The sequence below is a fragment of the Vibrio antiquarius genome, assembly GCF_000024825.1.
Classification (GTDB): Bacteria; Pseudomonadota; Gammaproteobacteria; order Enterobacterales; family Vibrionaceae; genus Vibrio; species Vibrio diabolicus.
This window is the reverse complement of sequence record NC_013456.1, coordinates 2,535,882-2,766,567: the sequence shown is the minus strand read 5'-3', so window position 1 is coordinate 2,766,567 and position 230,686 is coordinate 2,535,882. Positions and strand designations below refer to the sequence as shown.

Sequence of the window (230,686 nt, the reverse complement as noted above, 5' to 3'; positions counted from 1 at the left end):
TCAAAGTGATTCGACGTGCTCCAATGGGTGATCCTTTACAAGTCGAAGTCCGTGGTGTGTCTGTCGCATTGCGAGAAACCATTGCTCAGAAAATTGAAGTGGAGCGAGTGTAATGCAATATCAAGTGCTTACCGTAGGTAATCCTAATAGTGGTAAAACGACGCTATTTAATGGTTTGACTGGCGCAAAACAGCAAGTTGGTAACTGGGCAGGCGTCACCGTTGAAAAGAAAACGGGACAATTCAAACATGCGGGTGACGAGTTTTTGCTCACTGACCTTCCTGGTATTTACTCGTTAGACAGTGGTAATGATAGCAATAGTATTGACGAATCCATTGCATCGCGTGCGGTTCTAACTCATCCTGCCGATCTCATTATCAACGTGGTTGATGCCACGAGTTTAGAGCGCAGCTTATATATGACGTTACAACTTCGCGAACTTGGCCGTCCTATGATTGTTGTTCTCAACAAAATGGATGCGCTAAAACGTGAACGTCAAATGATTAACGTTTCAGAGCTTGAGAAAACGTTAGGTTGTCCTGTAGTAAGTTTATCTGCAACCAATAAAACTCAAGTTGCAGAGTTTAAAGAAAAACTTCATAAGTCCATCGTTCAAGGGGTCGCGCTTAAAGAGCTATCTTTGCATTACGGTGAAAAGATGGAGTCGGCGATTCAAACTGTTTCCGCACTTTTTAACGATCAAACCGTCGCCCATCGTGCATTAGCGATTCGTGCGCTTGAAAAAGACACGATGGTTCTCAATAGCCTTTCCGATATTGATAGAAGCAAAGTATTGGAAGTCATTGCGACTTTAGACTTGGATATCGATTTGCATGTCGCGGATACCAAGTACACATACCTGCATGAACAGTGTAAAAAAGTTCGCCGAAGCGAAGGCAAATTAAGCCGTAGCGTGACTGAAAAACTCGACCAGTTTATTTTGAACAAGTGGATTGGGATCCCATTCTTCTTTGTGGTTATGTACTTGATGTTTATGTTCTCGATTAACATCGGTAGTGCATTTATCGACTTTTTTGACATTGGTGTAGGCGCATTGCTGGTTGATGGTGGACATCACTTATTAGATGGTCACCTCCCCGTATGGCTAGTTACGGTGATTGCTGATGGTTTAGGCGGCGGTATTCAAACAGTTGCGACCTTTATCCCGGTCATAGCGTGTTTGTACTTATTCCTTGCTGTGCTTGAGAGCTCGGGTTACATGGCACGCGCTGCGTTTGTGCTTGATAAAGTGATGCAGAAAATCGGCTTGCCGGGTAAAGCGTTTGTCCCTTTGGTTCTTGGTTTTGGCTGTAACGTTCCGTCGATCATGGCAACGCGCACGCTAGACCAAGAGCGTGAGCGCAAGTTGGCTGCGTCGATGGCACCGTTTATGTCATGTGGTGCTCGCTTACCTGTGTACGCTTTATTTGCTGCCGCTTTCTTCCCAGGCTCTGGTCAAAACATTGTGTTTGCACTTTACCTACTTGGTATTGTCGCCGCGGTGTTTACCGGTCTGTTCCTCAAGCACACGCTGTATCCTGGCAGCAGTGATAGCTTGGTGATGGAAATGCCTGACTATGAGCTTCCGACATTGCAGAACGTGGTGATCAAAACTTGGCAAAAACTTAAGCGGTTTGTATTGGGTGCAGGTAAAACCATCGTTGTGGTTGTTGCTATCTTGAGCTTCCTCAACTCGCTAGGAACTGACGGTACATTCGGTAATGAAGACAGTGATAAATCGGTTCTATCAAAAGCCGCTCAGGTTGTGACGCCAGTGTTTGCACCAATTGGTATTCAAGAGGATAACTGGCCAGCAACGGTTGGTATTATTACTGGTATCTTCGCGAAAGAGGCAGTCGTGGGCACATTGAACAGCTTATATACTACGCCAACCGATGGAGAGGATGCAGAATTTGATCTTATGGGTAGCCTAGAAGAAGCGGTGATGAGCATTCCTGAAAACCTAGCAGGGCTGAGCTATTCTGATCCTCTGGGGATTGACGTCGGTGATTTAGCAGATTCTCATGCAGTCGCAGAGGAGCAAGAAATTGATGAATCGATCTTTGGTAACATAAAAGAGAAATTTGTTTCTGGTCATGCTGCTTTTGCGTACCTAGTTTTTATCTTACTTTACACTCCTTGTGTGGCTGCGATGGGTGCCTATGTTCGAGAATTCGGCAATAACTTTGCGCGCTTTATAGCGGTATGGACAATGGGGCTCGCGTACTTGAGTGCGACTTTCTATCATCAGCTTATGCATTTCGCTGATAGCCCTATCACCAGCGGCGTTTGGATTGCCATAATTATTGCGATTTTCTTTGGCACGTACCGCGTTTTCAAGCGCGTAGGCAAGAAACATCAAGGCGAGTTTGAGGCGCAAGTCGTATGATTTTAAAAGAGCTTTATCAATATATTGCTGAAAAAGGAACGGTTTCCCAATCTGAGCTAGCAAAACAGTTCGGAATGAGTGAAGACGGTGCAGACGCCATGTTAAGTGTATGGATTAACAAAGGTCGCATTTCTCGCTTGGTAGATACAAATAAAGCTCATCATATAACGCGAATACGCTATGCAGTCACAAAGCACGATGGTTTGTCACTTACCGTGACCATGTAGTAGGAGCAATGAACCATCGCGCACAAACAACAAAGCCGCATCAGCAATGATGCGGCTTTTTACTTTCTACCTGAATTAAAAGTTATATAACGGTTACGCTTTACGGAAGATAGAGCTTAACGACAACACATTACGAATTCGGTTAAGAATCTCTTCTTGTTCTTCGTCAGTACGAAACTCTCCTTTTGTATTCCCCCAAACTGGTCCTGGCCATGCCATATCGTCTTTAAAGCGCGCAATATGGTGAATGTGCAGCTGTGGCACCATGTTACCTAGGGCGCCAAGGTTTAACTTGTCTGGGCGGAATGTCGCTTCGAGTGCTTGGCTTACCGCTTGAGATTCGAGCAAAAACTGTTGTTGCTCTTGCATTGGCAAGTGGTGTAGCTCTTTCAAATTTTCGCGTTTAGGCACCAAGATAACCCATGGCACAGCATTATCTTTATGAAGAAGCGCGACGCAAAGTGGGAAGTGACCAATCACCGAAGTGTCTTTTGCCAATTGAGGATGAAGTTCAAAACTCATTATTGCTGTCCGATTAATTTTTAGTTTGAATTAGTATACGACAGATAAAACAAAAGGTTGGCGCTTTCACGTCAACCTTTGTCATCATTTAGCTTGTGCTACTTAAGCTAACTACGTAAAAGCGGATTACATACGCTCTAGAGTATCGATACCCAGTAGAGACAGACCTTGCTTGATGGTCTTCGCTGTTAGCGCAGCTAGTTTCAGACGGCTTTGTTTCACTGCTTCGTCTTCAGCAACTAGGATAGGGCACGCTTCGTAGAAGCTAGAGAACTGACCTGCTAGTTCGAATAGGTAGCTACACATGATGTGTGGTTGGCCTTCGCGAGCAACAGATTGCACCGCTTCTTCGAACTGCATAAGTTTAGCAATAAGTGCTTTCTCTTTCTCATCAGTGATTTTGATGTCACCTTGGAGAGCATCCATAGCAACACCAGCTTTAGCGAAAATTGAAGCTACGCGAGTGTATGCATATTGCATGTATGGTGCTGTGTTACCTTCAAACGCTAACATGTTGTCCCAATCGAACACGTAGTCAGTCGTACGGTGTTTAGATAAGTCAGAGTATTTAACCGCTGCCATTGCAACTGTTTTAGAGATCTTCTCTTTTTCTTCTGCATCTAGTTCAGGGTTTTTAGATTCGATCAGCTGTGCTGCGCGAACTTCTGCTTCATCCAGAAGATCTGCCAAACGAACGGTACCACCCGCACGAGTCTTGAATGGCTTTCCGTCTTTACCCAGCATCATGCCGAACGCGTGGTGCTCAAGAGATACAGACTCAGGCACGTAGCCCGCTTTACGAACAATCGTCCAAGCTTGCATTAGGTGCTGGTGTTGACGTGAGTCGATGAAGTAAAGCACACGGTCTGCGCTTAGCTCTTCATAACGATATTTTGCACATGCGATATCTGTTGTTGTGTATAGGAAACCACCATCGCGTTTTTGAACGATAACGCCCATTGGTTCGCCATCTTTGTTCTTGTATTCATCTAGGAATACAACTTGCGCGCCATCATCTTCAACGGCAAGACCTTGTTCTTTTAGGTCTGCAACGATCTTAGGAAGCATGTCGTTGTACATGCTTTCGCCCATGACGTCGTCACGAGTCAGTGACACGTTTAGACGGTCGTAGTTGCGCTGGTTTTGGATCATGGTTACATCAACGAGTTTTTTCCACATTTCTGCACAGTACTCGTCACCGCTTTGCAGTTTTACCACGTAGTTTCGCGCCTTTACTGCGAACTCTTCATCTTCATCGTACAGCTTTTTCGACTCACGGTAGAAGCCTTCGAGGTCCGCAAGTTCCATAGAAACTTCGCCAGACTCTTGTTGTACACGCTCAAGGTTTGCGATAAGCATGCCAAACTGAGTACCCCAGTCGCCGATGTGGTTCGCGCGGATCACTTTGTGACCTAGGAACTCAAGCGTACGTACTACCGCATCACCGATGATGGTTGAACGTAGGTGACCAACGTGCATTTCTTTTGCTACGTTTGGTGCAGAGTAATCAGCGACGATGGTTTGTGCTTCTTCTTTAGCTACGCCAAGACGTTCGTCTGCTAGCGCCGCGTCGGCTTGTTTCGCAAGGAACTCTTCGCTTAGGAAAATGTTGATGAAACCAGGGCCAGCGATTTCTGTTTTGCTCGCAATACCATCTAGGTCTAGAACATCCAGTACTTTCTGTGCAAATTCTCGAGGGTTAGTACCCAGTTTTTTAGCAACGCCCATTACGCCGTTTGCTTGGTAATCACCAAATTGTGGCTTTGCTGATTGGCGAACGGCTGCAGGACTGCCTGCAGGTGCGCCAGCGGCTTCTAGAGCCTGAGATACTTTGTCATTAATAAGTGCTTGGATATTCACACGCGTTTCCTTCAATTCAAGGACAAAGAACTCGGCAAAATGTACGCCGAGCTCTGTTAGAGTTCACAAAAATGGGGCTAATCATAACAACTTTATTGCTTTTCATACAGAGATGAATAGGCGAAATTTTTACTTTTTCGATTGAATGGAAATGTGGCTTAGTTTGCGTTTACTATTGCGCTCAAAGTAATGAGATAAATCGCCCCATAAGAGAGCCATAATGACGACTCAACTAGTTGAAAAGCGCCTAACGCCTGAATTGATGATCCAAGATCTGGACGCATTTATGGCGAAGATTGAAGAGCTTGCAACCCTGTTAAAACTGGATCTGAGCTTTGCTCAAGCTGACCATATTGCGCTGCGTATTAATGATACTGAAACAGCGAAAGCCGCGCATGAAGCATGGAATCAATACGGTAAGGTGATTTCACAAGCGAAAATAAACGGTCGCCCAATCATCGTTATCGAATTCGACAAAGCGTTGGAAAGCCGTGGCTGGAAGATTGAGTGTCTGGAGCTGCCATACCCTGCGGAAGGCAAAATCTACCCAAATGAAAGCTGGGAACATGTGGAGTTTGTGATTCCGTCTCATGCCGAAACCGCAGATGAGTTTCTTGCTGATTTGAAACACACTTACCCAGCGTTTGGCGCGCGTTTTGATGAGTTAAAAGAGCTGGGTGTAAAGAGCAAATTGTCGAGCCCGAAAGGGGAAGGCGAACGCTTGAACAACCCAACCGTGGCGTTTAAGTACCAAGGCATTTGTATCAAGCTGCACCCGCATTCACTTAAGCGTATTGTGGAGTCTGAGCAGGCGTAAAACGCTAGAGTGAAAATTGCTGAGTTGCGAGAGGCAAAAAGGGAGCTGAGGCTCCCTTTCGTAAGCGAATCACTATTTAGCTGGTGACTTGCTTTTTGGGTTGGTAATGGAAAGCTTTTTGCCTTTCAACTCTTCGTCTAGAGTTAGTGTGAAAGTCTTTGGAAACGGCATTCGTTTACAATGATCCACTTTGTTCCTGACGATTGTGAGCAGGGCTTCCGTTGAAGAGTTTTGCTCTATTTTTAAGCTAAAGTCATCGTTCTTACTGCAGCCATTAGACTCGGCGATAAATGAAATTTGACTATCGCTAGTTCGGTACGCTTCAACCATGACGACTTGGTGTTCAGACTCTTGACCTTGCTGCATTTCTGTATTTGCCGAGCAAGCGACTAAGCTGATTGAGCTCAAACCAAGCAGCATTGTTTTGAGTATATATTGCATCTTGTTATCCTTTTTTGCGACGCAGGAAAGGACCTGCAGCTAGCAACATCAATAGGCTAATCGAGAAGCTGCCGCCTGAACTCGATGTTTTTGTTACGCTGCTCTCGCTAGTGTTATCTGAACTAACTGACATCTTGATATTGCGAATATACGCTTGCGCGTTGTAACCACCGCTAAACTCGTAGTTTTTCAGATAAGCAAAAGTAACCGTGTTTGACTTCCGGTAAAGATCGATAGAAAGTTCATTGTACTCAAGAAGCTGGCGAGTGTAGTCATACTCTTGGCCATTGACGTAAACGACAAAAACATCGAAACCATCTGACAAGACTTTAAAGTCCATTGATAGTTTGCCTTTTGGAAGATCGGTTAAATGCAAGATGGATGCACCAGTAGACATTCCCATTTCTGCTGACTGAAGTTCACCATTTTCAGCGGTCCAAGCGTGTTCATTGGTGTACACGTTTGCGCCAGCTAGCGTAACGGCACTGCTCAATGAGCTGCTTGCTTTATCAATACCACTATATATTAAGGTAGTCGAAAGTTTAGATAGTTTCGGATGATCAGTAGAGACTTCAATCGTTTCAACTGAGTGCGAGTAGCTTGGGTAGTAGCCTACCGTAATTTGACAGCTCTGAGATGGTGCCAGTGTCGCAGTACAGGTATTTTTGGCGAGGCTGATTCCGCTTGTTAGGGTAACGCCCGTGATGTTGATTGGCGTATTCACCTCGTCATTACGAATAGTAAAGGTCTCTTGCTGCGCTTTTCGCTCAACGAAATGAAGATCTCGATACTGAGTGTAGCTGATAGTATTACGATGACTATCTATCCAGCCGTTATGCTGAAAATGAGCGACGTTTGCATAAACACCATAAGCATTTGGTTGAGCACATCCATCCCCCCAACTGACTACGCCTAGTAATTTGTTGATGCCGTTATCATCAACGATGAGCGGACCGCCGCTATCTCCTTGGCAGCTATCTTTACCTCCCCAATAGTATCCGGCGCAAATGCCGTCATCTGATACATTAGAGTAATTTCCCGATAGGTTTTGGCAGGTAGCTCGATCTACGTATTCCAAATCTACTTGTTGTAAAACGGTTGGGTATATTCTGTCTGTCGTGGACGTATTTCCCCATCCAGCCACATGCAACTTGTCTCCCACACGCACGCTATCTAAAAGTTCTGGCGTTGCCAGATCAATAGTTGCGCTATCGACATTGCGTTCTAATTCGATAAGAGCGATGTCATTGTTCGTTGTATTACTGTTATATGCAGTATGCGAGTAGATATTGTTAACCGCGATGCGCTGCGCGTGAGACTCGTTGTTTTGATCATAAAGACCAAGAGCGATATCAATATCGTCCGCATTAAGACCTTCCACACAGTGCGCAGCAGTTAATACGTATTTTCCACCAAGGAAACTACCGCCACAGAAGTGACCAATAGATGTTGGCTGTCCTTTACGGACCAGTGAAGCAATAAACTTCCAGTCGGAAGTATTAGCTGGCTCGCCGCCAATAATGCGAGTGGATACATCATTCTGAACAGGCTTAAGAGTATCTGCGATTGTGGTTGCTGGCAAAGTCAGCCCAATCAGAAAAGCCACTAACGTTTTTTTCATTTTAATTCCGTAATATTAACGTGGTTTATTATAAGGGGTCCAAATGATAAACGGAATCATTCTCTCAGTAAATAGTTGTAGTGAAATGAAAAATTATAATATATCGGTTTAATTTTGATGGTTAGAGTCGGGGGATATCCCTGAAAAGATGAAACCCGCCAAGTTGGACGGGTTTCATTCTCTTTGTAACTAGTGCGGAAGGATTACAGGATCACTGTTTTATTTCCATAAACAAAAACGTGGTCGTTAATGACTTTATTCAACGCTTTGCTCAACACATTCTTTTCTACATCGCGTCCCGCTTGTGCCATATCTTGGGCATTGAATGTATGGTCGACAGGAATGACGTCTTGCTTGATGATCGGCCCTTCATCTAAATCATTAGTCACGAAGTGTGCTGTTGCACCGATGATTTTCACACCGCGATCGTAAGCTTGCTGATATGGCTTCGCGCCAATAAAAGCAGGTAAGAAGCTGTGATGAATATTAATGATTTTGTGGTGGTATTTCTCAACAAACGTCGGCGTTAATACGCGCATGTATTTAGCTAGCACCAAAAAGTCAGCATCGTATTGATCGATCACTTCTAGCATCTTCTGCTCGTGTTCTTCACGGCTAAGGTTTTCATGGGTCACGTGGTGGTAAGGAATGTCGAAGCGCTCGGTGAGAGTTTGAAGTTTGTCGTAATTCCCCACCACAGCGGCGATCTCAACATCTAGGCTTCCATCGTAGGTTTTCATCAGAATATCGCCTAAACAATGCGCTTCTTTTGTGACGAGAATGACGATGCGCTTACGGCGAGAGCCAACCAATTTACGCTTAGCACCTTGCGGGAGGGCTTGGTCCAAGTCGGCAAGAAACGTTTGATCGTTGAAGTATCCCTCCAACTCCGTTCTCATGAAAAAGTGGCCACTGGTATTATCAACAAATTCGTTATTGTGAACGATGTTGAGTTGGTGCTTGTAACAGATATTAGTGATTTTCGAGATGAGACCCGGGGCGTCAGAACAGTGGGTCAACAGTGTTTTCTTTTCCATAAATCAGGTACTTCCATGCATTAATATTTTAGCGTACGAATTTGTTATTATTCCCAGGCGGGTGTAACTGTACTGCCATGTTTCACCATAAATAATCTATTCTTACGTTGGTTTCAACAAAATATCCGTGCGTCGCCGCAAGCTGGCCAGATTGTGGGCTGATGTCACTCCTATTCCTCTGATATACTCTCGATAATTTTTCAAACTCAATACCAAGCATGATCGCAAAAACTTTTTCCTCTGATGGCGCGTTAGGTAAGGCCATTCCGGGCTTTCAAGCTCGTCAGCCACAAATCGATATGGCGGAAGCCGTCAGCAGTGCGATCAAAGATCAAACCCAGTTGGTGGTAGAGGCTGGAACCGGAACCGGTAAGACCTTCGCCTACCTAGTCCCAGCGCTGTTGAGCGGTAAAAAAGTGATCATCAGTACAGGCTCGAAAAACTTGCAAGAGCAGTTGTACCATCGTGACTTACCGCTCATGGTCAATGCGCTTGGTTTTTATGGTCAAGTGGCGTTATTAAAAGGGCGTTCTAACTATCTGTGTTTGGATCGTTTGAGCCGCCAAATGGTCGAAAGCCACACTAATGAATCTGACCCGACGTTATTAACTCAACTGGTTAAAGTGCGTGCTTGGTCATCAGAAACCAAAACAGGTGACCTTGGTGATTGTGATGATCTGCCAGAAGACAGCATGATCATTCCGACCATCACTTCAACCAATGATAACTGTTTAGGTAAAGAGTGTCCGAGCTACACCGATTGCTTTGTATTGAAAGCGCGTAAGCGAGCCATGGATTCCGACATTGTTGTGGTGAACCATCACTTATTTCTTGCTGACTTAGCGATCAAAGAAACAGGATTTGGTGAACTGATCCCAGAAGCCGATGTGTTTATTTTTGATGAAGCTCATCAGTTGCCAGATATTGCGAGCGAATATTTCGGCCAGTCAGTTTCAAGCCGTCAAATTCATGATCTTGCCAAAGACATTGAAATAGCCTACCGCACCGAAGCCAAAGATATGCGTCAATTGCAAAAAGTGGGCGACAAACTCATGCAAAGCGCAATGGACATGCGGATTGTACTGGGTGAGCCAGGCTTTCGTGGCAACTGGCGTGAGGCGTTGCAATCAGGGTCTATTAAGCGAGAATTATTGCGCTTAACTGATAGCCTCGAATTGGCGATTGATGTACTCAAAATAGCCTTAGGGCGCAGTCAATTACTGGATACCGCCTTTGAACGTGCCAATTTGATCAAAGGCCGCATCGACCGGGTATGCGATGTCGATATTACCGGTTACTCATACTGGTACGATACCTCGCCTCGTCATTTCGCTCTGCACATTACGCCTCTTTCTGTCGCGGACAAGTTCCATGAGCAAATAGAGATTAAACAAGGCGCGTGGATTTTCACGTCAGCAACTCTAGCCGTATCGGGCGACTTCAAGCACTTTACTGAGCGCCTTGGCCTCAAGCCTACAAAGCAATTTTCTCTGCCGTCCCCCTTTGATTATCAAAAACAAGCGCGCCTTTGTGTGCCAAGGTATCTGCCAGAGCCAAACAGTAACGGCTTAGCGGATAAGTTAGTCCGAATGCTTGCTCCGGTGATTGAAGAAAATGATGGTCGCTGCTTCTTTTTATGTACCTCGCACAGCATGATGCGTGAACTAGGTGAGAAGTTCCGAGAAGTACTTGATCTGCCTGTGTTAATGCAAGGGGAGATGAGTAAGCAGAAAACCTTGGCGGAGTTTATGGAACTGGGTAACGCTTTACTCGTGGCGACAGGCGCTTTCTGGGAAGGGATTGATGTTAGAGGTGATGCGCTGAGCTGTGTTATTATCGACAAATTACCGTTTACCGCCCCTGACGATCCGTTACTCAAAGCCCGTATCGAGGATTGTCGATTACGTGGTGGTGAACCATTTGCTGAAGTACAAATCCCGGATGCAGTGATTACGTTAAAGCAGGGTGTAGGGCGATTAATTCGAGATCAGAAGGATCACGGTGCGTTGATCATTTGTGATAATCGCCTTGTCACGCGAGACTACGGTGGTATTTTCCTCGGAAGCCTACCACCTATCCCAAGAACGCGAGACTTAGATGGAATCAAAGCATTCCTGAAAGCAGAACAATCTGTCACAGACGCAAGTGCTGAGGCATAACCCAATAAATGAGAGTTGTAGAGAGTTAAATGAGCGCAAAAATTCTTGCTATCGATACAGCGACTGAAAACTGTTCAGTTGCGTTGTTGGCTAATGATCAAGTGATTTCACGTAGCGCGGTTGCACCACGCGATCACACCAAAAAAGTACTGCCAATGGTTGATGAAGTACTCAAAGAAGCTGGCCTGACTCTACAAGAGCTGGATGCGTTAGCGTTTGGACGTGGTCCAGGTAGCTTTACTGGCGTTCGTATCGGTATTGGTATCGCACAAGGTTTGGCGTTCGGTGCTGACTTACCTATGATCGGCGTTTCAACGCTGGCTGCAATGGCTCAAGGTAGCTATCGCTTACATGGTGTGACCGATGTCGCTGTGGCTATTGACGCACGTATGGGTGAAGTCTACTGGGCACGTTACACTCGCCAAGCAAACGGTGAGTGGGCAGGGAGGGATGCAGAGTGCGTAATTCCACCAGCACGTCTAATTGAAGAAGCACAAGCAGACGACAAAACGTGGACGACAGCAGGTACGGGTTGGGATGCCTACCAAGAAGTATTAGCAGACCTACCGTTTAATTTGACGCATGGCGAGGTTCTGTACCCTGATTCACAAGACATCGTGATTCTTGCTGAACAAGAATTTAAAAAGGGTAATACTGTGCCGGTAGAAGATTCTAGCCCAGTTTATCTACGCGATAATGTGACATGGAAAAAACTTCCTGGTCGCGAATAGTCCGTTTTTCATTAACCTGACAAAAAGCAGGGCGTTTGCCCTGTATTTTTATGGAGTGCTATGGCGTCGATTAATGGCTTGCCTCCTTCTTTGATTCCCGGTGCAAATCGCACTAATAAAGTCAGCAAAAAGAAGCAGGTAGATAAATCACAAACAAAGCAGCCTGTAGGTCAGCCTTCAAAGGTTGCTAACGCTGTGGCGCACTCCATAAAACACGTGGATGAGTCCCAAATTCACCGAGCTCAAGTGCAATATGACCTTCCTGAAGGGAGCGCACGTAAAGCAATGGAGCAGTACATGGATGTCATGAATCGAGCTAAAAAAGAGGAACTGGCTCAATTACTTGGTGTCGATATTTACGTGTGAGATCTCCCCTGCTTGGGGTTACTAATATTGAAAGGTGGTTTATGAAGGTTTTTGGACGGTTTTTTCTCGCATTATTTGCTACGGTTGGTTTGTCTGCGTGTAGCTCGTTGCCAGAGGAGCTAAATGCAAGCACAGAATTGGTCGTTACAGACTATAAAGCTTTTGCTGAGTCTCAGGGGCAAGTGAGTGAAGATGTTCGCCTTGGTGGAATCATCGCTAAAGTGGATAACTTCAAAGATAAAACCCGTCTAGAAATCGTAAACCTACCAATCAGTAAATCTGGTAAACCGGATATTGATGAAGAGCCAACGGGACGTTTTGTCGCCTATTTTGATGGCTATTTAGAGCCCGTCGCCTTTAGTGAAGGCCGCTTGTTGACGGTTGTAGGTAAAGGCGCCGGAGAAGAAGAAGGAAAGATTGGTGAGCACGAATACGTATTCCCGATCATTAAGGGGCAAGGCTACCGTTTGTGGAAAATTGAAGAACGTGTACGCATGTATGACTCGCCAACCTACTTTTACCCATGTTACTCGATTAACTGCCGCATGTGGCGTAATGATTTCCCACAAGACGGTAAAGTGATAAAACAGGTCAAATAATCTGCGATGCATGAGCGTCAATTCGAGCTTCCTGCCGGCAAAATGGCAGCCCTTGAGATAGGGAACGAGAAAACGGCTGACTTGTCAGTCGTTTTTCTTCATGGGTGGTTAGATAATGCGGGCAGCTTTAAAGCGCTCATGGAGCAGTTGAACCAACTTAATCCTCACTTACACCTCCTCGCCATCGATCATTTTGGTCACGGTTTATCGAGTCATAAATCTCACGATAACTATTACCCCTTTCACGACTATATTGCCGATTTATATCAGTTGTTGGACGAATTATCGCCAAACAGACTGATATTAGTAGGGCATTCACTTGGTGCTTTAATCGCAAGTTGCTATAGTGCTGCGTTTCCAGAGCAGGTCGAAGCTCTTGTGCAAATTGAGGGAGCAGGACCTCTTACTGAAGATCCTACTAACAGTTTGCCTCGTCTTCGCGATGGCGTTTTAAGTCGAATAAGACAGCAAAACAAGCCAGAGCGAGCCATTGCCTCCTTCGATCTGGCGTTAAAATTACGCGTGCAAGCCAACCAATTAACCGCTGAGCAGCTTCTGCCGATAGTCGAGCGAGGAACGGAGCAGCGAGGAGATAAATGGTATTGGCGGCATGACGCCAAGTTAAAATGTGCGTCGCTTTACCGAATGGCGCAAGCGCATGCTAACTCGATTACCAGCCAAATACGTTGTCCTCATTTGATCGTATTAGGCGATCAAGGATTTCAGAATTTACCATCTAACCAAGCTGATTGGGGAGAGAACCCGCCGCAAGTGGTTTCTGTCAAGGGTGGTCATCACTGTCATTTAGAGCAAATACTCGAGGTCGCAACGCGAATTCTTGGTGTAGTTAACAAAATTTAAACAAGTGTTTGAGAGTTGCGTGCTCAAGCACGTTCGCTGTGCTGTAATAGCTTTCAAAATAAAAAGGACGCTATTTTTTAGCCAGTTATAAACGAGGAGTAACATCGTGGATAAACCATGGCTTTCACGTTATCCAAGTGACGTACCTGAAACCATTAATCCAGAGCAATATGAGTCTTTGGTAGAAATGTTTGAGCAGTCTGTACAAAAATATGCAGACCAACCGGCATTCATGAACATGGGCTCGGTTATGACCTTCCGTAAATTGGAAGAGCGTAGTCGCGCATTCGCAGCGTATCTGCAAAACGAGTTAAAACTGCAAAAGGGTGACCGTGTTGCTCTGATGATGCCAAACCTACTGCAATACCCAGTGGCGTTGTTTGGTATTTTGCGTGCAGGTTGTATCGCCGTAAACGTTAACCCACTTTACACTCCTCGTGAACTTGAACACCAATTGAATGACTCAGGTGCGACGACGATTGTGATTGTATCTAACTTTGCGAACACGCTAGAACAAATCGTCGATAAAACACCAGTTAAACACGTGGTGTTAACCAGCCTTGGTCAAATGCTGCCACGAGCGAAAGGTACGATTGTCGATTTTGTCGTGAAGTACGTTAAGGGCATGGTGCCTAAGTACGATTTACCTGGTGCAATCTCAATGCGTCAGGCTCTACGTAAAGGTCGTCGTCTACAATACGTTAAACCGTTTATGTCCGGGGATGACATCGCATTCCTGCAATACACGGGCGGTACGACAGGCGTCGCGAAAGGCGCGATTCTTACACACCGTAATATGATTGCGAACGTTTTACAGGCGAAAGGCGCGTACGGGCCGGTTTTATCTCCAGGCCGTGAATTGGTCGTGACAGCGCTACCGCTGTATCACGTATTTGCTCTTACCGTAAACTGTTTACTGTTTGTCGAAATGGGTGGCCGTAACCTACTTATTACGAACCCTAGAGATATTCCAGGGTTCGTGAAAGAGCTACAAAAGCATCCGTTTACTGCGATTACGGGCGTGAACACCTTATTTAATGCTTTGATCAACAACGAAGACTTCCACGAGTTGGATTTCAGTAACCTACGTTTAGCCGTTGGCGGCGGCATGGCAGTGCAGCGCTCAGTGGCAGAAAGATGGCAGAAGACCACGGGTTGTTACCTACTAGAAGGCTACGGCCTAACCGAGTGTTCTCCATTGGTTGCGGCATACCCGCATGACCTTGTTGAATACAATGGATCGATTGGTCTGCCTGTGCCATCAACAGAAGTTCGTATTGTGGACGAAGAAGGCAATGCGCTTCCGAATACTGAAACTGGTGAACTTCAAGTTCGTGGTCCTCAGGTTATGCAAGGCTACTGGCAACGACCTGAAGCAACGAAAGATACGATCAACGAAGACGGTTGGTTATCAACGGGCGACATTGTTAAGTTCGATGACGAAGGCTTCCTGCACATCGTTGACCGTAAGAAAGACATGATCTTGGTATCAGGCTTTAATGTTTACCCGAACGAAATCGAAGACGTTGTAGCACTGCACGGCAAAGTCCTTGAAGTGGCTGCTATTGGTCAACCGCACGAAGTCTCTGGTGAATTAGTGAAGATCTACGTCGTGAAGCGCGACCCGAGCTTGACCAAAGATGAAGTTATTACGCATTGTCGTCAGCACTTAACTGGCTACAAAGTACCTAAGTTGGTTGAGTTCCGTGAAGACCTCCCTAAAACCAATGTCGGTAAGATCTTGCGTCGTGTTCTGCGTGAAGAGAACGACGCTGAACTCGCGAAGAAAAGCGCATAAGCCGATTTCGTCGAGTCGAGAGATTTAAAAAATGATAGAATGCCAGCGTTTTGCTGGCATTTTTTATAGCGAGAAGTATGTGAATTATCAAATTATTACCAAAAACAAAGATCTAGAAGAAGTTTGCATTCACGCCCGAGAGGCAGATGTAGTGATGCTGGATACCGAATTCGTCCGTATTCGCACTTTCTACCCGCAGTTAGGTCTGATTCAGCTTTTCGATGGTAATCGCCTCTCGCTGATTGATCCGACCGAATTAACGGATATGACGCCGTTCGTAGCGCTATTAAAAGATACTTCTGTGCTAAAAGTGCTGCACGCCTGCGGTGAAGATTTAGAAGTTTTCCAAAACGCATTTGGTTGTACGCCGTTCCCTATGGTAGATACACAGTTGATGGCGGCCTTTCTTGGCCACGGTCTATCAACAGGCTTCGCATCGCTGGTGGAAGAATATTTAGGCGTAGAGCTCGACAAAAGTGAATCACGTACTGACTGGATGGCTCGACCGTTGACGCAAAAGCAATTAGATTATGCTGCTGCAGACGTGCATTACTTGTTACCGTTATACGAAAAGCTGCTCGATAAGGTGACGCAAGCAGGTTGGTGGGAAGCCGTACAACAAGAAAGTGATTTGTTGGTTTCAAAACGAATTCGCGTCACTAATGAGGAGAATGCCTACCTTGATATTAAAGGTGCTTGGCAGTTAAAACCTTCTGAACTGGCGATTTTAAAGCCATTGGCGATGTGGCGTTATCGTGAAGCAATCAAACGAGATTTAGCGCTGAACTTTATCTTCAAAGAAGGTGACCTATTAACAGTCGCTCGTCTTGGCTTAACTAACTTTAAGAAGATGGAAGCGGAAGATATTGATATCCGAGCGATTAACCGCCATGGCGCGAAGATTGCCGCTATTGTTAAACAAGCGAAGCAAACACCTTCTGAAGAGTATCCAGCAAAAATTGAACGCTTAATGGATTATCCAGGTTACAAACAAGTCTTCAAAAATATGAAAGACATAGTGAAATCGGCGTCGCAGAAGTCTGGCTTAGCGACGGAGTTCCTTGCTTCTAAAAAGCAGATTAATCAGCTGATCAGTTGGGTGTGGAAAAAAGATTGCGATCCAGAAGTGTTGCCTGACTTGATGCAGGGCTGGCGCTTGGACCTGCTCGGCGACAAGATGAACAAAGCATTAAAGTAATAAAAGATTAGATTAAAAGGTTGGCCTCGGTGCCAACCTTTTTCATTCTAATCTGAGCATTCAATCTCGTGAGGAAAAGTGGTTTACTTCTCGTCGTCTGGTAGCTTCACATTGAGCTCAAGAACTGAGATATCGTCGTCTTTGTGCTCAAATGTTAAGTCAACCATATTTGGATCAATTGCCACGTACTTACTGATCACCTTCAAGATGTCCTCTTTCAATTGAGGCAAGTAAGAAGGCGCAGGATCATTTTGGCTGCGGCGCTCAGCAACAATGATTTGCAAACGCTCTTTAGCTAGATTCGCAGAAGTTTTCTTCTGTGGGCGGAAAAATTCTAATAATGACATGTCTAGCCTCCAAAGAGTCGTTTAAAGAGTCCTTTCTTCTCCTCAGTAAGGAAACGAAATTCAACCTGATTGCCTAATAAGCGATCAACGGTGTCAGAATAAGCCATGCCCGCATCGGTGTTATCGTCAAAAGTAACCGGTACACCTTTGTTTGACGCGTTAAGCACGGCTTGGCTTTCTGGAATCACGCCCAGTAGTGGAATATGTAAGATCTCCTCTACGTCCTCAACGCTTAGCATTTCGCCTTGAGTGACGCGAGATGGGTTGTAGCGAGTCAGTAGCAGGTGCTGTTTTACTGGCTCTAGCCCTTGTTCTGCGCGCAGGGACTTAGAATCTAAAATACCGAGAATGCGGTCAGAGTCACGCACAGAAGAGACTTCTGGATTCGTTGTGACAATGGCTTCATCGGCGTAGTACAAGGCCATCAATGCGCCTTGTTCGATACCTGCTGGTGAATCACAAATAATGAAATCAAAGCCCATTTCATCAAGTTCGCCGAATACGCGCTGAACACCATCTTTTGTCAGTGCGTCTTTATCACGAGTTTGAGAAGCAGGAAGAATGAATAGGTTGTCCGTGCGCTTATCTTTGATCAGCGCTTGGTTTAATGTCGCTTCGCCGTTAATGACGTTTACAAAGTCATACACGACACGGCGCTCACAGCCCATGATTAGGTCGAGGTTACGCAAACCGATATCAAAATCGATCACCGCGGTCTTTTTTCCCTTCAGAGCTAGACCAGAGGCGATGGCTGCGCTTGAAGTGGTTTTACCAACGCCACCTTTACCAGACGTTACTACAATAATGCGTGCCATTTTTTTTCCTTTTTAGATTAAATCGCGAGAACTTCTAAATGTAATGACTCATCGGCTTTACTGATCATTACTTTCTTTTGCCAGTACTCGCTTTCAATTTGATCGCTTAACCAGTAGTCACCCGCAATGGATACCAGTTCTGCTTGTAAATCGTGGCAAATAATACGCGCTTCCTGCTGACCACTTGCGCCTGCAATCGCACGGCCTCGAAGTGTGCCATGGATATGAATAGAGCCGTCAGCGATGACTTCAGCACCAGCACTTACGTGCGCTAACACTACCAAATCACCATCTTTCGCGTAGATCTGTTGTCCTGATCGAACAGGCGTGCGAACTACTTTCGTTGGTGCCATTTTGGCTGGCGCCTGGCTTGGTGATTTGCTTGCCGACATAATGGCGAAGCCAGCTTCGGAAGCAAGATTTTGTACACGCTTGTCTTTACAGCCCGTTACACCGACCGGAATAAAACCAGCATCTGAGATGCCTTGTTTAAGCTTAGGGAAATCAATGTCGCCTTGTACTTTTGCTATATTGATTACCAAAGGCGCGGATGCAAAAAAAGAAGGTGCTTGAGAAACTTTTTCTTGCAAAAATTCGACAGTCTTTGCGATCTCATTGTCAGAAAGGTGTAAAACTGACAATGTAAAACTGCTACCTTTAAGGTCTGGTGAATGGGTCATCGTGGACTTCTTGCCTTTATTGAAAGAGCGTTGCCTTAAACTAGGTCTGTCATGTTATATTTCATCCTTTGACGCAGCAAGTTCTCTCGTGGGCAAATAGGTGAATTAATCTCAAATTTGCTATTAAGTTTGCGAGAATTTGACGTTTTCAACCTAATCCGCACTCAACGCGGCTAAATCAGCATAAAAGGCGTGTCATGCTTTGTTCTATTTATAAAAGCTCGAAAAAAGAAGGTACTTATCTCTATATTCCGAAAAAGGATGATTTTTCACAGGTTCCTGACACCTTAATGCAGATGTTCGGTAAGCCTATCGCTGTTATGACGATTAAACTTGATGGCCGTAAATTGGCACAAGTTGATATCGAAAAAGTGAAGGCTTCATTGCAAAATGATGGCTTCTTTTTGCAGGTTCCGCCTCCGCCGGAGAACCTACTAGAAAAGTACAAAGAACAAAAAGCCCAGCAGAAAGGCGAATAACGTCATCGTTTTTCATCTGGGATTTCTGCCTTGCTCAAGGAGGGCAATATGAAAAAAATACTGGCTACCATGCTTAGCGTTGGTGTGTGTACCTCGGCTTTTGCAAGTAGCGAGGGTTTCGATGAATACTTGAATAAGCTGCGTGCTGAAGCGCGTGATAAAGGTATCTCAGAGCAGGTCATTAGTGCTGCTTTTGCGAATGTTGAGTACAAGCCTCGAGCAGTAAAAGCGGACCGAAACCAACCAGAGAAGAAACTGACGTTGGATGAATACATTCCTCGCGCGGTGCCCGAATGGAAGGTGAAGCAAGCAAGACAACTCTATAAGGAGCATTACACCGAGCTAAAGCGTATAGGCGATGAGTACGGTGTGCAGCCTCGTTTTATCGTGGCGCTGTGGGGTGTAGAAAGTAACTTTGGTAAATTTACGGGTAACTTCAAAGTGATTGACGCGTTGTCTACAATGGCATTTGAAGGTCGTCGTGAAGAGTTTTTCCGTAAAGAGACCATGTCGGCATTGCAGATCCTCGATCAAGGCCATATTGAACTGGAAAACTTTAAGGGTTCATGGGCTGGTGCGATGGGGCAATGTCAGTTTATGCCAAGCTCTTTTCTTCGTTTTGCCGCTGACGGCAACGGGGATGGTAAAAAAGACATTTGGCAATCTGAAGCCGACGTGTTTGCATCAACCGCTAACTATTTGAGCAAGTCCGGCTGGGATGACAAATACATTTGGGGTCGCCAAGTGAAAGTCCCTAAAGGCATTGATCGCAGCTTAGAAGGGCGCACGGCTGAAAAAGGTAAATATCTTCAGGAGTGGAGCAAACTTGGTATCACAAAATACGATGGTAGCCCGTTGCCAAAACTGGATGAAGACATCAAAGCATGGTTGATCATGCCGGACGACGAGAATGGTCGTACGTATCTGGTTTACAATAACTACAACGTACTGATGAAGTGGAACCGCTCTTACTACTTCGCACTCGCCGTGAGTCACTTGGCTGACCGAATTAAATACTGAGCTGTTATAAAATAATCACTTGGCATCCAGTATTCAATATGAGGGCTCTTCGGAGTCCTTTGTTTTTCCTATAATCAAATCGAGGTAAAGCGTGTTATCTGAACGTGCCGCACAAATGGTGATTTTCTCCGCTCTTCTTAAACATAAAAGCTTCACAGCGGCTGCAAAGAGCTTAGGCGTGTCGGTGTCTCATGTGAGTAAGCAGTTGAGCCAGCTGGAAGCATCTCTTGGTATCAAGCTTGTTCAACGCACTACGCGAAGCTTTACGCCGACTGAGGCAGGAAAAACCTTTTTTCATCACTGTGAGCAAGTAGTACAAGCGGTGAGCAGTGCCACATTAGAGATGGAAACCCAGCGGGATGAAGTGGCAGGCTTAGTGCGTCTTGGTTTGTCGCAATCATTCGGTACCTTGCACATAATCCCCGCAATTCAAGAGTTGCGCGAACTGTATCCTCAACTTCAAGTGGAGGTGCATTTGTTTGACTATAAAGTCGATATGTTAGCCGAAGGGCTCGATTTATGGGTGACTAACAACGAGCATTTGCCTGAAGGCTACATTGCGCAGCGTTTGACGGATTGCCAGTTTGTTGTAGCGGCGTCACCAGATTACTTATTGAAGCATGATACGCCAACAGAGCCGGATGACTTGTCTTCTCACAACTGTCTTATATACAGAAGCTGGGAGCGTGACTATACGGGGTGGGCGTTTACTAAAGATCAGCAGGAGTTGAACGTAAAAGTTTCGGGCAACTATTCAGTGGATCTGGCAGAAGCCGTTCGGGATGCCGCTATTGCAGGTTGGGGCATTGCCTACCTTGCCACTTACTTACTGGGTGATGAGTTTAGAACGGGTAAGTTAATACAGTTGTTACCGGACTGGAAAGCCAGCCAGTCGATGCCGTTTTATGCGGTGTATCCAAGCCGCCAACATATGCCCAAAAAAATATCCGCAGTGATTAACTTCATCAAACAGAAGATCGGTAACCCGTGTCATTGGGATCAACGTCTAGCGCCTTACATATCTATTCCTAAGTAACAGGATCAATGACGTTATTGAACGACACATAAGGTGATTCACTTCACAAAAATTTTTCCAGAACTAGAAACATCTTTTCTATATAGAAACAATAAAAATAAGCAAACGTTTATATTCTTATAATTCAATGACTTATAATTAAGGTTAATTATTGGGCGCTTAAACTTTTCACACTGTTAACATCCTCAACTTGCAGCATTTTGAGTCCGCTATACAATCCGGTGCCTTCCATATCCCCCTTCTGTCGGATTCATTTTATGAACTCAATTATTGGTATCGTAGCCATACTATTCGTAGCATGGCTACTTTCTACAAATAGAAAAAATATAAAGCTGAGAACAGTGTCGTTTGCGTTTGCTTTGCAGGTACTGTTTGCGTTGTTGGTTTTATATGTACCAGCAGGACGAGATGCGCTGAATTCAGTGAGCAGCGTAGTGTCGAATTTGATCAACTATGGTCAAGAGGGCATTGCGTTTTTATTCGGTAATTTGGCGACAGGGGGCTTCACCTTTGCGATCAATGTTCTGGGTATCATCGTTTTCTTCTCCTCTCTTATCTCAGGTCTTTATCACATTGGTGTGATGCCAAAAATCATTAACTTTATCGGCGGTGGTATTCAAAAGCTGCTGGGTATCGGTCGTGCAGAGTCTTTGTCTGCTACGGCGAATATCTTTGTTGGCACCATTGAAGCGCCATTGATGGTAAAGCCATACCTAAAGCACATGACCGACTCGCAGTTCTTTGCGGTGATGACAGGTGGTTTGGCTTCTGTTGCTGGTGGAACGTTGGTCGGTTACGCGTCACTGGGCGTTGACCTTAACTACCTGATCGCTGCCGCATTTATGTCGGCACCTGCGGGCTTGTTAATGGCAAAAATCTTAATGCCAGAAGATACGGATAAAGCAGCAGATATCGACATTAGCCAAGTTGAAATTCCACGTGCAACCAACGTAGTAGAAGCATTAGCCGATGGTGCAATGGCGGGTGTACGCATTGCTGTATCGGTAGGTGGTACGCTATTGGCGTTCATCAGTGTCATTGCAATGTTAAACGGCATGCTAGGTTGGATTGGTGACCTTGTTGGGACGCCACTAAGCTTCGAGCTGATCCTAGGTTATGTATTCGCACCTGTCGCTTGGTTATTAGGTGTACCATGGCAAGAAGCAACCACAGCAGGCTCGCTGATTGGTAATAAGATTGTGGTGAATGAGTTCGTTGCTTTCATCCAGCTTGCTGAAGTGAAGTCTCAACTCAGTGAACACTCACAAGCAATCGTGACGTTTGCTTTGTGTGGTTTTGCAAACATTTCAAGTATGGCGATGTTGATTGGCGGACTGGGCTCATTGGTACCTGAAAAGCGTGCATTTGTTTCTAAGCATGGTTTCCGTGCGATTATCGCTGGTGTGATGGCGAACTTAATGAGCGCTTCAATTGCGGGCGTGATTTTAAGTCTGTAACTGAAAGAGATACCTAAAATTAGCAAAAAGGCTCCTTGCGGAGCCTTTTTCGTATCTGAAGTTTACGTTATTTGTCTGTGTGGAACTGCTCGCAAGCGAGCATCGTGTTCTCAATTAAGCTTGCGACGGTCATTGGGCCAACACCACCAGGGACAGGAGTAATAAAGCTCGCACTTTCACGTGCTTTATCGTATTCCACGTCGCCAACTAGCTTGCCTGAATCAAGACGGTTAATGCCGACATCGATAACCACTGCACCTTTCTTAATCCACTCTCCAGGGATGAAGTTTGGCTTACCAACCGCAACCACGACAACGTCAGCTTGACGCACATGACTCTCTAGGTCTTTGGTAAAACGGTGACATGTTGTTGTCGTGCAGCCCGCAAGCAGCAGCTCAAGTGTCATAGGACGACCAACAATGTTTGATGCACCGACCACAACAGCATGTTTGCCACGAAGCTCTATGTTGTAACGGTCTAGTAGGGTAATGATGCCCTTTGGCGTGCAAGAGCGAAGCTTTGGAATACGTTGCGCAAGACGACCAACGTTATAAGGGTGGAAGCCATCCACGTCTTTCTCTGGGTGAATGCGCTCTAAAACATGTGTTGTGTCGATGCCCGCAGGAAGGGGTAATTGCACTAGAATGCCGTCAATTTCATCATCGTTGTTTAATTCATCAATCAGCGCTAGTAACTCTTCTTCTGAGCTAGACGCAGGAAGGTCAAAAGACTTAGAAACAAACCCAACTTCTTCACATGCGCGGCGTTTGCTACCGACATAAACCTGAGAAGCAGGATCTTCACCAACTAGAACCACTGCTAAACCAGGGGCACGTAGCCCAGCTTCAACACGAGCTTTAACACGTGCTGCCACTTCGGATCGAACAGTTTGGGAAATGAGAGTTCCGTCTATATTTTGAGCAGTCATGACTTTCCTTATAAATTAAGAAGGCAAATTATCTGCGGCGCATTGTCGCAGAATTTCTTATTAACATCCATACGCAAACGTTTGCTTTGTGGTGTTTTTGAACATTAAGCGTTTTGATGGACTTTTTTTAGGCATTCAGATCAGAATGTTATGAAAACCCGTTGATTTACCCGTTTGAACTCGTATAATCCTGTCCCTGTAGCGCGCCCTTAGCTCAGCTGGATAGAGCACGTCCCTTCTAAGGATGTGGTCATTGGTTCGAATCCAATAGGGCGTGCCATTTATTCAAAAGCCCCGATAACTCTTTGAGTTGTCGGGGCTTTGTCGTTTTTAGGTTTTTGGCTGTAATTACCACTCTATCTACAACTTTTGAATGGCATTCTAGCCATTGCAATTTCTAGCAATTAATATGGACGCATATTAATTATCTTTCGTTAGTCTTTATGCCTGCCACTTCTAATTTTTATGACCAACACGCCGACTCTTTCGCGAAGCAATACACATCGCTCCAGTTTGAGGATGTCCACGCGAGTTGGAGAGTTTTCTGGCCCCAGGCTGGAGATCGCGTGTTAGATGTTGGCGCGGGCTCTGGTCGAGACGCGAAATGGATGGCTGAACATGGGGGTGAAGTTGTTGCGATTGAGCCTGCTCAAGCACTTCTAAGACTTGGTAAGTCTTACTGTGGCGATTCCGTTACTTGGCTTGAAGATGCATTACCTAAGCTTGAGAAAACCATTAATCTTGGCTTTCGCTTCGATTTAATTCTTGTCAGTGCGGTATGGATGCATCTTGCGCCTACGCACCGTGAACGTGCATTTCGCAAACTTGCAAATTTGTTAGCGCCTAATGGTCGATTGGTGATTAGCCTTCGTCACGGTGACTTTTCTGACGGTCGTAAAGCTTATCCGGTATCGGTTGAAGAGCTCGAAAAGTTTGCAAAGAATAGCGCTTTAATGGTGAGGAACGTATCTCTCGATGATGATCAGTTAAAGCGAACGGGTGTATCTTGGCAAACGGTAGTGATGTCTTTGCCTGATGATGGTTCTGGTGATTTGAATAAGGTTCGTCACATTATCGTCAATGATTCCAAATCGGCTACCTATAAACTCGCACTACTGCGTACTTTACTACGAATTGCAGATGCTCATTCTGGTGCAGTGGTTGATCGCAGCGAAGGTAAAGTTGCCATCCCATTAGGATTAGTTGGCTTATATTGGATTCGTCAATTTAAGCGTTTAATCGATAAAGAGAACATCCAGCAAAGCTCGAACTCGTCTAAAGGGCTAGGTTTTATAAAGCCCGATGGTTGGGGCAGACTTTCCCATTTAAGTCCTGATGATCTTGCTATAGGCGCGACATTTTTTGGCGAAGACGCAGTGGCGCTGGATAAAGCAATAAAAGATAGCTTAAAAACCATAAAAGATGGCCCCGTCGCCTTTACCTATCAGGGCGATAAATCAAACTCTTACTTTGAAATGATTCGTTCAGCTAAGAAGCCAAAAAGTTCAATTGTTGTGGATAGCGAGTTCCTCAAAAGTTATGGGCTGTTTGTGTTGGATGAAAGCCTTTGGGATTGTTTTCGATTGTATAACTCTTGGATTGAGCCGCTGGTGGTCAACCAGTGGATTATGGAAATGCAACGATTTCGGTCTAATCAAGAGCGGAGTATTCCACTGCAAACGTATCACGATTGTTTGGTCTGGATTGATAAAGACCATGATACGCGAGTCGTGCGAAAGAGAATTGAACAGTTGAAGCTCAGCCATTACGACATTGTCAGTGTATGGAGTGGAAGCAAATTACGAAATGAGTATCACGTTGATCACTGTTTGCCTTTTGCTTATTGGCCCAACAATGATAAGTGGAACTTACTACCAACATCTAAGGTTGAAAACCTAAAGAAGCGTGATCGTATTCCTGCTAGCTATCGATTAAACGCATCCAAGTCGCGAATTTTGGATTGGTGGCAGTTAGCGTGGGGAGAGACGGATACTTTGAGTCGGACATTTTTCACTGAGGCTTCATTGTCGTTGCCTAATGTACCTGTATCTTGCCAAGATTTTGAGCATGTCTTTGAAGCGATGGGTTTACAAATTCGTGGTGTTAAAAGTCGCCTTTGTATCGCGGAATGGTAATGTCTTGTTTGCCGTTACAGCGTGATATATGAACCTGATAGGCAACCAACAAAAAAGCGCTGGTTAACCAGCGCTTTTGCATCTACCAAGGGCATTACATCTTTTTAAAGATGATGGAGGTGTTGATGCCGCCAAAGGCGAAGTTGTTACTCATCAAATATTTCACGTCCAGTTCTCGGCCTTGTCCGGCGATGTAGTCTAAATTGCCACATTGCTCGTCGAGGTTTTCTAGGTTGAGTGTTGGGTTGAACCAACCTGTGTGCATCATTTCTAAACCTAGCCACGCTTCAATTGCGCCACACGCGCCTAGTGTGTGGCCAAAGTAGCTCTTGAGTGAACTGATTGGCACTTTGCCCAGAGCATTCGCTGTTGCGTTGCTTTCTGCAATATCACCGCGGTCGGTGGCAGTGCCGTGAGCAGATACATAGTCGATCTTCTCCGCAGGAATGCCCGCGTTTTGCAAAGCCATTTCCATACAGATTTGCATGGTTTCCATCTGTGGTTGAGTGACGTGTGCGGCATCACAGTTGCTGGCAAAACCGATGATTTCTGCATAGATTTTCGCGCCACGAGCGACGGCGTGTTCGTACTCTTCCAGAACCAGTGTTCCCGCACCTTCACCAATCACCAAACCATCGCGATCGGAGTCATAAGGTCTTGGTGTGCTTTTCGGGTCTTCATTCTTCAGACTGGTGGCAAAAAGGGTATCGAAGACAGCGGATTCCGTTGGGCACAATTCTTCAGCGCCACCAGCAACCATTACTGTTTGGTAGCCGTGTTTGATCGCTTCGTAGGCGTAGCCGATTGCTTGGCTGCCAGAGGTACATGCACTGCTGGTTGGGATCACTCGGCCTTTCAAACCGAAAAATAGACCAACGTTCACTGCCGTGGTATGCGGCATCATTTGCACGTAAGTCGTTGCGGTGATCGCTTTCGTGGTTTTCTCATTCAGCATGACACCAAATGCGCCGATTGCGTCGGTACTGCCTGTTGATGAGCCGTATGCGATACCCGTTTGACCGTTGGTTAGCACGTCGTTACCAATCAAACCTGCTTGGCTTAGTGCGTTTTCTGTTGCGACGGTCGCTAATTTGGAAACACGCCCCATGCCACGTACTTGTTTGCGCTTGTAGTGCTTTGGCAGATCAAAATCTAAAATGGGTGCCGCGAGCTTGGTGTTCAAGCCATCATACTGTTCGTAAGAAGGCATGTATTGCGTCGCGTTCTGGCAGTCACGCAGTTTTGGTTCGACAGACTGCCAATCGTTACCAAACGCAGTCACACCCGACATTCCGGTTACAACAACTCGACGGCTCATACTAGGCCTCCGTTTACCGAAATGACTTGGCGAGTTACATAGCCTGCGATGTCAGACATAAGGTAACTGACTAAACCAGCAACTTCTTGTGGCTCTCCCATGCGGCGCAAAGGAATTTGCGGCATCGCGTGTTCTTTTACGTGTTCATCTACCATGCCTGTGTCGATAAGCCCTGGAGCAACGCAGTTGACGGTGATTTTGCGTTTTGCCAGTTCAAGTGCGAGTGATTTTGTTGCACCAATTACGCCCGCTTTCGCTGCGCTGTAGTTAGTTTGACCACGATTCCCCATTAGGCCAGAGACTGATGCAAGCGTAACAATTCGGCCGCCTTTGCGCTTTTGCACCATTGGCATAACACAAGGGTGAAGAACGTTGTAGAAGCTATCTAGGTTGGTATGAATCACACCATCCCATTCTTCTTCGGTCATCGCAGGGAAAGCGGTATCTTTTGTGATGCCAGCATTGTTCACGACGCCATAGTAAGCGCCGTGTTCGGCGATATCGGCTTCTAGCTTCTCTCGACAATCTGCACGGTCACTAATGTCGAATTGGATAAGACGACCGCTACCACCATGCTGTTCGATGGTGTCTAGGGCGTCTTTCGCGCCTTGTTGATCGCCCATGTAATGGACAATGACTTGGAAACCATCTTTGGCCAATTGAACGGCAATGGCTTTACCGATGCCTTTGCTGGCACCTGTAACGAGGACTTGTCGGGTCATTGTTGACTCCTGATTTTCATTTCTTGTAATTTTTCTTCTGATGGAACGTAAACGTTCAATTGGCAAGTCGCTACAACAGTTCCTTGTAGCTCAATATGGGCTGAAAAAACCGCCATACCGTTATCTTCCATAACTTTTTCAGCATACACATCGAGCACCTGTCCGCGAGAAAACGCATCGCATTCAGACGTGTATCGACGGCTACCAAGTAAAAAGCCAATCGGTGGCGCTTGTTCTTTCATTAATGCGTGGTAACCAGACCACGCCGCGACAGATTGCGCCATAAACTCAATGCCAACGTAAGCTGGCACGGTTTGAGAGGCCAAGTCGAAGAACGGGTTGTGTTCTGCGATATCAACCTGGCAGTGAATCGTATCTTGTTGAACATCCAAGGCACGATCGACCAAGATCATTGGTTTGTCGTGTGGCAAAAGTTGTTCGATGGGAGGAAGTTTAGTCATGAGCGTAACCAAAAATAAGACTAATATTATTGCCACCAAAAGCAAAAGAGTTGCTGAGAATCGCTTTGTTACCCAGTTTGGTTGGCGTCTCAACTAACGATATATGGATATCGTCTGCTTTGGTTTCGCAGTGTTGTATTGGCAAATCAAGGTTGTACTTGAGAATATGCCAAGCGATCGCGGCTTCCGTTGCACTTGCTGCGCCTAATGTGTGTCCGGTGAGTGGCTTTGTCGAGCTTACGGGAACGGAGTCTCCAAAGCAGCGATGAATGGCTTTGCTTTCCATCGCATCGTTTAACGGCGTTGCTGTGCCATGCGCGTTGATGTAACCAATGTCTTGCGCTGCAAGTCCTGCATTGGCCAACGCTTTTTTCATCGCTTCTTCTGCGCCTAACCCTTCTGGGTGTGGTGCGGAAATGTGGTGCGCGTCTGAGCTATCGCCAGCTCCGAGAAGAGCAACGGGCGCAGGTGTTTTGCTTAGCAACATTAATGCTGCGGCTTCGCCGATATTGATGCCGTTGCGATGCTGGTCAAACGGCTTACAAAGGGTATCGGATAGAGCTTCTAAACCGTTAAAGCCGTTTAGCGTTAGGCGACAAATGGTATCCACACCACCTACAATGACCGCATCAACAATGCCAGAGCGAATCAGGCGTTGCGCGGTTAAAAAGACGCGACCACTAGAAGAGCAAGCGGTGGAAACTGAGTAATGTGGGCCGCTCAAATCAAAGTAGGCGGCAATAAAATCGCTGCAGTTGCCAAGTTCTTGTTTGGTGTAATGGTAGTCGGCGGGAAACTCACCATTTGCCAGCTTTTCGCCAAATGCGATTTCGCCATCTGAAATGCCAGACGTGCTGGTGCCGATCACGACTGCGATACGGTCACGACCATATTTAGCCATGGCGTCACGCACGTCGCTTTCGATTTGCTGCAAAGCCGAAAGTGCGAGGCGGTTGTTTCTCGTATCAAACTGGCTGAGTGCGGTCGGTAATTGCGGTAACGTCTGTGCAATTCGACCGATTACTGTTTGGCGGCCTGAATTTAAAATATCTTGGTCAACCACCATGTTGGATGGTTTCGCTCCTGATAAACACTGGTGGATGATGGCGTCATCTTGTCCCATGGCAGAGTGAAAGCCACAGGCCTGAATATACAAAGGTTGAGAAGAGCGAATAGGCATATTGTTATTCTAAATTGTTCTTAATTAATCTGATGTTGCAGTGTTTGAATAGAAATTGAAAACTGATGTTTGAGGTGATGAAAATCAATCTTACCCTCTAACTTGTTAGAAGAGCCGTATTGAATCTCAATGATCTTTTCACCGTCGCTATCAAAGATGACGCGAGAATTATTTTTATCAATAATTCGCCACCTTACCTCATTTAACGATCCTTCCCAAGCGGAACTCGGCCAGAGCGTGATCATCAGGTTAAATAATACCTGTTCTGGCTGCGGTAGCGAACCTTGTAAACCGTTGAGCACTTCGGTTTGAATTTGTTTTCCATCGTAAGACAGTGAGAGTACTCTTGTCCCCCAGGATGAGAAGCCTGCCAGCACCACTTCGTTGTTGGTTACTTGCAGTTGTACCGGAAGTTGCTCAGATGTGGTTTTACCATCTATTGCCCAAGAAGCCGTAATTAACTGACTGGCAGACAACTGATAGCCCAAGCTTGCGGGAGTGGGTAAGCTAACTTGGGTGTGCTCGTCAATGTCGACCTGAGGCGTCGATTGGTGAGGGACCAAGCTGCATGCACTTAAAAACAGGCTCAGTGTGATGAACGTCGCGTAGCGAAAGGCGTGATTGAAAATCATGACGTCGTTTCCTCTGTTTTAATTGCAATCGGAGAGAGCAGCCAAGCGACAAAAATACCACTTAACACCGTAATGCCGAAACTGTGAATTGCGTGAGTTTGGCTGAGTGACAGCAACCCAAATGACAACACTGTGGTGATTGCCGAAAGGGTGATCGCCAATAGTGTGCTCACACTGCGGGCTTTCTCGGCAAAGAACAGAGTGTAATCGATCCCTATACCAAGAATGAGCACCAAGCCAAGCAAGTTGAACAGGTTTAATGTTGTTCCCATCGCGACAGCCGTTGCCAGACCGCAGGCGCAAGCAATCAATGATGGCAGTAAAACTCGCCAACTGTGTTGCAGACCGTACCGCTTGATTAACACCAGAAAGATCACAGTACTGGCGGCTGCCAACAGCTCCATGATTTTGATTCGGTATTCACCAAATAGGGCGGAAATTTCTTCTGCTTTGTTTAGGTAAACAACATCAGACTGCGATTTGGCAAATGCCTTAACAACGGCGGAGTCTTGCAATTGGTTTAACACCACTACCGTTGCAGATTTTCCTTTGATCTTACCCAAATGGAGAAAACGCACAGGCGCTGATACTGGGTTTTGCAAGTACTGATCAACCGTGACAGGGATAAAGTCGGCGTCCATTTTAGGCTTTTTACTTAAGCTCAGTCCGGAAGCTAGTGGGCTGGATTGTGTCGCGTAAAGATCGCGAATCAATTGATAGTCTTGTTGCTGACGCTCCACCGAGCTCAAGTAGCGACTCAGACTCTGGTAGCTTTCGATGGTGCTGTCCGCTTTCCACGCTTCTAATGTTGGCGTCAAAGACTCCAGCTTTTTCATTAGGTTTTCGTCATCGTCGGCGGTAACGACCAACATTTGCTGCGAAGATTGCATGCCACTGAGCGTCGTAATCAAGGTTTCTTGCTGCTTGAGATCGTTCGGCATCGTTTGCAGCAGACGAATGTCGTCATCGTAGTTCAATTGCAGCAAGAAAAAGCCACTCACAACCACACATAACATCGGCAATCCGACTTTAATTCGAGGTTGATTCCAAAGCGTTAGCCATTTCACCAACAATGATTGTCCTGGTAAGTTCGAAATGGATCGCGATGGGTTACGAGCCAGTATCGGATACCAAGCCACCACGGTGATGTAAGCGGCAATCAGACCAATGGATGAAAACAGCGCAAGCTGCTGCAAACCAGGAAACGGTGCTACTAACATGCCCAAATAGCCGATCAAACTGGTGATTAAGCCAAGTGTGATAGCTATGAAAATATGCTTTAACCCTTGCTCGCTATCCCATTCATTTCCCGCCGCAAGGCGTTCGGTTAGGTAGTGGAATGCGTAGTCGATAGACACGCCGATTAAACTTGCGCCAAACACTAAGCTGAACAGATGGACTTTTCCAAAAATCCACGTCGTAACGGACAACGCAACGAGCAAACCAATGGTGATGGAAAGCAGCGCCAGAGACAGTGGCATCACACTACGAAAGACCAACACGAACAATGCAATGATACCGAGCAGAGAGAACACACCGATGGTACTGATCTCCGATTTGGCACTTTGCGTACCAAAGTCGGCGTAAAATAGAACGCCAGTATGTGCGACTTCAGCACCATATTTCTGCGCGACGCTTTGTTCTAGCGCTTTAATATCAGGGACTGCAAGCTGCCCCGTTAGGCTATAAGGCGAGTCTTTTAGTTCGGCAGTAATAAGCAAGTATTGAGCACTGTCTTTTTCGACGGATAGATAGCCGTTATCCAACCGGAAAGAGGACGATTGCTGGGTAACTTGACTTAAATAATCACGAAATAGCAAGAAAGGGTCATTTTGTAACTCTTGCCCGGTCACTCCAGAAAACGGGTTGTACAGCGACTGAATCACATGCTGCACTTGCTGTTCTGGATTTTGGCTTAAACGCTCTCGTTGTTCAGGCGTCAGCAATTGGAAGCGGTGCTTAAAGTAGTAACTCGCCCAAGCTTGCTGTTCTTGAGGTGAGATTTTCCCCACCACATCGCGAAAATGATTACTTTGGCGTAACCCCTTATCAAATTCAGCGGCCGCTGCAAAAAGGGCATTTTTGTCCGGCGCTGTGATCACGAAAATGACTTTGTCGCTCATACTTGCCGAGACCGACTCAAAGGCTTGCTCAGCCACCGGGTTTTGTTGGTTCTTCGGCAGCAGTTTTAAAATGTTGGTCTCAATCGGAGATTCTGCACTCCAAACCCATTGTTTGAGTAGCAACGCGCCCGCTAAAACAACGAGATTGAGCCAAACCAGAGCAAAGGTGTGAGTGCTGAGACTGAGTTTAGAAACGGAATTGAGCGTCTTCGGCATCCGTGAGTTCCTGAGGTAGAGAGGTCTGGTTCGTAAACGTGATTTCGGTCTTATCGCCACGCAGCTCTTGTAGGGTTAGGCGATCAATGTGCGTTTTACCGGAAAGAGTGATGGATTGAAACACCGCATTTAATGGCGACTGTTTTGGCACTAAAACGAGCTGCCATTGATTGTTCTCAACTGAAAAATCGAGTGTGAATTGTTCTTGCAGTGCAGAAGTATCCCCGTGGAACACGGATAAAAACACATGGCTAAAGTAGAACGCCATTGGGTTTTCTTCTGCAGAAATCGTTTTCGGAGCTTGGTCGGCAAAAGTCTGACGAAGTTTGTTTTCCGTCAATACCAAATTGACTGCGAAAGGTTCTGTTTGTTGCCACAACAAGCCATGTGTTTTGCTCAGTGTGAACTGACCTTTAGAGGTTAGAGGTTGAGTGAACATTTCCAGATGACGCTGCTGCGTAAAATCTCCGCGTACGATTTCATGCTGAGACAACTGCTGTTGAAGCGATGCCAAATCCGTTACATTTACTGTCGGTGTTGCCAGTGCTGAAACAGAAAATATTAGCAAAAAAGAGAGTAACCACTTTTGCATTAGTTCAGGCTCCCATGGTTGTGCCATCGCTCTACTTTATCTAAAAAGACTGCTGGAGAAACAAAGCACATCTCTTGCTTTTCAATGGATACGGCGACTTGCGTTGTATGCGCTTTGCACATACGTTGATTCGTTTCGGCGTCGTAAATCACGTAATCCACACGTAAGCGGTTTTCCCACTCCGTGAGTTGCGCGGTAATACGAATGGTGTGATTAAACGGAATCGCCTTCACGTATTTAACGCGCGTGTCGATGATCGGCCACATGTACCCAGAGTCTTGCATATCGCGATAGCTGTATTGGATCTTCTCCATCAGCACACGACGCGCTTCTTCAAAATACCGAAAGAAGTTGCCGTGATATATCACGCCCATCGGGTCAGCATCTTGGAATGAGGTGACCATTGTCACCTCCGCTTCTAATGGGTAGAGAACCTGCTCTTGCATTATACCTCCGCGTAGAGTGGCCAATGACGTTGCTGAATGCGTTCAATGAAATGACGCAAATCTTGTTCCAATGGGCGATCTTCAATCACAAATTCAAACTCGCTCAGCACGGCGTCACGAATTACTCGCAAACTCTGACTCATGTGGTGTTCGTCCAATTCGTTATGACGGCGACGAATCTCAACCGCTTGAACGCTTGCCAGCAGTGAAGCCGCAGCAACTTGCTCTGTTAACTCAAGTACGCGTAAGCAATCGCGAGCCGCAATGGTGCCCATACTCACTTTGTCTTGGTTGTGACATTCGGTTGAGCGAGAAAAAACGCTCGCTGGCATGGTGTTTTTCAACGCTTCTGCCGTCCAAGCTGAGATACCAATCTGAACCGCTTTAAAGCCGTGGTTGATCGGTTTACGCTCGCCTTCTGCACCGGTTAAGTTAAACGGCAGGCCGTTATTGAACTTGTAATCCATCAGTTGCGCCATCTGACGGTCCAGCAAATCAGCCAAGTTGGCAATGTTCACTTTCAACGTATCCATCGCCATTGCGATATGACCACCGTAGAAGTGACCGCCGTGGAGAACGCGCTCGTTGTCGCCATCGATAATTGGATTGTCGTTGGCACTATTTAGTTCATTCTCGATCAATTGACGTAGCCAAGGCAGTGAGTCTTGCACCATGCCAATTACGTGTGGCGCGCAACGCAGCGAGTAGCGATCTTGCAGTCGGTCGCTATTGCGTGGCGGACGTTCAGCATTGAGATCATCACGCAGCCAAGCCGCAACTTGCTGTTGACCAGGGTGAGGTTTTACCGCAAACAACGCTTCATCAAAGTGGAAGTCATTACCTTGCATACCCACAGAAACCATCGCGGTAATCTTGGTGCAAAGCTGCGCTAGGTATTCTGCGCGTTTGTAGGCAATACAGGCGAGGGCAGTCATCACGGATGTACCGTTCATTAACGCCAAACCTTCTTTTGGTTTTAGGCGAATTGGCTCAATGCCCAGCTCTGCAAACACTTCTTGTGTTGGTCGCACATCGCCTTTGTAAAGCACTTCACGCTCGCCAATTAAGGTCGCCGCTAGGTAAGACAGAGGCGTTAAATCGCCGCTTGCGCCCACCGAGCCCTCTTGTGGAATACGCGGCGCAATGTCGTGATTGATAAGCGTAACGATTTGGTTCAACAGATCGTGAGACACGCCAGATACGCCTTGCGACAATGAACATAAACGTGTCGCCAACACCGCGCGAGCTTGCTCATGAGAAAGGATTTGACCTAAGCCACAGCCATGGAAGCGCGTAAGGTGCAACGGAAGTTCATCCACAAGAGCGGGTGGAATCGCCACAGTGCATGAATCGCCGTAACCCGTGGTCACGCCGTAAATAACGCCTTCTTCTTTCAGTAATCGTTCCAGAAACGCCACGCCACGATCGATCTTCGCGGTAAATTTTGGCGAGGTGTTCATGCTTGCCTTTGCACCTTGAGCAATGGCAACGACATCTTCGATGGTTAAAGATTGGGCACCAAAAGTGATGTTGTGATTATTGTTGTTTGTCATGTGGCTGATTACTTAAAGTCCAGAAGTTAAAAAAGTTGTACCACTGTAACGGCGCTTGCAGTGTGTGGTGTTCTAATCTGTGTGCGTACTGTTGAACAACGTGTTCTAGTGCCTGCTGACGCTCTTTGCGCGGTAGCGTGATTTGGTCACTAAAGTGTTCAAAGTACACATTAAAATGCGGAGTGTTTGCTTCGTCGTCGCGTAGGCCGAAGAGTAGGTAAACCGGCGCTTTTAATACCGAGGCCAGCATGAATGGGCCTTGCGGGAATGGTGCAGGTTTACCAAGAAAATCGGCCCAAACGACACGATTTTCTTTGCTGGTGGAAGTGCGATCGCCAACGATCACTACCCATTCGCCTTGCTCGATTTTTTGTTGAAGCAGAATCGCGGTGTCTGGTCCCATTGAGCTGACTTGAATCAGATTCAGTTCCGAGTTTGGGTTTACCGCCTTCATTACCGCATTAAATTGTTCAGCGTGTTGGGTAAATACCAAGGCATTGATTTTGACATGAGAGTGTCGACGACCAAGCGCGCGGCAGAGTTCGATATTGCCAAGGTGCGAGCCTAAAATGAGCACGCCTTGTTTTTTCTGCGCCATCTCTTCGAAATGATGCTGGCCGTGAATGGTTAGGTTATCGACGTTAAAGTCACCTTGCCATGCTGCCAGTTTGTCGAGCATGGTACGCCCAAAAGAAAGCAGATGATGATAGCTGTCCAACTGTTTTGGTAGTGCGATGTTCTGCTGCGCTGCGTAGTACTGCAAGTTTTGCAGGTAAATCTCAGACGCTTCGCGGGCAGATTTACCCGTGAAGTGGTAGTAGCGCATGACTAACTTCAAAATCAGGTCGAACGCTTTTCTGCCGAACAAGCGGTAAACCGCGAGTAAGGTTTTGATGCCTAAAATCGTGCCTTGTTCTTTTCGTTTCGACCAGTGGGCATTGCTGTCGTCTGTATGACGGCGCTTTCTGGCGAGTAGCGAAGGAATGCGCGGCAACATGCCAAAAAATAGGCGAGTGTGCATCCAGCTTATCTTGACGTTGTCCCACAATGCGTCGAAGTGGGAAATGCCACCTTCAGGGTAGATCACGCGCGTTGGAACAAAATCAATGTCGACGCCTTCCCAATACATTCGCACTAGAATTTCGATATCAAAATCCATGCGTTTGCCGATGCTGTACTTGTTCAACACGGCGACCGTTTTCGCCACTGGGTAGGCGCGAAAACCGCACATGCTGTCTTTGATAGACAGTGACAAGGTTTCTATCCACACCCAAACGTGTGTAGCGTAGCGACCATACAAACGGGATTTGGGTACGCTCTCGTCGTATATCGGTTGGCCCGAAATCAGGTTATCTGGTTTTGTTTCGCTGGCGCTGAGCAATTTCGGCAATGCTTCTAGGTCGTGTTGACCGTCTGCGTCGATTTGAATGGCGTGCGTAAAACCAAGCTGGTGAGCTTGATGTAGGCCTGCCATCACCGCGCCACCTTTGCCTTGGTTTTCACTCAAACTAATCAGTTTTATCAGCCCTTGTTCACTCAAAGCAGAAAGCGCTTGTTTGGTGTCTTCATTACTGCCGTCGTCCACGACCAGCACTGGCAAAGCGAAAGAGGATAACGACGCAACCACGTCTGCAATTGTGCTGCCGTGGTTGTAGCAAGGAATCAAAAAGCAGGGGCGATAATCACTCACGTGACTCACCCAGTTTCATTTTTCCTGACGAGTGAGTCACCAAGGTTTCACCGTTTGTCGATGTGTACTTAAAGGTCAATTTCTCGCGCTCATTGTCCCAAGAGAGTGAGAGGCAAACGTCGGCGTTTGGCAGAATCGGCTCTTGAAATTTGATGACTTCCATTCCTTTAAATACCTTGGGAGTATTCAAATGTTGAACGGCGTAGAACAGCGCCCAATCAATTTGAGTGACGCCGGGTAAAAGAGGGAAGTGATTGAAATGACCTTGGAAATCTAAGATGTCAGCATGCACTCGCAGCGACAGCTCCGCGGTATGGTCACTCACTTCAATATTCTGAATAGTTGGTTTTCTTTTATCCATGTTACTAGCTTTATTGGAATAGTTTTTCAATTTCAGCAACTTGGCGTTTGCCTTGGCTGTTCAATGGAATTTCGTCGACCACTCGGAATTTTCTCGGGATAGCGATCGGTTCTAGCCAATTGCGCAGTGCCTTGCGAAGCTCAAGCCAAAATTTGCCTTTACCAAGTTCATTAAGCACATCGCTGCCTTGATCGTTAAGTACGATGATTGAGACTAACGTGAGGCGACCAGATTCTTCCATTGGGATCACCACGCTTTCTTGAATCCACGGCAATTGCTCTAAACGTTTTTCCACTTCGACAAGGGAAATACGCTTTTCTTCGACTTTGACGATTCGGTCAGTGCGTCCACGCAATTCAAAAGAAATACTATCATGGAAATAGCATTCATCCGCAGTTTGGTACCAAGTGTTTTCATCAATGTGTGGCGAGCGGAGCTTTAAACAATTTTCATGGTTAAGCTTTGCTTCAATGCCAGGGAATAACGTCCAGGGAGTGCTAGCTACGTGCTGCTGACGGTGAGCGATGCCGCCGGTTTCTGTGCTGCCAAAAACTTCAATAGGAAGTGACCCAAACAACTGCTGGCTGTGCTGCGCCGCTTGGTTTGGCAAGGGGCCACCAGAAGAAAATACGCACCGAATCGCAACCGGATTGTGCTCTTCACTGAGTCGTTTTAGTAACGCAGGGCTGCTTACTAGCGTGGTGTCAGCATCGGCGTGATGGACAATTTGCTCAGGGAACTCGAGGTTGTGTGCTGAAAATGGACGTGCAGAGCACAAAGGCCACAATACGCGAAACAGCAAGCCGTAAATGTGTTGATGAGAGACGGTGCTTTCAACGCGTGTGTTGGCAACCGTGTCGCCCCATAGGTTGTCTAGAATAGACACTTCGATATCGAGCTGTTTCAGCGTTTTTGCAATGGCTTTTGGTTTGCCGCTTGAACCAGAAGTGAATAGCGTCACTGGTATTTGTGCCAGATTCAATTCACGCCAAACATAAGGTTGTTTGGCTTTTGGCTCGTTAATCACAGTGATTTCTAGCAATGATTGAGCTTCGATCAAAAGCGAGCTCAACAGTTCTGGAACCGAGACATCGGCATCATGCAGCAACAAATCGTAGTGATCACTGAGCTCTTTGAGTGCTTCTGGTTGGTAATTACCAGGTAATACAATGGATTTTCCTGCATAACAACAAGCGAAAAAGCCAACGGCAAACAGGTAGCTGTTGCCAAAACACAACGCAATGTTTTGCGTTGGTTGGGTTTCTAACTGCTGAGCAAGCGTTGCGACGTGCTGCTGGAAATCACCCCAAGTGATAACTGTGTCGCGATCGTAAGAGACAGGGGATTGCTCAGGCCTCTCTGCGACGAACAAGGTCGCTAGGGAGGTAAAGCTCGAATACGTTGTATTCATACGATTAGTGTTCCTTTCGAACAAATTGACGCACGATCCATTCTCCAGCGAACAAGCCACCAGCAAGTAAGTAGCTGATGAGGCCGTTATAAAGCGTCCATATTTTTACTGGTAGGAAACAGGTATAGAGCGCAACGGCAGCATTGAGCGTAAAAAAAACGCACCAAACCATCGTCACTTTGCGTGTGTAAGCCACGCCACTAGCCGGAAGGTCAGGCTCTTGCAAGCGAGCAAGCCTTTCAATGATTGATTGCGGCTGTTTTAAGCTCAGTCCAAAGACACACAGCATACATACATTGACAACCACAGGGTAAAAGTGAAGCCACCCGTGTTGTTTAAACACCATGCCAAGTGTAATTAGAACAATGCCAACAGCGCCCGTAGCGAGCGCCAAGAATTTAAACTCTTTTAGTGGGGTCTTATTTGCGACGAAAACACGCAAAAGTAACGCAGCAATTAACAAGCCCCCGACTAAGTTCAAGCCAAATTTATCTATACCGAAATAGACAGCGAAGGGGTAGGCAAACAGTACAATTGCAGACAGACCAGTCAGCAATTGGCGCATTAACTTTCCTTCAATAACTCGGTGACGGCGTTAACCACATCGTCAACGGTTCTTACAGCACTAAACTCTGCTGGCTTGATTTTTTTGCCAGTGACATTCTGTAGGTGTACGACCAAATCAACGGCGTCAATGCTATCAAGGTCGAGATCTTGGTATAAGTGCGCATCTGACTGAATGTCGGCTGCGTCAATTTCGAACAGCTCAACAAGCGCATCTTTAACTTGTTCAAATACTTGATCTTTATTTACATCAGTCATGAATATACCTACAACTTATTCATTAGTTTGAGAAGAAACGTATTTCGCTAGGTTTGCTACAGAAGCAAAGTGTTCGCGCGTGTTTGAGTCGTCGGCATCAATAACGATGTTGTATTGTTTTTTAATTGCGAGTCCAAGCTCAAGTGCATCGATAGAATCTAAGCCAAGTCCATCACCAAAAAGTGGTGCATCCGTTTCAATATCATCTACGGTTAAATCTTCAAGGTTTAAAGCATCAATAATAAGTTGCTTAATGTCGTTGTGTAACTGTTCCACTGGGACCTGCTTATTAATAAAAGTTTTCTGGAAAAATGTTTTCAGCTAGGTGCTGTTGTAAGCGTCGCGCCGCTATTGTCGGCGACGTAGTTTGCTTTATAAAAGGGTCAATCTCAACTTTATCCTTAACTTCAACCCTGAAAAAAGGCTTTGTTGCCGGTACTTGATACCATTTTTTCTCTTTTGTGAGGAAACTTGGCGTTACTGTAATATGGACAACCCTTAAATCTCGCTCTGTTCTTACCGCAATTTGTGCTGCGCCGCGTTGTAATTTTGGTTCTACACCAGGTGTTGTTCTTGTCCCTTCAGGAAATATAAGCAACACGTTGCCTTTGTTAAATCGTTCATCACAAAGTGCTAATAAATCATCCGGCGCTTCATTGGGAATATATCCGGCTGCTTTTACGATGTGCTTCATAAAAGGATTCGACCATATTGCCGATTTTACTAAACAGTCGCAGCGATTTAATTGTGAAGCAATGAGAACGTAATCGATTAAACTAGGATGGTTGGCAACAATTAAACAATTACGATCTTGTTGAAGAATATCGGCACCAATAATTTCGTAATCGATTGCTCCACTTAACTTCATCAATTTACAAAAGGTGTTGAATGAATATCGAATGGCACCTTGAACTTTATATTCACGTTCGGTTTGATCCGAAACGAAAATACGAATGGTCGGAATAACAATGAAGCTTAGTGCTAAACCACCTAACCCAAATACTGAAAAACAAAAGCCGGTTGCTAGCACACGCCAATACTGATTTAAGCGACTCATTGCTTTTGCCATTCCCAAATTTGTTGCGGAGCGTGAATAGTCCACTGATTTTCATCTGACAAGTAGTGTTGCAAAAACGCTAAGCCTTGTGGCAACGGATGGTTTGAGCATTTTGCACTGATGCCGCTTTGCACCGTGAAGCTATCTCCATGAGAAAGTATCAAGCCGAGTCCAAACCCTTGGTATTGTTGGTTTTCATATTCTAAATAAGAGTCAGGCATAGGCTCATCAAAGTCAACAAGCAGCACTTTTTTATCAGGATTGTCGGACAAAAACAGCCATGCTTCTAATATTGCACTTTGGAATGTGTTTTCTGCCGCAGCGATCGAAGTTAGGGGGATGGGCTGTTTGGTTGCAATAGTGGCAAGCCCTGCGGCGGTATTATGCACTGACTGAGAAAAAGCCATCGGAGACGCTTCTTCACCGTTAATAATATCTTTAACTAACGCAACACTGCGATGCAATTCGCCATGACGACTCGAAAATACGAGGTAATCAACCTGATGTTGATTAAGCAATTCGATTGCCGTTTGCACTGCCAGTTTGCTAAGTGGACTCATTCTTCTGCGCATCATCGCAGGAATATCTGCAACATTGATTTTGCCATTTTCTGGCCATTTTATCTCTGTTGCCCATTGTTTCCATTCATTGGATTCGGATAAACCGAATGAATTCGCTGTCCACGCATCAATATTGAACGAAATGTTGATCTTCGAGTTTGGCATATTGGGTTAAATTGTTTATTTTACAGCTCGATACAAATTGGGTTTTGCCCAAAGTCATAATAAAAAAGGAAATTATCATGTCGCGTTTTAAGCTGTATGTCTCGTTATTATTAACTTTGCTTCTTGTCGGTTGTGGACGAGTACAACCTGTAATGAATGTGGAGGATACTCCAGTTGCTTATGATCTTCAAAATAAACAAGTAAAAATGGCCATTGTGCAATCGGCAACCAACCGAGGCTGGACGATTGAAGAAGTAAGCCCAGGCGTTCTTATTGCAAAAATTCACGTTCGTAAACACTTTGCAGAAGTAAAAATTCCATATAACAACAAATATTACTCAATTATTTATCTCAACTCAGTAAATCTAAAAGCCAGTAATGGCAAAATCCATCGCAATTACAATCGTTGGATAAACAACTTGAATGTTGATATTCAACGAGCTATTGCATTGTTAGGCTCTCAGTCTAAACAATAAAAATATTAATTGCAGTTAGGTTTTTCCGTGTTAAATCAAAATAATGACCCTTTTAATGCTTTTGAAGCAAAAACAGAAGCTCAGAAGTTATCTTTTGCACCAATCGTGTTCCAGACCGCCAGAACGCTCCGAGATTTAGGTATTTTAGCCGCGCTAGACAGCGTCGGTTCACAAGGCATGAGTGCCACGGACATTGCCGAGAAAACGGGCGTGTCAGAATATGGTGTCAAAGTATTGTTGGATATGGCGATTAGCGCACATATTGTTTTATGGGAAAGACCTAACTATTCGCTTGCGAACCTTGGTTTTTACCTTCTTCACGATGGTATGACGAACGCAAACATGGACTTTACGGCTGATGTCTGTTACGCCGCGATGATGCATCTGACGGAAGCGATTCAAGAAGGTAAGCCTTCTGGTTTGAAAGAGTTGGGCAATTGGGAGACGATTTATCAAGGTCTGTCGACGCTGCCAGACCAAGCCAAACAGAGTTGGTTTAAGTTCGATCACTTCTATTCGGATCGCTCGTTTCCATTACTGCTGAAAGAAGTGTTTGCAAGCAAGCCAAAGCACCTCGTGGATATTGGCGGAAATACCGGGAAATGGGCTATTCAGTGTTGTAAGCATGATCCTGATGTTGAAGTTACCATTGTCGATTTGCCGCAGCAATTAGAAGTGGCGATGTCAAATGTCTCAGAAAACCAGTTCGCCGAGCGTGTACGTCCATACCCTGCCAACATGCTTGATAAAGCACAAACATTGCCTGAGCATGCTGACGTATGGTGGATGAGCCAGTTCTTGGATTGCTTTTCCCCAATTGAGATCCTAAATATCCTTAAAAAAGTCAAAGCCCAGTTAATGAAGGGAGATACTATTTACGTATTGGAGCTATTTTGGGATGCCCAAAAATACGCGGGTGCTTCTTATAGCCTTAATGCAACCTCTCTCTACTTTACCTGTTTAGCCAACGGCAATAGTCGTTTTTATCGCAGTGATGATTTCTTAGAAATTGTTGAAGCGGCAGGTTTATCTGTCGTCGAAAGAACCGACAACATTGGCCTTGGTCACACCTTATTAAAACTACAAGCAAACTAAATTCAGAATGAAAACAGAGCTCAAGCAAGTTGTCGTCGTAGGAGCGGGCCCATCTGGCTCCACCGTTTCTGCATTATTAAAATCGCGTGGCATAGATGTCGTTGTCATAGAAAAAGCCACCTTTCCACGTTTCTCTATCGGAGAAAGCCTGCTTCCTGCATGTATGGAAGTTGTCGAGCAAGCAGGAATGACCAATGCGGTAAAGCAGTTTGGCTTCCAATATAAAGATGGCGCTGCATTTCGTCGCAATGGTGTTTACACCCAGTTCGATTTTACGGACAAATATACCCCAGGGCCGGGTACGACGTTTCAGGTGCAACGTGCCAGTTTTGATAAAGTGCTCGCCGACAGTGCCGCAGAGCAGGGCGTCGATATTCGTTATCAACATGAGCTAGTTAGCTTGGCGTTTGAAGGCAAAAAATCGCGCTTAGAAGTTGTTGGGCCGGATAAACAGACCTATCAAATCGAAGCTGATTTTGTTTTGGATGCGAGTGGTTTTGGCCGTGTTTTGCCACGCTTGTTGGATCTTGAAGAGCCTTCTTGTCTTCCTCCAAGAAAAGCGATATTTACTCACATTGAAGATCGTATCTCTCCACAAGAGCCAGAGTACGATCGTAATAAAATTCTGATTTCCGTGCATCCTGAAAATCACGATGTGTGGTACTGGCTAATTCCATTCTCGAATGGTACGTGTTCGTTTGGTGTGGTGGGTGAGCCTGAGTTTTTCGAGCAATATCCAGAAGATAAGCTTGCAGCTTTGCAGCAGTTGGCGAATGAAGAGCCGGGGTTGGCTTCTTTGTTGCGAAATGCGAATTACCCAAATCCAACAGGAGAGTTGGGTGGCTATTCAGCGAACGTCAAACGCTTAGCGACAGAAAACTACGCACTGCTTGGTAATGCCGGCGAGTTTCTTGATCCTGTGTTTTCATCTGGCGTTACTATTGCCATGAAGTCAGCGGAATTTGCGGCCGATTGTGTAGCTCGTCAATTAAATGGTGAAGTGGTTGACTGGCAAGAAGAGTATTCGGAACGCTTGATGGTGGGGGTGAACACATTCCGTACTTATGTGGAGGGGTGGTACAACGGAACATTGCAAGATGTGATTTTCTACCAAACCCCGAATCCACGTATTAAGCAGATGATTAGCGCGATTTTGGCTGGGTACGCTTGGGATACAAACAACCCTTACGTAAAACAAAGCGAACAACGTTTGTCGACGCTCGCTGAGCTGGTTCGAGAAGCGGAACTGTAAGAGTATAAATTCTCTTAGCTGAGGATGCGTAAACCTAGGTCTTACCGAGAAATTGGTAAGACCTTTTTTATTCTCGACAATACCTTTTTATTTGTACTTCGAGCTTACTGGAGACATCTTGACCACTTGTTTCGAGGTGTATCGAATTTGAGAAAATTTATAGTGATTATGATCACATACATACTCATTGTTGCTGATATTTATATTAAACGTGTAGGAAATGGATTACATTTTGGGAGTGTTCCCTAAATCCGGCTTCGTTGTGAAAACGGTTTATAAGCAACTGTATAAATTAGTAAAGTTCCAAAAACTGCACCAAAAAAAAGATAAGTTTCTTGCCAAATCAATTCGCTTGGTGAGTTCGAACCATCGACTGCGCCAAACACTTCCTTTACTTTCTCGAATTGTCAAAGAACACGACGCGCCAACTGTCTCTTCGGTTGTTGATCCCGAGAACGCGGTGGCGTGGGGAGGCAAAGTTTCTCCAGAGTTCAAATGCAAAGTCATTCGTATTAGTGAAGAGCTGGAGATCAACCCTAATCATCTGATGGCCTGCATGGCATTTGAAACCGCTGAAACCTTCAGTCCAAGCATCAAAAATGGTTCAGGAAGTGGGGCGACAGGGTTAATTCAATTTATGCCCTCTACAGCTGAGTCATTAGGAGTGAGTACGAAAACTCTTGCGAGGATGAGCGCGGTCGAGCAACTTGACTATGTAAAAGCCTATTACTGGCCATATCGCCATAAAATCAATAGTCTGGAAGATGCGTATATGGCAATTCTCTATCCTGCTGCGATTGGCAAACCGTCTTCTTTCGTTTTGTTCAAGCAAGGCTCGATTGCATACCGACAAAATGCGGGTATCGATCGTCACAATACAGGAAAAATCACGCTTAATGATGTTTCCTATAAAGTACGGAAAAAACTAGAGAAAGGTTTACAGCCCAATTTGATGGGATAGGGCTGTGCTTTATTCCACTTCGCTATTGTTGGTTGGTGTATCGGTGTCTTTGGTGACTCTGACTTGCATAATGCGATGTTTTTTAACGAGGAGTATGTCAAATCGCCAACCTTGGTAGTGAATGTGCTCCCCAACATTTGGGACTCGACCATAAAGCCATGTCAAAAGCCCATTTAATGTTTGAAAGCCTTCTCGCTCTTCGCCTTCTATGCTGCTCAGTTCGAGTTTATTCTTGAGCTCATTGAGCGGGATCAACGCGTCCATCAACCAACTGCCATCTTTTTGTTGCTTGGCCCACACTTGCTGTGGAGCCATGCCCAGTTCTCCAGCAATTGACTTTAACAAGTCGTAAAGGGTTACTAGGCCTTGTACATCACCATACTCATCGACAATAAAGACCATTTCCGCACTGGTTTGTTGCATGTAGTTAAGGAGAGGTAACCCTTTCATGGACTCGGGTACAAAACGCGGACGCTTGAGCTGTTTAGCCAGTTTACTTATAGATAATTCGTCATATTCATCGAGCAGGACTTTGGATGAAATGGTGCCAATAATATTGTCCAAGCTACCTTTACAGACTGGCCATACGGAGTGTTGGGTTTGGCGAAGGTCAGTAAGGATGACATCAATAGGTTGGTTGGCATCCAGGTAATGGATATCGCACCGTGGTGTCATTAACGATAATGCTAAACGATCGTTAAGGTGGAGTAAGTTGCGAATCATCAATTGCTCTTGTGGCTCAATCGCACCGGACTCAGAGCCTTCGCTAACAATAGCAAAAATATCCTCCTCGGTAACAATCTCACCGTTGCTGTCGTTTTGGCGCAATAATCGGAGAAAAGTATCGGTTGAAAACGTCAATAAGAAGACAAAAGGAGTGGTGAGCTTGGCGAGCCAGTGGATCGGATAAGCTACGATAATAGCGATGGTTTCTGCGTTGTTTTGTGCAAAGCGCTTGGGAACGAGTTCTCCCACCACAATCGCGAAGTAGGTGATCATGAGCACGACGCTCATCGTTGAAAGTACCGTGGCTATCTCTCTTTCTAGCCCTTGGGTTACTAACCAATTTTCGAATGGTACTGAAAGCGTTGCTTCACCAAAAATACCACTTAATAGCCCGATGACGGTAATGCCTATTTGGATCGTGGAAAGAAACTGAGTCGGATTGTTTTTAAGTTCGAGCGCTAAAGCGGCAGAGGCGTTGTGTTCTGCAATTAATTTTAGCCTTCCGCTTTTGGCTGCGACTAGAGCGATCTCTGACATTGCAAACGCGCCATTGAGTGCGATTAATCCAACCAGCAGTAATACGTCCATAACGTTTCCCAGTAATGTACACGTTAGCAGCATAACTAGATTCACGCGCAAGAAATGTGATGTTGCGAGTAAATCATGCAGTGCTCTATTATCGGGCTCTACGTGCATGAATCCTTCTGTTACTTCACTGGGATTCTGATACACTACGCGCCCATTTCCTCTGTTGAGACGTTTCTATGCCAATTTCTAAGCTTGGTTTAAGCGCATCGATTACTGATGCAGTAAAAGCGCTAGGTTATGAAAAACCGACCTCTATCCAACAAAAAGCCATTCCAATCGTACTGCGTGGTAGCAACTTAATTGCTGCAGCACAAACGGGGACAGGTAAAACGGCCAGTTTTGTTCTACCAATCTTAGAAAAGCTTAGTCAAGGCGAAACTCAACGTAAAAAACGTGCTCGCGCTATTATTCTTACGCCCACACGCGAACTTGCGCTTCAGGTTCATCAAAGCATTGAAGCTTATGGTAAAAACTTACCGCTGCGCTCAATGGCGATGTTTGGTGGTGTGGATTATGCGCCACAAAAACAAGCCTTGATCGAGGGTGTCGATATTGTGGTAAGTACGCCGGGACGTTTGATTGACCTGTACGGTCAACGCGCTATTCACTTTGATGAAGTGGAAATGCTAGTGCTTGATGAAGCGGACAAGATGTTGGACATGGGATTCATCGATGCGATCGATAAGATCGTTGATTGCATGCCAGAACATGTTCAAAGTCTGCTGTTCTCGGCAACGCTATCTAACCCTGTTCGTGATTTGGCGAAAAACGCGATTATTGATCCTGAAGAGATCACGATTGCAAAACACAGTGCATCTAAGTCGAACATCAAGCAGTGGATCACCACCGTCGATAAGGACATGAAGTCGTCGCTGTTAAGTCACATGCTCAAAGAAAACGACTGGTCGCAAGTACTGGTATTTATTGAAACCAAACACGGTGCTGCCAAGCTTGTTAGCCAACTTGAAAAGCGTGGCATTGTGGCTGAAGCGTTTCACAGTGGCCGTAATCAGCGTGTTCGCCAGGAATTAATAGAAAAGTTCAAAGCCGGTGAAATCCAGTACCTAGTTGCAACTGGTGTTGCAGCGCGCGGTATTGATATCGATAACTTGCCCGTTGTTATTAACTATGACTTGCCGTATCCAGCAGATGAATATGTACACCGTATTGGTCGTACCGGTCGTGCTGGCGCACAAGGTGAAGCGATCTCATTAGTCTCAAAAGATGACTTTAAAAACCTTTGTATGATCGAGAGCCGTTTAGGGCACTTGCTAGAGCGAGTGGAAGTTGACGGCTTTGCACCAAGAAAGCCAGTGCCGATTTCTATTTTAAATTACGTACCTAAGAACAAGCGTAAACCGCACGATAAGCGCGAATCAAAATAGCCTGTTTTATCTCTACGATCCAAAAGCCGCATTGTTGCGGCTTTTTGCGTTTTAGGGAGACTCACTCATGGGTTGACAGTGTTGGCTTTTATGCCGTAATGAGGAAAAAAATTAATTTATGTCATACGCTTAACACTCAAAGTGAGTCAGCTTTCGTAAAGCTTTTGTCAATTCTCTGTCCTCAGGTTTGCACAAGGTTAGGAATGGGCGCAGACTTTTTCGCTTGCTAGTGAATGCATAAGATGAGGCATAAATGAAAACAGGTGATAAGCAATTCGCCGTTATTGGTCTTGGCCGATTTGGTTTGGCAGTGTGTAAAGAGCTACAAGATTCAGGAGCTCAAGTTTTAGCGGTTGATATCAACGAAGACAGAGTTAAAGAAGCTGCCAGTTTTGTTAGTCAGGCAATTGTGGCTAATTGCACTCACGAAGAGACGGTTGCTGAGCTTAAGCTTGATGATTACGACATGGTGATGATTGCTATTGGAGCGGACGTTAACGCCAGTATTCTCGCCACACTGATCGCCAAAGAAGCGGGAGTGAAGTCAGTATGGGTTAAAGCCAACGATCGATTTCAAGCGCGTGTCCTGCAAAAGATTGGTGCGGACCACATTATCATGCCTGAACGTGACATGGGGATACGTGTCGCGCGTAAAATGCTCGATAAACGGGTTCTTGAGTTCCACCCTTTAGGTAGTGGCTTAGCCATGACGGAGTTTGTGATTGGATCTCGTTGGATGGGTAAGACATTAAGTGACCTCGCACTGTGCAAAGTCGACGGTGTGCAAGTACTCGGGTTTAAACGGGGCCCAGAAATAACCAAGGCGCCAGACCTTAATACCAAGCTGGAAATTGGCGATCTCATTATTGTGGTTGGCCCGCAAGATGCGCTGGCAAATAAATTAAAATCACTATGACGCAGTTTCATCAAAAAGGCGTTTTTTACGCGCCAGATGGTAAACGAGAAAAAGGTAAGGGTAACGAGCCGCGGATTATATTGCTGAGTTTTCTCGGTTTGTTGCTGCCTTCTGCCGTGCTGTTAACCTTGCCAGTTTTTTCTGTTACAGGCCTTTCGATAACGGACGCTTTGTTTACCGCAACATCCGCCATCAGTGTGACAGGGCTTGGTGTTGTCGATACCGGGCAGCACTTTACGTTAGCCGGAAAAATCTTGCTGATGTTTTTAATGCAAATCGGTGGGTTGGGACAGATGACGTTGTCGGCGGTTTTACTCTATATGTTTGGTGTGCGTTTAAGCTTACGCCAGCAGGCGTTAGCGAAAGAAGCGCTAGGGCAAGACCGACAGGTCAATTTAAACCGACTGGTGAAGCGGATTGTGATTTTTGCGCTTGTCGCGGAATCTATTGGGTTTATTTTCCTTTCCTTTCGTTGGGTTCCTGAAATGGGCTGGCAAACTGGCATGTTTTACGCGTTATTTCATGCGATTTCTGCGTTTAACAACGCAGGGTTTGCTCTGTTTTCAGACAGTATGATGAGCTTTGTGAATGACCCGCTGGTCATCTTTACCCTGGCCGGGTTATTCATTTTTGGTGGGCTTGGTTTTACTGTTGTCGGAGACATCTGGCTGAACTGGCGTAAAGGTTTCCACTTTTTGCATCTTCATACCAAAATCATGCTTATCGCGACACCGATATTGCTCCTCGTTGGGACGGTGATGTTTTGGTTACTCGAGCGGAGTAATCCAAATACAATTGAATCGTTACCTTTGGCGGGTCAATGGTTGGCGGCATTCTTCCAATCCGCCAGTGCTCGAACGGCCGGATTCAACAGTGTCGACTTGGCGCAGTTTACCCAGCCAGCTTTATTGATCATGATTGTTTTGATGTTGATTGGTGCTGGGTCCACCTCAACGGGGGGCGGTATTAAGGTTTCCACATTTGCCGTTGCGTTCATGGCTACGTGGACCTTTTTGCGCCAAAAGAAACACGTGGTTATGTTTAAACGAACCGTAAACTGGCAAACCGTGACTAAGTCACTCGCCATTATCGTTGTGAGCGGCGCCATTCTGACAAGCGCGATGTTTTTATTGATGCTCACAGAGAAGGCAAGCTTTGATAAGGTCATGTTTGAAACCATTTCCGCATTTGCGACGGTAGGACTTACCGCTGGTTTGACGGCAGAGCTTTCTGAACCTGGCAAGTACATTATGATCGTGGTAATGATCATTGGTCGTATCGGGCCACTCACGCTTGCCTACATGTTGGCCCGCCCTGAACCTACCTTAATCAAATACCCAGAAGACGCCGTTCTTACAGGGTAAAGTAGTGTTTATCTGCACCCCACCGACCATAACGAGCACTGATTAATAGCAGTGCTCGTACATTTATAAAATATGTGGGACGTTGCCCAATTTTATCTACAAAGTCGCAGAAGTTTATTTCTTCTTCCTTTTGTTTCGATACTATTCATTCACTCAATTTATACCCTCGGAAGCCACACTTACAAAAGTATTTGGGCATCCGACGCTTTTGTAACGTGATGCTAAATAATATTGTGTTATCTGAGCGAATTGATACCAGCCTTAGTCGTTAGCCACTTAACCTCATTCTATGTTTATGGGTTACTGTGTACTGGCTGTGCTTGGAATTAAACGAATCGAAAAGATGGAGCCGTACTTTGAAGTTCAACACACTCGCCTTGACTATGCTAACTGCGCTTCTTGCAGGTAAGAGCATGGCAACTACTCCGCCATCACCAGTTTGGCATACTATTGCGTTGAGCGATGGTACCTCTAGTGAGGCAATTTTACGCGGCACTGCCGATTTCCACTGGTTTGAAGATAAACAAGGTAATGCCTTGGTTCATGAAGATGGCATTTGGTTTTTTGCACAGATTCAGCGCGAGTCAGACATCCCAACGTTACGCTCGACGGGTGTTGCTAAAACTCAATCGAGTGATGCGCCTGAATTGGCGAAGTTTCGCCCGGATCTACAAGTTAAGCCGCAGTTATCTTCTCTAAAAACCATTGAACCGATGGCGCGCCAAAATCTATTGCGTTCGGCGCAAGGTTATCAGGCGATGAGTAGCTCATCGATGAAGCAACAACCACTGTTGGTTGTGCAAGTCTCCTTTGATGACCAAGCAATGGTGCATGACTTCGAACAACGTGTGTTTAATACCGATGGCCAAAGCGTTGTCGATTATTTTGATAAAAACTCTCAAGGGAAATTCAAAGTTGTCCCTGCGATTGAGAGTTATGGTACCGCGAATGATGGTGTGATCAATGTGACCGTGGCGCAAAGCCACCCAAATTGCCACTCTAGCTCAACTGACAAGACTTGCACTGCCAAGTTGAATGCGGTCTTCACCGAAGCATATCAAAAACTGGATCCGTACTTTAATCTTTCGGCTTACGACAGCAATCAAAATGGTACCGTAGAACCGTCAGAACTCTCAGTTATGTTTATTTTTGCGGGTGGCGACCGTTCAACCGGATTCCTTGATCGTCCTTCTATTTGGCCTCATAAATTCTCTCACGACGATGTGACACTAGATGGCAAAAAAATTGCTGATTACTGTGTGTTTGCTGACTACCAAGTTGATCATCAAGCGACGTTAGGCGTGATCGTACATGAGCTTGGCCACTTAATGCTTGGCTTGCCGGATTTGTACGCAAGGAACAGTGATGCTTCGATCGGTTCTTGGGGCGTGATGGGCGGTGGTTCATGGGCACAGAAACCGGGAGACTCATACGCAGGAGACACGCCAGTGAACATGAGTGCGTGGAGCAAACACGCCGCTGGTTTCGTAGTACCAACGATCACTCATGAAAGCCCGATGCCTATTTCCGTGAACAACGACGATGTCAAACTGGTGTATCTCGACCCGTACTTGAAAGAGTTTGGCCCACGCGTTTATTTGGAAAACCGTACCTTTAGCGGTTACGACCGAGCATTGGCGGCAGAAGGCATACTAGCGACGTCGGTTAATGTCCAGAATCGCTTTAACGATGTTGGCGCGATGCAGGTTCAAATCATGCAGTCCGATGGTCTGAATGAGTTAGAACATGATGGAAGCAGTGATGCCGGCGATTTGTATCCTAATGGTGGCAATGTCATTTCAGATACATCGACCCCAAGTCTGAGAGCGATCGCCGGGTTTGATACTGGGGTTCGTATTTCCAACATTGCCAGCAATACCAACGGCGGCAGTTTTTCTCTTGAGCATATAAACGAGCCAAATAAATCGGCATGGTTGAACTCTCTTCACCAAGGTTATGTGTACGCAAGTGGCAGTAACACTCTGGCGGTATCATTGGATTTGAATGCTGAGACAAAGCTTGATGGTCTTCAACTTTACGCGCAAAGCAATAGCGCTCAAAGTGACATGACTTATCGAGTATGGCGATTCCCATTCTCAGGTAACGTGGGCTACCGATTAATATTGGATCAGAACAATGCTGAACTTTTACAGCAAGGTAGCTTCCAAAAGCCATCCCGAATTTTATTCCCTCAACCAAGCCAATTAAGTGCGGGTCAGCACCTGTTAGTAGTGGAATTAGAAGGCGGTGAATTTGAATCGAACTTTGACTTTGGCCGCTTACTAAAAACTGAAAAATCATCTCTGCCTGTAATGTGGACTGGTAATTACAACGAGATAGGTACGTTTGGTTTAGAGCAAGCCGGATTCTCTTATGTTCCGTTCGCAGCACTCTTGAATGTGGAGGCGAACAACATTGTTGAAGCGAAAGCTGATTCACTGCAAACCGATAAGAATACGCCAATCGATCTGAACCTGATGGACAATGATTTCATGGCCATAGGATATCAGTTCAATGTGGACATTGTGCAGAAGCCTGAGCACGGCACCATTTCTGGCAACCAATACCAACCTGAAGCTAACTTCGTTGGTTTGGACAGCTTCCAATATCGTTTGCTGTCTACGGACGGCGTGTATTCGTCTTCGGTTGTGAGCGTGCAGGTCGAAGTACTTGGTAGTAATGAAGCACCAAAAGCGCTCATCGATGTGGATAGCCAAAAGATTACTGCTGGACAGAAAGTAACATTGTCGGCGGCAAACAGCACAGATGCGGATGGCGATGTGTTGAACTACCGATGGGAGCAATTGGCTGGTACTTCAGTTTCTATCGGAAATTCGACCAGTGCTACGGCAAGCTTTACAGTGCCTCAAGGTATAAAAGCGGGTGAGGTTCTGACATTCCGTCTAACTGTTACTGATCCAAGTAATGAAACCTCCAGTGCTACCGTCAATTTAACCATGCAAAACGCAGCGCCAGTCACGTTAGCAGATACGGCGACCGTTGCCGTTGGTGAAAGCATTGTGATTGATGCTGCTGGCAATGATTCGGATGTGAATGGCGATAAACTGGTTGTAGAAAGCGTACAGAACCTAACGGGCGTGGGAAGTGCGAGTGTAGAGAATGGTAAAATTCGTTTTCAAGCTCCGGATAGTGCGGTTGATAACATCAAGCTGCAATACACGGTTTCAGATGGCAACGGTGCTACCGCAATAGGTGAAGTGACCGTTACGGTTGTCGCTTCCTTGAAAACAACGACATTCAAGAACTCTGAAGGTAGCGGCAGTGTTTCTTATTGGGCTCTGATGTTACTCGTTGCATTGGGCTGGCGACGCCGCGTCTAAAACGGTATCGAATTACGGTATAAGCCACTCACATTGAGTGGCTTATTTTTTGTGCCTGTTTTACTTCCTAGTATCTCTCATTATCTTATGAGATGTGTTTCTCATTATTTTTAAAGCGATTTTTCTATTCAGCGGTTACCCTATGGGCAGATTTTTATAAATTAAGGATGTTGTATGTCAACCGAGGACTTTTCTGTTTCGGCAATATGCCGAGAAGCAGCAGTGATGGTCAGAAGGAACCTACTCGCAATTGTCATTGCTTGTATTCCATTGATCATCGTGCACTCAATTTTTGTGTTTATGTATCCTGAAATGACGGGGCAAGATCAAGCGAACGCTCAAGAAGGAAACATCGCGGGATTTTATTTCGTCACAATCATTTTATACCCACTTGTTGCCGCGATGGCGGCTGTGCGTGTACACCGAATTTATTTGGTTGGCGATTACATGCACTCAGCGTTGGATGTATTTCGCTTGTCAGCCAGAGAATTCCGTTTCATTGGCTGGTGGATATTATTTGGGTTGATGATGATGCTCGTCATTGGTATCCCAATCTTTGTGTTGTCGTTTCTCTATATTGCAGAAAGTGGTGAACCTGATTTTGTCGCCATGGCGTTTATCACAACGGTTGCAAGCATTCCGGGCTATTGGGTGATGGCGCGCTGGTCGTTCGTGTTGCCAGCGACCGCAATGGATCATCAGCCGCGCAGCTTGCGTCGTTCGTGGAACCAAAGCAGACCATACAACAAACAAGTATTCATTTTGATGGGCTTAATTCCATTGGGCGCGGGATTGCTCAGTCAGCTTATCTTTAGTCACTTTACTAACCTCTTCATGCTGAGTCTTGTGGGGGTTGCCTATGGTATTTTCGGTGCGTACCAGTTGGCTTTGTTATCGTTGAGCTATAAAACGGTCGTGGATATTGAACGCGCTCGTTTTGATACACCATCAGAGCCACCAAAAACGGGTGAAGAGTTTTCCGCTTAATCATTTGATCGCTTTTACATACCACTTCCGTTTGTGAGGTGGTATGCAGCGGGTTAATACCTTCCTACCGCCTTCGCGTTATTCACGCAAAATACCCATGCCCATTTCATGGCTGAATGACAGTGACGTTCACACGTATACTGACAGCAGTACTTCTTTTTATTAAGGAACCCCACATGTCCATTTGGCAACGGGTCAGTTTCACCCATCGCTTTAGTCAATTACCGTCAGCTTTCTATACTTTGGTCGAGCCGCAACCCTTGGATAACACTCGTTGGGTCGCTTGGAATGGTGAGTTTGCGCAGCAGTTTGGTTTACCAGCAGAGCAAAGCGATGAGCTATTGGCGGTTTTTTCTGGGCAAAGCGAATTCGAACCGTTTCGCCCTCTGGCGATGAAATACGCAGGACATCAGTTTGGCGTTTACAACCCAGACTTGGGCGATGGACGTGGATTGCTGTTGGCGGAAATTGAGCATCAAGATGGCACTTGGTTTGATATTCACCTTAAAGGCGCGGGGCTAACCCCCTACTCGCGAATGGGGGACGGCAGGGCGGTGTTGCGCTCAACCATTCGTGAGTATTTATGTAGTGAAGCCATGGTGGGGCTTGGGATTCCGACGACTCGTGCTCTTGGCATGATGGTCAGTGACACGCCGGTTTATCGCGAGAAAACAGAATTCGGCGCAATGTTGATTCGTATGGCGGAGACCCACGTGCGTTTTGGCCATTTCGAGCATTTTTTCTATACCAATCAATTGGCAGAGCAAAAGTTGCTGGCGGACAAAGTGATCGAGTGGCACTTTGCTGATTGTGCATCGGCAGAGAAGCCATACGCTGCAATGTTTGGTGAAATTGTTCAGAAAACAGCGGACATGATTGCTTATTGGCAAGCGTATGGGTTTGCTCATGGTGTGATGAACACCGACAATATGTCGATCCTTGGTCAAACGTTTGATTACGGCCCGTTTGGTTTTCTTGATGATTATGAGCCGGGATATATTTGTAATCATTCCGACTACCAAGGCCGTTATGCATTTGACCAACAGCCAAGAATTGCGCTTTGGAACCTCTCAGCACTCGCGCATGCGCTATCGCCACTCGTTGAGCGAGAAGATTTAGAAGCGTCGTTGAGCCAATTTGAAGTCCGGTTGAGTCAGCAGTTCAGCCGCCTAATGCGTGAGAAGTTGGGTTTAAAAACCAAGATCGCGGAAGATGGACGTTTATTTGAAGCAATGTTTGAGCTCCTTCACCAAAATAACACGGATTACACTCGCTTCTTTAGAACGCTTTCAAATCTTGATACTGATTCTTCTCAAGCCGTAATCGACTTGTTTCTCGACCGAGAAGCTGCGCGAGCTTGGCTTGATCTGTACTTAGCTCGATGTGAGCTAGAGGTTGATGAACTAGGGGAGCTGATTTCAGCCGAACAGCGTTGCGAACAGATGCGTCAAGCCAATCCCAAATACATCTTGCGTAACTACTTGGCTCAGTTGGCCATTGATAAAGCGGAAGAAGGGGACTTTAGTGAATTACACCGATTGGCCGAACTGTTAAAGCGCCCATTTGATGAGCAACCCGAGTTTGATGATTACGCGAAATTGCCACCGGAATGGGGGAAGAAAATGGAGATAAGCTGTTCTTCATAAATGGGTCATTTCCCACCCATTTGAATCTTTTTCTTGGGTGGAATTCACTCGTTATACTCTGTGTTCATGTTAATGGGCTTTGTTAATTTATTGAAATGCATATGAATTTTAACATGGTCCATTAATTGCTCTTTGTTGAACATCCGTACCCATCGCCTAATACCTAGTTATTCATGGACGGGATGGGATGTGATTCAACAAGGAGAATAATAATGTTTAAGCCTCTAACTCTACTATCTGTCTCTGCGCTTGCTGTAACGAGCTTTAACGCTGCCGCGAATTGTGACCCAGGTGAAACGGTCATCAAGTTCAGCCATGTAACGAACGCGGACAAACACCCAAAAGGTATTGCGGCTTCGTTACTTGAAAAACGCGTTAACGAAGAGATGAACGGTAAAGTCTGTATGCAGGTGTTTCCGAACTCAACGCTTTACGATGATGATAAGGTGTTGGAAGCACTACTAAATGGTGATGTTCAACTTGCTGCACCTTCTCTTTCTAAGTTTGAGAAATTCACCAAAAAGTACCGCCTTTTCGATCTGCCTTTCTTATTCGACGATGTCGACGCTGTTGACCGCTTCCAAAACTCTGAAGCCGGTGAAAAGCTGAAAAACTCAATGAAACGACGTGGCCTACAAGGTATTGCGTTTTGGCATAATGGCATGAAGCAAATGTCAGCCAACAAGCCGCTCATTTCTCCAGCCGATGCTGAAGGGCTTAAGTTCCGTGTTCAAGCTTCTGACGTTCTCGTTGCTCAGTTTGAACAGCTAGGCGCAAACCCGCAAAAAATGTCATTCAAAGAAGTGTACGGTGGCCTGCAAACTAAGGTTATTGATGGTCAAGAAAATACTTGGTCAAACATCTACGGCAAAAAGTTCTTCGAAGTTCAAGATGGCATTACGGAAACGAACCACGGGATTCTGGATTACCTAGTAGTGACGTCAAACGACTTCTGGAAAAACTTACCAGACGAGCAGCGCGAGCAGCTAAACACAATCATCCAAGAGGTGACAGCGCAGCGTAATGCTGAGTCGACCAAAGTGAACCTTGCGAACAAAAACAACATCATCGAAGCTGGTGGTGTGGTTCGCACGTTAACGCCAGAACAGCGCCAAGAATGGGTCACTGCACTTCAGCCAGTATGGAAGAAGTTTGAAAAAGACATTGGTTCTGACCTAATCGAAGCCGCTTTGGCTTCTAACCAAAAATAATAACGCCTAGCACGCTTAGCCCTCTCGATTAGAGGGGGCTCTTTTCCCCTACAGACGACGTGATGTAATTATGGAACAGACTTTTTTTGCCAAGGCTGGACGAATCACCGATGCCATTGAAGAGACTTTGATTGCTTTCTTCCTAGGTGCCATGACCTTGTTAACCTTTGCCAATGTCATCTTTCGTTATGTCTTTAACGACAATATTCTTTGGGCGCTTGAGCTCACCGTCTTTATGTTCGCATGGATGGTGTTGGTCGGCGCTTCTTACGGTGTGAAAAAACACTTTCATATTGGTGTTGATGTGATCATCAACATAGTGCCAGAGGGCAAACGAAAAGCCTTGGCGTTATTTGCTGCAATATGCTGTTTAGCCTTCTCTATTTTGCTTTTAATTGGCTCTTGGAACTACTGGTATCCGTTCGCCACAGACCGAGCGTGGTATGAAACGGATGATATTCCAATGCCGGAAATGCTTCAGTTTATGGCGGATTGGTTAAACGAGGGAGAGCGTTACGAAAAGCTGCCACGTTTTATTCCTTATTTCGCTTTGCCGCTTGGTATGGCGTTGCTAACGCTGAGATTTGCTCAGGCAACATGGCAAATTGCTACCGGAAAGCTCGACCGACTGATTGCAGGACATGAAGCGGAAGAAGAGCTAGAGGCGCTTCAAGAAGAGATGAGTGATGCCGGTGATCTTATGGCTCCAAAGGCCTCAGACAATTCTAAGAGCAAGGAGCAATAAGCCATGGATATCTTATTTCTATTTTTGATGGTGATTGGTTTCATGCTCGTCGGCGTGCCAATCGCAGTTTCTCTTGGTCTTTCCAGTATTCTTTTCCTTTTGATTCATTCGGATGCGTCTTTGGCGTCTGTTGCTCAAACGTTGTTTAATGCATTTGCTGGACACTACACTCTATTAGCAATTCCATTCTTCATTTTAGCTTCAAGCTTTATGTCGACAGGTGGTGTAGCGAAACGGATCATTCGTTTCGCGATTGCGATTGTAGGCTGGTTCCGTGGTGGTTTAGCGATGGCTTCGGTTGTCGCGTGTATGATGTTTGCCGCGCTGTCAGGTTCATCTCCAGCAACGGTTGTTGCCATAGGTAGCATCGTTATCGCAGGTATGATCAAAAACGGTTACTCAAAAGAGTTTGCGGCCGGCGTAATTTGTAACGCAGGTACGCTAGGGATTTTGATTCCGCCGTCTATCGTTATGGTAGTTTACGCTGCTGCGACTGATGTATCAGTTGGACGTATGTTCCTCGGTGGTGTGATACCGGGTTTGTTGGCTGGCGTCATGCTGATGATAGCGATCTATATTGCTGCCCGTATTAAGAACCTGCCAAAACAACCATTTGTCGGTTGGAAAGAGACGTTTGATGCAGCTAAGGATGCAAGCTGGGGCTTGTTGCTGGTGGTGATCATTCTCGGTGGTATTTATGGCGGTATTTTCACCCCAACAGAAGCCGCTGCAGTTGCTGCTGTGTACTCGTTCTTTATTGCCAACTTTGTATACAAAGACATGGGGCCATTTGCAGACAAGAAAAACACTAAACCTGCGTTAGTCAAAATTTTTCATACCTTCGTTCATAAAGACACCAAACACACGCTGTATGAAGCGGGTAAACTCACCATCATGCTGCTTTTCATTATTGCCAATGCGTTAATTTTGAAGCACGTTCTCACGGAAGAGCGTATCCCGCAAATGATCACAGAGTCAATGATGTCAGCTGGTTTAGGACCAATCACCTTCTTGATTGTAGTGAACGTATTGCTGTTGATTGGTGGTCAGTTTATGGAGCCATCAGGCTTATTGATCATTGTTGCACCACTGGTGTTCCCAATTGCGATAGCACTGGGGATCGACCCAATTCACTTAGGTATTATGATGGTGGTGAATATGGAGATAGGTATGATAACACCACCTGTTGGGCTTAACTTGTTTGTTACTGCAGGTGTCGCCAAAATGTCGATGATGAATGTAGTAAAAGCCGCACTGCCATGGGTGGCGGTGATGTTCCTATTCCTTATTATTGTAACGTACGTGCCATGGGTATCGACTTGGTTACCAACCACCTTGATGGGGCCAGAAATCATTACTAAGTAATGGCACCAGATATTTGAAGAAAAACAAAAGAGGTGTGATGATTCACACCTCTTCGTCTATGGGTTTGTAGCTAGGCCTACGAGGGTCTGGGTGGACTCGCCGCTCGTAGCTTCGCCACTTCTTTTTATTCTTGCGCCGCTCCTCGCCTGAACGTCTCTCTTCTTGATATTGCCCGTCTACCATCACGGTATCTGTAATGATCGGTATTCTCACTTTCTCGTTCATATCCGTAACAACCATGATGAATCAGTTATTAAAAATTATGATTTAAGTTGGATATAATACCAATCCTTGGGAATCGTTTTATTTATAGAGCTCTTTATCTATTTGATAGCGTTGCATTTTGTCATACAGAGTTTTTCGAGGCACATTCAATTGCGCCATTGTCTGTTTAATGCTGCCGTTATTTTCTAGTAATGCACCTTCAATGGCAGCTCTCTCGAACTCTGCTACTTGTTCTGCAAGACTTGAAGAAGGCTTGGCAACCGGAGTCGATTCTCCTAACTGAATTAATTTACCCAATAGCACGAAACGCTCTGCTGCATTTCTTAGCTCGCGAACATTGCCTGGCCAGTCATGGTTCATCAGTTGGGCGAGGTCGTGGGATGACAAGCTAGGAGAGCTTTTACCATAACGTGAAGCCGCTACCAATAGGAAGTGATGGAAGAGGGCAGGGATGTCTTCTTTCCGTTCACGCAGTGGCGGGAGATCTAAGGTAACCACATTCAGTCGATAGTAAAGATCTTGGCGAAAGGTTCCCTCTTCAGCAGCGCGTTTCAAATCGACTTTGGTGGCGGCAATCACTCGAATATCTAAGGGCAAGAGTTCATTCGAGCCGACACGCTCAATCACACGCTCTTGCAGTACTCTCAGTAAACGGATTTGGGCTTGGATTGGCATTGACTCGATTTCATCCAAGAAAAGTGTACCGCCTTGAGCAAATTCAAACTTACCGATACGGCGGCTTTCTGCGCCAGTAAATGCGCCTTTTTCATGCCCGTAGAGTTCGCTCTCAATCAAATTCTCTGGTACTGCACCACAATTTACTGCGACAAAGTTTTGGTTCCGTCGAGAGCTTTGCTCATGCAAAGAACGGGCGATTAACTCTTTACCTGTACCAGTTTCGCCAAACAATAAGATATCTGCATCAGTATCGGCGATGTGAGCAATGGTTTCGCGTAACATTTGAATGCTAGACGTTTCTCCGATAACACGAGGTCCGAGCGTTTTACTTGCCTTGAGAGACAGGCGTAACTTCTCGTTTTCAACCGTTAATTGGCGCTTCTCAATGGCGCGCTTGACGGTTTCAACTAGGTGCTCAGGTGGGAATGGCTTTTCGATAAAATCATACGCTCCTTGGTGTAACGCATTAACCGCCATTGAGATATCGCCATGACCAGTAATCATAATCACGGGAAGATGGGTGTCTTTGCGCACAAGGGTATTCAGTAAATCCATCCCTGAAATACCGGGTAAGCAAATATCGGTAATCACCACACCTGGCTCGGCTCCCTGCTTAATGGCGAGTAAGGCAGATTCAGCGTCTGGAAAGAATGTGGCATCGATATCTGCCAATTCAAACGTTTGTTCTATTGCCAGTCTAAGATCGGCTTCATCATCAATAAAAAACACCTGACACATGATCTCATCCTTTTGATTTTTCTGTGTTGTTAGGAGCGATAGGTAAACACAATGAAAACCGAGCTCCGCCTTGTTCTCGGTTTTGGGCACATAATCTTCCGTTCATACTGGCTAAGATTTGTTGCGAGATAGAGAGTCCTAAACCTAACCCATTTTGTTTGGTAGTTAGGAAAGGCTCACATAAGTCCGAAAGTGAGAAATCTCCAAGCCCTGGACCATTGTCATCTACATGAATCCAAACCAAACCGGCATGCTCGTCTTGCTCTATGGATAACTGTACTTGTTTGTCTTGTTGCTCTTTGAGAGCCTCTATCGCATTGGTCAGTAAATTAACCAACACTTGTTCAAGTTGAATGATATTGATCTGAACTTCAACATCGTGCTCTGGTACCTGAGTTTCTAGCGTGACACGTGCAGATTTAAGTGCGGGTTTCATCAGCTCTTTGACTGAGGCAATTACTGGAAACAAACGAGATTGAGCCAGCTCGTTTCCACTGGTTTTTTTAGCGAAAGAACGAAGCTGCTGACTGATGTTTGCCATACGATCAGTGAGGGCTGAGATACGAGTTAGATTATCTTCCACTCGCTCATATTTTTCTTTTTGGAGGAACAGCTTGCCGTTTTCAGCAAAGCTGCGAATGGCCGCAAGTGGATTATTCAGTTCATGACTGATACTGGCTGACATTTGCCCTAATACTGCTAGTTTCGCAGCTTGAACGAGTTCGTCTTGCGTTAGGCGAAGTGTTTGTTCGGTTTCTATTCTCTGGGCGATTTCTGCTTGCAATTCTGCGGTGCGAGCCATGACTTGATATTCAAGTTTTTGATTGGCCTCTTGTTGAATTCTCTCAAGTTGTAAGTGGCGTTGTTGACGGTGATAGATGAGCTGGCCAATTAAAAACAATACGGTGAATGCAAGAGTAAGTACAAAAATGTAACCCATAGTGAGCCAGACGATAGACTGCTTGGGAGATAGTACACGGATGGTCAGCTTGAGCTCTGGTAGGGGCAACGAAGAGACCACCAAGGTCCCTTTGTTATATGGGTAACCTTGTTTAAGCTCAGAATGCGTTTCCTCCACATTGCCCACCAATCCTAGAGTTTCAATTGGCTCATCAAGGTATTGTCGGCTTGCCCAAACTTGTTTTCTTTCATTCTCAGTCAGTGGTTGTAAGCTTTTGAGTAGCCAATCACTTCGGCTGCTCATGAAAACAATCCCGTGCGGATCGCTCGCGACGAACACACTATTTGGCTGCTGCCAGTTGTCTTCTATCTTACTCAAGTCCATCTTAACCACGACCACACCAAGGACGCCGCCCGCGTATATGATCGGATAAGAATAGTAGTAGCCACGCTTACCCGAAGTCGAACCCAGCGCGTAGTATTGGCTTCGTTCCCCAACGATTGCTTGTTTGAAATAAGGGCGGAACGCAAAATTTCGTCCAAGAAAAGATCGCTCTTTACGCCAGTTGCTGGCCGCGACCGTCGTACCCCATTGATCGATTAAATAGGTATCTGCCGCTTCAATCACGTCATTAACGGATTCTAAATACCGATTGGTGAGTTCCAGTTGGGCACTGTTATTTGGATGCAGTAACGCTTGATGGAGAGGGTCATCTTTGGCCAGAAGGTTAGGGATATGGGCGTATTTATCGAGTTTGTTTTTAATATGACTAGAAAATTGCTCAAGTTGGGACTGGTGTTTATCAAGCAATGATTGATAACTAGTCTGCCAAACCCAATGACCACCTATGATTGCGCAAAGGAAATAGAAGGCAAAAAAAGTCAGCAGAATCCGGTTTTTTTGCGACATCCTTACACTCCTTAAACCTTTCCTTTGGTCACGTAAGAAAATGTTAATAGTTTGTAGGGAGGATTAGGGATTTAGTTTTCAACTCTGTGGAGTAAAACAAGAGCAAGATCTCTTTTTAGGCTTTTCGATAAAAAAACCGGTCGATTCTCTTGAAAAAGTCGCTATTGTCCCCATTCTAGATATGCTGACGATACTTAGACGCTGTTTGAATCGCATTTTTGAAGAAAAAATGGGTCAGCATTCGAGAATTTAGCGCAGACAATGTCCACATAGTGGCTATTGGCTCGACAGGGTTGCGACAGATCGCTAGAATGTCGCGTCTAAAAATTCTGTCCTGAGGCTAATAGGAGATACCTTTGGTAATTTTATCGAAGATATCACTGATTAGTCCGGTACTGACAAACAGTATCGATACTCGATTTAAATTAGGTGTTCGGACAGAACACTACACAAGGATGAAGCGTAAGCTCCGCTGAGTTTCGCTCATACGCTCGGAAAACCGAGCCACTTTAGAGGTTTATATATAATGCAAGTTACTGTTGAAACGCTAGAGGGCCTAGAGCGCCGTCTAAACATTACTGTTCCAGCTGCAAACATCGAAGACGCTGTAACAGCTGAACTACGCAACATCGCTAAAAACCGTCGTTTCGATGGTTTCCGTAAGGGTAAAGTGCCTCTAAAAATGGTTGCTAAGATGTACGGCAAAGCAGTACGTCAAGACGTTCTTGGTGAAGTTATGCAACGCCACTTCATCGAAGCTATCGTTAAAGAGAAAATTAACCCAGCTGGCGCTCCAACTTTCGCTCCTGTAGAAAACAAAGAAGGTTCAGACCTAGTTTTCACTGCAACTTTTGAAGTTTACCCAGAAGTTGAGCTTAAAGGCCTAGAAAACATCACTGTTGAAAAACCGCTAACTGAAGTTAAAGACGCAGACGTAGAAGAGATGATCGATACTCTACGTAAGCAACAAGCTACTTGGGTAGAAGTTGAAGAAGCAGCAGAAGATGGCAAACGCGTAAGCATTGACTTCGTTGGTTCTATCGACGGTGAAGAATTCGAAGGCGGTAAAGCTGAGAACTTCCCACTAGAAATGGGCGCTGGTCGCATGATTCCTGGTTTCGAAGACGGTATCGCAGGTAAAACTGCTGGTATGGAATTCGACATCGACGTGACTTTCCCAGAAGATTACCACGCTGAAAACCTAAAAGGTAAAGCAGCTAAGTTCGCAATCAAAGTGAACAAAGTTGAAGCTCGTGAACTACCAGAACTAAACGACGAGTTCGTTGCTAAGTTCGGTGTTGTTGAAGGCGGTGTTGAAGCACTTAAAGCTGAAGTTCGTAAAAACATGGAACGCGAGCTTAAGCAAGCTGTTAAGAACCGCATCAAAGAGCAAGCGATTGACGGTCTAGTTGAGCAAAACGACATCAACGTACCATCAGCGCTTATCGAGCAAGAAATCCAAGTTCTACGTCAACAAGCTGCACAACGCTTCGGTGGTAACCCAGAAGCTGCTGCTCAGCTTCCACGTGAGCTGTTCGAAGAGCAAGCTAAACGTCGCGTAGTAGTTGGTCTTCTACTAGGTGAAGTAATCAAGTCAGAAGAGCTAAAAGCGGACGACGAGAAAGTTAAAGCTCTAATTGAAGAAATGGCTACTGCATACGAAGATCCATCAGAAGTTATTGCTTACTACGAGCAAAACGAAGAAATGATGAACAACATGCGCAATGTAGCTCTAGAAGAGCAAGCAATCGACGCGATCATCGCTAAAGCACAGGTTTCTGAGAAAGAAGTAGGCTTCAACGAGCTACTTAACCAACAACAACCTGCTGCTTAATAAGCAATATCTTGCGTAGAAGGTTGACTTAACGTTAACTATTCTGCTAACAATGGTCCGTATGATAGTCATCATCCGGGCCATTTATTTTAGGGACATAAGAATATGAGCTACCAAGAAAAAAATGCAATGTCGCCAATTATGGACGCGCTAGTACCAATGGTGGTTGAACAAACTTCCCGCGGCGAACGCTCTTACGACATCTACTCACGTCTGCTGAAAGAGCGCGTGATTTTTTTAACGGGTCAAGTGGAAGACCACATGGCAAACCTTGTCGTGGCTCAGCTACTTTTCCTAGAATCTGAAAATCCAGATAAAGATATTTTCCTATACATCAACTCGCCAGGCGGCAGCGTAACAGCTGGTATGTCTATCTACGATACCATGCAGTTTATTAAGCCAAATGTGAGCACTGTATGTATGGGTCAAGCATGTTCAATGGGTGCCTTCCTGTTAGCGGGTGGTGCGCCAGGTAAGCGTTACGTACTGCCTAACTCTCGTGTAATGATCCACCAACCATTGGGTGGTTTCCAGGGTCAAGCTTCTGATATCCAAATCCATGCTCAGGAAATTCTGACCATTAAGCAGAAGCTAAACAAGTTGTTAGCAGAACATACTGGCCAACCTCTTGAAGTCATTGAGCGCGATACTGATCGTGATAACTTCATGTCATCAGAGCAGGCTGTGGAATACGGTATCGTGGATGCAGTGTTAAGCCACCGCGGCGAGTAATTAGCCAGCGCATTTTGGCAAAAATTGATATACACTCATTCATGAAGAGTAAAGGCTAAGAGGTTAGCGAATGACAGATAAAAGCAAAGAAAGTGGCAGCGGTAAATTGCTGTACTGTTCTTTCTGCGGCAAAAGTCAGCACGAAGTTCGCAAGCTAATCGCAGGTCCGTCAGTGTACATTTGCGACGAGTGTGTCGACTTATGTAACGATATTATTCGCGAAGAAATCAAGGATGTTCTCCCTAAGAAAGAATCTGAAGCGTTACCAACGCCAAAACAGATCCGTGAACACCTTGATGACTATGTGATCGGGCAAGATTACGCGAAAAAAGTGCTCGCAGTTGCGGTATATAACCACTACAAGCGTTTACGCAATGGTGATACAACGAGTGAAGGTGTGGAGCTTGGTAAAAGTAACATCCTTCTAATTGGCCCAACAGGTAGCGGTAAAACACTACTTGCTGAGACATTAGCTCGATTCTTGGATGTGCCATTTACAATGGCAGACGCAACCACACTAACCGAGGCTGGTTATGTGGGTGAAGACGTTGAAAACATCATCCAAAAGCTTCTGCAAAAATGTGATTACGATGTAGCTAAAGCTGAACGCGGCATCGTTTACATTGATGAAATTGATAAAATTTCACGCAAAGCTGAAAACCCATCTATTACGCGTGACGTATCTGGTGAAGGTGTTCAGCAGGCGCTACTAAAACTTATCGAAGGTACGGTTGCATCGGTTCCACCTCAAGGTGGTCGTAAGCACCCTCAGCAAGAATTCCTGCAAGTGGACACGTCGAAGATCCTGTTCATCTGTGGTGGTGCATTTGCTGGCCTAGATAAGGTGATTGAGCAGCGTGTTGCAACAGGTACAGGTATTGGCTTCGGTGCGGAAGTTCGTTCTAAAAACGAATCGAAGACCGTGGGTGAGCTATTTACTCAGGTTGAGCCTGAGGATCTAGTGAAGTACGGACTCATTCCAGAATTCATTGGTCGTCTTCCTGTGACAACAACACTGACTGAGCTTGATGAAGAAGCGTTGATTCAGATCCTATGTGAACCGAAGAACGCATTAACCAAGCAATATGCAGCATTGTTTGAGCTTGAAAACGCTGAACTTGAGTTCCGAGAAGATGCGCTGCGCGCTATCGCTAAGAAAGCAATGGAGCGTAAAACAGGTGCTCGTGGTTTACGCTCGATCCTTGAAGGCGTATTACTGGAAACCATGTACGAACTGCCATCTGCGACAGACGTAAGTAAGGTCGTGATTGATGAGTCCGTCATCAATGGTGAGTCAGAGCCATTGCTTATTTATAGCAACTCAGACAATCAGGCCGCTGGAGCAGAATAAATTCAGCCGTAATGAAAAAGGAGGTAAGTAATTACCTCCTTTTTTTATTTCTCTTATTGAATCCAAACAATTAGCCCCCATATAAATCGATAAGTAATACGTAAACGTGAAAGCGGAAGAGAGAATTATATGAACTTGGAACGTTCCGAGCGTATCGAGATCCCGGTACTACCTCTACGTGACGTAGTGGTCTACCCGCACATGGTTATTCCATTGTTTGTTGGTCGTGAGAAATCGATTAGCTGTTTAGAAACGGCGATGGAAACCAACAAACAAGTTCTTCTTGTGGCACAAAAGCAAGCTGATACTGATGAGCCTACGGTTGACGACCTATTTGAAGTAGGTACGGTAGCCACCATTCTCCAGCTACTGAAGCTTCCGGATGGCACAGTAAAAGTACTGGTTGAAGGCCAGCAACGTGCGAAAATCAATCACTTTAAAGAGAGTGACTTCTTCCTAGCGGAAGCGGAATTTGTTGTTACGCCAGAATTGGATGAGCGTGAGCAAGAAGTGATTGTTCGCAGTGCGATTAATCAGTTTGAAGGCTTCATTAAGCTAAACAAGAAGATTCCGCCAGAAGTGCTAACCTCACTCAACGGTATCGACGAAGCAGCACGCTTAGCGGATACCATTGCAGCTCATATGCCGTTGAAGCTGGTGGATAAGCAGCAAGTACTTGAAATTGTTGATGTCACTGAGCGTCTGGAATTCCTAATGGGCCAGATGGAATCAGAGATCGATTTGCTGCAAGTTGAAAAACGCATTCGTGGTCGCGTTAAAAAGCAAATGGAAAAATCTCAGCGTGAGTACTATCTGAATGAGCAAATGAAAGCGATTCAGAAAGAACTTGGTGAGATGGAAGACGCACCAGACGAGTTCGAAACGCTGCAGAAGAAGATTGACGAATCAAAAATGCCTCAAGAGGCACGTGAAAAGACTGAGCAAGAGCTGCAAAAGCTTAAGATGATGTCTCCAATGTCTGCCGAAGCAACAGTGGTTCGTAGCTACATCGATTGGATGGTCAGCGTGCCTTGGGCTAAACGCTCAAAAGTTAAGAAAAATTTAGCGAAAGCAGAAGAGATTCTTAATGAAGACCACTACGGTCTAGAGCGCGTAAAAGAGCGTATTCTTGAATACTTGGCGGTTCAAAACCGAATCAATAAGTTAAAAGGTCCAATCCTTTGTCTTGTTGGTCCTCCAGGTGTGGGTAAAACGTCTCTTGGTCGTTCAATTGCTTCTGCTACAGGTCGTAAGTACGTTCGTATGGCGCTGGGTGGTGTACGTGATGAAGCAGAAATCCGCGGTCACCGTCGTACTTACATTGGCTCATTGCCAGGTAAATTAATCCAGAAGATGTCGAAAGTTGGCGTGAAGAACCCATTGTTCTTACTGGACGAAATCGACAAAATGTCTTCAGATATGCGCGGCGATCCGGCATCAGCGCTACTAGAAGTACTTGATCCTGAACAGAATAACTCGTTCAACGATCACTACTTAGAAGTGGATTACGACCTTTCTGACGTTATGTTCGTTGCAACCTCGAACTCAATGAACATTCCAGGTCCATTGTTAGACCGTATGGAAGTTATTCGTTTATCTGGTTACACCGAAGACGAGAAGCTGAACATTGCAAAACGTCACCTTGTTGATAAGCAAGTTAAGCGCAATGGTCTAAAACCGGATGAGATCATCATTGAAGACTCTGCAATTATTGGCATCATCCGTTATTACACTCGTGAAGCGGGTGTCCGTAACTTAGAACGTGAGATCTCTAAGATCTGCCGTAAAGCCGTGAAGAACATCTTGCTGGATAAAGACATCAAGTCAGTAACGGTAACGATGGACAACCTAAAAGAGTACTTGGGTGTTCAACGTTTCGATTACGGCAAAGCGGATGAAAGTAACCGAATTGGTCAAGTGACAGGTCTAGCTTGGACAGAAGTGGGTGGTGATCTGCTAACGATTGAAACTCAATCTATGCCAGGTAAAGGTAAGCTGACTCAGACAGGTTCACTTGGTGACGTGATGCAAGAGTCTATCCAAGCTGCAATGACAGTAGTTCGCTCTCGTGCAGAAAAACTGGGTATCAATACTGACTTCTACGAGAAGAAAGATATTCACGTGCACGTACCGGAAGGCGCGACGCCAAAAGATGGCCCAAGTGCGGGTACTGCAATGTGTACTGCTTTGGTTTCAGCTCTGACAGGTAACCCTGTGAAAGCAGAGGTAGCGATGACGGGGGAAATCACACTGCGTGGTGAAGTCCTACCTATCGGTGGCCTAAAAGAGAAGTTACTTGCGGCACACCGTGGCGGCATTAAGACTGTGCTAATTCCAAAAGACAACGAGCGTGATTTGGAAGAGATTCCTGATAATGTTATCGCTGATCTGGAAGTCATTCCTGTGCAGTGGATTGATGAAGTACTGAAAGTCGCACTAGAGCGAGACCCGACGGGCGTTGAGTTTGAGTCTCAAAAATAGTGATGTGCAGCAAAAATAAGTAAAAGTTTACGCTGATAAGTCTAAAAAGGCTTGTCAGCGTTTTTTTTGGGCGCTAAGTTAGTTTCGATAGCTGCCAGCCCTTGACGAATAAGGGATGGAGCATATTTTCTTAACAATGGAACGAAAGTCATCACAAAAATAATCACAGATGACACAAAGGGGAAATTACAGTGAATAAAACTCAGTTAGTAGAACAAATCGCAGAAAATGCAGACATTTCTAAAGCGTCAGCGGGTCGTGCTCTAGATGCATTCATCGAAGCAGTAAGCGGCACTCTTCAGTCTGGTGATCAAGTTGCTCTAGTTGGCTTTGGTACATTCAGCGTTCGTACTCGTGCTGCACGTACTGGTCGTAACCCAAAAACTGGTGAAGAAATCCAAATCGCAGAAGCAAAAGTACCAGCTTTTAAAGCTGGTAAAGCACTGAAAGACGCTTGTAACTAATCACAGCGTTAATTCTGTAACCGGCCATTTGCTTAACTTTTGCTCAAACAATAAGTTTCGAACAAAAATTTACAAACTTCGAGCCGAACTTTCTTAAATTATGCGCATCATACTGATGCGCATTTCTTTTTCTGATATTATTGCGCCATTATTTCTATTAGATAGAAGCAGTAGGCTTCAATTGTGGAGAGCAGTTAAATTATGATGGATCGACTACGCGAAGGCGTGAATAGCATCGCGGTCAAAATTATCCTTGGGCTTATCATCCTGTCTTTCGTATTTGCAGGTGTAGGTAGCTACATCGTTAGTGGTAACAACAACTCTGCAGCGAAAGTCGGTAACACTGAGATTCCTCGTGGTGAGTTCGAGATGGCATACCAAAATGAGCGTAACCGTATGCAAGCTCAGTTGGGTGACTACTTCTCTCAAATGCTGGCTGACCCTGCATATGTTGAATCTTTCCGCAAATCCGTTTTAGATCGAATGATCAATGACGTGTTGCTTGACCAACAAGCAGAAGCTTTAGGTCTGCGAATCAGCGACACCCAAGTTCGTAGCATGATTCTAGACATGCCTCAATTCCAATCTAATGGTCAGTTCGATCAAGAGATCTATCAAGCTTCTCTGCGTCGTGCAGGCTTTTCGCCAGACTCTTTTGCTGAGTACATGCGTCGTGAATTGGTTCGTGAACAACTGCTGAATGCACTACAAAACAGTGAATTTATTCTGCCAGGTGAAGTACAGGCAGAAGGTAAGCTGTTCACTCAAACTCGTGATATTCGCACGATTAAAATCGACTTAGCAGAGTTTGCGAAAAACATTGAATTGACTGACGAAGAAATTCAACAGTACTACAAAGCAAACCCTGACAACTTTACTCGCCCAGAGCAGGTTAAAGTCGCTTATATCGAACTGTCTGCTGAAGCGCTAAAGGAACAAGTTAATGTTTCTGACGCTGAGGTGAAAAAGTACTACGATGAGCACTTAAACAAATATTCTTCAGAAGAGCAGCGCCGTGTCGCTCATATTCTTGTAGAAGGGGACGATGAAGCAAAAGCGCAGGCTATCTTAGATGAGCTAAATGCGGGAGCAGATTTTGCGACGCTTGCTCAAGAGAAATCTGACGATTTTGGCAGTGCTGAAAACGGCGGTGACTTAGGTTGGATTGAGCGTGATGTGATGGACCCTGCTTTTGAAGAAGCGGCATTTGCGTTGAAGAATCCAGGCGATACGTCAGGTCTAGTAAAGTCGGACTTTGGTTACCATATTATCAAGCTTGAAGAGCTAAAAGACTCTGTGGCGAAGCCATTTGAAGAAGTAGCCGCTGAAATAAAACAAGAAATGGTTGACCAACAAGCAGTTGATCAATTCTACGAGCTACAAAGCGAGCTTGAGCGCGTAGCGTTTGAATACCCAGACTCATTGTATGACGCTTCTCAAGCGGTTAACCAAGAAGTGAAGACAACGGACTTTATTTCTCAAGTTGACGCACCTGAAGTGCTTCGTAACCCTGCGGTAATGCAAGCTATCCTTAGCCCAGAAGTAAAAGAAGATGGCTTAAACTCTGAAGCTATCGAAGTTGCACCTGAACATATTATTGTTGTTCGTGTTGAAGACGCACGTGATGAGACGGTTCTTCCACTAGAAGAAGTGAAAGATCAGGTTATTGCAGAGCTATCTCGCGTTAAGGGTGAGCAAGATGCGATGGAACTTGGTACACAGGTTGTTGCTGCATTGAAAGAAGGTAAGACAGATGTGCTTACTGAAAACAACCTTGCATTTGGTGAACAAGAGACAGTAGATCGCCGTTCTCCGTTGGCAACAACGGTATTCGCGATGGCAAAACCAGTCGATGGTAAGCCAGTATATGGTCAGTCTAAAGATCTTGAAGGTAACATTGTTATCATCGAGCTTGATGCTGTAAATGCTGAGCTAGATAGTGATTTAGAAGAGCAAGTTGCGATGCAAATGCAGCGAGCATCTTCTCAGCAAGACCTATCATCTGTGCTAGCTGTACTGCGCGCAAACACTGACATTGAGTACTTTATTGTGAGCAACTAAGCACAATTAGTGTAATTTGCATGTTAACTAAAACGGACCGCATAAGCGGTCCGTTTTATTTTTGTCTTTATTAACTTCAATCATCAATAAGCATTACTTAAATTAGTGCGCGTTTAAGTGATACCAGTCATTGCGAATATCGGGTCATCTAGGTTTGTTAACTGGATAGTGACTTGCTACTGGTGACTGGTTTTAGCCTACTATTTTGGAGATTGTATGTTCAATATGAAATGGATTTTGACATTGTGCTTATTTGTTTTTGCGCCTTTTAGCATGGCTGCGGATTCAGCCACTGACAAATATGAAGGAATTGAAATTACCGTAAATATCAACACGGCCTCTGCTGAAGAAATAGCGACCATGTTGAAAGGTATTGGTGAGAAGAAAGCGCAGAGTATCGTGGACTACCGCGAGGAGCATGGCCCTTTTAAAACAGCAGCAGATTTGAAGAGCGTAAAAGGCATTGGTGAAGCGACAGTTAAGAAAAACGAAGACCGCATTTTACTGTAGCTTGATGTATTTCAGATATTGAGTCTGAATTCAGAACAATATCTGTTTCCCTATTACTGCTTTCCCGAACCAACCCCTCTTTCGTGGTTCGGGATTTTTTAACCGAATAAACGACGGCGAAAGCCTTTTTCCATTAGAGCCATTGTTAACCCACCGAGTGCGCCAAATAAATGAGCATCAATAGCAACGTTTGCGCCGATAAGCGCAGCAGTGCTGCTTGAGGGACCATAGATCTGCTCCCATGCTACTTTGGCAATAAGCCCGCCGACCAACAACAAGCTGCTTCTTCTGCTTTCAAAGACTTCTCTGAGTGCCCAGAATCCAAACAGTCCGTGTAGTACGCCAGATAATCCCACGTACACTGACATGTTGGTAAACAAATTCATTGCGCCAACAAATGCACACAAGAGTGAGAAAACGATAAGGAAGTTGCGAGTGCTTGGACGAAAAATAAAAGTAATGATCCACAATCCTGCCAGGTTCATCCCTAAGTGCGCAAAGTTGGTATGTGTGAGATTTCCTGTTACGATTCGCCACCATTCGCCATGGCGTATATTGTAGCTGTGCCACTCGGTTAGGCTTGCCATTGGTTCGAATTGAAGTATCAAACAGATCACGCTGATAATACTCAGCAAGGTATAAAGGTTCACTCTATGTCTCGTTATTGTTCTCGTTGTGGAAAATCGCAAAAAGCGTGTATTTGCCAATGGATTGTACCGTTGGCAAGCGAGGTAGAACTTATCATTCTTCAGCACACGAGTGAAGAACATCGTCCGCTTGGTACGGCACGGATTCTCAATTTGAGTTTAGATAACTGTATTTGTCTGATAGGAGAGGACTTTTCTGGTGATAATGTCTTAAATCACTTGTTGGCGGATGAATCATATCAACATTTTGTTCTTTACCCATCAGAAGAGTCACGATGCATCTCTGAAATTAATCAAGCGAGCCGTAGTGTATCTAAGAAAATACGTTTGATTTTGCTCGATGGGACGTGGAAAAAAGCGTACAAAATGTGGCAGCTTTCTAGCAATTTACATCCACTCCCAACCGTGCAATTACCGAAGCAATTACAAGGGCATTACACCATTCGTAAAGCGCCCTCTGAGAATAGCTTATCGACAGTCGAGGCAGGTTATCATTCGCTTCGCCTGCTTGAACCCGAGAGAGACTTTACACCGCTTATGCATGCCTTTGAAAAGATGATCGAATTCCAAATCGCCCAGATGCCGCCGGGCGTATTTGAAAAGAATTACCTGAAAGGTTGAGTGTTACTAAAGAACGATGGAAGAGAAAAGTTGGCGGTGTAGCTTTTGTGCGTGACCATCGGTCATTGCAGAAATGTAATCGGCGATGACTCTCATCTTATTGCTCTCGCTCTTCGCATGACACCACAGATCTTTTGTATGAACGGGTAGTAAGCGCTCTGGGTCTGCTGTTAACGCTTCAAAAATATCCATAATAATTTGCTGACCTTTATATTCAACGATCTGGACCTGCGGGACTTGGATAACGAAGGTGCTGACAAAGTGCTTGAGTACGTCAAGTGCTCGTGCCATTTGTGGCTCTAAACACGCATTCCAAGACAGTAATGGATTATTGAAAGGCTCATCCATCGCCTTGATTGAAATGCTGGTCAGGAGGGCGTTAACCATACCACCGATGGCATCTTTCCGTTCATGATGCTTACCACTAAATAGCATCTGTCCGATGGAATCGATATGTGCTTCAAACCACGGGTCGCCACAGTCCGCTAATTGACTTGCTGCGCCTTCTTGCCATTGCTGACGTGTCACCATACCAAGTACGATTGCATCTTCTAAATCATGAACGCCGTAGGCGATATCGTCCGCTAGCTCCATGATTGAGCAATCGAGTGATTTAAAGCGCGTTTTACTGTGCTCAAACTCCGATTCTGGCTTTGAGCGCATTAGGCTAAGCAATGCCTTGTCGTTGTCAGAAAGCGGCGCAATTACCCAATCAAATAAGTCTTTGTCACAATCATAAATGCCCTTCGCTGGGCTCCAATCTTTGGCTTTTAGTTTGCGTTGATGCTCGGCTGGTTGAGGCAACTTGACGGAGCGTGTTTGACTAATAAGGGCAGGGTACTTGATCAAACCAAGCAGTGTGCGGCGTGATAAATTCATTCCGAAATGCTCAGTATAAGGCTCTAACTTAGTGACGATACGAAAGGTTTGGGCGTTCCCCTCGAAACCGCTATGTTCGCGCATTACGTAGTTTAGAGCGACTTCTCCCCCATGACCGTATGGAGGATGCCCGATGTCGTGCGCCAAACATAATGAATCAATTAAGCTGTCTGATGGCAATAGATCACGGAACTCTGGTTGTTTTTTCTTTAACTGGGCGACGATACCGGTCCCGAGTTGCGACGCTTCTAAGGAGTGTGTTAACCGGCTGCGGTGAAAGTCTTCCAAGCTATTGCCGTGTACTTGGGTTTTTGCTTGTAAGCGTCGAAATGCAGCCGAGTGAAGAATGCGCGCTCGGTCTCGTTGGTACGGGCTCCGATGGTCGTCACGACGGATTTTATGCTCATCATCATGGCGCTCTTGCCATTGCGGGTGTAATTCAAACGACACGATTATCTCCGTAAGCTAACTGATTTCATCTAACGATAATTCGAAACTTGGGGCAAAGGTATTGAGGAAGTAATCCATTTCAGGCGTTCTACGTTCTTGCAAAGTGATGTCTAAGCGTTTTTTTGCCAGAGCGAACTCATGATTGCCTGCGCTTAGTTCTTCGAGACATTTTAAATAGGCACAGATGGAGTCGGCTTGCTTGACGATTTTTGCGTCCTCTTCGTGTGCAGAGTGAGAAAGAAGGTAGGGGGCAAATTCATCTTGGAACTCTTCCGGTAACATTGAGAGTAATTTTTGTTCCGCTGCCGATTCTATCTTCTTATATTCTTTGGCAATTTCAGGATTGTAATACTTCACTGGGGTTGGAAGGTCCCCCGTTAATACTTCGCTGGAGTCATGGTACATGGCAAGAATCGCGATGCGTTCTGGGTTAAGGTTGCCGCCGAACTTTTTGTTTTTAATTAGGGCAAGGGCATGAGCGACAAAAGCAACTTGTAAGCTGTGCTCTGAAACGTTTTCTGGTGAGACGGACCGCATTAAAGGCCAGCGTTGGATCAGCTTCATTCGAGCCAGGTGGGCGAAAAAATGGCTTTCTTTCATGGCTTTCTCCGTTTCTGGTGTAAAAAAGGAACTCACTAGGAGTTCCTCTAAGCATATGAGAGATCAGCACTAATTACTACCAGTGATTCATTACTGGCTGTAGGTTGATAGGAATCGCTCAAAACGTCCAATGGCGATTTCTAGATCTTCAACGTGTGGCAGTGTAACTATGCGGAAATGGTCTGGTTTTGGCCAGTTGAAACCGGAACCTTGCACCAGTAAGACCTTCTCTTGTTTTAAGAAATCTAAAACCATCTGCTGATCGTTCTTGATGTTGTACATTTTTGTGTCGATTTTCGGGAAGAGGTACATCGCACCCTTAGGTTTGACACAAGAAACACCAGGAATCTGATTGATCAGTTCATACGCTCTATTGCGCTGCTCTAATAAGCGTCCGCCAGGTAAAATCAGTTCATTGATACTCTGGTATCCACCTAACGCGGTTTGAATCGCATGTTGCATTGGTACATTTGCACATAAACGCATCGATGAAAGCAGCTCCAAGCCATTCACGTACCCTTGAGCTAGGTGTTTAGGTCCCGTTAGGAACATCCAGCCACCACGGAAACCGCAAACACGGTAGGCTTTTGAAAGGCCATTGAATGTCATGACGAGCACGTCTTCAGTGAGTGTTGCGACTGAGGTATGTGTTGCACCGTCGTACAACACTTTGTCGTAGATCTCATCTGCGAAAATGATCAGTTTGTGCTGGCGCGCGATTTCAATCACTTCAAGTAGGAAGTCACGGCTGTATACCGCACCTGTCGGGTTGTTCGGGTTGATCAGAACAATGCCACGTGTCTTCGGTGTGATTTTCTTTTTGATGTCTTCAAGGTCAGGGTACCAGTCTGCACCTTCATCACATAGGTAATGAACCGGCTTACCGCCTGATAGTGCAACTGAAGCTGTCCACAACGGGTAATCAGGTGCTGGGATCAGCATTTCGTCGCCATTGTTTAATAGCGCTTGCATGGCCATCACGATCAGCTCAGACACGCCGTTACCCACATACACATCTTCGACATCTAGAGAGCGGATACCTTTACGTTGATAGTGTTGGACCACGGCTTTACGAGCAGAGTAAATGCCTTTGGAATCACAATAGCCTTGAGAAGTCGGCAGATTACGAATCACGTCGACTAAAATCTCATCAGGGGCGTCAAAACCAAATGGGGCAGGGTTACCAATGTTTAGCTTTAGGATTTTATGCCCTTCTTCCTCCATGCGCTTAGCATGTTTGAGTACAGGACCCCTAATGTCGTAGCAGACATTATCGAGTTTTGACGACATCCCGATATTTTGCATTGTATAATTCCTAAAAATTCGTTAATTTCTTTATTAAAATACAATAATTTGTTTTTTATTAGAATATATATCTGTAAATTATCTGTTTGCTGGTTAAGTTTTGCTCGTTTGCTATCACAGGATTTTGCAAAAGATCGCATACGACCTTGATTTGCTTTGGGTCTAAACTTAGAGTAGCCGTCAGTTACCATTTATCCTCACATACTACGAGGTTGATTTGTCACAGTTCCATCAAGCCGTAAAGAGAATTATCGAGCGAGTTCAGCAAGCGGAAGGCAATCAAACACGTCTGGTCGAGCCCCTGAGCGAGAAACCTAATTTCTCATTTATTGATTGGCTTGATGCACAACCACTTTTCCCTAAATTCTACTGGCAGTCCCGCGATACTCGTGAAGAGGTCGTTGCACTAGGGCAATTACACGCTTTTGTTGAGCCAGGCCCTGCTTATACCATTCTAGGTGAAGGGCAACGAGTCTGGGGCGGACGCTCTTTTGACGGCCAGCATGAGAAGAATCGTCGCTGTATGCCTTCTTTCTTCTTTTTGCCTCAAATTGAGTTAATTCGTTTTGACCAACAATGGTCTCTCGCAGTTAATATTTCAGAAGACAAAGCGCGAACCCTAGCAGGACTGCATAAACTGGTTTGTGAGGTCGCGACCTTAGCTCCGATTTCTTCTCACATCCGCTCTATTGTTCATACGCCAAGTCAGCCTCAATGGAATGAGTTAGTTCATAAAGTTCTGACTGGTATAAAGAATGATGATTTTAAGAAAGTGGTATTGGCGCGTCGCTCTACCGTGCAGCTTGATAACACATTAAGTGCTGCACAATTGCTGAAAGCGAGTTACTTAAATAACCATCATAGTTTCCATTTCATGCTGAGCTTAGACAGCAAACACAGCTTTATGGGTTCTACGCCAGAACGTTTGTATTCTCGCGTAGGGCACGAACTTCATACCGAAGCGTTAGCAGGCACGATTGGTCGAGGGGACAACGCCACTCACGATATGGAGTTGGCGAATTGGTTATCCCAAGATGAAAAGAACCTCAATGAAAACCAATATGTAGTTGATGACATTATTGATCGCCTATCACCGCATTCCGAAGCGGTTGAAGTGGAGGCCGAGGCAAGTTTGGTTAGGCTACGAAAAGTGCAACACCTCAAGCGAAATATTCACGCGAGCCTAAAGACGGGAATAAACGGTGTTCAGTTGTTATCGGCGCTTCAGCCGACGGCGGCGGTTGCTGGCTTACCTCGACAAGAATCCATGCAGTTTATTCTTGATAATGAGCCCTTTGCACGCGGCTGGTACGCGGGGTCAATGGGGTACATAAGCCATGAACGAGCAGAGTTTTGTGTCGCGATCAGAAGCGCGCTTGTGCTCGGTGACCAAGTACAACTGTTTGCGGGCGCAGGTATTGTGCCAGGCTCTGTGGCAGAGCATGAGTGGGCGGAACTTGATAAGAAAATGTCGACGTTACTTACGCTGATTTCTGATCACCCCCCGTTGGGAGTCGCATCATGAATCATGACCAAGCGGTGCTCAATCGAATTTGGTCAGAAACCATATTGATTGAGCTTCAGCGATTTGGCGTTAAGCATGTTTGTATCGCTCCTGGCTCTCGTTCTACTCCTTTAACTTTAGAGGTGGCAGAACGGTCCAATGTTTCTATTCATACTCACTTTGATGAGCGTGGTCTCGGCTTTATGGCTCTTGGTTTAGCGAAAGCTACTCAAGAGCCAGTGGCAATCATCGTTACCTCTGGTACGGCAGTGGCGAACTTATTACCAGCCGTTGCGGAGGCTAGGCTTACTGGTGAAAAGCTGGTGCTGCTCACTGCGGATCGTCCGATGGAGCTCGTTGGCTGTGGCGCAAACCAAGCGATTAACCAGTTGGGTATTTTTTCACATCATGTCTCGGCCAGCTTGAATTTACCAAGCCCAACTTTAACAACATCGCTTAATTGGTTGCTGACCTCTGTTGACGAAGTGATGTTTACTCAGCAGCTGCAAGGCAGTGCTGTTCATATTAACTGTGCATTTCCAGAACCTTTGTATTCCAATGGTGCAAAAGCGGATTATCAAACCTACTTAGACTCGGTAGCCGGATGGCGAAAAGGAAGTGGTAGTTATACCCAGCGTTTTAGCCACTTGTCACAGGCGAAAATCCCGTCTTGTGCGGATAAAAAAGGCTTGGTTGTGATTGGCAGCTTACCGCTTGAACAAGCGAAGTCGGCGCAGGCATTTGCACAAAAGATGGGATGGCCAGTACTTGCAGACCCGCAAAGTGGTCTCAGTTCGGATTGGGCGCATTACGATGTCTGGCTTCAACTTCCCGAGTTCGCAAACGAGCTTGAATCTTGTGAACTTATTATCCAATTTGGTAGCCGAATCATCTCCAAACGTTTGAACCAGTGGATTGATAAACAAGTTTCGCAGAGTCAACAAGACAAAGACGTTCAATACTGGTATATCTCGCCGCGTATGGACCGTAATAACCAAAATCATCTGGCGCAAATGCACTGGGTTGAGCTTCCTCAAACTTGGATTTCTCGCATTAGCTTTGAGAAGCCAATATTTGCTGGGTGGGCTGATAGGTTAGCGAATGGAGTTAAGCGAGTTCATCAACGTATCGAAGAAGCTTTCCTATCTGATTCAGCGTCTGCCATTGACGAAATTGCGTTGGCAGCAGACATCAACGAGCGCACTAAAAACGCTGATGTCTTTTTGGGTAACAGTTTGTTTGTTCGACTTGTCGATATGTACGGCAAACTTGATGATGTAGAAGTGTTCACTAACCGAGGCGCGTCAGGAATTGACGGTTTGTTTGCTACCGCATCTGGTGTGCAGCGAGCAAGAGGTAATCCGTTACTGATGTATATTGGTGACACATCAGCACTGTATGATCTCAATTCACTAGCGCTGTTTTCTCACAATAAACTGCCGACGGTACTTGTGGTCACAAACAATGATGGTGGCGCAATTTTCGATATGTTACCGGTGCCTCAGGAGCATCGCACTGCGTACTACCAAATGCCCCACGGTTATCAGTTTGAACATGCAGCCAAACAGTTTGGTTTAAAGTATGAGAAGCCAACTACGTTAGAAATGTATCAAGCAATGGTTGCCGAGCACCTGTCGAGCGGCCAAGGCACACTGCTGGTGGAAGTTCAAACCCCACCAAGCCAAGCCGCAGAGTTGATAAAGGCATTTAATAAGAGCCTGCATGCTTCACTCTGAGCGTCTCTCTTCAACTGAAAAACACCAAAGTGGCGACCTTCCCACTCTGGTGTTTTTGCATGGCTTTTTAGGAAGTGGTGCTGATTGGCAAGCTTGTTTGGATGAGCTGACTCAGTTTGAACGAATTGTTATAGACCTTCCTGGTCATGGTCGTAGCCAGTTTACAAAGTGCAACGATCTCGATGATTGCTGCAAACTGCTTAATTCCACACTATCTTTATTATTTCGTCCGCAACAACCACTTATTTTGATTGGTTACTCGATGGGCGGCCGTATTGCGATGCATGGTATTGCCAATCAATGCTTCTCAGATCTCAATATTGTGGGCGCAATTGTTGAAGGGGGAAACTTCGGGCTTCAAACTGAGTCAGAGAAACAGGTGAGATTGGAGAATGATGCTCGCTGGGCAAAGCGTTTCAAAACTGAACCACTTGAACGTGTTTTGAACGATTGGTATCAGCAAGCGGTGTTTTCTTCACTAAACCATGAGCAAAGACAAACATTAATTGCGAAGCGAAGTGATAATCTTGGCTCGGCGGTCGCGAGCATGCTGATGGCAACATCGTTAGCCAAGCAGGCGTATTTGTTGCCCACACTGAAAAAGCAGAATATACCGATGTATTACTTGTGTGGCGCGAAAGACCAAAAATTTAGCCAACTGGCACAACGTAGCGGGTTGGCGTATCGACAAGTTGAAGGCGCAGGACATAACGTTCATCAAGAGCAGCCCCAACAATTTGCGATGCATATTAAGCACATAATTCAATCTCACTTTGGTGAGAGTAACGAGAACAATGGGAATCACCATGGCTAAAACAGTAGGCATTTCTGAAGAAGAACTTTACGCTCCGGTTCAATGGAAAGATTGCAGCGAGAAATACGAGGATATTCACTACCATAAATCTGAAGATGGTATCGCGAAAATTACCATTGCACGCCCACAAGTGCGTAATGCATTCCGCCCTCAAACAGTAAAAGAGATGATTGATGCGTTGGCAGATGCGCGTTACGACTCTGGTGTTGGCGTGATCATTCTGACAGGTCTAGGTGAAGACGCATTCTGTTCTGGCGGTGACCAGAAGATCCGTGGCGACTACGGCGGCTATAAAGACGACCAAGGTACACACCACCTAAACGTATTGGACTTCCAACGTGATATTCGCACTTGTCCAAAACCAGTGATCGCATCGGTAGCAGGTTGGGCTGTGGGCGGTGGTCACGTACTGCACATGATGTGTGACCTAACGATTGCGGCTGACAACGCTCAATTTGGTCAAACAGGCCCTAAAGTGGGTTCATTTGACGGCGGTTGGGGCGCATCTTACATGGCTCGTATCGTAGGCCAGAAGAAAGCACGCGAAATCTGGTTCCTATGTCGTTTCTATAACGCGCAAGAAGCGTTAGACATGGGCTTGGTCAACACGGTTGTGCCGCTAGAAGAGCTAGAGAAAGAAACCGTTCGTTGGTGTCGTGAAGTTCTTCAGCATAGTCCAATGGCGCTACGCTGCCTGAAAGCTGCATTGAATGCGGACTGTGATGGTCAAGCAGGCCTTCAAGAGCTTGCGGGGAACGCAACGATGATGTTCTACATGACCGATGAAGGACAAGAAGGTCGTAACGCATTCAACGAGAAACGTCGCCCAGACTTCGACAAATTCCCTCGTAACCCATAATTCGTATAAAAAGAGGAGTGTTTTAGCTCCTCTGTTCCATTTTTCCTGAGCGCCTCGCCCTCTGGGAGGCTGGTGGGATTGCTCGCCAGAACGCTCAAATATACGGCATTACATAGGACTCGAATTATGCGTGAAGCGAAAATTTATCGTTATAGCTTGCCCATGGATAGTGGTGTCATCCTGCGAGACAATAAGCTAACAGAACGTGCTGGTTATGTTGTCGCGCTTTCTGAACGTGACCAAATAGGGCTTGGAGAAGTCGCTCCTCTTCCTGGTTTTAGTTTAGAGAACACCGAAGATGCTGGTATTCAGCTACAAGAACAAGCGGAGCGTTGGGTAGCAGGATTGGATGTGGATTACGCCAACATGTATCCATCGGTCGCGTTTGGTTTATCGATGGCACAGTTAGAGTTAGCTGGTGGCTTACCCCAACAAGGTAAGTATCAAACAGCGCCGCTGTGTACTGGTGACCCAGACGAGCTTATTCCAAAGCTGAACGAAATGGAAGGAGAGAAAGTCGCGAAAGTAAAAGTCGGGCTTTATGAGCCAATTCGCGATGGCATGCTTGTGAACCTTTTCCTTGAATCTATCCCTCAATTAACGCTTCGACTTGATGCAAACCGCGCTTGGACACCAGAAAAAGCGCAGCAGTTTGCTAAATACATTACTCCGTCTCTGCGTCAGCGCATTACCTTTTTGGAAGAGCCGTGCCGCTCTCCTGGCGATAGTCTCTCTTTTGCTATCAATACTGGTATTGCGATTGCTTGGGATGAAACGTTGCAAGATGCGGTTCGTCGAGAGGATTTCCGTCTTGAAGATCTAACTGGTGTGAAAACTATCATCATCAAACCCACACTCATTGGTTCGGTGGATTTTTGTATTACACTGATAGAGAAGGCGAAGTCACTGGGGATGAAAGCGGTAATTAGCTCGAGCATTGAATCCAGTCTCGGTTTAACGCAATTAGCGCGCTTTGCCCAATGGCAGCTGCCTGATGAAGTTCCAGGTTTGGATACGATTGGCCTATTCAAAGCTCAGTTAGAGCAAGGCTGGCCTAAGTGTGAACTTCCCGTTCTTCCTCTGAAAGATCAGGAGATTGTGTGGCATTCTGCATAGACAATGTTGCGAAGGCACCGTGGAAATATTGGGCTCAAACGAGCCCTTTTTCTATTGCACTCAAGACACCAACAGAAACATTAAACTGGCAACAACTCTCAGTACGTATTGACCAATACGCTCACTATTTGAATGACTTGGGCGTAACGCGGGGAGATGTGCTGACTTTGGTAGGTAAAAACCAAGTTGAAACTCTGCTGTTTTATCTTGCTTCCAAGCAGTTAGGCGCACTTGCCGCGCTGACCATGGTACAACCACTCGATACGTTACAGAGTAAACTTGCGACCCTTTATAAACCTGAACAAACTCGGTTTATCTGGTTTGCTCAGGAGTGCGCTTCGACCTTTTCTGAACATGATATACAAAAACTCAAGGCAACATTGCTTTCACCGCCCTTAGTTTCACAACAAGAGCGTGATGCGGTGATTGAAGATGCCTATCACCATGACAGGCTCGCTTCAGTGGTATTTACCTCTGGCTCGACAGGGGAGCCTAAAGCTGTGGTTCATACACATCGACAACACCTTGCTTCAGCAGAAGGCTTGTTGCAAGAGTTCATTTTCACTCAGCAAGATTCTTGGCTATTGTCGCTTCCGCTTTATCACGTCTCTGGATTGGCGATTGTATATCGTTGGCTATATGTCGGAGCGACATTGAAAATCGGTACAGGAAAACTTGTCGAAGATATTCAGGGTGTGTCACACGCCTCTTTGGTTGCAACGCAGCTCAAACGGCTATTGGATGATGATGCTCACTTGTCATTGACGCATGTGCTATTGGGCGGCAGCCACGTTGCTCACGAGTTGGCGTTGCGAGCAACAGGACGAGGGATTGAGGCGTGGTTAGGTTATGGGATGACGGAAGCAGCCTCTACCGTTACCGCAAAGAGAATTGACAGTACCAGTAATGCTGGACACGTATTGAATCATCGTAAGATAAAGTTGGTTGACCAACGCATTTTTGTCGGTGGTAAAACATTGGCGGCAGGGTATTTTCATCAAGGTCATGTTACTCCGTTTCTGGATGAGAAAGGCTGGTTCGATAGCAAGGATCTCGGTGAGTGGCAAGGTGACGAGTTAAAGATCATCGGCCGTGCCGACAATCAATTTATCTCTGGTGGTGAGAACATTCATTGTGAAGAGATTGAGGCAGCATTGAACCAAATTGATGGCGTGGTGCAGAGCATAGTGGTTCCAGTCGAAGATGCGGAATTTGGTCATCGCCCTGTTGCTGTGATTCAGACCAATGATTTGCGCAGCAAAGCGGAATATGACCTGCATTTGCAACCCAAATTAGAGAAGTTTAAATGGCCAGTGGAATACCATTTAATGCCACAAGTGCTACTAGAAAGTGGGATCAAGGTTTCTCGGAAGGCAGTGAAGGAGTGGCTATTGCCATCAATTCAGCATTAGTCAATTTTGCTATGTATTAGTCAGAAAGGGAATTTCGTATCCTTATAACTCTGAATCATAATTATGCTTCTTCGAAGAGAGAAAAGGCATAAAGTTCAGGATGGTAAAGCTAGTATTAATTACGGCGGTAGCACTACAAATTGGTATTGCAATAAGCAGTGAAGGGCTCGCCCGCTCTCTTGCAGAGCTGACGGCCTTTTTGATCGCTATCGCATTGGTTGTTACATACAAAAACAGCAAACTTGAGCCGTCGTCATCTCAACACGATGAGAAGACCACTAATATCTAAACAATAACCAACTTAGAGAAGTGGTTGAAATTAACACCCACAGAGTTACACCAAACAATAGTGGCTTAGCTCCAGCAGACCTCAGCTTCGAAATTGAAATGCTGCAACCAATCAGGAATAGACACACCACCAAAGCTTGTTTCGCTCCAACGAAAATACCGTGATAGACCATTTCAAATTGAGGGAAGAAGTCGCTAAACGCGATGGCTGCGCAGTACCAAAAAATGAAATAAGGAATAACTAACTTTTTCGTTCCATTCTCTTTCTGGTCTCTCGAAAAGATCACGGCACTGATCAGTGCGACAGGGATGATCCACAAAGCTCGTGCGAGTTTTAACGTTGTTGCTGTAGTTAGCGCTTCTTCACCGTAGGCTGAGGCAGCCCCAACAACAGAAGAAGTGTCATGAATAGCAATCGCGGCCCATGTACCAAATGTGTGTTGATCTAGCCCTAAAGCATGACCAACCACAGGAAACACGAATAGTGCGATGGAGTTTAGGACGAATACCGTTGCCAGTGCTAATCCAATCTGTTCGTCTTTTGCTTTAATCGCTGGTGCCACCGCGGCAATTGCACTACCACCACAAATTGCTGTACCTGACGAGATTAAGTATGCGGTTACTCGCTCCAACTTAATTATTCTGGCAATGATAGTGCCTATGATCAGTGTGCCCGTAATCGTGGCGATAATCAGACCGATACCATCCGATGTAACAGAGAGTGCTTGCTCAAAGTTGATGCCAAAGCCTAAACCAATAATCGAGTAGGACAACAGCTTTTTAGTAAAAGAAGCAATGGGCAGTTCTGAAGGCACAAAACCAAAACTTGCGAGTAGAAAACCAATAACTAGGGCAATAGGAGAGGAGACAAAAGGGGTTAAGCAAAAGAGTAACGCCAATCCAAACAAGAGGTAGTTTCTATTCAAGGTTTTTATTCGCTGTTGTGAATGAAAGCGCGAGTATATCGCACTGAGTGTGGTCAGTTTGTCTTAATGATTTGAACACATGTTCAGTTATTCTAAACATGTGTTCAAATGTATTTTTATCGCCAGTCGCCTCTAAGTTGATGCACTCTATCGAACATCGTTTTTGCCGTTGCTTCATTTGGTGGAACCGGCTGTCCGGCCTCAATTTCTAGCTTTGACCAAAATCGAGTCGGTAAGCCACAACATGCGCGGCCTTTCGCGCGGCTGAAATAGCTTCCCCATAAGCCTTTGAGTGCCACGGGTATGACAGGTACTGGGCTGCGACGCAGAATAATATCAATGCCACGCATGAATTCATTCATTTCACCGTCTGAGGTTAATTTCCCCTCTGGGAAAATACAGACGATATGTCCTTCGCTTAATGCGGTTTCTACATCATTAAATGCACGCCTGATGGAGTTTCTGTTACTCGCTGAAATCGGAATTACCCCAGTTCTGCGTAAAAAGCGTCTTAGTGGAGGTAGGTTGGCGTAATCTTCCTCCATCACAAAACGAATCAACCTTGGGCATACTGCGCTAAGTAGCAAGGCGTCCATATAGCTCACGTGATTACATACGATCAACGCACCGCCTTGTTCTGGCAAGTTATGTAGGTTTTTATGTTTCACTCGATAAATAGTGTGAGTTAGCATCCAAACCACAAAACGGACAACGAATATCGGTATTTGCAAAAAAATGTAAGCGGCGACCAAGAAATTCAAAATGGCTAACAATGCAAACAGCTGAGGAATTGTCATCTTGATGATACTCAGGCACACAATACCTAAGACAGCACTGCCGACCATAAACAGAGAGTTAAAGATGTTGAGCCCTGCGATGACTTGTGCGCGCTCGGTTTCCTTTGCTCTATGTTGCATTAATGCGTAAAGCGGTACGATAAACAGCCCGCCAGAGGCGCCAATCATCAATAGATAGAAAAATAATGGCCAAAAAGGCTCATATCTAAAGAAGTCTACAAAGTTATGGAAGATAGGTAGGTCACTTGGAATGGAGGTTGCCATCAAGTACCCAAATACCGTAATGCCAAGTGCGCCAATAGGCACAATACCGACTTCGATACGATGATTCGAGATCCAATTGCAAAGAAGCGACCCTAGCGCGATACCAATAGAAAACAGAGCAAGTAAGAAAGACACCGCACTCTCGGTGCCATTTAAGTAAATCTTGGTGAAATTTGGGAACTGGGTTAGATAGGCGGCGCCTAAAAACCAGAACCAGCTTATCGCCATAATGCATTGAAAAACAACACGATCTGATTTTGCGATGGATAGCGTGTGTTTAGTTTGTTTATACGGTTGCCAACGAAAAGAAAGGTTAGGTGCGCTGGCGGCTGCAAAGGGTATTGAGCGGCTCGACAAATATCCCAACAATGCAAAGAGTACGACACAAAATGCGGCAAGGTATTTTGCGTTGTCTGCTGAGGCGATAATTCCAGCACCTAGGGTACCAATAAGGATGGCGATAAAGGTACCAGCTTCAACAAGGGCGTTGCCTGGCACTAACTCTTTCGCGTTTAATTTTTGGGGCAAAAGGGCATATTTAACCGGTCCAAAGAACGCTGACTGTGTGCCCATTAAGAACAGTAGCAGCAAAAGCACACCATAACTTTCGGTTATAAAACCAATGGCGCCCAAAAGCATGATGGCGATTTCAAACAGCTTTACCTTGCGAATAAACCATGATTTTTCATATTTATCGGCTAATACGCCAGCTGAAGCGGAGAATAGAAAGAACGGTAGAATGAACAAGCCAGCCGCTAAATTGATGAACAAGTTGCTCGAAATAGGTAGTGCGCTGGATCCCGCGAAGGCGACAAACAGCAGCAAAACGTTTTTAAAAATATTGTCGTTGAAAGCGCCAAAAAACTGAGTAATGAAATAGGGTAGGAACTTTCTTTGCGTAAGTAAGGACGGCTGTCTGTCGGACGACATGGATAATCCTTTGTTACCAGTTTGTGAGGTAGTTAGAAAGCAGGTTACTGATTAATTCTTTACCATCAATGGGTTCACTAGAGAAAAATTTATCATCAACACTGAGTAAAGTAATACCGTGTACGCCAGACCAAAGCACTCGACTCGCTTGAATCACTTCGGACTCGGTACGATGTGGTGCGATTTGAGCCAATAGTGACTCCAACATTCCTGTCATCCCGTCGATACGTTTGGCATGCCATTCTGGAAGCTCTGCACCATTCATGTTGTGCTCGAACACTAACTGCCAACGGTAAGGGTGCTTTTGAGCGAAATCGTGGTAGCAATAAGCCAGTTCAAATAGAGCTTGATGAGCGTCTTTACTGCTATTGGTCGCCTTCAGTGCTTCTTGGGAGAGTTCGTCTAAAGTTTGCGCGACTACGTGTAAAAGTAACAGGTTATAGTTGCCAAAAATGTTGACTAATGTGCTTGGCACGTAACCAATCATGTTAGCGATTTTACGAAGACTGAGTTCGTGGTAAGAATTCTCATCTAAAAAGTTTTTGACTGTTGTTAAAGTCAAATTCACTAGCTCTTCTCTGGTGTGATCGTTTCTGCGCGCCATACTCTCAAACTGCTTTATTGAACATCGTTCAATATGATAGTCAGCTACCTATTAACCGTCAACAAGGCAATATACTCAAGTGACGTCAAGGTGCAGGATTCTGAGCTGTGTCACTGATTCTAATTCAAGTAAAACATCCCCAAGTAGCAGCGAGTTCATTCCAAGCATTTCTAAACGAACCAAGTATCTCGAAGTTAACCGAGAGCAGTCTGTATCTTTGGCAATATTCTGATACATGTCAGCTTCTGTAAGCTGTTTTCATCAACAGGCATACAGAGTATGATGACGTAACAATCATCTTTGGCGTGCTACTGTTTGAAACAATCGTTGTTTCGTTTGATAGAGCACAATCTTAGATAGCTAACTTTAAGGATAACGATGAAACGTTTATTTTCTATTGTTGCTCTGTTGATGTTTACCGTTGCTGTAACGCCTATCGCGGAAGCGAAGAAGTTTGGTGGCAGTAAGTCTTTCGGTAAGAGCTACAAAACAGCGCCAGCACCAAAACAACAGCAACAAAACACCAATACGGTCGGCAAAGATCAGACGGCGAAGTCTTCAAGTAAAAAAGGCTTAATGGGTGGTCTGCTAGGCGGACTTCTTGCTGGTGGTCTACTTGCTGCATTCTTTGGCGGTGCTTTTGAAGGTATCCAATTTATGGATATCCTAATTATTGGTTTGATTGCCTTTGTCATCTTTAAATTAATGCGCGGTATGCTAGGTGCGAAGCAGGGCAGTATGAACCAGCATCGTCAGCAACCTGCATTTGGTGGTAACGCATCTAAGTTTGAGCAACCAAACATGCAAAACTTTGAGCAACAGCCAAACACAAATAATGGTGGCTTTGGTGGTTTCGGCGCTCAAACGGACGTACCACATAACTACCCACCGGGCTTTGACCAAGCAGCGTTTATTAACGGCTCTCGTGAACACTACCGAATCCTGCAAGGTGCGTGGAATCATAATCAACTGGAAACCATTGAAGAATATGTTTCTCCAAGCTTGTTTGAAGATCTGAAAGCAGAGCGCGCGAAGCTCGACGGTGAGCAGCATACTGATGTAATGTACGTTGATGCAGAGATCGTCCGTGCCGATTACAATGCAAATAAAGCACAGCTTAGCCTGCAGTTTAGCGGTCGTTACCGTGACACAGTAGAAGGTGTTGAAGAAGAAATCGAAGACATCTGGCACCTAGAGCGTGACTTGACTGTGCCTAATGCACCATGGTTAATTGTTGGTATTCAAGGCTAGTCACCTTTAAACCAATTTAGTCACTAATAAAAATCCCGCCCCCCTGCGGGATTTTTTGTATCTGCGAAAGGTGTTTTTACAAAACCTGCCAGATGGAGCTTCATCATAGCTCGCGCTTAACTCTGCCGAATATCTTTTTTGCTAGTCAGTCCTCAAGTGCTTTATTGAATGTTTTTAGCATTCACATTATGGTCATTGCGATAAAACAAGGACAAAGTGCTAGTACATTGTTTGTATTACAACGACCAGATCCGAACTTTGGGCATAGGAGATTCGCTTTGGCCCAGTTGTTAAAGTAGGATCTAACAGAGGGAGAACCGCGAAGAAGTTGGGTTAAATAAGGAAGGGCTTGTTACTTTATCAAGAATCCGAAACGAAAAAAGCCAGCTCAATGAGCTGGCTTTTTCAATATGGTGGAGGGGGACGGATTCGAACCATCGAAGGCAGTGCCGGCAGATTTACAGTCTGCTCCCTTTGGCCACTCGGGAACCCCTCCAGGGCGTTTTATACTTAAAAGATAGTTTCCCAACCTAACTTCCAAGTTGCTCTTATGTTTAAAGGAAAAACACAAGAAAGAATATGGTGGAGGGGGACGGATTCGAACCATCGAAGGCAGTGCCGGCAGATTTACAGTCTGCTCCCTTTGGCCACTCGGGAACCCCTCCAGGGTGTTTTATACTTAAAAGATAGTTTCCCAACCTAGCTTCCAAGTTGTTCTTATGTTTAAAGGAAAAACACAAGAAAGAATATGGTGGAGGGGGACGGATTCGAACCATCGAAGGCAGTGCCGGCAGATTTACAGTCTGCTCCCTTTGGCCACTCGGGAACCCCTCCAGAGGATTTTTATACTTAGCAAGATGTTTTCCCAACTCATCTCCCAAGTGCGGAGCGAATCATAGCAAACTCGCTCAGGCTGTAAAGCGTTTTTCTTGCGTTTTTACGTTGAATGCTGTCTTTTTGGGCAAAGATGGTAGAAAGTCAGCGTTTTGTGTGTCCTTTGAACAGAAGAGAAACGCTCTTTTTACTTGAATTTACACTACTTGACGTTAAACCACGTATCTACTGATAAAATGTAAGCAGTTTAATGACATAAGTTTATTCGTTTAGAAGTCAATATCATGAGCATGAAAGCCACGTTATCGTTATCTGTTTTAACGCTTTCTATATTAATGAGTTCTCCATCAGCTTTCGCAGCTATGCGAGGCTCAGCAGTTACCGTCGTAACTGAGCAAGTAGAAACGCACGAGATCAATCAATCCTTATCGCTTATCGGTAAATTAGAAGCGGCGGAGTCTGTGGTTGTTGCATCGGAAGTCGCCGGCAAAGTGAATCAAATCGCTGTTAAAGCGAATCAAAATGTCCAACAAGGTCAGCTGTTAATCAAGTTGGATGATGATAAGGCTCAAGCCGCTTTGATTGAGGCAAAGGCGTACCTTAAAGATGAACAACGTAAGCTAAAAGAGTTTCAACGTTTGGTTAAGCGAAATGCTATCACCCAAACTGAGATCGACGCACAAAAAGCAAGCGTTGAAATTGCACAAGCAAGGCTGGACGCTGCTCAAGCAAATTTGGCCGATCTTCATATTACGGCTCCATTCTCTGGCACTGTTGGTTTCATCGATTTTAGTCGCGGTAAAATGGTTAGCGCGGGTACAGAGCTGTTGACCTTGGATGACCTTTCCGTCATGGAGCTGGACTTACAAGTACCGGAGCGCTATTTATCGATGCTTTCTATTGGTATGGAAGTCATTGCCAAAACCAGTGCATGGGGTGAACAGACGTTTACTGGTCAGGTTACAGGCATTGATACGCGGATCAGCTCAGAAACTCTGAACCTGCGTGTGCGTATTGAGTTTGAGAACCCTGAAAACCGCTTAAAGCCGGGCATGTTAATGAATGCATCATTGGCCTTCCCTGCGATTGAAGCGCCAATTATCCCGGTTCAAGCACTAGAATACTCTGGCACCAAGCGTTACGTATACGTCATCGATGACAACAATAAAGCGACTCGACAAGAAGTCATTCTCGGTGCTCGTGTCGATAACGAAGTCGTTATTGAATCAGGCGTTGAAGTTGGCGACAAAATTGTTGTACAGGGCATAGTTAATATGCGAGATGGTGTTGAAGTTAAGGAAATTGTCGCACCAGGAAAGTCAGAAACAGCTAACGCAACTGGTAATCAAGGTGTTCAAAGCACGCAAGACGAAGCGGCTAAGGAAGCAAACTAATGTTACTTTCTGACGTTTCTGTAAAACGCCCAGTCGCAGCGCTGGTATTGAGTATGCTGCTGTGTGTATTTGGTTTTGTATCCTTTACGAAACTAGCGGTGCGAGAAATGCCGGACATTGAAAGTCCGGTCGTTTCCATTAGTACGCGTTACGAGGGCGCTTCCGCGACGATCATCGAGAGTCAAATTACTTCTGTATTAGAAGATCAGCTTTCAGGCATCAGCGGAATAGATGAGATCAGTTCGACGACGCGAAACAGCAGTTCGCGTATCACGATCACTTTTGAGCTAGGTTACGATCTCAATACGGGTGTTAGTGATGTTCGCGACGCGGTGGCTCGCGCTCAACGTTCGCTACCTGATGAGGCGGACGATCCAATTGTCTACAAGAATAACGGTTCAGGTCAGGCCTCCCTCTATATAAATCTCAGTTCTGCAGAGATGGACCGCACTCAATTGACGGATTATGCAGAACGTGTATTGATGGATCGCTTTAGCTTGATCTCTGGGGTGAGCTCCATTGATCTCTCTGGTGGTTTGTACAAGGTGATGTACGTGAAGCTTAAGCCAGAGCTGATGGCGGGGCGCTCAGTCACGGCTTCGGACATTACATCGGCACTGCGAAGTGAAAACTTAGAAAGTCCGGGTGGTGAAGTTCGCAATGACTCGACAGTCATGTCGGTACGGACAGCGCGTAGCTATAACACGCCGGAAGATTTTCAGTACCTCGTGATTAAAAGGGCGAGCGACAACACGCCTATCTATTTGAAAGATGTCGCTGATGTTTTTATCGGTGCAGAAAACGAAAACTCGACCTTTAAAAGCGATGGCGTCGTCAATGTTAGTTTGGGGGTTGTTCCTCAGTCTGATGCGAACCCGTTAGAAGTAGCAAAATTAGTTCGAGCTGAAGTTGATAACATCCAGAAGTTCTTGCCGGAAGGGACGCGGCTTGCTATCGACTACGATGCGACGGTGTTTATCGAGCGCTCGATAGAAGAGGTATATAGCACGCTATTTATTACGGGTGGTTTGGTTATTTTGGTGTTGTACATCTTCATTGGTCAAGCTCGTGCAACCTTGATCCCAGCTGTTACGGTTCCGGTATCGCTGATTTCTTCGTTCATTGCCGCTTATTACTTTGGCTTTTCTATCAACTTAATCACCTTGATGGCGCTGATCCTGTCTATCGGCTTGGTAGTGGATGACGCGATTGTGGTTGTTGAAAACATCTTCCACCATATCGAACGTGGTGAATCGCCTTTGCTTGCGGCCTATAAAGGTACGCGGGAAGTAGGCTTTGCCGTTATCGCGACAACGCTAGTGCTGGTGATGGTATTCCTGCCGATTTCTTTTATGGATGGCATGGTAGGTCTGCTATTTACTGAGTTTTCTGTCTTGTTGGCGATGTCTGTGATTTTCTCGTCTTTGATCGCCCTAACATTAACTCCTGTATTGGGTAGTCAGATTTTGAAGGCGAATGTAAAACCAAATCGATTTAATCAAGTGGTCGATCGCCTATTTAGTAAACTGGAGAGTGGTTACCGCTCATTATTGAAAGGCGCATTGAAAATACGTTGGGCTGCACCGCTGGTGATTCTGGCGTGTTTGGGCGGCAGTTACTTCTTGATGAACCAAGTGCCAGCCCAGTTGACCCCTCAAGAAGATCGCGGCGTGATGTTTGCGTTTGTTCGCGGGGCTGATGCCACGTCATACAATCGTATGTCAGCCAATATGGACATTGTTGAAGACCGATTGATGCCATTACTCGGGCAAGGGTATCTGAAGTCGTTTAGTATCCAAACGCCTGCATTTGGTGGACAGGCAGGCGACCAAACCGGCTTTGTTATCATGATTCTAGAAGACTGGAACGAGCGAGATGTAACAGCTCAGGAAGCGCTTAACAAAGTGCGTGGTGCACTGGCTGGCATACCTGATGTTCGAGTGTTCCCATTCATGCCTGGTTTCCAAGGTGGTTCGAGTGAGCCTGTTCAGTTTGTATTAGGTGGCTCTGATTACGATGAACTTCTCGTCTGGGCTGAAATGTTGAAAAACAAAGCAGAAGAATCGCCAATGATGGAAGGTGCTGAGATCGATTACTCAGAGAAAACGCCAGAGCTATTGGTTACGGTCGACAGACAGCGTGCCGCAGAACTAGGGGTCAGTGTCAAAGACATTTCTGATACGCTAGAAATCATGCTTGGTGGTAAAAGTGAAACGACTTATGTTGAGCGTGGCGAAGAGTATGATGTGTATCTTCGTGGTGATGAAAACAGCTTTAATAATGCTGCGGATTTAAGCCAGATTTATCTGCGAACCAATAGTGGGCAGTTAGTGACGTTAGACGCGGTCACTAAAATTGAAGAAGTGGCAGCTTCTATTCGTCTATCTCACTACAACAAACAGAAATCCATCACTATTACAGCCAACTTGTCAGAAGGCTACACATTAGGAGACGCGCTGAATTACCTTGATCAACAAGCGATAGACAACTTACCAGGTGACATCTCGGTGAGTTATTCTGGCGAGTCAAAAGACTTTAAAGAGAACCAAGCGAGTGTTGCTGTCGTGTTTGCGTTGGCATTGCTTGTGGCGTATCTCGTGTTGGCGGCTCAGTTTGAAAGCTTCGTGAACCCGTTAGTGGTGATGTTTACGGTACCGATGGGCGTATTTGGTGGCTTCCTTGGCTTGGTTGTGATGGGGCAAGGCATGAACATTTACAGCCAGATCGGCATGATCATGTTGATCGGCATGGTGACGAAAAACGGCATTTTGATTGTCGAATTTGCCAACCAGTTACGTGACCGTGGTGTTGAATTCGAAAAAGCGGTTATTGATGCAGCTGCGCGACGTCTACGCCCGATCTTGATGACAGCATTTACCACGCTTGCTGGTGCCATCCCGTTGATTGTATCGACAGGGGCTGGTTATGAGAGCCGTATTGCCGTGGGTACCGTGATCTTTTTCGGGATGGGATTTGCGACATTGGTGACCTTATTTGTCATCCCGGCTATGTACCGATTGATTTCGGCGAAAACACAGGCGCCAGGTCATGTAGAAGCAGAATTGAACAAAGCACTCAGCCACGATACAAAAGGCCGTATTGCTCATCCTTAGCCGCTGTACGTAAAGCTTTGATTGAAAACACCGAACAACTTTTGTTCGGTGTTTTTTTATATTGAGCGTGATTACTTATAGATCTAATGATTATTTTTGTTTATTATTTCGCCACTTCTTCGAGGGGCACAGGACTCGCTCATCGTATTGACTGAATGTCGGGTCCTGTTAGGTGTCATGCCGGGAAAGCAGCATATACCTATTATTATTTGAGGTGTTCTCTTGAAAAAAGTACGTGGTAGTTACATGGTAGAAATGGTTTTAGTTGCGGGTGTTATGGCGTTGTTAGCGACCACTGCACTTCCGACGTTAACGAATGCACTAAAAGATCGTCAAGATGGCATTTTACACTCTCTCGATGCCGGGCAACCAAGTAGCCATGTGAATCAAGAGACAACAGAAAAGTTCTCCGCTCAGTAACTGATGACACTCCGTAGATTGTAAAACAAGCCGAGGTAAAAACCTCGGCTTGTTTGTATTTCAATTCTGGTAACTTGGTGCTATCTAATGTTAGAAGCGTTTCCCTAAGCTAACTTGCACACCTTCGTAGCTGTCGTAAAAATCTTCAAAGCCCATATCTGCGACATTATAGATGTACTCTGCGCGCAACCAGATGTCTTTGCTCATATCCCAATGGACACCAGCACCGATATTGAATAGTGCTCCTGAATCATCTGTGACTTTTTGTTGGTTTGGAACGTACATTTCTGCCTGAGTCCCTAACGCGGTCACGCGGCCGAACAAAGAAAGTGGCGTATCGCCAAGGTTATCACTGGTCAATACAGCTGACATACCCGCTTGGTAATAGTGCAAATCCAAATCTGTTTTCAGTTTGTCGTTCTTCAGTTCGTTTTGGGAATAGCGAAGCACACCTTCAAACGCAAGGTATTGATTGACATGATAGCCCCAACCAACAGTGATATGTGGTGTGGACCACTCATTGTCTCTGTCTGAGCCAAAATAGGGTGTATCAAAACCGACGTTACCAGTACCCAGATAAAAATAAGATTGATGAGTTTGTTCTTGAGCAGCAAAAGTCGGCACACTGATGGTCAAGGCAGACAATAATAGAATGGCGTTTTTCATAACTTGACGATAACCTTTGTAAAAGACCGTTGTAATGAGTTGTGTTAATATTAATTTAATCAATAAGATAGGTAGCATTTATCATATCAGTTTTTACGCAAAGGTAGTCATTTAGACTGAGAATTGTTGCGCTAAAGCAGACTTTCTTGGCTGGAGAACTTACTATTCGGTATGGTGACTAACGTCAATCAAATAAGAGAGAAGGAAAGGAAAGTGGCTGAATTCAAATATAAAAATCTGACTCAAGAAGAACAAGATAAGTTAGACGCGGCGACATTTCGTCGTTTATTGGCGCATTTAGACGCGAATAAAGACGTGCAGAACATCGACCTCATGATCCTTGCGGGCTTTTGTCGCAACTGCTTTAGCAAATGGTACAAAGCCGAAGCGGAAAATCTTGGTGTGGATTTAGATATTGATGACGCTCGCGAACGTGTATATGGCATGACTTACGATGAATGGAAGCAAAATCATCAACCTGCGGCAACGCCAGAACAATTGGCGGCGTTTGAAGCGCGTCAGAAAAAGTAATACTCATTTCCAAAAAAACAGCCCGCACATCAGCGGGCTGTTTTTTTACATTCGAATTTACATATTAAGCGGTAATTGGACCGCAACATGCAGGTTCGACACAGCCTTTCGCTTGAATGACTTCAAGTTGCGCGAGGTAAGGTTGAATATCACCGATGTTCTCTTTTACCCATGTTAAGTCGTAATACGTATCTAAGTAACGCTCACCAGAGTCACATAAAAGTGTCACGATAGAGCCTGTTTCACCGCGTTGTTTCATTTCGCAGGCCAGTTGAAGCACACCGTAGAGGTTCGTCCCCGTTGATGCGCCTACTTTACGCCCAATCAGCTGAGAAACCCAATGTGCAGTTGCCACACTGGCAGCGTCTGGAATTTTGCGCATCTCGTCAATAACACCTGCAATAAAGCTTGGCTCGACACGTGGTCGACCGATGCCTTCAATTTTACTGCCGGTCTCACCTTTTAATGAGTGATTACCTGACTGGAAAGCGTCGTAAAACACCGAGTTTTCAGGGTCTACGACACAAAGTTTGGTGTCGTATTTTTGGTAACGAATAAAACGGCCAATGGTTGCGGATGTACCACCAGTTCCTGGGCTCATTACTACCCAATTAGGAATTGGGTGATCTTCTAGTTCCATTTGGCTAAAGATAGAGTTCGCAATGTTGTTGTTGCCGCGCCAGTCAGTCGCACGTTCAGCATAAGTAAACTGATCCATGTAGTGGCCATTTAACTCTTGAGCCAAACGTCGAGACTCGTCATAAATCTGATCTGAGCGCTCTACAAGATGCGCTTTACCACCGTAAAACTCAATTTGTTCAATCTTTTTACGTGCGGTGGTTTTCGGCATAACAGCAATGAACGGTAAGCCAAGCAAGCGAGCAAAATACGCTTCTGAAACGGCAGTGCTGCCTGAGGACGCTTCAATCACTGTGGTTTCAGGACCAATCCATCCGTTACAAATCGCATAAAGAAACAACGAGCGTGCCAATCGGTGTTTCAGAGAGCCTGTTGGGTGCGTGCTCTCATCTTTTAGGTAGATATCGATACCATCAAGAGAAGGCAGTTCGAGTTTAAATAAATGAGTATCAGCAGAACGTTGAAAGTCTGCTTCAATTTTACGCACTGCATTGTTGATCCAGTTGTGGTCAGTACACATGGCGTCTCTCCTTGGAAATCGATAGATAAGCATTAGATGGGAATAATTTACCTATAATATGAGAGAAAAACTTTGCTATAGTTGCCGGTAATGACTATTTTGATAGAAAAGTTTTCTACACTTCGTGGGTTTTATAGGATGAGTTTGGATCGGGTCGATAAACAGCTGCTTGCGTTGTTACAAACCGACAGCACCTTGTCATTAAATGAGTTAGCAGAGCAGGTAAATCTGACAACGACGCCATGTTGGAAGCGTTTGAAAAGGTTGGAAGAAGAAGGCTACATCGAAAAGCGCGTGGCGTTACTGAGTGCAGAAAAACTCGACCTGTCTTTTATCGCTTTTGTTCAGCTAAAAACCATCGATCACTCCGAAGATTGGTATCACCATTTTGTCACAACAGTGAGTGATTTCCCCGAGGTAATGGAGTTTTATCGTATGGCCGGCGAGTATGACTACATGATGAAAGTGCTGGTGAAAGATATGAAGTGTTTTGACGAGTTTTATAAGCGCTTAGTTAATAGTGTAAAGGGATTGTCTAATGTGACTTCAACATTTGCTATGGAATCCATTAAATATACGACTGAGTTACCACTTCTCAACTAAATAGTTTTATACGAATTTTATTTAATGGTTACTCTACCTGTTAGCATTTTAAGTGTTAACAGGTAGCAGGGTTATTCTAACTAGGTTACTTTTTACTGGATTGGAATAAATATAAACGATATTTATTCTCTCTTCTATTCCCGCATTAACTGTTTGTTTTTTATCCTTTATTAAGTGCTCATACAGCAAAACGCATGAAAAAATAACGCAATTTTTTCTCTTTATTTTTCGTGTTTTATTTTTATTGAATATTCATTTTTACTAAATTAATTAATTGGTTTAATTTAAACGTTTGCTTAGTGTTGTTTTGTGTATTTTAGTCACCACTTCTGAACATTTATTTTTATGCGTAATACAGTAGCAAATACTTAAGTAATAAAGTACTCAAAAATGGATATAGTGATTAATAAAACATCGTATTATTATCGCTAGCACTTATTTGTGACAAAGTGTTTCTAAAAATGAACAGAAAATATTATTTGCTTTTTCTCGCGGCGTTACTCGCTGGTTGTGGTGGTGGAGGTGACTCTAAAACAAACAATACAAACACACCAACTACGATAACAAAGCAGAGCCGTCCACAGTTAAAAGCTGAAGACACGGTATTGAAGTTTGAGGGCGTGGGAACCGTTACAGAGGCAAAATTGAGCAATGTACATGGCTCGGTGTCTTATCAAGTCATTGACTCTAATCCGCTAAATGTTGTGAAAATTAATGACTCTGGAATGCTACAAATTTTGCGTCCAGGAACGGCAACAATTCTGGCTACGGATAGCAGTTCTGCTTATGAATCCTCTGAAGCACGATTTTCTATCACTGTGGAACGAGGTATTAACACAGACCTTTCGGTTAGTGATCTAAACTTTAATGCAATCGAATCTGAAGGGAAAGCGCTGACCGTTCGTGGCCAAAAAGGTGAACTGAGTTATGAAGTAGAAAGTGGTCATAACTTGATTCGGGTTGATCAGAACGGTTCGGTATATTCATTAGGCTCAGTTGGTCAGGCGTCGGTACTGATTACTGACTCAGGTAACGAGCTTTATCTGCCGAAGCAAGTTCGCGCAACGGTGAAGCTTCATGGAGTAGCATCCGGGCAACTTCAATTCGCCTTGCTGGAAGACGAATATAGAGAAGGGCTGACGTTAGAACCTGCACGTTTAGATAAAGCTCAAACGCAAAGCATCACATACAAAATCATTCGCAGCGAACCAGACAACAAAGTTGCCGAGTTACTCAACCCGGAGTCAGGTGTGCTCCTTGTTCATAATGTCGGGCAGCTAACCGTTGAAGCGACAGCAACTTACAGCGATGCTTTTTTAGATAAGCAGCAAACGGCGCAATTTGTTGTGGATGTAAAACAAGGTCAACGCGAAGCAATCAGCGTAGCGGACGTTGTGAAAACTTATGAGGAAGGTGGCCGAATTTTCCCTAAGGTGACGAATGCTCGCGGCGACTATTCACTGCGAATTATTAGCGGCACAGATGTTATCGCTAAATCTATGAGCAGTGAAGCACTGCTGATCAAAGGTGTAGGTACGGCTGAAGTTGAAATCTACGAGCATGAAATGCGTAATTATCCTGCAAGTAAAGCTCGCTTCAATGTTGAAGTCAATCGCGCGCCTCATCCGGTGATGAACGACATTGAAATGTCGCTTATTTATCAGCCTAGCCTCTCAATTCCTTTGGCATTTTCAGGACAAAAAGGCAACGTAAGCCTAGTCGGTAGTTTACCGGACGGTTTAAGAATGACCGATGGCAAGTTAGAAGTAGAGACGGCTGGTGAATATCGTCTTAAGTTTGAAGATGATGGTGGGGATTTATATCAACCAATTCAGTTTAATGTAGTCATCAAAGTAGCGAAAGCTGCGGGACAAGCCATGGTGACACAAGATTATGAAATGGTGTATAGCAAAGACTATAGCTTTGATCTTCGTCGTGACTTTGGTTTAAGTACAAGTAACGATCATGTAGAACTCGTTGATAACACTGCTACAGATGTTATAGAGGTGACTGCGGATGGACGTGCCTATGTTTACAAAGCGGGTAAAGCGACGTTAACAGTTCGCAGACAGGAGAGCGCGAATTACACTGCGGGTCCAGATCAGAAAGTGTACGTTAATATTCTGAGTGCGCCGAGTCGGATTGATGTGCAATCCGAAGTGGAAGAGACTTGGAAAACCAGCCAGCCTTATGTTCAAAAACCGACCATCTCTGGTACGGTTGGCGAAGTTTCGTATCGATTTGCAGAAAATGCAGCAACGGATGTGGTTTCCCTAGACAGCAAAACGGGCGAGATGCGTATCCTCAATGCTGGCAGCACAAGAGTTGTTGTATCGGATGCAGGGGACGATAAATTTACTCCGGGTGAAAGCAGTTTCTCTGTAACGATCAAACAGGGCACAAACCCTGTATCGATTGCTTATCCAACGGTAGACTTTTCAGCGGGTACTATTATCTCACCAGTGATGAGTGGAGGAGAGGCGAAAGCCAGCTATCGTCTTATTAACCAAAAAGATCCTGTGGTTGAGTTAGTATCTTCTGAAACGGGGCGTTTGAAGATTTTGCACGCAGGCGAGTACCAATTAGAAGTGACACTAACTGCACGTAACTATACAACTAAAACCGTATTGGTTAACGGCACCATTAATAAAGCGGATCATCCCGGTCTTACCACGAAACTTCAAACCGTTGAGTTTACGCCTTTCAAGGCAATTGACTTAGATTTCGGTAGAACGGTCGGTACTCGAACTTACTCATTTGGCGATACTGTGAGCAAAGATCTTGCCACGTTAGACAATGCGAATGCAGAGTTGACGCTAACCAATTACTCTCAATACCATTCTATTGCTCTAGATATCTCTGAGAGTGAATCGCGAGATTACAAAGCGTTACCAAGAACAAAAGTCACGGTTAGTGTCGATTTGGCAGAGTCGGGTGTTGCAGATAAATACACACAACTTAATAGCGAACAAACCGTTATTGTGAGCACGCTTAGTGCCCCACAGTTTGCCAATTTAGAAGAGAGTGAATTTGGTATCTTGGGTTCGCGTTCGGTACGTGAACCGACGGATGACGAGTTGCAAAAACACGGTAAAGGTAAGGTTGTGCTATTTATGTTTAAGCCAGTTGGTAGCGATGACCGAAGACAAGAAAAGGCAGCGTGGGTGCATGTTGCTCGATTCGATGGATGTACATCAGAGCTATTTGCTGATGACCTTAAGCCTTTTAATGCAATTGGTTATGATGATCCAGGGTATTGCACCAGCGGTAGCACTATCCGTATGACTCGGTTCTTAGTGATTGATGATTCTAATTTGGAAGACATAGAGTATGAGTCGGCAGCACCAATCATTACTTACCGTCGTGGGGTGCGTGAATTTTTAGCAACGGATAAAGGTGGATTCTATGCTGACCCAAATGTCGTTTACGGGAAAAGCGAATACGGTTACCCGAAATCACTTTACGAATGGTCGGTCATTACTATGAAGTATCAACCAAATTAATTATCGTTTGATACCCACAAAAAAGGAGTGCTGAGCACTCCTTTTGTCGTTTAGGGTTTAGCGGTTACTTGGTATAGCGCATTACACCTTCTTGCACTGCGGTTGCCACTAAATGACCTTGCTGGTTATAGATTTCGCCACGCACTAACCCACGAGTATTACTCGCTGTTGGGCTTTCTATCGCGTACAACAACCATTCATCCATTTTGAACGGACGGTGGAACCAGATTGAATGGTCAATGGTGGCAACTTGGAAGTTTGGCGTCATTAATGACACTTCATGTGGGTGCATTGCTGTCACGAGGAATCCCCAATCTGATGCGTAGGCCAACAGGTACTGATGTATAAGCAGGTTCTCTGGCATTTCACCATTGGCACGAATCCAAAGATACTGTTTAGGCTCTGCTTTTTTGGGCTTTAGGGGGTTGATGACCGTAACAGGACGGGTTTCAATTGGCTTTTCACCACAAAATGTTTTGCGTAGTCGCTCTGGCAGGAATTCGGCTATATGGCTAGCAAGCTCACTCTCAGAGGCGAAGTTTTCTGGGCCAGGAATGTCTGGCATCTCCTTTTGATGATCAAACCCAGGTTGATCGCCATGGTAAGACGCCGTTAGGTAGAAAATAGGGCGTCCATTTTGAATCGCCTTAACGCGCCTGGTGCTGAAGCTACGGCCATCCCTTAGGTTTTCTACATCATAAATGATGGGCTTTTCTGGATCGCCAGGGTACAAAAAATAGCTATGGAAGGAGTGCACCGCGCGTGTTTCTTCAACGGTGTAGCGCGCAGCAGAAAGCGCTTGCCCAATCACTTGGCCACCATACACTTGAGGCAAACCTAGGTTTTCACTTTGGCCACGAAACAAGCCTTCTTCTAATTTTTCGAGTTGTAGTAGGCTGAGCAATTCTCGTAATGGTTTACTCATTGTGTCTCCTCACCGTTGTCTTTCACTCCAACTTACCTCAACAGTCTCACTCTTGTGAAGTGCCATAGTTAAGAACTATTGAGTAACTTAGAAATAGTATTGTTCCGATTATGAAACAAAATCAATTGTTTGATAAATTCTAACTCAGTCAAACTATTGTCAAATAAACTGACAGGATGCAGACAGTTTTATATTCCACACCTATAATTGCTCCGGTTTAATACTCTTTTCGAGGAAGATATGAAAAAAACACTACTGCTTGTTACTTCTTTACTCTTTGGGGCTGCGTTAGTGGGTTGCCAAACTTCTCAAAATACAGAAATGGAATCTGCAGAGGCGTCAATGAAGACGATTACAGGTACAGTGGCTTACCGTGAGCGTATTGCTCTGCCGCCAAACGCAGTGGTTACCGTCGCGTTAGAAGATGTGTCTTTGGCTGACGCGCCAGCAAAAGTACTAGCAAAGCAGACATTCGAAACGGAAGGTAAACAAGTTCCTCTTTCTTTTGAACTGAACTACGATAACAATGAAATCAAACCAAACCATCGTTACAGCGTCCGTGCGCGTATTGAAGTGGATGGTAAATTGCGTTTTATCAGCGATACGCATAACGGTGTAATCACAGATGAAGCACAAACTCACCAGTTGGATATTCGTCTAGTTGGTACGCGTTAATATCAAACTCAGCGAACAAAAAATGGCAGCCTAAGGCTGCCATTTGTATTTTCTTAGCGAAATTTTTCCAATCTCAGATACTTCAATTCCTTCGGCTTCTAATTTCTTTGTTTGTCGTTCTAAGTTACTGCCTTTTAAGGATATTTTTCCTTGACTATTTATCACTCTAAACCACGGGAGTTTGCTGTCCTCTGGCAAATTACCAAGCGCCTTACCAACATGTCTTGCGTAGCCCGGGTAACCTGCCATTTTTGCGATTTCCCCGTAGGTGGAGACTTTTCCTTTTGGAATTTGGTGAATTACAGCAAAGATTTGCGCTAAAAATTGGTCCATACTCAAAAGTGTCTATTGTGGATTACTAAGGAATGGTAAACCATCGGACTTGTATATTGCTAACGGTTCTTAACGTTTATATTGCCCGCGATTGACTTTTGTTGATCACATTTTCTCTTCAGTCGTGCCGTATGTTAATGAGCGTTAAAAAGCATAAAACAAACACAAGCTAAGCTTGAATCTAGACCCTCTCAACGACTTTTAATCCCAGTTTTTGCCGTTGAGTTACCAAGTAGGTGGGGAAGCCAGGAGGCGCTATGATTTTATCGACACTTCAATTTTTCATTACGACTTTACTCGCAGTGGTGTGCGTTCGAGCGATGAGTTTGAGCGAGGGAGATATTCCCGTTCTTGCACTCATGATCCCGGCGTTGTGGATCTTGCCACAAGGCGGGTTTGCAGGCTTGGTGTTGCTGGGCGCAATGATGGCTTTTGGCGCTACGCTCTCAATGCAACCAATCGCGCTATCGATTGGTATTTTGATCCTTTTCCCACTTTTAATGGTAGTGTTCTCTCGTAGAAGTTCGTTGGGCGTCCTGCTCACCGCAGGTCTAATCGTACTTACTCTACAAGTCGGTATTATGGTCACGCAACAAGGTGGGAAGCTGGATGGATCCGCTTGGGTTACAGTGGTTCAAACTGTCTCGGTCATGGCGATGTGGTGGTCTGCTGTACATTGGACCCCATCCAATAAGCACAGCTGGTGGCCGATGCTGTTGTTGTTCCCATTATGGATTGCTGGCTTGCCATATGCCGTGCTTGTGGCATTGAGCGTGACAGGAATGCTGGCTTCAATGGAAACCCTCGCGAAGCTTAAACACTCCATTCGTTGGAGTAAACTATTGTGCTGGACATTACCGACTGTTGGCTTTGCTGCCTTAGTGGTGAGTCCGACTACAGATGTACCAAACCCTGTTTTTGTTGTTTGGATCTGTTTGTTAGGAACGGCTTGGATGACGGACTATATCTTACGTAGCAGCGATGAACAGGCAGAATTATGAGTATTTCGTCAGGTAAAAAGTGACACGTGCGGCAGACTATCGAATTGGTTGTGGAACAAAATGAAGATTAGTATATGTTCTTCATTTCATATTTACTAAACTTCCAATAATAATAACCACAATATAAGTGGTTGATTTAAGATAAGTTTGTCATGACTACCTTTGCTCGAACACTGTTGCTTTTTACTTGTTGCCTACTGAGTTTGAATGTAAAAGCTGAATCACCTTTAATTGCTCATTATAAAGTTGCGACAGAAGCGGATGATGTCGTCACCCGTGTTCTTTTTAATGCTGCATCGAAAGAGTTCGGCTTTACCGTTCAATATGTGAACTATTCCAGCTTTGATGCCATTCTAAATTCCGTCGCGAATGGGGAAGCGGATTTTGCTGCGAATATCACTTACACAGAAGAGCGTGCTCAACGCTTTAGTTACTCCCGCCCAACTAATATCGAATATACCTACCTTTTTGGTTTAAAAGACTCGACGTTGAGTGACATTTCACGAGTTGGCGTCCCTAAAGATACGGTTTATGCCGAATTACTTAAACAATACTACCCGGAGCTAAAACAGGTCTCTTATCAAGGTCATGACCAAGCGGTAACGTTACTGAGATCAGGCGTTGTTGAAGGCGTAGTCGATGCCATCAATCAGCTTAAGCCGATGCTGCTGGAGGGCTTTGACGCTAAGATGTTGAATGATCAGATTTCGATAAAGCCAGTATCGATCATCAGTAAAAAAGATCATCATCTCGAAGAGTTGGATACGTTCGCTACGTTTATTCATGGGGAAGGAGTGCAAAAGCAACTTCGTGAAGAAATCTCCCAGTATCAATTTGAATTAAGGCGAGCGGCATTGCGAGAATCTATTCGCTTATTACCTCTTGATTTCAGTGAGCCAATACGGATCAAGCTCGAATCTATCTTTCCATATGTTGTTTACAACGAAGACGGCAGTATCGAAGGGATGACGGCAGATGTCGTCCTGAGAAGCTGTGAGATCTTGGCATTAAACTGCGTGATCATTAGTGAGCCAAATGAAAGTTGGGGTTCCATGTATCATGAGTTTATGCAGGGGAATTTTGAAATTTTAGCGCCGTTAACGGTCAGTCGCGAGCGACATGAATTTAGTTACTTTCCCAAACCCCATTACTCACCAGCATCCGTTATGGTCAAGCGTTTAGGTTACAAGCCGAACACTTACTCTCATGTGTCACAGTTGATCTCTGAGCGGATTGGCGTGGTTGCGGACGACTTTTTCGACCAAATGATGACGCAACTTTTACCGCTAAAAGAGCTGAAACGTTATCGTACCCAACAAGAACTCATTCAGGGTTTATTGAATGAAGAGGTCGATTACATTCCGATGGATACAGCGATGCTCAACCACTTTTTACGTCTGAGCGAGTTGGTTCCGATAGAGCAGGACACGGCGATTGGCGAGTTTTACCAGTCACAACTTTCTGTTGGATTGGTGGCGAACGAGAAAGGTGCCATGCTTGCTCCTTTTTTCAGTCGAGCGATAGCGATGTTGGAAGTTGATAAGATCATTGCCCAGTACGACCTGCGCCCAGATTGGCGTACCGCGCTTGAATATGAGGTTCGGCTGGCAACGCAAACGCAGGCTGTGTTTGTCTTTGTATTGTTGTTTGCGATTTGCGTTTCGCTTTATCTTTATCGTCAATCGAATACTGACAATTTAACGGGGTTAAGAAATCGCCGCGCGTTGCAAGTAAAACATCGAAAAGGCGTAAACAAAGATCTATCCATACTTTACTTGGATATTAACCACTTCAAACGAATCAATGATACGTACGGTCACCGTGCTGGTGATGAGGTGTTGCAATTATTGGCGCTAAAAATTCATTATGTATGGTCAGGAAAAAGTTACCGGATAGGGGGAGATGAGTTCATACTGTTGGGCTATCCGACTCAAGCAGAATTAAATAGGGCAATGAAAGAGCTCAGCAGAATTGATGTAAAAGGCAAACTGTGTAGTGAGTTAGAGTCTGTGGGTATCTCTATCGGTGTCTCTGCAAAAAGAGAACAGCACATGAGCTTAGAGCAAGCCATGCATTTAGCTGATGAAGATATGTATTCAAGTAAGCAGTCAACACGCCGTTATCCTTCTTCGCATCGTTACGTGGCTCAATCATAGAGGAATGAATTGATCGAGTTTTGTCCAAACGGTAATGAAATGACGAAATTCAAGGCTTTTGCTCTTGCATTATGAGGGCTGATACTGAATAATCGCCCCATCGATTGAGGCAAGTCCTCTCGAAAAGAATTATGGGGCTCTGGTCCTCTCGCAACAATAGCTCGTGAACTCGGTCAGGTCCGGAAGGAAGCAGCCGCAGCGGGTGACTTGTGTGCCGGGATGTGGCTGGGGTCCCACCCTTTAAAAGCCCTGCGTATATCGCAGGGCTTTTTTCGTTTTTGAACCCTCTTTTACTGCGTTTGCTCTTCAAAGTCTTCTGATGAATCAAGTTTCTTGAGGTTATTTAGGTATAATTTATAATCTCACGCGCTTGATACCGAACTGTCGTGAAGATTGTTTCGAGTACATTCGCCGAATAACCATTTTCACCTGGGATACTTTAATGATTTCAAAAAACCAATTAAAACTGCTTCGTGCTTTAGGTCAAAAGAAACAGCGTAAAGCGCATGGCTTATTCCTAGTTCAGGGTGAAAAGAACGTTTTAGAGCTGGCAAGCAGTTCATTAAAGGTGAAGCATGTCTTCGCAACCGAGGCATTTCTCGAACAAAACGCTAGTGCGCTAAGTGGTTTTGATTGCATTGAAGCATCGCTTGACGACCTGACCAAAGCGAGCACTCTCGTGAGCAATAACGCGGCCATTGCAGTGGTTGAAATCCCGAGTGTAAAAGTGCCTCAAGCAAAAGGCTTGATGATTGCGCTAGATGGCGTATCTGACCCAGGTAATCTAGGAACGATTATTCGTGTCGCAGACTGGTATGGCATCAAGCACATTATTGCGAGTACAGATTGTGCTGATCCGTATAATCCTAAGACGATCAGCGCGACCATGGGCAGCTTTGGCCGCGTACAAGTGAGTCTGGTGGATTTGCCAAGTTACTTAGAAGAAGCCAACTTGCCAGTTTATGGCGCGTTTCTGGAAGGGGAGAGCGTTCATAAAACGGAATTCGCTGCTGAAGGTATTTTGTTGATGGGCAGCGAGTCCCACGGCGTACGTGAAGAAGCTGCGAAGCTCGTGACAAATAAGATCACGATTCCGGCATTTGGTGGTGCTGAGTCGCTGAATGTCGCAATGGCAACCGGTATTATTTTAGACAATATGCGTCGACATCATTGTTAATGTAACTATGCGCCAATGAAGCCAGTCAATTTGACTGGCTTTGTTGTATTTACCACCTGTCAAAAATGAGCCCATTTGCAAGTTGTACTCAATTAAACAACAGTGAATGCCGAGGATGACTTAATTTTTATTCAGATCAATAGGCTGCACCTATAAATAAAATTACTCATTTCCATTTAGTAAATTCAGGAAATTAGGCGACACTTATCTAAAGGCCGCAATAAAATGCCCTTAAGGAGATAAGAATGCATTCATTAAAAGTAAAAGATTACATGACGTTGCAAGCGGTGACCTTCACTAAAGATATGTCACTTTCGGCTGCTTTGAATAAAGTCATGCAAAGCGTCACATTAGGTGGACCCGTCATTGATGAGAATGAAAAGGTAGTTGGATTCTTATCAGAGCAAGACTTGTTAGATAAATTGGTGAAAGCGAGTTATCACTGCCAAGATACGCATACCGTTCAAGAGTGTATGCATGACGATGTTTTATCTGTTTCTCCAGACATGTCAGTGATTGAGTTGGCTGACATGATGAAGATTGGTAAGCCAAAAATGTATCCAGTGGTTGACGGCAAAGGTAAATTGGTTGGCGTTATCACTAGGCGAGATGTGCTGCGCGCCATCGGGATGACTTTAAATGAGTGTTTTAAGCATCCAGTTTAACCTTTCTGAACAAATATCATAGGTGCTTGATTTTAAATAAGTCATTTGGAAAGACGCTTCGGCGTCTTTTTTTATTTTCAATCGATGAGTTTTTAAAAAATCACCTTGACCTTGGAGCTAGCTCTAAGGTTTATCCTTAGTCATAGGCAAAGAGCCTACACCAATAAGGAAAATAAATTATGTGTACGAAACATCAAGGTTGCCAATCCAGCAAAATCAAAACTGCGGTGCCGCTTGGCGCGAGCGAGTCGTGCTGCGCACCAGTAAAATCTTCACTCAACATTTCTCAAGCTGGCGTAGAAGTGTCCGAAAGTTCATGTTGCAGCGGAGGGAGTTGTAGCGCCGACCCTGGTGAGGAAGAAGAGCCCTCAAGGGAGAGTGATTCCTCAATTCGAAACTCGTGGCTTGTGTCAGGTATGGATTGCCCTTCATGTGCGCAAAAGCTTGAGAAGGCTATTACGTCTTTGGAAGGTGTTAACCAAGCAAAAGTCTTATTTGCAACAGAAAAACTGGTTGTCGATTTTGACGATCGCGAGCTGACCTCTACGATAGAGCATACAGCCCAACAAACAGGTTTTCCGCTTTCTTCACTCGATGCTCCAAAACCAAATACTGCAACGAAGGGCTGGCGTGGGGTAGTAAAAGACAACATTCAAATTCTCTCTATTGCTAGTGCGATGGTTGTCGCGGCAATAATTTCTAAGATCGACCCTCAAATAAGTACTTGGTTATTCACGTTGACCTGTTTACTGGGTTTATACCCAATTGCGCTTAAAGCGTTCAAGTTGGCGCGTAGCGGTACGCCTTTTGCGATTGAAACGTTAATGAGTGTGGCAGCGCTCGGCGCTTTATATTTAGGTGAAACCGCTGAAGCGGCAATGGTGTTATTGCTTTTCCTTATTGGTGAAAAGTTAGAAGCATATGCATCATCCCGAGCTCGAAGTGGTGTCCAAGCGCTAATGGACTTAGTTCCAGAAAATTCAATTTTAATTATTGATGGTGAGCGTAAAGAGGTGCCTGCAGCTCAGCTTAAGCCAGGGGATATTATAGAAGTTGCCCCCGGTGGTCGTTTACCTGCGGATGGTGTGTTGCAAGATGCGCTTGCAAGTTTTGACGAAAGCGCGTTAACGGGAGAATCCGTTCCCGTTGAGCACCAAACGGGTGGCAAAGTGATGGCCGGGGCTGTGGTTGTCGATAAAGTCGTTCGTTTACAGGTGACTTCTCGTCAAGGCGAGAATGCGATTGACCGAATTCTCCATTTGATTGAAGAAGCAGAATCTCGTAAGGCACCATTAGAACGTTTTCTGGATAAATTCAGCCGTTGGTATACGCCGCTGATGATGTTGGTGTCCTTGATGGTTATCGTCACGCCACCACTGTTGTTTGCTCAACCATGGGAAACGTGGATTTATCGAGGACTTGCCCTGTTACTGATCGCCTGTCCGTGTGCGTTGGTTATTTCAACGCCTGCAGCGATTACTTCTGGCTTGGCGGCTGCGGCGAAGCGGGGGGCATTAATCAAAGGTGGTGCGGCGCTTGAGTTGCTTGGTAAGGTGGAGTCCGTCGCATTTGATAAAACCGGTACATTGACGCAAGGTAAGCCGCAGGTGACCGACGTCTTTGCTTTTGATGTAGATGAAGACAAGTTACTTAGCCTGACAGCCTCAATCGAAGTTGGCTCAAGCCATCCTCTCGCGGTTTCTTTAGTTAATAAAGTGCAACAGCAGGGGCTTACTATTCCTGAAGCGCTAGATAAAACCGCGCAAGTGGGCTCTGGTGTCACAGGTTACGTCGATGGGAAAATAGTCCAAGTAGTCACGCCTTCTAAGGCCGATTTCCCACTTTCTCAAGAAACCGAAGAGCGAGTGGTGACGTTGGAACAACAAGGTAAAACGGTTGTTATTGTGCGTTACGATTACGAGGTCATTGGCGTGATCGCATGGCAAGATACATTGCGCCCAGATGCCCAAGAAGCTATCGCTACGTTGAAGGAGCTTGGGATAACGTCGGTGATGCTAACCGGTGACAACCCGAGAAGTGCTGAAGCAATGGTGACCAGAATAGGCTTGGATTATAAAGCAAGCTTATTACCAGCAGATAAAGTGCATTACGTCGAGAAACTATCACAGCAACACACCGTTGCAATGGTGGGAGACGGTATTAATGATGCGCCAGCGATGAAAGCTTCGAGTATCGGTATTGCGATGGGAGGCGGTACGGATGTTGCTCTGGAAACGGCCGACGCGGCATTAACGCACAATCGTCTGATTGAGTTACCTGCCATGATAGAACTATCGCGTGCGACGTTAAGCAATATTCGTCAGAATGTTGCGTTAGCGCTTGGTTTGAAAGGCGTTTTCTTGGTTACAAGTTTATTGGGCATTACGGGTCTATGGGTGGCAGTATTAGCCGACAGCGGCGCAACTGCACTGGTTACGTTAAATGCGTTGAGATTGCTCCGTTTTGAGTCCAAGCAGACCAAGTGACCTACCTAACTAGCTAATAAAAAGCCCGAGGCATTCATGTCTCGGGCTTTTTTAACCGTATCGATGAAATCTAATAAGATGTTTTAGTTTGTTTTTGAAATCACGCATCGCTATGCAACAAAATGAGCCAAACTCTACAAAAGTGTGATCATTGCTTGTTTTGGGTGAAATTATAGTTTCATTACATTTTCTCATTGTGATTGTGATCACTCTATGTTGGTAAAAGGTTCGCTACAGTGCATTTGTACCCAACAACTGATTAATGAGCTTATTGTTCATAAAATAAGCCACAATAAGGAGCGACTTATGTCTCAAGCTGTATTTCATTTAGGTGTTACTGAAGCTGATCTTAATGGTGCGACTCTAGCCATCATTCCTGGTGATCCAGCGCGCGTTCAAAAAATCGCAGAACAAATGGAAAACCCAGTATTTCTAGCAAGTCACCGTGAATACACGCTATACCGTGCCGAATTAGACGGTAAACCTGTTGTGGTTTGTTCTACAGGTATTGGTGGCCCTTCTACCTCTATCGCAGTTGAGGAACTCGCGCAGCTTGGTGTTCGTACTTTCCTACGTGTTGGTACAACTGGCGCAATTCAACCGCATGTAAACGTAGGTGACATGATCGTAACGACGGGGTCAGTTCGCCTTGACGGTGCGAGCCTGCACTTTGCGCCAATGGAATTCCCAGCAGTTGCTGACTTTGAAGTAGCAACTGCAATGAAAGCGGCAGTAGAAGAGTCTGGCGCTGCGGTTCACATGGGTGTGACAGCTTCAAGTGATACGTTCTACCCAGGTCAAGAGCGCTACGACACGTTCTCTGGTCGCGTTGTGAAGCGTTTCCAAGGTTCTATGCAAGAATGGCAAGACATGGGCGTACTTAACTTTGAGATGGAGTCTGCAACATTGCTAACAATGTGTGCGAGCTCTGGTCTAAAAGCAGGTTGTGTGGCGGGTGTAATCATCAACCGTACACAAAAAGAGATTCCAGATCATTCAACTCTGAAAGAGACGGAAGCTCGTTCAATTAAGGTGGTAGTAGAAGCAGCGCGTAAAATGCTGTAAGCCGCGATAATTGGCATTTTAAACAAACGGAAAAACCAGAGGCACGCCTCTGGTTTTTTTCTACCTATCTAAGCCCACACTTAAAAATTAGGTATGAAAAAAGCAGCCTGTAACGCTGCTTTTGATCATTTTGAATTCTAGCTTTTATCACTGATACTAGATCTCGTCCGAGCCACCTGCGTCTTTAAACCAAGCTGTTAGGTGCGTTCTTAAGTCTTTAAGCTCATCAGGGCCAATCAGAGCTAGCCCCAAATCTTCTGCACGAGTAATGTCATTGTGACGAAGCGGTCGGAAGCTCACCAGCATTGCACGTGCTTGTAAACCACCTAGCAGATCTCTGAGGGATTCTAGCTTGTACAAGGTGTCATCGCCGTCATCTCGCATGCCTTTGGTTTTACACTCAATGATGTGGAGCTTGTTGTTTACCACTGTTGCAACATCCAACTCATTGCGTACTTCACTTTCACCAAGTTTGCGATAAACCTGAACATTCAAAGAGCGATCTTGAATCGTCGGCATCGTATCTTGAATTTGCTTGACCGTGCTGTGTACCAGAGTCTCTAACCATTCACCGTTTGAAAAGCGGCGTGCATCTTCATCTGCAAACGTTAGAACACCATTCTCATAAGTGGCGATTTGCGCTTCCACTAAGTCCGAAAGCAGCATGTTGAGCTCACGGTAGCCTTGTTGCTTTTCAGAAAGCTCCACATCAAGTTTTTGCTCTTTGCGGCATGTGGTTGCAAGGTAGTTAAGAGTCGCTAAGCCTGGACCAAGTTCAAGCGCATTTGAGGCCCAGCGTTCACCAAGTTCATACAGTTTTTTATCAAGAAGAGGAGGTAAATCAACGTGGTGGAACTCGCCGCGTGCGCCGAAGATAGTGAGGTAGTCAGCAATCGTAATGTGGTCTTCGACCTGAGTATCTTCTTTGCCATCTGGGTATAACCAGCAAAGCTTATCGCTACTTGGCTCAACCACAAAAATTGGCCAGCGATAGGTACGGAAAACCTCGTACACAGACAATAAGCGATGACGAAGACCGCAACTGGCGTTCAATTTCACATCTTCGCCGCGCTCATGGAGATCTTTTGCCAGTTTTTGAATCGCTTGTTTGATCAGCGAAGTATTGACGGCGGATGGGATTTCAAAAAATTCGGAAGTAATGTCTCGTTGCTCTAAAACGGCACTCAGTCGGTCAAATATATCTAACTGGCTCTTGTCTCCGATGAAGACGATATGTGTGCTTAGCGTACGATTATCTAATAGAGGAGTGACCAATCTCACTGGGTCTTGGTCGATAATACCAACATGAACAGCCATAGATTTTCCTTTTTATGAGGCCGCTCGAAAAGAGATGTGCAAGGGGATGAGCTGGCCATATTAATCATATGTAGACATGGCTGATAAAAAACAAGGGCGACTTAACAAAAAGTCGCCCTTATACAGTTGATTGCACTAATTAATGCTCAAATTTATAAATTATTTATAACTTAAAGCGGTGAACCAATTCATTCTGCTGATGAGCCAAGTGAGTCAGGGATTCACTGGTCTGTGCGATGCTCGACATAGCTTGGAAGCTTTCATCGGCGATACTATTGATATCTTCAATACTGCGTGCAATGTCTGCTGAGGTTTCACTTTGCTCTGCTGCCGCTTGCGAAATATGCGTACTCATTTGGCTGATTTCGATGATTAGCGCTTGAATCTCTTCCATTGAGCTGTTCGCTTTTGATGCTTGCTCAACAGACATCTCCATATCGCTCATACAGCTTTGTATTACTTGATTTGCTGACTGAGAGCTGGATTGCAGATTACTGATCATCGATTCAATTTCAGTGGTGGACTGAGTGGTTCTGGATGCAAGCACACGCACCTCATCGGCCACTACCGCAAAGCCGCGACCTTGTTCGCCAGCGCGAGCCGCTTCAATTGCTGCATTCAATGCCAGTAGGTTAGTTTGTTCAGCAATGTTGCGAATCACATCGAGGATAGAACCAATTTGACCACTCATTTTTTGCAGTTCAGAGACAGCGGAAACGGATTCGTTCAAACGCGTTTCCAGTTGATTTATGGTCGAGATATTGCTGCTCATGACATTTCTGCCTTCTTCAGAGGCAGATTCGACACGCTGCACCATTTCTAGTGAGCCTTGTGCACTTTGAGCGACTTCTTGCACTGAGTGAGACATTTCCGTCATTGCGGTCGCAACGTTTGCTGTTTGCTCGCGTTGTGAGCTTAATTTGCTTTGCGCTTGCGAAGACGTGCTTTCGTTTGTTGCTGCGGTCGAAGATAGGTTCTCTGACGCTTCGTTGAGTTTCACTAAGATCTCGTGAAGACTGTCGGCTAGTGAGTTAATGTGTCCACTCACTCGGCTGAACTCGTTGTTATAGCGAATATCGATACGTTCTGTCATGTCACCTTCAGTCAGGCTTTCAAGCACTTTTAGAATACGAGTCAATGGTTCGCGAACGCTATGCGCGATGTGGTAGCCAATCGCTGTGGCAAGTAGCACGACAACAACGCCAATGATGATGGCTTTCGTCACACCCGCAGAATAAATGTCACCAGCGTCTGCTAACGATTCATTAAGTTTATCCGTTGCGGTTGTCGTAAATTGCTCAAGAATCGCCATGGTTGAATCAACTTTATTCGCTAGGTTGGCGATGTTGTTGTATAGCGCTGCACGAGCATTGAGGTAATTATTGTGCTGGTCTAAGACCCCTCCACGCATTCCCACGTCGCGTGTGAATTGTTCTACCGACTCACCAAATGCTGTTTTTAGTTCAGGTAATTGAGTAACTAAACCACGGAAAGCATAGTTCAAATGAGTCACTGCTTTGCGGTTTTTGGTCACGGCTTGCGTAACAAACTCAGGATCAGAGCTGGCGAGGGCATCAGAGGTTATAACTTCGGCATCTTTTAGCTTAATGAAGTAACTCTTCGCCATGACTTTGACAGAAATGCTGGTTTGATCTGCCACATATTCTTTAAGTCCGACCGACAATTCGGTATTCAGCTTTTGGAAGCGACGTGACGATTTTTGCACTTTTTCTTGCGCAGCGAACATCGCTTCGTAGTTGTCCATGGCTTCAAGAGCTTCAGTAAAATAGCTCTGCTCTAACGTTTTTAATTGTGAAAACGGTTCGGCAAGAGAAGGGTAGATTTGGCTTGCAGTTTCCAGTTGAGCCAAAGTGGATTCGAAACGTTGTTGAGATCTAGCAAATTCCTGACGCATTTCATCCATGCGTTGTTTATTCTCTGTCGTCAGAAAATCTTTAAACGATTTGTCGGCAGAAAGCAGTTCAACACTGGTTTGGTTAGATAACGATACCAGTGGTAGGGATGATTTAGACACGGTGCCAAACTTCCCGTGAATATCACTCATTCCTCCCATCATAATGGCAATTGTGACGGCAAATAGGATGATGATCAGAGCAAAGCCCGCATACATCCTTTTAATAACTGAACCTCGCATAAGTGAGCTTCCTCTCCCAAAATAGACAAGCTACCCAAGAATTTTGAGCTTACTTGGGTATAAAAATAATAATTGTCTTAAAAAAGTAACAAAATTCATTGGATTGTATTGAGTTTGTGACGCGCATTTTATGACGCACACGACAAAAAAAGCTTCGTTAATTAGCGTTTGATTAATAATGTTAAGTGAACACTGTTTTTATTGAGCTCCGCTTTTGGTTGGCGCATACTAATTGGGGTCTAATTACCTTTATAAAATGGAGTCCTCATGGCGGAAGAAACGATCTTTAGTAAAATTATTCGTAAGGAAATCCCTGCCGATATTCTTTATCAAGATGAGTTGGTGACTGCGTTTCGCGATATTAACCCGCGCACACCGAGCCATATTCTCATTATTCCGAATAAATTGATCCCAACAACGAATGATGTTGAAGCTGAAGATGAAGCAATGATGGGGCGTTTGTTCACTGTTGCTAAAAAACTGGCGAAAGAGGAAGGCATTGCGGAAGACGGCTATCGCCTGATCGTTAATTGTAACCCGCACGGTGGCCAAGAGGTTTACCATATTCACATGCACCTATTAGGCGGTCGTCCTCTAGGTCCAATGGTATTGAGCTAAGCTTTAAAAAGTGGGTGGCGCAGTTCACCCACTTCTTTTTCCTGTCGAATGACACATTTGTGGAGATAAATGTGAAACTAGGTGTAAAGCTGTTAGGGCTGATGAGCTGGGCTTTAATGGCCTCTGGCTGCGCGAATTTGTCTGCGGGCAACCTGTTTAGTCACTACAGCAACCAGAATCAAGAAGTTTATCAAGCCGTTGTTGCAGGGGAATATGCGAAAGCGAAACAACTTCAATCGAGCGAAGTGGGTGGCGAGATACTTGGCAACTTTGAAAAGGGCCGTATTTCTTTTCTTGCTGAAGATTACCCGACAAGTTTGAAAGCGCTGGAAAATGGTGATCGTGCCGTTCGTGTTCAGCAAGATCGCGCGACTATTTCTGTGTCAGAAACGGCAACGAGCGTCGGCTCTCTCGCAGTGAACGACAATCTCCAAGATTATCATCCCGCCGATTATGAACTTGGCTTTCTGCACCTTTATCTCGGGCTAAACTATTTACAGAAAAATGATTTGGAAGGGGCGCTTGTTGAAGTGCGTCGAGCCAATCAAGTTCAGGAAGCGGCCAGAAAGGCGCGTGAAAAAGAACTAAAAGCAGCAGAAAAAGACCTGAAAAAGCAAGGCATGTCTGCCAATTTAGGCAGTGTGTTGGCGAGCTACCCTGATGCTGGTAAAAAACTAAGCGCAGTACAAAACGGCTATTTGTTCTATCTTTCTGGCTTGTTATATGAAGCGTCACGAGATTTAAACAGTGCTTATGTTGATTACCGACGAGCACTCGCTGTGATGCCAGACAACAAACAAGTTGTTGAAAGCACGTTGTACGCCGCTAAGAAACTAGGCATGCGTGAAGACTTACACATGCTAGAGAAACGGTATGGTAAAGCACCTTCTGGGTTAACTCAGTCTCAAGGTCGAGTCATCGTTATTGATGAACAAGGCGTTGTGGAGGCTTTGAAAGGTTGGCGTATTGATCTACCGATTTACGACAGTCGCGATAATGGGGCCATTTATTCGTTGGCGCTTCCTTATTATCCGAATCGGGGTGCTCAACGTTTTAGCGATGTGGTTTTAAATGGTCAGGTATTGCCTTCTAGCACGCTGACTGATGTTAATGCGATGGCACAAAACGATCTTAATGAACGTCTGACTACAATGGTGATCCGTCAAGCTCTTCGCGTTTGGGCAAAAGATCGAATCCGAAAAGAGGCGGCGAAAAAAGGCGATGATGTGGGTAACATACTTTTCAATGTATGGAACACATTGACCGAGCAGCCGGATACGAGAAGTTGGCAAACATTACCAGCGCAAGTGAAAACGGCATCAAAAGTCGTGAAACCGGGAACACAAAGTTTAAACTTGGGTGATCAAACCTATCAGTTTGAAGTGCCTGCACAGCAGACTACATTGGTATGGGTATCTCGTCAGGGAACACACTCAACCGTGTGGCATAAACAGCTAGGGAGACTGTAATGAAAGCATGGCTTATTTGTTTAGCAATGGCTATTGGTTTAGTTGGATGCGCCGAAAACACGGCTGGTATTCGAATTGATGGTCAAACGCAAAAAGTATTTTTTAATGATAACGTTTTGGGTAGTCGCTTATTAGTTGACAACATCACCACCACTTACGTTGATGATCGTCCACGTGGAGTGGTGCAACTAAGCAGTAACTATAAAGGTGACCAGCACATTCTTTACCGCTTCTATTGGTATGACAATAATGGTTTAGAAGTGAATACCAAGCCTGGCCCATGGCGCAAAATGATTGTGCGAGGGTTTGAGCAAGTCACGTTATCTGAAGTTACTGTGAATCCAAATGGCACCAAATTCCGTGTTCAAATTAGAGAAGCACAAGACAATTAATCTTAACGGCTTTGCCGAAGCTGCCGCGCTAACGATGCGCTGGTATTGAAAAACTAAGGAACTCTCATGAAAAAAAGTATTATTGCTCTTTTAGGTCTTGCCGTCATTTTGGGTGGCTGTTCTAACAAAGTCTCTTACGGCGATGCGCAAGCAACAGAAACCACAACTATCGATTTTGGCTCAACAGATTTACAAAAAATCGCGGCTGAAATGGTTGATAGCATGATGATGTCGGGTTCTGTAGCAGCAATTACTCGTGATCAACGTCCTATCGTTTTTGTTGAGCGAATTAAGAACAAGACCAGTGAACACATTGACACTGAATCCATTACCGACACTATTTCTACTAAGATGCTGAACTCTGGTAAGTTCCGCTTTGTTGATATGGATCGTGTTGAGTCTGTGCGTGAACAGCTTAACTTCCAAAACACGGATGAGCTGGTTAACCAAAGCACAGCGATCCAATTTGGTAAAATGGTGGGTGCGCAATACATGCTTTACGGTAACCTATCTAGCATCGTCAAAAATGCAGGTAGCGATAAAGATGTATACTACAAGATGACCATGCGCCTAATGGACCTAGAAACAGGCTTGATTGAGTGGGCGGATGAAACGGAAATTCGTAAAGCGCAATCGAAGAGCTTATTCGGTCTTTAATCGATACTGATGGAGAAGTCATCAATGGCATGGTTTTCTTGGCAACAAGCAAAACAGTTAGATCCGAGTCTTAATGCTCTCGATGGCTTCTTTACTGAGCCTCCGGTAAAAGTTCAAACCGTTACCGGGGGGCTAACCAACCGTTGTTGGCGGTTGGAATCCTCTCAAGGCCTTGTATACATCTGGCGACCGACCAGTAATGTTTGCAAGGCTTTTTCAATTTCTCGCCACAATGAATATCAAGTTCTGAATGCTATCTCTTCATTAGAAATTGGTCCTAAGCCAGTGTTTATCCACGAGCAAGGTTTACTGGTGGAATGGATCGAAGGGCAAGCACTTTCGGATGTAGGGCTACCAGTAAGAGATTTATTATCCATTGCGGCGACCATTCATCAGCACCCGATCAGCGCGCTCCCTTTGGTTCCATTTTCTTATATTTCTCGCATCGATCATTATTGGCTTGAGCTTGATGGTCAGTATGCGGATACGGAATTTGAGGCTCTATACATGAAGTGGCGCACGGAACCGAGTGTAGCGCCGGTTCCACTAGCTCTTTGTCACTTTGACCTGGGGTGTTACAACCTCGTTCGGGGAGATAGTGGAGTGAAAGTCATTGATTGGGAGTATGCTGGTATTGCTGACCCTAGGCTTGATTTGACCTTGACTATTCAAGTCGCGGATGCGCCTGTGGAAGAGGCAGTGAAACAGTATTGCCAAATTCGAGGTATCGACGATACGTCTCTTTGGTTAAGTGGTGTACAGGCGTGGCAGCCAAGAACCCTAGTGATGGCGATGCTTTGGTATCTACTGGCCTATAAATTGTGGGGAGATGAACAATACTTAAACAGTGCGCATGAGTTGAAAGGCTCATTGTGTATGGAAGATCACTGTTTTGAGAACTCGTGATATTTTCCCCTTTAACAGTAAGGAAATAGTGGTAGTTTTAATAAAAGTACCAGATACACACAGGGAGAGGTACACATGATTATTTACTTACACGGCTTTGACAGTACAAGCCCGGGTAACCACGAAAAAGTTCTTCAACTGCAATTCATCGACGACGACGTTCGTTTTATCAATTACAGCACCCTTCACCCAAAGCACGACATGCAACACTTGTTAAAAGAGGTGTCTAAAGTTATCGATCAATCGGATGATCCAAACCCGTTAATCTGTGGGGTTGGTTTAGGTGGTTATTGGTCTGAACGAATTGGTTTTCTATGCGGTATCAAACAAGTGATGTTTAACCCGAACTTGCACCCAGAAAAAACGATGGCTGGTCGAATCGATCGCCCAGAAGAGTACGAAGATATCGCAACAAAATGTGTTGATCAGTTTCGAGCGAAAAATCAGGCGCACTGCTTGGTGATTTTATCCAAAGATGATGAAGTGCATGACAATGCGAAAACTGCAGCTGAGTTAGAAAAATACTATCAAATCATTTGGGACGAAACGCAGTCCCACAAGTTCAAAAAGATCTCTCACCATTTACAAGCGATGAAGGCATTTAAAAATACTTAAGAGTGTTTGAGTGTGAACAGTAAAGCGGCATTTTTTATCGGCTGCTTTGCTGCGACCCCCTCTTGTGAGTAGGCCGAGTCACTTTCTCTTTAAAGGCCTCATTTTCTTGGTTTAGCGCTTAGAATATTGTGTTCTCCTTACCGTTTTCTTACTTCCATCCTATGTAGCACGAATACCTTGTTGTAGAGTAGTCGAAAAGTAGTCAATCCGTACTCGTCACACGGATTTTGGTTGCCTTCAAAGTACGTCTCTATATAATGAACCAGACTAAAATAATTTGATAAATATCAAAAAAAATTGAGAGCGAGTAATAAACTTGCCCAAAAATCTCTGGCGTCGTATGCGTACCAGACAAATATGCTGATTCCTAACAAGTTATTGATAGATAAAGAATAAAATTAGGCAGCAGTTTTTAATCCAAATAAATTGAGACACCTCTAAGAACCAAGAATTCATCGGTTGGATGTATGGCACAGCATGCCTGTGAGCCATATGTCGAGCTGAACCCCATATATTCATTTTTGTAGAGGAAAATCATTGTGACACGCATTATCGTTGTAGGCGGCGGTGCTGGTGGTCTTGAGTTGGCAACTAAGCTTGGCCGAACTCTAGGTCGCAAGAACCGTGCGCAAATTACGCTAGTAGATCGTAAAGCGAGCCACTTGTGGAAGCCATTATTGCATGAAGTTGCAACTGGCTCTTTGGACGAAGGGGTGGATGCTCTGAGTTATCGAGCTCATGCAAAAAACCACAGCTTCGACTTCCAAATGGGTAGCCTTCAAGACATCGACCGCGAACGTAAAGTGATCATCTTAAGTGAGCTTAAAGATGAGCATGGTGAGCTTCTGATGCCAAGCCGCGAGCTAGAATACGACATTCTGGTCATGGCGATTGGTTCAACATCAAACGACTTCAACACTCCTGGCGTTCGTGAGAACTGTATTTTCCTAGACAGTCCAGAACAAGCGCACCGTTTCCGCACAGAAATGAACAATGAGTTCCTAAAACTGCACGCGAAAAACGGTAATGGTACGGTGGATATAGCGATTGTTGGTGCTGGTGCAACTGGCGTTGAGCTATCTGCAGAACTACACAATGCCGTTAAAGAGCTGCGTACTTACGGCTTTGGCGATCTTGACTCTAGCAAGCTGAACGTCAACCTGATTGAAGCGGGTGAGCGTATTCTACCTGCGCTTCCTCCACGTATTTCGGCTGCTGCTCATCAGGAGCTGGTGAAGTTGGGCGTAAATGTACGCACGGCAACCATGGTGACTAAAGCTGAAAAAGATGGCCTCACCACGAAAGATGGTGAGAAGATCCCGGCACAAATCATGGTTTGGGCTGCGGGTATTAAAGCACCAGATTTTATTAAAGATATCGCTGGTTTAGAAACGAACCGTATCAACCAACTGGTAGTGAAAAATACACTACAAACGACGCGTGATGATGACATTTTCGTTATTGGTGACTTAGCACAATGTACTCAGGCTGATGGTTCGTTTGTTCCACCACGTGCGCAAGCTGCGCACCAAATGGCAAGCCAAGCATTCAGCAACATCGTTGCGAAGATCAACGGACGCGAGCTGAAAGACTATGTGTATAAAGATCACGGCTCATTGGTGTCTCTAAGCCGTTTCTCTACCGTTGGTAGCTTGATGGGCAACCTAACCAAAGGGTCGATGATGGTAGAAGGCCGTATTGCACGTGTCGTTTATATCTCGTTATATCGAATGCACCTGATGGCGTTGCACGGCGTATTTAAAACCGGACTGATGATGCTCGTGGGCCGTATCAACCGAGTACTGCGTCCAAACCTTAAGCTTCACTAAGACGCCAAATTCACATCTACGCGGATTGCGCGGATGCTGTATCTTCGAAATATAAAAAGCCACCGCAAGTCGGTGGCTTTTTATTTATATTAGATCTGCCGGTAAAAGTGAGTACACAACGCCATCCTTAGGCTTACCATGAAAAATAAACCGATTTCTGGCGATGGTTTCTTTTTGTGCACCGACTGACTCAATTAAGGTTTGGCTTGCTTCGTTGTCGGGGTCACAGACAATTTCCAGTCGAGTTAAACTCAGCTTTGCAAAGCAGAATTCAGCCAAGGCTCTAACGGCTTCTTGAGCATAGCCCTGTCGTTGATAGCGGTCAGCAACCCAGTAGCCAATACTTGCCATATTAAACGTGTGATATAACTCGTTTACGGCGGCCATTCCTACTAGAGTGTTACTTTGTCGCTCATAGATACCGAAACCGAAAGCTTCTGTTTTTACCCAGTTAAGTCGGGTTGCCAACAGGAAGTCCTGTGCATCTTTCAACGTAATGTTTTGATTACACCAATCTAGCCACTGGTGTAGGGAAGGGGATTCTGCAAGCAAACGTTGTAGTAAGTGAGCTTCTTCAGAAGGGATGAGCTTGAGCGCTAAGCGGGGCGCAATGATTTCAAAATCTGGACTCATGAACTGATACGACTTCCATGTTGAGTGTAAGTAATTTGAAAACTGTCTATTTCATACTGTAACGCAGTTATTTTCCTTGCTCTGCGTTGGTTAGGAATAACTGAGGACATAACAGATAAAAACAAAGCGCAGCAAATGCTGCGCTTTGTTGAATCACTCGTGCTTATCGAACGCGACGAACTTGAATGATCATGCCCATCAATGGGTTGTCTAGGTAATGAGTCTCACTACTACGCATACGGCGTTTTTGATCCATTCGGTAGCTCTTGAGGAACTTTTCTTCTGTTATTGTAGGGGAGATTTCCGCCAAGTTACCCACTTGAACATTACCATCGACCTCACCTAAATCATCCGCCAATTGCTCGGTTGAAGTTGGTTCAAAACGCACTTCTCTAACACTTGGCTCGCGCAGGTCTAGTGTCGTTTCAGCGAATAGATAATGCTGCACGTAAATTTGGAATCGACCGTCTAGTTCATACAAAGGGCCGCTGACTGTCTCTTCACTGTAACCGTCAGTGGAAAATGTCTGAGTACTGCCATTGATTGGACTACCATCTGCATGATAAGAATCAGAGAAATCTCGTCCACCAACAATACGGAAAATTGGGGCGCTAGATTTACCTCGGTCACCTTGACGCCATGCTACGTGTTTAAGCACTTTAAACCCAGCGTGGTTGTTTAATGCTGCTTCTTGCGCATTCAGGCGGAAAGATGAGCGTGGCAGTAGTGTTACGCCTTTAGAGCGACGGTATGATTCACTCTCTAAGCTGCCGACATTTTCCATATCGATTTTTGGCAGTTGATTCGGCCAAGATTCAGTGGTGCTTTCAGCGTCGACTGCTCGCTTGAAAATGATCACTTCAATATCAAATTGACGCTGTGCCCAAGAAGGCATTGAGACACATAGAAGCAATAACGGGATCAGTATTCTCATTCGACTATTAGCTCGTTGGTAATAAATTCTGTTTAAAATCATTCAGTAAGTCTTGAACAAACTGAATGCGTTTACGTCGGTCCACCAATGGTACGCTAAACTTGAACTTAGTTGGACCTTCCATTGCAAATTTTTGCGGCTGTGATTGCAGCAGTTTAACCAAATACGCTGGATTTATGTCAGCATCAGGGTAAAACTCGATAAATCCACCCTTATCATGGGCTTCTATCTTTTTCGCTTTTAGGCTACCAGCCGAAATTTTCAATTCTGAGACAGCAAGTAAGTTCTTCGTCGCGTCTGGAAGCAGTCCAAATCGATCGATAAGTTCCACTTTGAGCTCTGAGAGTTCTTCACCACTCGTAACGCTCGCAATACGTTTGTACATCGACAGTCGTGTATTCACATCCGGGATGTAATCGTCTGGCAAGAGCGCTGGGATTCGCATTTCAACTTCAGTTTGTTCTCGAAGCAGCTCGTCCAAAGAAGGTTCTTTACCTTCTTTCAATGCTTGGACTGCTTGTTCCAGCATTTCCATGTACAGTGTAAAACCAACCGATTGAATTTGCCCACTTTGCTCGTCACCAAGCAGCTCACCAGCCCCACGGATTTCCAAGTCGTGAGTTGCTAGAGTAAAGCCTGCGCCTAAGTCTTCCAGTGAAGCAATCGCATCAAGACGCTTGATAGCATCTTTGGTCATGGCTTTTGGATGTGGCGTTAATAAGTAAGCATAGGCTTGATGATGAGAGCGTCCAACACGGCCACGCAATTGGTGCAGTTGCGCTAAACCAAGGTTGTCTGCACGATCCATAATAATGGTATTCGCCGTTGGTACGTCGATACCGGTCTCGATAATAGTTGTACACACCAACACATTAAAGCGCTGGTGGTAGAAATCATTCATGATGCGCTCTAGTTCGCGCTCACGCATTTGACCATGTGCCACGGTAATTCGTGCTTCAGGAATAAGCTTTTGCAAGTCTTCCGCGGTTTTCTCGATAGTCTCTACCTGATTGTGCAGGAAGTAAACCTGACCACCACGCATGATTTCACGCAGTACCGCCTCACGGACCACAGATTCTTCTCTTTGACGAACAAAGGTTTTGATGGCTAAACGACGCGCTGGAGGTGTCGCGATGATCGACAGATCGCGCATGCCACTCATTGCCATATTCAGTGTACGTGGAATTGGTGTTGCGGTGAGGGTAAGAATATCCACATCCGCACGCATTGCTTTGACTTTTTCTTTTTGACGAACTCCGAAGCGGTGTTCCTCATCAACGATCAACAAACCTAAATCTTTGAATTTAATGTCGCTCGAAAGCAGCTTATGCGTACCAACGACAATATCGACTTTACCATCTGCAACGTCTTGCAAAATGACTTTTTGTTCTTTGGCCGATTTAAAACGAGACAGTACTTCAACTCGGATTGGTAAGTTGGCAAAACGGTCACGGAAGTTTTCGAAATGCTGCTGAGCAAGCAGAGTTGTCGGTACGAGAACGGCGACCTGTTTACTGTTATCCGTTGCGACAAATGCTGCGCGCATAGCGACTTCTGTTTTACCAAAGCCCACGTCACCACACACTAGGCGATCCATCGCTTTTGCTTGGCACATGTCTGACAAGACGGCATTGATGGCCATCGCTTGGTCATCCGTTTCTTCAAATGGGAACGTTGCTTTAAACGTTGCGTATTGCCCACGATCTAGCTCAAATTTGAAGCCTGGTTTTAATTCTCGTTTAGCGTAAACATCCAGCAACTCGGCCGCGACATCACGCACTTTTTCTGCCGCTTTACGACGTGCTTTTGCCCAAGCCTCGCCACCCAATTTATGCAGTGGTGCACTTTCTTCAGCACCGCCTGAATAACGGCTAATAAGGTTTAGTGATGAAACTGGTACGTAGAGCTTGGCATCGTTTTGATACTCAAGGGTGACGTATTCCGTTTTCATGCCACCGGCTTCAAGTGTTTGTAAACCGATGTAGCGGCCAATACCGTGATCAATATGAACCACGGGTTGACCGGGTTTTAGTTCCGCAAGGTGGCGAATAACGGTGTCACTGTTGACTGCTTTTTTATCTTTGCGGCGTCGCTGGATAACGCGGTCACCAAGTAGATCACTTTCACAGATCAGAGCGAAGTTCAGCTCTTCGTGAATGAAACCATGCTCTGCAGCGCCTAAGATCAAACTGAAGCGGTCACCCGAATCTAGAGCTTGGTAAAGTGAGCCATGTACGACTGGGCGAACTTTGATGCCTTGCAACAGTTCCGTTAGTGCTTCACGACGACCTTCTGACTCTACCGAGAAAACAATTTTGCCGCTGAATTGCTCACTGAATTGACGAAGACGCGAAAGCGGTTCTTTATTTTGTTGCTGAACGCCAAGCTCGGCTAACGATTGTACTGGTAGGTTTTGACGACCAGCACGCTTAACCACTTTCTCTAGGCTCAATTGAGCCATAGGGAGCTGTTTTAGTTGGCTGAAGAGTTCGTCTTTTTTCAGCCAAAGTTGTTCAGGAGTCAAAAGAGGACGTAGTGGATCAACTTTTTTCTGGTCGTACCGATATTCGACATCGGTTAAGAAAGTATCGACCGCAGATTCAATATCACCATATGTGATGACTTGAGAGTCTTCTGGCAAATATTCAAATAAAGTCTCGGTATGGTCAAAAAACAGCGGTTGCCAATACTCAATACCCGGGGGCCAAGTGCCTTTGGTCACTTGCATGTAGATCGACTCTGGCTCTCGGCGTGCTTCAAATTGGGTGCGCCAACGTGTACGAAAATCCTCAATCGCTTCTTTAGTGGTTGGGAACTCATGCGCAGGCAGCAATTGGATTTGCTGAATATCGTCGATAGAGCGTTGGTTCTCTGGATCAAACGTGCGAATGGTATCTATTTCATCATCAAAGAAGTCGATGCGATACGGGTCATCGCTGCCCATAGGAAAGAGATCCAGAATCGACCCACGGCTCGCGTATTCACCTGGCCCAAATACTTGGTCTACGTGGCGGTAGCCCGAATTTTCAAGTTGTACACGTAGTTTCTCAAGCGAGAGTCGATCACCAGTTTTCACCATTAAAGTGTGTTGCAACAGAAAATCACGTGGCGATTGGCGTTGCAATACTGTACTGACCGGGACGATGGTTATGCCATTACGTTGGCTTGGCAGTTGGTATAGGCGCGCGATACGTTCAGAGATGATTTCTTGATGCGGAGAAAAGTTATCGTAAGGCAGCGTTTCCCAATCAGGGAACAGGCTTACTGTTTGGTCGGTGAATTGTTCAATCTCCGCTTGAAGCTTTAAAGCGATTTGCGGGTCAGGCACGATGAGTAGCGAGTGACTCGAATGCTGCTTGGCTAGCTCAGCAATAGCTAGAGGTAGAGCCGCGCCCGGTAAATTACCTAGCTGTTTTTTGTCGCCACGCTCAGAAGGATTGGTGACGGAAAGAATCGTTGCTTTTGTCATAGGAGTTATTTTTTATCTCGCTCCATCGAGCGCTGACGTAAAAGTTTTTGTTGTTGATATAGTGCCGCCTTTATCAGCAAATCTTGGTCAGATTCACGTAGCATCTTATATCTAAGAGTGATAATGAAATCTTGCTCTGAAGCATCACATTCTTCTACTTGAGCGTAACCGTAAATCGCTGCAGCAGGATGATCGAGAAACAGTTTAACACGAACGAGTTGTTGGGCAGATAGCGCTGTATCTGAACGGTAACTGAGTTGGCTGGCGCCAAACTTCGTGGTTTGATATCGAATGGAGGCGTCATCTTGTTGTGAAAGCATAAAGCTCAACAAGAGGTTAAGTTTCGCGTTTTGCGTATCAAGCAAGTTAATCACATGCTTTAAATCTTTGTTTTTTAGCTCTAGACGTGCATTGTCTGCCAACATATCTAGATGGCTAAATTCGCTGGCAACAATAAACGGTGCTGGAATTTCGGAGACAAAGGTTTCTTCATCTGGCAAAGCAAAATCCGCACTCAACGTTTCGACGTTGATAGTGAGATTATGATGGACGGTAAAGTATTCTTGCTCTGTCATATAGTCGGTCCTTTTGCCAGCGAGCGCTCCCTGTTCACTCAACAAACAAAGAGAAGTAGGGCACTGATTATCGCTAACTGAATGAAGTTATCAAGTTTACCTGATTTGTCCTTGAACTTTTTGCCCTAAATACAGACTTATTGCATGTCGTTGACAAATTTAGCGATTCTCTTGTCTTCTTAATGAGAAGAGTAAGGTAAGATAATCTGCTAAAGCTTTATATCAAAACAACCAGTTGGTTTGTCTTATATGTATCATCCTATCTCATTATTTATTGGTTTGAGATATCTTCGGGGACGCTCTGGGGATAGGTTCAGCCGATTTGTTTCTTATATGTCGACGGCGGGTATTACGATCGGTGTAATGGCGTTGGTGACGGTTCTTTCTGTGATGAATGGGTTCGAATCGCAGTTAAAAGAGCGCATTTTAGGTGTGCTGCCTCACGCTGTTGTTTCACAACACGATGGAAAAACGCCGTTGACCGAGTCTGCCCCTCCATTTGTTCAAGCGATGTCGAGTGAATCTGAACCGGAGCCTATCGTTCGTGGAGAGGCCGTAATTCAGAGTTCTGCGCAACTGACGGCAGGTTATCTCATTGGCATTGAACCAAAGAAAGGCGATCCGATTAGCAACCATTTGATTGCTGGGCGATTATCGTCACTTCAAGCGGGCGATTACAACGTCTTTTTAGGTCATAGCTTGGCGCGCTCGCTAAAGGTATCAATGGGGGATAAAGTGCGCTTAATGGTGACCAACGCGACTCAGTTTACCCCACTTGGCCGTATTCCTAGCCAGCGCAATTTTACTGTCGCTGGTATTTTCAATACGGGATCGGACGTTGATGGTCAATTAATGATTGTGAACATGACGGATGCATCTAAGCTGATGCGTTTCCCTAAAGACACGGTTTCTGGTTGGCGTGTCTTTTTCTCTGACCCATTTATGGTGACGGATTTTGCTGATCAACCCATGCCTGACGGGTGGCAATGGAGTGATTGGCGCGAGCAGCGTGGTGAGCTTTTCCAAGCGGTGAAAATGGAAAAGAACATGATGGGACTCATGCTAGGTCTGATAGTGGGCGTTGCTGCATTCAATATTATCTCCGCCTTAATCATGGTGGTGATGGAGAAACAATCAGAAGTCGCAATATTGAAAACTCAAGGCATGACTCAATCTCAAGTGATGGCCATTTTCATGGTACAAGGGGCGAGCAGCGGTGTAATTGGCGCGATTGTCGGTGGCGCTGCGGGAGTGATCTTGTCACTTAACCTGAATGCGATTCTTGAATCTGCCGGTGTGGCGCTATTCAGTTTCGGTGGCCATCTACCTATTTTGATTGATTCACTGCAAATTCTTTTAGTGGTGGTGTTGGCGATTGCTCTTAGCCTCGCTGCTACGCTTTATCCTTCTTATCGAGCATCTTCTGTTAAACCTGCTGAGGCACTTCGCTATGAATAAGCTATTAGAATGTCGTGATATTCGTAAAGTCTACCGAGAGGGTTCGTTAGATACGGAAGTGTTGAAAGGCGTAAGTTTCGATATCGATAAAGGGGAGCTGGTTTCTATTGTTGGCTCTTCTGGTTCTGGAAAAAGTACCTTATTGCATATTTTAGGGGCGTTAGATGACGCAACTCATGGTGAAGTTGATTTTCTAGGGCAAAACCTATCGGCTTTAAGTTCGAATAAACAGGCGGCTTTACGCAACAAGCACCTTGGTTTTGTATACCAGTTCCATCACTTGTTAGCTGATTTTACTGCGCTTGAAAACGTGGCGATGCCACTGATGATTGGCGGCGCTAAAGTAGCGGATGCAAAACAGGCGGCTAAAGCGTTGTTAGATAAAGTTGGTTTGAGTCATCGGATGCAACATAGACCCTCCGAGTTATCGGGCGGTGAGCGTCAGCGTGTTGCGATTGCGCGTGCATTGGTGAATAAACCTGATCTGGTCTTGGCCGATGAACCTACGGGGAACTTAGATCACAATACGGCACTGTCTATCTATGATTTGATGCGCGAGCTCAATAAAGAGTCAAACATTGCATTTTTGGTTGTCACGCATGACAAAGAGCTGGCAGCGAAAATGGATCGTCAAATGCACATGCAAGATGGTTTGCTCGTGGATCGTTTTGTGACTGATACTGCGTTTTCGGAGGGCTAATTTTGTTTTCATCTTTAGCATTGATGATTGGTGGTCGCTTCAGTCGAGCGAAAAAGCGCAACAAGATGGTGTCTTTCATTTCGCTTTCTTCAACGATTGGCATTGCGGTTGGTGTAGCCGTTATCATTATCGGTCTTTCTGCAATGAATGGCTTTGAGCGTGAGCTGCAATCGCGTGTGTTGTCTGTGATTCCACACGGTGAGTTGGAAGGTGTTAATGGACCGCTTCATAACTACACCAAAACGATGAATCAAGCTCTAAACCATGAACATGTTGTGGCGGCAGCACCGTACGTTCGTTTTACGGGCTTAGCAGAAAAAGGCAGTAAGCTAAAAGCGATAGAAGTTCGTGGCGTAGAGCCTACTTTCGAGCAAGCGGTGTCGAGCTTATCGAATTTTATTGACCAAGAAGCTTGGCAAAACTTTTATGCCGGTCAGCAGCAAGTGATCTTAGGCCGAGGTGTAGCCAACGAGTTAAATGTCGCCGTGGGGGATTACATTACGTTGATGATTCCGCAAGCAGGCGGCGCAAACAAAGTGCAGGCTCCCAAGCGTGTGCGCGTGAAGGTGTCTGGGTTCTTAACGTTGAATGGCCAAATAGACCACTCTTTAGCGTTAGTGCCATTAGCGGATGCTCAGCAATACGCGAGGTTAGGGGAAGGGGTCACTGGCATTTCACTAAAAACGGATGATGTTCTCAATGCACCTTCTATTGTTCGTGAGGTAGGTAGCATGGTGGATGTTTACGTGTATTTGAAAAGCTGGCAGCAAAAGTTTGGTTTTTTGTATCGCGATATTCAGCTCGTACGCACCATTATGTACTTGGTGATGGTACTGGTGATTGGTGTGGCATGTTTTAACATTGTGTCTACGCTGATGATGGCAGTGAAAGATCGAGCCGCAGAAATTGCAATTTTGCGAACTATGGGAGCGAAAGATAGCCTAATCAAGCGTATCTTTGTTTGGCAAGGCGTGTTCTCTGGTGTATTTGGCAGTCTCGTCGGCAGTGTTATTGGTGTCTTAGTGGCGTTAAACCTGACTCCGTTGATTAAAGGGTTAGAGAGTTTAATTGGTCATCAGTTTTTATCGGGTGATATTTACTTCGTTGACTTCTTACCATCACAGTTACACTGGCCAGACGTAGCATTGGTATCGATGACGGCGATCGTTCTGAGTTTGCTTGCAACGTGGTATCCCGCTTCTCGCGCCGCGAAGTTAAATCCAGCAGCGGTGCTGAGTTCTAAATAACCAACCGTTTTACAATACGAGAAAATCAAAAAGGACCGAATTCGGTCCTTTTTTGTATTTATCCAACTTGAGCGACATCGTGTTTCATTCTAACTGTTAGGTGCCCCTCAACTGATAGCGCAAATGCTGATTTTTATGCAGTAACGTCTTATCTTATTTTGCGTTTTTGCCAGCTCCGAACCACTGAGTAGCGCCAAAGTCCTCTAATGCCGAAGTAGCCAATAATCGCGGATATGACACCACAGATAGCACAGCCTAATAAGAATGGAGGGCCAATAGTGCTCATCTGTTGCATGATGAATTCCCACGAAAGTTCAAAGTGGAAAGGTTGCGGAGGAACATGCATCACTAAAGCGCCAAGCTTATACGCAAAATAAAATAACACAGGCATGGTGATGGGGTTGCTTATCCATACCAAAGCGACGGAGAGAGGTAAATTGACGCCAAGCATGATTGCCAAACCTGCAGCCATGATCATTTGGCTTGGTAGCGGAACAAATGCCATAAATAACCCGACAGCAAAAGCCCCAGACGCCGAGCGACGATTTAAACACCACAAGTTCGGGTTGTACAACACATTGCCGAAGACCTTCAATGCTTTTTGGCGTTTGATCAATTCATGATCTGGCATGAAGCGTTTTATCAGCTTTCTAGGCATAGGACAGCATGACTCTCTCAGAAAAAAGTTGGACCTTGGCGTTATTTGTAGCGAGCGTAATTTCGTCAGCTTGGTGGCCGACAATACCAGATTGGCGTTGGCTGCTGCTGGGAATAATAACCACTGGCTCAATAATCAAATTACGTCGTGGCTTAATTAGCATAGGCGCAATTGCGGGCTTTATGGTTGTCATCGTCCACGGCAATGTATTGGAGTCTCAGAGACAAGCCCTTTTTCAAGCAGGGGAGAATATTACCATAATTGGTAAAGTTGACAGCCCTTTTACGCAAATAAGTCACGGATATGAAGGCATTGTGGCTCTAAAAAAGGTAAATTCTCAAACTCTGTTACCTTTTCTTAAACCTAAAATCCGTCTTATTACGCCTTTTCCACTCGATGTTAACAGTGAGTTTACGACATCCGTCTCGTTAAAGCCGATTACAGGCCTACGCAACGAAGCTGGTTTTGACGCTGAAAAGCACGCAATGGGTAAAAGTATTATCGCACGCGGTGTTGTTAACAAGGATGTTACCTGGATTATTCGTTCTACTACATCTTTGCGCCAAGCCATTATCGCTGATGTTTCGGAGGATGTGTCCTCCCTTCATCATTTCTCGTTAATAAATGCGTTAGTTTTTGCCGATCGCTCTTGGTTATCTAAGGAGGATTGGCAAGCACTCAGAGACAGTGGTTTACTGCACTTGGTCTCGATTTCGGGCTTACATATTGGTATGGCGTTTACTTTTGGGGTAGTGGTGGGCGGTGCCATTCGTTATGCGTTACCTCAATACCAGCTATTGCCTAGCTTATGTGGGCTGATGTTTGCCGTTGCCTATGCTTGGTTAGCGGACTTCTCATTACCTACTACCCGCGCGGTGTCTGTATGTGTTATTTACGTCGTTCTCAAATATACCTTAGTGCACTGGGCTTCCTGGCGGGTACTTTTGCTCGCGGTAGCGCTACAACTGCTTGTTCAACCTTTTGCATCGTATAGCATGAGTTTTTGGTTATCGTATTTGTCAGTTTGCGCAGTGCTGTTTGCAATCAATTTGGTTCGGCATCAAAACGGGGGCTGGAAGGCGAAGTTAAAAGTGTTATTGCTTACTCAATTGATGTTGAGTGCGTTAATCGTGCCTATTAGTGGCTATTACTTTTCTGGTTTCAGTTTGTCATCAATTGCATACAACTTGGCGTTTATTCCTTGGTTCGGATTTATCGTTGTGCCTTTGATGTTTCTGGCCCTGTTCTCATCTTTATTTCTTGAAATGATAGCAAAGCCTCTGTGGCAGTTGGTGGACTGGTCATTGCAGCCATTGAGCACGTCAATTCAGTACGCGATAGGCTCCTGGCAAGCCATTAGTATAGAAATGACAGGGTTGATTCTGGCGGGAATTATTTGCTTGGTGTTTCAACGATTCATGTTTCAGTACGCGTGGTGTTTGTTACTTGGCATTGTAATTAGTATTAAGCTCACATCGGAATATGATCAGCAACATTGGCGCATTGATGTACTAGATGTGGGCCATGGCCTTGCGGTGATTGTAGAAAAAGACGATAAAGTGTTGCTCTATGATACAGGTAAAGCATGGCAAAATGGCAGTATTGCGGAGCAGGTCGTCACTCCGGTCTTGCATCAACGAGGTTATGAAAGCATCGATACGATGATCCTCAGCCACTCCGACAATGACCATGCAGGAGGACGCTTGTTCATTGAAGATTCCTTTTCGCCACAGCGCAAACTCAGTAGCCAAAACTTTATCGGATATGAGTCTTGTACTCGCGGCGATCATTGGAAATGGCAAGGGTTAAATATAGAAGTACTTTGGCCTCCTGCTCTTGTTCAACGTGCATATAATCCGCACTCTTGTGTACTACGCCTTACCGACCCTATTTCTACGTTCAGTATGCTTTTTACTGGTGATATTGAGACCATTAGCGAGTGGATCTTGCTCAGGGAGCCTGAAAAGTTAAAAAGTGATGTGATGTTGGTCCCTCATCATGGTAGTAAAAGTTCGTCGAATCCTCGCTTTATTGAAGCGGTAAACCCGAGTGTGGCCGTTGCTTCTTTGGCAAAAAATAATCAATGGGGAATGCCGGCAGAACATGTTGTTACAGCATATCGCAAGCTTGACATTACTTGGCTTGATACTGGGGAATATGGTCAGGTAAGCTTCTCTATTCACCGTGATAATTGGCGCTCAGAAACCAAACGTAGCGATACATTTGAGCCTTGGTATAGGCAGATGCTGCGTAAGGGAGTAGAATGAGAGTCTTAATGTAAGAAAATAAAGCACTTCTATGTCGATAAATACTGATGAAACGACTTGGCAGACGTTTAAGCGTCTATGGCAATTTATTCGCCTTTACAAGTCAGGTCTTGTCGTTGCAGTCATTGCATTAGTTATTAATGCTATATCAGATACCTATATGATTTCCCTATTAAAACCATTACTAGATGAAGGTTTTGGGAACGCTGAATCTGATTTTCTACGCACGCTTCCATTGATTATTTTTGCCATGATGTTTGTCCGTGGCATAAGTGGATTTGTCTCCACATACTGTTTGAGCTGGGTATCCGGCAATGTGGTTATGCAAGTCCGCCGTATGGTATTCAATCACTTTATGCATATGCCTGTGTCTTACTTCGATAAGGAAAAGACGGGCAATTTATTGTCACGCATTACCTACGATTCAGAGCAAGTCTCTGCGGCAACTAGCCAAGCGTTAGTGAGCATCGTTCGCGAAGGTGCAAGTATCATTGGCCTGTTAGTCCTGATGTTTTACAACAGCTGGCAGTTGTCGTTAGTGCTGTTTGCTGTTGCTCCTGTTGTCGCGTGGGGTATTGGTGTCGTTTCTAAACGTTTTAGAAAAATATCCAAAAATATGCAGACAATGATGGGCAACGTTACTGCGTCAGCAGAGCAGATGCTTAAAGGCCATAAAGTCGTGCTGAGCTACGGTGGCCAGGATATCGAGCGTCAACGATTTGAGAAGGTCAGCAACCAAATGCGTCAACAAAGCATGAAGTTGGTGACTGCTCAAGCAGCGGCTAACCCTATCATCCAAATGATTGCGTCACTTGCTATTGTTGCCGTTCTTTACTTAGCAAGTATTGACTCGATTAAAGAGCAACTGACTCCAGGTACATTTACCGTTGTCTTCTCTGCGATGTTTGGTTTGATGCGTCCGCTTAAAGCGCTTACTAACGTTACCTCTCAGTTCCAACGTGGTATGGCCGCGAGCCAAACGCTCTTTGCGTTGATTGACCTTGAGCCTGAGAAAAACGAAGGTAAGTTGACAGTTGAACGCGCAAATGGCGATGTTTCAGTTAAAAACGTAAGCTTTACTTATACTGGCGCAGAAAAGCCAGCATTGGAAAATGTCAGCTTCGATATTCCAAGAGGGAAGACCGTTGCGCTGGTTGGTCGTTCCGGTTCCGGTAAAAGTACCATCGCGAACTTGTTCAATCGTTTCTATGATGTTGATAGTGGCTCTATCACATTAGACGGACATGATATTCGTGAATACGAGTTAAAGAACTTGCGTCAGCAGTTTGCGCTAGTATCACAAAATGTTCATTTATTTAATGACACGATTGCAAACAATATTGCTTACGCAACGGATGGAAAATACGAGCGTAGTGATATCGAGAAAGCGGCAAAACTCGCGCATGCTATGGAATTCATCAGCAAAATGGATGATGGACTTGATACCATGATTGGTGAAAATGGCGCGAGTCTATCTGGCGGTCAACGTCAACGTGTCGCTATTGCACGTGCTCTATTGCGTGATGCACCGGTATTGATTCTTGATGAGGCGACCTCTGCTTTGGATACGGAATCAGAACGCGCTATCCAAGCTGCATTAGATGAGCTGCAGAAAGACAAAACGGTACTCGTGATTGCGCACCGCTTGTCAACTATCGAGAAAGCCGATGAGATTCTTGTGGTTGATGATGGCGCCATCATTGAGCGTGGCAACCATGCCGATCTGATTGCAAAAAATGGTGCGTATGCACAATTGCACCGTATTCAGTTTGGTGAATAGACGCGGTGGTTGAAAAAATCTGGTTTGAAAACCATCCAATAAAATACCTCTTGTGGCCGCTTTTGTGGCCACTGAGTGTATTATTTGGAGCAATAAGTAAGTCTAAGCGAAAGCAATATCAAACAGGCCGTAAGCAAGCCTACAACGCGCCTATCCCTGTTATTGTTGTCGGCAATATCACGGCTGGTGGTAATGGCAAAACACCAGTTGTGGTTTGGCTTGTTGAGCAACTGCAACAGCTTGGGCTTAAGCCAGGGGTCGTTTCTCGTGGCTATGGAGCAAAAGCTCCTGCCTATCCGTTAGTGCTAAAAGAAGATACGCCTGCGAAACATTGTGGTGATGAACCTAAGTTGATTCATCGACGCACAGGAGCGCCTGTTGCGGTAGACCCGGTGCGTTCAAATGCAGTGAAAGCACTGCTTGAGTCAGGTGTGGATATCATTATTACGGACGATGGGTTACAACATTATGCGTTAGGCCGTGATATTGAGTTAGTGATTGTGGATGGGAATCGTCGATTTGGGAATGAAAGCCTCATTCCGCTTGGCCCACTGCGTGAAGGGGTCGAGCGTCTTGCTGAAGTCGACTTTATCATCACCAATGGCGGTCAAGCACATACGGGCGAAATCGCAATGACTTTAGCTCCATCTAAAGCCATTAACCTCAAGACTAAGCAACTTGTGGAAGTTTCTGAGTTAAAAGAGCTAGTGGCATTTGCAGGGATTGGGCATCCACCACGATTTTTTCATACACTAAACTCGATGAACGCAGATGTTAAAGTCACAAAAGGTTTTGCTGACCATCAAGACTTTGACCAACAAGAATTAGAAGCATTGGCTCAACAAGGGGCCAATGTGATTATGACCGAGAAAGATGCTGTCAAGTGCAGCCATTATGCGCAAGATAATTGGTGGTATCTGCCTGTATCTGCCCAGTTTGAACCAAACGATGCAGAGCAAATTTTAAATAGAATAAAAGAGGTTAAAGCGGCTTATGGATCACCGTCTGCTTGAGATTGTAGCTTGCCCTGTTTGCAAAGGTAAGCTGACGTACGATAAAGAGAATCAAGAGTTGATCTGCAAATTGGATCGCCTCGCTTACCCGATCAAAGAGGGTATTCCCGTTCTACTCGAGCCTGAGGCTCGTACTATGAGTATGGATGAGGGACGCTAATGTCTTTTACGGTTGTCATTCCTTCGCGTTATGCATCGAGCCGCTTGCCTGGTAAACCGTTAGCGGATATTGGCGGTAAGCCTATGGTTCAGTGGGTTTACGAGCAAGCGCTACAAGCGGGTGCGGAAGATGTTATCGTGGCAACTGATGACGAGCGTGTTGCTGATGCTGTCTCGTCGTTTGGTGGTAAAGTCTGTATGACCTCTCCTAACCACGAATCAGGTACTGAACGCCTTGCTGAAGTTGTTGAAAAGATGGCTATTCCGGCAGACCACATTATTGTTAATGTGCAAGGGGACGAGCCTTTGATTCCACCATCTATCATTCGTCAGGTTGCTGATAACTTATCGGGGTGTGACGCTCCGATGGCGACATTAGCCGTAGAAATAGACTCGGAAGAAGAAGTGTTTAATCCGAATGCAGTTAAAGTTGTGGCTAATGAGCAAGGCTATGCGATGTACTTTAGCCGAGCAACTATCCCTTGGGATCGCGATAACTTTGCCAAACAAGACAAAATCATTGCCAACCCATTAATGCGTCATATTGGTATTTATGCTTATCGAGCTGGTTTCATTAATACGTATGTAAATTGGGCTCCGAGCGCATTGGAGCAGATCGAGTGCCTTGAGCAACTACGAGTGCTTTGGTACGGTGAAAAAATTCATGTAGCGGTAGCGAAAGAAGCGCCAGCAGCCGGCGTTGATACGCCAGAAGATCTAGAGGCGGTGCGCGCTATTGTGGCGAAGCAAGCATAACCAAAGGTCACATTGAATTAAGAACGAGAAAGGCTCCTGAATTAGGAGCCTTTTTGTTGCTTATATCCAAGTATTAGTTAGATGTTTGTGTCATATTGGTTTCGTTTAGGGCAGGTCGCTAAGACTTCTCGGTGACCTGTGTCTTTTACTTCTTGCAGAATGACATCAAATCCCCACAATCGGTATACGTGTTTCAGAACTTCTTCGTAACTGTCATCAAGCGGGATTCGGTTATGAGGTACGTATTGCAACGTGAGTGAGCGGTCACCACGAACATCGACATTAAATACCTGAATGTTTGGCTCAAGATTAGATAAGTTGTACTGAGCGGCTAAGGTTTCTCTAATGCGTTTATAACCCATCTCATCGTGTATCGCGGCGACTTCAATAAAGTTTTTGTGGTCATCATCGTTGATCGCAAACAGCTTGAAATCACGCATTAATTTCGGAGAAAGGTATTGGCTAATGAAGCTTTCATCTTTGAAATTATGCATCGCGAAATGTACCGCATCTAACCAATCGGTTCCTGCCAAATCCGGAAACCACTCCTTGTCCTCATCAGTTGGTTCTTCACAGATACGTTTAATATCTCGGAACATGGCAAAGCCCAAGGCGTATGGATTAATACCATTAAAGTAAGGGCTATTATAAGGCGGTTGAGCTACCACACTGGTATGGCTATGTAAGAACTCTAGTATGAACTTTTCGGATACCAAACCCTCATCGTAAAGATGGTTGAGAATGGTGTAATGCCAGAATGTTGCCCAGCCTTCGTTCATGACCTGCGTTTGTTTTTGCGGATAAAAATACTGACTGATTTTGCGTACAATCCGCACGACTTCACGTTGCCACGGCTCTAGTAGTGGGGCATGCTTTTCGAAAAAGTAGAGCAAGTTTTCCTGAGGCTCGCTTGGGAACCGCTCTTTAAGATCTTCCTCTTTGGTTTTGGCTCTTGGTACCGTGCGCCACAATTCATTCACTTGAGACTGTAAGTATGCCTCGCGTTCTTCTTGTCGCGCTTTCTCTTCGGTAATGGAGATTTTCTCTGGTCGCTTGTAACGATCTACACCAAAGTTCATTAAGGCGTGGCAGGAGTCGAGCAGTTTTTCCACTTCCTGTACTCCATATCGCTCCTCACATTCAGCTAAGTACTTTTTGGCAAACAGCAAATAATCGATGATGGAGCTAGCGTCCGTCCAGGTTTGGAACAGATAATTACCTTTGAAGAAAGAGTTGTGCCCGTAACAAGCGTGAGCAATCACTAGCGCTTGCATTGTCACGGTGTTTTCTTCCATCAAATAGGCGATACACGGATTGGAGTTAATGACAATCTCGTAGGCTAACCCCATTTGACCATGCTTATAGTTCTGTTCCGTTTGGATGAACTTTTTACCAAACGACCAGTGGTTGTAATTGATGGGCATACCAATACTTGAGTAGGCATCCATCATTTGTTCGGAAGTAATCACTTCTATCTGGTTAGGGTAAGTGTCTAGGCGATAGTGTTGTGCGACACGCTTAATCTCTTTGTGGTAGCGTTCCAACAGCTCAAATGTCCAATCCGGTCCATCTGGCAGCATTTTACTATTACGCTTCTTAGGCGCCTCTCCTGAGAGGTTTTTCGTTGCGGTACTCATCGCTAGCCTCCTTACGCCGTTTCTTTTTGGAATAGTTCACGGAAGACTGGGAAAATATCCTCCACAGAGCGAATGTTTTTCATTGCGAAGTTCGGAAATTCATCGGTGAGTTTTTCGTACTCATGCCATAGAGTTTGGTGCGAGCGTCGTGTGATCTCTATGTAGGAGTAGTACTGACAGTTTGGCAGTAGTTTGTTCACTAATAGATCGCGGCATCTTGGCGAGTCATCTGCCCAGTTATCGCCATCAGATGCTTGCGCAGCATAAATGTTCCATTGTCCAATTGGATAGCGCTCTTTTACGATTTCGTCCATCAGTTTCAATGCGCTGGATACAATAGTGCCCCCGGTCTCTTGCGAGTAGAAGAACTCGTGTTCGTCCACTTCTTTCGCTTGGGTGTGGTGGCGAATAAAGACGACGTCTACATTCTCGTAAGTACGAGTTAAAAACAGGTATAACAGAACGTAAAAACGTTTTGCGATGTCTTTCGTTGCTTGATCCATCGAGCCCGATACGTCCATCAAACAAAACATCACAGCTTGACTAGATGGTACAGGGCGTTTTTCATAGTTTTTAAAGCGTAAGTCGAAGGTGTCAATAAATGGAACCCCCTCAATTTTCTTACGCAGCTCTTCAATTTCAGCCTTCAAGCGGTTCTCTTCAAACTGCTGAGCGGGTTCAATGTTTTTGATACGAGCAAGTTCATCTTCTAGCTCTTTGAGAAGACGTTTCTTACCCGCGGTCATTGCCGTACGTCGTGCAAGAGATTGTTGCAGCGAACGTACTACCGCAATGTTTGAAGGGATACCAGCAGTTTGAAAGCCTGCGCGGTGCGTTTTCCATTCAGTAATTTTGGCAATTTGGTTTTTTTCTAGATTAGGCAGCTCGAGATCTTCGAACAAAATATCGAGGTACTCATCTTTTGATATTTGGAATACAAATTCGTCTTGGCCTTCTCCATCTGGACTGGCATTGCCTTCTCCCGAGCCACTACCTTGACCGCCACCTTTGGGACGCTCAATTTTATCACCAGTAATGAATTGGTCATTGCCGGGATGAACTCGTTCGCGAACACCACCTTTGCCTTGATGAAAGATCGGCTCATTGATGTCTTTGTGAGGGATAGAGACGTCTTCGCCCGTTTCCGTATTCGTAATCGAGCGTCGATTCACTGCGTCTGCTACCGACTCTTTTATTTGCTCTTTGTGGCGCTTCAAGAAGCGCTGTCGATTAACAGCGCTCTTGTTCTTGCCATTGAGCCTTCGGTCTATAAATTGCGCCATGAAATAGCCCTCTTCATGTTTCACAAGCGACCTAACTCAATACTGGGTTAGGATGACTTACGTACTCGTAGGTACCACTCAGAAAGTAGGCGAACCTGTTTCTCGGTATAGCCTTTTTCCATCATGCGAGCGACAAAGTCGTCATGCTTCTTCTGATCTTCAGAAGAGGTTTTCGCATTAAATGAGATAACCGGAAGTAGCTCTTCGGTATTGGAGAACATTTTCTTCTCGATTACTGTGCGCAGTTTTTCGTAGCTGGTCCAAACCGGGTTTTGACCATTGTTATTCGCTTTCGCACGAAGCACAAAGTTAACGATTTCGTTTCGGAAATCTTTCGGGTTAGAAATGCCAGCGGTTTTTTCGATCTTCTCTAGTTCAGCATTCAGTGAAGAGCGATCAAATAGCTGACCAGTTTCTGGATCTCGGTACTCTTGGTCTTGAATCCAGAAGTCTGCGTAGGTGACATAGCGGTCGAAGATGTTCTGACCGTATTCAGAGTAAGACTCGAGATAAGCGGTCTGAATCTCTTTACCAATAAATTCAACGTAGCGAGGCACTAGGTAGCCTTTCAAGAACTCGAGATATTTCTCTGCCGTTTCAGCAGGGAACTGTTCACGTTCAACTTGTTGTTCAATCACATAGAACAGGTGTACAGGGTTGGCTGCCACCTCGGTTTGGTCGAAGTTAAATACGCGCGACAAAATCTTAAAGGCGAAACGTGTAGAGAGGCCATTCATGCCTTCATCGACACCCGCATAATCACGATACTCTTGATAGCTTTTCGCTTTCGGATCGGTGTCTTTTAGCGTTTCACCATCGTAGACGCGCATTTTTGAGAAAATGGATGAGTTTTCAGGCTCTTTCAGGCGTGAAAGAATACTGAATTGCGCTAAAGTTTCGAGCGTGCTTGGAGAACAAGGAGCCTGAGACAGCTCACTGTTTTCGAGCAGTTTTTGGTAAATTTTCACTTCTTCGGATACGCGGAGACAGTAAGGTACTTTTACAATGTACACACGGTCGAGGAAGGCTTCGTTATTTTTGTTGTTACGGAAAGTCTGCCACTCAGATTCGTTCGAGTGAGCCAGAATCATACCGTCGAATGGAATCGCAGAAAGACCTTCAGTACCGTTGAAGTTACCTTCTTGCGTTGCCGTCAATAGTGGGTGAAGTACTTTGATCGGCGCTTTGAACATCTCAACGAATTCCATTAAACCTTGGTTTGCTTTACACAGCGCACCGGAGTAGCTGTAGGCATCTGGGTCGTCTTGCGAGTAATGTTCGAGTTTACGGATATCGACTTTACCAACCAGTGATGAAATATCTTGGTTGTTTTCATCCCCTGGTTCTGTTTTAGCAATACCGATCTGATCGAGAATTGAAGGGCGAACTTTCACTACCTTAAATTTAGTGATATCGCCGCCAAATTCATGAAGGCGTTTAGCGGCCCATGGCGACATAATCGAGCGAAGATAACGTTGCTCGATGCCATATTCTTTTTTCAAAATATCGCCGTCTTCCGTGGCTTTGAATAGACAGAATGGATGGTCATTCACTGGGCTACGTTCGCCATTAGCAGTAAGAACATAGATAGGCATCTGTTCCATCAAAGCCTTAAGTTTTTCAGCAAGTGAGGACTTACCACCGCCGACAGGACCGAGTAGGTAAAGGATCTGCTTACGTTCCTCTAAACCTTGCGCCGCGTGTTTTAGGTAAGACACAATTTGCTCTATGGCATCTTCCATACCATAAAAATCTTTAAAGGTTTCATAACGAGAGATAACACGATTCGAGAAGATGCGGCTCAATCTCGGGTCTTTTGCCGTATCAATTATCTCTGGTTCACCGATCGCCATCAGTAGGCGTTCTGCTGCATTAGCATAAGCGCTTTTGTCATCCTTACACAGGGCTAGAAACTCCTGTAACGACATCTCTTCATCTTTTGCAGCTTCATATCTTGATTGATAGTGGTCGAAAATACTCATGTCGCTTTCCCCTTTAATAGTCAGTCTACCGACGAACGTTGATTCAGGCTTTCCCACCTATTGTTATGCTCCTTGTTGTTTGAATATACGTCCTGTTATCACATTTGGTTCGTACAGAATGTAAGATTGGCGACACCAAAGACTTTGCTTTATGGACAGTTTTTTCATTACAACGGTGAGCGGTGGGTATGAATCTTTCAATCACAGCCTTTCTCTACTTAAGCCTAGTCGGGGATTTGCAATTTTGCTTAACAATTATGAATTTATTGCAAAAGTGACATTTGAATCACTCTTTCACTGAAGATGAATTTATGTCGTGAATAGGTGCAATAGAAATCAGATATTTGGCAAAGACAGAAGAGTCTCAGTGATTCATTGCTCTACATCGCACAAGGGAAGCGTAAGAAGGTGAAAAAGCAGCGGTAAGGTTGTGACAGGGCAAATAAAAAAGGAAAGCGAGTGCTTTCCTTTTCGTAGACGAATAGTTTATGCGCTGAAGATTTGTGCAAGCTCGTTTTCGCATAAATGGTACTGACGAGGGCAGTTGCGCCAAGTTTGTAGCATACGACGGTATTTATCCAGCATTGGCATTTGGCTGTTAAAGTGATGGTCTGCTTTATCAAATTGAGGGTACAGACCTTCAGAATCAATAAGGAAGCGTACGTAATGGACTTGTTGGGCCTCTGAAGCAATATCAAACCCAAGGAACTGCAAGCGGCGCTGATCCACTTTGTTACGATCTTCGGTATCGAGCATGTTGTAAGATTCTTGCATCGCGTGATACATCTCCATAACGTCGATGATCTCACGACACTCCGCTTCTGAGAGACAGCCGAAATCTTTATTCAACTCACGCATTTGTAGCTCATAGCCACGTTCAACGATCGTTTGTAAGCGTTTGTATTTGGCCGCATTACTTGGATCAAGTTGAGACATAAGGTTGTATTGGTTTGATAGAATCAAACGTTGAGCGTTTGACATTTCCATGATGACCTCACTAGATATCTAATACATTTTTAATGTGCTTAGGTTAACGCTTAAGACATGAGTGAAACATGATCTCAACACATATTTAATACTAAAAAATGGCAAGAACTGTCACTTTTGACCAGTTTAAAAACGCTTATTTATGGTAATGATTGTATATGTAGTCTCGGTCTGAAAATACTCTTAGCCACTCTGGCTTGAATACGGTTAAAACCGCCAGTGACATACCATTTAATAGGCCCTCAGGGAAGGCAAGCAACGGTACAAAAATAAAGTAGTTATGTTGAATGGTTTCCCAATCGTAATGACCAACCGATAAATGGTAAAAGGAGTTAATCAGCAGATGCAGGCTTCCTGTTATCGCGCCGTTGAAAAAACCTGCAACGAAGATGAACACAAAAATGTTTCTTGGCAAGTAGTGATAACTCAAAAGAAAGACGAGGTAACTAATGAAGATAGGAAGCAGGGCAGACAATACTAAAGACGTGGGTAACTGCAACAACGACACATCATGTAGCAGGTGGTTGACCAGCATTGCGGGGATACTGATTAGAAAGGCCATACGCCAACCATACATCATCGTCAGCGTTGTTAGCGCGAGAAAATGAATCTGTAGTCCTTCTTTTACGCCTGCTTGAGTTGCCCATAGGATGCTGAAAAAAAAGAGTGTTGCAAAAACGAGGTGCTGAAATGCTTTTTCCTTTTCAAGCTTGGGCCAAACTACTTTTTTCCAATCTGGTAGACAGTAGGCGAGCACTATCCAAAGTATGACAACCAGAGAGCCCAAGTTAAACCAATCCATGTTACTTCCTTCCTATGCGATCATGACGCAATCATTTCTATTGTTCTTTTTATACCTAAATCACCTCATAGAGATTCATTGAAGGTACTTAGGTATAGTTAAAAAAATACCAGCAATATGCTGGTATTTTAAAGAGGTTAGTCTTGCTGTTCACTTAGTATTTTACGTTATCGTTGTACTGCGCAAGAATGGATTGAATCTCGTCCATAGTTTCTTTCGGTGGAGGGTTTACCCCTTCGAGTGGGTATTCTAAGCCCAATGCTTCCCATTTATGGGCACCCAATTTGTGATAAGGAAGTAACTCGACCTTTTCGATGTTATCCATATCTTTAATAAACTCACCAAGCATGTGTGCTGCTTCAGGGTCATCTGTGTAACCAGGCACGACTACATAGCGAATCCAAGTTTTCTTTCCGATTTTTTGCAAGTAACGAGCAAAGTCCAATGTACGTCGGTTCGATACGCCGATGAGATCTTGGTGCACTTCATCTTTCATGTGCTTGATATCAAGCATTACTAAGTCTGTTGCATCCAGTACTTCATCAATAACATCAGTGTGTTTACGAACATAACCGTTCGTATCTAGACACGTATGAATACCTTCTGCTTTAGCTGCGCGGAAAAAGTCCCGTACAAATTCAGGTTGAAGCATCGCTTCGCCGCCAGAACAAGTAACGCCACCACCTGATGCATTCATGAAGTGGCGGTAACTTTTCGCTTCGGAAATGATCTCTTCAACCGTAACTTCTTTGCCATCATGCGTATCCCATGTATCGCGATTGTGGCAATACTTACAGCGCATCAAACAACCTTGCAAGAAGACGATAAAACGAATACCAGGTCCGTCTACGGTACCACATGACTCAAATGAGTGAATACGACCAGTTGTTGACATCTTTTGCTCTCATTACTAGTAAATTCTAGCTGTTATTTTATTACAAAAAGCAGGGTTAAAACAGCTTTGTCGGTACTAAAGGCAAGGTTATGTGAAGAAAGAAAACAGATAGACCAATCTAAATAAATGCTTGATCACAGGGTTGGTTAATACCAAACGAGAGAGCTTGCCTCGTATTTAGATTGGTGCGGATACAGGGATAAGTCAGCTTTTAGAAAAAGGCGAACACAGAGAAGGAGCCTGTGCCATAAACATCCGTTTGGGATTCTTCATAATCTGGCGTTTTTATCGTAAAGGTTAGGCTTGCACCGTAATTTTGGTTATACCAAGTTGCACCCGCTACGGCGCTTGCTTGCCAATTTTGCAGTGTGACGTCGTATGGCGCGGATGGCTCAGGAATACCAGGGCGATCGCCTTCGATGGTCATGTCATTGAAACGGTAACGACCTTCAAACCCCGTAAATAAGAACCAGCTTGAAGTATCCTGTGCGAGCATACTCGCTGAGAACGGGCTCTCAACACTAATATTGGCGGCTCCGATGCTACTTGCTAGGTTTGTACCCCAACGAAACATGACGCCTTGAGAGACATCACTACGGAAGTTACCTGCATTGATGTCGTTAATGTTGGTGATTTCCCATTGCGTTTTTTGTTCTTCGCTGCGCATCAATTTATTAAATACGCGGTAGCCAAGGCTAAACGCCACTTTATCGTCGATCTGGTAATCCCAACCTTGTGGGTCAGTCGAGCCTGTTATGCCGTGAACGATTTCTTGCGCTTTTTCTGAAAGCGAACTTTCACCTGTTGCACCGATGGTGAAGTTGTAGCGGACGGCTTTGTCATCAGTCAGAGAAAGATAGTTGATCTCAGTATGTAGATAACCCGCATATGGGCGATCATTGACCAGTGGGTAATCCGCTTCAATGTCGCTTGGAGTCCACATTTTGTGGCCAAGAACCAACTCTATTTTATCGATATTGGCGTGTACTGAGTCTGCCAGACTCAGCCATTTCCATTGGCTTTCTTGTTTCAGTTGGCCTGTTGCGTAGGAAAGAAAAATACCATTTGTGTAGTCTTGGTCGACGCCGAAAATACCATCATTGTCGAGTGTAAAAGAGACCGTAGACTTAGTGGATGCCATCGCAACTGGAGAAAGAAGAGTAAGAACAATTAATTTACTGAGTTTCATATACTTTATTTACTAACTTTTTTCGCATCATACGTAAGAATGTGGGCAAAATCTTTCGTAATATCACAACTTTCATTCAAGAAATAAAAAAAGGCTGATGCTTAGAAGCATCAGCCTTTGTTGTATCACTAAAACGTTATTTCACTAAAGTCTTATAGAGACTCTGTGAATGTACGTGCGATTACGTCAGCTTGTTGCTCTGCAGTTAGAGAGTTAAAGCGAACAGCGTAACCAGATACACGGATTGTTAGCTGAGGGTATTTCTCTGGGTGCTTAACGGCGTCTTCTAGAGTTTCGCGGTTAAGAACGTTCACGTTTAGGTGTTGACCACCTTCGATACCCGCTTCGTGGTGGAAGTAACCATCCATCAGGCCAGCTAGGTTAGCGCGTTGTGAACCCTCATCTTTACCTAGTGCATTAGGTACGATAGAGAATGTGTAAGAGATACCATCTTGTGCGTCAGCAAACGGCAGTTTTGCAACTGAAGTTAGTGATGCTACGGCACCTTTCTCATCGCGACCGTGCATTGGGTTAGCACCTGGAGCAAATGGAGCACCAGCACGACGACCGTCAGGTGTGTTACCAGTTTTCTTACCGTAAACCACGTTTGAAGTGATAGTAAGAATTGACTGAGTAGGGATTGCATCACGGTAAGTCTTAAGCTTACGGATTTTGCCCATAAATACAGAAACAAGTTCACATGCGATATCATCAACGCGTGGGTCGTTGTTACCAAATTTAGGGTAATCACCTTCGATTTCGAAGTCGATTGCTAGACCGTCTTCGTCACGGATTGGCTTAACTTTTGCGTATTTGATTGCAGACAGAGAGTCAGCCGCAACAGATAGACCAGCAATACCACAAGCCATAGTACGTTTAACGTCACGGTCATGTAGAGCCATTAGTGCCGCTTCGTAGCTGTACTTGTCGTGCATGAAGTGGATAGCGTTTAGTGCAGTCACGTACTGCTTCGCTAGCCAATCCATGAAGTGGTCCATTTTCTCCCACAACTCATCGTAGTTCAGTACATCGCCTTCGATCTTCGGCATTTGTGGACCAACTTGGATTTTTAGCTTCTCATCCACACCACCGTTGATGGTGTAAAGCATAGTTTTCGCAAGGTTAGCACGAGCACCAAAGAACTGCATTTGCTTACCAACAACCATTGGAGATACACAACATGCGATTGCGTAGTCGTCAGAGTTCATGTCTGGACGCATTAGGTCGTCGTTTTCGTACTGAATTGAAGAAGTATCGATAGACACTTTCGCACAGAACTTCTTGAAGCCTTCAGGTAGTTGCTCAGACCAAAGAACAGTGATGTTTGGCTCTGGAGAAGGACCCATTGTGTATAGTGAGTTTAGGAAACGGAAGTTTGTACGAGTAACTAGCGTACGACCGTCAAGACCCATACCACCCATAGACTCAGTTGCCCAGATAGGGTCGCCAGAGAATAGATCATCGTACTCAGGAGTACGTAGGAAACGAACCATACGTAGTTTCATTACGAAGTGGTCGATCATTTCCTGAGCTTGTTCTTCTGTGATGCGGCCAGCAGCGATATCGCGCTCGATGAAGATGTCTAGGAACGTAGAAGTACGGCCTAGAGACATTGCTGCGCCGTTTTGAGATTTAACAGCAGCTAGGTAACCGAAGTAAGTCCACTGGATAGCTTCTTGTGCAGTTTCAGCAGGACGAGAAATGTCACAACCGTATTTTGCAGCCATTTCTTTGATTTGACCTAGAGCACGGTGTTGCTCTGCGATCTCTTCACGAAGCTGCATTGTCATTTGTAGGTCTTCGCCGTTCTCGAAACGCTCTTGTAGAGAAGAGAACTGTGCGAATTTATCCTTCATTAGGAAATCAATACCGTATAGAGCAACACGACGGTAGTCACCGATGATACGACCACGACCGTATGCATCAGGAAGACCAGTCAATACGCCAGACTTACGACACGCCATGATTTGTGGAGTGTAGATGTCGAAAACGCCTTGGTTGTGAGTTTTACGGTATTCTGTGTAGATTTTCTTAACTTGTGGGTCAAGCTCGCGGTTGTAGGCTTTGCATGAACCTTCAACCATACGGATACCACCGTTAGGGATGATCGCACGTTTTAGAGGAGCGTCAGTTTGAAGACCTACGATAGTTTCTAGGTCTTTTTCGATGTAGCCTGCATCGTGAGCAGTGATGGTAGAGATAACTGAAGTATCAAAATCAACAGGAGCGTGAGTCGCGTTCTCTTGTTTGATGCCTTCCATTACCTTAGCCCAAAGCTTGTTAGTCGCTTCAGTACCTTCAGAAACTAGGAAAGATTCGTCGCCTTCGTACGGAGTGTAGTTCTTCTGAATGAAATCACGAACGTTTACTTCGTTTTGCCAGTCGCCTGCAGCAAAACCTTCCCAAGCTTTAGCAAATTGCTCTGCCATGACATACCTACCTTTTTAGTAGAAAAAAATACGTACTGCTTCGCCGTTGAGCCAGCTATCCCCAAGTTAAAGAGGGGAACAGTACACTCTTATGAATAACAATATTTATAGTCTTAAATTTAAATGTTCGAGTTACAAAACTATAAATATTGTCACTAGTTTTAACGTTTCTCTTTTTAAGCAACAGTTAGAGGTTAAACTAAAATTTTTTTGCAAACCTTAAACTAAATCAATAAATCCTCAAAAATCTCGATAAAAATGGGGTAGCGACTAGCGCTACCCACACATTTTCTGAACTGTCAGCTTTACAGCCAAGCTTGGATGCCATATTGGCCTTCAAGCATACCAACTGCAAGCATAGCAACTAAACAGATAATAAGTACGCTTACTGGGATCACAATCTTGTCTACAAACGACAAGCGAGACGCGCGCTCTTTATCACCAATTAAGCCGTTGTTATCTAAAAGCATAGTTAGTGCCCAAGCTAGAACAGGGTTAACGACTACTGAACCAAAGATACAGATGCCTGCTGCTTGTGAATCTTTTGAGTCTTTCACCATCTGCATGCCTGCTTCAAGTAGTGGCAGAGATACACCAACGAGAAGAGCAACGCGCATAACTGGTGGCCATACAGCAACATCCATAGGGAAACCAAGAATTGCAACAATAATACATAGAGAACCTAGTAAGATTGCACCGCCAGGAATAGGGCGCTTCGCGATTGCTGCAGGGATCATGTAAGTCCCCCAAGATGATGTGATGTTACCACCACCGACAGCGGTACCGACCATTTGGCGCACAGAACACATTGTCATTGTGTCATCAACGTCCATCAGTACTTTTTCACTCTTACGTGGGTAGTTCATTTCTTGGAAGATGCGGTGACCCAAGAAGTCAGGAGACCACATTGCTACAGCAAGAATTGCGAATGGTAGAGAAGCGATGAAGTGTTCCATATTAGGAAGACCAAGCATCCAACCTTCTTCTGTTGAACCCCACCAGTAGATTGGGTTTAGGTTTGGAAGACCCGTCTCGGTTACGAATTTAATATCGAAGCCTGCGCCAAGAATAAGTGCGATTGCAAGGCCAGTGAAGGCACAAACAGGGATTGCTAGCCAGCGTTTGTTCACTTTAGCAAGAAACGCGTACAGGCCAATGGTAACCGCAAGAACGATTAGACCAATGTAACCCATGCTACCTGCGGCAACTGTGTCGGATTGCAAACCAACAGCCCAAGCTTGAATGGAATTAATTTGGCTCATCGTTCCGGTTAAACCCAAGAAGATGAGAAGGCCACCAGCCGTACCTTCAGAGGTGAGGTTAACCAGTTTTGAACCACCTTTTAACAGGCTCAGAATTAAACCAAACACACCAATAAGAATTGCCAATGCAAGAGGGTGAGCACCAGCAAGCGCGATGGTACCAATAAGAGGGATCATTGGGCCGTGGTTACCTGCTAGGTTGGCTTTAGGATTAATAAAGCCAGAAGCAAGTACACAGAAAAGAAGTGCAGGGATGAGCATCTCTACACGGGCAACTTCGATAGCGAAATCTTTGCCCAGGTTAACATGGTCCCATGCGGCAGTTAGGCCTTCAGCCCAAGACATCATTACCGCTGAGTACATCGCGATAATACCAATCGTACCGGCAAGTGCTGGAACAAGATCTTCAAGTTCAAAACGGAAGTCACGACCTGGCAAGTTTAAGCCGAAACGACGCGGCTTCATAATTTGTAGTTCGTGGTCTAGGTAGTCTGAACGGCTTGCGAACTCAGATGCTGGACGATGAAGCTCACGGTAGCTCTTGGTCTCGATATCTGAATCAGAGTGCGTTTTGTTAACTGCGTCTGACATAGATTCCTCATATATTTAAAAGTTATGAATTCTTCATTCAATTGTGTTAATCCGCATCCTGCGGCACGCTTATGCTAGCTATTATTAGATTTGTTACACGTCGACATTGTGCCTAAGCATAGCTAATAACTTATTGTGTTGAGGCACAAAAAAATCCTCATCTTTTGGCAGGAGTCTAGCAAGATAGCCATTTAGGGTGATTGATTTAGATCACTTTAAGAATGGTTGTGAAATAAAACTACAGAAAGTTTCTGGCATGCGAATGAGATGGTGAAATCTTGTGTAATTTCATTACACAAGTTGCATAAAATTAGAATTTGTTGCTCTTATCGTTCGAGGGATTCGGGGTAAATATCAATATTCATGATGATTATATAAAGCTGGCTTTATTCTTGCTTTCTACAGAGCAAAGACGATTTTTTGGCTAATCATTGCCGCTCAGTTTAGGAAAAAGACATGAAACAGCTTAAAGTACTGCCACTAGTGGCAATCATCTCAGGGTTAATGGTCGGTTGTGGCGGCGGTGGCGGTGGCGGCGGTGGTGCTGCGCCGAAAACAGCGTTTACTTTTGATTTTGCTATACCAGCAACAATGACTGAAAGTGAAGCTACTGCGAAAGGTTGTACGGTGTATGACCACAAAACTGAGCTGAACGGTGATAAAACGGTTTTAACCTATAGCGCAGCGTCAAAAGAGCAAGTGACTAACTATGTTATCGGTTACTACTCTGATGCAGATGGCAAAAGAGCCGGAGACATCATCAAACCAACCGCTGATAACTTTAAGTTTTATCTTGAAGATATCCCTGACGGCGGCTTTGTAACGTTTCAAGCAATAGAATTTAACGGTAGAGAAGCTCGCGTAAATACGTTTTCAAAAGAATTCTTACAAGATAAGAAACTACGTAATGCCACGTTTGCCCTTAACCGAGACTCTTTGAACAAGTGCTTTACTGGCGGTAACTTAGCAAGCAATAAGTTTACTAACCTAGATTACCGAAATGCTGAATCAGGTGGTGGAGACTACAATTTTGTCTCGCAAACCGATATTTTCACGTCACCCAACCCTGATATGTTGCCTACCGATGAGCTTATGGGGCTTAAAGGTGAGCCTACGGCGTTGTTCCAGTATGAATCTGGTTCAAGCGACAAAGCGCTTTACCAGTATGGTATTGGTTCGTGGGGGACTGGTGAGATCGCCTTAGTCAGAGCGGATAATACGTCAAACATTTATTCGTCTTCTGATTATACTTACGACACTCTCCACATTGGTTTTATTACTAACGGCTTTGCGTATGATGCGCTGAAGCTAGATAAAACGGCCGTTGAATATAATCGCCCTAGTGCAACGAATAAAGAAACTTGGGTCTACATGGCGTTCTCAGAGAATCAAGTTAATGGTTGGGACTCTCTACTTAACGAAACGGTCTCTGATGGATGGGATATTGACGTTGATCCAAGCTCTTACTTAAATATTGATAACCTGCCAAACACAAAACCAAATGTATCAACACAAGGAAGTGCAGACTCGGTGATTGATCTGGACATGGGTTTAACATCGTCTACAGAAGGCTTTACTCGTGTTGCTTACTTTGCGGCTTCAGGCGACTATAAAGTCACACATCGTATTTTCACAAAGAGTGACAGTGACTCTGTTGTTGTTCCTGAGCTCCATTACTACAATTTCCCAACATCAGCCGTTAACGGTTTGAAAGTTTCAGCTTCGGACGATTTTAATCGCACTGCTTTGGTATTGAGTGACGATAGCAATATCGACTCTAAAGTTTTCATGAGCTTCTTTTCTAATGGTGAAGCGTCAGAGCCTGAGCTAGATGAAGACTTGGATGGCATCATTACTTCTGAAAAAGAAGGCCTAGAAAATGAAGTGACATTACGTACTTCAAACTCATTGGTAGTCAGTCGTTTTAATTAATTCATTACGACCCTAAATAAGTTTCAATTAACACTTTTGTAAATTTATTAAGCCCCTTCTAAAGGGGCTTTTTTATATTTAATATTCAGCTTTTGAAGAATAAGTTGCTATATATTGCATATTAATTTGGCTATCGTATCTTTCTATTCGAATTATTTAGGTTAATAATTTGTTGCAAGTTTCAGGGTGTGGTGCTAATTTGTTCCGAATTAGAGAGGGCGGAGTCCCTTAATTGCAGTGACAAAAACACAGGGAGTAGAGCGCATGAATGATGTACCAGCGCTAGATATAAAAGACCTGCACAAAACATTTGGACAAAATGAAGTTCTCAAGGGAATTTCTCTTGCCGCGCACAAAGGAGATGTCATCTCCATCATTGGCTCTTCCGGTTCTGGTAAGAGTACCTTTCTTAGATGTATAAACTTGCTAGAAACGCCTACCGCAGGCGAAATTTGGGTGAATGGTGAATTAATCCAAATGAAGAACAACCGAGCAGGGGAATCCGTTCCTGCTAATGAAAAGCAAGTGCAACGTATTCGCTCACGTCTAGCGATGGTGTTCCAAGGTTTCAACTTATGGTCACACCTGACAGTACTAGAAAACGTGATTGAAGCCCCTGTTCATGTTCTAGGCGTACCAAAAGCCCAAGCGATTGAAAACGCAGAAGTCTTGCTTAAGAAAGTAGGCCTATATGAGCGTAAAGACTATTATCCTGGGCACTTATCTGGCGGTCAGCAGCAACGTGCCGCTATTGCCCGTGCGCTAGCAGTTGACCCTGAAGTGATGTTGTTTGACGAGCCAACCTCTGCGCTTGACCCAGAACTTGTTGGGGAAGTATTAGGGGTAATGAGAGATTTGGCAGATGAAGGACGAACCATGCTGGTGGTCACGCACGAGATGGCATTTGCGCGAGACGTATCAAACCATGTGATGTTCTTGCATCAAGGCTTAGTGGAAGAACAGGGAAATCCAGCTAAGCTATTTACAAACCCGGATTCAGAACGATTACAGCAGTTTATCTCATCCATTTACTAATATTTTTAGGCGGCAGACTATTGCCTCCTAAGCCAGCACAACAAACAAAACGAAATAAAATAGCAATCACAGGAGTATGGAAATGAAAAAGTGGTTATTAGCAGCAACGATCGCTGCAACGGCAGTATCTGGTGTCGCTCAAGCGAAAGAATGGAAAACAGTTCGCTTCGGCATTGAGGGTGCTTACCCTCCGTTTAGCTGGACAGAAACTGATGGTTCTCTGAAAGGCTTCGACGTAGACATGGCCAACGCGCTTTGTGAAGAAATGCAAGTGAAATGTAAGATTGTCGCGCAAGATTGGGATGGCATCATTCCTTCTCTATTAGCGCGTAAGTACGACGCAATCATCGCTGCGATGTCTATTACTGAAGAACGTAAGAAGAAAGTCGATTTCACTGGCAAATACGCACTGATTCCAAACAAATTTATTGCCAAGAAGGGTGCGAATCTGGATTTTGACAACCTAGATGGCAAGAAAATCGCCGTTCAACGTGCAACAACACACGACAAATATCTGACAGATAACTATGGCGATAAAGTAGAGATTGTTCGTTACGGTTCTTTTGATGAGGCTTACCTAGATTTAGCCAATGGTCGTGTTGCCGCTGTATTGGGAGACGCCTCTGCTCTAGAAGAAGGTGTGCTTAATAAAGCGGGCGGCGACGCGTACGAGTTTGTTGGTCCGTCATTGACCGATCCTAAGTGGTTCGGTGAAGGTTTTGGTATTGCCGTGCGTAAACAAGATAAAGATCTAACGAAGAAATTGGACGCGGCGATAATTTCACTACGTGAGAAAGGTGTTTATCAAGAAATTGCTGGTAAATACTTTAACTACGATGTGTACGGTGAATAAACCGTAATTAAGCGACCGTTGGCTTGTTCCTAGAAGTAGTCAACGGTCGATTTTTTGAGTTTAGGGATTAGGAACTCACCTATGCTAGATTTACAAGGATACGAAGCTTCGATTTTAAAAGGGGCTTTAGTAACGATAGAAGTTGCAGTGCTTTCACTCCTTCTTGCCGTGATCTTAGGTATGCTTGGCGCATTAGCTAAGTTAGCGCCTTACAAATGGGCAAGGGCGATTGCCACTCTTTACACCACCGTCATTCGCGGCATTCCTGATTTGGTTCTGATGATGCTGATTTTCTTTGGTGGACAAATACTTTTAAACAATAGCCTGTACTCCATTAACGAAACGCTCAATGAGTGGTTTGCTTCGAGTGATCCAAACCATGAATGGACGTCTTACTTACCCGACTATATTGATGTCAGCCCATTTATTGCAGGTGTACTCACGATTGGTTTTATCTTTGGTGCCTACATGGCGGAGACTTTTCGCGGAGCGATCATGGCGGTGGACAAAGGTGAACTAGAAGCGGCGAAAGCTTATGGTATGAGCTCAGCCTTATCGTTTAGAAGAATCTTACTGCCTCAGATGATTCGTCATGCATTACCTGGATTTGGTAATAACTGGTTAGTGTTACTCAAGACCACTGCGTTAGTTTCCATCATCGGCCTGGATGACATGGTGAGAATGAGCTCGTTGGCGGCGGGTACGACGAAAATGCCGTTTACCTTTTACATGGCTGTCGCGCTCATCTTTCTGTTTTTTACCAGCGTTTCGACCGGGCTACTCAAGCTTGTTGAGCGTAAGTTCAGTATTCATGCGAGGTAAGTTATGGATTTTTCTTTGATTATTGAAAGTTTCCCAACTTATCTTCAGGGACTTTGGACGACAGTTTGGCTGGTAGGATTAGCGTTGGTTATCGGTTTGTGTGTCTCGATTCCATTAGCCGTGGCACGTAATAGTACGAATTATGCCTTTAGCTTACCTTCTTGGGGATTCATTTACTTTTTCCGTGGAACGCCGTTGTTGGTCCAGTTGTATTTGATTTACTACGGTATGGATCAGTTCTTTCCTGTGAAAGATACCTTGTGGGAAAACGCCTGGTTTTGTGCTTTAGTCGCTTTTATTCTTAATACGTCGGCTTATACAGCAGAAATTATTCGTGGTGCGATTAATGGCTTGCCCAAAGGTGAAGTAGAAGCTGCCAAAGCGTATGGGATGAGTAAGTTTATGACATACAGACGTATCATCTTGCCTAGTGCACTGCGTCGAGCATTACCAGCTTATTCAAACGAAGTGATTTTCATGCTGCACGGTAGTGCGGTCGCGGGTATCGTTACCATTATGGATCTAACTGGCGCTGCGCGTTTAGTTAACTCACGTTACTATGCGCCATTTGAATCTTTCCTAACGGCGGGGCTGTTCTACATGGCACTGACGTTTATGATCTTGTGGTGCTTTAAAGTGGCAGAAAAGCGCTTCTTGGCATACCTACGTCCTTTAAGTTAATAATTAATGTCAGCAATGGTATCGAAATGGGTACCATTGCTTTTTGATGATTTTGTTATCTTCATTCCTATTTTTCCTACCGATACAAAAGACTATTTCTTTTTATTCATGTACTTACATTAATATTTGATAAACCCATTGTTTAGTAAGTAAAAATGAAAAAAACAATTCTATCGTTGGGCCTTGCCGCCGTTGCCACTGGATGTGGTGGGGGAGAGGGAGAGTCACAACCTAATGCTCAAGTAAAACCAACGCCAGTTCCAGTTCAACAAGCTCTGGAAACTGGTAATGCACTGCTCGTTTCTGACCCGAACGATTTCATTCGAGAAAGTCGGCAAGTTGTGGAAGGGCACAAGAAACAGTCGAATACGATCAAATCTGCAATTGCGAAAAACCTTTCTGGCCTTTATTGGGATCCAACCCATGATGCAGCGATCTTGGCACCTCAGTATGGGTTCAACGACACCATCTTGATGACCAACAAGGCCATGGCTAGCGGTTATAAAGATCAGGCGTTGTCAATTGGCGTTGCTGGAGAAAAAGCTAATGGTCAACGTTATGCGCTATTAGGTAGTAACCCATTTAGAACGGCACAACGCTTTCCCGAGTCTTCGAATGCAGCGATGACGCAATGGCTAAGCAACCTGGTCACTTGGTTGTCAGGCGGAGCTACTTCAAACGTTGTCATCGCGCAAATGGATCAGTCTTATTACTTCCCTGATGAGCAAGCGACTCGGAATTGGCTGAAAGACAATGTTTCACAAGAGTTGGCGTTTAACGAGGCCAACCTATGCGATGGTTCGAAGCTACTTAGCTGCTTGCAAACCAATACTCCAAACTTATTGATCTTGTCACAGCATCTGCAATCTGGCGACACCAACCAACAAGTACTCGATGCTCTGGCATACGCTGAGCAAGCCCAAATTCCTGTTCTATACCTGCATTGGGATGGAGGACTAACTGAACTTGGCCGAGACATTTTGGAAAAATTCCATGTTGATTATGTGGGAGATAACTATTGGCGTAAGTTAGGCTTGGTTGATTGGGCGCCTTCATCACTCATGAACTTCGTGCCAGACTCTGTTGCTACGCAACAAGCGCTGTTGTCTCGTTTTGAATCTCAAAACTTCAATGTTGACTTGTCACAGTGTGATGACAAATCTTGTCCTGATACTGCGAATATGGAAAGTCAATTTTATGCAGGGGCAAACAGTATTCGCCATCGGTTGAAAAAGCTTGATGAACAAAAAGTAGATTTGTTTAATCAAGATGGCTACCAATACGAAAAACTCATGGTATTGCTGGCTGATCACTATCGTCAAACGGTTGTGTTCCCAATGGACAAACAGTCAACCCAAACGACCGAATTCCTAAAGTCGTACTTTGCCGATTACGTGCAATACAACAGCCGAAGCGTAAACCCAAAACAACCAAATATGGGGAACTTCAGCCGTAGTGAGTTTAGCCCTGAAGTAAAGAGAATCAGCGCAACGATTAATATGGAATCAAAGCGTAACTTCCGCTCTGCTGGTGTGTATGCGCTTCCTGGGGAGACCTTTACGGTCACGCGCAATGACAGTAATGAAGTGACGACTAAAATTGTCATCAACAGTTTAAGAAGTGGCGCAACTCATGAGTTCAGCAAAGATGGATACACGCGACCAAAAATGCTGACTTCTTTCGCCTATGAGGTGAAGCCGGGTGAAACCATCACGCTGACTTCACCTTATGGCGGGCCTATCCAGGTTCACTTTAACAATAATGATGTACCAGTAGCTCTAACATTTAGCCATGTAGCGCAACACCCTGTATGGAGAAGTGAAAAGGATAACGATGCGTTTATTCAGGAGCTTGAAGCGAATTTGTTCGATTGGGCTGAACTGATCACGCCTGGATTTGAGGTACACTCTAAACGTGACAAAATGCTTGAATCTGTCAACGATGAGATGTGGTCGACACCAGCTGAAATGGCGCTAGCGACAGAAGAGTATGTTCATAACTACCCACATGTCTTGGCTGGTTTCCAAGGGCCGGGTATCGATGAGGTTCCGGAAATTATCCAGTATGCCAAAAATCAAGGTTGGGAAATCGCCAATATTGATATGGTGAAGCATATGAACGCTGACCAAGCGACGTGTGGTTACGGCTGTTCTGGTAACCCATACGATGCTTACTGGTCATTCAGCCCACTCGGTCACGGTGATTTACATGAGCTTGGTCATGGCTTGGAAAAAGGTCGATTCCGATTTGCTGGTTGGGAAGGGCATTCAACGACCAATTACTACTCGTATTACAGTAAGTCTCGTTTCTTCCAGAATACGGGGAAAGTTTCAACTTGCCAAAGCTTAGATTTCAAAGGCCAGTTTGAATTATTGCAAGCAAGCCGAACTCAAGCGGATCCAAACGCTTACATGGCAGCGCAAAATCAAACTGGTTGGAGTTGGGGAGCTCGCGTTTACATTCAAATGATGATGGCGACGCAGCATGAAGGTGTACTGCAAAATGGTTGGCATTTATTGGCGCGATTGCACCTGATTGAACGTGAGTTTAACCGCTTGAAATCGGATGATGCGCTTTGGAATGAGAGACGATTGAGTATTGGTTTCACCAACTACTCTCGTGAAGAGGCAAATAGCATCTCAAACAACGACTGGTTGCTTATTGCTCTGAGCTACATCTCTCAGCGAGACATGACGAGCTATTTAGATATGTGGGGCTTCTCGTTCACAGAAAAAGCGAAACAGCAGGTTGTGGCGCTGAATCTACCGCCGATGCCTCTCACTTACTTTGCAAGCAGCAATACCGGCTACTGTCTGAACGAATTTGCTCAAACGCCAGTCAGTGTTGATGGTCAAACGGTTTGGCCGCTGAACTAGCTGAGTAGAAAGTAACTTGCATGAAAAAGGGAGACAGAGTCTCCCTTTTTCATGGGATAAGCTTAGCGTTGAGTCCCGCTTATTGCTCAGTTATGTATTACTTGAACGTCGACCAAATTGGAGCGTGGTCTGAAGGTTTTTCAATACCGCGTAATTCATAATCGATCCCCGAGTCAATACATTTTTGCGCGAGAGAAGGGGTCGCCAAAATGACATCAATTCGTAGGCCTCGGTTATCATCAAACCCGCGAGAGCGATAATCAAACCACGAGAATTGATCGTTCACTTCTGGATATAGCTTGCGGAAGGTGTCCTCAAAGCCCCAATCTAGCAAGGTTTTCAGCCATTCGCGCTCTTCCGGTTGGAATGAACATTTACCTGTTTTTAGCCAACGCTTACGGTTTGGTTCGCCGATACCGATATCTGCATCAATAGGGCTGATGTTGATGTCACCCATAACAATCAATTGCTCGTCACTATTGTGATGATCGTTTAGGTAGGTCATAAGATCTTTATAAAACTGACGTTTGTATGGGAATTTTGTTTCGTGGCTGATGTTATCCCCTTGAGGGAAGTAGCCGTTTAGCACCGTGACCTTTTCGCCGTTTTCATTTAAAAACGTTGCCATGATCATGCGCTTTTGGTGCTCTTCGTTATCCGTCGGGAACCCTTTTTGTACGTGTAGAGGTTCTTGCTTACAAAGCATTGCGACGCCGTAATGCGCTTTTTGACCATGGAAATACACTTTGTAGCCCATGGCTTCGACAGCTTCAATCGGGAATGCTTCATCGTGAACTTTAATTTCCTGAAGGCCAATCACATCTGGTTGGTGTTTGTCGATTAGCGCTTGGAGTTGGTGCAGTCGCGCACGTAGTCCATTGATGTTAAAGCTGATTACTTTCATTGTTTATCCTTTTTGAGGGCGTACTTTTTTATGAATAGTATCATTGTGCAAGAGCACTGAAAACGAGTCTCGGTGAAAGGAGCGAAACGTTGGGCTACTTTGCTTTTAATTTGTTTTCTAAGTCGTTTTGCACGATCTTCAAAGCGTTAAGCGCAACTTCTGGATCTATCTCATTGCTCTCAAGTAAATAGATCAAATCGACAGCCAATTTGATCTCTTCAGGTGCGTCATCTAAAGGCGAGGTTGGTTGATCGGCCATTATTGGTGTTTTTCCCTATGTGTAATTTGGTTCTCTAGTTTCAGAAGCGCTGCCTCACAACGTGCCAAACGTTGCTCGGTCGCTAGCAACACTTTCTGAGCCTCGGCACGCATAAAACTAGGAGCGGTTTCGACAGCACGTTCTTTTTCTAACACCATTTCGCGCAAGCGTCTTGCCCACTCTTGGTGTTGAGCGAGTTCCTGGTAAAGCACGTTAATAGGCTTGCGGAAATGGCTGCTATGTTTGATCTCATTCTTGCGAATTTTGGTGGTAGAGATCTCGCGTTGAATCGCACCGATTTGCGCTACTAACCGTTCAGTGAGGTACTCAGCACGCAAAGCGGTGAGCTTACCTTCATTTTGCTCACGCACAATCGCATCCAGCGTAGCTTTTGCTTCTTTTACGCAAGGAGTAAGTAAGCGAGAGCGACAACCAAATAAGCGCTCATCAAAAAGCGGAACATGGTGTTCGCCTCTTTGACGGTCAAGAACAGCGGCTTGCTTCGCCATTTGTTCTAGGTTTTCCTGGAGTTGAGAAATGTTCATGACAAACCTACAAACCATGCGTCATAAGCCAATTTTATGGCCAGTATACTGACGACAGTAACAAATACAGGGCGAATGAATTTAGAACCAAACCGAATGGCGGAATGTGCGCCAACAAAAGCGCCAGCCATTAAACATACCCCCATTGTTAAGCCTAGCACCCAGTTGATATGACCGAGGACTGCAAACGTGATCAAAGAGGTAAAGTTGCTGGTAAAGTTCATTGCTTTTGCTAAGCCAGAGGCGAGCAAGATATTCAGCCGATACAGAGCCATTGAACTTACCGTCCAAAAAGCCCCAGTACCAGGCCCTGCGAGCCCGTCATAGAACCCTATGGATAATCCTTGCATGTACTGTTTTCTATGAAGTTTTGGACAAGGCTCGGGAATTGGACTTTGATGAGGAGAGTGCGGTGTTTTATGGAAGACGGTGTATAACGCCGCCGCTAAAATAACAAGAGGTAACCCTTTTTCTAGCCAATCCGTGCTAATCGCGTCCACAAGTAGGGTACCTAATGTTGCTCCGACAAGCGTCGCAACAAATGCTCTTCCCCAACATTGAGGCTTGAATAAACGTTTCTTGTAGTACGTAAATGCCGCAGTAGAAGAGGCAAAGGTAGCCGCAAGTTTATTGGTGCCTAGTGCAATATGGGGCGGCAAGCCCAACGATAGTAGAGCAGGTACGGTTAGCATGCCACCACCACCGGCAACTGCATCAATAAATCCAGCGACAAAAGCGACAAGCGCCAACACCAACAGCATAGTTGGCTCAATCATTTCCATAAATGGTGATTCTTCTAATATTCTATTTTACGTTTAAATGGAGGTAGTGAGTCGATTAAGGCTTGTCCGTATCGCTTAGTGACTAGGCGTCGATCAAGAATCGTTACTCTACCAGAATCTCTCTCTTTACGCAGTAAGCGACCTACGCTCTGGATCAGCTTTTTGCTTGCGTCAGGTACAGTTATTTGCATAAACGGGTTTCCACCTTTTTTCTCGATATATTCGGAGTGAGCCTGTTCGACAGGAGAGGTTGGAACACCAAATGGAATTTTTGTAATCACCAAGTTTTCAAGTAATTCGCCAGGTAAATCTAGCCCCTCAGAGAAACTGCCAGTACCAAATAAGATGCTGGTTTTATTTGATTCTATTAGCTTTTTATGTTTTTTTAGAATTTCTTGACGTGAGCTTTCACCTTGAACTTGCAACGCCCAGCCTTTTTTTATGAACTCCGAAGACAGCGCCTTCGCAACTTGGTTCATCTGCCAATAGGATGAGAATAATACTAAGTTGGCTTTCTTGTCTTCCAAGTACTTAGGCAATATCTCAATAAGATATTCAGTAAATTGAGGCGCTGGTGGTTCATATTTCATCGCAGGGATGAGCAATTCTGCCTGGTTTTGGTAATCGAATGGTGACGCAAGCGCTAAAAACTGTGTGCCTGACTCTGGTTTTCCATCAATACCAACCTGATGGCAAAAGTAATGGAAGGAGTTTAATGCACGCATCGTTGCGGAAACTAAAATGGCGCCAATGCACCTGCTCCAAATTTGTTGGTCGAGTTGCCATCCAATTTCAAGCGGAGAAACACTCACAATGAAATCACCCTCGCGATCGGGGTGGGTTTCTAACCAGCGAGCTAAAGGCGCACCTTTTTCACGAGTTGGCTCAGCCATCAAGTGCCAGACTTGCGCCAGGTTTTCTAACCTTTGAATGTAGAAGCCGAGCTCTGCAAGCGCTGGTTCAGCTAATCTTGTCGCAAGCTCACCATCTTTTACTCTTTCCGCAATAAGGTCGGCAATTTTTGCCACACTTTGATTTGCTTTTTTACTGAACTGCTTTAACTCTTTGGATTGGTTCTCTAGCCATTCTGGTAGTTCACCGTGCTCAAAGCGGTAGATACTCTCTTCAAATTGAGCTGGATCGAACTGTTTAGGCAGTTGAGTCAGTGCTGGTATCAAGTTCTGAACCGCGTCTTGAAGGTCGTTGCGAAATCGAGCTACGCGCTTCTCGTCTGCGAGCGATGAAAACTTGCTAATCGACTGATTTAACTTCTCAAGCCATGCTGCCGCACCTTTTAAGCTCGCAGATGCTGAAGCATGATCGCGGGCGACATGAGGCAAGTGATGTGCCTCGTCAAAGACGTATATCGTGTTTTCTGGCTCAGGTAAGATTACTCCGCCCCCCAAGTCTGCGTCTGCCATGACGAGAGAGTGGTTCGCAATGATGACATCATTCTTATCCAACTCTGAGCGCGCTTTTTGGAATGGGCAGCCGCGATGGCCGGGTAAGCTGTTATTACAACTGTGTTTATCACTAACAATCAGTTGCCATAGCTTATCATCAATGGTTTTAGGCCAAGAATCACGGTCACCGTCCCACTTACCTTGCGCAAGAGAGCGATGCATTGTTTCCAACAGCTCTATATCTCTTTGCTTAGGCTTGGTTTCGAACATGGCTAACTGACCACCATCAGCGCCACAAGCTGAAGCAAGTTTTTCTGCACAACAATATCGTTGACGGCCTTTTGCCAAAATAAAAGAAAACTCTCGGTCGGTAATCCGACGAAAAAGAGGGAGGTCTTTATTTATGAGCTGTTCTTGCAGAGCTACGGTCGCCGTTGAGATAACCACTTTTCTATTGTTATGTACAGCCACGGGGATGGCAGCCATTAGATAGGAGAGCGACTTACCAATTCCAGTCCCTGCTTCTGCAACCAGTATTCGGTTAGATTTGTGGTACTGACCGCACAGCGTTTTTGCAATCTCTGCAACAAGGTAGTTTTGTGCTCTTCTAGGTACAAAGTTATCAAGTTGATCTTGCAGGTTTTGATAGCTATTACGAATCGATTTTTGAATGTTACTGGTCAGCATACGGGCCTCAAATGCGTTGGAGGCGAATAGTAGCACACATCACTAGTTGTACAGTAGTTCACAAAACGGAATGCTTTTATGAGGAATGTAGATCTTCTTCACAAAAAAATATTGAACCTTATCTAAATGAAATTAATTTCATTATATGAAAAATATAAAACTCCAAATATGATATTTGTATGGTTTTTTATCCTATATATTTTGTTTTTTAGTATTTGTTTTGGGTTTAAAATCTCATTGTTAATGGTTTTATAAATTATGAAAAATCAAGAGGATTGATTAGATGTTCGTCGAATAAATAAAGATAAACTTTTCAAGTTATTGTTTTTAAATGTTATTTTTGTTTTTTTACATTGGTATTTAGAAAATTTGACAGCCAGAATAATCTTTTGCACTCTTAGCTCCAGATTTTGAGAAGGCGCTGTATAACGTTTTGTTAACGCTCTATCTCAAACATATAAAAAAAGGGAACCGGACAAGGATATCCCGAACTAAGAAAAGGCAGTGGATTAATTATGAAAAAAACTCTATTAGCACTAGCTGTAGTTGCGTCTGCAACTTCAGTGAACGCAGCTGAAGTATTCAAATCTGAAGAAGGTTCTGTAGATTTCTACGGTCAGCTACGTCCAACTCTTCTATTCCTAGACAGCACAGACCACACTGCAGAGCTAAACACTAGCTCTTCTCGTATGGGTGTAAATGGTGTTTACGTTGTAAACGACAACCTAAAAGTTCTAGGTGAAGTTGAAATCGGTGTTGCTCTAGGTGACAACTACGGTGCAGGTGCTGATTCAAGCGAGCGTACTGATGACTCAGTATACGTACGCCGTCACATCTTTGGCTTCGACATGGGCGATATGGGTACACTTCGTTTTGGTAAAGAAGGTACTTGGGCTGATGACATCTACGGAGCTGATTACTCATACTTCTTCGGTGGTTCTGCACTTCTTTACGGACACGCGTGGAACAACTCTTCTCAAATTAAATACGCTTACGAAAATGACGCATTCTGGCTAAAAGCTGGTTACGCGCTAGGTGAGAAAGATCAAAACGAAGAAATCCGCGAAGTATTCGTAGGTAAGTCTTTCAATGACCTATCTGTACACGCTGGCGTTCTTTCTTCTGAGAACAAGATTGCTTCTAAAGGTAACAACACTGAGAACCTATCTTTCGAAGTAACTGCTGAATACGCTCTAGATGAGCACACTCTAGGTGCTACGTACTACTACAACGAAAATGAAGACAAAGCAGCTAACGAGACTATCGATTCTCACGGTATCTCTCTAGCAGGCATGTTCGCTGTAGCTCCTAAAACAACACTTTACTCTGGCTACGAGCTAGTAATGTCATCTTCTGACAAATCTGGCAAGAAAGATGGCGACCAATCTAAGTTTTACGCTGGCGTTGAATACAAGTTCTCTAAATGGGCTCGCGTATTCGCAGAAGCGGGTTACAATTTTGATGGTGATAAGCTAGAAGCTGGTAAAACAACTGCAGAAACTGATTCTAAAACTGACTTCGGTGTTGGTGCACGTTTCTACTGGTAATCAATACCCAGTTTGATATTGTAAGACCCAGCTATATGCTGGGTCTTTTACTATGAAGATAAGGATGAAAAACTCTATGCAGTTATCATTAAAAGTGGCAATGGCGTTGTCTATTCTTGCCAGTACAAACCTTTATGCTGCAACGACTTTAGTGGTTCCAGAAGACGTGAAGTTACTGGCCGTCAATATGGAGAAGCCAAAACTTGAGGGGGGACTTTTCTCTAGTGAGAAGACAATTGAGATCCCCGACGGAACTAACCAAATTGTCTTCAAATATCAACCTGCTTTTGAAACAAACGAAAACCTTAAGACAGTTTACAGTGACGTGATCATCGCTAAGTTTGATGTTGAAAATGAAAAACTAAAGTTTGAACTACCAGAGTTTAAAACTCTTCGTCAAGCGCAAAACAACATCTCACCTTTAGATTGGCAACTGCTGGACACCAAAGGTCAACCTATTGCTTTGGTCGAAGATGTATTAGAGTCAGATGGTGTTCAAATTGGTCGTAATTACCCTCAAGAATCTCGTAACTACAATATTGCTGGCGGTATCGCGAGTGTTGCCGTTAGTTATGTAACTGTGAATCAGCATCAACAATCAGTAAGTGATATCGAGCCTCGAGTTGAGAGTAGTGATACCCGTTCAACAGTCGCATCGAACGACAGCCCAATGGTTGATGTATTAAAGACGATGTACCAGAAAGCGTCTCCGGCGGAAAAAGAGGCATTTAAAAACTGGCTTGCTGAGCAGTAATCCCTTAGTTCATTAGATAGGGCTTAACTGAAAAAGTACGAATCTAAAAAGCAGGCTTTAAGCCTGCTTTTATCTTTTCTGCCTATTAGAGAGAGATTTCTCTCCATTCACCAGGCATTAGGTCTTTAAGGACGATATCACCCATCGAATGACGAATGAGGCGCAAAGTAGGGAAGCCAATGTGCGCAGTCATGCGACGCACCTGACGATTTCTTCCTTCAATAATGGTAATGGCTAACCAAGTGGTAGGGATATTTGCGCGAAAACGAACAGGAGGGGTTCTATCCCAGACTTGTGGTTCTGGAATCACTTCAACTTCGGCTGGTAGGGTCATACCATCTTTTAGCTCTACTCCCTTTCTCAATTTTTCAAGATCTTGCTCTAGAGGAGCGCCATCGACTTGAACCCAATAAGTCTTCGGGGATTTTGACTTTGGCTGCGTGAGCTTCGCCTGCAAGATGCCATCGTTAGTGAGCACCATCAAACCTTCGCTGTCTCGGTCCAATCGGCCAGCCGCATAGACATCTTTGACTGGGATATAGTCCGCTAACGTTTTGCGACCATCACCATCGGTAAATTGACTGAGCGTGTCGTAAGGCTTGTTGAATATAATGACTTTACGGTCTTTTGGATCCACTTTTGGCTTTTGGTTTCTTGCTGAGCGAACAGGGCGACGGTTTGTTTGAGTACGAGTCTTTGAGCTATTGCGAGCTCCTGAGTGTTTAAATCGGCCCGTTTGGGATTGATTGCGACCGCGACCTTTTTCATGACCTGTACGAGATGACATGTTAACTACCCTGCAAAAATGTAAATGAACTGTGTTTGAAAGTTTTAAGTTTTCTCATGATCGGATATGATTTGCGCGCCTAAAACTAACAAACGCGCACAGAATGATAGACTAATTCGTGTTATTTGTTTAATTATATCAGTGCACTCATGGATTCAGAGCCCAGAGCTTCAAACTACAACAAAGAGTGCGAACCGCATGTGGCGTTAGTGAGGAGACATGTACTGCTAACGTGCAGCAATGCGTCAATTAAACCAACTCAGACGCTGAGTTGATCAGCCAACAAGTTGATTAAAAAATAGGGAAATTTCATGCCTACAGAAAAACCTACAATTATCTACACCATCACTGATGAAGCGCCGGCGCTAGCAACTTATTCATTACTACCAATCATTCAATCATTCACAGCATCGTCTGGCATCAATGTAGATACTCGTGATATTTCACTAGCAGGTCGAATTATCGCTAACTTCCCAGAGCATCTAAAAGAAGAACAGCGCATTGGCGATGCGTTGACAGAGCTTGGTGAACTAGCTCAAACTCCAGAAGCAAATATCATCAAGCTACCTAACATTTCAGCTTCAGTTCCTCAGCTTAAAGCGGCGATTAAAGAGCTTCAGGCGAAAGGTTACGATTTACCAAACTACCCAGAAGAACCGAGCACGTACGAAGAGAAAGCGATTAAAGCGGCTTACGACAAAATCAAAGGTAGTGCGGTTAACCCAGTACTTCGTGAAGGTAACTCAGATCGTCGTGCTCCAACTTCGGTTAAGAACTACGCGAAGAAAAATCCACATTCAATGGGTGCGTGGTCAGCAGAGTCTAAGTCTCATGTCGCGAGCATGTCAGATAATGACTTCTTTGGTAGCGAAAAGTCTACGACTATCTCTGGTGCAACAGAGGTAAAAATCGAGTTTGTTGGTAATGATGGTGCAGTTAAAGAGCTCAAGTCTGCGTTCCCATTACTAGATAAAGAAGTCATTGACACTTCAGTGATGAAGAAGAAGGCGCTGGTTGAATTTTTCGAGAAAGAGATTGCTGAAGCGAAAGCACAAGACGTGCTGCTGTCTCTTCATATGAAAGCGACGATGATGAAGGTTTCTGACCCAGTCATTTTCGGCCATGCAGTAAAAGTGTACTACAAAGACGTTTTCGATAAATACGGTAAGCTGTTTGAAGAACTGGGCGTTGATGTAAACAATGGCATTGGTGATGTTTACTCGAAAATTGAGTCTCTACCTGAAGCGCAAAAAGCAGAAATTGAAGCGGCAATTCAAGCGGTTTACCAAATTCAACCAGAACTTGCGATGGTTGACTCTGATCGTGGTATCACAAACTTACATGTACCAAGCGACATTATTGTAGACGCTTCTATGCCAGCAATGCTTCGCTCTTCTGGTCAAATGTGGGGACCAGATGGTAAACAAAAAGACACCAAAGCGATGATACCAGATCGTAGCTACGCAGGTATTTACCAAGCGGTGATTGATTTCTGTAAAGAGCACGGCGCATTTGACCCGACCACTATGGGTAGCGTGCCTAACGTTGGCTTAATGGCTCAAAAGGCAGAAGAGTATGGTTCTCACGACAAGACATTCATTCTAGACGCAGCGGGTACTGTTCGCGTTGTTGATACTGCGGGTAACGTATTGTTAGAGCAAGCGGTTGAAGAAGGCGATATCTTCCGTATGTGTCAGGTGAAGGACGCACCAATCCAAGACTGGGTTAAACTAGCAGTGACTCGCGCACGTGCAACAGGTGTTCCAGCCGTATTCTGGCTAGACGAAAACCGTGCGCACGATGCTGAACTCATTAAGAAAGTAAATACCTACTTACCTGAGCACGATACTGATGGTCTAGAGATTAAGATCCTATCTCCTGTTGATGCTTGTAAGTACTCGCTAGAGCGTATGAAAGCGGGTCTGGATACTATCTCTGTAACGGGTAACGTTCTTCGTGACTACCTAACAGACCTGTTCCCAATTCTAGAGTTAGGTACGTCAGCTAAGATGCTATCTATCGTTCCATTGATGAATGGCGGTGGTCTATTTGAAACAGGTGCTGGTGGTTCTGCTCCTAAGCATGTTCAACAAGTAGAAAAAGAGAATCACCTTCGTTGGGATTCTTTAGGTGAGTTCTTAGCACTAGCTGCATCCCTAGAACATCTAAGTGTGGTGGCAAACAACCCGAAAGCGCAAGTTTTGGCGGATACGCTAGACAAAGCGACTGGTGAGTTTTTAGATACCAACAAGTCTCCATCACGTAAAGTGGGCGAATTAGATAATCGCGGTAGTCATTTCTACCTCGCACTTTACTGGGCGAAAGCACTTGCCGAGCAAACAGACGATGCTGATCTCGCTGCTGAGTTTGCACCGATTGCGAAAGCGTTGTCAGAGCATGAAGAAAAAATCGTCGCTGAGCTAAACAACGCACAGGGTGTGAAAGGAGAACTGGGCGGTTACTACCTGCTAGACGATGCATTGGTTTCTAAGTTGATGCGCCCAAGCGAAACCTTTAACGCGATCATTAACAAGTAAAATAGATGAAAAGAGCACGTCGCTTTCGACGTGTTTCTTATTTTATCAATACTTTGTATGTGGTCTATCTGCATTTCATAAGCTACAAATAGTAAGAAACCCGCTATCTTGGCGGGTTTATTTTTCTCTTCAGAACATCAAAATGATGCTTCGAGAGCAATATTTTTATTTTTCGACAGCGCTCTAATTATTTGGCTTGACCTTCAAGAGGCACGACGCTACTCGCGTGACAGCCTTTGGGACCTTTTTCAATCTCGTATGAGACTTGTTGGCCTGCTTTCAGTGTACGATAACCGTCCATCTGGATAGTTGAGTAGTGGGCAAAGATATCTCCCTCTTCTTCATCTGAACAAATAAACCCAAATCCTTTGGCATTGTTAAACCACTTTACTGTACCTGTAGCCATGCTTTTACATCCCTCATGCATTTTTTACTGAGTTGTTACAACAACCAAGTTATACCTTTAACCTGGTACTACTATTGTCAGCGAACGCTAACAAACATCTAGTCAATGAGAAATCACATTCACCAAGCTGCTTAAAAACAAATGGATTCAAAATGACGATTTATGCATCAACACTTTCCACTGTAGTCAATGAATCCCGACAGTCAATAGCATTAAGCAACAAACAGAAACATAATTGAAAACAAATCACTTTTGAGATTAACAAATTTGCAAACAGTTTTTCGTATATACGCGGAAGTTTGGTCAATTAGCCTGCAAAGTAGTATTCACTGGAAAAACCATACTGTTCGTGTTGCTTATGATAGATGAATCCTCTAACTGAATAAAAAATGAAGTTTTCGTGATAATTACCCCATTCTCAGTTAGGAAGTGTGATCTCGGTAGAAGACTGAGAGATGTTTCGCAATAGCTCGGAGGGGGTAAAAAGAAAGTTATTTTATAAGTAAAAATGTGTAACTTATCGACAAGCATCTTTTATTTGCGCCCCCTCAAGACCTGCATTAGTCTCTATATTAGGTAGCAACTTTTATCGATCAAAGATCGAATTCGGTGCCATATCTCACTACACCGCGCTGCACGCTTGTGGTAGATTGTTTTTATAGGTCGAAAACATCAACCCTTTGATACGATATCTTTGAATTGCCATGAGTAAAAATTTTGAATGGGTCACTCCGGACTCTGATCTTCTGGAGCGAGAAAGTACGAAAGTTCAGCCACCTAAGCTGTACAATGTTGTACTAAATAATGATGACTATACACCTATGGATTTCGTCATAGAGGTACTTGAGCGATTCTTTTCACATGACATTGATAAAGCGACTCAGATCATGCTCAAGATTCACTATGAAGGAAAGGCAATCTGTGGCACATACAGTGCAGAAATTGCCGAAACAAAAGTAGCGCAAGTTACGATGTACGCAAGGGAAAATGAACATCCGCTACTTTGCACTATGGAGCAAGCGTAAACAAAGAAGACTTGCTCGAACAACCCAAGTTGTTTTTTCGGGAGGTACTTATGCTAAATAAAGAACTAGAGTCAAGCCTTAACGGTGCATTTGCTCGGGCGCGAGATAAACGCCACGAGTTTATGACTGTCGAACACCTCCTACTTGCATTATTGGAAAATGATGCAGCTAAGGAAGCCCTTTTAGCTTGTAAAGCGGATCTTGACGCTTTACGTAACGAACTCGATATATTCATCGATCAAACTACGCCTCTTATCCCAGACAGTGATGAGACGCGTGAAACCCAGCCGACTTTGAGTTTTCAACGTGTGCTACAACGCGCCGTCTTTCATGTACAGTCGTCTGGCCGCAACGAAGTAACAGGTGCAAACGTGCTTGTGGCGATCTTCAGTGAGCAAGAGTCGCATGCCGCCTACCTACTGAAGAAAAACGACATCTCCCGATTAGATATTGTTAACTTTATCTCCCATGGTATTACTAAAGCGTCAGGTGCAAGCGAAGACCCATCATCAGATTCGTTCAGTTCAGAGAGTGTCGAAGAGCCGAATTCTGAAGAACGTTTGGAAAGCTTTGCGACTAACCTTAATCAGGTCGCTAAAGATGGCAATATCGATCCACTGATTGGTCGCGATAAAGAGCTAGAGCGCACTATTCAAGTACTTTGCCGCCGCCGCAAGAATAACCCATTATTAGTGGGTGAAGCCGGGGTAGGTAAAACAGCCATCGCAGAAGGTCTTGCTTGGCGAATTGTAGAAGGGCAGGTCCCGGAAGTTATTCAAAACAGCGTGATTTACTCATTGGATATTGGTTCTCTATTGGCTGGTACTAAGTACCGTGGTGATTTTGAAAAACGCTTCAAGGCGATTTTGAAACAGCTTGAAAAAGAAGAAGATGCAATTTTGTTCATCGATGAGATACACACAATCATCGGTGCGGGTGCGGCTTCTGGTGGTCAAGTTGATGCCGCAAACCTTATCAAACCTCTACTAAGTAGCGGTAAGTTGCGTTGTATCGGCTCGACTACATACCAAGAATACAGCAACATTTTCGAGAAAGAGCGTGCGTTGTCCCGTCGCTTCCAAAAGATTGACGTTGTAGAACCTTCTCTGGATGACACAACTAAAATCTTGATGGGCTTGAAGCCGAAGTACGAAGCACATCATGAAGTACGTTACACCAATAAAGCACTGCGTGCCGCGGTAGAACTTTCGGCGAAATACATCAATGAACGTCATTTACCAGATAAAGCCATTGATGTCATTGATGAAGCTGGCGCTCGCAGTCGTCTTGCTCCTGCAAGCCGCCGTAAGAAAACGGTTGGTGTTGCCGATATCGAAGCGATGGTTGCCAAGATGGCACGAATCCCAGAGAAGTCGGTTTCTTCTTCAGATAAAGACATCTTGAAGAACCTAGATAGCAAGATGAAGATGTTGGTATTTGGTCAAGATAATGCGATTGATGCATTATCCGAAGCGATCAAGCTGACACGTGCAGGTTTGGGCGTGGATAACAAACCAGTTGGTTCATTCTTGTTTGCTGGCCCTACTGGGGTGGGTAAAACAGAGGTGACGGTGCAGCTATCTAAGCTTCTAGGGATCGAGCTACTTCGTTTTGATATGTCGGAATATGGTGAGCGTCACTCCGTGAGTCGCTTAATTGGTGCGCCTCCTGGTTATGTCGGTTACGACCAAGGTGGTTTGCTGACAGACGCTGTTATCAAGCACCCACATTCAGTCGTATTACTCGATGAGATTGAGAAAGCGCATCCAGATATCTTTAATTTGCTATTGCAAGTGATGGATAATGGTACGCTAACGGACAACAACGGTCGTAAAGCAGACTTCCGTAATGTCATCCTCGTTATGACAACCAACGCGGGTGTGGCTGAAACTGAGAAGAAATCAATTGGTTTGATTCAGCAAGACAACAGTCACGATGCGATGGCGGAAATTAAGAAGGTGTTCACTCCTGAGTTCCGTAACCGTCTTGATAACATCATCTGGTTTAACAGCCTTGATGAAAGCGTTATCCATCAAGTTGTTGATAAGTTTATTGTTGAACTGCAGGTGCAACTTGATGCTCGTGGCGTATCAATGGAGGTATCGCAAGATGCACGCCATTGGTTAGCGAATAAAGGTTATGATAAGGCGATGGGTGCTCGCCCAATGGGACGCGTTATCCAAGAGCAACTTAAGAAACCTTTGGCTAATGAATTGTTGTTTGGCTCTCTAGTCGACGGCGGCACTGTGAAAGTAACGCTAGTGAATGACACACTTAAATTTGAATATTTGAGTGAGAAAGAGGCAGCGATGCATTAATTGCTCCGTAGGGAAGTAAAAGCGCACGATTTTATCGTGCGCTTTTTGTTTGTCTGAACCTACTCGGAAATAAAAATCATGCAATAAAAAACGGAGCAAACTGCTCCGTTTTTTATTGCATCCGAAAATCAGAGATTAACGAGCGCGGAAGACGATGCGGCCTTTTGACAGGTCGTATGGAGTCATCTCTACAGTTACTTTGTCACCCGTTAGGATACGGATGTAGTTCTTACGCATCTTGCCAGAGATGTGAGCAGTCACAACGTGACCGTTTTCAAGTTCAACACGGAACATAGTGTTTGGTAGAGTGTCAAGGACCGTGCCTTGCATCTCGATTACGTCTTCTTTAGCCATTTAATCCTCTTTAGAAATTAGGCAATATTAGCGGGCTATATTCTGCCGCTAAATAGTAATTATGTAAAGTTGAGGCGTATTCTACCCTCGCCAACGCTGATTTACTAGCCTTTGGTGGCGTTGAAAGCGTGTTTTATAGTTCATTGCTGGACACTCATCAATCTGATAACCCAAATAAAGCCACTGTTGTTTGTTTTCTTGGCAGTATTTTATTTGATAGAGCACTGCCAAAGTGCCAAGAGATAACGGGTAGTCAGGGTCAAAAAAAGTATAAAATGCACTCGAACATTGAGTCATTACATCCGTTACCGCAATGGCGAGTAATTGATTTGACTCATCGTAAATATGCAAAAATGAAGTGGTCAACCAGCTGGTTTGGGCAAACCGATAAAATTCATCACGCTTTGGTGGGTACATAGTGCCGTTTTTGTGTCGTTTGGCAATGTAACGACTGTAAAGCGCAAACCATTCCTCATCCATTTCGGGTTTCATTTCCCAACGTAAAGGCTGTGCTTTACTGAGCAGCCTCTTCTGGCTTTTTGATAGCGTCACATCCGGAATCGAGACTCGAATTGGCTGGCAAGCATTACAATGCTCACAGTGCGGTTTATATATGGTATCTCCGCTACGACGAAAGCCGTTGGCCATCAGTAGTTGATAGTTTTCTTCAGTATGCAGCCCTGCATCAAGTGCTACCGCCACACGCTCTTGCCGTTCAGGCAAGTAACTGCAAGGGTGATTATTCGTTAATCCAATTCGAATATGTTGTATATCCGTACTCATACTGAATCCTGCAAAACTTGGGGCTTATAGGTATCAAATAGTGTTTGTTTTTCTCTTAAAGATAGTAGTTTTTGCATAAACTCGTTACGCTCTAGTTCAAATGCGCCAAGTGATGCCAAGTGCGAGTTCATAACCTGACAATCGATTAATTGACCTTGCTTTGACGCCAAATGGTTGCATAAGTACCACAATGCAATTTTAGATGCGTTATCTTTTAGGCTAAACATCGACTCTCCGCAAAAAAGTTGACCAACGCAGATGCCATATAGTCCCCCAATGAGCTCGTTGTCATGCCATACTTCTACTGAGTGACAGTGACCAAGTTTAGCTAACTCAATATAAGAAGCTTGCATTTCCTCGTTGAGCCAAGTTTCCTCTGCAGGACGTGTTGATGAACATAGTCTAATCACTTCTTCTGTCGCGAAATTGAGCGTTACTTTATAGTTATGTTTACGCTGAAATTTTTTGAGACTTTTAGACGGTTTAAACGCTAAGGGATCAAAAACAGCGCGTGGGGAAGGGCTCCACCATAGAATAGGTTCTCCAGGACCATACCAAGGGAAAATGCCTTGATAGTAACCATTGAGGATTCTCATGGGATCTAAGTCACCGCCAAAAGCAAGCAAACCATTGGGATCGCTGAGTGCTTTATACGGTGAGGGAAAGTTGAACGTATCATCGAGTTCAGTTAAATAAATAGACATAAGAAGTCGTTACCAACATTAGAGTCAGAGGAGTTTATGATGACCTGGTCAAGAAATATTGTGAAAGTATGGCTTTGGATCATACTGTTTTTCCCACTTGCCGCCAACGCAGCATATGAAAGAAATGTTGCCAAGCCGGTAAATGAAGTGGTGTATGGGAAGATTGACTCTGTCCGTTATATTACTCAGCAAGAGGTCGTTCAATCGAAAAATAATGGTTGGAAAACGCTACTTGGTGCCACAATAGGCGGTTTAGTCGGCAATCAATTTGGTGGTGGTACGGGACGAGAAGTTGCGACGGCCGTGGGTGCACTTGCAGGTGCAGCGGTTGCACAAAATCAAAGTAATTACCAATACACGGTTGAATATAAGTTAGTTGAGCTACTCATCAAAGTGAAGGGCGACAAGCTGATTAATGTTATCCAAGATGTTGATAAAAATATGCTATTTAGTCGAGGGGATGAAGTTCGTATCTTATATTTTGATGATGGAGTCAGGGTTGATATCGCTTATTGATCCTACGTTATTTTAACCTAAGGTAGCCTAACCAGGCATGCACAGTAGGGCTGGCTTATCGTCAAATAAAGTCGAAATAGCTTGCTGTTTCGTCGCGCCTCTTTCGCTCTTATTTACATCGCTGGCAATGCCTTTAATTCTGCATCTTTAGGCTACTTGAGTATATTCATAAATTAGCGCCGATTTGCTCTGGTTTTGTCGTGTTTTTTTGGGTAGTCTGAATTCACGAAGAATTGTTTAGCTCTCATAAAAAATCGTATGTTGAGGGCACAAAGGATTATCAACTTTTAATGGAAAGCCTAACGTTACAACCTATCAATAAAATTCAAGGGGAAGTGAATCTTCCTGGCTCTAAAAGCGTTTCTAATCGAGCTCTTTTACTTGCTGCTCTTGCTAAAGGCAGAACTCGCCTTACTAACCTCCTCGACAGTGATGATATCCGTCATATGCTGAATGCGCTGACTAAACTCGGCGTTCAATACCAACTTTCCGAAGATAAAACAGAATGTCTCGTTGAAGGCCTTGGGCGTCCGTTTTCTGTCTCAGAACCGGTAGAGTTATTTCTCGGTAATGCTGGCACTGCGATGCGACCGTTAGCTGCGGCTCTTTGTCTTGGAGAAGGGGAGTATGTACTGACGGGCGAACCTCGTATGAAAGAGCGTCCAATTGGTCACCTTGTCACGGCACTGAAAGATGCTGGTGCGAAGGTTGAGTACATGGAAAACGAGAACTTTCCGCCTCTCAAAATAGTCGGTACTGGCCTAAAAGCAGGTACAGTTTCTATCGATGGATCCATTTCAAGTCAGTTCTTGACCGCTTTCTTAATGTCTGCGCCATTGGCTGAAGGTGAAATTCGCATCAACATCGAAGGCGAGTTGGTTTCTAAGCCTTATATCGATATCACCCTGCATATCATGAAGCAGTTTGGGGTCGATGTGATCAACAACGACTATCAAGAGTTTGTGATTCCTGCCGGTCAGCAATACATCGCTCCAGGTGATTTCTTGGTTGAAGGTGATGCGTCTTCTGCTTCTTACTTCTTAGCGGCGGCAGCCATCAAAGGCGGAGAAGTTAAAGTCACGGGTATCGGTAAAAACAGCATTCAAGGTGATATTCAATTTGCTGATGCGCTTGAAAAAATGGGTGCAGAAATTGAATGGGGTGATGACTACGTAATTTCACGTGTTGGTCAATTGAAAGGCATCGATATGGATTACAACCATATCCCTGATGCTGCAATGACCATCGCGACAACAGCGCTATTTGCCGAAGGCACTACTGCTATTCGTAACGTTTATAACTGGCGTGTAAAAGAAACAGACCGTTTGTCAGCTATGGCGACGGAATTACGTAAAGTGGGTGCGGAAGTGGAAGAAGGGGAAGACTACATCATTGTCAAACCTGTCTCTCAGTTAAAGCATGCTGCGATTGATACTTACGATGATCATCGAATGGCGATGTGTTTTTCGCTGGTGGCACTTAGTGATACGCCTGTGACGATTAACGATCCAAAGTGTACGTCGAAAACGTTCCCTGACTACTTCGACAAACTTAAGGCTTTAAGCTGCTAAATATTCTGACCTGAAACAGGAAAGCCAGAGTGAATAACACTCTGGCTTTTTTGTTTTCCGCTACTATTTAACCAGCGTAAATTCCTTGGAAAGGTGATGCGCTAAGTATTTGAACATATTGAATACTGCAGTCGTATTTGAAGTTGGTAAACCTTTGTCATCAAGGAAGTATTCACCTTTAAAAACTAAAACACCTTCTTTTTCTTCTACGCTTGTTGCTCGCATCCCTTCGATGTAATCATCGTGTTCTTGGATGATTTGGTTAGCGATCAAAAGAAGGTCGAACTCTTCGATAAACGTTCTATCAGACATACTTTTTCTACCATTCATTTCAGTTGAGAACGCTGAGTATACCTACAACTAAAATGGGTTTGCATGATTAATTCAGTCAATCGTTCACTTAGCCTAAACAGATCAATTTTTAGAGTGTAAGTATGATTAGTTGGAGGATATGGAAGAGCCACTGAACGAAACTATTTTGTGATGGGTAACAAAATTTATTGCATTGGATTAGCGGATGCTAAGTTTGCCTGTTTAGATATGCCGCTCAATACCTTTCAGAACCCTGTCTCTTTGAAGTATAAAGACGATGAATTGTCAACCAATCGGATCTGAATTTCAAAAAAGCAGTTGATCTTCTTTTCATCTCGCACAATAGTAAAAAAAGAAGCAATGAAATAGAACATTATGCGGGTGGCCTTTAAACAAGGTTTCTACCCGCATTATTATGAAGGACGTTAGAGTCAGTTATGGGTAAATCACTCGTTATAGTGGAGTCACCAGCCAAGGCAAAGACGATAAATAAGTACCTTGGTAAAGACTTTATTGTTAAGTCTAGTGTTGGTCATGTGCGTGATCTGCCTACGGCCGGTCAAAGCACTGGTGAGAAAAAAGCCGCAGCCATCTCAACAAAAGGGATGAGTCCGGAAGAGAAAGCGCGCGTTAAAAAAGAGAAAGACCGCAAAGCGTTGATCAAAAAAATGGGGATTAACCCATATCATGACTGGGAAGCGAATTACCAAATCCTTCCAGGCAAAGAAAAAGTTGTCAACGAACTACAAAAACTCGCCAAAGACGCAGATTGCGTTTATCTCGCAACCGACTTGGACCGCGAAGGGGAAGCAATCGCATGGCACCTTCGTGAGATCATCGGTGGCGATGAAGAGCGATACAAACGTGTAGTTTTTAACGAAATTACGAAAAACGCGATCCAACAAGCTTTCCAAACACCTGGAGAGCTGAACATGGATGGTGTTAATGCCCAACAAGCGCGTCGCTTCATGGACCGTGTCGTTGGTTTTATGGTTTCACCTCTACTTTGGAAAAAAGTGGCTCGTGGTTTATCTGCTGGTCGCGTGCAGTCTGTTGCGGTGAAACTATTAGTTGAGCGTGAGCGTGAGATTAACGCGTTTGTACCAGAAGAATTCTGGGATATTCATGCGAATACGAAAACGAAAGACAAAGCGGACTTTAAACTACTTGTTGCTCAGAAAGATGGTTCTGCGTTTAAGCCAGTTAATGAGGCAGAAACCAAAGCAGCGATGTCTGTGCTTGAGAATGCAAGTTACGAAGTATGTAAGCGTGAAGATCGCCCGACGAAGAGCAAGCCTTCAGCACCTTACATCACCTCTACGCTTCAACAGGCAGCGAGTACACGTCTTGGCTACGGCGTGAAAAAGACCATGATGCTAGCTCAGCGCCTCTATGAGGCCGGTTATATCACTTATATGCGTACGGACTCGACTAACCTAAGTGCCGAGGCTGTGGACGCTGTACGTGATTTTATTGGTTCTGAGTTTGGTGATAAGTATTTACCAGCGAAACCGCTGACGTATGGCAGTAAAGAAGGGGCACAGGAAGCGCACGAAGCGATCCGTCCTTCAAATGTGGGTGTTAAAGCGGAAGACCTGCAAGGTGTCGATGCTGATGCGCACAAACTTTACGCTTTGATTTGGAATCAGTTTGTCGCGTGTCAAATGACACCAGCAGAATACGATTCAACAACCATCAGCGTAAAAGCAGCAGAATACACGCTTAAAGCGAAAGGCCGTATCCTTAAATTTGACGGCTGGACTCGTGTACAACGTCCAATGGGCAAAAACGAGGATACAATCCTTCCTGCGGTACAACTTGGCGATAAGCTAAGCTTAGAGTCACTTGACCCTAAACAGCACTTTACAAAGCCACCTGCGCGCTACACTGAAGCAGCACTGGTTAAAGAGCTGGAAAAACGAGGTATTGGTCGTCCTTCGACTTATGCATCGATCATTTCTACGATTCAAGATCGTGGTTACGTAAAAGTTGATCAGCGTCGTTTCTACGCCGAAAAAATGGGCGAAATTGTTACCGACCGCCTTGATGACAGCTTTAACGATTTAATGAACTACGACTTCACCGCCCGCATGGAACAGAAACTGGACCAAATCGCTGAAGGTGAAGTGAACTGGAAAGCAGTGCTAGATAACTTCTTTGCTGATTTCACTGGCGATCTTGAAAAAGCGGAATTGGATGAGTCAGAAGGCGGTATGAAGCTAAACCATATCGTCATGACGGATATCGAATGTCCGACGTGTAGCCGTCCAATGGGTATCCGTACTGCTTCGACAGGTGTGTTCTTAGGCTGTTCTGGTTACGCGTTACCACCAAAAGAGCGTTGTAAGACAACCATCAACTTGGGTGACGAAGAAGGTATTATTAACGTTTTAGAAGAAGACGTTGAAACGGCCGCGCTTCGTGCTAAAAAGCGTTGTCCGATCTGTGAAACGGCGATGGATGCGTACCTGATTGATGACAAGCGTAAGATGCATGTTTGTGGTAATAACCCGAACTGTGAAGGCTACCTTGTTGAATACGGTGAGTTCAAAGTCAAAGGCTATGATGGTCCAGTTGTTGAATGTGACAAATGTGGCTCTGATATGGTGCTTAAGAACGGTCGCTTTGGTAAATACATGGACTGTACGAGTGAAACGTGTAAGAACACTCGTAAGATTCTGAAGAATGGCGAAGTCGCGCCACCGAAAGAAGATCCTGTTCATTTCCCCGAGTTGCCTTGTGAAAACTCAGATGCGTATTTCGTACTTCGTGATGGTGCTTCAGGTCTATTTATGGCGGCAAGCAACTTCCCGAAATCGCGCGAGACACGTGCTCCTTTGGTTGCTGAACTGGCACGTTTTGAAGAGCGTTTACCTGAGAAGTTCAAATACCTAGCGACCGCACCGCAAGAAGATCCTGATGGTCGTCCTGCAGTTGTACGCTTTAGTCGCAAAACAAAAGAGAACTACGTTCGTTCGGAAGAGAACGGCAAACCATCTGGTTGGACAGCGCTCTTTGTTGAAGGTAAGTGGGAAGTCACAGATAAGCGTAAAAAAGCGAAAGCATAAAAATGCACCATTAAAGTAATGTAAAAAGGCAGCGATATCGCTGCCTTTTTTGCGTAGGGGCCTACAGTTTTCTTCTGCGCATTCTTCCTCTAATCGACCTTTCCTCACTTTAACAAGCACCATTGTCGCTAGAAAACACCAGAGTCACGATTTATTAGTAGTGAACGTATTTTTTATGTAAAAAACATTCGTCGTAACTTTCATTTTGCATTCATATATTTGTTATATATTAAGCTCAAAAAGTCGGTGGTGTAGTGAATCCGTTCGTAAATTGTTTTCATAATGTAATCGTTTGCTTTTGCATGTGTGATCTAGATATCGTCTTGAGTAAGCAAGAACTGTATGGAACACAGAATGGCGTATTAAAAATTGTAATTTAGAACCTGCTTAGATAATTTATTACAAAAATTAGTGCAACTGTGTGCATTTTGCGTCGAAAAATAAGAAAAGAGTGGACGTTGCATACTGGAAGTGCCGTAGCTTTTTTATCGTGTTGTAAGAGTTCAAAGAAACTCCTGATACGGTTACTAAATGTATTCGCTTGACTCCCCGAGTATGACTCATTCAAGCGAGTACCAAATCCAAGCTATAACGATATGGAGAACAACAAATGGCTGGTGTTTTGGGAATGATTCTTGCTGGCGGTGAAGGCTCTCGTTTGAGACCTTTAACAGAATCTCGTAGTAAACCTTCGGTACCGTTTGGTGGTAGCTATCGATTGATCGATTTTGCTCTAAACAATTTTGTAAATGCGGATTTAATGCGCATTTACGTCCTCACCCAATTTAAATCTCAATCTTTGTTCCATCATTTAAAAAAGGGCTGGAACATTAATGGCATCACTGACCGCTTTATCGATCCTATTCCTGCTCAAATGCGCACTGGTAAGCGTTGGTACGAAGGAACGGCGGACGCGATCTATCAAAATCTCCGTTTTATGGAATTAGAGGAACCAGAGCAAGTTTGTATTTTTGGCTCTGACCATATCTATAAGATGGATATCAAACAAATGCTGAACTTCCATTCAGAAAAGCAGGCTTCTCTCACGGTATCTGCATTGCGTATGCCACTAAAAGAGGCGTCGCAATTTGGGGTTATCGAAGTGGACAGTGAAGGTCGCATGATAGGCTTTGAAGAGAAACCAGCAAACCCGAAGTCAATTCCTGGCGATCCTGATTACGCTTTAGTTTCAATGGGTAACTACGTTTTTGAGGCTCAGGTGTTATTCTCTGAGTTGGTTGAAGATGCGGATAATGAAGCTTCGTCACATGATTTTGGGAAGGACATTATTCCTAAGATGTTCCCTCGAGGTGACGTGTTCGTGTATGACTTCAGTACTAACAAAATCAGCGGTGAAAGAGAAGAGGTGTACTGGCGTGATGTGGGAACCATTGATGCGTACTGGGAGGCGCACATGGATCTGCTAGAAAAAGACGCACCGTTTTCACTATATAACCGTAAATGGCCGCTGCATACTTATTATCCTCCATTGCCGCCAGCGACATTTACAGACTCTGATAATGGCCGTGTTCAGATCATCGACAGTTTGGTATGTAATGGCAGTTACGTCAGAGGCTCAAGAATAGAAAAGTCGGTGCTTGGGTTCCGCAGTAATATTGCATCTGCTTGCGATATCAGCGAATGTATCCTTCTTGGTGACGTGAAAATTGGCGAAGGCTGTGTTTTACGTCGTGTGATTGTCGATAAGGATGCCGATATTGCTCCTGGTACTCAGATTGGTGTGAATCTTCAAGAAGATAAAAAACACTTCCACGTGTCTGAGGAGGGCATTGTTGTTATTCCGAAAGGAGCTCGAGTTGGCTACTAACAACTTATCTATTCTGTTTGTAGCTTCTGAGGTCGAAGGTCTCATTAAAAGTGGTGGCTTGGCAGACGTTGCCAAGGCACTACCGGAAGCCCTTCAAAACCTACAGCAAGACGTAAGAATTACCATCCCTGCGTACAGCAGTATTGATAAACTCGCTGACGCAGAAGTTGTATTAGAAACAGAACTAACATCATGGCCGCATACGGAGTATCGAGTTCTGCGGCTCATGCTAGGTCAAAATCCTGTTTATCTGATTGATTGTCAGCCGTATTTCAATCGACCATCGATGTATGCGGAGAACAACCAAGCGTATACCGATAACGGTGAGCGCTTTGCGTTTTTTAGTGCAGCATGTTTAGACATGTTGCCGAAGCTTGCTTTTCAGCCAGATATCATACACGCGAACGATTGGCACACTGGTCTTGTTCCATTTTTGCTCAAGCACAGGTATGGCAATGATCCGTTTTTTGCTCATACTAAAAGTGTCATTTCTATACATAATGCGGTTTTTAAAGGCGTATTTAGTTATGAAGACGTGCAGTGCTTGCCAGAGTTTCATTGTCGAAACGTTCCCGATGCTGCGGTGAGTACAACGCATATTACTATGCTCAAAGCTGGTGTAATGAATGCCGATAAGATAAACGCTGTCAGCCCTACGTACGCAGAGGAACTCAAAACAGAGCTTGGCAGTCATGGAATGGCTTGGGAGTTTCAGCAACGCGAGCAGGACTTAGTTGGTATTTTGAACGGTTGTGATTACAGTGCTTGGAACCCGGAAACGGATACTTACTTGCCAGTTAATTACTGCGCTAACCAACAAAGTATGACGCAAGGCAAGAAAGCGTGTAAACAAGCATTACAACTGCGGCTAAATTTGCCTGAAAAAGATGTAGCCATGTTCGGTATGGTTTGTCGGTTGACCCAGCAAAAAGGTGTGCATTACTTGTTGCCTGCTTTGGCCGATTTTTTGAAGCACGATGTTCAACTAGTTGTCGTTGGGACCGGAGACCCTGTACTAGCCGCTCAGCTAGAAGAGGTTGCTGCACAGTTTTCTAGTAAATTTGTCTTCGTAGAAGCTTATGATAATGAACTTGCGCATATCGTTGAAGCGGGTTCTGATTTCTTTCTGATGCCTTCTGAGTTTGAGCCGTGTGGTTTGAATCAAATCTATAGTATGGCTTATGGGACATTACCGATAGTACGTGGTGTCGGTGGTCTAAAGGACAGCGTCAACGATTATGATGTGAACCCTTCTGAAGCGACGGGGTTTGTTTTTTTCGAACCGACACCGCAGGCATTGTTGTTAACGATGCTAAGGGCACTGTTGCTCTATGCTCAAAACGAACCTGAAGTGAATAAAGTACAGTTGCATGCGATGCAACAAGATTTTTGTTGGCAAAAGGCCGCAGAAGCTTATTTGCAACTTTACAATTCGGCGTTAAATTGACTTAAAATTGTAACGAAAGGCACCGAATGAGGTGCCTTTATTATCTTGAGTAAGGGGAGTGTGGTAGGATGGCTTTTTACTCAATAGCACGACCTTTTTGATACTTGAATATGACCCAGCCGCTACTTTTTCATAAAACCTATTTGCACCCTACTAGTCATGAGTGGGTTGTATTTGTGCATGGTGCTGGCGGTAGCTCTTCTATCTGGTTCAAGCAAATCAAAGCTTACAAGCAACACTTTAACTTATTGCTGATCGATTTAAGAGGTCATGGAAAGTCAAATCAGTTACTTAAAGAACTCATTGCCAGCCGTTATACCTTTACGGAAGTTACCCAAGATATTTTGAAAGTATTGGACCATTTAAAGATCCAATCCGCTCATTTTGTCGGTATGTCGCTTGGTACCATTATTGTTCGAAACCTTGCTGAATTATCAGCAGAGCGCGTGCGTTCAATGGTGCTCGGTGGCGCTGTCACAAGGCTCAATACTCGTTCTCAAATATTGGTTAAATTAGGTAATTTTTGTAAGCACATTCTGCCGTACATGTGGCTCTACAAACTTTTTGCGTACATTGTTATGCCACAGAGAAGCCAGCGAGAGTCTCGCCATCTTTTTATTCGTGAGGCCAAGAAGCTTTGCCAAAAAGAATTTAAACGTTGGTTTATTCTTGCTGCTGATGTAAATCCTTTAATGAAGTATTTTAAAGATCGAGAGTTACCCATTCCCACACTCTATTTAATGGGCGACAGAGATTACATGTTTATTAAGCCTGTTAAAGAAATGGTTGCGGCGCATAAGCTTAGTGTTTTACGAGAGATCCCCAACTGTGGTCATGTTTGTAATGTTGAGCGCCCTGAAGATTTCAATCAACATTCCATCGAATTTATTAAGCAGCAAACGGTTTCTGCTTAGCGCTTAATAAATCGATTGAATAGGAGTAGGGGAGTTATTAAGGCTCCCCTATTTGATGTCCACATTGCCAACAAGCACCAAACTGCCCCTCGTTTACCTCATGGCACTTCGGGCACTGCCAATCTTGATACTCATTTCCATCGGATTGTTTGCGGTAGGCTTGTACTATTCCTTCTGCTTTTACTTGTTGTTTGGCGTCAAAAAGCCAGACATAAGGATCGGTATCATCACTAAACGGCAGCTCTCCTTTTAAACCGAAAATACCCTCTCCGCGGACTTCACAATAGACTTGCTCGGTTTTCAATAATTCGCACACGATATGCGCTTCTGCTGGGTTTTTAGCAATGAATATTTTTATTAAACACGTCCACTTACTAATTATGAGTTTTGCTGACTCGGTGTTGGCCTTACTTTATTCATAACCCATTTAGTGATGATTGGAAACAGCCCCAGTAACGCAAAAGAGGCCAATACCGCAGGTGAAATAATGCCTGACAGGCTTTCAATTGTTGCTAACTGAGTACCGGCGTTTAAGTAAACTGCAGTGCCTGGCAACATACCTACTTGGCTAGTAAGGTAAAATCGACCTACAGACATTGGCGTTAAGCCCATCAACAAGTTGATAAGAAAGAAAGGGAATACCGGAATGAGACGCAAGGAAAATAGATAAAATGCACCGTCTTTTTCGACACCTTGGTTAATTGCGATTAACTTATTGCCAAACTTGTTTTGTACCCAGTCACGCAGCAAATATCGGCTGCTTAAAAATGCTAGTGTTGCACCCATAGTACTGGCGAAAGAAACCAGTAATAAGCTCGTCCAAAAACCAAATAGAGCCGCACCAAGTAATGTAACCACAGCTGCCCCAGGAATAGAAAAAGCGGTAATTGCAATGTAGGCAAAAAAGTAAATAGCTACCGAAAAAACAAAGTTCTGATCGATGTATGTGGTCAGCGCTTCTTGTTGTGCTTTTGCATTTTCCAACGTTAAATACTGACTAAAGTTAACGCCTAAAAAGATAATGATCGCGACCAGGATTAGGCCTAATATCAGTTTCTTATTCATATTTATGATTCCAATTTGGGATATATGTAATAAGACAGAAGGAAAGTCGAAAAAATTTCACAAAAAAACCGCAGATTAGACTGCGGTTTTACAAGATAGTTTTTAAGGCCGACTTTTATTGGAGGCCATTCATCAACTCATCTCGGCGAGCTTGAGGTACAACGCTCCAATGAGTACCGTTAATAGCACCTTCTAGTGCCCATAACAGTTCAATGTTGACGGTTGCAGAGTGCGTATCTCTTATCGCTTTATAAGCGTTAAGTGCACCTTCCTCTTCCAGTTTTTCTACTGACTCAATGCCTGCTTTTTTTAGCATGCGTTCAGTAGCCAGTCGTAAGTTAGGCAAATCTTTTAAGCGATTAGGCTTTGTAGTTGCTTGCTGTTCTTTTTCAAGCTTTGCCTTTTTCAACGATTGGTTAGCTACTTCGATTAAGCGTTCGCTAGACTCCCATAAATCGTTGGAAATTGCGTAGTACTTAGTAACGACTGGGAAGCCACGTTTCTTATAAACGTAAGGCTTTAGCCCTTGTTTCTCGAAGTCAGATGAAGTTTGTTGGTCTGCTCTTATATGAAGCTGATTATTTACAACTAGTGCAAACATTGTTTCATCAGCGAATAGTCCGAAGCCACCAAACATTGAGCGCGACTTGATATTACCAAGTGCCTCAAATAGCTTCATAGAGTCTTTGAGTATCGGTTTATCCATGTTTTGTTATCTCGGTGTAATTAATATTACGCCACCAAAAGTCAGGTCCGAGAGAGTAGCAAACATGCGCAAAAGCAATGTCATTACAGGGTAAAGTCATCGCTTGCACACTTGCCATCGGTAACCCCGCTACCTTCCATATAGTATTATGGTTCAGGCCGGAGGCTTTGCGTCCCACCCTTTCGAATGGTTTGCCCTGTGCGTGACAGAATGAGCATACTTCGTATATTGAATTAACATCACGTTTTACCCGTAAAAGTGTGATTCTGGTTCAATAAAAAGTGTCGACAAGCGCATATTTGTGCATATTTGAGAATAAGGCGGGATGATCTCGAGGTTGTGAGGGTGTGTGATTTACCTACATATAAAACAGAGACTTAGAGATTCGAGATTTTTTGTCTAACAAACCTAAGTCAGGGAAAAGTTATTTAGAGATAAAAAATAAGCGCCCTTTTAGAGCGCTTATTTGACATCGTTATATTTGGCGAATTTTAGTTCATTTTCTTCACGGTGTTTCGAATTACAAGCTCAGGTTGCATTTCGAAAATTCGCTTTTCGTGTTCTTTATCTTTGATTCGCTCAAGTAGGATCTCGAACGCATTTTTACCCACACGACGTTTAGGTTGGTGGATAGTTGTTAACGGTGGAGAGAAGTATTCCGCAAGCTCGATGTTGTCGTAGCCGATCACTGAAATATCATCAGGAACTTTGATACCGTTTTGTTGTAGGCGGCTCATTAGGCCCAGAGCCATTGTGTCGTTAAAACAGAATACCGCTGTCGGACGTTTGTCCATTGCTGTAATTTTATCTGCGACTAATACGGCCGTATCACATTCAAAGTTACCTTCAAGGATCCAGTCCTCATTTACAGTTAGGTTTGCTTCGCTCATCGCGCGACGGAAACCTGCAATGCGCTCTTGGCAAGCTAGTTTTTCAAAATGACCGCTTAGACAAGCAATATCAGTATGGCCATTGTCGATCAGATGTTTGGTTGCGATGTAGCCACCTTCTTCTGAGTTATCCATGATCTTGTCCGCTTGTGAGCTTTCTGGACCCCAATCCATGACCACTTTAGGAATGTCGGCATGACGGTCAAGCATCTCTTTAAGCTCTTCGGTTAAGTCAGAACACATCACTAGGATGCCATCAACACGTTTTTCAGCCAGCATACGGATGTAATCGCGTTGTTTTTCGTAAATCCCACCCGTATTACACAGAATCAGAGTGTAGCCTTGGCGGTAACAGTAGCTCTCAACCCCGTCAATCACTTCTGAGAAGAATAGGTTGGTTGACTGCGTTACTAACATGCCAATCGTACGAGTTGAGTTACACTTTAGGCTGCGTGCAACCGCACTTGGCGCGTAATTCAACTCGTCCACGGCTTTCATTACTTTTTCTTGCGTTGCTTCTGCAACGAAACGCGTTTTATTGATAACGTGCGAAACTGTCGTAGTGGAAACGCCGGCTAAGCGAGCAACGTCTTTTATAGTGGCCATAAATGGTGTCCTGTATCGAGCTACTGAAATATGTCGTGTGGATGTACCTGATGCTCTAATGGTTTACACCCAGCAATCTAAGGTTGGCGCTAAGTGTTTCGGCAGCGGTTGGTCCAAGTACGACAAAAGGGTATGTAGCAGCATCGGTCGATGAATTTTATCTTTTTTCTATCTGATGATAAATTGCCATCAACCTGTTAAAAAACACAAAAACCGCTATATTTCAGCGGTTTACATATAAATCATATTTAATCGTTTGCGCTCACATTTTAGCCCTATGTGGACGGACTAGCAATGTTTTCAGCAAGAGATTTGTGTATTTGAAGTCACATTTTGACTGCTAAATAACCAAGCGTCTTTGAGCTAAGTTAAGGCAAACGAATAATATACCCAACTTACTTACATTCAGTTATTTCAGGTATACAGGAAGCCCGATAGGCGGGCTCCTTAAAAATAGGCGGCAATTATTCACCAAGAAGGTAAGCGCTGTCTAGTTTACAAAATGCAACTAATAGTTTCGCGACGCTCGAGTAGAACCCAAATTCGTCGAATTGTTTACATTTGTCTGCAAACTGAGGTAACCAAGACATCAACTGTTGCTGGATAAAGTCGTTTTGTTTAACGAAGGCTTCTTCCATGTGTTTTTCTTGCTCAAGTTCGTTTGAGCGGATAATCATGTTGCCAAGAAAGTCGAGTTCAACGGCTAAGTGGTCCGCAGGCTCTTTTAGATTTTCATCTACTTGAACGCCAAATTCTGCCATCAACTTTTCCATTTCCTCGGCTGGCTTGTCATTCAGCAAACCTGATTCACCGATGTACATCGATGCGTAAGGAAGAGCGCCGTATTTTTCTGTCTTCAAAAACAGTTCACAAAAGTCAGCAGCAAGCTCCAATTGAGCGTCTTCACGATCTTGCAATCGGTTTAGCGCATCAACGAGGCTATCAACGGCTGGTTTCAGTGACTCATTTTCACCTAAACCTGCTAGAAAACTGCGAATTTCAACACTGTGGTAGGCTTCCAGCTCTTTCTCTGTTAGCTCTTTTGCGAACAAGCTCGAAAACCACCAGTAAATTTCAGCGCGTTTTTCATTAAAAGCTTTCACTTCTTGCATCTTGGGCTCCTGAATGATGCTTCAAGTTGTGCATCACAAAGTCAATTAGGGATATCCCCTAAGTGTAATCAATTAAAATGAATAGCAGTAACTATAATTATTATGTTTTATGGTCAAAAATTAACGTTTATTAATAGCGATGGGTAAGCTTGTTTTGAATCAATAAAAACGCTAAATCTTGCTTTTTAATGTATCTATGACTAGAAATGTTACTAGTTATGAATAGAATACGTCTTGGATAATAAGAAGACAGAAAAGTGGTGTAAATGAGCTATCACGTATTAGTCGTAGAAGATGATGTTGTAACTCGTAGTAAGCTTGCGGGATATTTCCAAAATGAGGGTTACCAAGTCAGCGAAGCAGAGAGTGGCGCAGAAATGCGTGAGGTCCTGCAAGCGGGTGATGTAGACCTAATCATGCTGGATATCAACCTGCCGGGTGAAGACGGCCTGATGCTTACTCGTGAATTACGTAGCCAATCGGATATTGGTATCATATTAGTAACAGGACGCACGGATAGCATTGATAAAATCGTAGGCCTAGAAATGGGCGCTGACGATTATGTGACAAAGCCTTTTGAACTGAGGGAGTTGTTGGTTCGCGTTAAAAACTTGCTGTGGCGTATTTCAGCAGCGCGTAGCGGTAGCGCGAAAGCGAACGAAACCAGTGAAGAACATATTGTACGTTTTGGAGAGTGGACATTCGACATTCAACGTCGTGCGCTGAGCCGTAACGGCGAACCCGTAAAATTGACCAAAGCAGAATACGAACTTTTGGTGGCGTTATCGTCTTACCCTAACCAGGTGTTAAGTCGCGAGCGTATTTTGAATATGATCAGCCACCGAGTTGATGCTCCCAATGATCGTACTATTGATGTTCTTATTCGACGTATGCGCGCAAAAATGGAGTTTGATCCAAAGAACCCACAAATTTTTGTGACGGTGCACGGCGAAGGCTATATGTTTGCTGGTGATTAAACTGAACAAACCTAAGTCTTAAAAAGAAAAAGGAGAGCTTCGGCTCTCCTTTTTTGTGGTTTCAAGATAGTACTACTTTGCTTCAACCATTGGTGTTTGACCGACGGTATCACGCAACCTTTGCCAAATACTGCCCAAGTACTCATGCCAATAAAGCTCTGTTTGTTCTAAGTAACGCGCTTTGGGTGAGTATTTATCCCAAGGTTGACTGATTTCGCTAATAGCTAAGAAGTTGGTCGGGGCTGGGATTGGTTTAATGCCTGCTGCGTTGAACTCATACAATGCACGGCTCATGTGGCTCGCAGAAGTGACTAACACAATCTCCTTTTGTTGAACGAATGCAGCCGCTTGACGCGCCTCTTCCCACGTATCTTTCGCATCTTCTAATAAAATGATATCGGATTTCGCGACTCCCAACGCAAGGGCAACGTTCGCCATCATTCTCGCGTGGCTAATTTCAGATCCGCCAGCATAGCCAGACAAAATTAATTTAGCACCTGGATACATTCTTAAAATACGAATGCCTTCAGTTAAGCGCATTAATGCTGCACGGCTTAACTGCGAGGTGGGTGGAATTTCGTCATCGATAACATGACCATTCCCTAAAACCATCACGTAGTCGATGGTGCCAGAAACTGGCAAAAAGGCTTTATGCTCTCGCTCTAATGGCATAAGAAGCTTGGTTGAAACAGGTTGGAAGGCAACAAGAAAAATGCCAACAAAAGAGAATAGAACAACGAAGCAGCCAGTTTTACGTTTTGTGGTAAAACTAATGAGAGCAAGACCCAACAAGCCTATCAGCAGCAATGCCGGAAGTGGCATAAGCAAGGCTGACACTACTTTTTTCAGCTCAAACATACATAAATAGTCCGAAAAAACATCAATTGATAATAAAAATGAGGGTACCCCTCTTTATTCCTGCTTTCCTTGTGCCAGAATAGCGGCACAATCCGTTATGATAACTCAGCAGAAGTGACAGAAGACCGCAATTTCGACGATATCGCCCACAAATTTGCAAAAAATATTTACGGCTCCGATAAAGGGGAGATCCGCCAAATCATTGTGTGGGAAGATTTTCTACAGATTCTAAGTGAATTAGATGCTGACCAGCAACCCCTAGAGGTGTTGGATGCTGGTGGTGGTTTGGCACAAATGTCGCAAAAGCTTGCTAAGCTCGGACATCGAATCGCTTTATGTGATCTATCTTCGGAAATGCTGCAGTTGGCTAAGCAGGATATTGAAAAAAACGGTTTGCTTGAGCAGTATCGCCTGATTCATTCGCCTGTCCAATCCATTGGTGAGCATATGGATGAACAGGTGGATCTTGTTATGTTTCACGCCGTCATGGAGTGGTTGGTCGATCCTAAGGCCGCACTTGAAACGGTACTAGAACAAGTAAAACCGGGAGGCATCGCATCAGTGATGTTCTATAACCACCATGGTTTAGTCTATAAAAACGTGGTTTGTGGCAACATTCCTCATATATTAGACGGCATGCCTCACCGAAAAAGATTTAAACTACAGCCGCAAAAAGGCTTAAAACCTGAAGAAGTCTACCAATGGATAGAAGATTCAGGCTTTAGTATTTGTGGCAAATCTGGTATCCGCTCATTTAGTGATTACATAGGCAATATGCAATACATGGGCGATTACGAGTTTGAAGATGTGTTGGCGCTAGAAAAACAACTTTGTCGACAAGAGCCATACCTCTCATTAGGCCGCTACATTCATGTGTGGGCTAAAAAGAACGATAAACAGGAATAACAATGAGTGAGATGACTCTCAATGCTGCAGAGCAACCAATCGATGAGTTGGTTGGCTGGGTTAAGCAGCACGATTTCTCGTTGAACCTGACCACAGAGCGATTGGCATTCTTGATAGCCATTGCCGTACTGAGTAATGAAAGGTTCGATGAAGAATTGGGTGAAGGTGAATTGCATGATGCGTTTGCCATCGTCACTCGATTATTTGATGAGACTGGCGAAGCCTCCGCTTTTCGTGCGAACAACGCCATCAACGAGATGGTCAAGCAGCGCCTTATTAGCCGTTTTGTCAGTGAGATTACCGACGGAGCGAGCATTTACCGCTTGTCGCCTTTAGCGATAGGAATTACCGATTACTATGTGCGTCATCGTGAGTTCTCGAAACTGCGCCTTTCTATTCAACTGTCTATGGTGGCAGATGAAATGGCGAAAGCGATTGAGGCAGCACAAAAAGGTGGTACACCGGGCCACTGGAAGAAAAACGTATACGGAGTTTTAAAATATTCTGTAGGCGAGATCTTCGATCAAATCGATCTTAACCAGCGTGTGATGGATGAGCAGCAGCAATCTGTAAAACAACAAATTGCCGACCTGCTAAATAAAGACTGGCGCGAAGCGATCAACAACTGTGAAGCGCTACTGTCAGAAACGTCGAGCACATTGCGTGAACTTCAAGATACGCTGCAAGCCGCCAGTGATGAACTGCAAACTCAGATCCTAGATATTCAAGAAATTGTTTACGGCGATCCTGAGCTTGAGTTCATCGAAGAAGCGTTGTTTGGTCTGCAAATGAAGCTGGACCGAATCACAAGCTGGGGCCAGCAAGCGATCGACCTTTGGATTGGTTACGACCGACATGTGCACAAGTTCATCCGTACTGCAATTGATATGGATAAGAACCGTGCGTTTAGCTCGCGTCTACGTCAATCCGTCAAAGATTACTTCGATGCGCCTTGGTATCTGACTTATGCAGATGCGGAAAGGCTTTCTGACCTTCGTGACGAGGCGTTGGTGCTACGTGATGACGAAGTGACCGGCCAAGTTCCGATGGAAGTAGAGTATGAAGAATTTCAACAAGTCAATGATGAGTTGTCTGAACGAATTGGTGACATGCTAAAAGCGCATAAAGCTCAAGGCACGCCAATCGACTTGAGTGTGGTATTGCGAGATTACCTTGCACAGCATCCTTACACTCATCATTTTGATTTAGCTCGCATTATCGTTGATCAAGCTGTACGTCTGGGGTATTCAGAATCGGATTACCAAGCGATTCAACCGGACTGGAAAGCAATCAACGAATTTGGGGCAAAGGTACAAGCGAATGTCATCGACCGATACTAATGAATACATGTCAGATAAACTGGCAAAAGCAATTTCTAACCCTCTGTTCCCAGCGCTAGACAGCATGCTTCGAGCAGGGCGTCATATCTCAAGTGAAGATCTGGATAACCACGCGTTGTTGTCGGATTTCGAACTTGAGCTTTCTTCTTTCTACCAGCGCTACAATACCGAATTGGTGAAAGCGCCAGAAGGTTTCTTCTACCTTCGTCCTCGTTCAACGTCTCTGATTGGCCGTAGTGTCCTTTCTGAACTGGATATGCTGGTGGGGAAGGTACTGTGTTTCCTTTATCTAAGCCCAGAGCGTCTTGCGCACGAAGGCATCTTCACTAACCAAGAGTTGTACGACGAGCTACTTGCTCTGGCTGATGAAAACAAGCTGATGAAGCTGGTGACCAACCGTGCTACCGGTTCTGACCTTGATAAAGAAAAGCTGTTTGAAAAAGTACGCACGTCACTTCGTCGTCTACGCCGCCTAGGCATGATCATCAACATTGGTGAGACCGGTAAATTCAGCATCAGTGAAGCGGTATTCCGCTTTGGTGCCGATGTACGTATTGGTGATGATATGCGTGAAGCGCAGCTACGTCTGATCCGTGATGGTGAAGCGGTAGTGCACACCAAAGAGCCAAGCCAAGGCAGCCTATTGTCTGAAGAAGATCAAGACGACCAAGCCCAAGAAGAAACAACAGAAGAGGGTGAAGCATGAGCATGATTGAACGCGGTAAATACCAATCGCTGACCATGGTCAACTGGAACGGCTTCTTTGCCCGTACATTTGACATCGATGGTCTGGTCACCACGCTATCAGGTGGTAACGGTGCAGGTAAATCAACCACAATGGCGGCGTTCATCACCGCATTGATTCCTGACCAAACGCTACTGCACTTCCGTAACACGACAGAAGCGGGCAGCAGCCAATCGTCTCGCGATAAAGGTTTATACGGTAAGCTGCAGCCGGGCGCATGTTATGCGGCGCTAGATGTGGTGAACTCACGTAACCAACGCCTACTGTTTGCAGTAAAAATGCAGCAAGTTGCAGGTCGTGATAAGAAAGTAGACATCAAACCGTTTGTTATCCAAGGTCTTCCAAGCCATGTGAAACCAACGGATATCTTGGTTGAAAGCGTATCTGCGACTCAAGCTCGTGTACGTCAAATCAACGAAGTAAAAGAATCGATCGCGGAATTTGAAGGCGTTCAGTTCAAAGCGTTCTCTTCTATCGTGGATTACCACGCACAAATGTTTGAATTCGGTGTGATTCCGAAGAAACTGCGCAACTCTGGTGACCGCTCTAAATTCTACCGCCTGATCGAAGCATCGCTTTACGGTGGTATTTCAAGTGCGATTACGCGCTCGCTACGTGACTACCTTCTGCCACAAAATGGCGGCGTGAAGAAAGCGTTCCAAGATATGGAATCGGCGCTGCGTGAAAACCGCATGACGCTAGAAGCGATCAAAACTACTCAAGCAGACCGTGACTTGTTCAAACACTTGATTACAGAGTCGACCAACTACGTGGCAGCGGACTATATGCGCCATGCCAACGAGCGTCGTAAAAAACTAGAACAGACATTGTCTTTGCGTTCAGAGTTATTTGGTTCTCGCGAGACCTTGATTGAGCAAAACAATCTGCTTAACCGCGTTCAAGAAGAGCTGGAACTGCTGATCGAATCAGAATCTTCTTTAGAGCAAGACTACCAAGCGGCTTCGGATCACTTGCAACTGGTGCAAAACGCGCTGCGTCAGCAAGAGAAGATCGAACGCTACCAAGAAGATCTTGAAGAGCTGAGCGAGCGTCTTGAAGAACAAATGATGGTAGTGGAAGAAGCGCAAGAACGCGTGATGATGGCTGAAGAGCAAGCGACCGTTGCAGAAGAAGAGGTGGACAGCCTTAAGACGCAACTTGCTGATTACCAGCAAGCTCTTGACGTTCAGCAAACTCGCGCGCTTCAATACCAACAAGCCGTTCAAGCGCTGGAGAAAGCGAAGCAGCTACTTGGCGATGACAGCCTAACGGCAGAATCCGCACAAGCGTTAGTGGCGGAGCTGAAAAACAAAGAGTCAGAAAATACCAATACGTTGTTGTCTGTGAAACATAAGCTCGATATGTCATCAGCTGCGGCAGAGCAGTTTGATACTGCATTGAAGCTTGTACAGAGCATCGTTGGCCCTGTTGAGCGCAAAGAAGCCTCTGAGCACGCAAAATCGGCAATCGCTAAAGCTCGAGAATCACAGCAAATTGCACAAAACGAACAGCAATGGCGAGCACAACACCGTGATCTCGAACGCAGCCTTAACCAGCAGCGTCAAGCACGTGAACTGGTTGCTGAATACAAAAAGCAATATCACGTCGAGCTAACCGATGAAGTTACGTTTGAACAAGAACGTGAACGTCATGCGATGCAAATCGAATCACTAGAGATAGCTCAAGAGGAAGTTCGTGATCAGCGTGGTGAACAGCGCCGTCTAGAGCAAAACGCGGCGGCAGAAATCAGTAAGTTTGAAGCGATAGCGCCAGCTTGGATTGCGGCGAACGATGCGCTAGAGAAACTGAGAGAGCAGAGCGGGTCAGACCTTGAGGATCGCCATGCGGTAATGAACCACATGCAGGTTGTTCTTGAGCAAGAAAGGGCGCTGTCCTTAGCTAAAGATAAGCTTGCTGAGCGCCGTAGCCAGCTAGACGCTGAGATTGAACGTCTTGCTTCTCCTGGTGGTTCAAACGACCCTCGCCTGAAAGGTTTGGCTGATACTTTAGGCGGTGTATTACTGTCTGAGATCTACGATGACATCACGATTGATGACGCGCCTTACTTCAGTGCGATGTACGGTCCGGCTCGTCACGCTATCGTTGTTTCTGACCTGTCAGGTATCGAAGAGAAACTGGTAGAGCTAGACGACTGTCCAGAAGACTTGTACATCATTGAAGGTGACATCGATGCCTTTGATGACAGCTCGTTCGATGCAGAAGAGTTAGAGGGCGCGGTTTGTGTTCGCATGAACGATCGCCAAATGCGTTACTCTCGCTTGCCTGAGATCCCATTGTTTGGTCGTGCAGCACGTGAGCAGCGTCTAGAGTTGCTGCGTAACGAACGAGAAGAAGTGGTAGAGAAGCACGCAAAAGCGGCGTTTGACTCTCAGAAAATGCAGCGTTTGTACCAAGCATTTAACCAATTTGTGTCTAACCACATTCAAGTGGCTTTTGACGCTGATCCAGAACAAGCACTGGCAACCATTCGTGATAAGCGTAACCAAATTGCTCGCGTGCTGGCGGATCTGGATGCAAAAGAGCAGCAGCAACGCTCTCAGCTTCAAACTAGTAAGCAAGCACTGTCTTCTCTGGACAAGCTAGCATCACACATGGTGCTTGTTGAAGATGAATCATTGCAAGCGCGTTTTGATGAGCTAGAAGAGAAAATCGCTCAGCTTGCAGAGGCGAAAAACTTCTTAAATAATCATGCAAAAGCCGTCGCGCAACTAGAGAATATTGCGTCTGCGCTTGATGCTGACCCAGAGCAATTTGATGCACTAGAAGCAGAATACAAAGCGGCAGATGAACAGTTACAAGATCTTAAGAAGCAAATCTTTGCACTCTCGGATCTGGTTGAACGTCGTCACTACTTCGCTTACTCAGACTCGGTTGATCTTCTGAACAAAAGTAGCGAACTGAGTGAGCAGCTAAAAGCGAAGTTGGTTCAAGCTGAACAGACTCGTACTCGTTCTCGTGAAGAGTTGAAGCAAGCACAAGGACAAATGAACCAATACAACCAAGTATTGGCGTCTTTGAAGAGTTCGCATCAAGCGAAGCAAGAAACCGTACAAGAGTTCAAACAAGAGCTGCAAGAGTATGGCGTAAATGCCGACGAAGGTGCGGAAGAGCGTGCAATGCGCCGTCGTGACGAGCTGCACGAACGCTTACATACTTCACGTAGTCGTAAGAGTGAATACGAGCGCACGATAACGTCGACCGAGCTTGAGATGAAAGGCTTAGCGAAACGTCTGAAGAAAGTGCAGAAAGAATACGCAGAGCTGCGCAAATTTGTCGTTGCAGCGAAAGCGGGTTGGTGTTCAGTACTTCGCTTAGCGCGTGAAAACGATGTTGAGCGTCGTCTACACAAGCGCGAACTGGCTTACATGTCGGCGGATGAATTGCGTTCGATGTCGGATAAATCATTGGGTGCGCTGCGTTTAGCGGTTGCGAACAATGACGACTTGCGTGATGCGCTGCGTCTATCAGAAGACAACGCACGTCCAGAGCGTAAAGTTCTGTTCTACATTGCTGTATACCAACATCTTCGTGAGCGTATTCGTCAGGATATCATCCGTACTGATGACCCAGTTGAAGCAATCGAAGAGATGGAAGTCGAGCTGGCGCGTCTAACGGAAGAGCTAACGCAGCGTGAAAACCGTCTAGCGATCAGCTCTGAGTCGGTAGCGAGCATCATCAAGAAGACGATTCAGCGTGAGCAAAACCGTATTCGTATGTTGAACCAAGGCTTGTCGAACATTTCGTTTGGTCAGGTGAAGGGCGTACGTCTAAACGTGAAAATTCGTGAAAGTCACGAAGTGTTACTGAACGGTCTAGCGACACAGCAAGAGCAGCACAAAGACCTGTTTGAATCGACTCGCTTTACCTTCTCTGAAGCAATGGCGAAACTGTTCCAACGCGTGAACCCACACATCGATATGGGCCAACGTTCACCGCAAGTTCTGGGTGAAGAGCTACTGGATTACCGTAACTACCTAGAGCTAAGTGTAGAAGTGAACCGTGGTACAGACGGTTGGCTACAGGCCGAGTCTGGCGCGCTATCAACAGGTGAAGCGATCGGTACTGGTCAGTCAATCCTCCTGATGGTTGTTCAAAGCTGGGAAGAAGAATCTCGTCGTCTTCGCAGCAAAGACATTTTGCCTTGTCGTCTGCTCTTCTTGGATGAAGCAGCGCGTCTGGATGCGAAATCGATCGCGACATTGTTCGAATTGTGTGACCGTCTGGATATGCAGCTTCTTATTGCGGCACCAGAAAACATCAGCCCAGAGAAAGGTACTACCTACAAGTTGGTGCGTAAGGTGTTTAAAGACCATGAGCACGTACACGTAGTTGGTCTACGTGGTTTTGGTCAAACGGATAAGCCTAAGACCGAAGCGCAAGAGATGATCGAAGAGTTTGAATCGTAAACTCCGAATCTAGCAAAACGCCCGCAATGAACGCGGGCGTTTTTGTATTTGTTAGCGGGAGGCTTCAAAGCGTATAAAATAAGCCGAGACTGTAGGACGACAGTCTCGGCTTATTAATAGAACTTAGCGGGGAGGCTAAGTTTTATTCCTCTGAAATATCGTCTCTGATATCGATCATTTCAGCAAGCTCTTCAAGTGCTTGGACAGAAAGCTCAGACAAGCGTTGTAAATGCTGGTCTAAGCTCTCTTGTTCTTCAAGCTCTGGTTCATCGTTATCTGTTTCTTTTGTTAGCATTTCTCAACCTCTCAAGTTGAGTAAGGGGAGACCTCATCATACTCAAAAGTTAAAGGAGAAAAGAAACGATCTATGTTGATTCTGTTAGCTCGATCATTGATTCAAGTTATAGGTGAGATAGGTTTGTTTAATAAGATGAGTAGGTAGACGGTTTTGGAAACGGAAACAAAAAACGCCAGCAATCCGAACAATTACTGGCGAATGATATTGTGATTGGCGATTAGAACTGCGGTTTTACCCCAAACTGCTCTGCTGCGTAGGCGACACGTTCAATCGGCTTTGGATACTCGGCAGGTGTGCCGAGGCTCTCTATGTGTTTCAAACGAGGAAGCAAGCCTGCACCATTAGCGATTTGGATTGCTAAGCCAGGACGAGCGTTGAGCTCTAAAACCATAGGCCCTTCCTCTTTATCTAGCACCATATCAGTGCCCATGTATCCCAACCCTGTCATCTCCCACGCACTAGACGCAAGCTCAAGCAAGCGCTCCCAGTGCGGGACTTGGAGGGTAGAAAGGTCTTTGCCGGTATCCGGATGGTGGGTGACTGGATGGTCGAATTGCACCGCTCGGATTGCTTTACCTGTGGCGATATCAATGCCCACGCCCACAGCGCCTTGGTGGAGGTTTGCTTTACCGTCCGACGCCGCCGTAGAACAGCGCATCATTGCCATAACAGGGTAGCCTTTAAATACGATGATTCGAACATCAGGCACGCCTTCATAACTGAAGCCATCGAAACAATCATCAAACTTAATCAGGTTCTCAACGACTGCGACGTCGTTTTTACCACCAAGAGAGAAAAGGCCTGCAAGCGCATTACTGATATGACGTTCAACTTCGTCCTTACCAATTGTAGAGCCGGAAGGTTTGGTATAGACCCCATCTTTATGCGAGGTAATAACCAAAATACCCTTACCACCACTACCTTGAGCGGGTTTGATAACAAAACCAGGCCAATCTTGCACCATTCTATGGATTGTCTTTACTTCTGCTTGGTTATGAATAACGCCGATCAGGGCAGGGACTGTCGCCCCTGCTGCCTGCGCAATAATTTTAGTCTTGAGCTTGTCATCAACTAATGGGTATTTAGAACGATCATTGTAACGGCCGATATAACTGTGGTTACGTTTGTTCATCCCCATAATGCCTTTATGGCGAAGCTTAGCTGGCGAAGTAAAACTTTCGAACATCGTTTAGTCCTCCGCTAGTGGTTTGAAACGACGTAACTCAGTTAGACGGTAACCTGTGTAAGTACCTAGCAATAGAATACCGGCCAGAACAATCAACTGTAGACCAATGAAATTAAAGGTTAGGTGCTGAATGTATGAGTTCGTCATCGCTAAGTAAACCAATACTGCGGTGAGCAGTGAGCCCCCACCTTGCAGAGCGACTTCTTTCGCGCCTTCTTCTTCCCATAGGATAGACATACGTTCAATTGTCCAAGACAAGATGATCATCGGGAAGAACGTAATTGTTAATCCTTCCGTTAAGCCCATCTTAAATGCGACTACTGTGAACACCGAAATGATCATAATAACGGTAATAATGACCGCTGATATCCGTGCTACAAGCAGTAAGTTCAACCTCGATAAGTAACTTCGAATAATCAAGCCTGTGCCAACGATCAGTAAGAAACCGACAATACCCGTTAATAACTGGGTTTGAACAAACGCAACAGCAATCAGTACTGGCATGAAAGTACCGGATGTTTTCAGACCGATAATCACACGCAAGAACACCACGATAAGGGCACCGATAGGGATCAGCATGATAGTCTTAAACATCGCTTGTTCTTCAAGAGGCAAGCTATGAATTGAAATATTCAGAAGCCCATCAGCTTCTATCTTGTTGTTCGTCGCTTGCTGTGGAGTCATTTCTTGCTTGATCATTGAGAAATGAACTTGGCTATTTTTACCACCAACAAGATCAAGCAGGGATACATTCGACTCATCCCAAACTAATAAGTTTGGTTTCACGGCTTTCTGTTCGGAATTTGGTGAGAACAGTACCCAATCTTTACCTGACCAAACCTGAACCATTGGTTGAATGGTTTGGCGTCGACGGCCATCTTCTAGTTCGATAACACCGACAGTTTTGCTCTGTATACCTGCGGTAAGCAAAATATTATGTAGTGCATCAGTACGGCTGAAGTCATTCAGTAGTAGCGATGAGTTTTGACTGTCTGGGTCATTAAGCGCTTTGATGAGCTCACGAGTGAAGGTCACATTGTCGGCAGAGCGACTCATCGCACGCTCAACAAGGGCATTTGCCGCCGCAGCTTGTGGCGCTGATAGAGTTGGTGGCGTAATGTCTTCAGTTGGTGGTAGAGGCGTAACTTTAGCCTGAGGGTCCACTAAGAACTGCGCTTTGTAGTAAATGGTTTGAGGACCTTTGGCCTGACGAATTGACCACTCGGCACGACGTCCAGAATCAGAATTAATGTAGGAAACGCCATAACCAGAAGAGGAAGCGGATTCACCGATAAGCGTATAACCACTTTGTGTATGAGGTGCTGCGAGTGAAGCTTTGACTTCATTGCCGTTAGCATTGAACTCAATACGTGCCTCTACATCCCATACCTGACGAGTTTCGCCTGGTGTCCAAGGCACGCCGTAGTTTTCATGTCTGAAAACACTCAAAGCAATGCCCGCAATCACCAATAAGATGATTGAAAGGTAAAACGGTATTTTTGACGTCATAATCTACCTTATTATTTTTTATCTTCGTCCGTTTGGATATAGGTACGACTTACATCGACAAGTGCGATGTCGCGCATAAATTCTCTACCCAGTAAAATAGGATGGTTCATATGCGAGCGATCTGCCAACGTAAATTGCGCTTTTTCATGAATTTTTCCAACGCGCACCCAAAGTTCGACTACAGCGCGACGTTCTAGTTCTTCACTGGTAACTTGGCGAATTTTTACGTAACGAATGACTGGCGCTTCGATCCAAGTATTTTTTTCTTCTTCAGATTTACTGGTATCTGCCAGGTGGAATCGAACCCAGTTTTTGCCGTTTCTTTCGAACTCTTCAATATCAACTGCATTTAAAGATGAGGTTGCGGCACCGGTGTCGACACGTGCATCAAAAGTCTGCTTAATGGAGTCAATAGTGACCTTTTCAATTGAGCCAAGGACAATATCATGAGTTGGTGTTGGTTCCACAGGAGCAGGAGATTGGACAATAATCGGCTCTTTTGGCTTTTTCACTTCTGCCATTGCTTCATCACGAAATGTCAGAAGTTCAACCTGTAGTTTATCGACTTGTTCTTCAAGGCTGTCGATATAGTCCGATTGGTTGCTGAGCTGAAGCTCTAAGTTAGTAATGCGATTATTGACATTCGCTTCTGAAGTTTGAATAGCCGCTAACGTTTCTTGGTGGTACTGTTCGCCTTTGGTTAGTGAGCATCCAGACAGTAAGGCGATGGCAACAATCGGGGTCAATCGTAATAACATTGAAAACCTTGGGATTGGATTAAGTTGTTTATTTTTTAGGAGTTTAGCTCATATCGATAAAGCCTCACAAGTAAGAATGTTTCTCTATTACTTATTGTTTGAGGAATAGTGATGAAAAGCTAAAAATCAAGGACATAAAAGCGCATCCTTATTTAGAGCGTGCTTATGTTTTGATGTAACAAATGGACTCGAAAAACAAACACGCTCAGTACGAGGAAAGAGGGTAATGTCTTAACTCGTAAAATGAGTTAAGACAATGTCAGGAATCTCAGCGAATTATGGTTTGCGAGCGACAAGAACCGCGCGGCGAGGGGCAGGGTAACCTTCTACAGTCTTGCTTGGGTCGTTCGGATCTAGATAGTCTGGCAGAGAGTTATGCGTCATCCAATCTGTGGTACGTTGTTCATCAACCGAAGTGACGTTTTCATCAACGATGCGTACATCTTCAAATCCTACCAACTCTAACCACACTTTCAGCGCTTTTGCTGAAGGGAAGAAATAGACATTGCGCATTTGTGCGTAACGAGAAGTTGGAACCAACACTGAATTCTCATCACCTTCAATCACTAGTGTTTCTAGTACGAGTTCACCACCGGACACTAATTGATCTTTTAGCTGCACCAAGTGATCCAGTGGAGAGCGACGGTGGTAAAGCACGCCCATGCTGAATACCGTGTCGAACGCTTCTAACTTAGGTAGTTGTTCAATACCCAACGGCAGTAGGTGCGCACGTTGGTCATCTCCCATTAGTTTACGAATTGCTTCGAACTGAATTAGGAACAGGTGAGATGGATCGATACCGACGGTTAAGCGTGCACCTTCACCCAGCATGCGCCACATGTGGTAGCCGTTACCACAACCAACATCGAGTACGCTGCGGTTCTTTAATGGAGAAATATGCGGAAGCACGCGGTCCCATTTCCAATCACTGCGCCACTCAGTATCAATATGAATGCCGTGTACGTGGTATGGCCCTTTGCGCCACGGATGGAATGTACGAAGTAAGTTCTCTAATTTCTTCAGCTCACCTTCATGGAAAGGAGTGTCGTTGCTGATGGTCACTGAATTCTTGATGTCAATTTGATCCGGTGAGCCTTCTGGAATCTTGTTCAGTGCTTTCAACCAGCGACCAAAGTCACCGTGCTCTGCATTTTGCCAATCCGTTAGCTGTTGTGGTAGCACATTGAGCCAAGGTTGAAGACGTGTGTCTTGGGCAATCAATTGGTAGAAGTTTGCAAAGTTAAACATAGTTAGTTAATCGCTGAGTTGATGGTATTAAAATTATTAAATAACAGCCTAAATCGGCGTGATTCAGGGCATTTGTATGCACGGTTTATTTAATTGCGAACATAGAGCCAAAGTTAAAGCATTGGAACCAAACATCGTAGCTAGAAAAGCCAATTTTAGCGAAACGCTCTTTATGCTCTTTCTTTGAATCTGGGCGCATTACGTTTTCTATCGCGCTGCGCTTTTGGCTGATTTCTAGTTCGCTATAACCATTTGCACGTTTAAAGTCGTGGTGAAGGTCAATTAATAGCTCGTTTGACACTTCATCTTCGAAGACGAATTTCTCCGACAAAATCAAAATTCCGCCTGGACGTAGACCTGCATAGATTCGTTCAAGTAGGGCGTAACGATCGTCTGGAGAAAGAAATTGCAGAGTAAAGTTCAGTACGACAACTGATGCGTTTTCAATATCGATATTACGAATATCCGCTTCAACCACATCTACAGGAGTATCGCTTCGGTACGCGTTTACATGCAATTTGCAACGCTCAACCATCGCAGGAGAGTTGTCCACTGCGATGATTTGGCAACCTTCTTGTTTGATATGGCGACGCATAGACAATGTTGCAGCACCCAAAGAACAGCCAAGGTCATAGATGTTTGAGTGGGGCTTTACAAAACGCTCTGCCAGCATACCAATTGCAGAAATAATGTTGCTGTAACCCGGCACCGATCGTTGAATCATGTCAGGAAATACTTCCGCTACGCGTTCATCGAACGTGAAATCCCCAATTTTATCGATTGGAGCCGAAAAAATAGTATCTGGATTGCTCTTAGGGTTCATAACCAAGTCTCTGCATACAAGCCGCCTGAAAATGTCAGGCACCAAAAAAGGCGCGTATTTTATGGGAATTTCGCGCCTCTGTCATGTGTTGCGTTAGAACATCTGTAACTGCGAGTTGCCATCGTTAGCCGGGAAAGATGCCAAGTCAGGAAGTGTTATACGCTTTTGTATGTCTTTATACAGATTGGCTGCCAACTCCGGCGCAATTATATTGTCCGCAGTATGGATCATGACATACGGCTGTTTACCTTCTGCAATCCATTGCGGCAACTTGCTGAGCCATGGTGTAAAAAACTCGTAATTTTGCTGTTCTTCTGGATGACCAATAAAGCGAATCAAAGGGTGTGAAGCGGTAGCAATGGCGTGGACTGGTACTCTTGGTTTTTTCATTTGCGCATCAATGACCGCTTCATTGTCTGGCTTAGCGGCAAAGACAGGGCGGCTATCCATAATAATGCGGTCAATGTTATTTTCTACTAACCATTGGTTAAGCGCTCGCTCTTCTTCACCTTTGGAGAAAAATGCCATATGACGAACCTCAACACCAAGAGGGAAGTTAGGTGGAAAGCTCGCACAGAACTTTTTCAGTCGATCAAGGTGCTCAGGACCAAATGCGGCTGGCAATTGAATTGTCCATTGCCCCACACGGTCATGCAACGGCTCCATGACTTTCATGAAGTCTCTCAGCTGTTCGCTGCAACCTCTTAGCATTTGCTCATGAGTGATGGCTTTAGGAAGTTTGAAAGTAAAGCGAAAATCATCGTGGGTTGCTGCTCTCCAGTTTTGCACCGTGTTGAGCGTCGGCGTGGCATAAAATGTCGTGTTGCCTTCCACGGTATGGAACACCTGTGCATACTTTTCTAAACGTTCAGCGGGCTTTGTCCCGCTGCCGTAAAAGCTTTGTTGCCATTGATTGTGCGACCACATCGTCAATCCAAGTCGAAGAGGTAAGTTATCCATTATTCTTTACTGCTTGCTACTCGTGTGAATACTTTACGAGAGTTTTGCTGAAATAGGTAATTTCACGCTATAATCCCCACCAATTTTTTCGCTTTGGTGCGCTTTTGAACATTTGTTGTACTAAAAAGCACCAGTGAATGATAAAACACACGTAATTGTATGTTGAGTAGTCGATTTTCGTGGACATTCAGCGTATAACTGAATCTTTACTCTGCTTGGCAATGAGGCTGACAGAGCGTAGTTAACAACATTTGAGAGATTGGGAATTTCATTATGCGTACCCATTACTGTGGTCACCTGAACAAGTCCCTTGCAGGACAAACTGTAGAACTTTGCGGCTGGGTTAACCGTCGTCGTGATTTAGGCGGTCTTATTTTTATTGATATGCGAGATCGCGAAGGTATCGTTCAGGTAGTTGTTGATCCAGATATGGCGGATGCGTATGAAGTGGCTAACACACTTCGTAATGAATTCTGTATCAAACTAACGGGTGAAGTACGCGTTCGTCCAGAAAGCCAAGCAAACAAAGACATGGCAACAGGTGAAGTTGAGATCCTTGCGACAGGTCTTGAAATCATCAACCGCAGTGACGTTTTGCCTCTAGATTTCAACCAAAAGAACTCTGAAGAGCAACGTCTGAAGTACCGTTACTTAGACCTTCGTCGTCCTGAAATGAGCGATCGCATCAAGCTACGTGCTAAAGCGTCTAGCTTTGTTCGTCGTTTCCTAGACGACAACGGCTTCCTAGACATTGAAACTCCAGTACTAACGAAAGCGACACCAGAAGGTGCGCGTGACTACCTAGTACCTAGCCGTGTTCACAAAGGCAGCTTCTACGCGCTTCCTCAGTCTCCACAGCTATTCAAACAGCTTCTAATGATGTCTGGTTTTGACCGTTACTACCAAATCGTTAAGTGTTTCCGTGATGAAGACTTGCGTGCTGACCGTCAGCCAGAATTCACTCAGATCGATATCGAAACGTCATTCATGACGGCTGACCAAGTACGTGAAGTGACGGAAAACATGGTTCGCGATATGTGGCAAGAGCTACTAAACGTAGACCTAGGTCAGTTCCCAGTAATGCCATTCAGCGAAGCTATTCGCCGTTTCGGTTCTGACAAGCCAGACCTACGTAACCCACTAGAGCTAGTAGACGTTGCTGACCTAGTGAAAGACGTTGAGTTCAAAGTATTCTCTGGCCCAGCAAACGACGAGAAAGGCCGCGTTGCCGTTATTCGCGTTCCAGGTGGTGCATCTTTGACTCGTAAGCAAATTGATGGCTACGGTGAATTCGTTGGTATCTACGGTGCGAAAGGTCTAGCATGGATGAAGGTTAACGACCGTGCTGCAGGCATGGAAGGTATCCAGTCTCCAGTAGCTAAGTTCCTAAACGAAGATGTGATCAACGGCATCCTAGATCGCACTCAAGCGGAATCTGGCGATATCATCCTATTTGGCGCTGATAAAGCGGGTATCGTTGCAGAAGCAATGGGCGCGCTACGTTTGAAACTAGGTAAAGATCTAGAGCTAACTGACGAATCTGCATGGGCTCCACTATGGGTTGTTGACTTCCCAATGTTCGAAGAAGATGACGAAGGTAACCTACACGCGATGCACCACCCATTCACGTCACCTCTAGGTGTGACTGCGGAAGAGCTAAAAGCGAACCCAGCTGCGGCAAACTCTAACGCTTACGATATGGTTCTAAATGGTTACGAAGTTGGCGGCGGTTCTGTTCGTATCCACAACGCAGATATGCAAGAAGCCGTATTTGATATTCTAGGCATCACACCTGAAGAGCAACAGCTTAAGTTCGGCTTCCTGCTTGATGCACTAAAATTCGGTACGCCTCCACACGCTGGTCTTGCATTCGGTCTTGACCGTCTAGTGATGCTGCTATGTGGTACCGAGAACATCCGTGATGTTATCGCGTTCCCTAAAACAACAGCAGCGGCGTGTCTACTAACAGACGCACCAAGCATTGCGAACCCAGCAGCGCTAGAAGAGCTAGCAATCGCAGTGACTGCAGCGAAAGAAAAAGACGCAGAATAAGCGCACAACATTTGAAGAAAACTCCCGCAACTGCGGGAGTTTTTGTTTAAATAAACCCAAGAAACTTCCAAAGAAATTTCCCAAGCAACGCTTTTTAGCTCATGTTTGCTATTAAGCGTCAAAATACATTAAAAGGTGAATTATGGCAGGTCATAGTAAATGGGCGAATATTCGTCACCGTAAAGCAGCGCAAGATGCGAAGCGCGGCAAAATCTTTACCAAATTAATCCGTGAAATCGTTGTTGCGGCAAAAGAGGGAGGCGGTGAGCCAGAAAATAACCCACGTTTGCGAGCTGCAATTGATAAAGCGTTGTCTAACAACATGACGCGTGACACTGTCAACCGCGCTGTCAGCCGAGGTGCTGGTGGTGAAGGCGATGACAATATGGAAACCGTAATCTATGAAGGTTATGGCCCGGGTGGCACTGCGGTCATGGTCGAATGTATGACGGATAACCGAAATCGCACAGTATCTGGCGTACGCCATGCGTTCTCGAAGTCAGGAGGCAATCTGGGTACGGATGGTAGTGTAAACTATCTTTTCGACAAGAAAGGCGTGATCTCATACGCCCCAGGTTTAGATGAAGATGTGGTGATGGAAGTGGCGTTAGAAAGTGGCGCTGATGACATCGAAACATCAGAAGATGGCTCGATTGATGTTTACACCGCGCCAAGCGATTTTGGACTCGTAAAAGATGCCCTTGATGCTGCCGGTTTTGAGGCGGAGAACGCCGAAGTGTCGCTTATCCCTTCAACGAAAGCAGAACTGGATGTGGACACTGCGCCAAAACTGCTTCGTTTGATTGACGCTTTAGAAGATCTGGACGATGTTCAGGAGGTTTATCACAACGGTGACATCTCTGACGACGTTGCAGCCTCTCTAGAGTAAACTCAATGTGCAGTGAGCGGTATTCGCTCCGAAATTAGAAAGTAATAATAAGAAATTGAGGTCGCATTCGGCCTCATTTTTAGGAACATTCATGTCAATTATTTTGGGCATTGACCCAGGTTCACGCATTACCGGTTATGGGGTCATTCGTCAAAATGGACGCCATTTGCAATACCTTGGTAGTGGCTGTATTCGTACTTCAGAAAAAGAACTTCCGGGCCGTCTTAAGCAGATTTACGCTGGCGTCACGGAAATCATTACTCAGTTTCAACCGGACGTATTTGCGATTGAACAAGTGTTTATGGCTAAAAATGCGGATTCAGCATTAAAGCTTGGCCAGGCTCGTGGCAGCGCAATTGTTGCTGCGGTGAATGCAGAGTTGCCGGTATACGAATACGCCGCGCGTCTTATTAAGCAAGCTGTAGTCGGTACTGGTGGTGCGGACAAAGCGCAAGTTCAGCATATGGTTCAGCAGATGCTTAAACTGCCCGCCAAGCCTCAAGCGGATGCAGCCGATGCTTTAGGTGTGGCGATTTGTCATGCCAATACGAACAAAACTCTCGTTGCCTTAGCGGGCAAAGCAACCAGTGCCAGAAAAGGGCGCTACCGATAAAATTAACTGGATGTCTATCCAGTTCTTTATTATCCTGTCGCAAATTCATTTCCAAAGAGTATTTATAGTGATTGGACGTCTTCGTGGCACACTGATTGAAAAACAACCACCTGAAGTATTAATTGAAGTTAATGGCATTGGTTATGAAGTCCAGATGCCAATGAGCTGTTTTTACGAGCTGCCAAATGTTGGCGAAGAAGCCATTATTTATACTCACTTTGTCGTCCGTGAAGATGCGCAATTGCTATACGGTTTCAACACAGTAAAAGAACGCGCACTTTTCCGTGAAGTGATCAAAGCCAATGGCGTTGGTCCTAAACTCGGTCTTGGTATTCTCTCTGGTATGACAGCAACGCAATTTGTTACTTGTGTGGAACATGAAGACGTTTCTACGCTGGTTAAGCTTCCAGGCGTTGGCAAGAAAACCGCAGAGCGATTGGTTGTTGAAATGAAAGACCGCTTGAAAGGGTGGGGCGCTGGCGATCTATTTACACCATTTACGGATGCTGCTCCTGCGGATTCTGGTGCGACATCCAACAACGCGGAAGAAGAGGCAATTAGCGCGCTTCTAGCTTTGGGTTACAAGCCGACTCAAGCGTCGAAAGTGGTGTCTCAGATCGCTAAACCGGACATGAGCAGTGAGCAAATGATCCGTGAAGCTCTAAAATCAATGGTGTAACGCTGGTTTCACAGTGAGCATTTGTTCAAGATAACTCATTCTCTAAGGTTAATGCCAATCGCTTAACGATGTTTTTTGTGTCATTCCAGCGAGCCTAGCGAGACTGGGAATCTAATAGCAGCATGCTGAGCGGTTAATGAAACAATTTTGACCATAAAGTGCTCGGATAGAAGATCCTGTATCACGCTCCTTCGTCGCTGTACAGGATGACGAGATACAGAAATATGCCACTTGCTGTTAAACGAGCGGCATTATTCTCTCAGGTAACCATTTTTCAAGGTAAAAAGATGATTGAAGCCGATCGTTTAATCGCTCCAGAAAACCCTGCCTTTCGTGATGAAGATGTCATTGATCGTGCTATTCGACCAAAGAAGTTGGCGGATTACCAAGGTCAGGACCACGTTCGTGACCAAATGGAGATCTTCATCAAAGCTGCTCAGTTACGTAGTGAAGCTCTTGATCACCTGTTAATTTTTGGCCCTCCGGGTTTGGGTAAAACCACGCTAGCAAATATTGTCGCCAACGAGATGGAAGTAAACATCCGTACTACTTCAGGGCCAGTTCTTGAAAAAGCAGGCGATTTAGCCGCGTTACTAACCAACCTAGAAGAAAATGACGTTCTATTTATTGACGAAATTCACCGCTTAAGCCCGATGGTTGAAGAGGTTCTGTATCCGGCGATGGAAGATTATCAACTGGATATTATGATCGGTGAAGGTCCGGCCGCTCGTTCTATTAAGATCGATTTGCCGCCGTTTACTTTGATTGGTGCAACGACCCGAGCAGGCTCTTTAACGTCACCATTACGCGACCGTTTTGGTATTACTCAGCGTCTTGAGTTTTATAAGATAAAAGACCTCCAAGATATTGTGCAGCGCAGCGCGGATTGTTTAGGTTTGTCAATGGAACCTGAAGGTGCATTGGAAGTGGCAAGACGTGCACGTGGCACACCACGTATTGCTAACCGCCTACTACGTCGTGTTCGCGATTATGCGGAAGTGAAAGGAAATGGTCACATTTGTGCAGAGGTTGCCGACAAAGCGCTGAATATGCTTGATGTGGACGCCGAAGGTTTCGATTATATGGACCGCAAACTACTACTCGCAATTATGGAGAAATTTGGTGGTGGTCCGGTCGGACTCGATAACATGGCGGCAGCGATAGGTGAAGAAAAGGATACTATCGAAGACGTTCTTGAGCCTTATCTTATTCAACAAGGTTATTTACAACGCACTCCACGTGGAAGAATCGCGACAGATCGTGCGTATTTGCATTTCGGAATTGAAAAATAAGATTCCCGCGCTGGGCCTTTGCTGCCCAGCGCTTCATTAAAGTTGACCAAACTCACATTTTTTGAATTTCTTCTCATACCAGTTTAGTAAGTAAAAAGCATTGATTGTTAACTCTATGTTTGCTCGCAACTGGTTAATTTCTCTCCTGATTACTCTCTCTTAACATCCGTATCTAATACTGGTTGATCTGGATCAATGTGATGGATTTTTGTGCAAATTCCGCGCATAAACATTGATGTATATCAAAGCGCATTCCGGCTATAAACCTTTTGAAACAATCTGTTTTTACAAGTAATATTAGCCCTAGCTATATTAGCTGATGCTTAACAATTAACTAACCAATGAAGCACATTTTTGCAACAATGAGTTGTGATAATTCAACATTTTTCAAGTGTAAATAACACTTGAATATGGATTGCAATATGTAGAGAGTGTCATTCAGCCGACACATAGGAGTTACCATGATTGACGTAGTTGATCTATCGCGGTTGCAGTTTGCACTGACAGCGATGTATCACTTCCTATTCGTACCATTGACCCTTGGTATGGCCTTCCTTCTGGCCATTATGGAATCGATGTACGTAATGACGAACAAGCAAATCTACAAGGACATGACCAAGTTCTGGGGTAAGCTATTCGGTATTAACTTTGCACTTGGTGTGGCGACAGGCCTTACCATGGAATTCCAGTTTGGTACGAACTGGTCTTACTACTCCCACTATGTAGGTGACATCTTCGGTGCGCCGCTAGCGATCGAAGCCCTTGTCGCATTCTTCCTGGAGTCAACTTTTGTTGGTCTATTCTTCTTCGGGTGGGATCGTCTATCTAAACGTCAACACTTAGCGGTTACTTGGCTTGTGGCGCTGGGCTCTAACTTCTCTGCACTTTGGATTCTTATCGCAAACGGCTGGATGCAAAACCCAGTAGGCGCGGACTTCAACTTCGAAACCATGCGAATGGAAATGGTAAGCTTCTCTGAAGTTGTACTAAACCCAGTTGCTCAGGTTAAGTTCGTGCATACGGTTGCTTCTGGCTACACTTGTGGCGCAATGTTTATTCTAGGCATCAGTTCATACTACCTATTAAAAGGTCGTGACATTGCGTTTGCTCGTCGTTCATTTGCTATCGCTGCTTCTTTCGGTATTGCGGCTATCTTATCTACCATCGTTCTTGGCGATGAATCTGGCTACGAGCTTGGTGAAGTTCAAAAAGTGAAGCTTGCTGCAATTGAAGCAGAGTGGCACACAGAACCAGCTCCAGCAGCGTTTACGTTGTTTGGTGTTCCTAACCAAGAAACCATGCACACCGATTACGCAATCAAGATCCCTTACGTAATGGGTATCATCGCGACACGTTCTTTTGATGAGCAAGTAACAGGTCTTCGTGACCTACGTGATGAGCACGTCGATCGTATTCGTGACGGTATGTACGCTTATGAACTTCTCGAGAAGCTTCGTGCGGGCGACAAGTCAGAAGAAAACATGACTGCGTTTGATGAAGTGAAGGGTGACCTAGGTTACGGTCTACTTCTAAAACGCTACACAGACAATGTTGTTGATGCGACAGAAGAGCAAATCCAAGCTGCTGCGGATGACTCAATCCCAACAGTATGGCCGCTATTCTGGTCATTCCGTATCATGGTTGCTTGTGGTTTCATCATGCTATTCGTTTTCGGTGCGGCATTTATTCAAACGTGTCGTCAGAAGATCGAACAGAAACAATGGATTCTTAAAGCTGCACTATTCAGCATCCCACTACCGTGGATTGCGATTGAAGCGGGTTGGTTCGTCGCTGAGTACGGTCGTCAGCCATGGGCTGTTGGTGAAATTTTACCAGTGCACGTTGCAGCTTCAGCATTAACTGCTGGCGAAATCTGGACTTCACTATTCGCAATTCTGGCGCTATACACGGTATTCCTGGTTGCAGAAGTTTACCTAATGTTGAAATTCGCTCGTAAAGGCCCAAGTAGCCTGAAAACGGGTCGCTACCACTTCGAGCAAAATGCTGACTCTGTTGAAGACAAAGTTAGTCGCCAAGTAGAAGCGTAAGGTAAGGAGATAACAAGATGTTTGATTACGAAATCTTGCGACTCATCTGGTGGGTACTAATCGGTGTTCTACTAGTTGGTTTTGCAGTAACAGACGGTTTCGATATGGGTGTAGGCGCGCTTGTACCTATTATCGGTAAAAACGACACGCAACGTCGCGTCATGATTAACTCAATAGCCCCTCACTGGGATGGTAACCAAGTTTGGCTTATCACTGCTGGTGGTGCATTGTTTGCAGCTTGGCCTTTGGTTTATGCAACGTCATTTTCAGGCTTCTACTTAGCGATGATTTTGACACTAGCAGCGCTATGGCTTCGTCCTCTGGGCCTAGACTACCGCTCTAAAATCGAAGATCCAAAGTGGCGTAATACCTGGGATATCTGTATCTCAATCAGTGGTTTTGTTCCACCAATCATCTTTGGTGTAGCGTTTGGCAACCTACTACAGGGTGTACCATTCCAATTGAGTGAGTTCTTGATGCCAACATACCATGGCTCATTCTTTGGTCTTCTAAACCCATTTGCACTGCTGTGTGGCTTAGTTAGTTTGTTCATGATTTTGATGCAAGGTTCGACTTGGCTACAAATGAAAACAACGGGCGAAGTGCATGTGCGTGCTCGCAACGTTGCTCAGTTGGCTGGTTTACTGACGGTTGCAGCGTTTGTAGCTGCTGGTTTCTGGATCCAAAATATCGATGGTTACGTCATTGTTGGCGGTATCGACACTAATGCAGCTTCTAACCCTCTAAACAAAGAGGTAATCCGTGAAGCTGGTGCGTGGATGAAGAATTTTGAAAACTACCCACTACTATGGGCTGCTCCTGTACTAGGTGTCGCAATGCCGCTTCTTGCCGTATTGGCATCTCGTCTTGAAAAATGTGCGATTTCGTTCATTACTTCAAGCTTGGGTGTTGCTGGCGTTATCTTTACTGCAGGTTTTGCGATGTTCCCATTCATCATGCCTTCAGACTTAATGCCAAGCCACAGCTTAACAATGTGGGATGCAACGTCATCTGAACTGACTCTGAATCTAATGACAGGCGTTGCGTTTGTTATGGTACCAATCATCCTTGGTTACACGTCTTGGACTTACTACAAGATGTTTGGTCGCCTTGATGATCAGTACATTGAAGACAACAAAAACTCACTTTACTAAGGAGCATTTACTATGTGGTATTTCGCATGGATTCTAGGTGTACTACTTGCTTGTGCATTCGGTATCATCAACGCTCTTTGGTTAGAGCACTCAGAAATGATGGACAAAGACAGTGAGTAATCTCGCTGATAAGGTAGCGCAACTTCACGCTCCGATGGATAAGACTCTGTTAAGAGTCTTATCTCTCATCCTTGGCTTTATGCATGTAGGATTGGTGATGTGGGATCCTGAAGCTTACCATCAAGCAATTGGTGGTTTTAACTCAATCATCGCACCAGCACTGATTTGGTCTGTATGCTCAAGCATGGTTTACGGTGTGGGCTTCAAACCGAGAAACTGGTACTGGCAAGCTTTGTTTAGTCCCTACTTTTCGTTAGCTATCTTAATTTATTTAACGGCACTTTATTTCTTTTAGGCTGAAATACGCTGTAATAAAGTCGGTTACTAAATCATCGAATAAAAGCTAGGTATTTCGCCTAGCTTTTATTTTTTCTACAAATTTCAAAAATATTCCCTTAGCTCGGTACCAATTGCTGTCGCTTCAGTTATAGTAATTACTTTAAAGAATTGAATATATTGGGACTCCCTTGCAAGGCACATCAAATCTCTTTCGCTGGCCGATCACCGTGTACTATGAAGACACCGATGCGGGCGGCGTTGTATATCATTCTAATTATCTAAAATTCTTTGAGCGCGCGCGGACAGAAATGTTACGTGCCAAAGGCATTTCTCAACATGTGTTACTGGAACAAAATATCGGCTTTGTTGTCCGACACATGGATATTGATTTCAACCAAGGGGCAAGGCTGGACGAGCATTTGACAGTATTAACCCGAGTGTCAGAAATAAAACGTGCTTCCCTGCAATTCTGTCAAGAGTTGGTCAATGATCAAGGCAAGATATTGTGCAAGGCCTCTGTTAAGGTAGCATGTATCGATAATAAGAAAATGAAACCAATAGCTATTCCAACCTTTATAAATTCGGAGCTAACAAATAGTGACTGCTGATATTTCCATTTTAGATCTCTTTCTTCAGGCTAGTCTGTTGGTAAAGCTTGTGATGCTGACGTTGCTTGGTATGTCAATTGTGTCATGGGCAATGATCATCAAGCGCAGCAAAGTGCTTTCTCAAGCCTCAAAGAATGCAGAGCAGTTTGAAGACAAATTCTGGTCGGGTACTGATCTTTCTCAGCTTTACCAAAAAGTAAAAGCGCGTAAAGACGAAATTGAAGGCACAGAAGAAATTTTTTACGCAGGTTTCACGGAGTTTGCTCGTCTACGTAAGAGCAACGCAAACTCACCAGCGTACATCATGGAAGGCACTGGCCGCGCAATGCGCGTTGCTGTCTCTCGTGAGGTTGATGAACTAGAAACAAGCTTACCGTTCTTAGCGACAGTCGGTTCTATCAGTCCTTACATCGGCCTATTTGGTACCGTTTGGGGGATCATGCACGCTTTTATTGCGTTGGGAGAAGTAAAACAAGCTACGTTGTCTATGGTTGCACCGGGTATCGCCGAGGCATTGATCGCGACAGCGATGGGTCTATTTGCGGCTATTCCGGCTGTAATGGCCTACAACCGCCTAAGCAATAAAGTGAGCAAACTAGAGCACACTTACGCAACATTTTCTGAAGAATTCCACAGCATCCTTCATCGCCAAGCGATGGCTGGCAGAGACAGCGCGGATAAGGAATAAAGCATGGCGGGTTATCAACCTAAAAAGCGAAAAATGACAGCGGAGATCAACGTTGTTCCGTACATTGACGTAATGCTCGTACTGTTGATCATTTTTATGGCGACCGCTCCATTTGTGACTCAAGGCGTCGATGTTGATCTTCCGAAAACATCGACCGCTGAATCTATGCAAGACCTTGCTGGCGAAACTGACAGTAGTTTTATCATCATCGAAATTGATAGCGAGGGTAATTTAGGCCTAAGCGTAAATGATGAAGAACTTCAGCGAGGTTTGTCGTTACAAGATGTTATTGTGCGAGTGAAAGCGGAGCGAGAGGTTAAGCCAGATTCACCAGTTGCGGTAGGTGGCGACGCGGCAACACCATATGCCGATGTTGTGCTATTGCTGGATGAACTAAGTCGAGCTGGTATCCCTAAGGTAGGTCTAATGACCGATATCAGGGAATAGACATCAATTACCTATGAAAGATCACAAGAAGAAACCCAACCAATACGCCAAACCGATAGCAATATCGGTTGGTTTGCATGCAATTCTAGTTGTAGCCCTGCTTTGGGGGACGGACTTCAACATGTCTAAACCAGAGCCTACAGGGCAAATGGTTCAAGCTGTTGTCATCGATCCAAAACTTGTGCAGCAACAAGCGAAAGAAATTCGCCAGCAACGCGAAAAGGCAGCAAAAAAAGAACAAGAGCGTCTTGATAAATTGAGACGCGAAGCAGAGCAGCTAGAAAAAAACCGTAAAGCTGAAGAAGAGCAAATTCGCAAGTTGAAAGAACAGCAAGCGAAAGATGCTCAAGCGGCACGAGAAGCAGAAGCTGCACGTAAGAAAAAAGAGCAAGAGCGCAAGCAGGAAGAAGAACGCGTTCGCAAAGAAAAAGAGCGAGCTGCTAAGCTAGAGAAAGAGCGTAAGGCAAAAGAAGAAGCTGTGCGTAAAGCTGAGCAGGAGCGTTTAGTGAAAGAAGCCGCTATAGCAAAAGCTGAGCAAGAACGTCTAGCTCGTGAAAAGGCAGCAAAAGAAGCGGAAGAAAAAGCACGTCGTGAGCGTGAAGCCGCTGAAAAAGCTGAAAAAGAGCGCATTGCAAAAGAGAAAGCGGCAAAAGAAGCGGCAGAGCGAGAGCGCAAAGCGAGAGAAGCTGCAGAACGTGCGGAGCGCGAGCGTAAAGCACAAGAAGCCGCGCTAGATGATATTTTTGCGGGCCTTGAGAGTGAGTCAGAACAGAATCAGCAAGCTAAAAATCAACATGTGCAATCTGAAGTCGACCGCTACGGTGCAATTTACAAACAATTGATAGAGAGTCGTATCATTAAGGACGATTATCTTGTGGGAAAGTCGTGTAGGCTTAATGTGAAGCTAGTTCCTACTGGGACTGATGGTATTGTAAGTAATGTTACTGTGTTAAACGGTGACTCTCGTCTTTGTAGTGCAGCTAAAAGTGCAGTTGCCCAAGTTGGTAACTTTCCGATGCCTAAAGACCGAGATGTTATTGATAAAGTTAGAGATATCAACTTAACCGTTGAGTACTAGAATAAGGAATAAGACGTGATTAGACGCCTTTTACTAGGAATGTTTGTACTGTTTAGCAGTATGACAAATGTGGCGAATGCCGCATTAGAGTTGGTCATTACCGATGGTATTGATTCAGCACGACCAATTGCTGTTGTTCCGTTTAAGTGGGAGGGCACTCAAGCGCTTCCAACGGATATTTCTGCTGTTATTGCCTCGGATTTGCAACGCAGTGGTAAGTTCAGCCCCGTTCCAACGAGCAAGATGCCACAAACTCCGTTCAGTGAATCAGAAGTCAATTTTGATGCCTGGACTAATTTAGGCGTAGATGCTTTGCTGACTGGCTCAATCAAACAAAATGCTCAAGGTGATTACGTTATCAACTACCAACTTGTTGATATTGTGCGTGGCCAGCTAACGGGCGGGAAAAGTAAAGCGCTTGGTAGCGATGGCGAATTAGTACTGTCAAAAGATCATGTGCTGTTCAATAAGGTCGCGACCGTTCAAGGCCCTCGCATGCGTGAGTACGCTCACCGTATCTCTGATTTGGTGTATGAGCAGTTAACGGGTGACCGTGGTGCCTTCATGACCCGTATTGCATACGTGGTAGTGAATGATAAAGACCGTTTCCCTTACCAACTTCGTGTGGCTGATTACGATGGCTACAACGAGCGCTTGGTTTTACGTTCTAAACAACCATTAATGTCACCAGCATGGTCGCCAGATGGTAAAAAGCTTGCGTATGTTAGCTTCCAAAATGGTCAAGCAGAAATCTTCATCATGAACATCTACACCGGTGAGCGTGAGAAGATTACTTCATACCCACGTCATAATGGTGCCCCAAGATTTTCGCCTGATGGCAACAAGTTAGCGATTGTTCTCTCTAAGACAGGCTCGCTTCATGTTTATACGTTCGATCTTAACACTCGCAAGCTGACGCAAATTACGCGTGGCAGATCAAATAATACTGAACCGTTCTGGCATCCAGATGGAAAATCGTTGATTTTCACATCGGATAGGGGTGGTAAACCACAGATTTATCAAGTAAATTTGGGCAGCGGTTCTATTGACCGTTTGACTTGGCAAGGCAGCCAAAATTTGGGTGGCCAGATTACTCCTGATGGGCGATTCCTAGTAATGGTGAACCGCAGTAACGCAGGATTTAACTTGGCGAAACAAGATTTGGAAACTGGTGCTCTTCAAGTCTTAACTAAGACCTTGCTTGATGAGTCTCCTAGTATTGCCCCAAACGGTGGCATGGTTGTGTATAGCTCGATTTACAACAAGAAAAACGTACTATCGATGGTGTCAATTGATGGTCGATTCAAAGCTAGATTACCGGCAACAAATGGGCGTGTTAGAGCGCCTGCATGGTCACCGTTTTTGTAGTAATAAGTTTGATTAATAAAGGAAAATAAGATGCAACTGAACAAGGTTCTAAAAGGGCTACTAATCGCGCTTCCTGTAATGGCTGTTACAGCGTGTAGTTCAAGCGACGACGCTGCTTCTAACACTGGTGCAGCAACAAACAACAATGGCGCAGTTGAAACAACAGTAGCTACGCCAATTGATCAAAGCGGTCAGCTAACAGAGCAAGAGCTAAAAGAGCAAGCGCTACGTGAAACTCAAACAATCTACTTTGCTTTTGATAACTCAACAATTGCAGCAGATTACGAAGAGATGCTTGCAGCTCATGCTTCTTACTTAAGCAAGAACCCAGCTCTTAACGTAACTATCGAAGGTCACGCTGATGAGCGTGGTACTCCTGAGTACAACATCGCTCTTGGTGAGCGTCGTGCACAAGCAGTAGCGAACTACCTGCAAGCACTAGGTGTTCAAGCTGACCAAATCTCAATCGTTAGCTACGGTGAAGAGAAGCCACTTCTTCTAGGTCAATCAGATGAAGTTTACGCTAAGAACCGTCGCGCGGTTCTAGTATACTAATTCGAGGTAATCCTCATGTTCAGTAACACTAAGCGCGCTGTTGCGCTTACGTTACTGGCAAGTGCAGCGAACTTTGCGTTCGCTGCACCAGCTCCAGTATCCGATCTCAACAGCACATCATCCGTCTCTAAGAGCCGTTCATCTGAAACGGAAGTAGAGCGTCTAGAACGTTTGCTCCAAAACCGCAATCGCGTTCAGCTCCAAATGCAACAGCAAATTGACCAAATGTCACAAGAGATCAGTGAATTGCGTGGTCAATTAGAGCGAAATAGCTACGAAATGAAACAAATGTTGCAACGTCAACGTGAGTTGTTTGTCGAGCTAGATCGTGTGCGTGGAGAAATCAAATCCGCGCCTGCGCAAGAAGCGAAACCGGCTAAAACAGGTGGTCAGTACACACCAAATGTTGATGAGCAAACGGCATACCAAAATGCAGTCGACCTCATCCTCAAGAAACGTGACTACACTGGCGCAATTGCAGCGTTCCAGCAGTTCCAGAAAGATTATCCTGACTCCACATACTCAGCGAATTCTCACTATTGGCTAGGCCAATTGTACTTCGCTAAGAAGCAGGACAAAGATGCTGTAAAGAGCTTTGCTGCGGTGGTGTCTTATAAAGACTCCAATAAGCGAGCCGATGCTTTGCTCAAGTTAGGTGAAATCGCTGAGCGTAATAACAATGCAGCTCAAGCGAAAAAGTACTACCAACAAGTGGTTGATGAATACCCAGGTAGTGCATCTGCAAAACTTGCCAGCTCTAAGCTGTAAGACGTTATGTTTTAAAAAGGAAGCTTCGGCTTCCTTTTTCTTTTCCGTTTCTTTATCGGTGGTGATCGAATAAATCGAGAGGAATGGCATCGAGCCTTTTATCCCCACCTTGCAACGGATCCTTTCAATCAGAAATGCTACCTGTAACAAAGATATACGGCTAGATAGCTAGAAATCCCCGCGACAAGTTGGTTTTTGAAAATTAACGAGGTTACAATACTCGGACTAAAGGAAGTTGCGTAGAGCAAGAGCAATGAGCCATATATTAGATAAAATCGACACTGTTTACCCATTCCCACCGAAGCCAGTTCCATTAAGCGAAGAAGAAAAAGCGTCTTACATTGAGCGCATTAAAAAGCTGCTAAAAGAAAAGGATGCGGTACTTATCGCGCACTACTATACCGATCCTGAGATTCAAGCCCTAGCGGAAGAAACGGGTGGTTTTGTTGGTGACTCGTTGGAAATGGCGAAGTTTGGTAATCGTCATCCTGCAAGCACACTGATCATTGGCGGTGTTCGCTTTATGGGCGAGTCGGCCAAAATCCTAACACCAGAAAAGCGCATTCTAATGCCAACGTTGGAAGCGGAATGTTCGCTCGATCTTGGCTGTCCAGCGGATAAGTTCAGTGAGTTCTGTGATGCTCACCCTGATCACACGGTTGTGGTTTATGCAAATACCTCAGCAGCGGTTAAAGCCCGTGCCGACTGGGTCGTTACATCAAGCATTGCGCTTGAAATCGTAGAACACTTAGACGCTGAAGATAAGCCAATTATTTGGGGACCGGACCGTCACCTAGGGTCGTACATCGCTAATAAAACTGGCGCAGACATGCTGCTATGGCAAGGTGAGTGTGTGGTTCATGATGAGTTTTCTGCTGATGCGCTACGCAAAATGAAGAGCGTGTATCCAGATGCGGCTATTTTGGTTCACCCTGAATCACCAGCAAGTGTCGTAGAACTTGCCGATGCCGTTGGCTCGACGAGTCAGTTGATCAAAGCAGCGAAAGCGCTTCCTCATAAACAAATGATCGTTGCGACAGACAAAGGCATTTTCTTTAAAATGCAGCAACTTGTGCCAGAGAAAGAACTTATCGAAGCGCCAACCGCAGGTGCTGGCGCAACATGCCGTAGCTGCGCACACTGCCCTTGGATGGCAATGAACGGTTTGAAAGCGATAGAGAAAGCGCTTAGTGAAGGCGGTGAAGAACACGAGATCTTTGTTGATGAAGAATTGCGTGTTAAATCGCTCATTCCGTTAAATCGTATGTTGGACTTTGCTGAGCAGCTAAATATGCAAGTGAAAGGTAATGCTTAAAAAGTAGGCGTAACTGAAAGTAAATCTCAAAAACCAGCCGAATATGGCTGGTTTTTTTGTGTCTTACTATCAATGAGTTACTATTGATGCAATCAATGAATGTCGAGGTTATAAATTTATGGCGGTGTGGTTAGTAGTTAAAAAGTGGCTTAGTTCACACCTTTTTAAATTGAGCAACCGAAGTCTTCTCATCTTTAGTGGCTTATATGTGAGCCTTTCATGGGGACTGCTCGTTCTCGCTGGTGAAACCGCATTAACAGACAGCTTCTCTAACTTTATCTATTACCTTATGGTTACGGCGAGTACGGTTGGCTATGGTGATCATTCTCCAGTGACAGATTTGGGTAAATGGGTTGTTGTACTGTTTGTGATCCCAGGCGGCTTGAGCCTATTCGCTGCATTATTGGGACGTGTCGCTGGAGCAGCGATGGATTACTGGCGAGCGGGTATTTTAGGAAAACGGAGAGTAAGAGTGGAAAACCATATTGTATTGTTGGGTTGGAATGGATCGAGAACGATGCACCTTATTCGCATGTTACAACATGAAGAAGAGGGGAAGCGTCCGATTGTTTTATGCAGCCGTTCAGAAATAGAAAACCCGTTGCCAGGCGAGATCAGTTTTATCAAAGTGACCAGCTACACGGATTCACAAGAGATGAAAAACGCCAATATTGCTGAAGCAGCTTGCGTTATTGTTGATAACCTCTCGGACGATATCACGCTGTCAGCCGCGCTGTACTGTGCTTCTATGAATCCTTCCGCACATTTGGTCGCTTACTTTAAAGATGAGGCGTTAGGCCGTCTTTTAAGTCAACACTGTCCTAAAGCGGAATGCATACCTGCAGTTGGCGCAGAAATGCTGGCAAAAGCGGCGGTAGATCCAGGCTCAAGTGCACTTCACCAAGAGCTATTAGCTTCAACACGGGGTATGACTCAATACTCGGTCATTTATCCTGAAAGGCTGCCAGTAACTACTGTTGAGAGTCTCTTCGTTTTTCTCAAAAGACGTCATCATGCCACGCTAATTGCTTTTGACATTGGCCATGGTATCCAACTCAACCCAGATTTAGATGCAGAAGTACCACCGAGTACCAAGCTGTTTTACATTGCAGATGAACGTATTGAAGATTTTGCATGGAAAGAAATGAACAAGGAACAATAATGCACATGATTGCTGACCTGTTAGCAGGTTTTCCCAATTTTTTACTCTATTTTTCTGTTTCTATTATTTTCGTTTTGGCGTTTAAGTTCATCTACGTCAAGCTTACGCCTTACGATGAATGGCACCTGATCAAAGAAAAGCAAAATACAGCGGCAGCGATTGCACTAAGTGGCGCATTTCTTGGTTATTGTATTGCGATTTCGGGGGCTGCAAAAAACTCAGTCAACATTGTCGATTTTATGGTGTGGGGCGTTGTTGCAATGCTGGCGCAGATCATTGCATTTGCGATTGTACGTTTTGTTTTACTTCCAAAAGTGACTGAGCGTATCGAAAAAGATGAGCTGCCTGCCGGTATTGTATTAGCGGCTGTTTCTATATCGGTCGGTGTATTAAATGCCGCTTGTATGACGTACTAGGAGGGACGATGAAGCGGAGTTCTAACGTTAAACGTTCTTCCATGGACAAAAGTTTAAAGCTTGGGAAAATTATTCCCTTTGCTGCTTTTGGCGGTATTTTCTTCTTTGCGACACAAGAATCGAAAACCGAAGGCTACATTTTTTCTGACGCTGATGAATGCAAATCAAACTCGCCAGAGTTCAGTGAGCAGTGTGACATTGCTTATCAAGAAGCTTTGGCTCGCGCCGAACGAAATGCCCCTCGCTACAACAATGAGTTCGAATGTGAAAATGATTTTTACGAAGACGATTGTTACTACAGTTCCAGTTCCCGAGCTTATGTGCCTCACTTTGGGGGCTTCTTTTACAGTCGAGCACTGAGCGGTTTGAAAGGTTACAACAAGAGCTATTACTCTGAACCAATGTATCGCTATAAATCCAAATTCTATAATGGTGCCGGACAATTTTTTGGTTCCTATCGTAATCAGCCGACGAAGGTTGCGACCAGTAACCTAAATAAACGTGGTAGCGGAACTATTGGTAGAGCAATGTCTCGAGGCGGGTTTGGTAAAGCGGTATCGGTCAGCCGAGGCGGTTAATAAGCACTATGTTTCGACGAGAAATACAAGAACGAGAAAACTGGCGTGATTTAGCACGCCAGTTTGGTTTTGGCTTCCATTCCATGTATGACCAACCGTATTGGGATGAGAGTGCTTACTATCAATTCACGCTTGAGCAAATAGAGAACGATATTGAAGCGCCCACTGAAGAGCTGCATCAGATGTGTCTGGCTATTGTGGATGAAGTAGTTCGGAGTGAGAGGTTGCTGACGCAATGTGCGATCCCTGAATTTATGTGGGAGCAGGTTGCTTCTTCGTGGCACCGAAATGAACCCTCACTCTATTCGCGTCTGGATTTTGCATACAACGGAACTTCGCCAGCTAAGTTACTGGAGAACAATGCGGATACGCCGACCAGCCTGTTTGAAACGGGTTTTTGGCAGTGGGTGTGGTTAGAGGATGTTGTAAATAAAGGTCTAATTCACCAGAGCGCGGATCAATTCAACATTCTTCAAGATTTTTTGATTGAGCGTTTTTCCGAGATAGCCAAATATCAACCCGGGCAAACCCTTCACTTTAGCTGCTGCAAGTACACTGAAGAAGATAAAGGGACTGTCCAGTATTTAGAAGATTGCGCGCGCGAAGCTGGGTTAGCGACGGCGTTTGTTTATGTCGAAGATATTGGTGCGACGGAAGATGGTCTGTTTGTGGATGCAGATGACAGAGCGATTCGTTGGATGTTCAAGCTTTATCCGTGGGAGTTTATGTTTGAAGAGGAATATGCGAAATACCTAGCGACCGCGAAAGTGAATTGGTTAGAACCTATGTGGAAGTCGATTCTATCCAACAAAGCACTTTTACCGTTATTGTGGGAGCGCTTTCCGAATCATCCTAATCTTTTACCTGCCTATTTTGCTAACGATTCAAAAGCGAACACTTTGAAAGATTTTGTAATCAAACCACTATTCTCTCGAGAAGGCGCAAATATTGAGGTCGTCAAAGGTGGGAAACGCATACTCAAAACAGCAGGGCCTTATGAATCTAAATTCAATATCGTCCAGCAGTATCATCCGTTACCCAAGTTTGGGCAAAGCCATACATTAATTGGCAGCTGGTTAGTCAACGATAGAGCCGCTGGGATTTCGATTCGGGAAGACACTAGCTTAGTCACGCAAGATATGTCGCGATATATTCCACATGTGATTTTAACATGATCAAAAAAGCTCTCCATCCAGAGAGCTTTTGTCTATTCAGCGGTTCAATCTTGATGGTCGACAGCGTTGTGTCTTATTGTTCTTCAGCTAATGCAACACCGCGCTGAGTAAGACCACATAGCATCACTGGCATGGCATTGAAGATCTCTTCAAACTGTTCTAAGCCTTCCATGCCTTGTTCTGCCAACGTTTCAATGGTCGTTTCTGGATCGTAAAGCATCGTAAGAGAAAGCAAAACACCGCCGAGCAGAGCATTATCTTCGCTGTCCTCTGGCATTAGCGTTTCCCAGTCATCACGAGCAAGTTGCCAACCTTGTAATACACCTTCACAGAAATCACGGGTCTGGCTTGTTACAATATCTTGTTCATCTAACGCGCATCCTTCAGGCCACTGCCAAGATCCTTCTAGAAGAGCAGGACGAGTTTGGTTCCACATTTGTACAATCTCATCAATGTATTGCTCTAATTGCTCACCGTCAGTAAATGGCGCAGTTTCTTCACCACCCCATAAGAATGGCAACCACTCTTGAGGCATTAATACGTTTGGCGCTGCAGCCATCGCTGTTACAAAGCCTTGAGTTTTTGCTAGGTTTAGTAGTTTACCGTCAAGTTCTGGGAGAGAAAGGATGTCTTGTAGTTTCAAAATAGAATACCATTTGTTAATGGGCTGGTTGATTGCGCTCATCTTACCAATCAATTAGTGATAAATCGATATTAGGGAATGATTCACACATCTATGGAAATTCGCTCATCACTTAGAAAAAAAAGCATTCTCGCCCTAACACTTTACCTGTGTTTCTTTATCGCAACGATTGGTTCTGTTGCCTATTTGGTTGTCGAGCCTCCGGTTAGGCAAAAGCTAGAGCAAAACCTAGAGTTACGCACCCAACTGCTTGCTCTAGAGATTAAAGAGCCTCTCCTTAGCTCTACCGGTGTATTGAGTAGCCTTGCAGGACTCGCCCAGGGGACTGAAAATATTCAATCTCTCAACACGACAATTCCGCATATTCTCCAATTGAGTGATGAGATGCTCGTCAGTGGTGGCGTATGGCCCAAACCAGAACTCAAAGCTGAACAATGGCGATATAAAAGCCTATTCTTCAACAAAAACAGTGATGGCGGTATTGACCAAATTCACTCCTACAATAATCCTGAATCTGGCGGTTATGACAATGAACCATGGTATAAGGCAGCAGCTGACGCGCCAGTTGGTTCTGTGAGTTGGTCTACGGTTTATATCGACACTTTTACTCAGGTTCAGATGATTACTGCGTCTTCCCCATATTATCAAAACGGTCAATTCGCTGGCGTTGTAACGGTAGACTTATCACTTGATGCACTTTTTCAGTTTATTCGAGAGCATACTAACCAGCATTCTTTAGGTGTGGTGGTTCGCGATGCTGACTCGAACGTGATTATTGAGCACAACTTCCAACTAACAGACGAAATTTATGTCAGTGAGCTTGATTTCGGAGAGTTCGATTGGCGGATGGAAGTTGTCAACGCGAAAGCTAAAGTAGCCGATCAAGTGTTTGAACAAGTCATGAGTGTTGAGGGGAGGATCATTCCATTCTTACTCTTGTGTGTACTGGTCGGGTATTACTTGCTGAATCGTTACATTGTCGAACCGATTGTCCGTATTGCGGCTAAGATTGATGACTCGAAAACTGGCGGGATCATAGACATTGATTACGATAGCGAAGATGAAATTGGACAGCTCATCGATAAGTTCAATGAAAAAACCATCTATCTAGAGCAAGAGAGAATAAAAGCCCAGGCTTCGACGAACGCTAAAACGGCATTTTTAGCCACATTATCCCATGAGATTCGTACGCCAATGAACGGTGTATTAGGAACCGCTCAGATATTGTTAAAAACACCACTCACCGATGATCAACGTAAGCACCTGAGAACACTTTATGACTCAGGTGATCATATGATGACGTTACTTAATGAGATTTTAGATTACTCAAAAATTGAGCAAGGGCATGTTGAATTCGAAAATACGCCTTTCCCAATTGAGTCGATCATCGGCAGCATAAAAAGTGTTTATCAAACACTATGTGCAGAAAAAGGCCTTCGCTTTGGAGTCGTGTCTCATTTACCAACAGGGCGCTGGTACAACAATGACAAAGCCCGTCTGCGCCAAGTGTTGTTTAACCTACTAAACAACGCTGTCAAGTTCACCGACCGGGGCATCGTAGAGGTAGAGCTGACCGAGAAATCGAGCAAGGCAGGTACCAAGCTTATTCTCGCGGTGAAAGATACGGGTATCGGTATTTCTCAAGAAGCGCAAAAACGCATTTTCCGTCCTTTTGAACAAGCGGAGTCCTCGACGACTAGGCGGTTTGGTGGTACAGGGCTTGGTTTGGCGATAGTAAAAGAAATTGCCGAGCATATGGGAGGGCATGTGATTGTGCAGAGTCAAGAGAATGTCGGGACAACCTTTACCGTCGAGATCGCGCTTACGCCTTGTGAGCCAGGGAAAGTGGAAGCAGTCAATGCACATAAGCTGAATTGCAAAGGTTTGAAAGCGCTCATTGTCGAAGACAACCGAACAAATGCGATCATTATGGAAACTTTCCTAAGAGCCAAAGGCTTTGAGTGCACAAGTGTTGAAAATGGTCAGCTTGCCGTCGATGAGGTGGCCGTTCAGTCATTTGATTTGATATTAATGGACAATCATATGCCTGTTCTTGATGGTGTTGGGGCGATATCAGCCATTCGAGCGATGAGTTCGCCTGTAAAGTCGGTACTGATCTTTGGCTGCACAGCGGATGTATTCAAAGAAACACAAGAGCGCATGATAAATGTAGGAGCCGACCACATAATTGCGAAACCAATTGTGGAGTCTGAATTAAATGATGCGTTATATCTCCATGCAGCACGGTTATACCAATACCAGTCGGACTTTGGTGATAATACAACGGATATCCTTGATGCGGAAAAGTGGCTACTAAACTTCTATGTTGCTCTAGATAATGGTCATCTCAACGAAGCGTTAGAGGCTATTTCAGCGATTATTGCTCAAGTCACCCCTGATGCTAATAAAGACGTTTCTTTAGTTGCCGAGCGAATAAGGCGTAACTTAAAGCGTCAGCAGTCTCCAAACCAAGATGATATCGACACCTTAACGCTCTTGCTCGCATCATCATAGCTTAATCCATATAGCGCGATTCAATGCAATCATGAATTGTCTTTACTCTTCATACCTAACCTTTAGCTGAATCGTCTATTTTTTCCTTACTTTCAATTAGCTTAGCGCTGCTGTTAGATTCTGTCATAAGAGAAACGGTGCGGCTCTCAGTTGCGCTCACATCGGGAATACTCTGAATTTTTACAACTCAGTAGCATAAGTTATTAGAATGATCGTTTATTCCCTGAACTTTATCCTAACCCTCCATCCAAACAATCACTTATCCCACTTTTTGTGTAAGTTAAATCCGTATTTTTCTACCATTTTTACGTCATTTTAGGCGTTTTTAGTTGTTGGTGGTGAAAAAAACTACTTTCATTTTAAAAAATGGTTATAAATTTACAACTTGATTTCAAATACAGTGCCATACGCTGCTTTTTATGTGATTTAATTGCCTTATTAACTGGTCATTTATTTGTTTGACGGTTGATAGTTTTATTTTGTTTATTTTTGGTGGTATTTAATTTTGGGGGTTGGTTAATGAAGTCTCGCGGACCATTTTGTATTCGTCACGCCGCAGCGGATACCTTTGCTATGGTTGTTTTTTGCTTTATCACAGGGATGATTGTCGAGATTTTGATTTCAGGGATGACGTTTGAGCAATCTTTAGCATCACGTACACTATCTATTCCAGTGAATATTGCTATTGCTTGGCCGTATGGCGTTTTTCGTGATTGGGTGCTACGTCAGGGTAACAAGGTATCGCCGTCTTCATTTATGAAAAACGTATCTGATCTGGTCGCTTATGTGCTTTTTCAGTCTCCAGTTTATGCAGGAATTTTATTCGCAGTTGGTGCGTCTACAGACCAAATAGTGACCGCGGTGACAAGTAACGCCATTATTTCTTGCGGTATGGGTGTGTTGTATGGGTACTTCTTGGACATGTGCCGCCGTTGGTTCCGTGTTCCCGGTTATTCTCAAAGTATCTAAATGACCCAGTTTTGCTCAATTTAGTTACTTAGTGAGCAATCGAGTGGAAAAGGGCGTTTTTTTTTATGTTTAGCCTTGACCATCAGGCACATAATCATTAAATTAGCGCCTCGTTAGCCAATGATGCTAACCAAAAATTGATTCGGTGAGTTGTCCGAGTGGCTGAAGGAGCACGCCTGGAAAGTGTGTATACGGCAACGTATCGAGAGTTCGAATCTCTCACTCACCGCCACATTCTATAAGCCCTTGTAGTGTAAGAACTTCTTATAATACAAGGGTTTGGTGTTTTAATGTAAGCTGCCTACTGGTACAAAGAGTAGGTACAATGTCGAACATCATGGCAAGTCCTTATAAGCATCCTCAAACTGGTGTTTACTACTTTAGAATGGCTGTACCAAAAAAGCTGGTTCCTATAATCGGTAAGACAGTCTTCAAGAAATCTCTTCAAACTAAAAATCTTTCTGAAGCTAAACCACGATTTACTGAGTGTCTATCCGATGCACAGAAGCAGATCGCCGTTGCTCAGTTAAAACTATCTAATTCATCCAATGTCGTACTCAATGTTAGAGACTGTGCAATCATCGCAGAGCGTTGGTATGAACACGTAAAGAATGAAGTTGATACCTCTGGTAACTACGATCTTTTCCTAAAAAGGGATGTAGATGCGGAAGGTTCAGTCCATGAATTTGGCTTGTCTGATACTTTGTCTTTATATGGTAGTGAGGTTGATACTGCTACCCCTGAACAGCTTCAAGAGCTAGCAGATGAACTAAAAGAGTTTATTGTTGCTCAACTAGATAGAGAAGGTTTAGTTGTCTCTTCTCACAGTGAGTCTTTCCGTCAATTAGCAGTAGCTTTCTATCACTACATTCATCGCATCGAAGCGCTGTGTAGAGCACGTTACAACCGTGACTATGGCTACGAAGCAATATCTAATCCTATCGCAGACAAACCTCTATCAGTTAACCCTTCAGCTAATAAACGTCAGCCTAAACGCCAAAAGGCATCTCAATACTCCATATCTAATGTGTTTAAGAGGTATCACCAGTCTGAGATTCTTAAAGACAAAGACGCTAAAGCATTGTATGAGGCTGGCCTTCAGATTGAGCGTCTAATCGAAGTTATCGGAGATCTGGATGTTACTGAGGTAACTCGTGCGCATATCGTTGAGTTTCGAGATACACTGCTTCAGTTACCTAAGTCTAAAATTGCAAGTATCAGGAATAGACCTCTTCTAGAACAAATTGAACTTGTAAAGATACAAGGTCTAGAGACTTTAAGTGCTACTACGGTGAAGAACTGTCTACGCAAGACCTCTGTTGTGTTTAGCTACGCCATTGAACTAGGCATCATCGATTCTAATCCACACGTAGGTGTGCGTGTTGCCACGGCGGAGAAGAAAACTGAAGCAAGTGAGGGAAAAGGCTATACTGACTCAGAAATTCTTCGACTGTTCCAAGCTGACGTATTTAATGATGCTAATGCTCGTAAACCTTATGGCATGGCTTGTTATTGGGTTCCTTTGTTGTGCAGATATACAGGTGCACGCCTAGAGGAAATGTCTCAACTACATAAGTCAGATGTGTCCCAATCAGACTCAGGCATACATTACCTCAACATCCGTCGAGGTGAGGGGCAAAGCGTTAAGAATAACTCTTCACTGAGACACGTACCTATCCCTGCTCATCTGATAGAACTAGGTTTCTTAGATTATGTTGCGGAGTCAGGCGGCTTCTTGTTCCCTGAGCTTAAAGAGAACAAATACGGCAAGAAATCAGCGGCACTCAGTAAGTGGTGGGGTCAAACAGTCAGGTCTCTAGGTATACACACAACCCAACCAGCTCATGCCTTTAGGCATACTTTTAAGACGGCTCTCCGCAGACTGGGTATTGCTGACACTGTTAGTGACGCTATTACTGGTCATACTCCAGCGGGTGTAGGCGGTTCATATGGTACGGTTGAGTTAGAGACGAAGAAAGAAGCTATCGACCGTCTCCCTCGTTTAGCTCTGTCTCGTTTGTGGTAACCCATCAGGCCACCAGCCTGTAACAAACTGTTCTAGTCCTGCTGGTGGCTCGTTTTTTATAGAAGTTTAAAACTTGGTATGCTTTATACCTCGTATGATAAGGGTTTAGAGTATCTATACTGGTAATCTAATAGTCACCTAGGGTGTTTATGGTGAAGCTCATGCGGGTTGACACTACTATCTTAGAAGTATTCTTCATTCTCTTGCTCAAGTTCATCAATACTTATATCAAAGTCTATAGCGTCTAACGGCTCACCTAGATAAAGCCTTATGAACTTAGCAAGCTTATCTGGTTCATTAGCGCATTTGGCCTTTTCTAAAATCTGCCTAGCGGTAGCCTTATCATCCTCAGTTAACGCTCCTGTGGTTTCTTCGTCAACAGAAGACCATTCATCCCTTTTAAGTGCTTCTCGGCTCGGTCTTAGCATAGGAAAGCCCGTAATGGGGTTCTTATCAACATTGCTCTTCTTATCAAAGAAACCAGCCTCTTCAAACTTATTCTTAAGTTTACGCCAGTTACTAACCGTTGAGGTCTGAATACCAAGTATCTCTGAGGTCTTCTTAATGCTTGGGGGATTATCTTGACTCATGAGATTTAGAAATTGTTGCCACTGTAACTCTGTTCGTTGACTGCTTGTAAGAGATAAGGCTGTGTGCTCGGTGTTGATAGACAAGGCTCTATCTAGTGTTACACCTTCAGTATGTACCTTAACTCTAATTTGTTTGAAGCGTTTACCTTTGGTGTTTTTAAAGATCTGCCTGTATGCCCCGTAGCGGTGGAAACCATCAACGATAATATACTGACCATACTTTTTAGGGTCTTCAACTACCTCAATGGGTTCTATGCGTTTTTTTGGGTTATCATTCAATGCCTTAACGATAGTCTGAATGTGTCTGCGTGAAGCCTTCTCTTGATCTATACGTTCCCCATACGGTGAAGTTCTAGGGTCTCTGACTTGGTAGCGTTTATCATCTGCATTTATTGAGGATAGTGTTATTCTTCTAGTTTCCATTGTGCGTATTACTTGTTGACAACTAG

General features: G+C 44.8%; 202 protein-coding genes, 5 tRNA genes, 1 other RNA gene, 1 pseudogene and 1 riboswitch (1 of these 210 running past the window's edge). Of the genes and pseudogenes, 123 read left to right on the top strand and 86 right to left on the bottom strand.

Annotated elements, in window-relative coordinates; all coding sequences use genetic code 11:
- The 3 genes in view from VEA_RS12780 to VEA_RS12770 are tightly spaced (each overlapping or abutting the next) and all read left to right on the top strand, a layout consistent with a single transcriptional unit that may run on beyond the window.
- A protein-coding gene (locus VEA_RS12780) for a FeoA family protein (protein WP_041852977.1) crosses the window boundary here: on the top strand, positions 1 to 113 show its end. 115 nt of this gene lie to the left of the window's left edge; 113 of the gene's 228 nt are visible here — the last part of the coding sequence; its start codon lies off the left edge, out of view; its stop codon occupies positions 111 to 113.
- The gene (gene feoB / locus VEA_RS12775) at positions 113 to 2,389 is read left to right on the top strand and encodes a Fe(2+) transporter permease subunit FeoB (protein ID WP_006742701.1); all 2,277 of its coding nucleotides are present in this window, start codon (positions 113 to 115) and stop codon (positions 2,387 to 2,389) included. Before VEA_RS12780 ends, feoB begins: the two co-directional genes overlap by 1 nt.
- Positions 2,386 to 2,616, top strand: coding sequence for a FeoC-like transcriptional regulator (locus tag VEA_RS12770; RefSeq protein ID WP_005396058.1), 231 nt, complete (start codon positions 2,386 to 2,388; stop codon positions 2,614 to 2,616). Before feoB ends, VEA_RS12770 begins: the two co-directional genes overlap by 4 nt.
- Positions 2,617 to 2,709: 93 nt before the next feature.
- Here the strand turns inward: VEA_RS12770 and VEA_RS12765 are convergent, their stop codons facing one another.
- Both VEA_RS12765 and argS read right to left on the bottom strand, forming a co-directional pair.
- A complete protein-coding gene (locus VEA_RS12765) occupies positions 2,710 to 3,138 on the bottom strand; it encodes an HIT family protein (protein WP_012842045.1) in 429 nt (142 codons plus the stop codon).
- Between the two features lie 126 nt (positions 3,139 to 3,264).
- Positions 3,265 to 4,998, bottom strand: coding sequence for an arginine--tRNA ligase (gene argS, locus VEA_RS12760; protein ID WP_012842044.1), 1,734 nt, complete (start codon positions 4,996 to 4,998; stop codon positions 3,265 to 3,267).
- Between the two features lie 220 nt (positions 4,999 to 5,218).
- Here argS and VEA_RS12755 point away from each other — a divergent pair, with 220 nt between their 5' ends.
- Positions 5,219 to 5,815, top strand: a complete 597-nt coding sequence (locus VEA_RS12755; protein ID WP_012842043.1) for a VOC family protein — start codon at positions 5,219 to 5,221, stop codon at positions 5,813 to 5,815.
- Positions 5,816 to 5,887: 72 nt separating this feature from the next.
- Here VEA_RS12755 and VEA_RS12750 read toward each other — a convergent pair whose 3' ends face one another.
- The 3 genes from VEA_RS12750 to purU form a co-directional block, all read right to left on the bottom strand.
- On the bottom strand, positions 5,888 to 6,256 hold the full coding sequence (locus VEA_RS12750) for a hypothetical protein (protein ID WP_012842042.1): 369 nt from the start codon (positions 6,254 to 6,256) through the stop codon (positions 5,888 to 5,890).
- Positions 6,257 to 6,260: 4 nt separating this feature from the next.
- Entirely contained in the window at positions 6,261 to 7,877 is a 1,617-nt protein-coding gene (locus VEA_RS12745; RefSeq protein WP_012842041.1) for a serine protease, read from the bottom strand.
- A 203-nt stretch (positions 7,878 to 8,080) separates the two neighbouring features.
- Positions 8,081 to 8,914: a formyltetrahydrofolate deformylase gene (purU, locus tag VEA_RS12740; RefSeq protein WP_005382206.1), complete on the bottom strand. Its 834-nt coding sequence runs from the start codon at positions 8,912 to 8,914 to the stop codon at positions 8,081 to 8,083.
- Between the two features lie 218 nt (positions 8,915 to 9,132).
- Here purU and yoaA point away from each other — a divergent pair, with 218 nt between their 5' ends.
- The 7 genes from yoaA to rnd all read left to right on the top strand — a co-directional run bounded on the left by yoaA (position 9,133) and on the right by rnd (position 16,626).
- Positions 9,133 to 11,073: a DNA repair helicase YoaA gene (yoaA, locus tag VEA_RS12735; protein ID WP_006743347.1), complete on the top strand. Its 1,941-nt coding sequence runs from the start codon at positions 9,133 to 9,135 to the stop codon at positions 11,071 to 11,073.
- 29 nt (positions 11,074 to 11,102) lie between these two features.
- A complete protein-coding gene (gene tsaB / locus VEA_RS12730) occupies positions 11,103 to 11,804 on the top strand; it encodes a tRNA (adenosine(37)-N6)-threonylcarbamoyltransferase complex dimerization subunit type 1 TsaB (RefSeq protein WP_006743346.1) in 702 nt (233 codons plus the stop codon).
- A 60-nt stretch (positions 11,805 to 11,864) separates the two neighbouring features.
- Complete coding sequence (locus VEA_RS12725; protein WP_012842040.1) at positions 11,865 to 12,170, top strand: hypothetical protein; 306 nt, start codon at positions 11,865 to 11,867, stop codon at positions 12,168 to 12,170.
- Between the two features lie 41 nt (positions 12,171 to 12,211).
- Entirely contained in the window at positions 12,212 to 12,769 is a 558-nt protein-coding gene (locus VEA_RS12720; RefSeq protein WP_012842039.1) for a Slp family lipoprotein, read from the top strand.
- A gap of 6 nt (positions 12,770 to 12,775) precedes the next feature.
- On the top strand, positions 12,776 to 13,630 hold the full coding sequence (locus tag VEA_RS12715; RefSeq protein WP_006743344.1) for an alpha/beta fold hydrolase: 855 nt from the start codon (positions 12,776 to 12,778) through the stop codon (positions 13,628 to 13,630).
- A 106-nt stretch (positions 13,631 to 13,736) separates the two neighbouring features.
- A complete protein-coding gene (gene fadD, locus VEA_RS12710; protein WP_006743343.1) occupies positions 13,737 to 15,428 on the top strand; it encodes a long-chain-fatty-acid--CoA ligase FadD in 1,692 nt (563 codons plus the stop codon).
- A gap of 79 nt (positions 15,429 to 15,507) precedes the next feature.
- On the top strand, positions 15,508 to 16,626 hold the full coding sequence (gene rnd / locus VEA_RS12705; protein WP_041853052.1) for a ribonuclease D: 1,119 nt from the start codon (positions 15,508 to 15,510) through the stop codon (positions 16,624 to 16,626).
- A gap of 83 nt (positions 16,627 to 16,709) precedes the next feature.
- On the opposite strand, the gene minE is transcribed toward rnd, so the two are convergent.
- Genes minE through minC form a run of 3 tightly spaced genes read right to left on the bottom strand, consistent with a single transcriptional unit; the run spans position 16,710 to position 18,468 of the window.
- Positions 16,710 to 16,973, bottom strand: coding sequence for a cell division topological specificity factor MinE (gene minE, locus VEA_RS12700; protein ID WP_005396037.1), 264 nt, complete (start codon positions 16,971 to 16,973; stop codon positions 16,710 to 16,712).
- Between the two features lie 2 nt (positions 16,974 to 16,975).
- Positions 16,976 to 17,788, bottom strand: coding sequence for a septum site-determining protein MinD (gene minD, locus VEA_RS12695; RefSeq protein WP_005388331.1), 813 nt, complete (start codon positions 17,786 to 17,788; stop codon positions 16,976 to 16,978).
- A 17-nt stretch (positions 17,789 to 17,805) separates the two neighbouring features.
- On the bottom strand, positions 17,806 to 18,468 hold the full coding sequence (gene minC, locus VEA_RS12690) for a septum site-determining protein MinC (protein ID WP_005382304.1): 663 nt from the start codon (positions 18,466 to 18,468) through the stop codon (positions 17,806 to 17,808).
- 197 nt (positions 18,469 to 18,665) lie between these two features.
- Here minC and VEA_RS12685 point away from each other — a divergent pair, with 197 nt between their 5' ends.
- The 4 genes from VEA_RS12685 (at position 18,666) to VEA_RS12670 (ending at position 22,460) form a co-directional block, all read left to right on the top strand.
- The gene (locus VEA_RS12685) at positions 18,666 to 18,947 is read left to right on the top strand and encodes a YcgL domain-containing protein (protein ID WP_005382303.1); all 282 of its coding nucleotides are present in this window, start codon (positions 18,666 to 18,668) and stop codon (positions 18,945 to 18,947) included.
- A 48-nt stretch (positions 18,948 to 18,995) separates the two neighbouring features.
- Positions 18,996 to 19,967: a lytic murein transglycosylase gene (locus VEA_RS12680; protein WP_006742883.1), complete on the top strand. Its 972-nt coding sequence runs from the start codon at positions 18,996 to 18,998 to the stop codon at positions 19,965 to 19,967.
- A 91-nt stretch (positions 19,968 to 20,058) separates the two neighbouring features.
- Positions 20,059 to 21,003 (top strand): LysR family transcriptional regulator, encoded by a 945-nt coding sequence (locus VEA_RS12675; protein ID WP_005396032.1) that lies wholly within the window; start codon positions 20,059 to 20,061, stop codon positions 21,001 to 21,003.
- Between the two features lie 257 nt (positions 21,004 to 21,260).
- Positions 21,261 to 22,460 carry a NupC/NupG family nucleoside CNT transporter gene (locus tag VEA_RS12670; protein WP_031780514.1) on the top strand — a complete coding sequence of 400 codons (1,200 nt, stop codon included), beginning with the start codon at positions 21,261 to 21,263 and terminating at the stop codon, positions 22,458 to 22,460.
- 67 nt (positions 22,461 to 22,527) lie between these two features.
- On the opposite strand, the gene folD is transcribed toward VEA_RS12670, so the two are convergent.
- Positions 22,528 to 23,388, bottom strand: a complete 861-nt coding sequence (gene folD, locus VEA_RS12665) for a bifunctional methylenetetrahydrofolate dehydrogenase/methenyltetrahydrofolate cyclohydrolase FolD (protein ID WP_005396027.1) — start codon at positions 23,386 to 23,388, stop codon at positions 22,528 to 22,530.
- A 203-nt stretch (positions 23,389 to 23,591) separates the two neighbouring features.
- Between folD and VEA_RS12660 the strand changes: the two genes are divergently transcribed.
- Positions 23,592 to 23,668: transfer RNA gene (locus VEA_RS12660), tRNA-Arg, on the top strand.
- Between the two features lie 163 nt (positions 23,669 to 23,831).
- Complete coding sequence (locus tag VEA_RS12655; RefSeq protein ID WP_006742880.1) at positions 23,832 to 25,523, top strand: class I SAM-dependent methyltransferase; 1,692 nt, start codon at positions 23,832 to 23,834, stop codon at positions 25,521 to 25,523.
- 94 nt (positions 25,524 to 25,617) lie between these two features.
- Here the strand turns inward: VEA_RS12655 and VEA_RS12650 are convergent, their stop codons facing one another.
- From VEA_RS12650 to VEA_RS12570, 17 genes are read right to left on the bottom strand one after another with little or no spacing between them, the layout of a single operon-like run.
- Positions 25,618 to 26,841, bottom strand: coding sequence for a beta-ketoacyl-ACP synthase (locus VEA_RS12650; RefSeq protein WP_006742879.1), 1,224 nt, complete (start codon positions 26,839 to 26,841; stop codon positions 25,618 to 25,620).
- Positions 26,838 to 27,563: a 3-oxoacyl-ACP reductase FabG gene (gene fabG / locus VEA_RS12645; protein ID WP_012842035.1), complete on the bottom strand. Its 726-nt coding sequence runs from the start codon at positions 27,561 to 27,563 to the stop codon at positions 26,838 to 26,840. Before fabG ends, VEA_RS12650 begins: the two co-directional genes overlap by 4 nt.
- Positions 27,560 to 28,024 carry a hotdog family protein gene (locus VEA_RS12640; RefSeq protein ID WP_012842034.1) on the bottom strand — a complete coding sequence of 155 codons (465 nt, stop codon included), beginning with the start codon at positions 28,022 to 28,024 and terminating at the stop codon, positions 27,560 to 27,562. Before VEA_RS12640 ends, fabG begins: the two co-directional genes overlap by 4 nt.
- The gene (locus VEA_RS12635; protein WP_006742877.1) at positions 28,017 to 29,204 is read right to left on the bottom strand and encodes a beta-ketoacyl-[acyl-carrier-protein] synthase family protein; all 1,188 of its coding nucleotides are present in this window, start codon (positions 29,202 to 29,204) and stop codon (positions 28,017 to 28,019) included. The genes VEA_RS12640 and VEA_RS12635 overlap by 8 nt, the downstream gene beginning before the upstream one ends.
- Positions 29,205 to 29,224: 20 nt before the next feature.
- Positions 29,225 to 29,836 (bottom strand): DUF3261 domain-containing protein, encoded by a 612-nt coding sequence (locus VEA_RS12630; protein WP_012842033.1) that lies wholly within the window; start codon positions 29,834 to 29,836, stop codon positions 29,225 to 29,227.
- The gene (locus VEA_RS12625; protein WP_006742876.1) at positions 29,833 to 32,175 is read right to left on the bottom strand and encodes an MMPL family transporter; all 2,343 of its coding nucleotides are present in this window, start codon (positions 32,173 to 32,175) and stop codon (positions 29,833 to 29,835) included. The genes VEA_RS12630 and VEA_RS12625 overlap by 4 nt, the downstream gene beginning before the upstream one ends.
- Positions 32,147 to 32,767 carry a LolA family protein gene (locus tag VEA_RS12620; RefSeq protein ID WP_012842032.1) on the bottom strand — a complete coding sequence of 207 codons (621 nt, stop codon included), beginning with the start codon at positions 32,765 to 32,767 and terminating at the stop codon, positions 32,147 to 32,149. The genes VEA_RS12625 and VEA_RS12620 overlap by 29 nt, the downstream gene beginning before the upstream one ends.
- Positions 32,767 to 33,213, bottom strand: coding sequence for an acyl-CoA thioesterase (locus tag VEA_RS12615; RefSeq protein ID WP_005460557.1), 447 nt, complete (start codon positions 33,211 to 33,213; stop codon positions 32,767 to 32,769). The genes VEA_RS12620 and VEA_RS12615 overlap by 1 nt, the downstream gene beginning before the upstream one ends.
- Positions 33,213 to 34,766, bottom strand: a complete 1,554-nt coding sequence (locus VEA_RS12610) for an HAL/PAL/TAL family ammonia-lyase (RefSeq protein WP_006742874.1) — start codon at positions 34,764 to 34,766, stop codon at positions 33,213 to 33,215. The genes VEA_RS12615 and VEA_RS12610 overlap by 1 nt, the downstream gene beginning before the upstream one ends.
- Positions 34,750 to 36,456, bottom strand: a complete 1,707-nt coding sequence (locus VEA_RS12605) for a glycosyltransferase family 2 protein (protein ID WP_012842031.1) — start codon at positions 36,454 to 36,456, stop codon at positions 34,750 to 34,752. Before VEA_RS12605 ends, VEA_RS12610 begins: the two co-directional genes overlap by 17 nt.
- On the bottom strand, positions 36,449 to 36,817 hold the full coding sequence (locus tag VEA_RS12600; RefSeq protein WP_012842030.1) for an ApeI family dehydratase: 369 nt from the start codon (positions 36,815 to 36,817) through the stop codon (positions 36,449 to 36,451). The genes VEA_RS12605 and VEA_RS12600 overlap by 8 nt, the downstream gene beginning before the upstream one ends.
- 10 nt (positions 36,818 to 36,827) lie before the next feature.
- A complete protein-coding gene (locus VEA_RS12595; RefSeq protein WP_012842029.1) occupies positions 36,828 to 38,228 on the bottom strand; it encodes an AMP-binding protein in 1,401 nt (466 codons plus the stop codon).
- Positions 38,229 to 38,232: 4 nt separating this feature from the next.
- The gene (locus VEA_RS12590) at positions 38,233 to 38,793 is read right to left on the bottom strand and encodes a COG4648 family protein (protein WP_012842028.1); all 561 of its coding nucleotides are present in this window, start codon (positions 38,791 to 38,793) and stop codon (positions 38,233 to 38,235) included.
- Positions 38,793 to 39,050, bottom strand: coding sequence for an acyl carrier protein (locus tag VEA_RS12585; protein ID WP_005382279.1), 258 nt, complete (start codon positions 39,048 to 39,050; stop codon positions 38,793 to 38,795). The genes VEA_RS12590 and VEA_RS12585 overlap by 1 nt, the downstream gene beginning before the upstream one ends.
- A gap of 15 nt (positions 39,051 to 39,065) precedes the next feature.
- Positions 39,066 to 39,326 carry a phosphopantetheine-binding protein gene (locus VEA_RS12580; RefSeq protein ID WP_005382278.1) on the bottom strand — a complete coding sequence of 87 codons (261 nt, stop codon included), beginning with the start codon at positions 39,324 to 39,326 and terminating at the stop codon, positions 39,066 to 39,068.
- Positions 39,327 to 39,339: 13 nt separating this feature from the next.
- Positions 39,340 to 40,107, bottom strand: coding sequence for a lysophospholipid acyltransferase family protein (locus VEA_RS12575; protein ID WP_006742871.1), 768 nt, complete (start codon positions 40,105 to 40,107; stop codon positions 39,340 to 39,342).
- Positions 40,104 to 40,832, bottom strand: a complete 729-nt coding sequence (locus VEA_RS12570; protein WP_006742870.1) for a beta-ketoacyl synthase chain length factor — start codon at positions 40,830 to 40,832, stop codon at positions 40,104 to 40,106. The genes VEA_RS12575 and VEA_RS12570 overlap by 4 nt, the downstream gene beginning before the upstream one ends.
- 77 nt (positions 40,833 to 40,909) lie before the next feature.
- Here VEA_RS12570 and VEA_RS12565 point away from each other — a divergent pair, with 77 nt between their 5' ends.
- From VEA_RS12565 to VEA_RS12550, 4 genes are all read left to right on the top strand, one after another.
- Positions 40,910 to 41,308 (top strand): hypothetical protein, encoded by a 399-nt coding sequence (locus tag VEA_RS12565; protein ID WP_012842027.1) that lies wholly within the window; start codon positions 40,910 to 40,912, stop codon positions 41,306 to 41,308.
- Between the two features lie 27 nt (positions 41,309 to 41,335).
- Complete coding sequence (locus VEA_RS12560; protein WP_006742869.1) at positions 41,336 to 42,403, top strand: methyltransferase; 1,068 nt, start codon at positions 41,336 to 41,338, stop codon at positions 42,401 to 42,403.
- A 7-nt stretch (positions 42,404 to 42,410) separates the two neighbouring features.
- A complete protein-coding gene (locus VEA_RS12555) occupies positions 42,411 to 43,655 on the top strand; it encodes an NAD(P)/FAD-dependent oxidoreductase (RefSeq protein ID WP_006742868.1) in 1,245 nt (414 codons plus the stop codon).
- Positions 43,656 to 43,875: 220 nt separating this feature from the next.
- Positions 43,876 to 44,616: a transglycosylase SLT domain-containing protein gene (locus VEA_RS12550; RefSeq protein ID WP_006742867.1), complete on the top strand. Its 741-nt coding sequence runs from the start codon at positions 43,876 to 43,878 to the stop codon at positions 44,614 to 44,616.
- A gap of 9 nt (positions 44,617 to 44,625) precedes the next feature.
- Here the strand turns inward: VEA_RS12550 and VEA_RS12545 are convergent, their stop codons facing one another.
- A complete protein-coding gene (locus VEA_RS12545) occupies positions 44,626 to 45,930 on the bottom strand; it encodes a hemolysin family protein (RefSeq protein WP_012842026.1) in 1,305 nt (434 codons plus the stop codon).
- A gap of 176 nt (positions 45,931 to 46,106) precedes the next feature.
- Between VEA_RS12545 and VEA_RS12540 the strand changes: the two genes are divergently transcribed.
- The 9 genes from VEA_RS12540 (at position 46,107) to VEA_RS12500 (ending at position 58,890) form a co-directional block, all read left to right on the top strand.
- The gene (locus VEA_RS12540) at positions 46,107 to 47,315 is read left to right on the top strand and encodes a DEAD/DEAH box helicase (RefSeq protein ID WP_006742865.1); all 1,209 of its coding nucleotides are present in this window, start codon (positions 46,107 to 46,109) and stop codon (positions 47,313 to 47,315) included.
- Positions 47,316 to 47,568: 253 nt separating this feature from the next.
- Entirely contained in the window at positions 47,569 to 48,231 is a 663-nt protein-coding gene (locus tag VEA_RS12535) for a potassium channel family protein (RefSeq protein WP_006742864.1), read from the top strand.
- Positions 48,228 to 49,595 (top strand): TrkH family potassium uptake protein, encoded by a 1,368-nt coding sequence (locus VEA_RS12530; protein WP_006742863.1) that lies wholly within the window; start codon positions 48,228 to 48,230, stop codon positions 49,593 to 49,595. The genes VEA_RS12535 and VEA_RS12530 overlap by 4 nt, the downstream gene beginning before the upstream one ends.
- 356 nt (positions 49,596 to 49,951) lie before the next feature.
- Positions 49,952 to 52,936 (top strand): M6 family metalloprotease domain-containing protein, encoded by a 2,985-nt coding sequence (locus VEA_RS12525; protein ID WP_012842025.1) that lies wholly within the window; start codon positions 49,952 to 49,954, stop codon positions 52,934 to 52,936.
- 174 nt (positions 52,937 to 53,110) lie between these two features.
- A complete protein-coding gene (locus VEA_RS12520) occupies positions 53,111 to 53,923 on the top strand; it encodes a hypothetical protein (RefSeq protein ID WP_005390499.1) in 813 nt (270 codons plus the stop codon).
- A gap of 176 nt (positions 53,924 to 54,099) precedes the next feature.
- Positions 54,100 to 55,569 (top strand): protein adenylyltransferase SelO, encoded by a 1,470-nt coding sequence (locus VEA_RS12515; protein ID WP_012842024.1) that lies wholly within the window; start codon positions 54,100 to 54,102, stop codon positions 55,567 to 55,569.
- Positions 55,570 to 55,781: 212 nt separating this feature from the next.
- Complete coding sequence (locus tag VEA_RS12510) at positions 55,782 to 56,780, top strand: TRAP transporter substrate-binding protein (protein WP_012842023.1); 999 nt, start codon at positions 55,782 to 55,784, stop codon at positions 56,778 to 56,780.
- Positions 56,781 to 56,850: 70 nt separating this feature from the next.
- The gene (locus tag VEA_RS12505) at positions 56,851 to 57,525 is read left to right on the top strand and encodes a TRAP transporter small permease (protein WP_005390505.1); all 675 of its coding nucleotides are present in this window, start codon (positions 56,851 to 56,853) and stop codon (positions 57,523 to 57,525) included.
- 3 nt (positions 57,526 to 57,528) lie between these two features.
- Positions 57,529 to 58,890 carry a TRAP transporter large permease gene (locus tag VEA_RS12500; protein ID WP_006742859.1) on the top strand — a complete coding sequence of 454 codons (1,362 nt, stop codon included), beginning with the start codon at positions 57,529 to 57,531 and terminating at the stop codon, positions 58,888 to 58,890.
- A 42-nt stretch (positions 58,891 to 58,932) separates the two neighbouring features.
- Here VEA_RS12500 and VEA_RS24565 read toward each other — a convergent pair whose 3' ends face one another.
- From VEA_RS24565 to VEA_RS12485, 3 genes are all read right to left on the bottom strand, one after another.
- Complete coding sequence (locus tag VEA_RS24565) at positions 58,933 to 59,115, bottom strand: hypothetical protein (protein WP_041853050.1); 183 nt, start codon at positions 59,113 to 59,115, stop codon at positions 58,933 to 58,935.
- A gap of 78 nt (positions 59,116 to 59,193) precedes the next feature.
- Entirely contained in the window at positions 59,194 to 60,531 is a 1,338-nt protein-coding gene (locus tag VEA_RS12490; RefSeq protein ID WP_005390512.1) for a sigma-54-dependent transcriptional regulator, read from the bottom strand.
- 4 nt (positions 60,532 to 60,535) lie between these two features.
- Positions 60,536 to 62,341, bottom strand: coding sequence for a sensor histidine kinase (locus tag VEA_RS12485; protein WP_012842022.1), 1,806 nt, complete (start codon positions 62,339 to 62,341; stop codon positions 60,536 to 60,538).
- Between the two features lie 40 nt (positions 62,342 to 62,381).
- On the opposite strand from VEA_RS12485, the pseudogene VEA_RS24560 reads away from it, so the two are divergent.
- From VEA_RS24560 to VEA_RS12450, 8 genes and pseudogenes are all read left to right on the top strand, one after another.
- Positions 62,382 to 62,594, top strand: a pseudogene (locus VEA_RS24560) (hypothetical protein).
- Positions 62,595 to 62,867: 273 nt separating this feature from the next.
- The gene (gene tig / locus VEA_RS12480; RefSeq protein WP_005390526.1) at positions 62,868 to 64,175 is read left to right on the top strand and encodes a trigger factor; all 1,308 of its coding nucleotides are present in this window, start codon (positions 62,868 to 62,870) and stop codon (positions 64,173 to 64,175) included.
- A 105-nt stretch (positions 64,176 to 64,280) separates the two neighbouring features.
- On the top strand, positions 64,281 to 64,907 hold the full coding sequence (gene clpP / locus VEA_RS12475) for an ATP-dependent Clp endopeptidase proteolytic subunit ClpP (RefSeq protein ID WP_005382347.1): 627 nt from the start codon (positions 64,281 to 64,283) through the stop codon (positions 64,905 to 64,907).
- A gap of 70 nt (positions 64,908 to 64,977) precedes the next feature.
- The gene (gene clpX, locus VEA_RS12470) at positions 64,978 to 66,258 is read left to right on the top strand and encodes an ATP-dependent protease ATP-binding subunit ClpX (RefSeq protein WP_005390528.1); all 1,281 of its coding nucleotides are present in this window, start codon (positions 64,978 to 64,980) and stop codon (positions 66,256 to 66,258) included.
- A gap of 129 nt (positions 66,259 to 66,387) precedes the next feature.
- Positions 66,388 to 68,739 (top strand): endopeptidase La, encoded by a 2,352-nt coding sequence (gene lon, locus VEA_RS12465; protein WP_005390529.1) that lies wholly within the window; start codon positions 66,388 to 66,390, stop codon positions 68,737 to 68,739.
- Between the two features lie 191 nt (positions 68,740 to 68,930).
- Entirely contained in the window at positions 68,931 to 69,203 is a 273-nt protein-coding gene (locus VEA_RS12460) for an HU family DNA-binding protein (protein ID WP_005382341.1), read from the top strand.
- Between the two features lie 201 nt (positions 69,204 to 69,404).
- Positions 69,405 to 71,264, top strand: coding sequence for a peptidylprolyl isomerase (gene ppiD, locus VEA_RS12455; protein WP_012842021.1), 1,860 nt, complete (start codon positions 69,405 to 69,407; stop codon positions 71,262 to 71,264).
- A gap of 225 nt (positions 71,265 to 71,489) precedes the next feature.
- Positions 71,490 to 71,774 (top strand): ComEA family DNA-binding protein, encoded by a 285-nt coding sequence (locus tag VEA_RS12450; protein ID WP_031780151.1) that lies wholly within the window; start codon positions 71,490 to 71,492, stop codon positions 71,772 to 71,774.
- A 98-nt stretch (positions 71,775 to 71,872) separates the two neighbouring features.
- Here the strand turns inward: VEA_RS12450 and rrtA are convergent, their stop codons facing one another.
- Complete coding sequence (rrtA, locus tag VEA_RS12445) at positions 71,873 to 72,424, bottom strand: rhombosortase (RefSeq protein WP_005390532.1); 552 nt, start codon at positions 72,422 to 72,424, stop codon at positions 71,873 to 71,875.
- A gap of 3 nt (positions 72,425 to 72,427) precedes the next feature.
- On the opposite strand from rrtA, the gene VEA_RS12440 reads away from it, so the two are divergent.
- Entirely contained in the window at positions 72,428 to 73,042 is a 615-nt protein-coding gene (locus VEA_RS12440) for a tRNA-uridine aminocarboxypropyltransferase (RefSeq protein ID WP_012842020.1), read from the top strand.
- Between the two features lie 6 nt (positions 73,043 to 73,048).
- On the opposite strand, the gene VEA_RS12435 is transcribed toward VEA_RS12440, so the two are convergent.
- The 3 genes from VEA_RS12435 to VEA_RS12425 all read right to left on the bottom strand — a co-directional run bounded on the left by VEA_RS12435 (position 73,049) and on the right by VEA_RS12425 (position 76,276).
- The gene (locus VEA_RS12435; RefSeq protein WP_006743247.1) at positions 73,049 to 74,371 is read right to left on the bottom strand and encodes an anti-phage deoxyguanosine triphosphatase; all 1,323 of its coding nucleotides are present in this window, start codon (positions 74,369 to 74,371) and stop codon (positions 73,049 to 73,051) included.
- Between the two features lie 15 nt (positions 74,372 to 74,386).
- A complete protein-coding gene (yfbR, locus tag VEA_RS12430; protein ID WP_031780152.1) occupies positions 74,387 to 74,971 on the bottom strand; it encodes a 5'-deoxynucleotidase in 585 nt (194 codons plus the stop codon).
- Between the two features lie 90 nt (positions 74,972 to 75,061).
- Positions 75,062 to 76,276: a pyridoxal phosphate-dependent aminotransferase gene (locus VEA_RS12425; protein ID WP_005390543.1), complete on the bottom strand. Its 1,215-nt coding sequence runs from the start codon at positions 76,274 to 76,276 to the stop codon at positions 75,062 to 75,064.
- Between the two features lie 217 nt (positions 76,277 to 76,493).
- Here VEA_RS12425 and VEA_RS12420 point away from each other — a divergent pair, with 217 nt between their 5' ends.
- The 7 genes from VEA_RS12420 to VEA_RS12390 all read left to right on the top strand — a co-directional run bounded on the left by VEA_RS12420 (position 76,494) and on the right by VEA_RS12390 (position 84,006).
- Positions 76,494 to 77,801, top strand: a complete 1,308-nt coding sequence (locus VEA_RS12420; RefSeq protein ID WP_006743248.1) for an isochorismate synthase — start codon at positions 76,494 to 76,496, stop codon at positions 77,799 to 77,801.
- Entirely contained in the window at positions 77,798 to 79,516 is a 1,719-nt protein-coding gene (gene menD / locus VEA_RS12415; RefSeq protein ID WP_006743249.1) for a 2-succinyl-5-enolpyruvyl-6-hydroxy-3-cyclohexene-1-carboxylic-acid synthase, read from the top strand. Before VEA_RS12420 ends, menD begins: the two co-directional genes overlap by 4 nt.
- On the top strand, positions 79,503 to 80,330 hold the full coding sequence (gene menH, locus VEA_RS12410) for a 2-succinyl-6-hydroxy-2,4-cyclohexadiene-1-carboxylate synthase (RefSeq protein ID WP_006743250.1): 828 nt from the start codon (positions 79,503 to 79,505) through the stop codon (positions 80,328 to 80,330). The genes menD and menH overlap by 14 nt, the downstream gene beginning before the upstream one ends.
- Positions 80,323 to 81,189: a 1,4-dihydroxy-2-naphthoyl-CoA synthase gene (gene menB, locus VEA_RS12405; RefSeq protein ID WP_012842018.1), complete on the top strand. Its 867-nt coding sequence runs from the start codon at positions 80,323 to 80,325 to the stop codon at positions 81,187 to 81,189. Before menH ends, menB begins: the two co-directional genes overlap by 8 nt.
- A 126-nt stretch (positions 81,190 to 81,315) precedes the next feature.
- The gene (gene menC, locus VEA_RS12400; RefSeq protein WP_012842017.1) at positions 81,316 to 82,305 is read left to right on the top strand and encodes an o-succinylbenzoate synthase; all 990 of its coding nucleotides are present in this window, start codon (positions 81,316 to 81,318) and stop codon (positions 82,303 to 82,305) included.
- Entirely contained in the window at positions 82,290 to 83,717 is a 1,428-nt protein-coding gene (gene menE / locus VEA_RS12395; RefSeq protein WP_006743253.1) for an o-succinylbenzoate--CoA ligase, read from the top strand. The genes menC and menE overlap by 16 nt, the downstream gene beginning before the upstream one ends.
- Positions 83,718 to 83,817: 100 nt before the next feature.
- Positions 83,818 to 84,006 (top strand): hypothetical protein, encoded by a 189-nt coding sequence (locus tag VEA_RS12390; protein WP_012842016.1) that lies wholly within the window; start codon positions 83,818 to 83,820, stop codon positions 84,004 to 84,006.
- Here the strand turns inward: VEA_RS12390 and VEA_RS12385 are convergent.
- The 3 genes from VEA_RS12385 to VEA_RS12375 form a co-directional block, all read right to left on the bottom strand.
- Positions 83,996 to 84,931, bottom strand: coding sequence for a YeiH family protein (locus VEA_RS12385; protein ID WP_006743254.1), 936 nt, complete (start codon positions 84,929 to 84,931; stop codon positions 83,996 to 83,998). The two genes, VEA_RS12390 and VEA_RS12385, sit on opposite strands and share 11 nt — an antisense overlap.
- A gap of 116 nt (positions 84,932 to 85,047) precedes the next feature.
- Positions 85,048 to 86,922 carry an MFS transporter gene (locus VEA_RS12380; protein ID WP_012842015.1) on the bottom strand — a complete coding sequence of 625 codons (1,875 nt, stop codon included), beginning with the start codon at positions 86,920 to 86,922 and terminating at the stop codon, positions 85,048 to 85,050.
- Between the two features lie 13 nt (positions 86,923 to 86,935).
- On the bottom strand, positions 86,936 to 87,526 hold the full coding sequence (locus tag VEA_RS12375) for a TetR/AcrR family transcriptional regulator (RefSeq protein WP_006743255.1): 591 nt from the start codon (positions 87,524 to 87,526) through the stop codon (positions 86,936 to 86,938).
- Positions 87,527 to 87,904: 378 nt separating this feature from the next.
- Here VEA_RS12375 and VEA_RS12370 point away from each other — a divergent pair, with 378 nt between their 5' ends.
- Positions 87,905 to 88,777: a Tim44 domain-containing protein gene (locus tag VEA_RS12370; RefSeq protein WP_012842014.1), complete on the top strand. Its 873-nt coding sequence runs from the start codon at positions 87,905 to 87,907 to the stop codon at positions 88,775 to 88,777.
- Positions 88,778 to 89,188: 411 nt separating this feature from the next.
- On the opposite strand, the gene VEA_RS12365 is transcribed toward VEA_RS12370, so the two are convergent.
- The 3 genes from VEA_RS12365 to VEA_RS12355 form a co-directional block, all read right to left on the bottom strand.
- Positions 89,189 to 89,273: transfer RNA gene (locus tag VEA_RS12365), tRNA-Tyr, on the bottom strand.
- A gap of 84 nt (positions 89,274 to 89,357) precedes the next feature.
- A tRNA-Tyr gene (locus tag VEA_RS12360) sits at positions 89,358 to 89,442 on the bottom strand.
- Between the two features lie 84 nt (positions 89,443 to 89,526).
- Positions 89,527 to 89,611: transfer RNA gene (locus VEA_RS12355), tRNA-Tyr, on the bottom strand.
- A 284-nt stretch (positions 89,612 to 89,895) separates the two neighbouring features.
- Here VEA_RS12355 and VEA_RS12350 point away from each other — a divergent pair.
- The 3 genes from VEA_RS12350 to VEA_RS12340 all read left to right on the top strand — a co-directional run bounded on the left by VEA_RS12350 (position 89,896) and on the right by VEA_RS12340 (position 94,538).
- Positions 89,896 to 91,005 (top strand): efflux RND transporter periplasmic adaptor subunit, encoded by a 1,110-nt coding sequence (locus VEA_RS12350; RefSeq protein ID WP_012842013.1) that lies wholly within the window; start codon positions 89,896 to 89,898, stop codon positions 91,003 to 91,005.
- The gene (vmeF, locus tag VEA_RS12345; protein WP_012842012.1) at positions 91,005 to 94,118 is read left to right on the top strand and encodes a multidrug efflux RND transporter permease subunit VmeF; all 3,114 of its coding nucleotides are present in this window, start codon (positions 91,005 to 91,007) and stop codon (positions 94,116 to 94,118) included. Before VEA_RS12350 ends, vmeF begins: the two co-directional genes overlap by 1 nt.
- Before the next feature lie 222 nt (positions 94,119 to 94,340).
- The gene (locus VEA_RS12340; RefSeq protein WP_005390570.1) at positions 94,341 to 94,538 is read left to right on the top strand and encodes a type II secretion system protein; all 198 of its coding nucleotides are present in this window, start codon (positions 94,341 to 94,343) and stop codon (positions 94,536 to 94,538) included.
- A 90-nt stretch (positions 94,539 to 94,628) separates the two neighbouring features.
- Here VEA_RS12340 and VEA_RS12335 read toward each other — a convergent pair whose 3' ends face one another.
- Entirely contained in the window at positions 94,629 to 95,204 is a 576-nt protein-coding gene (locus VEA_RS12335) for a porin family protein (RefSeq protein WP_012842010.1), read from the bottom strand.
- Positions 95,205 to 95,417: 213 nt separating this feature from the next.
- Between VEA_RS12335 and VEA_RS12330 the strand changes: the two genes are divergently transcribed.
- The gene (locus VEA_RS12330) at positions 95,418 to 95,735 is read left to right on the top strand and encodes a DUF1244 domain-containing protein (RefSeq protein ID WP_005390574.1); all 318 of its coding nucleotides are present in this window, start codon (positions 95,418 to 95,420) and stop codon (positions 95,733 to 95,735) included.
- A 64-nt stretch (positions 95,736 to 95,799) separates the two neighbouring features.
- Here the strand turns inward: VEA_RS12330 and VEA_RS12325 are convergent, their stop codons facing one another.
- Positions 95,800 to 96,894, bottom strand: coding sequence for a PLP-dependent cysteine synthase family protein (locus VEA_RS12325; protein ID WP_012842008.1), 1,095 nt, complete (start codon positions 96,892 to 96,894; stop codon positions 95,800 to 95,802).
- 138 nt (positions 96,895 to 97,032) lie between these two features.
- Here VEA_RS12325 and VEA_RS12320 point away from each other — a divergent pair, with 138 nt between their 5' ends.
- Positions 97,033 to 97,497, top strand: a complete 465-nt coding sequence (locus tag VEA_RS12320; protein ID WP_005390577.1) for an Lrp/AsnC family transcriptional regulator — start codon at positions 97,033 to 97,035, stop codon at positions 97,495 to 97,497.
- A 461-nt stretch (positions 97,498 to 97,958) separates the two neighbouring features.
- Positions 97,959 to 101,000, top strand: a complete 3,042-nt coding sequence (locus VEA_RS12315; RefSeq protein ID WP_006742166.1) for a hypothetical protein — start codon at positions 97,959 to 97,961, stop codon at positions 100,998 to 101,000.
- A 64-nt stretch (positions 101,001 to 101,064) separates the two neighbouring features.
- Here VEA_RS12315 and tesB read toward each other — a convergent pair whose 3' ends face one another.
- Positions 101,065 to 101,925 (bottom strand): acyl-CoA thioesterase II, encoded by an 861-nt coding sequence (gene tesB / locus VEA_RS12310; protein ID WP_005390581.1) that lies wholly within the window; start codon positions 101,923 to 101,925, stop codon positions 101,065 to 101,067.
- A gap of 240 nt (positions 101,926 to 102,165) precedes the next feature.
- Between tesB and VEA_RS12305 the strand changes: the two genes are divergently transcribed.
- Positions 102,166 to 102,600: a YbaY family lipoprotein gene (locus VEA_RS12305; RefSeq protein WP_012842007.1), complete on the top strand. Its 435-nt coding sequence runs from the start codon at positions 102,166 to 102,168 to the stop codon at positions 102,598 to 102,600.
- Positions 102,601 to 102,630: 30 nt separating this feature from the next.
- On the opposite strand, the gene VEA_RS12300 is transcribed toward VEA_RS12305, so the two are convergent.
- The gene (locus tag VEA_RS12300) at positions 102,631 to 102,933 is read right to left on the bottom strand and encodes a DNA base-flipping protein (protein ID WP_005390592.1); all 303 of its coding nucleotides are present in this window, start codon (positions 102,931 to 102,933) and stop codon (positions 102,631 to 102,633) included.
- Positions 102,934 to 103,190: 257 nt separating this feature from the next.
- Between VEA_RS12300 and VEA_RS12295 the strand changes: the two genes are divergently transcribed.
- The 7 genes from VEA_RS12295 (at position 103,191) to udp (ending at position 111,483) form a co-directional block, all read left to right on the top strand.
- A complete protein-coding gene (locus VEA_RS12295) occupies positions 103,191 to 103,934 on the top strand; it encodes a VP0952 family biofilm-associated protein (RefSeq protein ID WP_005390598.1) in 744 nt (247 codons plus the stop codon).
- 152 nt (positions 103,935 to 104,086) lie between these two features.
- Positions 104,087 to 106,090: a GGDEF domain-containing protein gene (locus VEA_RS12290; protein WP_006742165.1), complete on the top strand. Its 2,004-nt coding sequence runs from the start codon at positions 104,087 to 104,089 to the stop codon at positions 106,088 to 106,090.
- A 137-nt stretch (positions 106,091 to 106,227) separates the two neighbouring features.
- Positions 106,228 to 106,324: signal recognition particle sRNA small type (gene ffs / locus VEA_RS23440), an RNA gene on the top strand.
- A 208-nt stretch (positions 106,325 to 106,532) separates the two neighbouring features.
- On the top strand, positions 106,533 to 107,267 hold the full coding sequence (locus tag VEA_RS12285) for an RNA methyltransferase (protein ID WP_005390601.1): 735 nt from the start codon (positions 106,533 to 106,535) through the stop codon (positions 107,265 to 107,267).
- Positions 107,268 to 107,512: 245 nt separating this feature from the next.
- Entirely contained in the window at positions 107,513 to 107,932 is a 420-nt protein-coding gene (locus VEA_RS12280) for a CBS domain-containing protein (protein ID WP_005390603.1), read from the top strand.
- A 179-nt stretch (positions 107,933 to 108,111) separates the two neighbouring features.
- Positions 108,112 to 110,418 carry a zinc/cadmium/mercury/lead-transporting ATPase gene (locus VEA_RS12275; RefSeq protein ID WP_006742163.1) on the top strand — a complete coding sequence of 769 codons (2,307 nt, stop codon included), beginning with the start codon at positions 108,112 to 108,114 and terminating at the stop codon, positions 110,416 to 110,418.
- 306 nt (positions 110,419 to 110,724) lie between these two features.
- Positions 110,725 to 111,483 carry a uridine phosphorylase gene (gene udp / locus VEA_RS12270; RefSeq protein WP_012842006.1) on the top strand — a complete coding sequence of 253 codons (759 nt, stop codon included), beginning with the start codon at positions 110,725 to 110,727 and terminating at the stop codon, positions 111,481 to 111,483.
- A 156-nt stretch (positions 111,484 to 111,639) separates the two neighbouring features.
- On the opposite strand, the gene VEA_RS12265 is transcribed toward udp, so the two are convergent.
- Both VEA_RS12265 and VEA_RS12260 read right to left on the bottom strand, forming a co-directional pair.
- Entirely contained in the window at positions 111,640 to 112,800 is a 1,161-nt protein-coding gene (locus VEA_RS12265; protein ID WP_005390608.1) for a DUF1887 family protein, read from the bottom strand.
- A 163-nt stretch (positions 112,801 to 112,963) separates the two neighbouring features.
- Complete coding sequence (locus tag VEA_RS12260; protein ID WP_006742161.1) at positions 112,964 to 114,955, bottom strand: methyl-accepting chemotaxis protein; 1,992 nt, start codon at positions 114,953 to 114,955, stop codon at positions 112,964 to 112,966.
- Positions 114,956 to 115,222: 267 nt separating this feature from the next.
- Here VEA_RS12260 and hinT point away from each other — a divergent pair, with 267 nt between their 5' ends.
- The 7 genes from hinT (at position 115,223) to VEA_RS12225 (ending at position 121,441) form a co-directional block, all read left to right on the top strand.
- Positions 115,223 to 115,573, top strand: a complete 351-nt coding sequence (hinT, locus tag VEA_RS12255; protein ID WP_005390611.1) for a purine nucleoside phosphoramidase — start codon at positions 115,223 to 115,225, stop codon at positions 115,571 to 115,573.
- Between the two features lie 71 nt (positions 115,574 to 115,644).
- The gene (locus tag VEA_RS12250) at positions 115,645 to 117,042 is read left to right on the top strand and encodes a COG3014 family protein (protein ID WP_012842005.1); all 1,398 of its coding nucleotides are present in this window, start codon (positions 115,645 to 115,647) and stop codon (positions 117,040 to 117,042) included.
- Positions 117,042 to 117,434, top strand: coding sequence for a YcfL family putative periplasmic lipoprotein (locus VEA_RS12245; protein WP_005390620.1), 393 nt, complete (start codon positions 117,042 to 117,044; stop codon positions 117,432 to 117,434). The genes VEA_RS12250 and VEA_RS12245 overlap by 1 nt, the downstream gene beginning before the upstream one ends.
- A gap of 66 nt (positions 117,435 to 117,500) precedes the next feature.
- Positions 117,501 to 118,091, top strand: a complete 591-nt coding sequence (gene lpoB / locus VEA_RS12240) for a penicillin-binding protein activator LpoB (RefSeq protein ID WP_005378467.1) — start codon at positions 117,501 to 117,503, stop codon at positions 118,089 to 118,091.
- Between the two features lie 24 nt (positions 118,092 to 118,115).
- Entirely contained in the window at positions 118,116 to 118,997 is an 882-nt protein-coding gene (gene thiK / locus VEA_RS12235; RefSeq protein WP_012842004.1) for a thiamine kinase, read from the top strand.
- Positions 118,998 to 119,072: 75 nt separating this feature from the next.
- Positions 119,073 to 119,612 carry an alpha/beta hydrolase YcfP gene (ycfP, locus tag VEA_RS12230; RefSeq protein ID WP_012842003.1) on the top strand — a complete coding sequence of 180 codons (540 nt, stop codon included), beginning with the start codon at positions 119,073 to 119,075 and terminating at the stop codon, positions 119,610 to 119,612.
- A gap of 539 nt (positions 119,613 to 120,151) precedes the next feature.
- Positions 120,152 to 121,441, top strand: coding sequence for an NAD(P)/FAD-dependent oxidoreductase (locus VEA_RS12225; RefSeq protein ID WP_006742157.1), 1,290 nt, complete (start codon positions 120,152 to 120,154; stop codon positions 121,439 to 121,441).
- Positions 121,442 to 121,525: 84 nt separating this feature from the next.
- On the opposite strand, the gene VEA_RS12220 is transcribed toward VEA_RS12225, so the two are convergent.
- From VEA_RS12220 to VEA_RS12205, 4 genes are all read right to left on the bottom strand, one after another.
- Complete coding sequence (locus VEA_RS12220) at positions 121,526 to 122,074, bottom strand: GNAT family N-acetyltransferase (RefSeq protein ID WP_012842002.1); 549 nt, start codon at positions 122,072 to 122,074, stop codon at positions 121,526 to 121,528.
- Between the two features lie 163 nt (positions 122,075 to 122,237).
- The gene (locus VEA_RS12215; RefSeq protein WP_006742156.1) at positions 122,238 to 123,008 is read right to left on the bottom strand and encodes a peptidoglycan binding protein CsiV; all 771 of its coding nucleotides are present in this window, start codon (positions 123,006 to 123,008) and stop codon (positions 122,238 to 122,240) included.
- Positions 123,009 to 123,015: 7 nt separating this feature from the next.
- Positions 123,016 to 126,477 carry a transcription-repair coupling factor gene (mfd, locus tag VEA_RS12210; RefSeq protein ID WP_006742155.1) on the bottom strand — a complete coding sequence of 1,154 codons (3,462 nt, stop codon included), beginning with the start codon at positions 126,475 to 126,477 and terminating at the stop codon, positions 123,016 to 123,018.
- A 5-nt stretch (positions 126,478 to 126,482) separates the two neighbouring features.
- Complete coding sequence (locus tag VEA_RS12205) at positions 126,483 to 127,052, bottom strand: hypothetical protein (protein ID WP_006742154.1); 570 nt, start codon at positions 127,050 to 127,052, stop codon at positions 126,483 to 126,485.
- 249 nt (positions 127,053 to 127,301) lie between these two features.
- Here VEA_RS12205 and lolC point away from each other — a divergent pair, with 249 nt between their 5' ends.
- Genes lolC through lolE form a run of 3 tightly spaced genes read left to right on the top strand, consistent with a single transcriptional unit; the run spans position 127,302 to position 130,457 of the window.
- A complete protein-coding gene (gene lolC, locus VEA_RS12200; protein WP_006742153.1) occupies positions 127,302 to 128,510 on the top strand; it encodes a lipoprotein-releasing ABC transporter permease subunit LolC in 1,209 nt (402 codons plus the stop codon).
- Positions 128,503 to 129,210, top strand: coding sequence for a lipoprotein-releasing ABC transporter ATP-binding protein LolD (lolD, locus tag VEA_RS12195; RefSeq protein ID WP_006742152.1), 708 nt, complete (start codon positions 128,503 to 128,505; stop codon positions 129,208 to 129,210). The genes lolC and lolD overlap by 8 nt, the downstream gene beginning before the upstream one ends.
- 2 nt (positions 129,211 to 129,212) lie before the next feature.
- Positions 129,213 to 130,457, top strand: a complete 1,245-nt coding sequence (gene lolE / locus VEA_RS12190) for a lipoprotein-releasing ABC transporter permease subunit LolE (protein WP_012841999.1) — start codon at positions 129,213 to 129,215, stop codon at positions 130,455 to 130,457.
- Between the two features lie 148 nt (positions 130,458 to 130,605).
- Here the strand turns inward: lolE and VEA_RS12185 are convergent, their stop codons facing one another.
- The gene (locus VEA_RS12185; RefSeq protein ID WP_006742150.1) at positions 130,606 to 131,115 is read right to left on the bottom strand and encodes a DUF2062 domain-containing protein; all 510 of its coding nucleotides are present in this window, start codon (positions 131,113 to 131,115) and stop codon (positions 130,606 to 130,608) included.
- Between the two features lie 8 nt (positions 131,116 to 131,123).
- Between VEA_RS12185 and VEA_RS12180 the strand changes: the two genes are divergently transcribed.
- From VEA_RS12180 to kdsB, 5 genes are read left to right on the top strand one after another with little or no spacing between them, the layout of a single operon-like run.
- Positions 131,124 to 133,382 (top strand): DNA internalization-related competence protein ComEC/Rec2, encoded by a 2,259-nt coding sequence (locus VEA_RS12180; RefSeq protein ID WP_006742149.1) that lies wholly within the window; start codon positions 131,124 to 131,126, stop codon positions 133,380 to 133,382.
- Positions 133,383 to 133,413: 31 nt separating this feature from the next.
- Complete coding sequence (msbA, locus tag VEA_RS12175) at positions 133,414 to 135,162, top strand: lipid A ABC transporter ATP-binding protein/permease MsbA (protein WP_006742148.1); 1,749 nt, start codon at positions 133,414 to 133,416, stop codon at positions 135,160 to 135,162.
- 5 nt (positions 135,163 to 135,167) lie between these two features.
- Positions 135,168 to 136,175, top strand: a complete 1,008-nt coding sequence (lpxK, locus tag VEA_RS12170) for a tetraacyldisaccharide 4'-kinase (RefSeq protein ID WP_006742147.1) — start codon at positions 135,168 to 135,170, stop codon at positions 136,173 to 136,175.
- Positions 136,156 to 136,335, top strand: coding sequence for a Trm112 family protein (locus VEA_RS12165; protein WP_005390649.1), 180 nt, complete (start codon positions 136,156 to 136,158; stop codon positions 136,333 to 136,335). Before lpxK ends, VEA_RS12165 begins: the two co-directional genes overlap by 20 nt.
- A complete protein-coding gene (kdsB, locus tag VEA_RS12160; RefSeq protein WP_005390653.1) occupies positions 136,335 to 137,090 on the top strand; it encodes a 3-deoxy-manno-octulosonate cytidylyltransferase in 756 nt (251 codons plus the stop codon). Before VEA_RS12165 ends, kdsB begins: the two co-directional genes overlap by 1 nt.
- A 77-nt stretch (positions 137,091 to 137,167) precedes the next feature.
- Here the strand turns inward: kdsB and VEA_RS12155 are convergent, their stop codons facing one another.
- From VEA_RS12155 to VEA_RS12115, 9 genes are all read right to left on the bottom strand, one after another.
- Positions 137,168 to 138,727 (bottom strand): SpoVR family protein, encoded by a 1,560-nt coding sequence (locus VEA_RS12155; protein ID WP_006742146.1) that lies wholly within the window; start codon positions 138,725 to 138,727, stop codon positions 137,168 to 137,170.
- An 11-nt stretch (positions 138,728 to 138,738) separates the two neighbouring features.
- The gene (locus VEA_RS12150; protein ID WP_005390656.1) at positions 138,739 to 140,010 is read right to left on the bottom strand and encodes a YeaH/YhbH family protein; all 1,272 of its coding nucleotides are present in this window, start codon (positions 140,008 to 140,010) and stop codon (positions 138,739 to 138,741) included.
- 47 nt (positions 140,011 to 140,057) lie between these two features.
- Complete coding sequence (locus VEA_RS12145; protein ID WP_005390658.1) at positions 140,058 to 141,992, bottom strand: PrkA family serine protein kinase; 1,935 nt, start codon at positions 141,990 to 141,992, stop codon at positions 140,058 to 140,060.
- Positions 141,993 to 142,478: 486 nt separating this feature from the next.
- Complete coding sequence (locus tag VEA_RS12140) at positions 142,479 to 142,979, bottom strand: YfbU family protein (protein WP_005390659.1); 501 nt, start codon at positions 142,977 to 142,979, stop codon at positions 142,479 to 142,481.
- A 136-nt stretch (positions 142,980 to 143,115) separates the two neighbouring features.
- Positions 143,116 to 143,781, bottom strand: coding sequence for an energy-coupling factor ABC transporter permease (locus VEA_RS12135; RefSeq protein WP_006742143.1), 666 nt, complete (start codon positions 143,779 to 143,781; stop codon positions 143,116 to 143,118).
- 154 nt (positions 143,782 to 143,935) lie between these two features.
- Positions 143,936 to 144,676 carry a pyruvate formate lyase 1-activating protein gene (pflA, locus tag VEA_RS12130; protein WP_005390663.1) on the bottom strand — a complete coding sequence of 247 codons (741 nt, stop codon included), beginning with the start codon at positions 144,674 to 144,676 and terminating at the stop codon, positions 143,936 to 143,938.
- A 211-nt stretch (positions 144,677 to 144,887) separates the two neighbouring features.
- Positions 144,888 to 145,865, bottom strand: coding sequence for a lipid A deacylase LpxR family protein (locus tag VEA_RS12125; protein WP_006742142.1), 978 nt, complete (start codon positions 145,863 to 145,865; stop codon positions 144,888 to 144,890).
- A 152-nt stretch (positions 145,866 to 146,017) separates the two neighbouring features.
- A complete protein-coding gene (pflB, locus tag VEA_RS12120; protein WP_005390666.1) occupies positions 146,018 to 148,294 on the bottom strand; it encodes a formate C-acetyltransferase in 2,277 nt (758 codons plus the stop codon).
- Between the two features lie 305 nt (positions 148,295 to 148,599).
- Entirely contained in the window at positions 148,600 to 150,147 is a 1,548-nt protein-coding gene (locus VEA_RS12115) for a DUF3360 family protein (protein WP_006742141.1), read from the bottom strand.
- A 456-nt stretch (positions 150,148 to 150,603) separates the two neighbouring features.
- Between VEA_RS12115 and VEA_RS12110 the strand changes: the two genes are divergently transcribed.
- From VEA_RS12110 to VEA_RS12085, 6 genes are all read left to right on the top strand, one after another.
- On the top strand, positions 150,604 to 152,079 hold the full coding sequence (locus VEA_RS12110) for a hypothetical protein (RefSeq protein WP_006742140.1): 1,476 nt from the start codon (positions 150,604 to 150,606) through the stop codon (positions 152,077 to 152,079).
- Positions 152,080 to 152,343: 264 nt separating this feature from the next.
- Complete coding sequence (locus tag VEA_RS12105) at positions 152,344 to 153,114, top strand: ABC transporter ATP-binding protein (RefSeq protein ID WP_005378438.1); 771 nt, start codon at positions 152,344 to 152,346, stop codon at positions 153,112 to 153,114.
- Positions 153,115 to 153,196: 82 nt separating this feature from the next.
- Complete coding sequence (locus tag VEA_RS12100; RefSeq protein WP_012841998.1) at positions 153,197 to 153,967, top strand: ABC transporter substrate-binding protein; 771 nt, start codon at positions 153,197 to 153,199, stop codon at positions 153,965 to 153,967.
- Positions 153,968 to 154,048: 81 nt separating this feature from the next.
- Entirely contained in the window at positions 154,049 to 154,789 is a 741-nt protein-coding gene (locus tag VEA_RS12095) for an ABC transporter permease (RefSeq protein WP_006742137.1), read from the top strand.
- A gap of 3 nt (positions 154,790 to 154,792) precedes the next feature.
- Positions 154,793 to 155,470 carry an ABC transporter permease gene (locus VEA_RS12090; RefSeq protein ID WP_005390676.1) on the top strand — a complete coding sequence of 226 codons (678 nt, stop codon included), beginning with the start codon at positions 154,793 to 154,795 and terminating at the stop codon, positions 155,468 to 155,470.
- Positions 155,471 to 155,625: 155 nt separating this feature from the next.
- On the top strand, positions 155,626 to 158,346 hold the full coding sequence (locus VEA_RS12085) for an ImpA family metalloprotease (protein ID WP_012841996.1): 2,721 nt from the start codon (positions 155,626 to 155,628) through the stop codon (positions 158,344 to 158,346).
- A 97-nt stretch (positions 158,347 to 158,443) separates the two neighbouring features.
- Here VEA_RS12085 and xthA read toward each other — a convergent pair whose 3' ends face one another.
- From xthA to dinG, 5 genes are all read right to left on the bottom strand, one after another.
- On the bottom strand, positions 158,444 to 159,250 hold the full coding sequence (gene xthA, locus VEA_RS12080; RefSeq protein WP_006742135.1) for an exodeoxyribonuclease III: 807 nt from the start codon (positions 159,248 to 159,250) through the stop codon (positions 158,444 to 158,446).
- A gap of 94 nt (positions 159,251 to 159,344) precedes the next feature.
- Positions 159,345 to 159,509 (bottom strand): pleiotropic regulatory protein RsmS, encoded by a 165-nt coding sequence (gene rsmS, locus VEA_RS12075; protein ID WP_005378432.1) that lies wholly within the window; start codon positions 159,507 to 159,509, stop codon positions 159,345 to 159,347.
- Positions 159,509 to 160,054 (bottom strand): primosomal replication protein, encoded by a 546-nt coding sequence (locus VEA_RS12070; RefSeq protein WP_012841995.1) that lies wholly within the window; start codon positions 160,052 to 160,054, stop codon positions 159,509 to 159,511. The genes rsmS and VEA_RS12070 overlap by 1 nt, the downstream gene beginning before the upstream one ends.
- On the bottom strand, positions 160,051 to 160,836 hold the full coding sequence (locus tag VEA_RS12065) for a sulfite exporter TauE/SafE family protein (RefSeq protein ID WP_005390688.1): 786 nt from the start codon (positions 160,834 to 160,836) through the stop codon (positions 160,051 to 160,053). The genes VEA_RS12070 and VEA_RS12065 overlap by 4 nt, the downstream gene beginning before the upstream one ends.
- Positions 160,837 to 160,850: 14 nt before the next feature.
- Positions 160,851 to 162,926 (bottom strand): ATP-dependent DNA helicase DinG, encoded by a 2,076-nt coding sequence (gene dinG / locus VEA_RS12060; RefSeq protein ID WP_012841994.1) that lies wholly within the window; start codon positions 162,924 to 162,926, stop codon positions 160,851 to 160,853.
- 515 nt (positions 162,927 to 163,441) lie between these two features.
- Between dinG and VEA_RS12055 the strand changes: the two genes are divergently transcribed.
- Together VEA_RS12055 and VEA_RS12050 are read left to right on the top strand one after the other, a co-directional pair.
- On the top strand, positions 163,442 to 164,473 hold the full coding sequence (locus VEA_RS12055) for a porin (protein WP_006742133.1): 1,032 nt from the start codon (positions 163,442 to 163,444) through the stop codon (positions 164,471 to 164,473).
- Between the two features lie 76 nt (positions 164,474 to 164,549).
- A complete protein-coding gene (locus VEA_RS12050) occupies positions 164,550 to 165,227 on the top strand; it encodes a DUF2057 family protein (RefSeq protein WP_012841993.1) in 678 nt (225 codons plus the stop codon).
- Positions 165,228 to 165,312: 85 nt separating this feature from the next.
- Here the strand turns inward: VEA_RS12050 and VEA_RS12045 are convergent, their stop codons facing one another.
- Positions 165,313 to 166,014, bottom strand: coding sequence for a pseudouridine synthase (locus VEA_RS12045; protein WP_006742131.1), 702 nt, complete (start codon positions 166,012 to 166,014; stop codon positions 165,313 to 165,315).
- A 311-nt stretch (positions 166,015 to 166,325) separates the two neighbouring features.
- Between VEA_RS12045 and VEA_RS12040 the strand changes: the two genes are divergently transcribed.
- Positions 166,326 to 168,551 carry an NADP-dependent isocitrate dehydrogenase gene (locus VEA_RS12040; RefSeq protein WP_006742130.1) on the top strand — a complete coding sequence of 742 codons (2,226 nt, stop codon included), beginning with the start codon at positions 166,326 to 166,328 and terminating at the stop codon, positions 168,549 to 168,551.
- A 187-nt stretch (positions 168,552 to 168,738) separates the two neighbouring features.
- On the opposite strand, the gene cspD is transcribed toward VEA_RS12040, so the two are convergent.
- Positions 168,739 to 168,957, bottom strand: coding sequence for a cold shock domain-containing protein CspD (gene cspD / locus VEA_RS12035; protein ID WP_005378407.1), 219 nt, complete (start codon positions 168,955 to 168,957; stop codon positions 168,739 to 168,741).
- Between the two features lie 704 nt (positions 168,958 to 169,661).
- On the opposite strand from cspD, the gene clpS reads away from it, so the two are divergent.
- Positions 169,662 to 169,982, top strand: coding sequence for an ATP-dependent Clp protease adapter ClpS (gene clpS, locus VEA_RS12030; RefSeq protein WP_031780157.1), 321 nt, complete (start codon positions 169,662 to 169,664; stop codon positions 169,980 to 169,982).
- 50 nt (positions 169,983 to 170,032) lie between these two features.
- Entirely contained in the window at positions 170,033 to 172,300 is a 2,268-nt protein-coding gene (gene clpA, locus VEA_RS12025; RefSeq protein WP_005390700.1) for an ATP-dependent Clp protease ATP-binding subunit ClpA, read from the top strand.
- 135 nt (positions 172,301 to 172,435) lie between these two features.
- On the opposite strand, the gene infA is transcribed toward clpA, so the two are convergent.
- From infA to aat, 3 genes are all read right to left on the bottom strand, one after another.
- The gene (gene infA, locus VEA_RS12020) at positions 172,436 to 172,654 is read right to left on the bottom strand and encodes a translation initiation factor IF-1 (protein WP_001040192.1); all 219 of its coding nucleotides are present in this window, start codon (positions 172,652 to 172,654) and stop codon (positions 172,436 to 172,438) included.
- Positions 172,655 to 172,735: 81 nt separating this feature from the next.
- Complete coding sequence (locus VEA_RS12015; RefSeq protein ID WP_006742128.1) at positions 172,736 to 173,437, bottom strand: arginyltransferase; 702 nt, start codon at positions 173,435 to 173,437, stop codon at positions 172,736 to 172,738.
- Positions 173,434 to 174,141: a leucyl/phenylalanyl-tRNA--protein transferase gene (gene aat, locus VEA_RS12010; RefSeq protein WP_012841992.1), complete on the bottom strand. Its 708-nt coding sequence runs from the start codon at positions 174,139 to 174,141 to the stop codon at positions 173,434 to 173,436. Before aat ends, VEA_RS12015 begins: the two co-directional genes overlap by 4 nt.
- A 39-nt stretch (positions 174,142 to 174,180) precedes the next feature.
- Between aat and VEA_RS12005 the strand changes: the two genes are divergently transcribed.
- Together VEA_RS12005 and aroA are read left to right on the top strand one after the other, a co-directional pair.
- Entirely contained in the window at positions 174,181 to 174,657 is a 477-nt protein-coding gene (locus VEA_RS12005; RefSeq protein WP_005390705.1) for an outer membrane lipoprotein, read from the top strand.
- A 290-nt stretch (positions 174,658 to 174,947) separates the two neighbouring features.
- Positions 174,948 to 176,228 (top strand): 3-phosphoshikimate 1-carboxyvinyltransferase, encoded by a 1,281-nt coding sequence (gene aroA / locus VEA_RS12000; RefSeq protein ID WP_012841991.1) that lies wholly within the window; start codon positions 174,948 to 174,950, stop codon positions 176,226 to 176,228.
- Positions 176,229 to 176,291: 63 nt separating this feature from the next.
- On the opposite strand, the gene VEA_RS11995 is transcribed toward aroA, so the two are convergent.
- Positions 176,292 to 176,540 (bottom strand): YciN family protein, encoded by a 249-nt coding sequence (locus tag VEA_RS11995; RefSeq protein ID WP_005387884.1) that lies wholly within the window; start codon positions 176,538 to 176,540, stop codon positions 176,292 to 176,294.
- A 437-nt stretch (positions 176,541 to 176,977) separates the two neighbouring features.
- Here VEA_RS11995 and topA point away from each other — a divergent pair, with 437 nt between their 5' ends.
- The 4 genes from topA (at position 176,978) to VEA_RS11975 (ending at position 183,797) form a co-directional block, all read left to right on the top strand.
- On the top strand, positions 176,978 to 179,608 hold the full coding sequence (gene topA, locus VEA_RS11990) for a type I DNA topoisomerase (protein ID WP_005390711.1): 2,631 nt from the start codon (positions 176,978 to 176,980) through the stop codon (positions 179,606 to 179,608).
- 610 nt (positions 179,609 to 180,218) lie between these two features.
- A complete protein-coding gene (gene glgC, locus VEA_RS11985) occupies positions 180,219 to 181,436 on the top strand; it encodes a glucose-1-phosphate adenylyltransferase (protein ID WP_005390714.1) in 1,218 nt (405 codons plus the stop codon).
- Positions 181,426 to 182,883, top strand: coding sequence for a glycogen synthase GlgA (glgA, locus tag VEA_RS11980; protein WP_006742125.1), 1,458 nt, complete (start codon positions 181,426 to 181,428; stop codon positions 182,881 to 182,883). Before glgC ends, glgA begins: the two co-directional genes overlap by 11 nt.
- 110 nt (positions 182,884 to 182,993) lie before the next feature.
- Positions 182,994 to 183,797: an alpha/beta fold hydrolase gene (locus VEA_RS11975; RefSeq protein WP_006742124.1), complete on the top strand. Its 804-nt coding sequence runs from the start codon at positions 182,994 to 182,996 to the stop codon at positions 183,795 to 183,797.
- 37 nt (positions 183,798 to 183,834) lie between these two features.
- Here VEA_RS11975 and VEA_RS11970 read toward each other — a convergent pair whose 3' ends face one another.
- From VEA_RS11970 to torD, 5 genes are all read right to left on the bottom strand, one after another.
- A complete protein-coding gene (locus VEA_RS11970) occupies positions 183,835 to 184,155 on the bottom strand; it encodes a hypothetical protein (protein ID WP_005390719.1) in 321 nt (106 codons plus the stop codon).
- Between the two features lie 20 nt (positions 184,156 to 184,175).
- Positions 184,176 to 184,862 carry a TVP38/TMEM64 family protein gene (locus VEA_RS11965; protein WP_006742123.1) on the bottom strand — a complete coding sequence of 229 codons (687 nt, stop codon included), beginning with the start codon at positions 184,860 to 184,862 and terminating at the stop codon, positions 184,176 to 184,178.
- Between the two features lie 115 nt (positions 184,863 to 184,977).
- The gene (locus VEA_RS11960; protein ID WP_005390721.1) at positions 184,978 to 185,568 is read right to left on the bottom strand and encodes a TfoX/Sxy family DNA transformation protein; all 591 of its coding nucleotides are present in this window, start codon (positions 185,566 to 185,568) and stop codon (positions 184,978 to 184,980) included.
- A 116-nt stretch (positions 185,569 to 185,684) separates the two neighbouring features.
- Positions 185,685 to 185,774: riboswitch (cyclic di-GMP riboswitch) on the bottom strand.
- A gap of 285 nt (positions 185,775 to 186,059) precedes the next feature.
- Positions 186,060 to 187,064: an HTH-type transcriptional repressor PurR gene (gene purR, locus VEA_RS11955; protein WP_005390722.1), complete on the bottom strand. Its 1,005-nt coding sequence runs from the start codon at positions 187,062 to 187,064 to the stop codon at positions 186,060 to 186,062.
- 464 nt (positions 187,065 to 187,528) lie between these two features.
- Positions 187,529 to 188,176, bottom strand: a complete 648-nt coding sequence (gene torD / locus VEA_RS11950; protein ID WP_006742122.1) for a molecular chaperone TorD — start codon at positions 188,174 to 188,176, stop codon at positions 187,529 to 187,531.
- Positions 188,177 to 188,442: 266 nt separating this feature from the next.
- On the opposite strand from torD, the gene torR reads away from it, so the two are divergent.
- Positions 188,443 to 189,153 (top strand): two-component system response regulator TorR, encoded by a 711-nt coding sequence (gene torR / locus VEA_RS11945; protein ID WP_005390726.1) that lies wholly within the window; start codon positions 188,443 to 188,445, stop codon positions 189,151 to 189,153.
- Between the two features lie 72 nt (positions 189,154 to 189,225).
- Here torR and elyC read toward each other — a convergent pair whose 3' ends face one another.
- A complete protein-coding gene (gene elyC / locus VEA_RS11940) occupies positions 189,226 to 190,011 on the bottom strand; it encodes an envelope biogenesis factor ElyC (protein ID WP_006742121.1) in 786 nt (261 codons plus the stop codon).
- A gap of 114 nt (positions 190,012 to 190,125) precedes the next feature.
- Here elyC and cmoM point away from each other — a divergent pair, with 114 nt between their 5' ends.
- Genes cmoM through mukB form a run of 4 tightly spaced genes read left to right on the top strand, consistent with a single transcriptional unit; the run spans position 190,126 to position 197,429 of the window.
- A complete protein-coding gene (cmoM, locus tag VEA_RS11935) occupies positions 190,126 to 190,917 on the top strand; it encodes a tRNA uridine 5-oxyacetic acid(34) methyltransferase CmoM (RefSeq protein ID WP_012841987.1) in 792 nt (263 codons plus the stop codon).
- Positions 190,918 to 190,919: 2 nt separating this feature from the next.
- The gene (gene mukF / locus VEA_RS11930; RefSeq protein WP_006742119.1) at positions 190,920 to 192,257 is read left to right on the top strand and encodes a chromosome partition protein MukF; all 1,338 of its coding nucleotides are present in this window, start codon (positions 190,920 to 190,922) and stop codon (positions 192,255 to 192,257) included.
- On the top strand, positions 192,238 to 192,963 hold the full coding sequence (gene mukE, locus VEA_RS11925; protein ID WP_006742118.1) for a chromosome partition protein MukE: 726 nt from the start codon (positions 192,238 to 192,240) through the stop codon (positions 192,961 to 192,963). The genes mukF and mukE overlap by 20 nt, the downstream gene beginning before the upstream one ends.
- A 2-nt stretch (positions 192,964 to 192,965) precedes the next feature.
- Positions 192,966 to 197,429 carry a chromosome partition protein MukB gene (mukB, locus tag VEA_RS11920; RefSeq protein WP_041853048.1) on the top strand — a complete coding sequence of 1,488 codons (4,464 nt, stop codon included), beginning with the start codon at positions 192,966 to 192,968 and terminating at the stop codon, positions 197,427 to 197,429.
- A 142-nt stretch (positions 197,430 to 197,571) separates the two neighbouring features.
- Here the strand turns inward: mukB and VEA_RS23965 are convergent, their stop codons facing one another.
- The 7 genes from VEA_RS23965 to VEA_RS11890 form a co-directional block, all read right to left on the bottom strand.
- Complete coding sequence (locus VEA_RS23965) at positions 197,572 to 197,724, bottom strand: hypothetical protein (protein ID WP_005390736.1); 153 nt, start codon at positions 197,722 to 197,724, stop codon at positions 197,572 to 197,574.
- 220 nt (positions 197,725 to 197,944) lie between these two features.
- Positions 197,945 to 198,913, bottom strand: coding sequence for an alpha-L-glutamate ligase-like protein (locus VEA_RS11915; RefSeq protein WP_006742116.1), 969 nt, complete (start codon positions 198,911 to 198,913; stop codon positions 197,945 to 197,947).
- Between the two features lie 3 nt (positions 198,914 to 198,916).
- Positions 198,917 to 200,422 carry an inactive transglutaminase family protein gene (locus tag VEA_RS11910; protein WP_005390741.1) on the bottom strand — a complete coding sequence of 502 codons (1,506 nt, stop codon included), beginning with the start codon at positions 200,420 to 200,422 and terminating at the stop codon, positions 198,917 to 198,919.
- Between the two features lie 11 nt (positions 200,423 to 200,433).
- A complete protein-coding gene (locus tag VEA_RS11905) occupies positions 200,434 to 201,180 on the bottom strand; it encodes an ATP-dependent zinc protease family protein (protein ID WP_012841986.1) in 747 nt (248 codons plus the stop codon).
- A 276-nt stretch (positions 201,181 to 201,456) separates the two neighbouring features.
- Entirely contained in the window at positions 201,457 to 202,428 is a 972-nt protein-coding gene (cmoB, locus tag VEA_RS11900) for a tRNA 5-methoxyuridine(34)/uridine 5-oxyacetic acid(34) synthase CmoB (RefSeq protein ID WP_012841985.1), read from the bottom strand.
- Between the two features lie 85 nt (positions 202,429 to 202,513).
- Positions 202,514 to 203,251, bottom strand: a complete 738-nt coding sequence (gene cmoA, locus VEA_RS11895) for a carboxy-S-adenosyl-L-methionine synthase CmoA (RefSeq protein ID WP_012841984.1) — start codon at positions 203,249 to 203,251, stop codon at positions 202,514 to 202,516.
- Positions 203,252 to 203,344: 93 nt separating this feature from the next.
- The gene (locus VEA_RS11890; RefSeq protein WP_006742113.1) at positions 203,345 to 204,211 is read right to left on the bottom strand and encodes a DUF72 domain-containing protein; all 867 of its coding nucleotides are present in this window, start codon (positions 204,209 to 204,211) and stop codon (positions 203,345 to 203,347) included.
- Positions 204,212 to 204,484: 273 nt separating this feature from the next.
- On the opposite strand from VEA_RS11890, the gene aspS reads away from it, so the two are divergent.
- The 21 genes from aspS to VEA_RS11785 all read left to right on the top strand — a co-directional run bounded on the left by aspS (position 204,485) and on the right by VEA_RS11785 (position 223,495).
- Complete coding sequence (gene aspS / locus VEA_RS11885) at positions 204,485 to 206,263, top strand: aspartate--tRNA ligase (protein ID WP_012841982.1); 1,779 nt, start codon at positions 204,485 to 204,487, stop codon at positions 206,261 to 206,263.
- 142 nt (positions 206,264 to 206,405) lie between these two features.
- Positions 206,406 to 207,152: a YebC/PmpR family DNA-binding transcriptional regulator gene (locus VEA_RS11880; protein WP_012841981.1), complete on the top strand. Its 747-nt coding sequence runs from the start codon at positions 206,406 to 206,408 to the stop codon at positions 207,150 to 207,152.
- A gap of 91 nt (positions 207,153 to 207,243) precedes the next feature.
- A complete protein-coding gene (ruvC, locus tag VEA_RS11875; protein WP_012841980.1) occupies positions 207,244 to 207,765 on the top strand; it encodes a crossover junction endodeoxyribonuclease RuvC in 522 nt (173 codons plus the stop codon).
- Positions 207,766 to 207,832: 67 nt separating this feature from the next.
- A complete protein-coding gene (ruvA, locus tag VEA_RS11870; protein ID WP_012841979.1) occupies positions 207,833 to 208,444 on the top strand; it encodes a Holliday junction branch migration protein RuvA in 612 nt (203 codons plus the stop codon).
- A gap of 287 nt (positions 208,445 to 208,731) precedes the next feature.
- Positions 208,732 to 209,736 carry a Holliday junction branch migration DNA helicase RuvB gene (ruvB, locus tag VEA_RS11865; protein WP_031780162.1) on the top strand — a complete coding sequence of 335 codons (1,005 nt, stop codon included), beginning with the start codon at positions 208,732 to 208,734 and terminating at the stop codon, positions 209,734 to 209,736.
- Between the two features lie 461 nt (positions 209,737 to 210,197).
- Positions 210,198 to 211,784, top strand: a complete 1,587-nt coding sequence (gene cydA, locus VEA_RS11860) for a cytochrome ubiquinol oxidase subunit I (protein ID WP_012841977.1) — start codon at positions 210,198 to 210,200, stop codon at positions 211,782 to 211,784.
- 17 nt (positions 211,785 to 211,801) lie between these two features.
- Complete coding sequence (cydB, locus tag VEA_RS11855) at positions 211,802 to 212,938, top strand: cytochrome d ubiquinol oxidase subunit II (protein ID WP_006742909.1); 1,137 nt, start codon at positions 211,802 to 211,804, stop codon at positions 212,936 to 212,938.
- 12 nt (positions 212,939 to 212,950) lie between these two features.
- Entirely contained in the window at positions 212,951 to 213,058 is a 108-nt protein-coding gene (gene cydX / locus VEA_RS23435; RefSeq protein ID WP_000270284.1) for a cytochrome bd-I oxidase subunit CydX, read from the top strand.
- Positions 213,051 to 213,353 carry a cyd operon protein YbgE gene (gene ybgE, locus VEA_RS11845; protein WP_041852976.1) on the top strand — a complete coding sequence of 101 codons (303 nt, stop codon included), beginning with the start codon at positions 213,051 to 213,053 and terminating at the stop codon, positions 213,351 to 213,353. The genes cydX and ybgE overlap by 8 nt, the downstream gene beginning before the upstream one ends.
- Positions 213,354 to 213,525: 172 nt before the next feature.
- Positions 213,526 to 213,945 (top strand): tol-pal system-associated acyl-CoA thioesterase, encoded by a 420-nt coding sequence (ybgC, locus tag VEA_RS11840; RefSeq protein ID WP_012841975.1) that lies wholly within the window; start codon positions 213,526 to 213,528, stop codon positions 213,943 to 213,945.
- Entirely contained in the window at positions 213,935 to 214,633 is a 699-nt protein-coding gene (tolQ, locus tag VEA_RS11835) for a protein TolQ (protein WP_005378301.1), read from the top strand. Before ybgC ends, tolQ begins: the two co-directional genes overlap by 11 nt.
- Positions 214,634 to 214,636: 3 nt before the next feature.
- The gene (locus VEA_RS11830) at positions 214,637 to 215,080 is read left to right on the top strand and encodes an ExbD/TolR family protein (RefSeq protein ID WP_012841973.1); all 444 of its coding nucleotides are present in this window, start codon (positions 214,637 to 214,639) and stop codon (positions 215,078 to 215,080) included.
- Between the two features lie 13 nt (positions 215,081 to 215,093).
- The gene (tolA, locus tag VEA_RS11825) at positions 215,094 to 216,158 is read left to right on the top strand and encodes a cell envelope integrity protein TolA (RefSeq protein ID WP_012841972.1); all 1,065 of its coding nucleotides are present in this window, start codon (positions 215,094 to 215,096) and stop codon (positions 216,156 to 216,158) included.
- A gap of 15 nt (positions 216,159 to 216,173) precedes the next feature.
- A complete protein-coding gene (gene tolB, locus VEA_RS11820) occupies positions 216,174 to 217,526 on the top strand; it encodes a Tol-Pal system beta propeller repeat protein TolB (RefSeq protein ID WP_005390758.1) in 1,353 nt (450 codons plus the stop codon).
- Between the two features lie 30 nt (positions 217,527 to 217,556).
- Entirely contained in the window at positions 217,557 to 218,081 is a 525-nt protein-coding gene (gene pal / locus VEA_RS11815; protein WP_005378293.1) for a peptidoglycan-associated lipoprotein Pal, read from the top strand.
- 15 nt (positions 218,082 to 218,096) lie between these two features.
- A complete protein-coding gene (ybgF, locus tag VEA_RS11810) occupies positions 218,097 to 218,849 on the top strand; it encodes a tol-pal system protein YbgF (protein WP_006742904.1) in 753 nt (250 codons plus the stop codon).
- 253 nt (positions 218,850 to 219,102) lie between these two features.
- A complete protein-coding gene (nadA, locus tag VEA_RS11805) occupies positions 219,103 to 220,164 on the top strand; it encodes a quinolinate synthase NadA (RefSeq protein WP_005390762.1) in 1,062 nt (353 codons plus the stop codon).
- Positions 220,165 to 220,282: 118 nt separating this feature from the next.
- Positions 220,283 to 221,326 (top strand): potassium channel family protein, encoded by a 1,044-nt coding sequence (locus VEA_RS11800; protein ID WP_006742903.1) that lies wholly within the window; start codon positions 220,283 to 220,285, stop codon positions 221,324 to 221,326.
- Positions 221,326 to 221,742 (top strand): DUF350 domain-containing protein, encoded by a 417-nt coding sequence (locus VEA_RS11795; RefSeq protein WP_005390766.1) that lies wholly within the window; start codon positions 221,326 to 221,328, stop codon positions 221,740 to 221,742. Before VEA_RS11800 ends, VEA_RS11795 begins: the two co-directional genes overlap by 1 nt.
- A gap of 8 nt (positions 221,743 to 221,750) precedes the next feature.
- On the top strand, positions 221,751 to 222,320 hold the full coding sequence (locus VEA_RS11790) for a DUF1190 domain-containing protein (protein ID WP_006742902.1): 570 nt from the start codon (positions 221,751 to 221,753) through the stop codon (positions 222,318 to 222,320).
- Between the two features lie 8 nt (positions 222,321 to 222,328).
- Entirely contained in the window at positions 222,329 to 223,495 is a 1,167-nt protein-coding gene (locus tag VEA_RS11785; RefSeq protein WP_006742901.1) for a glutathionylspermidine synthase family protein, read from the top strand.
- 73 nt (positions 223,496 to 223,568) lie between these two features.
- Here VEA_RS11785 and VEA_RS11780 read toward each other — a convergent pair whose 3' ends face one another.
- Positions 223,569 to 224,180 carry a YecA/YgfB family protein gene (locus VEA_RS11780; protein WP_005390772.1) on the bottom strand — a complete coding sequence of 204 codons (612 nt, stop codon included), beginning with the start codon at positions 224,178 to 224,180 and terminating at the stop codon, positions 223,569 to 223,571.
- Positions 224,181 to 224,231: 51 nt separating this feature from the next.
- Here VEA_RS11780 and VEA_RS11775 point away from each other — a divergent pair, with 51 nt between their 5' ends.
- The 4 genes from VEA_RS11775 to VEA_RS11760 all read left to right on the top strand — a co-directional run bounded on the left by VEA_RS11775 (position 224,232) and on the right by VEA_RS11760 (position 229,647).
- On the top strand, positions 224,232 to 226,652 hold the full coding sequence (locus tag VEA_RS11775) for an ATP-binding protein (RefSeq protein ID WP_012841970.1): 2,421 nt from the start codon (positions 224,232 to 224,234) through the stop codon (positions 226,650 to 226,652).
- 519 nt (positions 226,653 to 227,171) lie between these two features.
- On the top strand, positions 227,172 to 227,621 hold the full coding sequence (locus VEA_RS11770) for an L-alanine exporter AlaE (protein WP_005390779.1): 450 nt from the start codon (positions 227,172 to 227,174) through the stop codon (positions 227,619 to 227,621).
- A 144-nt stretch (positions 227,622 to 227,765) separates the two neighbouring features.
- Positions 227,766 to 227,853, top strand: a tRNA-Ser gene (locus VEA_RS11765).
- 93 nt (positions 227,854 to 227,946) lie between these two features.
- Positions 227,947 to 229,647 carry a site-specific integrase gene (locus tag VEA_RS11760; protein ID WP_006742899.1) on the top strand — a complete coding sequence of 567 codons (1,701 nt, stop codon included), beginning with the start codon at positions 227,947 to 227,949 and terminating at the stop codon, positions 229,645 to 229,647.
- Between the two features lie 182 nt (positions 229,648 to 229,829).
- Here the strand turns inward: VEA_RS11760 and VEA_RS11755 are convergent, their stop codons facing one another.
- On the bottom strand, positions 229,830 to 230,660 hold the full coding sequence (locus VEA_RS11755) for a ParB N-terminal domain-containing protein (RefSeq protein WP_006742898.1): 831 nt from the start codon (positions 230,658 to 230,660) through the stop codon (positions 229,830 to 229,832).
- Between the last annotated feature and the right edge of the window lie 26 nt (positions 230,661 to 230,686).

Coding starts and splice junctions, on each gene's coding strand:
- VEA_RS12275 (WP_006742163.1), top strand. CDS start 108,112: ATGTGTACGAAACATCAAGGTTGCCAATCCAGCAAAATCAAAACTGCG.
- VEA_RS12070 (WP_012841995.1), bottom strand. CDS start 160,054: ATGAACATTTCTCAACTCCAGGAAAACCTAGAACAAATGGCGAAGCAA.
- cspD (WP_005378407.1), bottom strand. CDS start 168,957: ATGGCTACAGGTACAGTAAAGTGGTTTAACAATGCCAAAGGATTTGGG.
- VEA_RS12140 (WP_005390659.1), bottom strand. CDS start 142,979: ATGGAAATGTCAAACGCTCAACGTTTGATTCTATCAAACCAATACAAC.
- mfd (WP_006742155.1), bottom strand. CDS start 126,477: ATGACAAAAGCAACGATTCTTTCCGTCACCAATCCTTCTGAGCGTGGC.
- VEA_RS12325 (WP_012842008.1), bottom strand. CDS start 96,894: ATGTGTACTGACCACAACTGGATCAACAATGCAGTGCGTAAAATTGAA.
- VEA_RS12620 (WP_012842032.1), bottom strand. CDS start 32,767: ATGCAAAAGTGGTTACTCTCTTTTTTGCTAATATTTTCTGTTTCAGCA.
- VEA_RS11755 (WP_006742898.1), bottom strand. CDS start 230,660: ATGGAAACTAGAAGAATAACACTATCCTCAATAAATGCAGATGATAAA.
- VEA_RS12145 (WP_005390658.1), bottom strand. CDS start 141,992: ATGAGTATTTTCGACCACTATCAATCAAGATATGAAGCTGCAAAAGAT.
- minC (WP_005382304.1), bottom strand. CDS start 18,468: ATGACCCATTCACCAGACCTTAAAGGTAGCAGTTTTACATTGTCAGTT.
- VEA_RS12015 (WP_006742128.1), bottom strand. CDS start 173,437: ATGAGTACGGATATACAACATATTCGAATTGGATTAACGAATAATCAC.
- VEA_RS12215 (WP_006742156.1), bottom strand. CDS start 123,008: ATGAGAATACTGATCCCGTTATTGCTTCTATGTGTCTCAATGCCTTCT.
- VEA_RS12290 (WP_006742165.1), top strand. CDS start 104,087: ATGACTACCTTTGCTCGAACACTGTTGCTTTTTACTTGTTGCCTACTG.
- VEA_RS12555 (WP_006742868.1), top strand. CDS start 42,411: ATGAAAACAGAGCTCAAGCAAGTTGTCGTCGTAGGAGCGGGCCCATCT.
- aroA (WP_012841991.1), top strand. CDS start 174,948: ATGGAAAGCCTAACGTTACAACCTATCAATAAAATTCAAGGGGAAGTG.
- infA (WP_001040192.1), bottom strand. CDS start 172,654: ATGGCTAAAGAAGACGTAATCGAGATGCAAGGCACGGTCCTTGACACT.
- VEA_RS12510 (WP_012842023.1), top strand. CDS start 55,782: ATGTTTAAGCCTCTAACTCTACTATCTGTCTCTGCGCTTGCTGTAACG.
- VEA_RS12500 (WP_006742859.1), top strand. CDS start 57,529: ATGGATATCTTATTTCTATTTTTGATGGTGATTGGTTTCATGCTCGTC.
- VEA_RS12220 (WP_012842002.1), bottom strand. CDS start 122,074: ATGAGTCCAGATTTTGAAATCATTGCGCCCCGCTTAGCGCTCAAGCTC.
- VEA_RS12765 (WP_012842045.1), bottom strand. CDS start 3,138: ATGAGTTTTGAACTTCATCCTCAATTGGCAAAAGACACTTCGGTGATT.
- VEA_RS12300 (WP_005390592.1), bottom strand. CDS start 102,933: ATGGACCAATTTTTAGCGCAAATCTTTGCTGTAATTCACCAAATTCCA.
- clpP (WP_005382347.1), top strand. CDS start 64,281: ATGAGCTACCAAGAAAAAAATGCAATGTCGCCAATTATGGACGCGCTA.
- VEA_RS12485 (WP_012842022.1), bottom strand. CDS start 62,341: ATGTCGCAAAAAAACCGGATTCTGCTGACTTTTTTTGCCTTCTATTTC.
- VEA_RS12185 (WP_006742150.1), bottom strand. CDS start 131,115: ATGCCTAGAAAGCTGATAAAACGCTTCATGCCAGATCATGAATTGATC.
- cydA (WP_012841977.1), top strand. CDS start 210,198: ATGATTGACGTAGTTGATCTATCGCGGTTGCAGTTTGCACTGACAGCG.
- VEA_RS12090 (WP_005390676.1), top strand. CDS start 154,793: ATGGATTTTTCTTTGATTATTGAAAGTTTCCCAACTTATCTTCAGGGA.
- VEA_RS12630 (WP_012842033.1), bottom strand. CDS start 29,836: ATGATTTTCAATCACGCCTTTCGCTACGCGACGTTCATCACACTGAGC.
- VEA_RS12720 (WP_012842039.1), top strand. CDS start 12,212: ATGAAGGTTTTTGGACGGTTTTTTCTCGCATTATTTGCTACGGTTGGT.
- VEA_RS12650 (WP_006742879.1), bottom strand. CDS start 26,841: ATGAGCCGTCGAGTTGTTGTAACCGGAATGTCGGGTGTGACTGCGTTT.
- VEA_RS12305 (WP_012842007.1), top strand. CDS start 102,166: ATGAAAAAAACACTACTGCTTGTTACTTCTTTACTCTTTGGGGCTGCG.
- VEA_RS12530 (WP_006742863.1), top strand. CDS start 48,228: ATGACGCAGTTTCATCAAAAAGGCGTTTTTTACGCGCCAGATGGTAAA.
- clpA (WP_005390700.1), top strand. CDS start 170,033: ATGCTAAATAAAGAACTAGAGTCAAGCCTTAACGGTGCATTTGCTCGG.
- VEA_RS11795 (WP_005390766.1), top strand. CDS start 221,326: ATGCACATGATTGCTGACCTGTTAGCAGGTTTTCCCAATTTTTTACTC.
- VEA_RS12575 (WP_006742871.1), bottom strand. CDS start 40,107: ATGAGTCGCTTAAATCAGTATTGGCGTGTGCTAGCAACCGGCTTTTGT.
- glgC (WP_005390714.1), top strand. CDS start 180,219: ATGGCTGGTGTTTTGGGAATGATTCTTGCTGGCGGTGAAGGCTCTCGT.
- VEA_RS12105 (WP_005378438.1), top strand. CDS start 152,344: ATGAATGATGTACCAGCGCTAGATATAAAAGACCTGCACAAAACATTT.
- menB (WP_012842018.1), top strand. CDS start 80,323: ATGGCTAAAACAGTAGGCATTTCTGAAGAAGAACTTTACGCTCCGGTT.
- VEA_RS11790 (WP_006742902.1), top strand. CDS start 221,751: ATGAAGCGGAGTTCTAACGTTAAACGTTCTTCCATGGACAAAAGTTTA.
- VEA_RS12450 (WP_031780151.1), top strand. CDS start 71,490: ATGAAATGGATTTTGACATTGTGCTTATTTGTTTTTGCGCCTTTTAGC.
- lpoB (WP_005378467.1), top strand. CDS start 117,501: ATGAAAAAAAGTATTATTGCTCTTTTAGGTCTTGCCGTCATTTTGGGT.
- VEA_RS12095 (WP_006742137.1), top strand. CDS start 154,049: ATGCTAGATTTACAAGGATACGAAGCTTCGATTTTAAAAGGGGCTTTA.
- fabG (WP_012842035.1), bottom strand. CDS start 27,563: ATGACCCGACAAGTCCTCGTTACAGGTGCCAGCAAAGGCATCGGTAAA.
- dinG (WP_012841994.1), bottom strand. CDS start 162,926: ATGCTGACCAGTAACATTCAAAAATCGATTCGTAATAGCTATCAAAAC.
- VEA_RS11780 (WP_005390772.1), bottom strand. CDS start 224,180: ATGAGCGCAATCAACCAGCCCATTAACAAATGGTATTCTATTTTGAAA.
- VEA_RS12285 (WP_005390601.1), top strand. CDS start 106,533: ATGATTTCAAAAAACCAATTAAAACTGCTTCGTGCTTTAGGTCAAAAG.
- VEA_RS12260 (WP_006742161.1), bottom strand. CDS start 114,955: ATGCGAGGTTCAGTTATTAAAAGGATGTATGCGGGCTTTGCTCTGATC.
- VEA_RS12320 (WP_005390577.1), top strand. CDS start 97,033: ATGAGTTTGGATCGGGTCGATAAACAGCTGCTTGCGTTGTTACAAACC.
- VEA_RS11785 (WP_006742901.1), top strand. CDS start 222,329: ATGTTTCGACGAGAAATACAAGAACGAGAAAACTGGCGTGATTTAGCA.
- VEA_RS12505 (WP_005390505.1), top strand. CDS start 56,851: ATGGAACAGACTTTTTTTGCCAAGGCTGGACGAATCACCGATGCCATT.
- VEA_RS12755 (WP_012842043.1), top strand. CDS start 5,219: ATGACGACTCAACTAGTTGAAAAGCGCCTAACGCCTGAATTGATGATC.
- hinT (WP_005390611.1), top strand. CDS start 115,223: ATGGCGGAAGAAACGATCTTTAGTAAAATTATTCGTAAGGAAATCCCT.
- VEA_RS11995 (WP_005387884.1), bottom strand. CDS start 176,540: ATGTCTGATAGAACGTTTATCGAAGAGTTCGACCTTCTTTTGATCGCT.
- VEA_RS12370 (WP_012842014.1), top strand. CDS start 87,905: ATGAAACGTTTATTTTCTATTGTTGCTCTGTTGATGTTTACCGTTGCT.
- VEA_RS12685 (WP_005382303.1), top strand. CDS start 18,666: ATGCTTTGTTCTATTTATAAAAGCTCGAAAAAAGAAGGTACTTATCTC.
- VEA_RS12265 (WP_005390608.1), bottom strand. CDS start 112,800: ATGGCTGTTCATGTTGGTATTATCGACCAAGACCCAGTGAGATTGGTC.
- lolC (WP_006742153.1), top strand. CDS start 127,302: ATGTATCATCCTATCTCATTATTTATTGGTTTGAGATATCTTCGGGGA.
- VEA_RS11760 (WP_006742899.1), top strand. CDS start 227,947: ATGTCGAACATCATGGCAAGTCCTTATAAGCATCCTCAAACTGGTGTT.
- VEA_RS12245 (WP_005390620.1), top strand. CDS start 117,042: ATGAAAGCATGGCTTATTTGTTTAGCAATGGCTATTGGTTTAGTTGGA.
- mukB (WP_041853048.1), top strand. CDS start 192,966: ATGATTGAACGCGGTAAATACCAATCGCTGACCATGGTCAACTGGAAC.
- VEA_RS12615 (WP_005460557.1), bottom strand. CDS start 33,213: ATGCAAGAGCAGGTTCTCTACCCATTAGAAGCGGAGGTGACAATGGTC.
- VEA_RS12295 (WP_005390598.1), top strand. CDS start 103,191: ATGATTTTATCGACACTTCAATTTTTCATTACGACTTTACTCGCAGTG.
- lolD (WP_006742152.1), top strand. CDS start 128,503: ATGAATAAGCTATTAGAATGTCGTGATATTCGTAAAGTCTACCGAGAG.
- VEA_RS12595 (WP_012842029.1), bottom strand. CDS start 38,228: ATGAATACAACGTATTCGAGCTTTACCTCCCTAGCGACCTTGTTCGTC.
- VEA_RS12005 (WP_005390705.1), top strand. CDS start 174,181: ATGACCTGGTCAAGAAATATTGTGAAAGTATGGCTTTGGATCATACTG.
- VEA_RS12085 (WP_012841996.1), top strand. CDS start 155,626: ATGAAAAAAACAATTCTATCGTTGGGCCTTGCCGCCGTTGCCACTGGA.
- VEA_RS12640 (WP_012842034.1), bottom strand. CDS start 28,024: ATGACTAAACTTCCTCCCATCGAACAACTTTTGCCACACGACAAACCA.
- VEA_RS11910 (WP_005390741.1), bottom strand. CDS start 200,422: ATGACGTCAAAAATACCGTTTTACCTTTCAATCATCTTATTGGTGATT.
- thiK (WP_012842004.1), top strand. CDS start 118,116: ATGGCATGGTTTTCTTGGCAACAAGCAAAACAGTTAGATCCGAGTCTT.
- VEA_RS12390 (WP_012842016.1), top strand. CDS start 83,818: ATGGTAAAGCTAGTATTAATTACGGCGGTAGCACTACAAATTGGTATT.
- purU (WP_005382206.1), bottom strand. CDS start 8,914: ATGGAAAAGAAAACACTGTTGACCCACTGTTCTGACGCCCCGGGTCTC.
- ruvB (WP_031780162.1), top strand. CDS start 208,732: ATGATTGAAGCCGATCGTTTAATCGCTCCAGAAAACCCTGCCTTTCGT.
- nadA (WP_005390762.1), top strand. CDS start 219,103: ATGAGCCATATATTAGATAAAATCGACACTGTTTACCCATTCCCACCG.
- VEA_RS12315 (WP_006742166.1), top strand. CDS start 97,959: ATGAACAGAAAATATTATTTGCTTTTTCTCGCGGCGTTACTCGCTGGT.
- yoaA (WP_006743347.1), top strand. CDS start 9,133: ATGATCGCAAAAACTTTTTCCTCTGATGGCGCGTTAGGTAAGGCCATT.
- tsaB (WP_006743346.1), top strand. CDS start 11,103: ATGAGCGCAAAAATTCTTGCTATCGATACAGCGACTGAAAACTGTTCA.
- VEA_RS12380 (WP_012842015.1), bottom strand. CDS start 86,922: ATGTCGTCCGACAGACAGCCGTCCTTACTTACGCAAAGAAAGTTCCTA.
- tig (WP_005390526.1), top strand. CDS start 62,868: ATGCAAGTTACTGTTGAAACGCTAGAGGGCCTAGAGCGCCGTCTAAAC.
- VEA_RS11905 (WP_012841986.1), bottom strand. CDS start 201,180: ATGTTATTACGATTGACCCCGATTGTTGCCATCGCCTTACTGTCTGGA.
- aspS (WP_012841982.1), top strand. CDS start 204,485: ATGCGTACCCATTACTGTGGTCACCTGAACAAGTCCCTTGCAGGACAA.
- ruvC (WP_012841980.1), top strand. CDS start 207,244: ATGTCAATTATTTTGGGCATTGACCCAGGTTCACGCATTACCGGTTAT.
- msbA (WP_006742148.1), top strand. CDS start 133,414: ATGTCGATAAATACTGATGAAACGACTTGGCAGACGTTTAAGCGTCTA.
- VEA_RS12155 (WP_006742146.1), bottom strand. CDS start 138,727: ATGAGTACCGCAACGAAAAACCTCTCAGGAGAGGCGCCTAAGAAGCGT.
- vmeF (WP_012842012.1), top strand. CDS start 91,005: ATGTTACTTTCTGACGTTTCTGTAAAACGCCCAGTCGCAGCGCTGGTA.
- pal (WP_005378293.1), top strand. CDS start 217,557: ATGCAACTGAACAAGGTTCTAAAAGGGCTACTAATCGCGCTTCCTGTA.
- feoB (WP_006742701.1), top strand. CDS start 113: ATGCAATATCAAGTGCTTACCGTAGGTAATCCTAATAGTGGTAAAACG.
- clpS (WP_031780157.1), top strand. CDS start 169,662: ATGAGTAAAAATTTTGAATGGGTCACTCCGGACTCTGATCTTCTGGAG.
- VEA_RS12100 (WP_012841998.1), top strand. CDS start 153,197: ATGAAAAAGTGGTTATTAGCAGCAACGATCGCTGCAACGGCAGTATCT.
- VEA_RS11770 (WP_005390779.1), top strand. CDS start 227,172: ATGAAGTCTCGCGGACCATTTTGTATTCGTCACGCCGCAGCGGATACC.
- VEA_RS11830 (WP_012841973.1), top strand. CDS start 214,637: ATGGCGGGTTATCAACCTAAAAAGCGAAAAATGACAGCGGAGATCAAC.
- yfbR (WP_031780152.1), bottom strand. CDS start 74,971: ATGAAAGAAAGCCATTTTTTCGCCCACCTGGCTCGAATGAAGCTGATC.
- VEA_RS11960 (WP_005390721.1), bottom strand. CDS start 185,568: ATGGATAAACCGATACTCAAAGACTCTATGAAGCTATTTGAGGCACTT.
- VEA_RS12590 (WP_012842028.1), bottom strand. CDS start 38,793: ATGCGCCAATTGCTGACTGGTCTGTCTGCAATTGTACTGTTTGCCTAC.
- VEA_RS12045 (WP_006742131.1), bottom strand. CDS start 166,014: ATGTCATCTCGTACAGGTCATGAAAAAGGTCGCGGTCGCAATCAATCC.
- rsmS (WP_005378432.1), bottom strand. CDS start 159,509: ATGGCCGATCAACCAACCTCGCCTTTAGATGACGCACCTGAAGAGATC.
- cydB (WP_006742909.1), top strand. CDS start 211,802: ATGTTTGATTACGAAATCTTGCGACTCATCTGGTGGGTACTAATCGGT.
- ybgF (WP_006742904.1), top strand. CDS start 218,097: ATGTTCAGTAACACTAAGCGCGCTGTTGCGCTTACGTTACTGGCAAGT.
- VEA_RS12565 (WP_012842027.1), top strand. CDS start 40,910: ATGTCGCGTTTTAAGCTGTATGTCTCGTTATTATTAACTTTGCTTCTT.
- VEA_RS12770 (WP_005396058.1), top strand. CDS start 2,386: ATGATTTTAAAAGAGCTTTATCAATATATTGCTGAAAAAGGAACGGTT.
- torR (WP_005390726.1), top strand. CDS start 188,443: ATGAGCTATCACGTATTAGTCGTAGAAGATGATGTTGTAACTCGTAGT.
- VEA_RS12610 (WP_006742874.1), bottom strand. CDS start 34,766: ATGACAAACAACAATAATCACAACATCACTTTTGGTGCCCAATCTTTA.
- folD (WP_005396027.1), bottom strand. CDS start 23,388: ATGACTGCTCAAAATATAGACGGAACTCTCATTTCCCAAACTGTTCGA.
- VEA_RS12680 (WP_006742883.1), top strand. CDS start 18,996: ATGAAAAAAATACTGGCTACCATGCTTAGCGTTGGTGTGTGTACCTCG.
- VEA_RS12600 (WP_012842030.1), bottom strand. CDS start 36,817: ATGGATAAAAGAAAACCAACTATTCAGAATATTGAAGTGAGTGACCAT.
- VEA_RS12635 (WP_006742877.1), bottom strand. CDS start 29,204: ATGCCTATTCGCTCTTCTCAACCTTTGTATATTCAGGCCTGTGGCTTT.
- elyC (WP_006742121.1), bottom strand. CDS start 190,011: ATGTTTGAGCTGAAAAAAGTAGTGTCAGCCTTGCTTATGCCACTTCCG.
- mukF (WP_006742119.1), top strand. CDS start 190,920: ATGAGTGAGATGACTCTCAATGCTGCAGAGCAACCAATCGATGAGTTG.
- VEA_RS12715 (WP_006743344.1), top strand. CDS start 12,776: ATGCATGAGCGTCAATTCGAGCTTCCTGCCGGCAAAATGGCAGCCCTT.
- VEA_RS12375 (WP_006743255.1), bottom strand. CDS start 87,526: ATGGCGCGCAGAAACGATCACACCAGAGAAGAGCTAGTGAATTTGACT.
- VEA_RS12750 (WP_012842042.1), bottom strand. CDS start 6,256: ATGCAATATATACTCAAAACAATGCTGCTTGGTTTGAGCTCAATCAGC.
- VEA_RS11915 (WP_006742116.1), bottom strand. CDS start 198,913: ATGTTCGAAAGTTTTACTTCGCCAGCTAAGCTTCGCCATAAAGGCATT.
- VEA_RS11965 (WP_006742123.1), bottom strand. CDS start 184,862: ATGAATAAGAAACTGATATTAGGCCTAATCCTGGTCGCGATCATTATC.
- VEA_RS24565 (WP_041853050.1), bottom strand. CDS start 59,115: ATGAACGAGAAAGTGAGAATACCGATCATTACAGATACCGTGATGGTA.
- VEA_RS12515 (WP_012842024.1), top strand. CDS start 54,100: ATGTCCATTTGGCAACGGGTCAGTTTCACCCATCGCTTTAGTCAATTA.
- VEA_RS12180 (WP_006742149.1), top strand. CDS start 131,124: ATGACTCTCTCAGAAAAAAGTTGGACCTTGGCGTTATTTGTAGCGAGC.
- VEA_RS12125 (WP_006742142.1), bottom strand. CDS start 145,865: ATGAAACTCAGTAAATTAATTGTTCTTACTCTTCTTTCTCCAGTTGCG.
- cmoA (WP_012841984.1), bottom strand. CDS start 203,251: ATGAACCCTAAGAGCAATCCAGATACTATTTTTTCGGCTCCAATCGAT.
- cydX (WP_000270284.1), top strand. CDS start 212,951: ATGTGGTATTTCGCATGGATTCTAGGTGTACTACTTGCTTGTGCATTC.
- purR (WP_005390722.1), bottom strand. CDS start 187,064: ATGGCCACTATAAAAGACGTTGCTCGCTTAGCCGGCGTTTCCACTACG.
- VEA_RS12440 (WP_012842020.1), top strand. CDS start 72,428: ATGTCTCGTTATTGTTCTCGTTGTGGAAAATCGCAAAAAGCGTGTATT.
- clpX (WP_005390528.1), top strand. CDS start 64,978: ATGACAGATAAAAGCAAAGAAAGTGGCAGCGGTAAATTGCTGTACTGT.
- mukE (WP_006742118.1), top strand. CDS start 192,238: ATGTCATCGACCGATACTAATGAATACATGTCAGATAAACTGGCAAAA.
- VEA_RS12135 (WP_006742143.1), bottom strand. CDS start 143,781: ATGGATTGGTTTAACTTGGGCTCTCTGGTTGTCATACTTTGGATAGTG.
- ycfP (WP_012842003.1), top strand. CDS start 119,073: ATGATTATTTACTTACACGGCTTTGACAGTACAAGCCCGGGTAACCAC.
- topA (WP_005390711.1), top strand. CDS start 176,978: ATGGGTAAATCACTCGTTATAGTGGAGTCACCAGCCAAGGCAAAGACG.
- VEA_RS12490 (WP_005390512.1), bottom strand. CDS start 60,531: ATGTGTCAGGTGTTTTTTATTGATGATGAAGCCGATCTTAGACTGGCA.
- VEA_RS12670 (WP_031780514.1), top strand. CDS start 21,261: ATGAACTCAATTATTGGTATCGTAGCCATACTATTCGTAGCATGGCTA.
- kdsB (WP_005390653.1), top strand. CDS start 136,335: ATGTCTTTTACGGTTGTCATTCCTTCGCGTTATGCATCGAGCCGCTTG.
- VEA_RS12065 (WP_005390688.1), bottom strand. CDS start 160,836: ATGGAAATGATTGAGCCAACTATGCTGTTGGTGTTGGCGCTTGTCGCT.
- aat (WP_012841992.1), bottom strand. CDS start 174,141: ATGTCTATTTATTTAACTGAACTCGATGATACGTTCAACTTTCCCTCA.
- xthA (WP_006742135.1), bottom strand. CDS start 159,250: ATGAAAGTAATCAGCTTTAACATCAATGGACTACGTGCGCGACTGCAC.
- VEA_RS12425 (WP_005390543.1), bottom strand. CDS start 76,276: ATGCAAAATATCGGGATGTCGTCAAAACTCGATAATGTCTGCTACGAC.
- VEA_RS12150 (WP_005390656.1), bottom strand. CDS start 140,010: ATGGCGCAATTTATAGACCGAAGGCTCAATGGCAAGAACAAGAGCGCT.
- VEA_RS12335 (WP_012842010.1), bottom strand. CDS start 95,204: ATGAAAAACGCCATTCTATTATTGTCTGCCTTGACCATCAGTGTGCCG.
- VEA_RS12050 (WP_012841993.1), top strand. CDS start 164,550: ATGCAGTTATCATTAAAAGTGGCAATGGCGTTGTCTATTCTTGCCAGT.
- VEA_RS11890 (WP_006742113.1), bottom strand. CDS start 204,211: ATGGATAACTTACCTCTTCGACTTGGATTGACGATGTGGTCGCACAAT.
- VEA_RS12745 (WP_012842041.1), bottom strand. CDS start 7,877: ATGAAAAAAACGTTAGTGGCTTTTCTGATTGGGCTGACTTTGCCAGCA.
- udp (WP_012842006.1), top strand. CDS start 110,725: ATGTCTCAAGCTGTATTTCATTTAGGTGTTACTGAAGCTGATCTTAAT.
- minD (WP_005388331.1), bottom strand. CDS start 17,788: ATGGCACGCATTATTGTAGTAACGTCTGGTAAAGGTGGCGTTGGTAAA.
- minE (WP_005396037.1), bottom strand. CDS start 16,973: ATGTCATTATTAGAATTTTTCCGCCCACAGAAGAAAACTTCTGCGAAT.
- VEA_RS12625 (WP_006742876.1), bottom strand. CDS start 32,175: ATGCCGAAGACGCTCAATTCCGTTTCTAAACTCAGTCTCAGCACTCAC.
- pflB (WP_005390666.1), bottom strand. CDS start 148,294: ATGGCAGAGCAATTTGCTAAAGCTTGGGAAGGTTTTGCTGCAGGCGAC.
- menH (WP_006743250.1), top strand. CDS start 79,503: ATGCTTCACTCTGAGCGTCTCTCTTCAACTGAAAAACACCAAAGTGGC.
- VEA_RS12110 (WP_006742140.1), top strand. CDS start 150,604: ATGAAACAGCTTAAAGTACTGCCACTAGTGGCAATCATCTCAGGGTTA.
- cmoB (WP_012841985.1), bottom strand. CDS start 202,428: ATGTTTAACTTTGCAAACTTCTACCAATTGATTGCCCAAGACACACGT.
- menC (WP_012842017.1), top strand. CDS start 81,316: ATGCGTGAAGCGAAAATTTATCGTTATAGCTTGCCCATGGATAGTGGT.
- VEA_RS12350 (WP_012842013.1), top strand. CDS start 89,896: ATGAGCATGAAAGCCACGTTATCGTTATCTGTTTTAACGCTTTCTATA.
- VEA_RS12550 (WP_006742867.1), top strand. CDS start 43,876: ATGGATTACATTTTGGGAGTGTTCCCTAAATCCGGCTTCGTTGTGAAA.
- VEA_RS12280 (WP_005390603.1), top strand. CDS start 107,513: ATGCATTCATTAAAAGTAAAAGATTACATGACGTTGCAAGCGGTGACC.
- tesB (WP_005390581.1), bottom strand. CDS start 101,925: ATGAGTAAACCATTACGAGAATTGCTCAGCCTACTACAACTCGAAAAA.
- VEA_RS12115 (WP_006742141.1), bottom strand. CDS start 150,147: ATGTCAGACGCAGTTAACAAAACGCACTCTGATTCAGATATCGAGACC.
- VEA_RS12055 (WP_006742133.1), top strand. CDS start 163,442: ATGAAAAAAACTCTATTAGCACTAGCTGTAGTTGCGTCTGCAACTTCA.
- VEA_RS12655 (WP_006742880.1), top strand. CDS start 23,832: ATGCCTGCCACTTCTAATTTTTATGACCAACACGCCGACTCTTTCGCG.
- VEA_RS11975 (WP_006742124.1), top strand. CDS start 182,994: ATGACCCAGCCGCTACTTTTTCATAAAACCTATTTGCACCCTACTAGT.
- VEA_RS12520 (WP_005390499.1), top strand. CDS start 53,111: ATGTCAACCGAGGACTTTTCTGTTTCGGCAATATGCCGAGAAGCAGCA.
- VEA_RS12545 (WP_012842026.1), bottom strand. CDS start 45,930: ATGGACGTATTACTGCTGGTTGGATTAATCGCACTCAATGGCGCGTTT.
- VEA_RS12165 (WP_005390649.1), top strand. CDS start 136,156: ATGGATCACCGTCTGCTTGAGATTGTAGCTTGCCCTGTTTGCAAAGGT.
- VEA_RS12535 (WP_006742864.1), top strand. CDS start 47,569: ATGAAAACAGGTGATAAGCAATTCGCCGTTATTGGTCTTGGCCGATTT.
- pflA (WP_005390663.1), bottom strand. CDS start 144,676: ATGTCAACAACTGGTCGTATTCACTCATTTGAGTCATGTGGTACCGTA.
- ppiD (WP_012842021.1), top strand. CDS start 69,405: ATGATGGATCGACTACGCGAAGGCGTGAATAGCATCGCGGTCAAAATT.
- VEA_RS11880 (WP_012841981.1), top strand. CDS start 206,406: ATGGCAGGTCATAGTAAATGGGCGAATATTCGTCACCGTAAAGCAGCG.
- VEA_RS11800 (WP_006742903.1), top strand. CDS start 220,283: ATGGCGGTGTGGTTAGTAGTTAAAAAGTGGCTTAGTTCACACCTTTTT.
- torD (WP_006742122.1), bottom strand. CDS start 188,176: ATGCAAGAAGTGAAAGCTTTTAATGAAAAACGCGCTGAAATTTACTGG.
- VEA_RS23965 (WP_005390736.1), bottom strand. CDS start 197,724: ATGCTAACAAAAGAAACAGATAACGATGAACCAGAGCTTGAAGAACAA.
- tolA (WP_012841972.1), top strand. CDS start 215,094: ATGAAAGATCACAAGAAGAAACCCAACCAATACGCCAAACCGATAGCA.
- VEA_RS12040 (WP_006742130.1), top strand. CDS start 166,326: ATGCCTACAGAAAAACCTACAATTATCTACACCATCACTGATGAAGCG.
- VEA_RS12570 (WP_006742870.1), bottom strand. CDS start 40,832: ATGCCAAACTCGAAGATCAACATTTCGTTCAATATTGATGCGTGGACA.
- VEA_RS11775 (WP_012841970.1), top strand. CDS start 224,232: ATGGAAATTCGCTCATCACTTAGAAAAAAAAGCATTCTCGCCCTAACA.
- lon (WP_005390529.1), top strand. CDS start 66,388: ATGAACTTGGAACGTTCCGAGCGTATCGAGATCCCGGTACTACCTCTA.
- VEA_RS12725 (WP_012842040.1), top strand. CDS start 11,865: ATGGCGTCGATTAATGGCTTGCCTCCTTCTTTGATTCCCGGTGCAAAT.
- VEA_RS12205 (WP_006742154.1), bottom strand. CDS start 127,052: ATGACAGAGCAAGAATACTTTACCGTCCATCATAATCTCACTATCAAC.
- menD (WP_006743249.1), top strand. CDS start 77,798: ATGAATCATGACCAAGCGGTGCTCAATCGAATTTGGTCAGAAACCATA.
- VEA_RS12540 (WP_006742865.1), top strand. CDS start 46,107: ATGCCAATTTCTAAGCTTGGTTTAAGCGCATCGATTACTGATGCAGTA.
- VEA_RS12585 (WP_005382279.1), bottom strand. CDS start 39,050: ATGACTGATGTAAATAAAGATCAAGTATTTGAACAAGTTAAAGATGCG.